At 68.3% G+C, this 176613-nt stretch carries 156 protein-coding genes, 1 tRNA gene and 2 pseudogenes; 71 read left to right on the top strand and 88 right to left on the bottom strand.

Features of this window, described 5'->3' with window-relative positions:
- Window positions 1-298, top strand: a pseudogene (locus tag ABGB08_RS17435) (hypothetical protein); the annotation flags it as partial.
- A 22-nt stretch (window positions 299-320) separates the two neighbouring features.
- Here the strand turns inward: ABGB08_RS17435 and ABGB08_RS17430 are convergent.
- From ABGB08_RS17430 to ABGB08_RS17405, 6 genes are all read right to left on the bottom strand, one after another.
- The gene (locus ABGB08_RS17430; RefSeq protein ID WP_347591476.1) at window positions 321-974 is read right to left on the bottom strand and encodes an ABC transporter permease; all 654 of its coding nucleotides are present in this window, start codon (window positions 972-974) and stop codon (window positions 321-323) included.
- Between the two features lie 131 nt (window positions 975-1105).
- Complete coding sequence (locus ABGB08_RS17425) at window positions 1106-1882, bottom strand: ABC transporter ATP-binding protein (RefSeq protein WP_347591474.1); 777 nt, start codon at window positions 1880-1882, stop codon at window positions 1106-1108.
- A 10-nt stretch (window positions 1883-1892) separates the two neighbouring features.
- Window positions 1893-2903, bottom strand: coding sequence for an ABC transporter substrate-binding protein (locus ABGB08_RS17420; RefSeq protein ID WP_347591472.1), 1011 nt, complete (start codon window positions 2901-2903; stop codon window positions 1893-1895).
- 301 nt (window positions 2904-3204) lie between these two features.
- Window positions 3205-3813 (bottom strand): hypothetical protein, encoded by a 609-nt coding sequence (locus ABGB08_RS17415; RefSeq protein WP_347591470.1) that lies wholly within the window; start codon window positions 3811-3813, stop codon window positions 3205-3207.
- A gap of 45 nt (window positions 3814-3858) precedes the next feature.
- The gene (locus ABGB08_RS17410) at window positions 3859-4068 is read right to left on the bottom strand and encodes a hypothetical protein (RefSeq protein WP_347591468.1); all 210 of its coding nucleotides are present in this window, start codon (window positions 4066-4068) and stop codon (window positions 3859-3861) included.
- Window positions 4069-4202: 134 nt separating this feature from the next.
- Window positions 4203-4856, bottom strand: coding sequence for a helix-turn-helix domain-containing protein (locus tag ABGB08_RS17405; RefSeq protein WP_347591466.1), 654 nt, complete (start codon window positions 4854-4856; stop codon window positions 4203-4205).
- Window positions 4857-4955: 99 nt separating this feature from the next.
- On the opposite strand from ABGB08_RS17405, the gene ABGB08_RS17400 reads away from it, so the two are divergent.
- Entirely contained in the window at window positions 4956-5927 is a 972-nt protein-coding gene (locus ABGB08_RS17400; RefSeq protein ID WP_347591464.1) for a zinc-binding dehydrogenase, read from the top strand.
- Complete coding sequence (locus ABGB08_RS17395) at window positions 5924-6814, top strand: LLM class flavin-dependent oxidoreductase (protein WP_347591462.1); 891 nt, start codon at window positions 5924-5926, stop codon at window positions 6812-6814. The genes ABGB08_RS17400 and ABGB08_RS17395 overlap by 4 nt, the downstream gene beginning before the upstream one ends.
- Here the strand turns inward: ABGB08_RS17395 and ABGB08_RS17390 are convergent.
- Both ABGB08_RS17390 and ABGB08_RS17385 read right to left on the bottom strand, forming a co-directional pair.
- Window positions 6753-7304, bottom strand: a complete 552-nt coding sequence (locus ABGB08_RS17390) for a cupin domain-containing protein (RefSeq protein ID WP_347591460.1) — start codon at window positions 7302-7304, stop codon at window positions 6753-6755. The genes ABGB08_RS17395 and ABGB08_RS17390 overlap by 62 nt on opposite strands.
- A 19-nt stretch (window positions 7305-7323) precedes the next feature.
- Window positions 7324-8187 carry an NmrA/HSCARG family protein gene (locus ABGB08_RS17385; protein ID WP_347591458.1) on the bottom strand — a complete coding sequence of 288 codons (864 nt, stop codon included), beginning with the start codon at window positions 8185-8187 and terminating at the stop codon, window positions 7324-7326.
- A gap of 43 nt (window positions 8188-8230) precedes the next feature.
- Here ABGB08_RS17385 and ABGB08_RS17380 point away from each other — a divergent pair, with 43 nt between their 5' ends.
- The gene (locus ABGB08_RS17380; RefSeq protein ID WP_347591456.1) at window positions 8231-9172 is read left to right on the top strand and encodes a helix-turn-helix transcriptional regulator; all 942 of its coding nucleotides are present in this window, start codon (window positions 8231-8233) and stop codon (window positions 9170-9172) included.
- Here the strand turns inward: ABGB08_RS17380 and ABGB08_RS17375 are convergent.
- Window positions 9166-9471: a hypothetical protein gene (locus tag ABGB08_RS17375; protein WP_347591454.1), complete on the bottom strand. Its 306-nt coding sequence runs from the start codon at window positions 9469-9471 to the stop codon at window positions 9166-9168. The genes ABGB08_RS17380 and ABGB08_RS17375 overlap by 7 nt on opposite strands.
- Before the next feature lie 183 nt (window positions 9472-9654).
- On the opposite strand from ABGB08_RS17375, the gene ABGB08_RS17370 reads away from it, so the two are divergent.
- From ABGB08_RS17370 to ABGB08_RS17360, 3 genes are all read left to right on the top strand, one after another.
- Window positions 9655-11898: an ATP-binding protein gene (locus tag ABGB08_RS17370; RefSeq protein ID WP_347591452.1), complete on the top strand. Its 2244-nt coding sequence runs from the start codon at window positions 9655-9657 to the stop codon at window positions 11896-11898.
- Between the two features lie 204 nt (window positions 11899-12102).
- On the top strand, window positions 12103-12747 hold the full coding sequence (locus ABGB08_RS17365; RefSeq protein ID WP_347591450.1) for a glutathione S-transferase C-terminal domain-containing protein: 645 nt from the start codon (window positions 12103-12105) through the stop codon (window positions 12745-12747).
- A 24-nt stretch (window positions 12748-12771) separates the two neighbouring features.
- Window positions 12772-13584: a DUF1684 domain-containing protein gene (locus ABGB08_RS17360; RefSeq protein WP_347591448.1), complete on the top strand. Its 813-nt coding sequence runs from the start codon at window positions 12772-12774 to the stop codon at window positions 13582-13584.
- A 194-nt stretch (window positions 13585-13778) separates the two neighbouring features.
- On the opposite strand, the gene ABGB08_RS17355 is transcribed toward ABGB08_RS17360, so the two are convergent.
- The 3 genes from ABGB08_RS17355 to ABGB08_RS17345 all read right to left on the bottom strand — a co-directional run bounded on the left by ABGB08_RS17355 (window position 13779) and on the right by ABGB08_RS17345 (window position 16277).
- Window positions 13779-14465, bottom strand: coding sequence for a hypothetical protein (locus ABGB08_RS17355; protein ID WP_347591446.1), 687 nt, complete (start codon window positions 14463-14465; stop codon window positions 13779-13781).
- A gap of 306 nt (window positions 14466-14771) precedes the next feature.
- A tRNA-Trp gene (locus ABGB08_RS17350) sits at window positions 14772-14846 on the bottom strand.
- A 39-nt stretch (window positions 14847-14885) separates the two neighbouring features.
- Window positions 14886-16277, bottom strand: coding sequence for a hypothetical protein (locus ABGB08_RS17345; RefSeq protein ID WP_347591444.1), 1392 nt, complete (start codon window positions 16275-16277; stop codon window positions 14886-14888).
- 64 nt (window positions 16278-16341) lie between these two features.
- Here ABGB08_RS17345 and ABGB08_RS17340 point away from each other — a divergent pair, with 64 nt between their 5' ends.
- On the top strand, window positions 16342-16896 hold the full coding sequence (locus ABGB08_RS17340; RefSeq protein WP_347591442.1) for a hypothetical protein: 555 nt from the start codon (window positions 16342-16344) through the stop codon (window positions 16894-16896).
- Window positions 16897-17106: 210 nt separating this feature from the next.
- Here ABGB08_RS17340 and ABGB08_RS17335 read toward each other — a convergent pair whose 3' ends face one another.
- Window positions 17107-20088, bottom strand: a complete 2982-nt coding sequence (locus ABGB08_RS17335) for a lamin tail domain-containing protein (RefSeq protein ID WP_347591440.1) — start codon at window positions 20086-20088, stop codon at window positions 17107-17109.
- 441 nt (window positions 20089-20529) lie between these two features.
- Between ABGB08_RS17335 and ABGB08_RS17330 the strand changes: the two genes are divergently transcribed.
- The 3 genes from ABGB08_RS17330 to ABGB08_RS17320 all read left to right on the top strand — a co-directional run bounded on the left by ABGB08_RS17330 (window position 20530) and on the right by ABGB08_RS17320 (window position 24639).
- A complete protein-coding gene (locus ABGB08_RS17330; RefSeq protein ID WP_347591438.1) occupies window positions 20530-21342 on the top strand; it encodes an SAM-dependent methyltransferase in 813 nt (270 codons plus the stop codon).
- A gap of 110 nt (window positions 21343-21452) precedes the next feature.
- A complete protein-coding gene (locus ABGB08_RS17325) occupies window positions 21453-22163 on the top strand; it encodes a helix-turn-helix domain-containing protein (protein WP_347591436.1) in 711 nt (236 codons plus the stop codon).
- 169 nt (window positions 22164-22332) lie between these two features.
- Window positions 22333-24639 carry a 2OG-Fe(II) oxygenase gene (locus ABGB08_RS17320; protein WP_347591434.1) on the top strand — a complete coding sequence of 769 codons (2307 nt, stop codon included), beginning with the start codon at window positions 22333-22335 and terminating at the stop codon, window positions 24637-24639.
- Window positions 24640-24909: 270 nt separating this feature from the next.
- On the opposite strand, the gene ABGB08_RS17315 is transcribed toward ABGB08_RS17320, so the two are convergent.
- Both ABGB08_RS17315 and ABGB08_RS17310 read right to left on the bottom strand, forming a co-directional pair.
- Entirely contained in the window at window positions 24910-25485 is a 576-nt protein-coding gene (locus ABGB08_RS17315) for a hypothetical protein (protein ID WP_347591432.1), read from the bottom strand.
- Between the two features lie 140 nt (window positions 25486-25625).
- Complete coding sequence (locus tag ABGB08_RS17310; RefSeq protein WP_347591430.1) at window positions 25626-27056, bottom strand: endo-1,4-beta-xylanase; 1431 nt, start codon at window positions 27054-27056, stop codon at window positions 25626-25628.
- A 651-nt stretch (window positions 27057-27707) separates the two neighbouring features.
- On the opposite strand from ABGB08_RS17310, the gene ABGB08_RS17305 reads away from it, so the two are divergent.
- A complete protein-coding gene (locus ABGB08_RS17305; protein WP_347591428.1) occupies window positions 27708-28664 on the top strand; it encodes a sigma-70 family RNA polymerase sigma factor in 957 nt (318 codons plus the stop codon).
- A gap of 5 nt (window positions 28665-28669) precedes the next feature.
- On the opposite strand, the gene ABGB08_RS17300 is transcribed toward ABGB08_RS17305, so the two are convergent.
- Window positions 28670-29896, bottom strand: coding sequence for a HAMP domain-containing sensor histidine kinase (locus tag ABGB08_RS17300; protein ID WP_347591426.1), 1227 nt, complete (start codon window positions 29894-29896; stop codon window positions 28670-28672).
- 302 nt (window positions 29897-30198) lie between these two features.
- On the opposite strand from ABGB08_RS17300, the gene ABGB08_RS17295 reads away from it, so the two are divergent.
- Window positions 30199-31269 (top strand): aromatic ring-hydroxylating dioxygenase subunit alpha, encoded by a 1071-nt coding sequence (locus ABGB08_RS17295; protein ID WP_347591424.1) that lies wholly within the window; start codon window positions 30199-30201, stop codon window positions 31267-31269.
- Here the strand turns inward: ABGB08_RS17295 and ABGB08_RS17290 are convergent.
- Window positions 31244-31750, bottom strand: coding sequence for a MarR family winged helix-turn-helix transcriptional regulator (locus ABGB08_RS17290; RefSeq protein WP_347591422.1), 507 nt, complete (start codon window positions 31748-31750; stop codon window positions 31244-31246). The two genes, ABGB08_RS17295 and ABGB08_RS17290, sit on opposite strands and share 26 nt — an antisense overlap.
- Before the next feature lie 55 nt (window positions 31751-31805).
- Between ABGB08_RS17290 and ABGB08_RS17285 the strand changes: the two genes are divergently transcribed.
- Both ABGB08_RS17285 and ABGB08_RS17280 read left to right on the top strand, forming a co-directional pair.
- A complete protein-coding gene (locus ABGB08_RS17285) occupies window positions 31806-32846 on the top strand; it encodes a nucleoside hydrolase (RefSeq protein ID WP_347591420.1) in 1041 nt (346 codons plus the stop codon).
- A gap of 75 nt (window positions 32847-32921) precedes the next feature.
- Entirely contained in the window at window positions 32922-33860 is a 939-nt protein-coding gene (locus ABGB08_RS17280; protein ID WP_347591418.1) for a DUF1152 domain-containing protein, read from the top strand.
- 3 nt (window positions 33861-33863) lie between these two features.
- On the opposite strand, the gene ABGB08_RS17275 is transcribed toward ABGB08_RS17280, so the two are convergent.
- On the bottom strand, window positions 33864-35303 hold the full coding sequence (locus tag ABGB08_RS17275) for an MFS transporter (protein WP_347591416.1): 1440 nt from the start codon (window positions 35301-35303) through the stop codon (window positions 33864-33866).
- A gap of 98 nt (window positions 35304-35401) precedes the next feature.
- On the opposite strand from ABGB08_RS17275, the gene ABGB08_RS17270 reads away from it, so the two are divergent.
- Window positions 35402-35839, top strand: a complete 438-nt coding sequence (locus ABGB08_RS17270) for a MarR family transcriptional regulator (protein WP_155357590.1) — start codon at window positions 35402-35404, stop codon at window positions 35837-35839.
- Between the two features lie 3 nt (window positions 35840-35842).
- On the opposite strand, the gene ABGB08_RS17265 is transcribed toward ABGB08_RS17270, so the two are convergent.
- The gene (locus ABGB08_RS17265) at window positions 35843-36979 is read right to left on the bottom strand and encodes a T3SS effector HopA1 family protein (RefSeq protein WP_347591413.1); all 1137 of its coding nucleotides are present in this window, start codon (window positions 36977-36979) and stop codon (window positions 35843-35845) included.
- A 1084-nt stretch (window positions 36980-38063) separates the two neighbouring features.
- On the opposite strand from ABGB08_RS17265, the gene ABGB08_RS17260 reads away from it, so the two are divergent.
- The 3 genes from ABGB08_RS17260 to ABGB08_RS17250 all read left to right on the top strand — a co-directional run bounded on the left by ABGB08_RS17260 (window position 38064) and on the right by ABGB08_RS17250 (window position 42755).
- Window positions 38064-40157: a cellulase family glycosylhydrolase gene (locus tag ABGB08_RS17260; RefSeq protein WP_347591411.1), complete on the top strand. Its 2094-nt coding sequence runs from the start codon at window positions 38064-38066 to the stop codon at window positions 40155-40157.
- A gap of 1002 nt (window positions 40158-41159) precedes the next feature.
- Entirely contained in the window at window positions 41160-41456 is a 297-nt protein-coding gene (locus tag ABGB08_RS17255) for a GntR family transcriptional regulator (protein WP_246268776.1), read from the top strand.
- A gap of 393 nt (window positions 41457-41849) precedes the next feature.
- Window positions 41850-42755 carry a LysR family transcriptional regulator gene (locus tag ABGB08_RS17250; protein ID WP_347591409.1) on the top strand — a complete coding sequence of 302 codons (906 nt, stop codon included), beginning with the start codon at window positions 41850-41852 and terminating at the stop codon, window positions 42753-42755.
- On the opposite strand, the gene ABGB08_RS17245 is transcribed toward ABGB08_RS17250, so the two are convergent.
- The 15 genes from ABGB08_RS17245 to ABGB08_RS17175 form a co-directional block, all read right to left on the bottom strand.
- Complete coding sequence (locus tag ABGB08_RS17245) at window positions 42748-43701, bottom strand: amidohydrolase family protein (RefSeq protein ID WP_347591407.1); 954 nt, start codon at window positions 43699-43701, stop codon at window positions 42748-42750. The two genes, ABGB08_RS17250 and ABGB08_RS17245, sit on opposite strands and share 8 nt — an antisense overlap.
- Window positions 43702-43855: 154 nt before the next feature.
- Window positions 43856-44737 (bottom strand): fumarylacetoacetate hydrolase family protein, encoded by an 882-nt coding sequence (locus ABGB08_RS17240; protein ID WP_347591405.1) that lies wholly within the window; start codon window positions 44735-44737, stop codon window positions 43856-43858.
- A gap of 43 nt (window positions 44738-44780) precedes the next feature.
- Complete coding sequence (locus ABGB08_RS17235; RefSeq protein WP_347591403.1) at window positions 44781-45173, bottom strand: RidA family protein; 393 nt, start codon at window positions 45171-45173, stop codon at window positions 44781-44783.
- 22 nt (window positions 45174-45195) lie between these two features.
- Window positions 45196-45702 (bottom strand): cupin domain-containing protein, encoded by a 507-nt coding sequence (locus ABGB08_RS17230; RefSeq protein ID WP_347591401.1) that lies wholly within the window; start codon window positions 45700-45702, stop codon window positions 45196-45198.
- Window positions 45695-46021, bottom strand: coding sequence for a hypothetical protein (locus tag ABGB08_RS17225; RefSeq protein WP_347591399.1), 327 nt, complete (start codon window positions 46019-46021; stop codon window positions 45695-45697). Before ABGB08_RS17225 ends, ABGB08_RS17230 begins: the two co-directional genes overlap by 8 nt.
- Window positions 46018-47613 (bottom strand): FAD-dependent monooxygenase, encoded by a 1596-nt coding sequence (locus ABGB08_RS17220; RefSeq protein ID WP_347591397.1) that lies wholly within the window; start codon window positions 47611-47613, stop codon window positions 46018-46020. Before ABGB08_RS17220 ends, ABGB08_RS17225 begins: the two co-directional genes overlap by 4 nt.
- A 5-nt stretch (window positions 47614-47618) precedes the next feature.
- Window positions 47619-48338 (bottom strand): SDR family oxidoreductase, encoded by a 720-nt coding sequence (locus ABGB08_RS17215; RefSeq protein ID WP_347591395.1) that lies wholly within the window; start codon window positions 48336-48338, stop codon window positions 47619-47621.
- Window positions 48335-49393, bottom strand: a complete 1059-nt coding sequence (locus ABGB08_RS17210) for an Ldh family oxidoreductase (protein WP_347591393.1) — start codon at window positions 49391-49393, stop codon at window positions 48335-48337. The genes ABGB08_RS17215 and ABGB08_RS17210 overlap by 4 nt, the downstream gene beginning before the upstream one ends.
- A gap of 26 nt (window positions 49394-49419) precedes the next feature.
- On the bottom strand, window positions 49420-50175 hold the full coding sequence (locus tag ABGB08_RS17205; protein ID WP_347591391.1) for an SDR family oxidoreductase: 756 nt from the start codon (window positions 50173-50175) through the stop codon (window positions 49420-49422).
- On the bottom strand, window positions 50172-50600 hold the full coding sequence (locus tag ABGB08_RS17200) for a hypothetical protein (protein ID WP_347591389.1): 429 nt from the start codon (window positions 50598-50600) through the stop codon (window positions 50172-50174). Before ABGB08_RS17200 ends, ABGB08_RS17205 begins: the two co-directional genes overlap by 4 nt.
- Entirely contained in the window at window positions 50597-53038 is a 2442-nt protein-coding gene (locus ABGB08_RS17195; protein ID WP_347591387.1) for a xanthine dehydrogenase family protein molybdopterin-binding subunit, read from the bottom strand. The genes ABGB08_RS17200 and ABGB08_RS17195 overlap by 4 nt, the downstream gene beginning before the upstream one ends.
- A complete protein-coding gene (locus tag ABGB08_RS17190) occupies window positions 53035-53559 on the bottom strand; it encodes a (2Fe-2S)-binding protein (RefSeq protein WP_347591385.1) in 525 nt (174 codons plus the stop codon). The genes ABGB08_RS17195 and ABGB08_RS17190 overlap by 4 nt, the downstream gene beginning before the upstream one ends.
- Window positions 53556-54455, bottom strand: a complete 900-nt coding sequence (locus ABGB08_RS17185; RefSeq protein ID WP_347591383.1) for an FAD binding domain-containing protein — start codon at window positions 54453-54455, stop codon at window positions 53556-53558. Before ABGB08_RS17185 ends, ABGB08_RS17190 begins: the two co-directional genes overlap by 4 nt.
- Before the next feature lie 106 nt (window positions 54456-54561).
- Window positions 54562-55335 carry an alpha/beta hydrolase gene (locus ABGB08_RS17180; RefSeq protein ID WP_347591381.1) on the bottom strand — a complete coding sequence of 258 codons (774 nt, stop codon included), beginning with the start codon at window positions 55333-55335 and terminating at the stop codon, window positions 54562-54564.
- Window positions 55313-56560: a cytochrome P450 gene (locus ABGB08_RS17175; protein ID WP_347591379.1), complete on the bottom strand. Its 1248-nt coding sequence runs from the start codon at window positions 56558-56560 to the stop codon at window positions 55313-55315. Before ABGB08_RS17175 ends, ABGB08_RS17180 begins: the two co-directional genes overlap by 23 nt.
- 224 nt (window positions 56561-56784) lie before the next feature.
- On the opposite strand from ABGB08_RS17175, the gene ABGB08_RS17170 reads away from it, so the two are divergent.
- From ABGB08_RS17170 to ABGB08_RS17155, 4 genes are all read left to right on the top strand, one after another.
- Window positions 56785-57222, top strand: coding sequence for a pyridoxamine 5'-phosphate oxidase family protein (locus ABGB08_RS17170; protein ID WP_347591377.1), 438 nt, complete (start codon window positions 56785-56787; stop codon window positions 57220-57222).
- An 85-nt stretch (window positions 57223-57307) separates the two neighbouring features.
- Window positions 57308-59917: a GNAT family N-acetyltransferase gene (locus ABGB08_RS17165; RefSeq protein WP_347591375.1), complete on the top strand. Its 2610-nt coding sequence runs from the start codon at window positions 57308-57310 to the stop codon at window positions 59915-59917.
- A 94-nt stretch (window positions 59918-60011) separates the two neighbouring features.
- Window positions 60012-60428, top strand: a complete 417-nt coding sequence (locus tag ABGB08_RS17160) for an Hsp20/alpha crystallin family protein (RefSeq protein WP_347591373.1) — start codon at window positions 60012-60014, stop codon at window positions 60426-60428.
- 57 nt (window positions 60429-60485) lie between these two features.
- A complete protein-coding gene (locus tag ABGB08_RS17155; protein WP_347591371.1) occupies window positions 60486-61187 on the top strand; it encodes a CBS domain-containing protein in 702 nt (233 codons plus the stop codon).
- A gap of 47 nt (window positions 61188-61234) precedes the next feature.
- On the opposite strand, the gene ABGB08_RS17150 is transcribed toward ABGB08_RS17155, so the two are convergent.
- Window positions 61235-61888 (bottom strand): CBS domain-containing protein, encoded by a 654-nt coding sequence (locus tag ABGB08_RS17150; RefSeq protein WP_347591369.1) that lies wholly within the window; start codon window positions 61886-61888, stop codon window positions 61235-61237.
- Between the two features lie 226 nt (window positions 61889-62114).
- On the opposite strand from ABGB08_RS17150, the gene ABGB08_RS17145 reads away from it, so the two are divergent.
- Window positions 62115-63125 carry a zinc-dependent alcohol dehydrogenase gene (locus tag ABGB08_RS17145; RefSeq protein WP_347591367.1) on the top strand — a complete coding sequence of 337 codons (1011 nt, stop codon included), beginning with the start codon at window positions 62115-62117 and terminating at the stop codon, window positions 63123-63125.
- Window positions 63126-63171: 46 nt separating this feature from the next.
- Here the strand turns inward: ABGB08_RS17145 and ABGB08_RS17140 are convergent, their stop codons facing one another.
- Complete coding sequence (locus ABGB08_RS17140; RefSeq protein ID WP_347591365.1) at window positions 63172-63681, bottom strand: flavodoxin domain-containing protein; 510 nt, start codon at window positions 63679-63681, stop codon at window positions 63172-63174.
- 6 nt (window positions 63682-63687) lie between these two features.
- On the bottom strand, window positions 63688-64620 hold the full coding sequence (locus ABGB08_RS17135) for a nitroreductase family protein (protein ID WP_347591363.1): 933 nt from the start codon (window positions 64618-64620) through the stop codon (window positions 63688-63690).
- A gap of 242 nt (window positions 64621-64862) precedes the next feature.
- Here ABGB08_RS17135 and ABGB08_RS17130 point away from each other — a divergent pair, with 242 nt between their 5' ends.
- The 5 genes from ABGB08_RS17130 to ABGB08_RS17110 all read left to right on the top strand — a co-directional run bounded on the left by ABGB08_RS17130 (window position 64863) and on the right by ABGB08_RS17110 (window position 69176).
- Complete coding sequence (locus ABGB08_RS17130; RefSeq protein WP_347591361.1) at window positions 64863-65408, top strand: hypothetical protein; 546 nt, start codon at window positions 64863-64865, stop codon at window positions 65406-65408.
- Window positions 65409-65658: 250 nt separating this feature from the next.
- Window positions 65659-66924, top strand: a complete 1266-nt coding sequence (locus ABGB08_RS17125) for a DUF1349 domain-containing protein (protein ID WP_347591359.1) — start codon at window positions 65659-65661, stop codon at window positions 66922-66924.
- A 41-nt stretch (window positions 66925-66965) separates the two neighbouring features.
- Window positions 66966-67265, top strand: a complete 300-nt coding sequence (locus ABGB08_RS17120; RefSeq protein WP_347591358.1) for a hypothetical protein — start codon at window positions 66966-66968, stop codon at window positions 67263-67265.
- A gap of 16 nt (window positions 67266-67281) precedes the next feature.
- Window positions 67282-67695: a GNAT family N-acetyltransferase gene (locus ABGB08_RS17115; RefSeq protein WP_347591356.1), complete on the top strand. Its 414-nt coding sequence runs from the start codon at window positions 67282-67284 to the stop codon at window positions 67693-67695.
- Window positions 67696-67883: 188 nt separating this feature from the next.
- Window positions 67884-69176: a hypothetical protein gene (locus ABGB08_RS17110; RefSeq protein WP_347591354.1), complete on the top strand. Its 1293-nt coding sequence runs from the start codon at window positions 67884-67886 to the stop codon at window positions 69174-69176.
- A 42-nt stretch (window positions 69177-69218) separates the two neighbouring features.
- On the opposite strand, the gene ABGB08_RS17105 is transcribed toward ABGB08_RS17110, so the two are convergent.
- Both ABGB08_RS17105 and ABGB08_RS17100 read right to left on the bottom strand, forming a co-directional pair.
- Complete coding sequence (locus ABGB08_RS17105) at window positions 69219-70283, bottom strand: glycerophosphodiester phosphodiesterase family protein (protein ID WP_347591352.1); 1065 nt, start codon at window positions 70281-70283, stop codon at window positions 69219-69221.
- Between the two features lie 192 nt (window positions 70284-70475).
- A complete protein-coding gene (locus ABGB08_RS17100) occupies window positions 70476-71645 on the bottom strand; it encodes an alkaline phosphatase PhoX (RefSeq protein WP_347591350.1) in 1170 nt (389 codons plus the stop codon).
- Between the two features lie 233 nt (window positions 71646-71878).
- Here ABGB08_RS17100 and ABGB08_RS17095 point away from each other — a divergent pair, with 233 nt between their 5' ends.
- Window positions 71879-74488 (top strand): AAA family ATPase, encoded by a 2610-nt coding sequence (locus ABGB08_RS17095; protein WP_347591348.1) that lies wholly within the window; start codon window positions 71879-71881, stop codon window positions 74486-74488.
- Window positions 74489-74549: 61 nt separating this feature from the next.
- Here the strand turns inward: ABGB08_RS17095 and ABGB08_RS17090 are convergent, their stop codons facing one another.
- Genes ABGB08_RS17090 through ABGB08_RS17075 form a run of 4 tightly spaced genes read right to left on the bottom strand, consistent with a single transcriptional unit; the run spans window position 74550 to window position 76887 of the window.
- Entirely contained in the window at window positions 74550-74741 is a 192-nt protein-coding gene (locus tag ABGB08_RS17090; protein ID WP_347591346.1) for a hypothetical protein, read from the bottom strand.
- Window positions 74742-74755: 14 nt separating this feature from the next.
- The gene (locus ABGB08_RS17085; RefSeq protein ID WP_347591344.1) at window positions 74756-75226 is read right to left on the bottom strand and encodes a hypothetical protein; all 471 of its coding nucleotides are present in this window, start codon (window positions 75224-75226) and stop codon (window positions 74756-74758) included.
- A 13-nt stretch (window positions 75227-75239) separates the two neighbouring features.
- Window positions 75240-76058, bottom strand: coding sequence for a hypothetical protein (locus tag ABGB08_RS17080; RefSeq protein ID WP_347591342.1), 819 nt, complete (start codon window positions 76056-76058; stop codon window positions 75240-75242).
- Complete coding sequence (locus ABGB08_RS17075; RefSeq protein ID WP_347591340.1) at window positions 76042-76887, bottom strand: Fic family protein; 846 nt, start codon at window positions 76885-76887, stop codon at window positions 76042-76044. Before ABGB08_RS17075 ends, ABGB08_RS17080 begins: the two co-directional genes overlap by 17 nt.
- 118 nt (window positions 76888-77005) lie before the next feature.
- Here ABGB08_RS17075 and ABGB08_RS17070 point away from each other — a divergent pair, with 118 nt between their 5' ends.
- Window positions 77006-77338 carry a nitroreductase family deazaflavin-dependent oxidoreductase gene (locus tag ABGB08_RS17070; RefSeq protein ID WP_347591338.1) on the top strand — a complete coding sequence of 111 codons (333 nt, stop codon included), beginning with the start codon at window positions 77006-77008 and terminating at the stop codon, window positions 77336-77338.
- An 11-nt stretch (window positions 77339-77349) separates the two neighbouring features.
- Here ABGB08_RS17070 and ABGB08_RS17065 read toward each other — a convergent pair whose 3' ends face one another.
- From ABGB08_RS17065 to ABGB08_RS17020, 10 genes are all read right to left on the bottom strand, one after another.
- Window positions 77350-78609: an MFS transporter gene (locus ABGB08_RS17065; RefSeq protein ID WP_347591336.1), complete on the bottom strand. Its 1260-nt coding sequence runs from the start codon at window positions 78607-78609 to the stop codon at window positions 77350-77352.
- Entirely contained in the window at window positions 78609-79580 is a 972-nt protein-coding gene (locus ABGB08_RS17060) for an ABC transporter substrate-binding protein (RefSeq protein ID WP_347591334.1), read from the bottom strand. Before ABGB08_RS17060 ends, ABGB08_RS17065 begins: the two co-directional genes overlap by 1 nt.
- The gene (locus tag ABGB08_RS17055) at window positions 79577-80332 is read right to left on the bottom strand and encodes an ABC transporter ATP-binding protein (protein ID WP_347591332.1); all 756 of its coding nucleotides are present in this window, start codon (window positions 80330-80332) and stop codon (window positions 79577-79579) included. The genes ABGB08_RS17060 and ABGB08_RS17055 overlap by 4 nt, the downstream gene beginning before the upstream one ends.
- The gene (locus ABGB08_RS17050; RefSeq protein ID WP_347591330.1) at window positions 80332-81369 is read right to left on the bottom strand and encodes an iron ABC transporter permease; all 1038 of its coding nucleotides are present in this window, start codon (window positions 81367-81369) and stop codon (window positions 80332-80334) included. The genes ABGB08_RS17055 and ABGB08_RS17050 overlap by 1 nt, the downstream gene beginning before the upstream one ends.
- A 10-nt stretch (window positions 81370-81379) precedes the next feature.
- Complete coding sequence (locus ABGB08_RS17045; RefSeq protein WP_347591328.1) at window positions 81380-82672, bottom strand: YcaO-like family protein; 1293 nt, start codon at window positions 82670-82672, stop codon at window positions 81380-81382.
- Between the two features lie 129 nt (window positions 82673-82801).
- Window positions 82802-84208 (bottom strand): YcaO-like family protein, encoded by a 1407-nt coding sequence (locus ABGB08_RS17040; RefSeq protein WP_347591326.1) that lies wholly within the window; start codon window positions 84206-84208, stop codon window positions 82802-82804.
- Entirely contained in the window at window positions 84205-85905 is a 1701-nt protein-coding gene (locus ABGB08_RS17035; protein ID WP_347591324.1) for a CocE/NonD family hydrolase, read from the bottom strand. The genes ABGB08_RS17040 and ABGB08_RS17035 overlap by 4 nt, the downstream gene beginning before the upstream one ends.
- Window positions 85902-86657, bottom strand: a complete 756-nt coding sequence (locus ABGB08_RS17030; protein WP_347591322.1) for a hypothetical protein — start codon at window positions 86655-86657, stop codon at window positions 85902-85904. The genes ABGB08_RS17035 and ABGB08_RS17030 overlap by 4 nt, the downstream gene beginning before the upstream one ends.
- A gap of 74 nt (window positions 86658-86731) precedes the next feature.
- The gene (locus ABGB08_RS17025) at window positions 86732-86920 is read right to left on the bottom strand and encodes a streptamidine-related RiPP repeat protein (protein WP_347591320.1); all 189 of its coding nucleotides are present in this window, start codon (window positions 86918-86920) and stop codon (window positions 86732-86734) included.
- Window positions 86921-87080: 160 nt separating this feature from the next.
- Entirely contained in the window at window positions 87081-87728 is a 648-nt protein-coding gene (locus ABGB08_RS17020) for a TetR/AcrR family transcriptional regulator (protein WP_347591318.1), read from the bottom strand.
- Between the two features lie 85 nt (window positions 87729-87813).
- Between ABGB08_RS17020 and ABGB08_RS17015 the strand changes: the two genes are divergently transcribed.
- Entirely contained in the window at window positions 87814-88986 is a 1173-nt protein-coding gene (locus tag ABGB08_RS17015; protein ID WP_347591316.1) for an FAD-dependent monooxygenase, read from the top strand.
- On the opposite strand, the gene ABGB08_RS17010 is transcribed toward ABGB08_RS17015, so the two are convergent.
- Genes ABGB08_RS17010 through ABGB08_RS16995 form a run of 4 tightly spaced genes read right to left on the bottom strand, consistent with a single transcriptional unit; the run spans window position 88974 to window position 93969 of the window.
- Window positions 88974-89777, bottom strand: coding sequence for a sulfotransferase (locus ABGB08_RS17010; RefSeq protein ID WP_347591314.1), 804 nt, complete (start codon window positions 89775-89777; stop codon window positions 88974-88976). The two genes, ABGB08_RS17015 and ABGB08_RS17010, sit on opposite strands and share 13 nt — an antisense overlap.
- On the bottom strand, window positions 89774-90868 hold the full coding sequence (locus tag ABGB08_RS17005) for a Gfo/Idh/MocA family oxidoreductase (RefSeq protein ID WP_347591312.1): 1095 nt from the start codon (window positions 90866-90868) through the stop codon (window positions 89774-89776). The genes ABGB08_RS17010 and ABGB08_RS17005 overlap by 4 nt, the downstream gene beginning before the upstream one ends.
- Window positions 90865-92142 carry a condensation domain-containing protein gene (locus ABGB08_RS17000; protein WP_347591310.1) on the bottom strand — a complete coding sequence of 426 codons (1278 nt, stop codon included), beginning with the start codon at window positions 92140-92142 and terminating at the stop codon, window positions 90865-90867. Before ABGB08_RS17000 ends, ABGB08_RS17005 begins: the two co-directional genes overlap by 4 nt.
- A gap of 3 nt (window positions 92143-92145) precedes the next feature.
- A complete protein-coding gene (locus ABGB08_RS16995) occupies window positions 92146-93969 on the bottom strand; it encodes a non-ribosomal peptide synthetase (RefSeq protein ID WP_347591308.1) in 1824 nt (607 codons plus the stop codon).
- 106 nt (window positions 93970-94075) lie between these two features.
- On the opposite strand from ABGB08_RS16995, the gene ABGB08_RS16990 reads away from it, so the two are divergent.
- The 3 genes from ABGB08_RS16990 (at window position 94076) to ABGB08_RS16980 (ending at window position 99144) form a co-directional block, all read left to right on the top strand.
- Window positions 94076-96868, top strand: coding sequence for a BTAD domain-containing putative transcriptional regulator (locus ABGB08_RS16990; RefSeq protein ID WP_347591306.1), 2793 nt, complete (start codon window positions 94076-94078; stop codon window positions 96866-96868).
- 104 nt (window positions 96869-96972) lie between these two features.
- Window positions 96973-98109, top strand: coding sequence for an acyl-CoA dehydrogenase family protein (locus tag ABGB08_RS16985; RefSeq protein ID WP_347591304.1), 1137 nt, complete (start codon window positions 96973-96975; stop codon window positions 98107-98109).
- Window positions 98110-98148: 39 nt separating this feature from the next.
- Entirely contained in the window at window positions 98149-99144 is a 996-nt protein-coding gene (locus ABGB08_RS16980; RefSeq protein ID WP_347591302.1) for a methyltransferase, read from the top strand.
- A gap of 1 nt (window position 99145) precedes the next feature.
- On the opposite strand, the gene ABGB08_RS16975 is transcribed toward ABGB08_RS16980, so the two are convergent.
- Complete coding sequence (locus tag ABGB08_RS16975) at window positions 99146-99973, bottom strand: helix-turn-helix transcriptional regulator (protein ID WP_347591300.1); 828 nt, start codon at window positions 99971-99973, stop codon at window positions 99146-99148.
- A 113-nt stretch (window positions 99974-100086) separates the two neighbouring features.
- Here ABGB08_RS16975 and ABGB08_RS16970 point away from each other — a divergent pair, with 113 nt between their 5' ends.
- A complete protein-coding gene (locus ABGB08_RS16970) occupies window positions 100087-100953 on the top strand; it encodes an oxidoreductase (RefSeq protein ID WP_347591298.1) in 867 nt (288 codons plus the stop codon).
- A gap of 34 nt (window positions 100954-100987) precedes the next feature.
- On the opposite strand, the gene ABGB08_RS16965 is transcribed toward ABGB08_RS16970, so the two are convergent.
- Window positions 100988-101155, bottom strand: a complete 168-nt coding sequence (locus ABGB08_RS16965) for a hypothetical protein (protein ID WP_347591296.1) — start codon at window positions 101153-101155, stop codon at window positions 100988-100990.
- Between the two features lie 370 nt (window positions 101156-101525).
- Here ABGB08_RS16965 and ABGB08_RS16960 point away from each other — a divergent pair.
- Window positions 101526-102482: pseudogene (locus ABGB08_RS16960) on the top strand (FAD-dependent monooxygenase); the annotation flags it as partial.
- Here the strand turns inward: ABGB08_RS16960 and ABGB08_RS16955 are convergent.
- Window positions 102479-103081, bottom strand: coding sequence for a TetR/AcrR family transcriptional regulator (locus tag ABGB08_RS16955; protein ID WP_347591294.1), 603 nt, complete (start codon window positions 103079-103081; stop codon window positions 102479-102481). The pseudogene ABGB08_RS16960 and the gene ABGB08_RS16955 overlap by 4 nt on opposite strands.
- A gap of 137 nt (window positions 103082-103218) precedes the next feature.
- On the opposite strand from ABGB08_RS16955, the gene ABGB08_RS16950 reads away from it, so the two are divergent.
- From ABGB08_RS16950 to ABGB08_RS16925, 6 genes are all read left to right on the top strand, one after another.
- Window positions 103219-103995, top strand: a complete 777-nt coding sequence (locus tag ABGB08_RS16950; protein WP_347591292.1) for an SDR family NAD(P)-dependent oxidoreductase — start codon at window positions 103219-103221, stop codon at window positions 103993-103995.
- Window positions 103992-104399: a hypothetical protein gene (locus ABGB08_RS16945; protein ID WP_347591291.1), complete on the top strand. Its 408-nt coding sequence runs from the start codon at window positions 103992-103994 to the stop codon at window positions 104397-104399. The genes ABGB08_RS16950 and ABGB08_RS16945 overlap by 4 nt, the downstream gene beginning before the upstream one ends.
- A 367-nt stretch (window positions 104400-104766) precedes the next feature.
- Window positions 104767-105468 (top strand): hypothetical protein, encoded by a 702-nt coding sequence (locus ABGB08_RS16940; RefSeq protein ID WP_347591289.1) that lies wholly within the window; start codon window positions 104767-104769, stop codon window positions 105466-105468.
- Between the two features lie 82 nt (window positions 105469-105550).
- Window positions 105551-106084 (top strand): GNAT family protein, encoded by a 534-nt coding sequence (locus tag ABGB08_RS16935; RefSeq protein ID WP_347591287.1) that lies wholly within the window; start codon window positions 105551-105553, stop codon window positions 106082-106084.
- A 118-nt stretch (window positions 106085-106202) separates the two neighbouring features.
- A complete protein-coding gene (locus tag ABGB08_RS16930; protein WP_347591285.1) occupies window positions 106203-107432 on the top strand; it encodes an FxsB family cyclophane-forming radical SAM/SPASM peptide maturase in 1230 nt (409 codons plus the stop codon).
- Entirely contained in the window at window positions 107429-108757 is a 1329-nt protein-coding gene (locus ABGB08_RS16925; protein WP_347591283.1) for an HEXXH motif domain-containing protein, read from the top strand. The genes ABGB08_RS16930 and ABGB08_RS16925 overlap by 4 nt, the downstream gene beginning before the upstream one ends.
- 20 nt (window positions 108758-108777) lie before the next feature.
- Here the strand turns inward: ABGB08_RS16925 and fxsT are convergent, their stop codons facing one another.
- Window positions 108778-111330 carry an FxSxx-COOH system tetratricopeptide repeat protein gene (gene fxsT, locus ABGB08_RS16920; RefSeq protein WP_347591281.1) on the bottom strand — a complete coding sequence of 851 codons (2553 nt, stop codon included), beginning with the start codon at window positions 111328-111330 and terminating at the stop codon, window positions 108778-108780.
- A 220-nt stretch (window positions 111331-111550) separates the two neighbouring features.
- Between fxsT and ABGB08_RS16915 the strand changes: the two genes are divergently transcribed.
- The 6 genes from ABGB08_RS16915 (at window position 111551) to ABGB08_RS16890 (ending at window position 119200) form a co-directional block, all read left to right on the top strand.
- Window positions 111551-111706, top strand: coding sequence for a hypothetical protein (locus tag ABGB08_RS16915; protein ID WP_347591279.1), 156 nt, complete (start codon window positions 111551-111553; stop codon window positions 111704-111706).
- Between the two features lie 103 nt (window positions 111707-111809).
- The gene (locus ABGB08_RS16910) at window positions 111810-112691 is read left to right on the top strand and encodes an SIR2 family protein (protein ID WP_347591277.1); all 882 of its coding nucleotides are present in this window, start codon (window positions 111810-111812) and stop codon (window positions 112689-112691) included.
- Window positions 112688-114721 carry a tetratricopeptide repeat protein gene (locus tag ABGB08_RS16905; RefSeq protein ID WP_347591275.1) on the top strand — a complete coding sequence of 678 codons (2034 nt, stop codon included), beginning with the start codon at window positions 112688-112690 and terminating at the stop codon, window positions 114719-114721. The genes ABGB08_RS16910 and ABGB08_RS16905 overlap by 4 nt, the downstream gene beginning before the upstream one ends.
- Before the next feature lie 18 nt (window positions 114722-114739).
- Entirely contained in the window at window positions 114740-116350 is a 1611-nt protein-coding gene (locus ABGB08_RS16900) for an MFS transporter (RefSeq protein WP_347591273.1), read from the top strand.
- A gap of 232 nt (window positions 116351-116582) precedes the next feature.
- Window positions 116583-117824, top strand: a complete 1242-nt coding sequence (locus tag ABGB08_RS16895; protein WP_347591271.1) for a hypothetical protein — start codon at window positions 116583-116585, stop codon at window positions 117822-117824.
- A gap of 242 nt (window positions 117825-118066) precedes the next feature.
- The gene (locus tag ABGB08_RS16890) at window positions 118067-119200 is read left to right on the top strand and encodes an esterase-like activity of phytase family protein (protein WP_347591269.1); all 1134 of its coding nucleotides are present in this window, start codon (window positions 118067-118069) and stop codon (window positions 119198-119200) included.
- Between the two features lie 36 nt (window positions 119201-119236).
- Here ABGB08_RS16890 and ABGB08_RS16885 read toward each other — a convergent pair whose 3' ends face one another.
- Complete coding sequence (locus tag ABGB08_RS16885) at window positions 119237-120178, bottom strand: endonuclease/exonuclease/phosphatase family protein (RefSeq protein WP_347591267.1); 942 nt, start codon at window positions 120176-120178, stop codon at window positions 119237-119239.
- A gap of 401 nt (window positions 120179-120579) precedes the next feature.
- Between ABGB08_RS16885 and ABGB08_RS16880 the strand changes: the two genes are divergently transcribed.
- Window positions 120580-121425, top strand: a complete 846-nt coding sequence (locus ABGB08_RS16880) for a hypothetical protein (protein ID WP_347591265.1) — start codon at window positions 120580-120582, stop codon at window positions 121423-121425.
- A 76-nt stretch (window positions 121426-121501) separates the two neighbouring features.
- Here ABGB08_RS16880 and ABGB08_RS16875 read toward each other — a convergent pair whose 3' ends face one another.
- The 4 genes from ABGB08_RS16875 to ABGB08_RS16860 form a co-directional block, all read right to left on the bottom strand.
- Window positions 121502-122533, bottom strand: coding sequence for a zinc-binding alcohol dehydrogenase family protein (locus ABGB08_RS16875; protein WP_347591263.1), 1032 nt, complete (start codon window positions 122531-122533; stop codon window positions 121502-121504).
- A gap of 63 nt (window positions 122534-122596) precedes the next feature.
- Window positions 122597-123319, bottom strand: coding sequence for an amino acid ABC transporter ATP-binding protein (locus ABGB08_RS16870; protein ID WP_347591261.1), 723 nt, complete (start codon window positions 123317-123319; stop codon window positions 122597-122599).
- Complete coding sequence (locus ABGB08_RS16865) at window positions 123319-124164, bottom strand: amino acid ABC transporter permease (protein ID WP_347591259.1); 846 nt, start codon at window positions 124162-124164, stop codon at window positions 123319-123321. The genes ABGB08_RS16870 and ABGB08_RS16865 overlap by 1 nt, the downstream gene beginning before the upstream one ends.
- Window positions 124161-125036 (bottom strand): ABC transporter substrate-binding protein, encoded by an 876-nt coding sequence (locus ABGB08_RS16860; RefSeq protein WP_347591257.1) that lies wholly within the window; start codon window positions 125034-125036, stop codon window positions 124161-124163. The genes ABGB08_RS16865 and ABGB08_RS16860 overlap by 4 nt, the downstream gene beginning before the upstream one ends.
- A 201-nt stretch (window positions 125037-125237) precedes the next feature.
- On the opposite strand from ABGB08_RS16860, the gene ABGB08_RS16855 reads away from it, so the two are divergent.
- A complete protein-coding gene (locus ABGB08_RS16855; RefSeq protein ID WP_347591255.1) occupies window positions 125238-126359 on the top strand; it encodes a hypothetical protein in 1122 nt (373 codons plus the stop codon).
- 22 nt (window positions 126360-126381) lie between these two features.
- Window positions 126382-126840 carry a DivIVA domain-containing protein gene (locus tag ABGB08_RS16850; RefSeq protein WP_347591253.1) on the top strand — a complete coding sequence of 153 codons (459 nt, stop codon included), beginning with the start codon at window positions 126382-126384 and terminating at the stop codon, window positions 126838-126840.
- 63 nt (window positions 126841-126903) lie between these two features.
- On the opposite strand, the gene ABGB08_RS16845 is transcribed toward ABGB08_RS16850, so the two are convergent.
- From ABGB08_RS16845 to ABGB08_RS16830, 4 genes are read right to left on the bottom strand one after another with little or no spacing between them, the layout of a single operon-like run.
- Window positions 126904-128595, bottom strand: coding sequence for a beta-L-arabinofuranosidase domain-containing protein (locus ABGB08_RS16845; RefSeq protein WP_347591251.1), 1692 nt, complete (start codon window positions 128593-128595; stop codon window positions 126904-126906).
- Window positions 128588-129376 (bottom strand): carbohydrate ABC transporter permease, encoded by a 789-nt coding sequence (locus ABGB08_RS16840; RefSeq protein ID WP_347591249.1) that lies wholly within the window; start codon window positions 129374-129376, stop codon window positions 128588-128590. Before ABGB08_RS16840 ends, ABGB08_RS16845 begins: the two co-directional genes overlap by 8 nt.
- Complete coding sequence (locus ABGB08_RS16835) at window positions 129373-130305, bottom strand: sugar ABC transporter permease (protein WP_347591247.1); 933 nt, start codon at window positions 130303-130305, stop codon at window positions 129373-129375. Before ABGB08_RS16835 ends, ABGB08_RS16840 begins: the two co-directional genes overlap by 4 nt.
- A gap of 48 nt (window positions 130306-130353) precedes the next feature.
- The gene (locus ABGB08_RS16830; protein WP_347591245.1) at window positions 130354-131619 is read right to left on the bottom strand and encodes a sugar ABC transporter substrate-binding protein; all 1266 of its coding nucleotides are present in this window, start codon (window positions 131617-131619) and stop codon (window positions 130354-130356) included.
- 211 nt (window positions 131620-131830) lie between these two features.
- Between ABGB08_RS16830 and ABGB08_RS16825 the strand changes: the two genes are divergently transcribed.
- The 4 genes from ABGB08_RS16825 (at window position 131831) to ABGB08_RS16810 (ending at window position 139587) form a co-directional block, all read left to right on the top strand.
- The gene (locus ABGB08_RS16825) at window positions 131831-132808 is read left to right on the top strand and encodes a LacI family DNA-binding transcriptional regulator (protein ID WP_347591243.1); all 978 of its coding nucleotides are present in this window, start codon (window positions 131831-131833) and stop codon (window positions 132806-132808) included.
- 54 nt (window positions 132809-132862) lie between these two features.
- Window positions 132863-134776, top strand: coding sequence for an Ig domain-containing protein (locus ABGB08_RS16820; RefSeq protein WP_347591241.1), 1914 nt, complete (start codon window positions 132863-132865; stop codon window positions 134774-134776).
- 177 nt (window positions 134777-134953) lie between these two features.
- Window positions 134954-136357 (top strand): glycoside hydrolase family 43 protein, encoded by a 1404-nt coding sequence (locus ABGB08_RS16815; RefSeq protein WP_155357525.1) that lies wholly within the window; start codon window positions 134954-134956, stop codon window positions 136355-136357.
- A complete protein-coding gene (locus ABGB08_RS16810; RefSeq protein ID WP_347591239.1) occupies window positions 136354-139587 on the top strand; it encodes a discoidin domain-containing protein in 3234 nt (1077 codons plus the stop codon). The genes ABGB08_RS16815 and ABGB08_RS16810 overlap by 4 nt, the downstream gene beginning before the upstream one ends.
- Before the next feature lie 41 nt (window positions 139588-139628).
- Here the strand turns inward: ABGB08_RS16810 and ABGB08_RS16805 are convergent, their stop codons facing one another.
- The 7 genes from ABGB08_RS16805 to tnpB form a co-directional block, all read right to left on the bottom strand.
- Window positions 139629-140297 carry a response regulator gene (locus ABGB08_RS16805; protein ID WP_155357523.1) on the bottom strand — a complete coding sequence of 223 codons (669 nt, stop codon included), beginning with the start codon at window positions 140295-140297 and terminating at the stop codon, window positions 139629-139631.
- A complete protein-coding gene (locus ABGB08_RS16800; RefSeq protein WP_347591237.1) occupies window positions 140294-142819 on the bottom strand; it encodes a sensor histidine kinase KdpD in 2526 nt (841 codons plus the stop codon). Before ABGB08_RS16800 ends, ABGB08_RS16805 begins: the two co-directional genes overlap by 4 nt.
- 5 nt (window positions 142820-142824) lie before the next feature.
- A complete protein-coding gene (locus tag ABGB08_RS16795; RefSeq protein WP_347591235.1) occupies window positions 142825-143688 on the bottom strand; it encodes a potassium-transporting ATPase subunit C in 864 nt (287 codons plus the stop codon).
- A gap of 200 nt (window positions 143689-143888) precedes the next feature.
- The gene (gene kdpB, locus ABGB08_RS16790; protein WP_347591233.1) at window positions 143889-145946 is read right to left on the bottom strand and encodes a potassium-transporting ATPase subunit KdpB; all 2058 of its coding nucleotides are present in this window, start codon (window positions 145944-145946) and stop codon (window positions 143889-143891) included.
- A complete protein-coding gene (gene kdpA / locus ABGB08_RS16785) occupies window positions 145946-147580 on the bottom strand; it encodes a potassium-transporting ATPase subunit KdpA (RefSeq protein WP_347591231.1) in 1635 nt (544 codons plus the stop codon). The genes kdpB and kdpA overlap by 1 nt, the downstream gene beginning before the upstream one ends.
- Window positions 147581-147670, bottom strand: coding sequence for a potassium-transporting ATPase subunit F (locus ABGB08_RS16780; protein ID WP_347591229.1), 90 nt, complete (start codon window positions 147668-147670; stop codon window positions 147581-147583). It abuts the gene before it with no gap.
- 189 nt (window positions 147671-147859) lie between these two features.
- Window positions 147860-149080: an IS607 family element RNA-guided endonuclease TnpB gene (gene tnpB / locus ABGB08_RS16775; protein WP_347591482.1), complete on the bottom strand. Its 1221-nt coding sequence runs from the start codon at window positions 149078-149080 to the stop codon at window positions 147860-147862.
- A gap of 470 nt (window positions 149081-149550) precedes the next feature.
- On the opposite strand from tnpB, the gene ABGB08_RS16770 reads away from it, so the two are divergent.
- From ABGB08_RS16770 to ABGB08_RS16760, 3 genes are all read left to right on the top strand, one after another.
- Window positions 149551-150030, top strand: coding sequence for an NUDIX domain-containing protein (locus ABGB08_RS16770; RefSeq protein WP_347591227.1), 480 nt, complete (start codon window positions 149551-149553; stop codon window positions 150028-150030).
- Between the two features lie 71 nt (window positions 150031-150101).
- The gene (locus ABGB08_RS16765; protein WP_347591225.1) at window positions 150102-150551 is read left to right on the top strand and encodes a hypothetical protein; all 450 of its coding nucleotides are present in this window, start codon (window positions 150102-150104) and stop codon (window positions 150549-150551) included.
- 2 nt (window positions 150552-150553) lie between these two features.
- Window positions 150554-152287 (top strand): CopD family protein, encoded by a 1734-nt coding sequence (locus tag ABGB08_RS16760; RefSeq protein ID WP_347591223.1) that lies wholly within the window; start codon window positions 150554-150556, stop codon window positions 152285-152287.
- On the opposite strand, the gene ABGB08_RS16755 is transcribed toward ABGB08_RS16760, so the two are convergent.
- Complete coding sequence (locus tag ABGB08_RS16755; protein ID WP_347591221.1) at window positions 152239-152853, bottom strand: TetR/AcrR family transcriptional regulator; 615 nt, start codon at window positions 152851-152853, stop codon at window positions 152239-152241. The genes ABGB08_RS16760 and ABGB08_RS16755 overlap by 49 nt on opposite strands.
- Before the next feature lie 69 nt (window positions 152854-152922).
- On the opposite strand from ABGB08_RS16755, the gene ABGB08_RS16750 reads away from it, so the two are divergent.
- From ABGB08_RS16750 to ABGB08_RS16725, 6 genes are all read left to right on the top strand, one after another.
- Complete coding sequence (locus ABGB08_RS16750) at window positions 152923-153714, top strand: alpha/beta hydrolase (RefSeq protein WP_347591219.1); 792 nt, start codon at window positions 152923-152925, stop codon at window positions 153712-153714.
- Between the two features lie 286 nt (window positions 153715-154000).
- On the top strand, window positions 154001-155032 hold the full coding sequence (locus ABGB08_RS16745; protein ID WP_347591217.1) for a hypothetical protein: 1032 nt from the start codon (window positions 154001-154003) through the stop codon (window positions 155030-155032).
- Window positions 155033-155053: 21 nt separating this feature from the next.
- Window positions 155054-155998 (top strand): ATP-dependent DNA ligase, encoded by a 945-nt coding sequence (locus ABGB08_RS16740; RefSeq protein WP_347591215.1) that lies wholly within the window; start codon window positions 155054-155056, stop codon window positions 155996-155998.
- Between the two features lie 378 nt (window positions 155999-156376).
- Window positions 156377-157390 (top strand): alcohol dehydrogenase catalytic domain-containing protein, encoded by a 1014-nt coding sequence (locus tag ABGB08_RS16735; RefSeq protein ID WP_347591213.1) that lies wholly within the window; start codon window positions 156377-156379, stop codon window positions 157388-157390.
- Window positions 157391-157570: 180 nt separating this feature from the next.
- The gene (locus tag ABGB08_RS16730; RefSeq protein WP_347591211.1) at window positions 157571-158929 is read left to right on the top strand and encodes a potassium transporter TrkG; all 1359 of its coding nucleotides are present in this window, start codon (window positions 157571-157573) and stop codon (window positions 158927-158929) included.
- Window positions 158922-159584 carry a TrkA family potassium uptake protein gene (locus ABGB08_RS16725; protein WP_347591209.1) on the top strand — a complete coding sequence of 221 codons (663 nt, stop codon included), beginning with the start codon at window positions 158922-158924 and terminating at the stop codon, window positions 159582-159584. The genes ABGB08_RS16730 and ABGB08_RS16725 overlap by 8 nt, the downstream gene beginning before the upstream one ends.
- An 8-nt stretch (window positions 159585-159592) precedes the next feature.
- Here ABGB08_RS16725 and ABGB08_RS16720 read toward each other — a convergent pair whose 3' ends face one another.
- Window positions 159593-160237: a TetR family transcriptional regulator gene (locus ABGB08_RS16720; RefSeq protein WP_347591207.1), complete on the bottom strand. Its 645-nt coding sequence runs from the start codon at window positions 160235-160237 to the stop codon at window positions 159593-159595.
- Between the two features lie 126 nt (window positions 160238-160363).
- Here ABGB08_RS16720 and ABGB08_RS16715 point away from each other — a divergent pair, with 126 nt between their 5' ends.
- The 3 genes from ABGB08_RS16715 to ABGB08_RS16705 are packed head-to-tail and all read left to right on the top strand — an operon-like array spanning window position 160364 to window position 164075.
- The gene (locus ABGB08_RS16715; protein ID WP_347591480.1) at window positions 160364-160837 is read left to right on the top strand and encodes a 2Fe-2S iron-sulfur cluster-binding protein; all 474 of its coding nucleotides are present in this window, start codon (window positions 160364-160366) and stop codon (window positions 160835-160837) included.
- Window positions 160834-161826: a xanthine dehydrogenase family protein subunit M gene (locus ABGB08_RS16710; protein ID WP_347591205.1), complete on the top strand. Its 993-nt coding sequence runs from the start codon at window positions 160834-160836 to the stop codon at window positions 161824-161826. Before ABGB08_RS16715 ends, ABGB08_RS16710 begins: the two co-directional genes overlap by 4 nt.
- Window positions 161823-164075: a xanthine dehydrogenase family protein molybdopterin-binding subunit gene (locus ABGB08_RS16705; RefSeq protein ID WP_347591203.1), complete on the top strand. Its 2253-nt coding sequence runs from the start codon at window positions 161823-161825 to the stop codon at window positions 164073-164075. The genes ABGB08_RS16710 and ABGB08_RS16705 overlap by 4 nt, the downstream gene beginning before the upstream one ends.
- On the opposite strand, the gene ABGB08_RS16700 is transcribed toward ABGB08_RS16705, so the two are convergent.
- A complete protein-coding gene (locus ABGB08_RS16700) occupies window positions 164070-164951 on the bottom strand; it encodes a DMT family transporter (protein ID WP_347591201.1) in 882 nt (293 codons plus the stop codon). The two genes, ABGB08_RS16705 and ABGB08_RS16700, sit on opposite strands and share 6 nt — an antisense overlap.
- Window positions 164952-165212: 261 nt before the next feature.
- Between ABGB08_RS16700 and ABGB08_RS16695 the strand changes: the two genes are divergently transcribed.
- Entirely contained in the window at window positions 165213-166361 is a 1149-nt protein-coding gene (locus ABGB08_RS16695; RefSeq protein WP_347591199.1) for a glutamate--cysteine ligase, read from the top strand.
- Here ABGB08_RS16695 and ABGB08_RS16690 read toward each other — a convergent pair.
- From ABGB08_RS16690 to ABGB08_RS16665, 6 genes are all read right to left on the bottom strand, one after another.
- Window positions 166341-167864, bottom strand: a complete 1524-nt coding sequence (locus ABGB08_RS16690; RefSeq protein ID WP_347591197.1) for an NAD(P)-binding domain-containing protein — start codon at window positions 167862-167864, stop codon at window positions 166341-166343. The genes ABGB08_RS16695 and ABGB08_RS16690 overlap by 21 nt on opposite strands.
- Window positions 167864-168418, bottom strand: a complete 555-nt coding sequence (locus tag ABGB08_RS16685) for a peroxidase-related enzyme (protein WP_347591195.1) — start codon at window positions 168416-168418, stop codon at window positions 167864-167866. The genes ABGB08_RS16690 and ABGB08_RS16685 overlap by 1 nt, the downstream gene beginning before the upstream one ends.
- A 99-nt stretch (window positions 168419-168517) precedes the next feature.
- A complete protein-coding gene (locus tag ABGB08_RS16680) occupies window positions 168518-169072 on the bottom strand; it encodes a peroxidase-related enzyme (RefSeq protein ID WP_347591193.1) in 555 nt (184 codons plus the stop codon).
- 192 nt (window positions 169073-169264) lie between these two features.
- Entirely contained in the window at window positions 169265-171646 is a 2382-nt protein-coding gene (locus ABGB08_RS16675) for an FtsX-like permease family protein (protein WP_347591191.1), read from the bottom strand.
- 41 nt (window positions 171647-171687) lie between these two features.
- The gene (locus ABGB08_RS16670; RefSeq protein WP_347591189.1) at window positions 171688-172500 is read right to left on the bottom strand and encodes a PIG-L family deacetylase; all 813 of its coding nucleotides are present in this window, start codon (window positions 172498-172500) and stop codon (window positions 171688-171690) included.
- Window positions 172501-172514: 14 nt separating this feature from the next.
- Window positions 172515-174227 carry a phosphatidylglycerol lysyltransferase domain-containing protein gene (locus tag ABGB08_RS16665; protein WP_347591187.1) on the bottom strand — a complete coding sequence of 571 codons (1713 nt, stop codon included), beginning with the start codon at window positions 174225-174227 and terminating at the stop codon, window positions 172515-172517.
- 89 nt (window positions 174228-174316) lie between these two features.
- Between ABGB08_RS16665 and ABGB08_RS16660 the strand changes: the two genes are divergently transcribed.
- The gene (locus ABGB08_RS16660) at window positions 174317-174811 is read left to right on the top strand and encodes an anthrone oxygenase family protein (RefSeq protein ID WP_347591185.1); all 495 of its coding nucleotides are present in this window, start codon (window positions 174317-174319) and stop codon (window positions 174809-174811) included.
- 34 nt (window positions 174812-174845) lie between these two features.
- The gene (locus tag ABGB08_RS16655; protein ID WP_347591478.1) at window positions 174846-175043 is read left to right on the top strand and encodes an RNA-binding S4 domain-containing protein; all 198 of its coding nucleotides are present in this window, start codon (window positions 174846-174848) and stop codon (window positions 175041-175043) included.
- Window positions 175044-175075: 32 nt separating this feature from the next.
- Here the strand turns inward: ABGB08_RS16655 and ABGB08_RS16650 are convergent, their stop codons facing one another.
- Window positions 175076-175621 (bottom strand): Fic family protein, encoded by a 546-nt coding sequence (locus ABGB08_RS16650; protein ID WP_347591183.1) that lies wholly within the window; start codon window positions 175619-175621, stop codon window positions 175076-175078.
- Window positions 175622-175653: 32 nt separating this feature from the next.
- Window positions 175654-175971 (bottom strand): antitoxin VbhA family protein, encoded by a 318-nt coding sequence (locus ABGB08_RS16645; RefSeq protein ID WP_347591181.1) that lies wholly within the window; start codon window positions 175969-175971, stop codon window positions 175654-175656.
- Window positions 175972-176613 lie beyond the last annotated feature (642 nt).

The following is a 176613-nucleotide window of genomic DNA, read 5'->3' as shown; positions in this document are numbered from 1 at the left end:
AGCACGGGCTGAGCGCCTTCGAGGCGATCTACCGCGCCTTCACCGGCAACCTCTGGATGCCACCCGTCGCACGCGACGCCTGATCAGCGCTTTTCACATAGAGTCACAGAACCTTCTGATTGCTTACCCCGAACGGCTGGCGCTCAAACTGGTCAGCGTGGCACAGCTGCGGATCGTGGAATATCCGTTGTCGCTGAGCGCCATCCACGAAGCCATGTACTGGAATTCTCGCGACAACGCCGACCTCGCGCATCAGTGGCTCCGCCACCGGATCATCGACACGGCTCGCACCATCTGAGCATCCGGGACGTGGAGGCGGTTCAACGGTTCTCCTCCGCCCACGGGAGAATGACTTTCTCCAGCGCGTTCAGTCCGTAAAAGAGAACGATGCTGATGACGCCGAGCAGGGCCATGGCGGCGAAGGCGAGCGGAGTGTCCGCGCTCGCGCCTGACTGCACGATGACGAAGCCGAGGCCGGCGTCAGCACCGACGAATTCCGCGATGACCGCCCCGATGACCGCCAGCGAGATCGCTGTCTTGAGACCCACCATCACCTGCGGCAGCGCGTAAGGGAAACGAACTTTGAAAAATACCTGCAGACGGCTGGCGTCGTAGGAGCGGACCAGCTCGGTCAGCTCGGCGGGAGTGGATTTCAGGCCGGTGGCCGTTGAGATCACGATCGGGAAGAAACAGAGCAGGAACACCATGACGATCTTCGGAAACGGCCCGAAGCCCATCCAGACCACAAGGATCGGCGCGATCGCAATCTTCGGTACGGCATTCACCGCGAGCAGCAGCGGATAAATCATCTTCTCAAGTAACCGCGAACTGGCGATCGCCATCGCCGTGGGGATTCCGACGACGACCGCGACCGCGAACCCCTGGACCGTCTCCAGCAGGGTCACCCAGGTCTGCTCCATGAGGAAGCCGGCCTGGCCGATGAAAGCCTCGATCACGTCGTCCGGCGCGGGCACCAGGAACTTCTCGATCGAGAAGACGATCGTGGCCAGCCACCACAGGACGACCAGGGCGACCAGCCCGAGGACCGGGAGACCCCAGTCCACCAGGCGCCGCGCCACCCTGGAGCCGCTCCGCCGCGCGGCGGTCATACGGCGCCCTCCGATGCGATCGGCGCCGGCATCAGCAGCTCGTGCAGTTCGGCGCTGACCTCGGCGACCCGGTCCGCGTACGCGTTGCGCCCGAGGGTGCGCGGGCGCGGGATGTCCACGTTGACGATCTTGCGAAGCCGGCCGGGCCGGGGGCTGAGCACCGCCACCCGGTCAGCGAGCAGCACCGCCTCCTCGATGGAGTGGGTGACGAAGATGATGGTCATCTCCTGCTCCATGCGGATGCGTTGCAACTCTATCGACAGCTCCTCCCGAGTCAGCGCGTCGAGGGCGGAGAAGGGCTCGTCCATGAGCAGGACGAGGGGATCCTGGATCAGCGAACGGCACAGGGACGCGCGCTGCTGCATGCCGCCCGACAACTCGTGCGGCAGCCGCTTCTCGAAACCGGCGAGGCCGACGAGTTCGAGCAGCTCATAGGCCCGCCGGCGCTTGGCCGCCCGGTCCAGGCGGAGAATCTCCACCGGGAGCAGGACGTTGTCCAGCACCGTACGCCACGGCAGCAGGGCCGCACGCTGGAACATGAAGCTGACATCCTGCCGGGGTTTGCCCACCGGCTCACCGGCGACCGTGACCGTTCCCGACGAGGGCCGCAGCAGCCCGGCGACCATCCGCAGCATGGTCGACTTGCCGCAGCCCGAGCGGCCCACGAGCGTCACCAGCTCGTTGCGGCGCACCTCAAGGGTGATGTCGTCCAGCGCGTGGACCTCACCCTGACGTCCGGCGAAGACGTGCGAGACGTGCGTGAGCTTGATCATGCCGCCGCGCCTAGCCCTGCGGCGTCAAGGACAGGTCGATGACCTGCTCGGGAGTCATTCCGGCCGGGATCGCACCCGACTCGGTGAGAAGCTTGATGTTCGCCTCGACCTTGGCCTTGCTGACCGCGCCGATCGGCTGGCCCTGCGCCGCGACGTAGGGAGCCATCGCCCGGACCTCCGCGGCCGCGACCTCCGGGTTCTGGGTGGGCTGGTACTTCTTGAGGATCTCGCCGGATTCCTCGGGGTTGGCGATGGAATACTCCAGGCCCTTGAACAGGGCGGCCATGAATCTCTTGACCACCTCGGGCTTTTCCTTGGCCATGGTGCTCGAGGTCAGCAACGCGTTGCCGTACAGGTCGGGTAAGACCTCGCCGTAGGGGAGGACGACGGCCTTCTTCCCCTGTGCGGCCTTCTCGATGAGCCCCCGGCCGACGACGAACTGGCCGATCGCGTCCACCGAGCCGCTCGCCAGCAGCTGCGGTAACGCGGGCGGGGCGCCCGGGACGAACTTGACCTTCGACGCGTCGATGCCGGCGGCCTTGGCGTAAACGGGGAAGGTCACCTGGACGGTGGAACCCGGCTGGTCGCCGATGGTCTTGCCCTCCAGGTCCTTCGGTGTGCTGATCCCGCCTTCCTCCAGCGCGATGATCGCGGCCAGTGAGTTCTGGTGCACCATGCCGACGGCGATGACGGGCAGCTTCTCCTTGGCCGTCGTGATCAGCGTGCCGGTGAAGTCGCCGATGCCGAAGTCGGCCCGGCCGCCGGCCAGCAGCTTCATCGCGTCGACGGTGCCGGTGCCCGGCTTGATGTCGACGTCGAGCCCGGCTTCCTTGAAGTAGCCCTTCTCCAGCGCCACATAGGCGTAGGCGTCGCGGCCGAAGGTGTTGAACGAGGTCAGATAGCGGACGGACTCGAGGGCGCCGGCGGCTTGACCTTCGTTGCCGCCTCCGCCGCCGCACGCGGCGACCATGAGCACGAGTCCGGCGGCCCCGGCGATGCGGGTGAACCAGGTGGCCTTCACTGTTCCTCCTTGGCAGGCATTCCTAGAAGAGTCCTGGCGTTCTCCTCGCCGACCGCCGGACGAAGCCGGCCATCGACGGGCTGGCGCGTGCGTGCGACGCTCTGTGCGTACCGCGAAATGACCCGCCGGAAGCGTTCACCTGGCGAGCTGAGAGATGTGTCTTGCGGTGAACCTACGCGACGACGGGAAACACCGGAAACGGTTGTCATCGATGGATGTCATCGCTGTGATCGATGAACTCAGGACAGGAACGCGATGAGCTCTGCCGCCAGGGACCCGGGCTGCTCGAGCGGAGCCCGTTTCATCCGGCCGAGGGCGCTTGCACGTCCCATTCGATCTCGAGCCTCTTGAATCCGCGCGCGAAGAAGATGGTGTCGCGCACGGCGGTGTCCGCACCCGCGGCCATGCGGAGATTCGGCAACCGCTCGAACAGCCGAGGTAACGCGATCTTCAACTGCAGGCGGGCGGCTTCCTCATGCCTGATGGGCTCGTCGCCGGCCACGCGGGCGTCCAGCAGGCTCGACATGAGGTCCTCGCCAACCCGCCCTTGAAACTCGTCCATGAAATAGCGCTGCATCGTCACGACGTCGCGCGCGCAGATGACGAGTTCCTCGACGCTGTCGGTCGCCTGCAGGATGCGTAACCAGCTGACGCTCCACCGATGCAGCGTGGGTATGTCAGCGCGGGGGATACCGAGCATGTCGGTGAGGGTGAACATCGGAAGGTTCCACGCGAACCTCTCGATGATGTCCGCGCGGCCGTCATCGGCGAACTCGTCGATGAGAGCGTCGACGTTCTCCCGGATGCGGCCCTCCAGCTCGGCGACGCGCTTGGGGGTGAACGCCTTGCTGACCAGCAGGCGGAGCCTGCGGTGAACCTGCCCGTCGCTGTCGGTGAGCGTGGGCGACATGGGCCAGCCCGTGGCGAGGACGTCCAGCACCGGCTGCGGAAGCGGTCACACGGAGGCGCGGACCGCATTCTGGGAGGAGAAGGTCTCCGTGTCGCGCACGACCGCGAGCACGTCCTCGTACCGGCTGACGACCCACAGCCCGTGCGCCTCGGCGTAGCAGACCGGAGCCTCCCGCCGCAACCGAGCGTAAAGCGGGTACGGATCCGCCAGTTGCTCCGGCGAGAGCGGGTCGAAGCGGATGGGACAGCTGGTCATGACGGACGCCACCTCCAGTTCGATGTGACGGCGTACCTGGCAGCGCGCTGTTGAACCAGCGTAGGTACGCGGATCGAGCTACAGAAACGCTTTGTTATCAATGGGGTTCATCGATGGCCTCGATCTGCAGGCATTCAGCTCGTGCGCGGTCCGGTCTGCCAGCGTCGCTCGTAGTGCTGTGCGCTGGGCGCGGGGCCGGGCAGTGGTCCGGCGTCGCGGTTACGCAGGCCGTCGAGGCTGATGGCGAGCAGCCGCCGGCGGATGGCTTCGTCCTCGGTGCCCGGTGCGGCCGGGCCGCGCCGCCCGAAGAACTCCACCAGCCAGGCGACGTCCAGGGCCGTGACGCCGGAGCGCAGCACGCCCTCGCTGTGCGCCCGGGCCACCACCTGCTCCAGCAGGCGACGGCCCCGCCTGCTGGTCTCCCACATCTCCGGGGTGGTCTCCAGCGAGCCCGCCAGCGGAGCGAGCGCACCCGAACCCTGTGCGACGCAGGCGTGCACGTAATCGCTGAGGCCCGTCCAGGCGTCGGGGGCGGCGAGCGCGGCCTCGGCCGCCTGAATCGTCTCCTCCATGGCCTGCATGCAGAGCTGCCGCAGCAGGTCGGACTTGCTGCCGTACCGGCGGTAGAGGCTGCCCATCCCGACCCCGGCCCGCTCCGCGATCTCGGCGACCGTGGCGTCGGCGCCGTGCGCGGCGAAGACCTCCCGGGCCGCGTCCAGCACGCGGCGGTCGTTCCGCTCGGCTTCGGCCTGCCTCCCCCGCCGGGAGCGGTGCTGCGATTCTGCCACGAGCGAAGCCTAGTTCATTCGGAGCAGAACGCTCCGATAACATGCCTTCAAGTAAATCGGAGCATCTCGCTCCGATAGGAACCCTTGGGGGTGACACTCATGTTCGCTGTGGTGTTGTCGGAGTTCGGCCCGCCGGCCAACCTCGTTCTGGCCGAGGTGCCGGACCCGCTGCCGGGTCCGGGCCAGGTCCTGGTCGACGTGCACCTGGCGAACATCACGTTCGTGGAGACCCAGGTGCGTGCGGGCCAGGCTCCGAATCCGGCCATGCTGCCGCCGCTGCCCGCGATCCTCGGCAACGGGGTCGGCGGCATCGTGACCGCCGTCGGCGAAGGGGCGGATCCGGCGCTGGCGGGTCGGCGGGTCATCACGACGACGGGCGGTCGCGGCGGTTACGCGGAGCTGGCGGCGGTCGACGCGACCGGGCTGATCGACCTCCCGCCGGAGCTGAGCTTGGCCGACGCCGTCGCGCTGCTCGCGGACGGGCGGACCGCGGTCGGCCTGATCCGTGCCGCGGCGTTGCGGCCCGGGGAGACCGTGCTGATCGAGGCCGCCGCCGGAGGGGTCGGGAGCCTGCTGGTCCAGCTCGCGCGCGACGCGGGAGCCCGCGTGGTGGCCACGGCGGGCGGGCCGCGCAAGGCCGGGATCGCCAAGGACCTCGGGGCCGACGTGGCGGTGGACTACACGGTCGGCGGCTGGGTCGACCAGGTCAGGAGCGAGGTGGGCGAGGTCGACGTGGTCTTCGACGGCGTGGGCGGCGAGATCGGCGGCGCGGCGGCCGGCCTGCTGCGCACGGGCGGACGGCTTTCGTCGTACGGCATGGCCAGCGGATCGTTCACCGCATCGCCCGATGGAAAGGACATAACGCCGATCCGAGGTACGCCCCCGACCCCGCCACAGATGCGCGAGCTGACCCAGGCCGCCCTCACGGCGGCGGCCACCGGCAGGCTCAAGCCCTTGATCGGCCAGACGTATCCCTTGGATCGCGCGGCCGACGCCCACACCGCCATCGCCTCCCGCGCGACCGTCGGCAAGACCCTCCTCCTCGTACGATCTGCCGGTGGTGTGCGGTGAAGCGCTTGTCGATCGGGGTGATGTTTCCGTCGTCCCGGAACGCGGCCGTCGATGTCCGGGCCTGCGCGCGTCACGCCGAGAGCCTCGGCCTGGACGCGCTGTTCACCGGTGACCACCTCGCCGCCAGCGTGGGGACCATGGAGAGCACCCTCACGCTCGCCACCGCGGCCGCGGTCACCGAGCGGCTGCGGATCGGGTTCGGGGTGATGGTCCTCGCGCTGCGCCACCCGGCCTGGGCCGCCAAGCAGATCGCGACTCTCCAGCACCTGTCCGGAGACCGGGTCATCCTCGGGGTCGGCGCCGGCGGCGCGGTGCACGGCAGCACAGCCTGGGAAGCGGTCGGAGTCCCGTATGCCGAGCGCGGCCGCCGTACCGATGCCGCGTTGGACGTGCTGCCCGACCTGGTCACCGGCCGGTCGGCGGTGCTGCGATCCGGCGTCTCCATCGCCTTGGCCCCGGGAGCGGCCATGCCGCCCGTCTGGGTAGGCGGCGGTTCGAGGGCGGCGCTGCGCCGCACCGCCCGATACGCGGACGCCTGGTTCCCCTCAATGATCACCGCGACGGCGGTCGCCGACGGGCGCCGCGAGCTGGCCGAGCTCGCCGCCACGTACGGACGCCCGATGCCGCAACTCGCCGTCGGCGGCAGCGTCCTGCTCGGCCCCGCCCCATCCCCGTCGCTGCTCAGCGGCGCCGCAGCCGGGCTCACCCAGTACGGCGTGCCGCCCGAGGTCGCCGCCCACCTGCCGATCACCGGCCCTCCCTCCCAGGCAGCCGAGCGGCTCCGCGAGTACGCCGAAGCCGGCGCCGACCACCTCGTCCTCGGCGTCATCGGCGACGACTGGCAGCGCCAGTGCGAACTGATCGCCGAAGCCCGCTCTCTTGCGTGAGCGGGGTCAGCTGGTGGATGTCGTGACGTGCGCGCAATTCGGCGATCTTCGCCTGGTCCGGCAGCCCGGTGGAGGCGGCCAGCAGATCGGCCAGCTCCCGCAGGTAGAGCTCGTGGCCGGAGGGGGAGACCAGGAAGAGCATCCGCGCCGGTTCTGACCCGGGGTTGAAGAAGGCGTGCGGGCATCCGGCGGGCACGTACATGAAGCTCCCGGGTCTGCCCCGTAGGACCTCGGCGCCCGACTCCGAGCGCCAGGCGCGCCAGTCACCACCGGCCTCGCCAGCCGGGTGGAAGGCCAACAGGTCCAGTTCGCCCTCCAGAATGTAGAACAGCTCCTCCGCCTGCTGGTGCACGTGGGCCCCGACGTCGAAGCCCGGTGCCACGTCGGCCTCGAATGCCGACCAGACCTTCGAGTGCTCGGCGCCCACCTTCAGGGTCACCGTCTGAATCCGGCTGCCGCTCCCCGGCGGCAGCATCAGCCCATCGGTCATCTGGTCCTCGCCTCCCGGCTCACGGCGTCCATCCGGTGGTACGCAGCCAGGCCTCCAGGTTCAGCAGGCCCGGGTGCTCAAGCCGGAGCGCCGAGACGTCGGCTGGGATAGCGGGCCGCTCGTTGAAGAACTCGAACATCATGGCCAGTTGCTTGTCGAAGGCGCGTACCTGCTCGATCGGCGTCTGGCGGAACCGTGCCGGCAGGCCGCGGACCCGGCCGAAGGTCTCCGCGACCTCCGGCGGAGTCAGCACATCGCCGGCGATCTCCACCGTCCGTCCGACGAAGCGGTCGGGCCGGTCGAAGGCGATCGCCGCGAACGCGCCGATGTCGCGCACCGCGATCAGCTGCATCGGGACCGTCGGCCGTGTGGCGAGGTTGACGACCAGTTCGCCGCCCTCCACGACCGGACGGCTGTAGGTGGCGAAATTGTCCATGAAGAACACCGGCCGCAGGATCGTCGCCGGCAGCCCGAGCGCGTGGATGCGCTCCTCGATCCGCTTCTTGCTCTCGTAGTAGGGGATTCCGGAATCGGCGTCCGCGCCGTTGAGCGAGCTGTACACCAGATGCTCGATGCCACACTCCTTGGCGAGGTCCGCCACCGCCTTGCCACGCCGTTCCTCGGCCGCCACACCCTCGGGGCTGATTCTGGGCCCGACCATCATGGTCAGCACGAGAAACACCGCGCGGACGCCGTCCATCGCCTTCCGCAGCGACGCCGCGTCGTCCAGATCGCCGACCACCAGCTCCGCACCCGCCGCGCCCAGCGCCCGGGCGGCCGGCGAATCCGGGGCGCGTACCAGGGCGTGTACGGCCCAGCCGCGTTCGAGCAGTTGTCGCGCGGTCGCGCCACCCTGCTGGCCGGAGGCTCCGATGACCAGCACTGGTCCCTTTCGATTAGCTTGATCGACTTGGTCGGACAAACCCGTGCCTCCATGTCAGACTCACGGAGTGAATGGCTACGGTCGTCAAGATAAAGGGACAAATCACGACGGTCCTGGTGTTCCTGCTGCTAGCCACCCGACCAGGGAGTCGGCCCGCCGGGCCGAGCTCGCCGCCTTTCTCCGTGCCCAGCGGGCGCGTCTGCGTCCCGCCGAGGTGGGCCTGCCAGAAGGGGATCCGAGCCTGCGCCGAACCCCCGGGCTGCGCCGTGAGGAGGTTGCCGAGCTCTCCGGCGTCGGGCTCACCTGGTACACGTGGCTGGAGCAGGGCCGGGACATCTCGGCCTCCGGCCAGGTGGTCGACGCGCTGGCGCGCGCGCTGCGGCTCGACCCCGACGGCCATCGCCACCTCCGCCGCCTGGCCGGCCTGCCCGCCCCACCGCGGGAAACGGCCGCGGACGACGTTCTCCCGAGGCTCCAGCGCCTGGTCGACGCGACCGTGCCGAATGCCGCCTCGATTTACGACCATCATTTCGATTACCTGGTGTGGAACATCCCTTATGCGCTTCTTCGGCACGACCCGAGAAAGCTCCCGCCCGACCGGCGGAACGTGCTGTGGATGATGTTCACCGATCCGGACAACCGGTCCCGGATGGTCCGCTGGGAGCCCGCCGCACGCGCATTGCTCAGCCAGTTCCGAGCCGCGGTCGGCCAGCACCCCGACGACCTGCGATTCACCGAGATAGTGGGCGAGCTGACCGAGGCGAGTCCGGAGTTCCGGGCCTGGTGGGCGGAATATCCCATCCGCTCCTTCAGGCCCGCCGTCATCGGAATTGACCACCCCGAAATCGGGCGGGTCAACCTGGAAATGTTCCAACTCCACCCGGTCGAGCACCCCGACCTCCTGCTAGTCCTCCAAAGACCGGCGACCAACGACGACCTCGTCCGGGTCACCTCTCTACTGCCAGGGCAAGAAGACGGTCAGTGAGTGCCGGCGTCGGTTTCGGGTCCTGCCTGGCTGGGAGCTCTTCTGGTGGTCACCTGGCGGCGTGATGGGGTGGGGATTGTCCACGGCAGCATGAGGAAGGCCCGGTCGCTGATCGTTTTCGACGCGTACAGCGCGGTGGTGACGATGACGAGGGCGAGGGCCGCCTCGAGCACGGTGAGAATCACGGCCAGAGCGGGGGCGTTCCACCATAGTCCGGCGTGAACGCCGGCAAGCGTCCAGGCCGTCCCGGCTTTGGTGGCGGGGAGTCCGCGGCGGGCGGGTCTGCGTGGGGAGGACATGACCGCAGGTTGCGGTCGATGGCGGTCCGTCTGGAAGGGGGTTCGGACAGGATCGGACTGACATCAATCTTTCCCGCAGGCGAGACGGCAGCCGTCCGGATGGGGGAATATCCGAAAGGTTCGGACAAGCTCGGAGGGCGGCGGCCGGGCCGGGCACCAAGGACGCAGGGGACGAGAGCAGTCATGGCATCGCTGCGCACGCCGGAGGATTTCGGGATGGCCTTCAGCGCCCTGCTCGGCGCCGCGGGGCTCGGCGTCGATCAGGTGCTGCGGCAGCGGCCGGTGGTCAGCCGCAGCACGCTGTACGACTGGAAGAAGGGCGATCACCTGCCCGAGGACAGCGGCCCGCTGCTGGCGATCGTGCAGCTGTGCCTGGAACAGGCCACCAGGCGAAAGGCCCCCCTGAGGGCGGCGCCCGGCGATGCGGAGGGGTGGCTGGAACTGCTGGCCGAGGCCAAGCAGTCTCGTGACTCCCGTGTCGCGCGGCGTACGCAGACGGTGGCGTCGGAAGAACCGCGGCCGTCCCCTGCCCAGGCGGCCGAACCGGCGCGCTCGTATGGCGGCCTGCCCAACAGGGTGGCAGACCTGGTGGGCCGCGATCAGGAGATCGAGGACCTGCTGCGGACGCTGGGCCCCCGCGCCGGCGGACCGCCGGTGGCCCTGGTCGCGGGAATGGCGGGGGTCGGCAAGAGCGCGCTGGTGACGAACGCGGCGTACCTGGCGCTGGAGCGGGGCTGGTTCCCGGGCGGGGTCATCTACCTGGACCTGTCCGGCTACGACTCCGACGGCCCGGTGAGCGGCGACCAAGCCGTGCGGACGGCACTGCGTGAGCTCGGCGTGAGCGAGGGGGCGTTCGAGCCCACGGCCAAGGGCCGCCAGGCGCAGTATCGCGCGCGCCTCGCCGAGCGAGGCGAGGCCACGCTCATCGTGCTCGACAACGCCGCGTCCGACGGTCAGGTCGTGCCGCTGGTCCCCGGCGCAGGACCGCACCGGGTGGTGGTGACATCCAGGCTCACGCTGGACAACCCACGGCACGCCGCGAGGATCGACGTGGAGGTGCTGAGCGTGGGCGCGTCGATCCGGGTGCTGGGTCTGGCCGATCAGGATCCCGCGCACGCCGAGCGGCTGGCCGACCTGTGCGGGCGGCTCCCGTTGGCTCTGCAGATCGTGGCGGCCTCCGTACGCGTCGACCCGCGACGCCCGCTGCCGGACCTGGTGGCCGAACTCGCCGACGAGCACCGGCGGCTGGACGCGCTGGAATACCACGACTCACAGGAGCGCGGCGTCCGCGCGGCCCTTACCATGTCCTACACGAAGCTGACGAGCCCGCATCAGCGCCTGCTCAGGCTGCTGTCGCTCAATCCCCGTCACCAGCCCGGCCAACAGGCGCGACGCACGGGCGTCTCGTACCTCTCCCTTCCCGCGGCCGCGGCCCTGGCGGGCGAGCCCCCGGCAGAGGTCCGCAGGTCCCTGGTGGCGCTCACCCGAGCGCACCTGCTGGAATACGTGGTCTGGGAGTGCTCGACGGATCTTGAATACTGGCGTTTGCACGACCTGGTGCTGCTGTACGTCAGGGAGCTGGCCGCTGGCGACGGAGCCACGGACGCCCTCAACCGGTACTTCGACCATTACATCCACAACGAGCTCGTGAAAGATCACACCGCCATGGTGATCACCGACGACCACGCAGAGCTTGGGCGAATCGAGTGGCGGGAGCAACTGGGCGACTTCGTGGTTCTCGGCGATCAGGGCGATGCCTCCTACGCGGAGCAGGGCTTCGTGTGGAACGAGGAGCAGCAGGGCTGGGCGCACTCCACTCCGTCGCCTCTGGCCGTGGCGTCGCGGGCGGTGCGGGAGGCGCAACGCTCAGGCGATCGCCACGCGCTCGGCCTGGCCAAAGCCGCCTATGGTGCCGCATGGCTCCAGGTCGGCGAAGCCGACGCGGCTGACCAGGTACTTCGGCAGGCGGCGGAACTCCTGGAGCAAGCCGGCGATCGCCATGCGCACGACCGCGTCCTCGTGGACCTCGCCCTCGCCCTCGCCTGTGGCGAGCAGATCGAGCAGGCCCGCGACGTCCTCAACCGGGTGTGCCCGGACGATGTCCAGGTCCTGTGCGACAGGGTCGAGGCGCTCCTTTCTGACGCTGAAGGTGACCACGCCAGGGGCGTGCTCTGGATGGGTTTCGGGCAGTTGCTACGCATGAAAGGCCGGCCCAAAGCGGCTATCAACCCGCTGAACAAGGCGGTGGCCCAGTTCCGCAGATCCGGCTTCCGTCGCGGCGAGGGGTTCGCCCTGGCCAACCTCGGATGGGCGCTGCGTGAGTGCTCCTTCTTCGGAGAAGGCGAGCGCCGCCTGCGCGAGGCCGCGGAGATCCTGGTCGCGGACGGCGTCACGGTGAATCTATGTAAATCAGGTAGGGAATATTGACTTATTCCATCGGGGTGCCTAGCTTTGAATCATGAGTCTTGTTCGGCGGCGCTCCTGGGTGGGTATGGACTTGGTCCCCGCCGATGTCGTCGTGCGGTCGTCATTTCTGGTGGCGCGGCTGGAGATCGATCTGTGCCGTTCGCACTCCGCCAGGTGTCGTTCCCTCGTCCCCTGATCACCTGACGGCTCTGACGAGGGAGCACCATGTCCAAGACCATCATCAACCACGTGAATCTCGCCGAATGGGCGACTGAGTACGACTCCGCCGACGTCGAATCGCGGCTCGCCGTCATCGGCGCCGACGCGGTGGAGCAGCGGATCGCCATCGTGCGGGAGCTGGTCCGGCTCGGCGGCGGGCAGCAGCCCGATCTCCGTCCCGAGCGGCTGCGGCGTGAACTCGGCGAGCTCGACGACGTGATCGAGGAGTACGTCGAGCGGACCCTCCATCGCGTCGCCCGCGCGGCGACCAGCGAAGAGTACACGGTGGAACGTAAGCGGCTGACCGCCGTCTTTCACGAGCTGGACGGGAGACTGCGGCATCGCAGGTTTCTGCTGGGGTCGCGGATCACCATGCCCGACCTGCGGCTGTGGACCTTGCTGGTCCGGTACGACCTCGGCTACAACCCGCTGATCAAGATCAGCAAGTTGCGGTTGATCGACTTCCCGCAGCTGTGGGCGTACGCCAGGGATCTGTACCAGCTTCCGCCGTTCCGTGACACCACCGACTTCGCCGCGATCGCCCGGATGGCCCAGGCTCCGCCGGCGTCCCCCTGGCGGGTCATGGTCGAGCCGTACGCCGGCGACTGGGAGTCACCGCACGGCCGCGAGGTCATCGCCTCGCACCACTGAAACACGAGCGTGAGGAGCAGGACAATGGCAGTCGCCGGCACCGTGGCAGAGGCATTCGTCCAGGACTGGCATGACTGGCATCGGCGGCACAAGACGGTGCGGGCCGATCGGCATGGGTTTCTCGCCGTCACCGGGCTGCACTGGCTGACGTCCGGGCCGCGGCGCGTGCCGGGCGCGCCCGGGGAGTGGTCGACCGGCGCCGAGGGGGTCGTGGTCACGCTCGGCGCGGGGGAGGAACTGGTCGTGGCCGGGTCTCCCCGCCGGGAGCGGTACGTGTTCGGCGTCATCCCCGAGCGCGGCGGGATCAACGCCGGGTGGGGCGACGCGGTCATCGAGGTGGCCAAGCGGGGCGGGCACGACATCGTCCGGCCGAGGCATCCGGACCATCCGCTGCGGGTCGAGTACGCCGGCACGCCGGTGTTCGCGCCGGATCCGCGGTGGGTGATCGAGGGGCGTTACGTGCCGTTCGACCAGCCCCGGCCGACCACCGTCGGGGCCGCGGTGGAGGGGCTGGAGCACGTGTACCACGCGCCCGGGCGAATCGAGTTCGAGCTCAACGGGCAGGCGCTGAGCCTCACGGCGTTCGACGGCTACGCACCGGGCAGCCTGACCGTCCTGTTCACCGACGCGACGTCCGGCGTCACCACGTACACCGACAACCGCGTCCTGACACTGGACGCGCCCGGCTCCGATGGCCGCGTGGTGCTCGACTTCAACCGGGCCGTGAACCTGCCCTGCGCGTACACCGACTTCGCCACCTGCCCGCTGCCGCCTGCCGAGAACCGCCTGCCGGTCGCGATCGAGGCCGGCGAGAAGATCCCGTACGAGCGCGGCTGAACCCAGGAGGGGGCCGCCCGCTACACCGGCCGCGGGCGCGTACGACCCGGACGCGACGATCGAGATCGGCTGCCGGGTTCCCCCGCCCACCCGTCCGTCCATTCTTCTGGGGCCCCAGCCCGTATTGCCGGGTCTATGGGTGGAGGCAAGTCGCCCTCGGGCAGCCTTCGCCTTGTTGGGGGGTGTTGCGGTGATCACAGGCTGAGTGTCTGGCCGGCCTCGATGGCATGCCGGACGTTGTTGGCCACGGTTCGTTCCAGGGCGTTGGCCTGGGCTGTGAGTTGGGTCAGGCCTTCGGTGTCGTCGGTGTGGGCGAGCAGGGCGCGGTACTTGTCGTTGTTTTGGAGTGCTTCGCGGGCGCGGAGGGCGGCGTCGGTTTCCTGGACGCGGTAGGCGTATTTTTCCAGGGCTTCGACTCTGACGGTCACGGTCATGATGGAGCGTTGGAGCGCGGCTTGCTGGGGTTCGAGGACCGCGTTCAGTTCGGGGGTCATGACGCCCTGGCGGGCCTCGCGTTGTTCGTGTTGGAGGTGTGTCTGCATCTGGAGGAGTCTGGCGATCTCCCAAATCTGCTGGGGGAGGATCACGTCGTTGGCCACCGCGTCGAGCAGGCCCTGCTGTTTGGCCCGGGACCGCGCGACGGTGTCAGCGGCTGTCCTGGCCCGGGAGAGAAGTCGTTGGGCTTGCTTTGACAATTGGGCGACGATGACGAATCGGCGCTGGTAGGGGCCATTCTGGCTGGTGGCCCGATTAGCCGGACGGGGAATCAGGCTGTCGATGACGGTCCGGTACTCGTCGTCGGTCAGTGTGGGGTCCAGAACGAGGTCAACGGTGTCACGGACCTGCGCGCGTTCTGTCGCGAGCACGCGCTTTCGTCTCATGGAATAGAGCAGGTAGACGCCGCCGGTCGCAAAGGGGACGAGGATCAAACCACTCGGGTCGTTTTCCGACGTGGACTGCACCAGAGCAACGACCGTCACCCACGTGGCGAAACCGGCCGCCATGAGAAAGCCACAACCTTCAAGGTCCTTGGCCACGCGGATCCCCCTGGGGCGAGGTGATGGACGCAGGTGGACAGAGTAGCTTTCCGATCAGCCGATCGACAGGTCCGTCGATCGATAGCCGGATTTCCCGTACGTATGAAAGGAATGGCCGCGATGGCCACACAGGCTCTTCCGAAAGATTGATGGCCTCGCTGACCGGGCTCGAACCGGCGTCCACCCGGTCTGGAGCCGGGCGCTCTACCACTGAGCTACAACGAGGCTACGTCAATTATGGACGGAAACCCTGAGGGGCTGCGGCTATTTATCTGTCGTGGGCAGGTCGCTGATCACCACGCCGGAGGTCAGGCCGTGGTGGACGGCGGTGGCCAGGTCGGGGTTCATGCGTCGGCCGCTGAACGCCCCGGCCCGGCGCAACAGGGCGGCCCACACCGGGTCGGCGATGCTCACGCCGTGGACCAACTCTGGCGTGGGCCGGAACACCGCCACCCCGCTCGGCGGAGTGGGTGCGGTCCAGCCTGACTTTTCCGGATCCAGGCCGGCGGCGCGGCAGAGGGTGTCCACGTCGGAGCGCGTGCACACAACTGTGCCGTCCAGCACCTCCCACGGAAGCGGTAGGGCCGCCCACACCTCCGTGTTCTGGTCGACGCCGCCGCCCGTGATGCGATGCCAGGCGGCCAGGTCGGCGGCCATCAGGCGCATCACCTTGCCGGGGCAGGTCACGTCCAGCAGTTCGAGCGCGTTCAGGGACGCCAGGCAGGCCAGCCAGCCGGAGCGGGCCGCGTTGTAGGCCACCGCCAGGTTGTTCCACGTGGTGGAGTCGTCGCCACGCCGTACGATCATGGTGGTGCGGTCGGTGGCAGGGTTCCAGCGGGCGCGCAGCAGGTCGGCGCTGTGTCGCATGACCGCCGACCACTGACCCAGCAGACGGCCGCGCTCCTCGTCGGTCAGCTGGGGCAGGACGTCGGGGGTCGCCCGTACCTGGGCGATCATCCACCAGTCGCTGCGGGACTCGCACCGGTCGAGGAGCACCTGGGCGATCTCGTCGAACGGGTTGTCCCGGCCGGAGAGGCTGAACTCCCGGCGCGTCTTGCGCCGGGCGGTGTAGTACGCCACGAAACACGCCGCGTCCGGGTCGGCGAGGAACCTGTCCAGGGGGATGTCCGCGCCGAAGCCGGTGACACCGACCAGGAGCAGGCGGCGCTTGTCCTGTTCGGTGCTCAGGATGGTTGCCTTGGCGGCGATCCGGCGTAGCACCCGGAACCGGCGGTTGTACTGACGCTTGGACAGGTCCATTCCCACCGCCTCCCTGGCCTCCCGGTTGAGGCGGTCAGCCAGGAAGTCGGTGTGTTCCGGCTCCCACTGGATCTCTTGCCCGACGGTCGCCGCGAACTCCAGCAGCGACTCGGGATCGTCGGGATCGGCCTCCACCCGCCGGCCGAACAGGCGGTTCGCCGCCGCCACCTGGTTGGCGCCACCGACCGGTCTGGCGTAGTCGGCGGACATCGAGGAGAACGAACCTGTCCGGCGGAGGGAGTGCTGAGCCGCACGTTCCAGCACGACCTGCTCGCGCCGCGTCAGCCGACCGCTCAGCGCGGCGAGAACCAGGTCGGCGACGTCTTCGGGCCGGTAACGCCGGTCCAGCGAACGGTGTAGCTCGGCGAGAATCTGCCTCTCCTTGCGGAACGTCATGGAGGCATGATCCCAGCCGGTCCCGTAGAACTTCGACGGAAATATCCGTACTTGCGATCAGTTCATGAACGAAGTCCTTGACGTCACCGAGGTCCAGCTCGCGCACGGCTGCGTCACCTGCACCGTCCGCCAGGACCTGCTCCCCCAGCTGGTACGGCATACCGGCACCACCCCACTCCTCATCGCCGACCTGTGGGACTCGGTCGAGCCAAGATCCGTGGCCGAGGTACCGGCCGGCGAGGAGCGCCTGCGCCTCACGAGGGTGCTGACCGCGCTGGACGCCGCAGAACTCGCCGAACGTGTCGACCCAGCGACCGTGAATGGGACTTCGACCGTCTTTCCGGGTTGGATCGTGACACTGTCGCGGTCGGCATGGAGCCAGACGCCGATTCCGACGGACTTCTTGTCCTTGGGAAGCAGGTCGAGCTGGCCCGTGTCGGTCGTGAAACACGTCACGGCCGCCGACTGGTCTGGCGCGTCGTTCCGGGGCGAGGAGTTCGGCATGTCCTCGACGTACGACCCCGGCTCGTTCACTCCCGAGCGGTGCGCGGCGGCCATCAGGGCGGGCGTCGCGGCGGTGCTCAACGACCTGACCGGAATCGTGATCTGGCTCTATTGACAAACAATTTGACTTTGAGTTAGAGTGCGGTCCTTAGAGGTCCGAGATGCCCACCCCAAGGGTGGTTGCGTGGGACCCGATTCCCCTTGCCAGCGCTTCAGGAGAAAGCGCAAAGTTCTCTAGAGAACTTTGCGCTAGCGGTTGAAAGATTGCAAGAGCCCGTGACCTGCAAACAGGTCACGGGCTCTGCTTCAGTCACGACCTGGTACTTCAGGTCCCGAACGTCTCACATTGATCGCTTACGTTGGCGTTGGTGCCACGACCCGGCCGCGCCACGTCCACGCCCGTGCCACAGTCGATGCTGTCATCGCCGTTCCCGGTCGTGATGGTGTCGTCGCCGGCGCCGGTGTTCACCAGGTTGGCGCCGCCGCCCGCGTCGATCCAGTCGTCGCCGTCGGTCGTGGTGATCTCGTCGTCGCCACCCTGCGTCGCGACGCAGTCGCTGCCGCCGTTACCGGTGACGCGGTCGTTGTCGTGCCGCCCGATGATCAGGTCGTTGCCACCGGTGCCGACGAGGGGGTTGTTGGCGCTCGTGGCGACGATGACGTTCTGGATCTCGATCCCGGCGCAGGCGGTGGCGGGCAGGCCGTTCGCTCGGATGCCGACGGTCCCCGTCCGCTGGATGCCGGTCAGCCCGGCGACCGTGCCGTTGCCGGGCACCTCGGTGTAGGTGAGGGAGCCGCCCGCGCCGACGGTCAGGGTGATCGGCGTGCCGTTCACCGTGACGGTGACGACCGCCTGCTCGCCGATGACCGTCGTGATCGTGCTGGTCTTGCCGGCGGCGGTGAGCCGGTAGGAGCCGCGTCCCAGCTCGATCGTCCCGAAGTTGTCGGCCAGCTGGAATCGCGCCGGGAGGGAGCCGGGGCCGGTGCCCACCAGGACCCCGGCGGGGTTGTGGGCGTCGGAGATCGTGAGCGTACGGCCGTTGCGGTTGAGGATCTTGCCTGACGTGGTGCCGCCGAGGAGCTTGTCGGAGAACGTCTGGTTGTCCGGGTTGTTCGCCTGCGCGGTGCCCGGCGGGAACGTCACGTCCACGTCATCGTTGATGCCGTCGTTGTCCGCGTCGAGGTCGGCCACGGTGCAGTTGAGGGTGCCGCCGCGCAGCGCGTGGCCGCCGGTGTTGCTGTCGTCGGACCAGAAGACCGGCTTGTGGCCGTCCACACACTCCGACTGCGGCGTGATCGTGAACCCCTCGTTGTTGAGGTTGGGCATCGAACCCGGACGCTCGTAGCGGGTGCTGACGGCGAACTTGCCGGTGGCGTCGATGTCCAGGATCGCGGTGCGACCGGTGCAGGTGTCGTCGCACACCACCCAGAAACGCTTCGACTCGGGCTCGAACTCCAGGTCCATCACGCCGGGGAACCCGCTCACGATCGTGGCGATCCGGGTGAATCCGCCGCCGACCTGGTCGAGTGCGTACGCGTAGACGCTGCCGTTGCCCTCAAGGCCGACGAAGAACAGACCGTCGCCGTGGCCCGGGTAGCCGGCCGGGTCATAGGCCGCGCCGGTGCGCTCGTCGAGGAAGCCGCGCGAGGTCAGGAACGAGTCGGGGATCCAGGAGATCGCCTCCAGCCCGGCGTTCGCGCCCACCGTCGGCAGGTCCGCGGTGAGGTTCCATTCCTTCGTGGCGGTGAGGGTGCCGGCCGTACCGGACGGGTCGAAGCGGAGCACGGTGGGGCGGCTGACGCCGCTGTTGCCGTTGTCGCGCTCGGTCGAGACGAACACGCCGCCCGCGAGACCGGCTCCGGTCAGGGTCACACCCTCGGCGTCGGGATCGCCGGTGCCGGTCGGGTAGCGCAGCGTCTTTCCGGTGTTCCAGCCGTCGGTCGTGGCGGCCGCCCACGTGGTGCCGTCCCACTCCAGGCGGTAGAGCATGCCGGGGCCGTTCTTGACCGCCCAGAGCACGCCGGGGGTGCCATCGCCGGACGCCTCGTAGGCCAGGCCGCTCATGTTGCCGCCGAGGAAGTTGGCGACGTCGGCGGTGGCGACAGCCGCGCCACCCGGCCACGGCGAAGCGGGAACCTGCCCGGCGCACGTGTTCGCCGCGCCCTTGCTCGGCGTCGTCGTCTCGGCGAACTCGCCCGTGCCGTCGGGGCAGCGGCCGTAGGTGGTCGTGGCGTGGGCGGTCCAGGTGTACGAATCCATGAGGGTCAGGCCGTCCGACAGGAACAGCCGAGCGGAGTCCGCGGCGCCCAGACCGTAGGACGTCTCCACGTCCAGCGCGAGGAACGCACCGGGAGCGATCGTGGTGCCCGGAGAGATCGTGAAGATGTGCGTGTCGTCGTTGTCCTTGACGAGCCAGCCCGACACGTCAACGGGTGTCGCACCGGTGTTGACCACCTCGACCCAGTCACCCGGGGTGCCACCGCTGGACTCGACCTCGTTGACCTTCACGACGGCCGCCGGCGTGCCGCAGTTGTTCGCCGCGCCCTTGGTCGCCAGAGCGGTGTCCGCGAACGCGCCGGAACCATTCGGGCAGCGACCGTAGGTCGTCGCGGCATGCGAGGTCCAGCTGTACGAATCGACGACAGTGAGACCATCCGCCAGGAACAGCCGAGCGGAGTCCGCAGCGCCGAGCCCATAGGCCGTCTCGACATCCAGCGCCAGGAATGTCCCGGGGGCAATCGTGGTACCGGACGGAATCGTGAAGATGTGCGTGTCGTCGTTGTCCTTGACGAGCCAGCCCGACAGGTCCACCGGAATCGGACCGACGTTGACCAGTTCCACCCAGTCGCCCGGCGTGCCGCCGCTGGACTCGACCTCGTTGAGCTTCACGAAAGCCGAAGGCGTGCCGCAGTCGTTCGCCGCGCCCTTGGTCGATGCCACGGTGGCGGCGAACGCGCCGGTCCCGTCGGGGCAACGGCCATAGGTGATCGGGGCGTGCGTGGGCCAGGTGTAGGAATCCACGAGGGTCAGGCCGTCCGGCAGGAACACCCGGGCCGAGTCCCCGCCGCCAAGACCGTAGGCCGTCTCCACGTCGAGCGCCAGGAACGCGCCGGGGGCGATCGTGGTACCGGGGGCGATCGTGAAGATGTGGGTGTCGTCGTTGTCCTTGACGAGCCAGCCGGAGAGGTCGACGGGAGTCGCACCGGTGTTGACCAGTTCGACCCAGTCACCCGGGGTGCCGCCGTTGGACTCGACCTCGTTGACCTTTACGGACGGAACCGGTTCCGCCGCCGAGGCGGGTGACACGAGGAGTGGAATAGCGGTCAGGAACGCGATTACTAAGGTGGCTGTCCCACGCCAATACTTACGCAATTTTGGGCCCTCTTCACAGGTCGCCGCAGCAGACCACTAGCAGTAACGTTCCAGCAGCCTTGTGTATCTCGGCGACCGGCAGGCAAATGTCGAGCGAACAGTGAGTGAGTGCGCGATGGCCTGGAACGGGCCAATTCTGGCCACTCGCATTCTCACCCGAGATTCTTTGTTTAGGAATTCATCTTGAAGCCGCTATTAGAGAGCGGCGCCGACCGGGTTGGAGCCGGTCGGCGGGTGCGATCCGGGAGCCGTGCCCAACCCCGCCAAACGGCTGGCAGAGCGCACGCGTCCTAGATCCAAGAACCACGCCGTGGCCGACGTTACCCCCGCCTACACTTGGGTATGGTGGCTTCCCTACTGTTCTTGGAAGGGCTGATGATGGCCGACGAACCCGCCATGGAGGACAAGCTCAAGTCGCACGTGCCGCACACGGCACGGATCTGGAATTACTGGCTGGGCGGTAAAGATCATTTTCCCGTGGACCGGGAGGTCGGGGACCGGGTTCGGGAGATCTTCCCCGTGGTGATCGAACTGGCGCGGGCCGACCGGCTGTTCCTGGGGAGGGCAGTACAGTACCTGGCCGCCGAGGTGGGGATCCGGCAGTTCCTCGACATCGGCACCGGGCTGCCCACCCAAGACAACACCCACGAGGTCGCGCAGCGGGTGGCCCCCGAGTCGCGGATCGTGTACGTGGACAACGATCCGCTGGTGTTGGTGCACGCGCGAGCCCTGCTGACCAGCTCCGCGGAGGGCGCCACCGACTACATCGACGCCGACTTACGCGACCCGGACACCATCCTGCGGGACGCGGCCAAGACGCTGGACTTCTCCCAGCCGATGGCGATCATGCTGCTGGGCGTCATGCATTTCATCGGCGATGACGATGAGCTGCAGCGGATCATCGACCGGCTGCTGGCGGCGGTGCCGTCCGGGAGCTACGTAGCGGTGGCCAACACCACCACGGCGATCAACGGCGAGGCTACCGCCGAGGCCGTGCGCGTGTGGAACGTCGACGCCCAGCCAAAGCTGAAGCTGCGAACCCCCGAGCGAATCGCCGAGTTCTTCGACGGCCTTGAGGTGGTGGAGCCAGGGTGGGTCTCGTGCTCGCGGTGGCGCCCCGACGTAGAGTGGGACGGCAGCCTGCCGGTCGAGGTCGACCAGTGGTGCGGGGTCGTGCGCAAGCCATAAGGTCCACGAGTTCGGACCGCCGAGCAGCGCCGTCTGTCAAGGTCATGGGCCCATCGTGCGGGCCGGAGTGTTCGGTGCCGCCCGAAACGATGGGCGGATACTAAAGACACATGAGTGTTCGGGTGGACGCGGCTTCGGGGATAGCGGAACTGGCGGCGATCTTCGCCGATCGCTCGCGGGCGTCGATGTGCGTGGCCCTGCTCGACGGACGCGCCTGGACCGCGGGCGAGCTGGCAAGATACGCCGGCATTGCCCGCTCGACGGCCACCGAGCATCTGAACCTGCTCGTCGCCGCCGACGTACTCGCCGAGGAACGCCAGGGCAGGCATCGCTACCTGCGGCTGGCCAGTACCGAGATCGCCGAGCTGATCGAGACTCTGGCCGCGCACACTCCGCCCGGCCGCGAGCACCCGCGTACGCTACGCACCGTGACGACGCACGCGGCGCTGGCGCGCGCCAGGACGTGCTATGACCACATCGCCGGGTGGCTGGGCGTCGCCGTCACCGACGCGATGACCGACCAGGACATGCTCACTCGCCATGATGGCTGGACGCTTACCGCCAGCGGTCTGGGCTGGCTGCGGGAGTTGGGCGCGGACACCGAGGCACTGCGTCAGACGCGCCGTCCGATGGTTCGCAGCTGCCTGGATTGGACCGAACGCCGCCCGCACCTGGCCGGAGCCGCCGGCGCGGCCGTCTGCAGCCGATTCTTCGAGATCGGCTGGACCGAACGGATCGGCTCCGACCGCGCGATCCGGCTCACCGCGCCGGGCGAGGCCGCACTGCTGGACCAACTCAACCTCCGCTGGAGCGACCTCTAAGGATCGGCGCCGCGTGGCGCTGAGGTGGTACGGCGAACATGGTGAGGATCTCCGAGGTGCCAGCTCCTGATCTACGGGTCGGTCCAGTGTTTGCTTTGGACCGCAATGCGCCATTGCTGCTTTGCGGTGCGCTGTAGGTTTGGGTTTTCTCGGGAAAGAGGAGTGTTTCGTGCCTGGGACGGCCCGCGAACGACTGGCTGAGCTGCTCGGTGAACTGGCGGAGCCTCCCGCGTCGAGTGTCTACCGAAAACTCTTCATGACCGATCTGTCGGTGGCGGTCGACGGACTCGGCCCACTTCAGTTCCCTGTCTCCGAGGAGCAGGCCATCCGGTTGCGCGAGCTCGGCCACCGTGCGCGGTTCGGGCGCGGCGAGCAGACCCTGACCGACCCGGAGGTCCGCGACACCTGGGAGATCCCTAAGGACCTGGTGCGCATCGAGTGGACAGACGCGTTCAAGGCCGTCTTAGAGGTAATGCGCGACGAGCTGGGACTACCACCGCACTGCGAGCTCACGCCGGAATTCCATTCCATGCTCCTGTATGAGACCGGCCAGTTCTTCGTCACACATCAAGACTCCGAGAAGGACGACTCCATGGTCGGGACCTTGGTAGTGACGCTGCCGTCCGCGCACACCGGCGGTGAGCTCCTCATCGAACACCGCGGCCAGACCGCGGAGTACCGGGGGTCGAAGGTCGCGGTCTCGCTGGTCGCCTTCTACGCCGACTGCCGCCACCAGGTCCTTCCGGTAAAAACGGGGAACCGGATCACCCTCACGTACAACCTGCTCTTGACGGGAGACAGCAGCGCCTCAGCCGAGGACACGCTCGCTGATGAGCTCGCAGCCTGTCTCGACGAGCACTTCGCGACTCCGGTCACCCTCCCGTACGGCGCTGGCCAGGCCGATCCGCCAACACGGTTGGCGTACCTGCTCGATCATGAGTACACCACTCGGGGGCTGAGCTGGTCCCGGCTGAAGGGCGCCGACGCCGACCGTGCCGCCCTGTTGAGGGCGGCAGCGGACAAGGCGGGCTGTGACGTGGTACTGGCCCTGGCGGAAATCCAGGAAACCTGGGATGCCATCGATTCCGATGAGGAGGACTACGACTATGACGACTACTTGGAGGAGGACTCCGACGATGCCGACGACGGGCAGTACGTTCTTCAGGACTTGATCGATTCCGACATCACTGTCGCGCACTGGGTCGGTCCGGGGGGAGGCCGACCCGAGGAGATCTCACTGACTCTCCGCGACGCGGAGGTGGCTGCCACGACTCCATCGGCTGGTCTTACGCCCTACGCCTCGGAGTACGAGGGCTATATGGGCAACTACGGCAACACACTGGACCGCTGGTACCGGCGAGCGGCGGTCGTCGTCTGGCCCTGGAATCAGGGCTTCGCCAACAGAGCCCAGGCATCCCCAGTCTGGGCGCTGGACGAACTCGGCAAGATGATCCGCGCTGGAGACGTCACGAACGCCCACGACGCGGCACAGGCCTTGGTGCCGTTCTGGAACGCTGCGGTCCGTTCCGGTCCGCAGGACGAACTCCTCGGGAGAGCACTCGGGACCGTCAAGGGACTGGATGACGCGGAGACGGCCGCGATGCTCCTACACCCGTTCCAGCTTGAGCGACTGGTTCCTGACCACGCGTCAGCGCTCGCGGACCTGGCCGCGCACTACGGCGAAACCTGGATGGCCGCTCTCCTGCGCGACTGGTCCGAAGCTTGGCGGCCGGGAACACTCGGATATTCCCCGGAGCTGCTGGAATGGCTCTCGGGTCTCCCGCAACTGGGCACGGCCTTGCTGGCCACCGGGAGCGAGGGGGCCACGACCGCCCGCCGTGTCCTGGACCTGTCGTGGGAGTGGTTCGCAGGCGGAGTCCGACCCTCACTCACAGGGCAATCCACCAACAGCCAAGACGAGTGGCTGGCCAACCTTGGCCGACCGTTCGCCGGCATCCTCACGGCCGCGGCTCAGGCCGGGTCGGCCGCCGTGCTGGACGACGCCGTCAAGCTCGGACATGCGGACGGCGACCAGGTGATCCTGCTTGTGACGGCCGCGCTGCGAGCTGCCGGGACCCTGCCAGCAAGCAGCGGGCGCGGTTTCGACGAACTGGCCGTCGGCTGCGCCGAGCGGATCCGGTCGTCGCTCGCCCAGCCCCGGCGCGCGCCCGACGACTGGTCGATCGAGCCGCCCACCGGCTGCACGTGTGATCTGTGCGCGACGCTTGGCGCGTTCCTCCGGGACCCGAAGCGGCGTACCTACGAGTGGCCGCTCGCGAAGGCGGGCCGAGCGCATGTCCACGCTCTGATAGATATGGCCGAGTTGCCGGTCCGCCACGAGACCCGGCGGCAGGGCCGGCCGTACACCCTCGTGCTGACCAAGACCGAGGCGCTCTTCGAACGAGAGCGTCTCGCCCGTACCCGTAACGAGGCAGACCTAGCCTGGCTCACGAAGACCTGGGAGCTTCCCGTCTGATCCGACTCATGCCTATCGGGACGCCGCTCCGTCGCACGACTGTTTCGAGCCGGACTAGCGGAATGGCATCAGTCTCGGAGCGCCGCAGCCGATTCCACCAGTCCGGCGCGTTCGAGGGCGTCGAGGATGGCCGGCCGATCAGGCTGGGTTCGACGTCGGCAACGTTCACGCCGAGGCTGGCGAGGCGACCACCAGCAGAGTCCAAGCCAGGGCTCCGCCGCGTTAGCCGTCCGCACTGGAAACCCGACATGCGAACGCGAATCTGATCATTCACCCATCGTGCGCGTCGAAGAGGTCCAGATAGCCTTGAACGGCCTCCCACAGATGGTGCTCTGGATAGCGACCAGACCCCCGATGCTCATGGCGCCACTCGTGATCCCAATAGCTTTCATGGATGGCGCGCAGGTGGCTCAGCGCCGCTCGAAGTTCCTCAGCCGTCTGAGCGCGTTCTTCGCCGGGGTCTGGCATCACCTGGCGCAGGCGGTCGAACCGACGCTCGGCCAGCGCGTCGAGCACGACCTCATCCGGGCCGTCCAGCGACCAGAACCGGACCGGGCCGCGGATGAGGTGGTTCCATACGGGCTCCAGGTGGGAGCGCCACCAATAGGCGACCCCGCCCTTGTCCAGCCGCAAGAGATCGACCAGCCACGGGGTGCCACGGGGATGCGACTCCCAGGGCACCTCTTCAGGTGGGAGGTTCAGCACGAAGGCGACCTGCACGTGGTCGAGCGGATCCGCACCGGCGAGCAGGTCGCCGAACACATAGGCCTCGTGGAGGAACGGTTCCTCCAGCTGTAGCAGCTTGGTCCGCTCACAGGCCTCGGCAAGCGTCCGAAGCCTCTCCACCGCTCTGCGATAGCGCATCACCCACCACCTCTCGCAGAGCAGAGCGTAGCCGTCCTGTACGGCCTGGCCACTGCCTTCCGATACGCCGAACGGATCCGGTCGGTCGTCGTACCGATCGGATCCGTTCGCCGGTTAAGGGGTCAGGGGCTGGTGCAGGTGGCGGTTGGGGTGGCCGCGGTGCCGTTGGCGGTGAAACCGAAGGTGGTGGATGAGTTCGCGGCGATGGAGCCGTTGTAGGGGGCGTTGCGGACCGTCACGGCGGAACCGGATACGGTCTGGACGCCGTTCCACAGGTTGATGAAGGTCTGGCCGCTGGGCCAGGTCCACCGGACGGTCCATCCGCTGACCGGTGCGTTGCCGGCTTGTACGGTCACCGTCGACTGGAACCCGCCCGGCCAGCTGTTGACCGTGGTGATCGTCGCCGAGCAGGCCCCCGGAACCGGAGACGGCGAGGGCGAAGGCGAAGGTGTCGGAGTAAGCGTCGGTGTCGGGGTGGGAGTGGGCGTCGGGGTGGGAGTCGGGCTGGGGTTGGGGGTTACGGCGTTGAGGGCGTTCAGGACGGAGGTGTAGGCGGGCTTCTTGTTGCCGCTGCCGTCGAACAGGAGCGGGGTGTCGCCGGAGCGCCAGGAGTCGCTGTCGCGGACGCCCCACACGGTGATGCCGACGCACCGCGGGACGGCCAGGCAGTCGTTGGTCACGTTGGCGTAGGTCGTGGCTGAGGCGCCCTGGATGTCCAGCTCGGTGATGGCCACGTCGACGCCGAGAGCGGCGAAGCTCGACAGGGTGGTGCGGAAGTTGGCGTTGTAGGGGCTGCCGCTGTTGAAGTGGCCCTGGAGGCCGACGCAGTCGATCGGCACGCCGCGCTGCTTGAAGTCGCGGACCATGGTATAGACGGCCTGGGTCTTGGCCCAGGTCCAGTTGTCGATGTTGTAGTCGTTGTAGCAGAGCTTGGCGGCCGGGTCGGCGGTCCTGGCCGTACGGAAGGCGACCTCGATCCAGTCGTTGCCGGTCCGCTGGAGGTTCGAGTCACGCCGGTTGCCGCCGTTGCCGTCGGCGAAGGCCTCGTTGACCACGTCCCAGGCGTAGATCCTGCCCCGGTAGTGAGCCATCACGCCGTTGATGTGGTCGATCATCGCCTGGCGCAGCGTGCTGCCGGACAGGGACTGCATCCAGCCCGGCTGCTGGGAGTGCCACGCCAGCGTGTGGCCGCGTACCCGCTTGCCGTTCTGCACGGCCCAGTTGAAGACGCGGTCAGCGTTGGTGAAGTTGAACTGGCCCCGGTTGGGCTCGGTGGCGTCGATCTTCATCTCGTTCTCGGCCGTCACCATGTCGAACTCGCGGTTGGCGATCGTGGTGTACGCCGCTTCGCCGAGCTTGCCGGCGTTGATCGCGGTGCCGAAGTACCGGCCGCTCTGCTGCGCCGCCGCGCCGAGCGTGCTTGCCGCGGCGTCGGCGGGGACCGGCGCTAACAGCGCCATCCCGAGCACCCCGACGGCGCCGGCGATCAGGGCCTGGCGCAGACCGTTGAAGCGTCTTTTGGTCGCGGGGGGTAATAGGGCGTTCGTGCCCATGCCTAGCCTCCATAGCTGAATCACGGAAGAGGGAAACGCGGGAGCACCCGCGGGATCGACGCCGCGCCCTATCACCGGAACGCACACCACCAGGGCGTCGCGGACGGCGACCCGCTGCCGTGCACCACCGACCTGGCAGGGGAGACCGCTCGGAAACTCAGGGTGGAGAACTCTCCGAAATTTGTCAAGATCTCCCTGAAAGTTTCGGCCACCCGCCCAGCGAAACACGCTTCGCAAGCGCGCCAGCGGCCGACCTTTCCCATGAAATTTTCGGCGAACTCGCCATACTGCAGCGATGGAATTTTCATTGAAGCGTCCGCACCGATCGACGCGGGCACCCCGAGAGCACCAGATGAGCCGCGCCTCGCCCGCACATATCGCGGAACAGCAGGAGTCGCCCCTTGACGGCAGGTCCCCACCTCGTATTAGCTCCGCTCCACCACCACGTCCAACCTCCCGACGGAGAAAGGAACACGATGCCGCGATCTTCGCCGTTCGGCCCGGCGATGAATCCGTCCAGCGACATCGTCATATCCAACAAGATCATGCCCATGGTGACTCCTTGAGATGGGGTTCGGATAAGTTCAGGCGGCGTCGTGCCCGCCGGGCCGTACCTGGCGCAGACCCACCGCGGCCAGGATGGCCAGCGCGATGAACAGGCCCGCGCCCACGACACGAGTCGATGAGGACTTCGATGTCCTGGCCGGGAGCTTCCGGCCCGAGCTCCTGGCCCACTGCTACCGCATGCTCGGCTCCGTCCACGACGCCGAGGACGTCGTTCAGGACACCTTCCTGCGCGCGCTGCGCTTCCATGAGACGTTCGAGGGCCGGGCGTCGATGCGTACCTGGCTGTACCGGATCGCCACGAATGCCTGCCTGACCGCGCTCAACAGCCGCAGGCGGCAACCGCTGTCGGTCGGCCTAGGCGGCCCCGGAGAGGACCGCCGGGCTGTGGTCACGTGGCTGGAACCCATCCCTGACGCCATGATCAGCCCGGGCGACCCCGCCACGATCGTCACCGACCGGGCGAGCATCCGGCTGGCTTTCATCGCCGCCCTGCAACACCTCCCGGCGCAGCAGCGCGCGGTCCTGATCCTCCGGGACGTCCTGCGCTGGCGAGCCGCCGAAGTCGCCGAGACCCTCGGCACCACGACCACCGCCGTCAACAGCGCCCTGCGACGCGCCCGCGCGCGCCTTGACGAGATCGCCCCAGACCAGGACGAGATCACCGAACCCACCGCGGCAGGACAGCGCGAGCTGCTCGCCCGCTACGCCACCGCGTTCGAACGCAAGGACATGAACACGATCGCCGAGCTGCTGTCCGGCGACGCCATCTGGGAGATGCCCCCGACCACGCTCTGGTTCCAAGGTCCCCACGACATCGTCCGCCATCTCGCCGGATCCTGCCCCGCCGGCCCCGGCGACCTGCGACTGGTGGCCACCCAGGCCAACGGCCAGCCCGCGTTCGCGACCTACCTCCCGATCGGCGGCCACCACATGCTCGCCACCCTGCAGGTTCTCACCCTCACCACCGCCGGGATCAGCCGCATCGTCGCCTTCTCCGCCCCGGAGATCCTCACCACGTTCGCCCTACCTCAGCACCGGTAGGCGCGTCACGGAGCATCGGTGAGGAGGGGGAATCGCACGTCGAAACGGCTGCCGCCGTGGACGGATTCTCCGACGAGAATGGTTCCCGCGTGGGCGTGCACCACGTCGCTGACGATCGCCAAGCCCAGGCCCGTGCCCCCGTGGCCGCGGCTGCGGGCCGTGTCCAGCCGGGTGAACCGTTCGAAGATCCGCTCGCGATCGGCCTCCGCTATGCCGGGACCGTCATCGCAGACCGTCACCAGCGCGCTGTCGCTGTCCCGGTGCACCTCGATGTCGACCACGTGCCGGGCGTGCCGCTGCGCGTTGTCCAGCAGGTTGGTCAGCATCCGGCTGAGCTGGCTGGGCACGCCCGCCACGGTGACGCCGTCCTCCAGGCTCGATCGGATGGGCGGGGTATGGGCGCGCCTTTCAGTTCCGCACGCGTCAGGGCCGCCAGGTCGACCCGCTGACGTTTGCGCTCCGCGCTGGATTCGAGACTGGCCAGCATGAGCATGTCGGCCAGGATCGCCTGCAGGCGGTCGACATCGGTCAGCGTGCTCCAGCAGCCCGTTCAGGTCGATGTCCCGCGGATGCATTTGGGCTTCCTCGAGTTTGACCCGCAACCCCGCCACCGGGGTGCGCAGCTCGTGCGAGGCATCGGCGACGAACCGCCGCTGCTGGTGCGTGGCAGTCTCCAGGCGCAGCAGCGTCTGGTTGAGGGTACGGATCAATCTGCAGATCTCATCGTCTCCCGCCGGTTCGGCGATGCGATGGCTCAGGTCACTGAAGGTGATCTTGGCAAGCTTCGATCGGATGGCGTCCACGGGCTGCAGGATGCGCCCGGTAACCGCCCACGTGAGCCCGGCCACGCACGAGACCAGGACAGTGGCCTGCGCGGCCACGATGGCGTCGACAAAGCCCGTGGACAGAGTGGTTGAGGTGCGACGGGCAGCGAGCACGATCGGGGAGTCGGCGCGGGCGTCGACCCGGAGCGCGCTGTAACGAAGGCAGCCTGGTTCACTGTTGGAGCAGGTTTGCAGATCCAGTAGTGGATCGTTCGGCGCGGGCCGGGCGACGCTGATCGGCGGCTTGTTCCTGGCCGCCGGGGATCCGGCCAGGACACGCCCGTCCGGCGCTACGACCTGAACCAGGTCGACGCCCGGTACGGTCGGCGTGACCACGTGCGGCAAGGAGCCCCCACGGATGGCCGCCGCTATCAAGATCGCCTGCTGCTGCGTGTCGTGCCAGGCCACACCGCGGCCATGGGAATGAGGATGACCAGGGCACACACGACGCTGAGCAGCGTGAGCCGCCCGCGAATCGATCGTGGGCGCAATCTATCTCAACAAATACTTACCCACCATTCCACGCTAGCGAGGCCATCCCTAGCTACCACGAAGCCAGAGGAAAGCCTCAGCCAAGGAGTGCCTCCCCGATTCAAGGGTTGCCGGATGGCCATCCTCCCGAGGTACGGCCGGCGGACCAGCCTGGGCCTGGCCAAAATAGGTTCGTACCTTTATTATTCGTACCTTAAGCAATGCCGGGAGGAGATCTGATGCTGGTCAGCCAGGTCCCAGCGTTCCGTGACTACTGGTATCCGGTCGCGTACGCCGCCGACCTCGCGCACTCACCACATGCCGTCCGGGTGCTCGGTGAGGACTACGTGGTCTGGTCGGGTCGCGACGGTGAGATCGGCGCCGCGGTCGACGAGTGCCCGCACCGCGGCTCGCGCCTGTCCCAGGGCTGGGTGGAGAACGGCGATCTGGTCTGCCCGTACCACGGCTGGTCCTTCGCCCCGTCCGGGGCCTGCACGCGAATCCCTCAGAACGATCCCGACAAACCCATCCCACCCCGAGCCCGGACGCTGTCGGTTCTGGTCGCAGAACGCTATGGGCTTATCTGGATTTGCCCTGGAATGCCCCGAGCTTCAATCCCGGAGCTGCCCGAGGCCGATGACCCCCAGTACGTCCTGATCCACGAGATCATGGAGGTGTGGACGGCCTCCGCCCCTCGTGTGATCGATAACGCGCTGGACGTCTCCCACCTGGCCTGGACGCACCGGCGCACGATCGGCGACTCCTCGCGCCCGCGGATGAACGGCCTCACCGTCGAACGCGACGCGGAACGACTGCGATCGCGGGTGAGCTATGTCTCCCGGCTGACCGACGCGCAGCGCGCGAACACCGGCCTGACCGGCGAGTTCACCACCCGCATCACCAACTCCGAGCTCGTGCAGCCCTTCGTCTTCCGTGACCTCATGGAGTACGAGAACGGCCTCCGGCACGTGCTCTTCAAGACGGCGACCCCGGTGGACGACACGCACACCCTCTTCTGCCAGTTCATCGCCCGCAACGACAATCCAGACGAGGCCAAGCAGGCCGGGATCATCGAGCTGGACCGGAAGATCCAGAACGAGGATCGGGAGCTGCTTGAGCGGATCCGGCCGGAGTTCCCGCTTCAGATGCAGACCGAGATGCACACCAGAACCGACCGCATGACGGTCGAATACCGCCGCATCCTGGCCGAGCTCGCGGCCGAGAGCGCGTTCGTCCCCCCGGACGACACCTGGGCCCGGCCGTACGAGCCGGTTTTTGGCCGCTCTAGTCAGCCAGGGCGTCGCCCGTGACGTCACGACCCGCCAGCGAACGGAGGCAGTCCATGAACCCTGGCGTCTGGTACGCCTCGGCGAAGAACGTCTCGTCGATCCTGTCCAGGATCACGACACAGCGCCGGGCCAGGTCGCGGCCCTGCACGGTCACCGCCACCCGGACGGCGCGCGCGTCACCCGTGTCACGCACCCGTTCGATGTGGCCATCGCGTTCCAGCACCTTGAGCACCTGCGAGGTCAGCACGGCCTCCAGCCCCGCGTGCTCGGCCACGTCACGCTGCCGCGGCGGGTCACCGTTGCGGCCCAGCCACCAGGTGCTGCTGAGCACCAGGAACTGCACATGAGTCAGCGACATGTCGGCCATCGCGGCGGCCACGCGCCGCTGCCAGCGCAGGTTGGCATGGCGCAGCAGGAACCCTGGTGTGGTGCCCGCCGAGTGCCCGCGAAGAGCCTCCTCAAGATCTTCCACAGGAACCGCGTCGGCACCGGCTTCGGACAATATCGCCACTCCTCGATTACCCGAGTTTACGTTGGGCCTCAGAATTGAAATGCTAATGCAGGATTTACGCAATGATGCCGTTCGACGGCTCGTGGTGGACAGCGACGGGGGAATCGACGATGCCGCGGCTGTCTTTTGGCTGTGCGCGCAGGAAAATCTGCGCGTCGTGGCGATCACCGCCGTCGGGGGCAGCGTGCCCGCGCAACTCGCCGCCCGCAATCTGCGGATCGTGGTGGAGGCCGCCGGGCGACCGGATATTCCCATCTACATCGGACTCGACCCGAGCGCCCCGGCCCCGCGAACGCGCCGGCCGGTGCTGATTCACGGCCACGACGGCCTGGGGGACGTCGGCCTCGGCCCACCGCGGACCGGGCCTCGCGAGGACGAGACCGCGATCGCCGTGCTGGGCCGCGAACTCGGCCGGGGAACCGATCTGCTCACGCTGGGTCCCCTGAGCAATGTCGCCGCGGCGATCGCATCCGGCGCGGCCACGTGCGACAGCCGGCTGACCTTCATGGGGGGAAGCGCACGCGCGGGAGGCAACGCCCGCCCCTGGGCGGAGGCCAATATCGCGCACGATCCCGGCGCGGCCGCCGCCGTGCTCGGCGCGGTGTGGTCGTCACCGCCGCTCATGGTCGGGTTGGACGTGACGCACCGGGCCACCCTCACCCGAGTTGAGCTGGACCTCCTCGATCGCCGGCGCAGCCCCGCTGCGGCGTTCCTCCGCGAGTCGCTGCAGATGTACCGGCGCGCCGCCGGCACGTTCTGCGCCGCCGGCGAGACCCCCTGTCACGACCTGCTCGCCGCCATGGTCGCGGTGGACGCCGCACTGGTGGAAACGGAAATCCTGCCGGTGGCCGTGGACACGGGGGGCAGCGCGGCGTGGGGTCAGACCGTCGTCGACCTGCGAGAACTGGCCCGCAAGCGGCTGGGCGGCCCGGATGACGGCAACGCGTCGGCTGAGGGAACCCCGGTCGCGGTAGCGCTGCGGGTCGACGTGACCGAGTTCCGGCACCGCGTTCGAGCCTTTTGGGGAAACGGTTCGCCTGAAGTTGATAAAGGTACGAACTATCCTTTAGTAAATAGATTTTGCTAATCAATTCACCGACCGTCGAAAGGTGATTTCGTCATGCCCACTCCCACCATCGAAGAAGCCGCTATAACATCCCGCGTGGCACTGGTGATGGGCCACGGCGGAGGCAGCGACTGCCTGGTGGCCTCACTCGTGGCGGACTGGCTGCGGCGCCTCGGCGTCGAGCGCGTCATCCTGGGCGGCGTCGCCTGCCAGTGGTGGCTGCCGGTCGGCGAGCAGCGGACCGCGACCCACGTCACCGTCGGACCTGACTTCTACGACCCCGCACGCCTGGCTCCGGCGAAGCCGCTCAACGAGCACAGCGTGATCGTGTACCCCGACAGCGAGGTGGACGGTCGTCAGCCGCATGAGGCCACGGCCGCCCGGCACTTCGGGGGCGAGGCCTTCCTGATCTCCCTGCGCGGCGGCGGCACCGGTGTCGCACAGGGCCTGCGCGCCGTGGCCGAGCACTACGGCGCGGACCTCCTGATCAGCGTCGACGTCGGCTCCGACACCCTGTCCACCGGAAAGGAGGTACGGCCGACGCAGACCTCGTTCGCCGACCACCTCACCCTGGCCGGCCTGCTCCAGCAGGACTGCCGCACCTACTTCGCGCTCGCCGGTTACGGCGTGGACGCCGAGATGGAGATCGAGGAACTCGACCACAACCTCAGCCTGGCCATCAAGGCCAAAGCCCTGCGCGGCGTGATCGGCCCCAGCCACGAGGCGCTGGAACGCGTCCATGACCTGCACGGCGAAGCGCACGACCCGGTGGGCAGCCTGGTCATCAAGGCCGGCCGCGGGGACTTCGGCCTGCATCGGACCCTGAAGAGCAACCCGTTCGGAGAGGTCGCGCACATCGGACCCGCCGCCGTCCCCATCTGGGTGTTCGACCCACAGGCCGTCGCCGACAGCGTCGCGGAACACGCGAAACCGCTGGCCCCGACGACGTCGGTCGGCGAGGCCGAGGAAACCTATCGCGCGCTCGGCCGGATCCCCGAAACCAGCCTCGTCAGGACCGTCGAGTTCAGGCGCTGACGCTCATGCCCGGACCAGGTCGAGGCTGGCGGGTGTCTCGACCAGCCGGTGGGCGCCGGCGCGGCGGCCGGGGATGGCCAGGACGACGAGGGCCGCCAGCAGGGCGGCGCCGCCGCCGATGAAGAGGCCGACGCGGAAGCCGTCCTCGGAGGGGAGCGTCACCGGACCGAGCTTGACCGTCATGGTGCCCAGGACCGCGCCCAGCACCGCGCTGGCGCTGGAGGTGCCGATCGCGCGCATCAGGCTGTTGAGGCCGTTGGCGGCTGCCGTCTCGGTGAGCGGCACGGCGCTCATGATGAGGGTGGGCATGGCCGCGTAGGCGAATCCGATCCCGGCGCTGATCACGGCGGAGAAGATCAGGACCCCCCAGGCGCTGTCCATCAGGGCGAGGGCCAAGGCGTAGCCGGAGGCGATGACGAGCGTGCCGAGCAGCAAGGAGGTCTTGGGGCCGCGAACCGCTGACAGGCGTGCGGCCAGGGGTGAGATCGCCATCATGACGAGCCCGGCCGGGGCCATCCACAGGCCGGCCTCGACCATCGATTGGCCCAGGCCGTACCCGGTCGCGGCGGGCAGTTGCAGGAGTTGGGGGGTGATCAGCGACATGGCGTACATGGCGAAGCCGATGACGACGGAGGCCAGGTTGGTCATCAGCACCTGGGGGCGCACGCTGGTACGCAGGTCCATCAGGGGTGCGGGCGTGCGCAGTTCCCACCAGCCCCACAGCAGCAGGATCGCGGCCGAGGCGGCGAACATCCCGAGCGTGGTGCCGCTCGTCCAGCCCCAGTCGCTGCCCTTGGAGATGGGCAGCAGGAGCAGGACCAGACCGGCGGACAAGCCGACCGCGCCGCCGAAATCGAAGCGGCCCGGCGACGTGACTCGGGACTCCGGCACGATCAGCAGGACCAGGACGCACAGCAGCAGGCCCAGACCGGCCGAGCCCCAGAACAGCGCGTGCCAGTTCAGGTTCTGGGCGACGAGCGCGGCGGGCAGGCCGAGCGCGCCGCCGACGCCGAGTGATGAGCTCATCAGCGCGATGGCCGAGCCGAGTCGTTGCGGCGGCAGGATGTCGCGCATGATGGCGATCCCCAGGGGGATCACGGCCATGCCCAGCCCCTGGAGCGCGCGGCCGATGACCATCGGGGTCAGGGAGTTGGCGGGCGCGCACACCAGGGAGCCGATGGCGAGCAGGATCGCGCTGGCGACGATGACGCGGCGTTTGCCGTACAGGTCGCCGAGGCGTCCCGCGACGGGCATGGCGATCGCGCCGGCCAGGAGGGTGGCGGTGATCGCCCAGGAGGCGTTGGCGGCGTTGGTGTGCAACAGGGTCGGCAGGCTGGATATCAGTGGCACGATCAGGGTCTGCATCAGGGAGACCGTGATGCCCCCTGCCGCCAGCACGCTGATGATGGCTCCGGTGCGCGGCGCGGCGTGCGAGGGGCTCATGGGTTCTCCGCATCTGTCAGATTTGTGCATCATGCATATGATGTGCATAATACATATAGCCTGATGGTGGGGTACCTGACCCCCGATCGGAGGGTTCCATGCGAGAGGTGATCGCCGATATCGAGCGTGAGTTCATGCTGATCGGCCGTTACAAGGAGTTGGTGGCGACGGCCGACGGCGCCGAGGAACGCCGGCTGGAGCGCAGCAGCTACATCCTGCTGCGGCGGCTCGAAGTCAAGGGACCGATGTCGATCGGCCAGCTGGCGCACGCGTTCAGCCTCGACACCTCGACTGTCAACCGGCAGACGACCGCCCTGCTCCGCGGTGGCCTGGCCGAGCGCATCCCCGATCCCGACGGCGGCATGGCCCGCAAGCTCCGCATCACCGAGCAAGGACTGCGCCGAGTCGACGAGGAACGCACGTGCCGGCTCAACGGCCTCGCCAGCGTCCTGAAAAGCTGGACCCCACAGGAACTGGCCTCATTCGCCGAAGGTCTGGCCCACTTCAACGCCAGCATCGAGAGAGCCGTCGAATAATCGTCACACGGCGGTCGAGGGGTCGTGGCGGTGCGGCAGGGCCGGGTGGATGCCGAATATCTCGAAGGCCATCCGGATCAGGGTCATCAGGTCCTCCGCACTGTCGATCGTCGCGCCCGTGGTCCGCCGCCTGGTCTCGGCTGTACGGATCGCCAGGGCGATAGCCTTCGCGCGGGATTGGGTGAAACTGAGCTCGGAGATGGCGGGTACGAAGTCCATCGGATCCTCGGCCCAGGAGATGGCGGGGATCAGCTCGGAGTAGAACGGGGTGATCGTCTCGTCGACGTCACCGTGCTCGATCGTGCTATAGATCATGGCCACGAGTTGGTCGCCGATGTCGTCGGCCGCGTCCTCCCGGACAGGGGCGACGTCGTAGTAGACGACCAGCTTGTCGTTCTTCACCTCGTCCTCGGGCAAGGCTTCGGTGGAGAGGAATACCTTGACCTCCTTGAAGTAGCGTTCGGTGGTCGAGTCGTTGAACAGGGGGATCAGCGCCCGCACGATCTTGATAGCCGACTGCTGGCCGACGACGTTCACGATGAGACGGCGTTGCCTTTGCTCCTGGGTCGTGCGTATGCCCGGGTATCGGGCATTTGTGAAGGCGATGTAGTCCCCGATCGCCAGCGCGTCCCACATGTCCATCTTTTCCAGCACGTTGAGCTGGCTAAGGACCTTGTACGTTTCCGTGGAGGCGCCGTTGATCAAGGGGGCGATCTCCGTGATGGGGATCGGCTTGCTCAGATAGCCGGGCGCGCTGAAGCCCAGCTTGTTGTAGACGTATTTCTCGATTGTGGCCAGATCACCGACGAATATGCCAAGCAGGTACAGATCATCGTAGAGAGCTCGGACGAATGCCATGTCGCGGGCCTCGTTCCGGCGGCGGCGGGTCTCGTCATGCCGGTTCAGGTCCTGCAGCCGGGTGCCACGTGTCTTTGTGAGCGCCTGTGATCTCCCGCTCGGAGACGCAGTCCGCTGCGACGGGCCGCCCGGTGAACGGGTCATGCTCCTTCCCGTACGCTCCGGCTCGCCGATCTCGGACTCCCCGGATTCGGGCTTCTCGCGCCGCAGCTTTCGCTCGGGCCGGGCGACGGACGGAACGGGTAGGGTCGCCGGTTGTGCGCTCGGCCTGATCTCGATCACGCCAGGGTGGTCGGTGGTAAGGATCTTCCGTGCTGGCGACGTCGTGGTCGTCGTCTGGGAAATGAGCGGCGGTAGTTGAACCGGCGGCTTCCTCGATGGTGACGTCGTGTTGGAGATGATCAGCGGCGGCGGGACCTGTGGCTTCCTCGTCAGCGACGTCGTGTTGGACGTGATCGGCGGTAGCTGAACCGGCAGCTTCCTCGATGGTGTGGGCGGCGATAACAGCGGACGAGGCCGGATGGACGGCTCCAAGATCTGGAAGGACGGCTCTTCGTCGGACGATGTGGTGTCGCTGAACGGTGGCTGGCTCGGCTGTCCCAGGGTCAGGACGGGCGCGGGACGCTCGCGATCACGTTGGGGCCGCAGCGGCGCGTACTGCACCGTGAACCCGGAACCATCGGGGGTGATTCGGATCGCGCGCGGCCTCGCTCTGGGTGGCTTCTCCGAGGTGATCTTAAGGGGCAACGGATCTGGGTCCTGAGGAACCTGCGGAGACGTGATCGTCGGGGTTGGGATGTCCAACTTCTCCGGAGGCTTCTCCGGAGGCTTCGGCAGCGGCTTCGGTCGCGGTTTGGGTCGCGTATTGGGAAGGGGCGTTTGGGCGGTCGGCGTGGGGTTCTGTCCAGACGACGAGGTGGGGGATCCGGAGCCGCCCTCCTCCCCCGATGTGGACGTGGAATCTGCTCCGCCGGATCTTCTCTTCGGTTTGGATTTGGTTCGCGGATGATGCATGGCGGCCTCCTAGCGGGCGCGGTAGTAGAGCGTGAGCCCGGTGCCGCCATCGCTGCGCATACGCGAGAGTCCCTCCGTAAATGGAAATGCCGGAAACACCCCGAATCGGCCGCCCCATGCTCGCCGATCTAGCGGAGCAGGGCCATCTGGCGGAAAGGTGACAACCACCATTCCTTCGGCTGCCGCCGCTGTTCGAGCTGTACGGCATCCCATATTCATACCTCCGCTGAATCGTTCATGCCCAGGAGCAGGTCAGTGGTACGGCCTGGGGAAACGTCCTGTACACATCCGCGGAACAGGCCAAACATGGGAGCGCTCCCAAATCGGGCGCTCCATCCATGGAGGCTTGAAGATGAAGAGATTACGTTTGTGGGTTGTGTCCACAGCGGTCGTGCTTCTGGCGGCGATCGGGGTGGCTGTCACCTCGCCCGCGGCCCACGCGGCGGTCGCCTGTTCCGTGACCTACGCCAAGGCCTGGGACAACGGCAGCGGGTTCGGCGCCAACATCACGATCAACAACCTCGGTGACCCGGTCAGCCCGTGGACGCTGCGCTACACCTGGCCTGGCAACCAGCAGGTCACCCAGGGCTGGGGCGGAACCTGGACTCAGTCGGGCCAGAGCGTGACCGTGACCGCTCCGTCGTACGCGCCCGGTTTGGGTACGGGAGCCAGCGTCACCATCGGCTTCAACGGCAGCTATAGCGGCGCCAACACCAATCCCACCGCTTTCACCGTCAACGGCGTGGCCTGCGGCGGCACCCCGACGCCCACCCCGACACCAACGCCCACCCCGACACCGACACCGACACCCAGCCCAACGCCCACCCCGACGCCGACGCCGACGCCGACGCCGGGCAACGCGCGGGCTGTCGTGGCCGCGATGCAGCCCGGCTGGAACCTGGGCAACTCCCTCGATGCCACCGGTTCGGGCGAGACCTCATGGGGCAACCCGCAGATCACAGCGGCGCTGCTCGACAACATCAGGGCGCAGGGCTTCAACAGCATCCGGATCCCGGTGACCTGGGGTCAGTACCAGGGTGGTGCGCCCAATTACACCATCAACGCAACGCACATGAACCGGGTGAAGGAAGTCGTCGACTGGGCCCTCGCCGACGGCTTCTACGTGATGATCAACATCCATCACGATTCATGGCAGTGGATCCAGAACATGCCAGGCGACCGGACGAACGTCCTGGCCCGGTACAACGCGATCTGGACCCAGATCGCCAGCACGTTCCGGAACTCCTCGGCCAAGCTGATATTCGAGAGCGTCAACGAGCCGACTTTCACCGGCAGTTCCGGCGACGCCCAGAACGCGACGCTGCTGAATGACCTCAACACGTCCTTCCGCACCATCGTGCGCCAGTCGGGCGGCAACAACGCGACCCGGTTGCTCGTCCTGCCGACCCTGCACACCTCGGCCGACCAGCCCAGAGTCGACGAACTGGTCAGCACGTTCAACGCGATGAACGACCCCAACCTCATCGCGACGGTCCACTTCTACGGATACTGGCCGTTCAGCGTCAACGTCGCCGGCGGCACACGCTTCGACGCCACCGTCCAGCAGGACCTGACCGACTCCTTCGACCGGGTGTACAACGCCTTCATAACCCGCGGCATCCCCGTGATCATCGGCGAGTACGGCCTGCTGGGCTTCGACCGGCACACCGGCACAATCCAACAGGGCGAGAAACTCAAGTTCTTCGAATTCCTCGGCCACGACGCCCGTACCAGGCAGATCACCACCATGCTGTGGGACAACGGCCAGCACTTCAACCGGACCTCGTTCCAGTGGTCCGACCCCGAACTGTTCGCGCAGATCAAGTCCAGCTGGACGACACGCTCGGGCACAGCATCGTCGGATCAGGTATTCAACGCGAGAGCGTCCGCCATCACGAGCAAAACGCTCACGCTGAACCTGAACGGCACCTCGTTCGTGAGCATCCGCCAGGGCAACACAGATCTGGTACGCGGCACCGACTACACCATCTCGGGCAACCAACTCACGTTCACGGCATCCGCGCTCACCCGGCTGACAGGCTCCCGGGCCTACGGCGTCAACGCGACCCTGTCGGCTCGTTTCTCCCAAGGCGTCCCGTGGCGAATCAACATACTCACCTACGACACGCCGACAGTGCAGAACGCGAGCGGAACGACGAACTCCTTCGCCATCCCCACCACATTCAAGGGTGACCAGCTCGCCACCATGGAGGCCAAGTACGCCAACGGCACCAACGCCGGCCCCCACAACTGGACGTCGTTCAAGGAATTCGACGTCGCGTTCGCGCCCAACTACAGCACCAACACCATCACGCTGACCCCGGCCTTCTTCGCCGAAGTCAACGACGCCGCACGAGTCACGCTCACCCTCCACTTCTGGAGCGGCACGACCGTGACCTACTTCGTCACCAAGTCGGGAACCACGGTCACCGGCACCACGACCTGATCCCGCCCAGGCGGGCCACGGTTCACGAGACTGGAGCGTGGCCCGCCTGTATCCCAGGCGTGGCCCGGCGAGCGGGTGCCCGCCGGGGTGTCGGGAGGGTGGTTCGCAAGCCTCCGCAGACCGGTGGGCGACCCCGCCGCCACCGCGTTCTACGACCAATGGTGCGAAGCCGGTCTGCTCGCCATGGTCTCCGGCTTCAAGTCGTGTCTCCCGCCACCGCCTGATCGGCCTCGCCTGGCAACCCTCCACCCGCGGCGCGCCGACCAGCCGCGGGTGGAAGGTGCCGTCCTTGGGATGGATGTATGGCCGGCGTGCCCCGAATTCCACACACTCGAACGGTTACGGCGAGTTAGGTCTTCAAAGCAAGGTACGCAGCCACTCTCTGGGAGCACCATGAACTATCCTGCCGTGACCCTTAGATTTATTACGCCGCGAAAGGCGGAGCCTTCCGTCCTCGATATTCAGCGTCTCGGGAACGGCGGTATCACGCCACGTGTGGGACTCAGTGGACTAGGCGGACGGCGTCGGCGATGACCACTCCGTCGGCGGCGTTGCTCCGTTATATCGTGGTCAGCCCCGCGGTCATCCGGAACGTGCCGAGCAACACCCAGGAGCCCGCCGCGCGGGTCCGGCGTCCGGGCTGGCGCTGATCGGCCTGGCTTGATCGGCTCGCGGAACTGCTCGATCATTGCCGCGTCGCCGTTGCCGCCGGCCCATCGGCTACGGCGCCGTCGGTCAGGCCTTGACGAACCTCGGAAGTTCGCACTCGCTCGGGCTGGGCTCGCTGTGCCGAATGGTAGGGGGACAAAGGTCTGGGACATTGTCGTCGCCATCTCCGGCGATCCAGGATGTCCCTTGACGGGAAGTGCCGGGCATCGAGCGAAAACCTCTTTAATCGGAGAGATTCTTGATGAGTATTCGCAGCTCAGCGGGTAGACATCTATATACATCTTAAGAGGTCTATAGATTTCTCTCGAAGATAATGGAGGTTATGTTGTCGCGGTGGCAGTTGATGACCTTGGAGCAGAACTTCCGCCGGTTGATCGCAGCGGGCCCGATCTCGTTTATATGGTGATGGCCGACTTCATCGCCGGGCAGATCGAGCATGGTCGCCGAGCGCCGGCCTCCCGCCTTCCCTCCGAGTTGGATATGGCGAACATGTGGGGGGTCGCTCGCATGACCGTTCGCCGCGCTATCCAGGAGTTGGCCGAAGAGCGTGGTCTCGTGCAGACCATCCACGGCAAGGGAACTTTCGTGACGTCACCATCCCGCTGGGGTAACCAGAAGTCGAACGGCTGATCTCCGGCAGTGCTCTCGGCGCCCGTGACGGGCCAGCGTCCCGTGATGTTTCAGGAATTCGAGCCGCTCTTACTATTCTCGCATTTCTCAGAGCCGGAGCGGCTCTTCTCCGAATTCCTGGCGTACGCGAGTTACGGCCTTGAAGAATTACGAGGTCGTAGCCACTCCCCGAGAGCAGCGTGAACTATCCGCGGCGACCCATTGATTCATTACGTCACGGGACGCGGTGGTGGTGTCACTCCATGTGTGGGGTGGCGCTCATGCGTGGGTGGGCCTCTCTCTTCCGGCTCGGAGGTGAGAAGCTGATCGGCATATGGCACCGCGTCGCGTGAGGAAACTGCGGATCGTGGCAACATCAAGAACGGTGATCGTCATCAGTCGGTGGAGCCCGTTATGCGGTTAACGGGCATCGACCTCAACCTTCTCGTCGCGCTGGACGCGCTGCTGACCGAGTGCAACGTCACTCGGGCCGCTGAGCGGTCCTCTGTCGGGCAACCGGCGATGAGTGCCTCGCTGGCGAGGCTGCGCAAACATTTCGATGATCCGCTGCTGGTGCGGGAGGGGCGGCGTCTCAAGCGGACGCCGCTGGCCGAGACGCTGGTCGGGCCGGTGCGGAGGGCGCTGGTCGCCACCGAGGCGGTACTGCTCCGCTCCCCTGCGTTCGATCCGCGGAAGGACAACGCGGCATTCACCATCATGGCGGCGGATTACGTGACGATGGTGCTGCTGCGTCCGCTGCTGGAGTCGATTGCGCTGGAGGCGCCGAACGTACGGATCTGTGTGCGTCCGGTGGAGGCTGATTTCGCCGACCAGCTGCGCCATCGGGCGGTTGACATGGTCATCATCCCGACCGAGCTCGCCGGGCGCAGGGTTCCCTTTCCCCATGAGCCGCTGTTCACCGATCGTTACGTACTGGTGGTCGATGAGAACCACCCTGACGTGGGCGACAGGGTGACGCTGGAGCAGCTCACCTCGCTGCGATATGTCGCCTTCAGCGGGGGAACCGTCTCACCGATCAGTGACACCGAGCTGGAGTCGCTGGGGGTGCATCTTCCGGTTGAGCTGACCACGGAGAGTTTCGTGGTGGCACTGCTCCTGCTCGGCGGAACCGGGCTGGCGACCATCGCGCTCGAACGCCTCGCTCGCGAGCTGGCGGGCACGGCGCAACTGCGGATCGTGGAGTGTCCGCTGGTGCTGCGATCCATTCACGAAGCCATGTACTGGAATCCGCGCCGCGACGACGATCTCGCGCATCAGTGGCTCCGCCGCCGGATCATTGATTTGGCCCGGACTATGTGAAAGTTCCGAGCAGGGTCCTGGCGTTCTCCTCGCCAACCTGCTGTACGAACCCGGAGTCCCGATGCGACAGCAGGGTGACGGGGTCGTCGCTGCCCATGGGGAACGGCCAGTCGCTGCCGAGGACCATGCGGTCGGCGCCGAACACGCGCACCGCGAGATCGACGACATCGGGATCGTGGGCCAGGCAGTCGATGTAGAAGCTGCGGATCGCCTGCCGCAGCGGCGTCGCGAGCGCGGGCACGTCCGGCCGGTTGGTGTCCACGCCCTGCTGCCAGCGTCCGAGCACGGCCGGCACGCAGCCGCCGCAATGCACGAGCAGGAAGCGTAGCCCGGGGTGGCGGGTGGTCACCTCGCCGAAGAGCAGCTGAGCCACGGCCACGGCCGTCTCGTACGGGTTGCCGAGCAGGTTGGCCAGGTAAAACTCGCCCAGCCTCGTGTCGGGACTGCTCCCCGGGTGCAGCATGACCGGTCGACCGTCAGCTGACAGGCGTCGCCACAGTGGCTCCAGCGACGGATCGGCGAGGCTGGTCGAGCGCCCGCCGGCGGAAGCGGCGAACCCCGCCCAGCCGTCCTGGGTCAGCAGGTGATCGAGCTCGGCCAGGGCGAGTTTCGGATGCTCCAGCGGGAGGTAGGCCATCGGTAGCAATCGCGGCCGACCCGTCACAGCCCGGCGTATGCCGTCGTTCAGCGCCCGCACCCAGCGTTCGGCCTCGGTCACGAGCAGGTGCTGGCGGAAGAACGGCGGCGGCGGGGAGACCGCGGCGGCGTCCAGGGAGCGCTCGTCGAGCCACGCCTCCAGCGCCTCGGGCTGGTTCAACCGCGGCGGCCCGCCGTGCGAGCCGTCCACGGCCAGGCGTCCGTGGTCGGCGGAGACGCCGGGCAGTTCCGCGATCTCGGCTTCGCCCAGTTCGGGTGCCAGGTGAGTGTGCAGGTCGATACCGGCCATCGGTGGTCGGCCTCCTTCAGGTGAGGGGGTAGCGGGCCACCCGGTTACGCAGTCCTTCGAGCCCGTTAGGTGAGGAGGAAGCGGGCCATCCGGTTATGCGGTTCTCCCGAGCCCGTTAGGTAGGGCTAGCCGGTTGTGCAGTTCTCTGAGCCCGCTAGGTGAGAGGGAAGCGGGCCACCCGATTGCGAAGTTCTCCGAGCCCTTCGACCCGGGTGACGAGCAGGTCGCCTTCGGTGAGGAAGATCTGTGGCTCGCGGGCGTTGCCGATGCCGCTGGGCGTGCCGGTCAGCAGCACGTCCCCGGCGCGTAAGGTCATCCCCCGGCTCAGCTCGGCGATGAGACAGGCGAAGGAGAACGCGGTCTGCCGGGTGCTCGCCTGCTGCAGCCGCTGGCCGTTGAGATCGAGGGTGATCGTCAGGTCGTGGGGATCCGGCACTTCGTCGGCCGTGGTGAGCCAGGGGCCCAGGGGCATCGTGCGGTCGATGCTCTTGCCCTTGAGCCACTGGCCGCCGTGCGCCCGCTGCAGGTCGCGCTGGGAGACGTCGTTGGCGACCAGGTATCCGGCCACATGATCGAGCGCCCGCTCCTCCGGGATGGACCTGCCGTCCCGGCCGATGACCAGCGCCACCTCCGCCTCGTAGTCCCATTTGGCCGAGAGGCCGGGGTCCCAGGCGATGTCGTCGCGCGGGCCGATCACGGTGTCGGGCCCTTTGGTGAAGAAGGTCGGGTGCGTGGGCCGTTTCTCGGGGTCCTGGCCCTCGCGTTTGCCCTTGGACTCGTCGAAGTGGTCCCAGTAGTTCCAGCCGGTGCACAGCACGTCGCGGTTGAACCGGCGCAGCGGCGCGAGCAGGTCGAGGCTCTCGACCGGATGCCGTGGTGCACCCCGCGCCACCGCCCGCACCGCTTCCCGGGCTTCGGCGCCGCCGCGTACGACGTCGTCGGGGGAAGGTGCCGCGGCGGGAAGCACCAGTACGTCCTCGTCGGCCACGAGGCCGGTGCGGACCTCGCCGTCGAAGCGGATGGCGGCGAGCCTCATGCCAGGATCACCGCGTTGACCTCGACGCGGATGGCGGCGAGCTTCATTCCTGGATCACCGCGATGGCGTTGATCTCGATGAGGTAGTCCTTGTTGACGAACTTGCTCACCTCGACGAGCGTCGAGGCGGGGGCCACCGCGGTGAAGTACTGGCGGCGGACCTCGTGGATTGCGGCGAAGTCCTCCATGTTGCGCACGTAGACGTCCACCCGGGCGATGTCGTCGAGCGTGCCGCCGGCCGCCTCCACGGCGGCCTTGAGGTTCTGGCAGACCTGGTGGGTCTGGGCGGTGATGTCCCCGACGCCGGTGACGCCGCCGTCCTTGTTGCGCGCGGTCATACCGGAGATGAAGACGAGGCGGCCGCGGGCCTCGGTGGCGTGGGAGAAGTGGCCGTTTGGTGTCGCCAGTTCGGCGGCGCGGATCTCTCGCGTGGGCATGAGTGGTTCCTGTTCGTGATGCTCAGCGCGCGTCTTCCGCGCTGGCGTACCAGTCGGGCTGGGTCGGGTAGTGCGGGCCGTCGTAGATCTCGAGCAGGACGGTGTCCTCCTCGGCGTGGGTGGGGCCGTGCATGCTGCCCTTGGGGTTCCAGTAGAAGGAGCCCGGGGTGAGGGTCAGGCCGGTCGGGACGTACGTGTAGCGGCCTTCGAGGCAGAACATGAACTGGTTGGAGGCGTGGGAGTGCCGGGATGGGATGCCCGAGCCCTTCGTGAAGCGGACGAGGGCGATCGACGCGCCGGTCTCGTCGTTGCGCCAGAGCATCTTGTGGGACAAGCCCGCGAGAGTTTTGTCGATCCATTCGAGGTCGTCGACATGTAGGAGGATTTCCCTGAAGCGACCCAGGGCCACACCGTCGAGTGTGTCGATGTCCTGCTCGCGCGAGCGGTCTGGAGCCTCCCCGCTGTAGGCCGCGGGTTCGGAGAGGTTGTTCTCCCATTCCTCCGCCGGGATGCCCAGAGGCCTAAGCACGGTTCTCTCCCAGGTATTTGAGCTCGACGAGGCGGCAGCGGTAGCGGGTCTCCCCGCGGTTGGTGAGCATGTGGATCTCTCCGGGCTCGCGGTAGACGACGCCGCCGACCGGCTCGTGCACCAGGCGGGGGTCTCCCCCGTGGATGGAGTCGATGCGGTTGTCGGCCGCCTCAAGGGCGATCACCAGGTAGGGGTTGAGGTGGTGATGCCACGGCTGGGATCGGCCTGGTTCCAGTTCGATCTCCCAGACTCGTACCTGATCGTTCTCGAAAACGATCTCCTGGCCGACGGGGCCGAGTTCCGTCTTGTCGTCGGTCACTGCTGCATCTCCTCGAATCGGGCTGGCGCGCGTCCGCAGATGCGCTGGTAGATGGCCGCGGCGGGGTCCTCGTCCGTACGGGGGTCGAAGGGCACGATCGCGGCGATGTGCGCGTCGGGCCGGAGCAGGACGAGGGTGTCTGCCGCGACGCCGAACCGGCGGCGGACCCGGTCGGCGGGGTCGAACAGGGCTCGGTCCCGCAGCCCGGAGTCGTGCGGCGCGTCCCAGCGGGAGACCGCGAAGCGCCGCAGCGCGGGGCCCTCCTGAGCGGGCACGCGCGGGCGGCGGCGGGTGTCGGTGAAATAGAGCGCGACAAAGGAGTCCGCGGCCAGGTCGTGCAGGTAGACCTGCCCTCCGGGGCCGAAGAGCGGCAGGTCGGGGGCGCGGTCGCCGGTGCGCACCGGGGACGGGGCCGAGCCGGTCTTGACCATCGACCAGTCTCCGGTGCCGTCGACGTCGAGACGTACTCCGAGCAGGCCGCGGGTGAAGGCGTTACCCCAGTTGCCGTCGGTCATCGCCTCGACGGCCTCGCCCTGGCGGTTCATATACGAGCGGGCCGCCTCGGCCATCTGGCCCGAGCCCTTGATCGCGACCGGCACCTGCTCGATTTCGTACCCGTTGAGCAGCGACTCCTCGGCCCAGCCGCGCAGCACCCAGGCCAGCCGCCACGGCAGGTTGGAGGCGTCCAGGACCCCGGTGTTGAGGCCCAGCGCCCACATTGGCGTGATCAGATGCGCGGCGTCGCCCAGGAGGAACACCTGGCCGTCGCGCCACTGCCGGGCCACCCGGTGGTGCACGGTGTAGATGTTGGCGCCGAGCACGTCGATGCCGTCGACCTCGCCGATGAACCGGACGGCCTTGTCGCGCAGTTCCTCGTGCGTCGGCTCGCCGGCGCCCTTCGGAAGGGGGTAGAGGAAGCGCCAGCAGTGGGGCTGGCGTACCAGGATCATCCATTCGGAGGGGTCGGAGAAGTAGGCGAGGTAGGGGTAGTCGCGGGGGTTGGCGACATCGAGGTCGGCCTTGAGGTCGACGAGCATGTAGCGCTCGTCGAGCGTGTGCCCTTCCACCGCGATGCCGAGCTGCTCGCGGATCTGCGAGCGGCCGCCGTCACAGGCCAGCAGGTAGCGGGCCTTGACGTGCCGCTCGCCGCCTGGGGTGGCGAAGGTCAGCTCGACATGGTCGTCGTGCTGTTTGAAGGTGGTGAGCCGGTGCGCCATGTGCAGCGGGCCCCGGAAGCTGTCGCGCAGGACCGGCTCCAGGTGGTGCTGGGGGATGTTGATGACGAAGGGGAAACGGGTGTCCTCGGTGAGTTCGCCGGTGCGCACGCTCAGCGTGGGCTCGTTGCTGACCCGGTCGATCTCGCCGATCTCGTCGATGCGCAGGGACGCGCGCAGCACCTCGGGCAGCACGCCGTAGCGGTGCAGCACCTCCAGCGTGCGGGTGAGCACGGTCCCGGCCTTGGTGTCCAGCGACAGCCGCTGGTCTTCCTCGAAGACGGCCACCGGCACGCCGTAGTGGGTCAGCCCGAGCGCGGTGATCAGCCCGATGGGACCGGCGCCCACCACCGCCACGGGAAGGATCTCCCTATTCATGGGATTCACTCCTTCGGGTACGCGCGATCGCGGCTGAGCTGCGATCCGGTCATGGTCGCCGCGTCGGACAGCAGAAAGAGCAACGGGCCGACGACGTCCTCGGGGTCGCCGATTCCGGTCGTGCGCGCCCAGTGCTCGCGCTCGCCACCGGACGGATTGGCAGCCTGGAACTGCGGGGTGTTGATGACGCCGGGGGCCAGGATGTTGACCCGGACCCGGTGTTCGGCCACCTCGGCCGCGAGCGATTTCGCGAAGGAGACCAGGGCGCCCTTGCTGGCGGCGTAGGCGGACGCCCCGGCCCGGCCCATGTGGGCCAGGCCCGAGGTGAAGACCACGATCGAACCGGAGCGGCTCTCGATCATCGAGGGCAGCACCGCCTGGCAGGACCAGACGACCCCGTCGAGGTTGACGCCGAGAACCCGGCGCCACTCGGCCGCCGCCATGTCCACCACGCTGGTGCGGGGCTGGATCGCCGCCCCGGCCACCAGCCCGTCGATGCGCCCGTGCCGGCTGAGGACGTCGTCGACGGCCGCGAAGACCGCGTCACGGTCGGCGACGTCGACGATGGCCTGCTCCACCCCGGGAGCGCCGGCCACGTGCGCGACGTCGAAGACGACCGCCGTGCCACCGGCGGCGGCGACCCCCCGGGCGAGGGCCGCGCCGATCCCGTTGGCTCCCCCGGTGATCACGACGACCTGTCCGGTCGCGTCGAAGCGGGCTCTCATGTCGTCCCAGGCAGGTCGGGCAGCACGGCGCCGACCTCACCGGCCGTACGGCGCAGCGCGGCCAGGACGCTGGCCTCCACCCGGACCCCAACGGCGGCGGCCGTGCGCCGGTCCGCCTCGATCTGACCGGGCAGGTACAACCGGTCCACGCCGGGAGCCGCCGGGGAGCCGGTGACCTCGGCGGCCAGGCACTCCATCCGTTTGGCGAAATCCACCGGGTCGCCGAACGCCGCCACCTCCAGGGCCAGGAAGAAGTGGGCGCAGTTGTTGGGTACGGAGACGTCCGCGTACAGGCCGCGGACGCCCCCGCCGAACCCCCCTCCGGACAGGACGCCGGTGAGCACGTCGATGATCAGCGCGAGGCCGAAGCCCTTGTGGCCGGCCGCGGGCAGGAGCATGCCGGCGAGGGCCGCCACGGGATCCGTGGTGGGCCGGCCCTGCGTGTCCGAGGCCCAGGTGGGCGGGATCTCGCGCCCTTCCGCGGCGGCCAGGCGGATCTTGCCGAGGGCCGCCTCGGACAGCGCCATGTCGAGCACCAGGGCGGGCCCGTCGGGCATGGGCACGCCGACGGCGAGCGGGTTGTTGCCGACCACGGGGGCCGCACCGCCCACGGCGGGCATCAACGGCCGGGTGTTCGCCGCGGCCACCCCGATGCAGCCGTCGCGCGCCGCCGCCTCGACGTAGCGGAACGCGCCGCCGAAATGGAAGGCGTTGCGGACCGCCACCGCTCCGGCGCCGAAGGACTTCGCCTTGGCCACCGCGAGCGCCATCGCCTGATCGCCGGTCAGCTGGCCCAGCGCGTGGCCCGCGTCGAGGACGGCGATCGCACCGGCGTCGACCACGACCGTGGCCTGTTCGGTACGGCTGACGGAGCCCGCCCGCACCCGGTCCACGTACATCGGGACGAGCATGGTCCCGTGCGAGGTCACCCCCCGCATGTCCGCCTCGACCAGGGCGTCCGCCACCGCTTGAGCGGCGGTGTCGCTGAAGCCGACGGCGTGGAAGACGGCGGTGACCGCTTCGCGTAGCCAGCCGGTGGGCAGGAGCGCGCTCACTGCATTCCCCCTTGAAGATCCGGATATCAGGTGAAGGCGCGTCCGCCGTTGACGAAGAGGTTCTGGCCGGTGACGAAGTCCGAGCCGTGGCCGATGAGGTAGAGCACCGTGCCCACCAGGTCGCTTTGGGTCATCTCGCGCTTGAAGGCGCGCTCGTTGATGATCGCGGCGCCCATGGTGTCGTCCTGCTTGGCGACGTACGAGGCGTCGTGGGGCACGTAGCACGGCGAGATGGTGTTGACCGCGATGCCGTACCGGCCGACCTCGTGGGCGAGGGAGCGGGTGAAGCCGATGATCGCCGACTTGGAGGTGACGTAGTGCAGGAACATCGGCACGGCGGTCGGCACCACCATCGAGGAGGTGTTGATGATCTTTCCGTAGCTCTGCTCGCGCATCGTGGGGAAGACGGCCTTGCAGCACAGCCAGGTGCCGAGCACGTTCACGCGGAACGCCTTCTCCCACTCCTCGACCGTGAGCTCGTCGAACGGCGCCTTCCTGATGGTCGTGAAATAAGCGGCATTGTTGATGAGGCCGTCGATGCGGCCCCATCTCTCAACAACCCGCCTGGCCATCGCCTCGGTCGACTCCGGGGAGGAGACGTCGACGTCGACCGCGAGAGCTTCACCGCCCTTGTCCAGGATCTCGGCGACGGCGTCGGAGGGGTCGGCGATGTCGGCGATGGCCACCCGGTAGCCGGCATCGGCCAGCGCCTGGGAATAGGCGCGGCCGATGCCGTTGGCACCGCCGGTGATGACGACGACTTCGCCATTCGGCTTTCTCAATGAGCTGCTCCAATAGTCGCGGCCGCCACGAGCACGTCGTTGATAGCTCGGGTGGCGATGTCTCCCGCTACGCGCTGGCCCACGCTGGCGGCCGGGCCGAGGGCCATGAACTGGGCCTCCCAGTTCACATCCGTGCCCGTGCCGCTCGCGGTGAAGGCCAGCGCCAACTCGACGTCGAACAGGTTCGGCCCCAGCCGTCCCTGGACCTGCAGCAGGGCGCCGGACTCGTCGGAGCCCTGCTGGATGATCTTGATGCCTATCGGGAGCCGCCCGAAGCCGGTGGCCGGGGTGAACAGGGCGCTGATCGATCCGTCGGGTTTCGCCGCCACGTCCCGCAGCGTGGGCACCTGTTCCAGCTTCGAGGCGCTGAGGTCGAGCAGGGCGCGCACGCCGGTCTGCGCGGTGAACTGGCCGCTGATCTTCATCGCGTCACCCGTACCTTCGAGCGGTCCTGGCCGTTGACGACCCGCAGCACCCGCTCGGGCGGGTTGAACGAGTCCAGCACCATGCCGGCCGTGCCCGCCGCGTCCTGGATGGCCGAGGAGATGGCGTGCAGGGGGGCTCCGCCGCCCTCCCCCATGCCCTTGGCGCCCATGTTGGTGAACGGCGAGGGGCTGATGACGTTGTCGTAGCGCAGGGTGGGCATGTCGTAGGCGGTGGCGACGTGGTAGTCGTAGAAGTTCGCCGCCATGGGCTGGCCGTCCGCGGTGTAGCCGAAGTGCTCGAACAGCGCGGCGGAGATGCCGTGGGCCGCCGCGCCCTGGACCTGGCCCTCGACGATCATCGGGTTGATGGGCGTGCCGCAGTCGTCGACCATCGCGTAGCGCAGGATTTTGGTCTCGCCGGTCTCCTCGTCGATCTCCAGCACGCAGGCGTGCACCTGGGTCGCGTAGGTCAGGCTGAGGTTGCCGTACTTGCGGTCCAGATCCGGCAGCTTGAACGGGGCCCGGTAGACGGCGCGGCCCACCAGACCGACCTCGTCGGCGACCTCGTCGGGCAGGACCGCGGGCGAGAAGTGCACGATGCCGGCGACCGCGGCGAACGGCAGCGCGCGCTCGGGGTCGCCGGCGACCTTCGCGAACCCGCCTTCGAGCATGATGTCGTCGGGCTCCGCGCCCAGGACGGAGGCGGCGACGAGGCGGATCTCGCGGGCCAGCTTCCTAGTGGCGTTGATGATCGCGCCGATGCCGGTCACCGCGAACTGGGACGCGTACGACCCGGAGAAGCCCGTCTGCGCCGACAGGGACGAATCGGCGCCCCGGTGGACCACGACATCGTCGTATCCCACCCCGAGCATGTCGGAGACGACCTGAGCGACCGTGGTCTCGTGCCCCTGGCCGAACGCGACCCCGCCCGTGACCGCGAAGATGGTCCCGTCCGCGCCCATCCGGACCAGACCGCCCTCGGTGTTGCCGCCGAACGGCAGGTGCTCGTAGATGATGCGCGCCTGGCCGAAGTTGTTGGTGCCGGAGTCGAGGGTCGAGCCGATGCCGATGCCGATGCGCTTGCCGGTGCCCCTGATCTCGGCCTGCAGCTGGCGGGCCTGCTGGTAGTCGATGAGGTCCAGCGCCTTGCTCAGCGACAGCGGCAGGTTCCCGGAGTCGTAGACGCACCCGTTCACCGTCGTGTACGGGTACTGCTCGGGCTTGATGTAGTTGTGCATGCGGAACTCGACCGGGTCGAAGCCGAGCTCGTGCGCCGCGATGTCCATCATGCGCTCGACCAGCCACAGGTGCTGGACCCGCGAGTAGCCGCGCACGGGCAGGACCGGGCCTTTGTTCGTGTAGACCGTGCGGAACCTGACCTTCAGGTGGCTCAGCTGGTAGCAGGCGTTGGTGACGTGCGACCAGATGACCGCGCCGAGGGGTTCGTATCGGGTGTACGCGCCGATGTCGTCCAGCGCGTCGTAAGAGAGGCCCAGCACGGTGCCGTCGGACTGCACGGCCATCTTGACGTTGCGGAACCACCGCTCGTTGCAGTGCCCGCCGGTGAGGTGGTGTTCGGTACGGGTTTCGGTCCAGCGCATGGGCCGGCCCAGCTTGCGGGAGAGGAGGGCGAGCGCGGTCGCCTGGACGTACATGCCGATCTTCACGCCGAACGAGCCGCCGAAGTCCTTGCTGACGATGCGGATCCGCTCCGCCGAGTGCCGCAGCGCCGCGGCGACCATGAGCGTCGTGACCTGGGGCTGCGCGCAGCCTCCGATGATGGTGAACGTCTCCACGCCCGCGTCGTACTGGACGGTGATGGCGTTGCACTCCAGCGGCGTCGCGGAGGAGCGGTGGAAGTGCAGCTCGTCGGCCTCGATGACGTGGTCGGCCTGGTCGAGCGCGAAGTCGATGTCGCCGTAGTCGAAGGTCCCGTCCCAGGCGATGTTGTGGCCGATCTGATCGTGTACGGCAGGTGCGTCGTGCTTGATCGCCTCGCGGGCGTCGACCACCGCCGTCAGCGGCTCGTACTCCACGAGCACCGCGGCGGCGGCGTCGCGTGCGGCCTCTCTGGTCTCGCCCGCCACGGCGACGACGGCCTCGCCGACGAACCGCACCTTGCCGAGGCTGGTCAGGCAGCGGTCCACCTCGACATCGGCGGGAGGCCCCTGCAGCTCCATGAACCCGTCGGTGAGCACCTCGGCTTCCTCCGGCAGCAGGCAGCCGAGGTAACCCTCGACCTGCTCGGCCGCGGAGACGTCGATCGAGGTGATCCGGGCGTGGGCGTACGGCGAACGAACAAAGTTCACATACGCCAGATGCGCGATCGGGGTGTCGTCCCCGAACTCGCCCTGCGCCTTGAGGAGCCGATCGTCCTCCTTGCGCGGCATCGCCTGCCCGGTGAAAGCTTTGGCGGCGCGGGTGTCGGTGAGGGTCACAGGTCGTCTCCCTCACGCGTCGGGACGGCCCCGTGAGGCAGCGGCACGTCCTGGCCCGCGGCGGCGCGGACGGCGCGGACGATGTTCTCGTATCCCGTGCAGCGGCAGATGTTGCCCTTCAGCGCCCGCCGGGTGCTCTGGTCGGTGACCTCTTCGCCGGATTCGAGGAAGTCGGTCGCGGTCATGAGCATCCCGGAGGTGCAGTAGCCGCACTGGAGCGCGTGGTAGCGCTTGAAACACGACTGCAGGTGGTTGAGCGTGCCGTCCTCGGCGGCCAGACCGGCGGCGGTCTCGACCTCCGTGCCGTCGGCCTGCACGGCCAGGACCATGCAGGACTTCACCAGGTGGCCGTCGCAGCGCACGGTGCAGGCGCCGCAGTTGCCGGTGTCGCAGCCGATCTTCGGGCCGCGCTCGTCCAGGGCGTCGCGGAGCCAGTGCACGAGCAGCTTGCGGGCGGAGACGACCCCGCGCTCCTCCCTGCCGTCGACGATGACCGTGATGGGGTTCGAGTCGGAGGTCACGATCGGCTCCCTTGAGCGAGGATCTCCTCCAGGGCGCGGCGCACCTGGATCTTGCACATCTGCTTGCGATAGGCGGCCGAGCAGTGGACGTCGTCCACGGTCACGATCCGGGTGCCGTCGAAGGCGTCGAGCGCGGCGAGGGGCAGTGACCCGTCGGCGGCTCGGCCGGTGAGGGCGGTCTCGATGGCGTGGAGGCGTACGGGTGAGTTCTGGACGGCGCCGGCGACCAGGCGCGCCGAAGTGACGATGCCGGCATCGATGTCGAGGCGGACCACCGCGCGGGCCACCGCCCACGAGTCCGCGCCGATCTGCAGGTGCCGGTGGGCGATGCGGGCGTTGCCGGGCAGCGGTGGAATCTCGATCGCGATGAGGATCTCGTCCGGGGTGAGTGCGGTGGACATGGTGCCGGTGAAGAAGTCGGCGGCGTCCAGGACTCGCTCCCCGGCCGGTCCGGCGATGCGGAAGCGCGCGTCGAGAGCGGCCAGGAGGGGCGGGAAGTTGTTGGTCGGGTCGTTCAGGCAGCAGTTGCCGCCGATGGTGCCCCTGTTGCGTACCTGCCTGTCGACCAGGCTGGCGGCCATGGCGGCGACGGACGGCTGGGCCGACGAAACGATCGGGTCGGCTGCGACCTGGGCGTATGTGGCGGCGGCGCCGATGACCAGGGCGCCGTTCTCGGCTGGTTTGATGATGCGGAGTTCCGGCAGCCGGTGGATGTCCACCAGTGCGGTGGGAGCGGCCAGGTTGAGTTTGAGCACATTGATGAGCGTCTGGCCACCGGCCAGAACGGCCGCGCCGTCGGTGTCGACGAGCATCGACACCGCTTCTTTGAGTGACTGAGGACGTAGGTAGCGAAACGACGGAAGGATCAATGTGAGCCCCTTCCTGGGGGGAGCCACGCCTTGGATGAGCTGGCACCTTGGTGAATTGAGCAAACGCTAACCTTGGAATCGGCTCATCTATAAACGAATGTTGTCGATGCTTTCAATCGATGCCGTCGATGCCTCAGGACAGGAATTCGGTGAGCTCAGCCGCCAGCGCCTTGGGTTGTTCGAGTGGAATCAGATGCCCGGCGCCGGGGATCTCCACGAGCCTCGCGGCCTGGGCTTCGCCGACCATCCGCTGAGCCTGCTCGCGGCTGAGCACCGGGCTTTCGGCGCCGCGGATGAGAACTGTCGGCAGTGCGTTGCGCCGCCAGCTGTCCCAATGGTCCTCGGTGCGGAACTGCCAGTTCGAGAGCAGGACCGGGTCGATCTTCTTCCGTAGTCCTTCAGCGCAACCGGTGGTCGAGAGGTGGGCGTCACGTTCGGCGACCGCGAGGGTCGCGCGCGGGGCCAGTCGCCGGACCACGGCGGTGGCCGCGTCGATGTCGGAGTAGAGGGACGGGATCGGCGGCACGTCGGTGGGTGACAGATTCGAGGATGGGGCGATGTCGATGATGGCGAGCCTGGTGACGCGGGGGTCCCTCCTGGCGAGCTCCAGGCCGATCAGGCCGCCCCAGGAGAAGCCGATCACGCGTACCTCGCCCATGCCGAGTTGATCCATCACCTTGATGATCTGCTCGGCCTGCCGGAGCGAGGAGTAGTCGCGGTCGGGCAGCCAGGAACTCTCGCCGTACCCGAGCAGGTCGACCGACATCCATCCGGCCGTCATCGCGTCGAGGGTCGCGGCGAAGGTCCACGCGGAACCGCCCACACCGTGCAGGAAGAGAGTGTCCACCGGCATCGGCCCGTGCAGCGCGTGTGTTCTTCGCCCGTCAACGGTGATGTATCGGTGCATCAACGTCCCATTCGATCTCCAGCTTCTTGAATCCGCGCGCGAAGAAGATGGTGTCGCGCACGGCCGCGCCTCGGACGAGGCGCAGATTCGGCAGACGCTCGAACAGCCGAGGCAGCACGATCTGCAATTGCAGGCGGGCAAGAGGGGCGCCGAGGCAGGCGTGGATTCCCTTGCCGAAGGCCACGTGGGCCATCACGGAATCGCGGGTGACGTCGAAAGCGCCGGGGTTGTCGAAAACGTTCTCATCGCGGTTCGCCGACCCCCAGTGGACCATCAAGTGCGCACCGGCCGGGATCCGCACGCCGTTCAGGACGGTGTCTTTGCGTACGGTACGGAAGAGCCCTTGCGCGGGTGATTCGTAACGCAGGATCTCCTCCACCATCGAGGGAACCAGGGCCGGATCCTTCCGGACCGCCTGGAGCTGGTCAGGGTGCGCCAGCAACGTGGTGAGACCGTTGCTGATGCTGCGGGTGACGGTCACATGTCCGGCGATGATGAGGTTGACCACGACGCGCATGGCCTCCTCCAGCGTGATGGGCTCCCCGTCGGGCACCCGGGCATGCAGGAGGCTCGACATGAAGTCGTGGCCCGCCAGGTACGCCCGCGCTTCGAGCGCGTCCATGAAATACCGCTGTATCGCCACGACGTCCTTGGCGCAGCCGATGAGGTCCTCGACGCCGTCGGTCGCCTGCATGATCCGCAACCAGCTGACGCTCCAGTGATGCAGCATGGGCACGTCCTCGCGGGGGACGTTGAGTATGTCGGTGAGGGTGAACATCGGGAGGCTCCAGGCGAGCCTCTCGATGATGTCCGCACGACCGTCGTCGGCGAACTCGTCGATCAAGGCGTCGACGGTTTTCCGGATACGTCCCTCCATCTCGGCCACGCGCCTGGGGGTGAACGCCTTGCCCACCAGCAGGCGGAGCCTCTTGTGCACATCCCCGTCGCTGTCGGTGAGCGTCGGCGTCAGCGCCCAGCCGGCGGCGAGCACGTCGAGCACACGCTGCGGAAGGGGCCGCACGGAGGCGCGGACCGCGTTCTTGGAGGAGAAGGTCTCGGTGTCGCGCACCACCGTGAGCAGGTCGTCGTACCGGGTGACGATCCACAGGTTGTGTGCCTCGTCGTAGAAAACCGGGGCTTCGCTTCGCAGCTGGCTGTAAAGCGGATATGGGTCCGCGAGTTGCTTCGGCGATAGTGGGTCGAAATGGACTGGGCAGCCGGTCATGACAGACGCCACCTCCAAGTTTCGCGGGGGCGGCGCCTGGCATCACCGCGCCGTGCAGGCAGCATAAAATGCCGAAAATGATATTCAGAAACGATTGATATCAATACGCTTCATCGATAGCGGTGATATTCCGCAGGCTCCCAGGCGGAAGAGGGTCGAACGCACCGAGTGAAGGGACCTTCGGCCCTCAACCGGCGACGGCCGGGGGTGCCAGCCTGGAGGGTATGAGACTCGATGCCGCCGAACTGCGGGTGCTTTCCCGTCAGGAGTGTCTGCACCTGCTGTCGCTGACACCGCTGGGGCGAATCGTCTTCACCGATCACGCCCTGCCCGCCGTGCAGCCGGTCAACTACTGCCTGGACGGGCAGAACATCGTGATCCGCACCGCGACCGGCTCCAAGCTGGCCGTCGCCACCCGCGACGCGATCGTGGCCTTCGAGGCGGACGACATCGACCTGCGCAGCCGTACGGGCTGGTCGGTCACCGCCGTCGGGAGCGCGCGAGCCGTGACGGACCCGGCCGAGGCCCAGCGCCTCGCCGAGCTGCCGTTGATGCCGTGGGCGCCGGGGAGGATGGACCACTTCATCGTGATCCATACCGAGCAGATCTCCGGGCTCCGCCTGGGGTCGTCCACGAGTCAGGCGACCAAGGTCCTGCACTGAAAGGGTCGTCCGGCTCTGCCGTGCGGGGCCGGTCGGCAGGAGGGTAGCTCGTGCTCCCCCGTCCCGGCACGAACTGGAGATCTCCATGTCTGAGGAATGCGACGTCCTTCTGCGCAACGGCGACATCGCCCACGTGCGGCCCCTCGCGCCCGGCGATCTCGCTCTGCTGCACGAGCTCGTCGACCGCACCTCCCAGCGCTCGGCCTACCTGCGCTTCTTCACGGGTGGCCGGTCGAGCGCGCACGCGTACATGGATCTCCTCACCCAGGCCGGCTACCAGGGCCACGCGCTGATCGCGATCATGCACGGCCGGTTGACGGGGGTCGGCGAATACATCCCGACCGCTGATCGCGGTGTCGCCGACATGGCGATCCTGCTCGACGACCGCGTGCAGGGGCAGGGTCTGGGCACGATCCTGCTGGAACATCTCGCCGACCACGCCGCCCGGCACGGCATCCGGGAGCTGGTCGGCGAGGTGCTGGCCGAGAACTCCGCGATGCTTCGCGTGCTCCGCGACATCGGCCTGGAGGTGGACTTCCATTTCGACAACACGACGGTGGACGTGCGGATCAAGCTGGACCGCACGCCGGAGCTGCTGGCGAGCATCGAGGCCCGGGAGCACGAGGCCGAGCGGGCCTCGCTGGCGAGGATCCTGGCACCGGCGTCGGTGGCGGTGATCGGCGCCAGCCGTGACCCCGCCAGGATCGGGCACAAAGTGCTGCGCAACCTGCTGGACGGCGGCTTCCGCGGCGATCTCTACCCGGTGAATCCGAAGGCTGCGGAGGTAGCCGGGGTGCGGGCCTACCCGGCCGTGCCAGGACCGGTCGACCTGGCGGTGATCGCGGTGCCCGCACCGGCCGTGCTGGGTGTCGCCGGGGACTGCGCGGCGGCCGGGGTGAACGGGCTGGTGGTCCTCTCGGCGGGGTTCGCCGAGAACGACGGGCGGGACGCCGAGCGGGAGCTGCTGGCGATCTGCCGGTCGGCGGGCATCCGCCTGATCGGCCCGAACTGCCTCGGCATCGTGAACACCTCGGCGCGGCTCAACGCCAGCTTCCTCCCCCTGGCGCCCACCACCGGGAGGATCGCGCTGATGTCGCAGTCGGGCGCGGTCGGGGCGACGCTCATGGCCCGGCTGGCCGTCTCCTCCTTCGTCTCGGTCGGCAACAAGGCCGATGTGAGCGGCAACGACCTGCTCGAATTCTGGGAGGACGACGACGCCACCGACGTGATCGCGCTCTACCTCGAATCGTTCGGCAACCCCCGCAAGTTCGCCAGGATCGCCGCCCGCGTCGGACGCCGCAAGCCGGTCCTCCTGGTCAAGAGCGGCCGCTCGGGATCGGGTGACCGGGCGGTGCGCTCGCACACCGCGGCCGCCGCCACGCCCGACATCGCGGTGGACGCGCTCGTCCGCGCCGCCGGCGTGATCCGTGTGGACAGCATCCGCGACCTGATCGACACCGCCCGGCTGATGGCCGCCCAGCCGCTCCCGGAGGGCCGCCGCGTCGCCATCGTCGGCAATTCCGGCGGGCCCGAGGCGATGGCCGCCGACGCCTGCGAACGCAACGGGTTGATCGTCCCCGAACTTCCCGCCTCTCCCGCGCTGGCCGCGCGGGTTCCGTCCGCGGCGGCGCTGGCCAACCCGATCGATCTCACCGCCGACGCCACGGCGGAGCAGATCGGCCTGGCCATCGAGGGTGCCCTGGGGGAACCGGGGATCGACGCGGTTCTGGTGATCTACACCCCGCCGTTCGGTTCGGGCGTGGACGCCACCAGGAAGGCGATCGCGGAGGCGACCCGGGCGGCGAGCAAGACCGTGGTGGCGTGCGTGATGGGCTACGACGGCATGATCGATGATCGGGTTCCCAGTTATGCCTTCCCTGAGCAGGCCGTACAGGCGCTGGCTCGGGCCGGCGCATATGCGCAGTGGCGGCGCGCGCCCGAGGATCCTCCCGCGGTCACGCCCTGGGCGGACGACCGTGGCGCGCGCGAGATCGTGCGAGCCGAACTCGCGGTCCGGCCGGACGGCGGCTGGCTCGATCCGGTGACCACGGACCGGCTGCTGCGCTGCTTCGGCGTGGCCACCGTCGAGTCGATCACCGTGGACGGTTCGGAGACCGCCGCCGAGGCGTCCGCCCTGCTCGGCCTGCCCGTCGTGCTCAAGGCGACCGGTCCCGTGCACAAGAGCGACGTCGGCGGCGTACGGACCGGCCTGAACACGCCGGCCGAGGTCCAGCAGGCCTACCGCGACATGGCGGCGCAGGTCGGGCCGACGATGACCGGAGCGGTCGTCCAGCACATGGTCCCCGACGGCGTCGAGATCATCCTCGGTGGCGTGAACTACCCGACGTTCGGGCCGCTCGTCATGGTCGGCATGGGCGGCGTCACCGCCGACCTGCTCGCCGACCGGAGCTTCCGCGTCCCGCCGCTCACCCCGGCCACCGCCGCCGAAATGATCGCCGACCTGCGCTGCTCCCCCCTCCTGTACGGCTACCGCAACCGCCCCCGGGCCAACACCACGGCGCTGACCGACCAGATCGTCCGCGTCGGCCGCCTCCTGGACGCCCTCCCAGAGGTCGCCGAACTCGACCTCAACCCGGTCATCGTCACCCCGCGCGCCGCCATCGCCGTCGACGCCCGAATCCGGCTGGCTCCCGCCGACCCGCCGCCCTCCCCCTTCGCCCGCCGGCTGCGCTGACCAACGGCGCCGCCGCGGGGAACTCCGGCCCTACGCCCGCCACCCCACCCGGCGTGGGATGGAGACGAGCAACAAAGACCACGGAGGTGGACACATGACCACACTCATCCGCAGGCAGCCGAGGGGACTCTTCCCGGAGATCTTCGACTGGCTCGAAGCACCCCTGGCCGGATTCGGCCCCGCGATCCGCTTCGAGGACTACATCAAGGACGGCAGGTACGTCCTGCTGGCCGAACTCCCCGGCATCGACCCCGACAAGGACCTCGAGATCACCCTCACCGACGGCGTGCTGGCCATCCACGCCGAACGGCACCACGAGGACTCCGGCGCCCACCACACCGAGTTCCGGTACGGCGCGCTCACCCGATCCGTCGTCCTGCCCCCGGGCGCGGACCCCAAGGACGTCAAGGCCGTCTACGACAAGGGTCTCCTGGAGATCAGCGTGAAGCTGGACGACGCGAAGAACGCGGGCATCCGCATCCCGGTCGGCAAGTCCCGCACCACCAAGTGACATCACCCGCGGGCCCGTCCGCGGATGGGCCCGCACCCATCAGTACGGGAGAGAACCATGCGTACCACGGTAGAAGCCGTCATGACCAGGACGGTCGCCCTGGTCACGGCCGACACGCCCTTCAAGGAGATCGCCGAGATCCTCATCGCTCGCGGGGTCAGCGCCGTTCCCGTCGTGGACGGGGAGAACCGCGTCATCGGCATCGTGTCCGAGGCCGACCTGCTCCGCAAGGAGGAGTTCCGGGAGCTCTACTACCGCGAGGGCTACCAGCCGCCGCTGCGCGCCCGGCTGCGGCACCGGCTGAACCGCGAACCCGGCGACCCCGAGGCCAAGTCCCACGGCGACATCGCCGCCGAGCTGATGACCGCCCCCGCGATCACCGTACGGCCGCAGCTCTCGACCGTGGCGGCCGCCCGGCTCATGGAGAAGCACGGGATCAAGCGGCTGCCGGTCGTGGACGAGGGCGACCGCCTGGTGGGCGTGGTCAGCCGCCACGACCTGATCAGGGTCTTCGTCCGGCCCGACGCAGACATCGCCCAGGATGTCCGCCAGGAGGTTCTCGGCCGCTCGCTGTGGGTGGACACCGAGCACGTCCGCGTCAGAGTCGACCAGGGCATCGTCACCCTGCGCGGCAGCATGACCCGCCGGAGCGAGGCCGAGATCGCGGCCCGCATGGTCGGCCGGGTGAACGGCGTGGTCGACGTGATCAACGAGCTGGAGTGGAAAGAGGACGACGCCGCCGACTGGAAGAGCGCTTGAACCCAACAAAGAAGCCGGCCTGACGTCAGGCCGGCTTCTTTGTTGGTTCAGTAGGTCGGCGGGAAGACCGCGTCGTCCCGCGTGCCCATCTCGGAGACGACGTCCACGATCCCGTCGATCTGACGCACCGCCTGGAGGAGCCTGCTGACCTCCGCTGCCGTGGCCTGCCCGCCGATCGTGACCACGCCCTCGCTGATGTCGACGGTCAGCGCCGCCGGGTCAAGACCCGCCACGCCGCGGATGGCCGAGGCGATCTCCTCGTACAGTTCGCCGACCGGCCGTGCGAAGACGCGCAGCAGGTCGGACTGGTGCAGGGTGCCGCAGACGCGGCCGGTGACCGGGTCGATGACCGGGAGCTGCTTGACGCGGTTCTCGTGCATCAGGCGCGCCGCGGCCCTGACCGAGGTGGCGGGCGTGACGACGATCGCGGGCGAGCTCATCAGCTGGACCGCCGTCACGCCGGCCGCCTTGCGCTGGTCCGCGCGCCGGGCCGGCGTCAGGGCTCCCAGGCTGTGCCGCGGCGGCCCGGCCTCCTTCAGCAGCAGATCGTCCTCCGACACCACGCCCACCGGACGGCGATCCTGGTCGATGACGGTGACGGCGCCGACCTTGAACCGCTGCATGGCGGACACGATCTCGCCGAAACCCGCATCCTGGGCGACGGCGATCGCGACCCGCCCCATCACCTGCCTGACCTCCATGGACATCTCCATCTCCTCCTTCGTCCCCTCCATCGCACCGCGTCGGCGGCGTCGCGACCCAGAGCCGAAGGTCCCGCCCGGCCCAGCCCATCGGCCATGCCGCGTGGCCATCGGCCATGCCGCGTTGACGCAGGGCGCATGGTCCCGCCAGGAGTGGACCAACGCCTCTAAGCGCCGGCGCCCGCCACTCGGAGAGTGGAGTAAACGGCGAAACCTGGAGGCGACCATGCAAGCAGCAACCGTCATCGCGTTCGACCAGCCCCTCGTGATGCGAGAGATGCGCGTTCCCTCGCCGGCGCCCGGCCAGGTCCTGGTCCGCATGGAGGCCAGCGGGCTGTGCCACACCGACATCCACGCCGCCCGCGGCGACTGGCCGGTCAAACCCCACCTGCCGTTCACCCCCGGGCACGAGGGCGTCGGCATCGTCCAGGAACTCGGCGACGGCGTCACCGGCCGGGCCGTCGGCGAGCGGGTCGCCATCCCGTGGCTCGGGTCCGCGTGCGGCACCTGCGGGTACTGCGTCAGCGGCCGGGAGACCCTCTGCGAGTCGCAGCGCAACACCGGCTACAGCATCGACGGCTCCCACGCCCAGTGGGCCGTCGCGGACGCCCGCTACGTGGTCCCGGTGCCGGCGGGCGTCTCGCCGAGCGAGGCCGCGCCCCTCACCTGCGCCGGGGTGACCTCCTACAAGGCGGTCAAGGTCTCCGGGCTGCGGCCCGGCGAGCGCGCGGCGATCTTCGGGATCGGCGGGCTCGGCCATCTGGCCCTGCAGTACGCGGGCATCTTCGGCGCCGAAACGATCGCCGTCGACGTCACCGAGGAAAAGCTCCGGCTGGCCGGTGGCCTGGGCGCGACGCACACGGTCAACGCGGCCCGGACCGACCCGGTCGCGGCGATCAAGGACTTGGGCGGGGCCGACATGGCCGTCGTCCTGGCGGCCAACCCGCACGTGCTGGAGCAGGCCCACGCCAGCCTGCGGCGCGGCGGCCGGCTGGTGCTGGTCTCCCTGCCGAAGGGCAACACGATGGAACTGCCGATCTTCCAGACGGTCCTGGGCGGCATCAGCGTGATCGGCTCCATCGTCGGAACCAGGGCCGACCTCGCCGAGGTCTTCCGGCTGCACGCGGCGGGACGTACCGAAGTCAGGTACGAGACGCGGAAGCTCGAGGAGATCAACGAGGCAATCGAGGACGTGCTGTCAGGCCGCGTTGACGCGCGCGTGGTCTTCGAATTCTGACTCCGGTGGCGTGCCGGACGCTTGCCGTCCGGCACGCCGCTTTGTCTCACGTGCTCGCCATCGCGTCGGCGAGGGATTCGCCCCACTCGTGGGCGCGCCGTAGTTCGGCCTCCTCCAGCGGGCCCTTGGTCCCGGTGACGTAGAAGTTCATCGGCGGGGCGGCCAGGCGCAGGTGGTGCCTGCGGAGCGCCTTGTGCGCGCCCTTGGCCGCCGAGCCGGGCAGGTAGGCGGCGCGGATCTTGGTGTCGAAGGCGGCGGCGGCGATGGGGATGGTGACCCGCAGGGCGGACAGCCACTCGCGTATCCCCTCGCCGCGGGAGATCAGGTCGCCGTCGGCCTGTTGCTCGGCGGAATCGCGGGTGCTCGCGCGCGACATGCCGAACGCGTGCGTGGGGCCGCCCACGACCAGCAGGGTCACCTCATCGGGGAGCCGTTCCGGCGCGCAGCCGACCTCCAGGACCTCCACGGGCATGCGGGTCGTCAGGCCGCGCGCCACCTCTTCGGCGATCTTCTTGGTGTTGCCGAACATCGATTCGTAAACGACGAGCGCGCGCATGGGCGCTCATCTCCTCTCACTGGGTTGGTCGGCGGGGCGGTGGGGGGCTCGCGGGACGAGCGGTCCGTAGCCGAGCCTGATGATCATTTGTGGGTGGCCGCGGCGGTGCCGGGGATCGCTGCGCCGGCGCATGTCCCGCAGGTCCAGCGGCTGGTTGAGGAAGGATGCCGACAGCCCGTGTGCCGTCGCGGTGAGCAGCACCCGCTCCAGCGCCTGGCCGGCGCACAGCCAGTCGGTGGGCCGGTCGCCGCGCGTGGTGAGAACGGCGAGCTGCGGGCGCGGCTCGAACGCCGCGATCCGGCCGCGTTCGCCGAAGCACCGCGTCACGGGCGGGTCCCCCGCCGGCACCGGGCCGCGGACGAACCCGGGCAGCGCCCATCGGGCGAGTTCGGCCCGGTAGTCAGGGTCGGCAGCCAGTTCGTCCTCGGCCATGGCGGCGTATTCGAGCATCTCGGCGACGGCGGGCGGGTCCAGGGGGATCAGGCAGGCACCTTCGCGGCTGGCCGCGATCCTCAGCTCGGCCAGCACCGCGGGCGGGATCGGCTTCCCGTTGTACGGCTCGCGGTTCGTCCTGCGCGCGGGAATCGCCTCGTACAAGCGGGCACCCGCCGGTCCGGCCGGGCCCGTCTCCGCCATGCGGACGGCGGCCAGCAGCCGGGGCTCCATGGAGATGTTGGGGCGCAGCCATACCAGGGGGCGGAAGCCGGCCCACTTGATCGCCAGGCGGAGGTTGAACAGGGCCGCGCCGCAGCTCACGTACAGGGAGCGGCCCCGGGGGTCGCTCACGGTGAGCCGTCGTTCGGGGTCGGCGAGCAATTCGACGGTCTCCCGGCGGACGACGCGGAACCGCCACGGCTGGGTGTTCTGCACCGACGGCGCCGCGCCGGCCGCGATGAGCAGCCGCCGTACGCCGAGATCGGTGGCCAGCGGAGCGATCATGGCACGCCTCCTTCGTACGCTGTGCCGTCAGGCTCCCGTTCACGCGGGCGCGGGAGGCAGAGCCGGACGGCTCACCGCAGGAGGACTTTGGTCCCGTCGAGCGGCTCAGGGCCGAAAGTCCCGTACGGAACGGGTCTTGCGGGCCCCGCGCGCGAGTCCTCCAGCCCTAAGCGCCGGCCCGGCGAACCGATGTCATTGAGGTGCGAGAACAAGACAAGGACCGCTCTGCAAAGGGACTCACCATGGCCACCACCGAAGGACGCCCCACCGTCCACACCCCCCACACCTTCAACTCGCAGACCTCGCGCCCGGTGGACTACGTCTGGGCCGTCGCTCGCATCTCCCTCGGCTGGGTCTTCCTGTGGGCCTTCCTCGACAAGGCCTTCGGCTGGGGCTTCGCCACCCCCGCCGCCCGCTCCTGGATCAACGGCGGCAGCCCCACCACCGGCTTCCTCAAAGGCACCGGCGAAAACGCCCTCGGCGGCTTCTTCTCCAGCCTGGCCGGACAGGCCTGGGTCGACTGGCTGTTCATGCTCGGCCTGCTCGGCATCGGCGCCGCCCTCATCACCGGCGCCGGAATGCGCATCGCCGCCGCCACCGGAACCCTGCTCCTGGTCTTCATGTGGGCCGCCGAACTCCCCCTCGCCAACAACCCCTTCATGGACGAACACCTCATCTACGCCGTCGTCCTCATCGGCCTGGCCCTCGCCTCCGCCGGAAACACCCTCGGCATCGGCACCTGGTGGTCGCGCACCGCGATCGTCCAGAAGTACCCGATCCTCAAGTAACCGACTCCCTCAAGACGCCCATCCACACCGGATGGGCGTCTTGGCGTTCATGATGCTGGATCGGTGATGCGGTAGCCCACGCCAGGTGTGGTGGTGATGATCGGTGGGTTGCCTAGTTTGCGGCGTAGTCGATCGCCATGACCGCGGCGACACTGGTGATCATCCTGCTCGGCCTGCTCTTCGCGCTCGTTCCCACCAGTTCTTGCAGTGAAGGGCCGGTCGAGGCCCGGTGGGCCCGGACGGGCAGACGGTGAGCGACACGTTCTACTTCGTGCACCGGCCCTTGGGCGAGAACGGCGCCATCACCGCACGCCTGACCTCGATGACGGGCATCATCACCTACCCGCCACCCGACCACGACGAGATCGTCCCCGGCCTGGTGCCCTGGGCGAAAGCCGGCATCATCATCAAGAACGGCGTCGCCCAGGGCTCCTCCTACGCGGCGCTCATGCTCACCGGCAGCCACGGTGTCCGGATGCAGTACGACTACACCCACGATGTGGCCGGTGCCTCCACGCGGTCACCTCGCTGGCTGCGCCTGACCCGCGCCGGCGACACCATCACCGGTCACGAATCGCCGGACGGCACGCACTGGACGAAGGTCGGCACGGCGCACCTTCCCGGCCTTCCCGCCACCGTCCAGGTAGGGCTGTTCACCGCCTCCCCGGGAGACCTGACGCTCACCCGCACGGCTACCGGCGCGAGCCTGCCGGCCTCGCGCTTCACCCAGGCCACCGCCACGTTCGACAACATCAGCCTCGACGGCGCACCGGCCGCCCAGTGGAGCGCGGCCCCCGTGGGGAGAATGGGCCGCACCGACTGGGAGCGATATCACCGGGCGCCCGGGCTCGTCGAGTCGAACGGCACGTTCACCGTCACCGGAACCGGCGACATCGGGCCCCTCAGCGAGGGCGGAAGCACCATTGCCAGTACCCTCGTCGGCCTGTTCCTCGCATTGATCATCGTGATCGTGGTGGCGGCGCGGTTCGGGACAGGCGTGCTCAGCGGCCGGATCCTGGCGGCGAGAGCCGTCGTGGTCGGCGGGGCGGCCTTCCTCGCCGCGCTGGTCGGCGCGGGAGTCGTCGTGCCGGCCGGCTCGGCGCTGCTGCGGGCCAACGGCATCAGCGTCCTGGCCGTGTCCGCGCTCACCCAGCTGCGGGTCGTCGCCGGCGTCGCCGCGCTCCTCGCCGTCGCCGCCGTCTTCACCCTCGCCCTCGTCGCGCTGTTACGGCGAGCCTGGGCGGCGATCCTCGTCGCGATCACGACCGTCGTTCTCCCCTACCTGGTGGGAGTCCTTCCGCTGCTGCCGGATGAGGTGTCGAGGTGGCTGCTGCGCGTCACTCCAGCCGCTGCCTTCGCCGTCCAGCAGACCATCGAGGAGTATCCGCAGGTGATTGCCTACTACGCGCCCATGGGCGGCTATTTCCCCCTGCCCGGATGGGCGGGATTCGCGGTGCTCTGCGGCTACGCCATGGTCGTGCTCGGGTTGGGCGCCTTCCGACTGAGCGGGAGGTAAATGGATTGCCTGTCGCGGGATGTCGGCGGGATGCTCGCGGGATGTGGAAGACAGCGACCGACCCTCAGGGCGTGCCGGTTATCAGTTATCAGAAGGGGGTCCGGGACGGGCTGCCCTGGGCGGACAAAGTCGAGGTGATCGGGCCTGCGCCGGCCAAATTGATTATGAGCGCCTTTGTTGGCTGGGCGGTTTCCGTACCGGTCGATCTTGGGAGAGAGCTCATCGAGAGTGGTGCTCGGCTGAGCCGGCATGCGCACACGATGTACTGCGATCTGACCGAAGAACTTGCCTCCCGCCGACAGCGAGGCACCGCCGGGATTCCGGTTCTCGCCGGCGCATGAGCATCAGGGCAGGGAGATGCTGCCGGCCATGATGGCCGCGTATCCGCCCGGGCATCCTGATCACTCGGGGCGTGACCCTGAGGATGCGTACGAGCAGGAGCTGGCTCCGCTGATCGGCGGGCAGTTGATCGGCGAACTGCTGCCGTGCAGCACGGTCGCGGTCGACGGCGGCGGTGCGGTCGTCGGCGGGGTTCTGGTCAATCAATGGCAGGACGTGGCGTGGGTCTCCGAGGTCTTCCGCCATCCGGATAAATCCCCTCCTGGGTTGGGTGCCCGGCTGATTCGGCACGCGCAACTTCGCGGAGGGGCGGATGGTTTGCCCACCATGGGCTTGGCGGTGTCGTACGCGAACCCAGCCAAACACGTCTACGCCAGGCTTGGCTTCGCCATCACGGACACCATGATGACGGTAATCATCGACCCCTCCTGACCCGACTCCTGCTTGACCTTCGGTCGGCGATCCTTGGCCCCTTGGGGTACGGAGCCTGCCCAATAGTTACTTTACGTAACTAGAATGTTCCTATATGTGGTCGATTGACCCGTGGGGGGCAGGTGTATAGGTCAAAGGAAGTTCCGGAATCGTCGCAGGGCCGGTGCTCGGGGAACGATCTTCCGCTCGTGGATCCGGAACGATCTCTGGGCCACTGCTCGGCGAGCGCCCTCGCGGCGACGCTCGGCCTCGACCAGGCGTGGCGCCAGGTCCAGGAGCGGGTGGCGGCCGAGTCCCTGATGGACCTGAACGTGCACGGCCGGGGGCACAATCCCTTTCCCGTACGGCCCGCTCTCGCCGTCCTGCACCCCGCCGCGGAACCCGTGCTCCGCCACCGGGTCCAGGGCCTGGTCGAATGCCTGAACCAGCTGGTCAGGCAGTATCCCACCGACCGGGAGCTACAGGATTTCCTGGCCATTCCCGCACGCCTGCACCGCTGGATCATGATGGAACCCGCGCCAGAACAGCTGCGCGTCGACTACTGCCGCCTGGACCTGCTGGGCAGCACCCTCGACACGGTCCGGGTCCTGGAATTCAATCCGAGCAGCCCGGGCGGAGTGATCGCCTCGGGCATGGTCAACCGATTCTGGCGTGCCTCCAGGCTCGGCCCGACGCTCGCCGAATGGGCGCCACACGCCGCCCCCTTCGAGAGCGAGGACTGGTTCGCCCGCTGGCTGCTTCGCTTCGGCCGCGAACACGTAGGCGCGCAGGACCAGGGACGCATCGCACTCTTCCACTCCCGCGAGAGCACGAAATTCGAACTCGACCAGGTACGCAGGCAACTGACCAGGCGCGGACGAGAGGTCGTGGAAATCGAGCCGTGCGCCATCGACTCCGTCAAGGACGTCCGGCTGGGCTATCTCAAATACATTCCCGTGGAGCCAGACGAAGTACGGCAGTGGGATCACTTCTGCGCCCGCCTCGTCGAAGGCACGCTCGTCGTGCCCAATCCCCTGGGACAACGATGGGTCGCGGAGAACAAGCTCTGCCTCGCCGTGCTTTCCGATCCTCGTTTTCGCCGGCTCTTCGGCGACAGGAACGTGGATTGCCTGGACGCCCTGGTGCCGTACAGCCGCAAACTCGGGGACGGCGTCGAAGGGGACGAGGTCGTCGCCAGGCGGGAGCACCTGGTGCTGAAGGCTCCCTACAGCTTTCACGGCAGGGATGTGCTCATCGGTTCCGAGTATGACGCGCGTTCCTGGGCCCAAGTGGTGCGCGAGCACCAGGGCTGGCTGGTTCAGGAGCGTGTGCGAGCCGCGTCGGTGGAGACCCATGACGGCCCTTACCTGCACGATGTGGTCGTGCCGGTGCTCGAGGGGAAAGTGATCGGCTATTCCGCCCGCATGAACAACGGCCTGCTGCTCAACGGCGCTCAGGGCGGCGGCGCGTACGCCATCTTCAGCCCGCATTCCCTCGGCTGACCCGCGCAGGTGGATACCACCTGCGCGGGTAGCGAGTGGCGATCAGCCGCGCGTGTACTGCTTGGGCAGCTTGTAGCCCCTGCTGGCGAGCACCGCGCGCAGGCGGTCGGGATAGTCGGTGATGAGGCCGTCGATCCCGTCGTCGAGGAGCTTGTTCATGGTGGGCTCGTCATCGACGGTCCACGGGATCACCTTGATGCCGAGGCTGTGCGCCTCGTCCACCATGGCCTTGGTCACGTACGGACGGTAGCCGGGGTCGGTGACCTTTCCGTTCTGCGGGAACCCGTGGACGGGAGAGAACGCGCCGGCCCCGAAGGACTTGATGGCCTTGAGCGGGTTGCCGCCGAAATCGTCGATGTCGATCCCGCCCAGCCAGGGCGACGCGCCGGGCTGGCCGGTCTGCAGGAAGTCGAAGTTGGTGAGGGCCACCAGCGGCAGCCGCGGCTCGACCTGGCGCATGCGCATGAGCGAGCCCCAGTCGAAGCTCTGGATGGTGACCTGCTTGAGCATGCGGGCGCGGCGGATCTCCTGGACGGCGACCTGGATGAACTGCTCGCGCGGTGCGGTCTCGGCAGGCGCTCCCGCCTCCACCTTGGTCTCGACGTTCAGCGTGACGTCGTGCGCGCGGAAGCGCTTGACCAGGTCGAACACCTCGCTCAGCAGGGGCATCCTGGCACCGGGAGCGGGCCGCTGGCCGGGGAAGTCCGGCAGGGTCTTGGTCCCGCAGTCCAGCGTCCTGACCTGGGCGAAGGTCAGCGTGTTCACGTACTTGCCGACATAGGGGAATTCGGGGTCATTCGGGGTGACCGGGCCGGTGTCCTGACACTTGCGGCCGTCCACCCTGCGGTCATGGGTGACGACGGCCTTGCCGTCCTCGGTGATCTGGATGTCGAGTTCAAGTGTGCTCACGCCGACGCGCAACCCATTGGCGAAGGAGTCGAGCGTGCTCTCCACCACGAGGCCGAGCCCGCCCCGGTGCGCCTGGAGGTCAAAGTTCTTGCGGTGGTGCTTGCCGTACAGGTCGGGGTCGGCGAGGGCCGGACCCGAGAGGGCCACAACGGCCGCTCCGGCGAGGAGGGCCACGGAGGAGGTACGAAATAAGGTCATGACATCTTTCCTGTTTCGCCCGCACGTCGGTGATCAGCGGAACGGGGATGCTGGACAAAGACGGCCGCGGATCAGAACCCGGACACGGCCACGGGCTCCAACCTGCCGACGATCTGTGACTTCCGAGGAAACGTTCAACGAAGGTGGGACCACCTTCTTGCTCAATTTCGGACGGGACCGCCGCCGGCGGAGTCAGGGCTGGGCGCGGAACGGCCCGGTCACCTCGTAGGTGATGCCGCCGCTGCCGCTGGCGGAGCCGGACGTCCCACGCTGGGAGGAGAAGTACAGGCGCGAGCCGTCAGGAGAGAACGCGGGCCCGGTGATCTCCGACGAGGACTGGCCGAGAATCCGCAGGAACGGCGCCACCACGCCCTCCGGGGTGATGACGTTGATCTCCATGTTGCCGCCGTCCTCGGCGACGAACAGGTCGCGGCTGTTGGGCGCGCCGGTGATGTTGTCCACCCCGGTCAGCGGAGCGGCGCCCCCGCTCACCAGCGAGTCGTCGTAGGCCAGGTCGAGGGTGGAGTTGACCGCGTCGTACGCCCAGACCCGGTTGTCGCCCTTGGTGGTGAAGTAGCAGACCCCGTTCTCGTACCAGCAACCTTCACCGCCGTCGAAATGCTGGGCCGCGCCGACCTGGCGGCGGGTGGGCGTCGGGAAGCCATCACGGTCGGGGATGTCCTGCCAGGTCACCGGCCCGGTGACCTGGCCGGAAGGGGCGCAGAGCACCTGGACCTGGCCGTAGCGGAGGTCACCCCAGGTGTCGGGGATGAACCGGTAGAAGCACCCGTCCTCCTCGTCCTCGGTGAGGTAGACCACCTGCCGTACGGGATCGCAGGCGGCGGCCTCATGCTTGAAGCGTCCCATCCGGGTGCGCTCCTCGCCCGCCCGTCCGCCACCGGGCCAGGTCTCGAAGACCCGGCCGAGGGCGATCTCTTCGCAGGACAGCCAGGTGCCCCACGGGGTGGCGCCTCCCGCGCAGTTGAGGTTCGTGCCGGACAGGATCCGGTAGGCCGAACTGATGGTGCCGTCCGCGGCGAAGCGCACCGCCGACGCGCCGCCGAGCAGCGGGATCTCGGAGTTGGACACGTATATCCAGCCGGTTCCGTCGGGGAAGCACGCGCCGCCGTCCGGTGCCCAGTGCCAGGTGTAGCCGGCCACCTTCCGGCTCGAGCGGGCGATCACCCGGCTGGTGAACCCGGCCGAGAGCTGGATGCCGTTGGCGTCGGCGGCCAGCAGGTCTCCGTACGGGCTCGGTCCAGGCTGGGCGACGGCGCCGAAAGCCTCGCCCCACAGCGCTCCGGAGAACGCCACCCCTCCCACTCCGACGACAGCCGCGCGTAATACGGTCCGACGATCCACTGTTGCCTCCAGTTGACTGTCTCGGTCATCAGCCGGAACGTAGATCGGTCAAGCGAACCCCCGTCACCCGCCAGCGTGAACAGCCGATGTCCTGTTGACGGACTGTCGAGGAGACCGTCGTCAAGAATTCATCCGACCCCTGAGCAACGGGCCTCATCTGACCACGATCTCCGGACGTATAGCGGATAGGTCGCCACCCGGCGACATCCCTACACCGCTATCGGGAGGGCGCTGTGGGAGTTGCGCAGGTGCACCAATGGCCGCTGGCAGGGCGTCAGGCGGAGCTGAGCGTGATCGAAACAGTGCTGGCGAGCGGCGAGAGCGACGGCCTCGCCCTGATCGGCGCGCCCGGGATGGGGCGGACCAGGCTGGCCCGCGAGGCGCTGGCCCGGTGGACGGCCGCGGGGGGCGCGGCCGAGTGGGTGGCGGCGACCCGGGCGGCGGCCTCGATCCCGTTCGGCGCGCTCTCCCATCTGCTGCCGGGCAGCCAATGGCTGGCCGAGAGCCGGGTGGAGCTGCTGGCCCGGGTGGCGGACCGGATGGCCGCGCGCACCGCCGGGAAGCCGACCCTGTTCGTCGTGGACGACGCCCACCTGCTGGACGAGGCCTCGGCCGCGCTGCTGCGCCAGCTCGCGGCCCAGCGCCTGGTGATCCCGCTGGTCACCGCCTGCTGCTGCGAGCCCGCGACCGACGCCGTCGCCGCCCTCTGGAAAGACACGGCGGTACGGCTAAGCGTGGGCCCGCTGCCCCCGGAGGCGGTGGACCGCCTGCTCGACCTGACGCTGGACGGCCGCATCGATCCCCTCAGCCGACGGCGGCTGCACCGGCTCGCCGACGGCAATCCGCTGCTGCTGCGAGAACTGCTGGCCGACACGGTGGAGACCGGCACGCTGGCACGCCGGGACGGGCTCTGGCGCTGGCGCGGCGGCGTGCCGGCCAGGGCGCGGGTGGCGGGCCTGGTCACGGCCCGGCTGCGCACGCTGGACCCCGCCGCCCGCGAGGTGCTGGAGATGATCGCCTGCGGCGAGCCGCTCGCGCTGGCCCTGCTCCAGCGCCTGGCCGACCAGCACGCCATCGAGGCGGCGGAGCGCAGCGGGATGGCGGTGGCCGAACAGTCCGGCGCGAGGGTGACGCTGCGCCTGGCCCACTCGCTGTACGGCGAGGTGCTGCGAGCGGGCCTCCCGGTGACCCGCGCCCGGGCGATCTGGGGACGCCTCGCCGAGGCGCTGAACGCCGAGCCGATGCGCCGGCGCGACGACACGCTGCTCGCCGGGGTATGGCAGCTCCAGTCGGGCACGATCAGACGCCCGGAACAGATGCTCGAAGCCGCCAGGCAGGCCATCGGGCGGTTCGAGCTCGATCTGGCCGAACGGCTGGCCCGCGCGGCACGCGGCGCAGGTCCGGGGAAAGACGCCGACTGGCTGCTGGCCCGGATCCTGTCCTACCAGGGCCGCGGCCGGGAGGCGGGGAAGGTGCTGCCCGCGGAGCCCGAGCCGACCAGCGAGCCGCAACCCATGCGGGCGGTCACCCGGGCGCTGATCCTGCACTGGGGTCTCGGCCGGACCGACGAGGCCGAGCAAGCCCTGGACGTCGGGTCCGGCCAGGACCTGACCGAGGCCACCCGCTCGTGGATCATGCTGTTCGACGGCCGGAGCCGGGCGGCGCTGCGGTCCGCCGAGGACGTGCTCGGCCTGCCGGAACCCGACGAGCAGTCCGTGATCTGGGCCGCGATGAGCGGTGCCATGGCGGCCGGCCTGCTGGGCAGGCCCGATCGGGCCGCCGCCATCGCCGAACGCGGCCGCCGCGTGGCCGACGCCAACGCCGACCGCTTCCCGTGGGGCCAGGCGCAGGTCGGGTACGGACTCTGCATGGCCCTGCACACCGCAGGAAGGCCGATCGAGGCCGCACGGGTGGCCGAACGCGGCTACCGGAGGGCGGTCGCCAGCGACTCCGCCATGATGACGGCCGTCTGGGCCTCCTTCCGCGGGATCGTGGCCAAGGCCAGAGGCGACCTCGGTACGGCGCAGGCGGCCTTGCGGGAGGCCGTCGCCCTGCTGGAGGAGGAGGACGCCTACGGGCTGACCCGGGTGTGCCTGGCCGAACTGGCCGGAGCGCTCGCCCTGACCGGCGACGCCACCGGTGCCGACGACCTGCTGGCCCGCGCCGACGAGCACGTGGGCGACCACAACCGCATGTTCGACGCGTGGATCCAGCTCAACCGGGCGTGGGCCGAGGCCGCCAGGGGCATGCTGTCGACGGCGGCGGACACGGCGGCGCACGCGGCCAAACTGGCCCGCGACACCGAACAGCCCATGGTCGAGGCGTGGTGCCTCTACGACGCCGTCCGCCTGGGAGCCGCCGTACATGATCGCCTGTCGGCGGTCGCCGCGGCGGCCCCGCAGAGTTTCGCGCCCGTCCTCGCCGACGCGGCGGCCGCGCTGGCCACGGGCGCGCCGGACGCCTTGGACCGGACCGCGGGTGTCTTCGCCGACCGCGGGCACCTGCTGCTGGCGGCGGAGGCGGCCAAGCTGGCGGCCAGAGCGCGGATGCGGAACGGGCGCGGCTCCGAGCTGCGCGTGGCGCGGGAGCGGGCCACCGTGCTGGCCGAGATGTGCCCGCAGGCCCGTACGCCCCTGCTGGAGCTCAACGACTTCAGCGCCGTGCTCACCCCGCGCGAGCGCGAGATCGCCCGGCTGGCGGGTTCGCTGCCCAGCCGGGAGATCGCCGAGCGCCTCGGCCTGTCGGTCAACACCGTCAACAACACACTCGCCCGCGCGTACGCCAAGCTGGGCGTCAGCCGGCGCGGCGAACTCGCGGCGATCTTCGTCACCGACGGGGGGTGAACGGCGGCCGGCGGCGGGATCTGCCTGGGGGCCTCACCGCCGGCCGCCTGCTCGATGGTGCCTACGGGAACGGCACGGTGGGGACGGGCTCCGGGGTGCAGAGCGCGTCCGGGGGGCAGCCCGTCGGCGACGGCAACGGGATCGGTGTCGGAATGGTTCCCGCGTGGGCCGTGGTGGCCACGGCGATGACGCCCGTGCCCAGCAACGCGGCCACCATCAGGGCCGCCCGGTGGGCGCGCGAACGCATGTGCATGATGTCCTCCTGAATCACGGAATGGCTGGGACCACGAGCAGGACCACCGGCTCGGCGTTGATGGGCGCGCCGGTGTTTCCGGCGGTGTAACTGGCGCGCAGCAGGTACTGGCCGGGCTCGGACGCCGAGAGCGAGCCGATGCTCACCTCGTTGTGGACGCAGTTCGACCCGGTGAGCCGGAAGGAGTTGCTGGTGTACCAGTAATCCCCGAATTTGGTGATCTGGTAGAAGATCTGGGTGTCCTTCTTCAGCCCGTTCCCGCCGATCGACAGCGCGAGCGAACCGTAGGGCGAGAGCACGACCACGGGGACGCCGAACTGCTGGTTTCCCTCGTATCCGGACTGGTGGAGTCCGGCGGCGGATCGCACGTAGACATGGCCCGCCGTCGCGCATCCGGCGGCCTGCACCGGCCGCGCCGCCACCACGAGCGACGCCAGCAGCGCCAGGCCGGACGGTACGAGCCCCCATCTTGCGAGTCTGGACATGACGACCTCCGCCCTATGAGCTGGGTATGGGGCACTTGAGGGCGAGCTCCCGCTCGAAGGCCCGCTGTGCGTTGGGATTGGAGCCCCAGGGACCGGAGTGGTCGCCGGGGAGCTTGCCGGTCAGGTGGGCGACCTCGTGCAGGACGAGCAGCGCACGGATCTGATCGTTGCTGTACATCCTGACGACGTTGTAGAGAGGGGCGAGCGCGGATGTGTTGACGAGCACCTTGTACCCTTCCACCCGGGATTCGTTGAAGAACGGCTGCCAGAAGGTGATCTGGCTGGCTCCCTGGCCGTTCCCGGAGCTCGGAACCGAGGCCATGGCGTCGGCCGCCTCCGGGTTGGTCCGGTCGGTCTCCATCTTGATGGTGCTCTTGTGCAGCACGTCGGGCACCTGGTCGGCGGTGATCCCCGCGTTCGCCAGGAAGTCCTTGCAGCTCTGCTTCTGGATCGCCTTGGATGCGACATTCCAGGCCTTGGACGTCTTCTGCCCCGGCGTGTCGGGAGGGTTCGGCGGCGACGTGGGTGGCGGCGGTGGCGGCGGATCGGGCGGGTTGTCGGGCGGGGGAGGAGGCGGCGGGTCTATGGGCGGCCAGGGAGCGGTCGGGACGGGGGGATCGGGCGGGGCGGTGATGGTGCCCCCGCCGATGTCGCCGCACCACACCGATCCCGTCGAGGTGTTCACGGTGCAGTTGGCGTAGCTCGGGGGAGCGGCTACCACCTGCACCATTCCGACGAATGCCGCAGCCGCCGCGAGGGCCGCGGCGGTGATCGCGCGGGACTTGCGTGAGCGGCGTCTGCGCCGTTTGGTCTGGTTACTTGGTGCTGCCATGCGTTCTCTCCTTTCTTCCACTTCGGCCGAGCAGAACCTGGACGTTGGCGGCCGACATCACGGCTAGCTCCGCCACGTACCGGCACCAGAACGCGCGGTCGCCCTCGCGGAAACGGCGGTGCGCCTCCAGGAACCGGGGCATGTTCGCGGCGAACAGCAGGCCCAGCGGCGGGGCCAGCGAGGCGACGAGCCCTCGGCGCTGGGGAATCACCTGCATCAGGCATCGGCCGAGGCGTCCGTTGCCATCCAGGAATGGATGGATGAACTCAAGCTGGGCGTATCCGACGGCCGCCTGCTCCAGCGGGCTGACGTCGTCGCGACGCAGGTAGGCCAGCAGGTCCGCGATCAGCTCCGGGACCAGCTCGTGCGGCGGCCCCACGAACAGCGCGTCGGCGGGCGCCGCCGCGCAGAGCCACACCAGCCGCTCGCGCAGCCCGCCGAGGCTCGGCACGAGAGTGGCGTGCAGCCCGGTCAGCCAGTCGAGCTCGACCGCCGGCGCGGCGGCACCGACGGCCACGGCGCGGCGGAACGCGGCCATCGCCCGGTGGGGGTCGCGGCCCAGACGCACCTGCCGTCCCACGGCCAGCGCGTTGACCTGCGGGCTCGGCAGCGACTCGGCATGCAGCAGGGAGGTGACCAGCTGGTCCCCGCGGCGGTGCCCGGCCAGGATCGCGTCGCACTCGCGCGCCGCTTCTTCGGCCGCATCGAAGCCGCCGCAGACGTCCGCCGTGGCGATCGGTGGGGGGATCAGCGCCGCGTATCCGCGGCCGTCGGACCACACGCCGTGCACCACACGCGTCGCCGCGTCGTACGCCACTGGCCCAGCCATCGTTACTCCCGTCACCGGCCGACTGCCTGGGCGAGGAACGCTAGTGAGGGGGCGGCAGGCGTACCAGATCAGCGGGAGTTACCTGATTTCGGCCAGGCATGACCATGGCACCGGCGGCTTGACCACGCTGCTCCTCACCACGCGTGGCCGCAAATCCGGACAGCCGCGACGCACTGCGCTGATCTACGCCCAGGACGGTGATCGCTACGTGCTGGTGGGGTCCAATGGTGGCTCGTCGCACCACCCCGCCTGGTATCTCAACTTGGTCGAGCATCCGGAGGTCGCCGTCCAGGTCGGCGCGGACAAGTTCCTCGCGCGTGCGCGAACCGCAACCGCCCAGGAGAAACCAGCGCTGTGGACGCTCGCTGCGTCGGCTTTCCCGCAATACGACACCTATCAGGCCACGGCGGACCGCGAGATTCCCGTGGTGATCATCGAACGCGTTTCCTGAGGGCGTACGGGTCACTTGTGGGGTTCGACCGGTTGGCGTTGCCTTGCCAGGCGGCGGGCCGGGGGGAGGGTGAGGGTTGCCAGGACGGTGGCGGCGATGAGGAGGAGTGCGGTCCTGGCGGAGGTGAGTTCGGCGAGTGTTCCCGCGAGGGCGGCGCCTGCGGGCTGGCCGCCCCAGGCGATCATGCGGGCGGTGGTGTTGACCCTGCCCTGGAGGTCGTCGGGGGTCTGCTCCTGGCGTTCGACGATCCCGTTGAGGCTGACCAGGGTGTTGGCGGCCTGCCAGCAGGCCAGGACGGGGAGGGCGAGCGGGAGCCGGTCGGTGCACGCCCACACGATGAGGAGCAGCCCGACGGCGGCGAGTCCGGTGAGGGAGATCGCGGGTGTGCTGAAGCGGTCGCGTAGCCGGGGCAGGGCCAGACCGGCGAGCATCGCGCCGGCGGCGGCCGCGGCGAACAGCAGTCCGATCCGGCCGTCGCCGGAGTAGAGGCCGAACCGTTCGACGGCGACGACTACGAGCAGGCCGAGGACCGCGCCCTCGGCGAGGCTGTTGCCGATGCCGAGGAATGTCAGTGAGTTGATCATGGGGTGGTCGCGGATGTAGCGGATGCCGTCGCCGATCTCGGCGCGCAGGTTCCGGGTCTGCGCCGGTGGCGGGGGTGGCAGCGGCAGGCGGGAGAGCAGGAGGGCGGCGGCCGCGTAGCTGAGCGCGTCCAGGCTCATGGCGTGGGGAGCGCCGGTGACCGCGATGAGAAGCCCGGCGAGCGCGGGGCCGATCAGGGTGACCAGCGTGCTGAATGTCATGAGGGTGCTGGTGGCTTTGGCGATGCCCTCGCGTCCGACCAGGGCGGGGAGTGCTCCGAACGCGGCGGCGTCGAAGAACACGAAGGATGCCGATGAGCCTGCGGCGACCACGAACAGCTGAGGTGTCGTGAGCAGGTCCAGCGTGGCGGCCACGGGGACGCTCGCGATGAGGAGCGCGCTGGTCCAGCTGGTGAGGACGAGGGTGCGGCGGCGATCCCACCGGTCGGCAAGTGCTCCGGCGGACAGGCCGAGGAGCAGGTACGGGACGGCTTCCAGAGCGGCGAGCAGACCGCTGAGGGCGGCGCTGCCGGTGCGCTGGTAGAGCAGCACCGGCAGGGCCACGAGCGTGATCGACGACCCGATCCAGGAGACCACCCGGGCCGACAGGTAGCGGTACATCGGAACGCGGTGGGGGGCGGGGCGCGGGCCGGGGTCTGGGTTCCTTCGAAGACGCGCAGAGCGGAACATCAGAACACGGTGGGGTGCAGGGCGCGGGCCAGGGTCTGGGTGCCGTCGATGGCGCGCAGGGCGGAGTAGTCGGCGGCGGGGGTGCCGATGAGGCGTCCGTTCCTGACGGCCTTGGTCTGGCCGAGGTGCTCGCGCAGCCACTGCTCCGAGGAGGCGCGGTCGGTGTCGTCGGTGTAGTGGTAGACGATCGTGTCGGGGTCGGCCTTGGCGACGGTCTCGACGGAGACGACGTCGAAGTTCTTGCCCGCGGGGACCATGCCGTCCAGGACGTTGGCGCCGCCCGCGGTGCGGACGATGTCGGAGTAGAGGCCGCCGGCCAGGCCGTACAGCTGCTTGTCGAAGATCTGGACCATGGCGGTGCTGACCGGCGGCTGTCCGGTCAGGCGCTCGCGGAGGTCGCCGAGGGCGACCTCGACGGTGGTCTTGGCCTTGGCCGTCTGGTCGGGTACGCCGAGGAGGGTGCCGAGGGCGTCGAGGTCGCGGCCGGTGTCGGCGAGGGTGGCGGTGCCGGTGGTGTCGGGGCAGAAGGCGGCGTCGACGTAGACGGGGACGCCGAGGTTGGCGAGTTCGGCGATGGTGGGGAGTTTCTTGCCGTCGAAGTTGTATTCGCCGTCGGCGAGGATGAAGTCCGGGCGGGCGGCCAGGAGCGCCTCTCGGGAGATCTCGCCGGACGCGAGGACCTTTATCGAGGCGTAGTCGGCGGCGTAGGCGGGTTTGGGCGGTGACTGGTCGGTCCAGACTTGCCCGGCTATGCGGTCCTTCAGGCCGAGAGCGAGCAGGAGTTCGGTATTGGAGGGGAAGAACGACACGATCCGCTGCGGGGGCTGCGTCACCTGTACGGTTCGTCCGCAGTTGGTGACCTGGGCGGGGAAGGCCGTGGTGGCAGGGCCGGCCGCGACAGTGTCGGGCTCGGCGGGTGCGCCGCAGGCGGTGAGGGCGAGCAGCGCGCACAAGACGATGTTGATCTTCATCGAGGATCTCCGGTGGCGAAGGTGAGGTTGGGGCGGCCGGTGAGCGGGTTGAGGCCGAGGTGGGCGCGGACGCCGAACACCTCCAGCAGGAGCGCGGGGGTCAGGACGTCGAGGGCAGGGCCGTACGCGACGACCCGGCCGGCGGCCAGGACGTAGAGGCGGTCGCAGTAGGCGGCGGCGAGGTTGAGATCGTGCAGGGCGGCCAGTGTGGTGATCTTCAGCTCGTGGACGAGTTCGAGGAGTTCGAGCTGGGCGGCGATGTCGAGGTGGTTGGTCGGTTCGTCCAGGACCAGCACGTCGCCCTGCTGGGCTAAGGCGCGGGCGAGCAGGACGCGCTGGCGTTCCCCGCCCGAGAGGGTGGCGTAGGGGCGGTCGGCTCTGCCGGTCATGCCGACGCGGTCCAGCGCGCGGGCGATGATCTCTCGGTCGGCGGCGGGGGCGGAGCGGTGCGGGGTGCGGCCGGTGGCGACCAGTTCGGCGACGGTGAAGTCGAAGCCGTCGGTGCTGTGCTGGGCCAGGACGGCCGTTCGCTGCGCGGATCGACGGGCCGACAAAGTGCGCCAAACGTCGTCGCCGTCCACTCGCACGGTCCCGGCGTCGGGACGCCGGGCGCGGTAGAGCGCGCGCAGCAAGGTGGACTTGCCGCTACCGTTCGGTCCGACAAGCCCGACGAACTCGCCGGGTTCGACCTCGAGGTCGACTCCGCTCACGCCGCCGATCTCGACGTGGACGCCGGACAGCTGGACGCGCATCAGGCCACCGCCGATTCACGGCGCAGCAGCCAGAGGAAGAAGGGCGTGCCCAGGATCGCGGTGAGAATGCCGAGCGGCAGTTCCAGCGGCGGCGAGAGGGTGCGGGCGGCCAGATCGGCGGCGACCAGGAACAGCCCACCCGTCACCGCGATCAGCGGCAGCGTCCGCCGATGGTCGGGACCGACGAGCAGCCGGACGGCATGCGGGACGATCAGCCCGACGAAGGCGATCCCCCCGGCGACCGCGATGACGGCGGCCGTCACCAGCGCGGCCACGGCCAGGAGCGCCAGCCGGAAGCGGTGCACGTGGACGCCGAGCGCGGCGGCGGTCTCGTCGCCGAGGAGCAGCGCGTTCAGCCGCCGCCCCTGTAGCAGCAGCCAGCCGGTGCAGGCCACCACGATCACGCCGGGCGCGGTCAGGTCGCTCCAGCGGGCTCCGGCCACCGAGCCCAGCAGCCAGAACAGGATCCCGGCCAGCTGGTCGGGCTGGGCGCGCAGCTGCAGATAGCTGGTGGCCCCCTGGAGCAGGTAGGACAAAGCGACCCCGGCCAGGACCAGCCGGGTGGGGGTGAGCGCGCCACGGCGGCTGCCCAGCGCCAGCACCAGCGCGAGGGTCGCGCACGCTCCGGCGAACGCCGCCCCTGACACGCCCAGGCCGGCGACGCTCCCGAGCGTGATGACGGCGACGGCGGCCAGGGACGCGCCGGAGGTGACGCCCAGGACGTAGGGGTCGGCGAGCGGGTTGCGTACGACGGTTTGCAGGATGGCTCCGGCGACCGCGAGCCCGGCTCCGGCGATCAGGGCGAGCACCGTCCTAGGCGCGCGCGAGTTCCAGATGATCTCGTTGTCGATGCCGCTGACGTCGGCGGGCGGGCGTCCAGTCGTCAGGTGGGTGGTGATCACCCGCCACACGTCGGCGGCGGGAAGGTCAACCGCTCCGTAGGTGACGGCTGCCACGAGCAGGACGGGCACGGCCGCGAGCAGCAGGACGACCAGGAGCGGGTAGCGCCGTCCGGAGATGAGGTGAGGGGAGCTCAACTGAGGTCTTTCAGTGCGGGAGGGGCAGGGCGCGGCGCGGACGGCCGTCCAGGCTCGCCTCAAGCCGGGTCCCGCCCAGGAACGGCAGCCCGGCGGCGGTGTTGGAGTAGGTGCCTGGCGCGATGACACGGACCACGTGCAGGCCCGCGCCGCGCACGTCGGCGGTGGTGAGGTCGCTGTAGAAGACTTCGGGACCTAGCTGTAAGGCCAGTTCAGCGACGTTGCCCGGCGGCGGTGGCGTAGCGGTGGGCTGGTATTCGGCGAGGGCTTGGGCAAGTTCGTCCTCGAACTGCTCCTGGATCGTGGGATCGAGGAACAGTTGCAGGTGGCAGCCGTAGTCGACGACATCGGCAAGGTCGGCCCGGTAGGAGGATCCATAGGCGCGGTCGGATCGCCATGGTTTAAGAGGGCTGCGCGGATCGGCCGCGACCCGGCAATATGGCCCGTCCGGGTCGTCCAGACCGGCGACAAATAGCTGCAACTGCAGAGCCTCGCCGTAGGCCTTGATCATCGATTCCTCCGCACTCGCGCGTACGCCCATGCCGAGGGTCAGGTAGCCACTCTCGCGATCACGGACCAGCGCTCCGGCCACGCACAGGCCACTCTGATTCGGGAATTCGAGAAACCGGACGTCCAGCCGTCGTCGCGGACCTTCGGCGAAGGCGGCCAGCCACGGCGGCGGGGTGAGGGCGCGGAGTCCGGCCCGGCCGTGCCAGGCGAGGGTCATGGCGTCCCGTTCGACGATCTCGCACAGCCCGCCCCACAGGGCGAACTCCAGAGTCGGCCCGGCGGCCAGCCCCGCCTGGATGACCGGGTTGGTGCGTGGCGTCGGCGGTTCCAGGTCGGCAGAGAAGTACGACACCCACACCAGACCGGCCGGAACAAGCCTGGCCTCACCGGTGACCAGGTCGGTGGCTGCGGTCCATTCCACTGGCAGTGCCGAGGTGAACTCGACGAGCGGAAAGCCCGCCCGCGCGTACTGGTCGGCGGAGTACAGGGCCAGCGACGCCGGATCCAGCGCCTTCGGGCCGAGCTCACCGTGGGTGGCCGTGAGCAATCCGGTGGGGACGAGGTTGCCGCAGTAGCGTTCGGCGGCCTCGCCGAGCGCCGCGCCGAGGGCGGCTTCGGGGTCGGCGAACGCGTATCCGGCCCCGGCGGAGTCGGATGGCCAGGGGCTGAACCGGGTGGTGTCCGACAGCAGGGCGGTGACCAGCTCGAACGAGCCGGGCAGATGAGCGGGAACCTCGGTGTGTACGAGGTCGCGGACGATGCCGGTACGGGCGTCCAGGAGAGTGTCATACATAGTCACGCCAGGCCATTTCTGGACCAATGCCCTTGATCGGGCCGGACCAGGAGGTGTCATGCACGGTCACGCCAGCCCATTCGGGCCAATGCCCTTGATCAGGCCAGATCAGGTGGGAGTCATACATAGTCACGCCAGGGGGAGGGGGTGTGGGAACAGGTCGTCTTCGGTCAGAACGCGGTCGGTGAGCCCGAGCAGGCGCGGCGTTTCGTACAGGCGGGTGCCGCCGCGCAACGGGAAGGCGGGCGGGGCGTTGCCCACCAGCCCGGGGACCAGGACCCGCGCCACCGACAATCCCGCCGCCGCGATGTCGCTGGTGGTCAGGTCGACGCTGTAAGCGGTCAATCCGGCCTCGGCCAGCCGGTCCACATAGGTGGCGGGGTCGGCGGAGGGCAGATCCGCCAGCGCGGGTCCTGGCTCGGCGCGAAGCCGGTCGAGCGGGGCGCCCTGCATGCGGGGGTCGAGGTAGAGCTGGGCAATGGCGGGCAGGTCGGTGAGGTCGCGGTAGTCGGGCCGGAAGGCGTCGCGGTAGGTCCTGTCGGCGCGGAAGGGCCGGAACACATGCGGAGCGAGAGCGCCTCGGGCCACCACTCGCCACACTTCGCCATCGGGGTCGGCCAGTTGCAGGGTCAGGGAGTACAGGCCGAACGCCTCGGCCAGCGCCTTGGCCGCGGCCCCGTCTGGGGTACTGCGACAGGCGCTGCCAAACGCGACGATCCCCTCGTCCTCCAGGAACGCGGCCATCACCGGCACGCCGAACTGCGAAGGAATGACCAGCAGCCGCACCGAGGGACCGTCGCCGCCCAGCGTCGCGGTCACCCGCTCCGGGTCGGACACCGCCTCGGCGTCGGCCCCGCTCGACCACCAGATCGTGGTCGCGTCCCGTTCGAACAACTCCTCCAAGGCGGCCTGCTCGGCTCGCCTCCTGCTCGGACCGGCCGCGATCCCGGAGTAGAACAGCGAATGCGTGGCCGGTTCCGCCGCGCGCGGACCATGAAAGTAATCGAGCCAGGCCATCGACGCCGGGACCAGCACCGATGCGCCGGTCCGCAGGTTGGTGGCGGGGGTCCAGGCGATCTCCAGATCGCGGGTGAGCGGGACGAACGGAAATCCGGGCTCGCGGTACTGGGCGAGCGAATACAGCGGGATCGTCTCAGGATCGAGTGCGGCTTCACCGAGCCGCCGCCAGGAGGAGATGCGCAGGTTCCCTGGAATGGCATTGCCGCAATACCGCTCCACGGCCTCACCCAGCGCCGCGCCCCTGGCCCGGGCCGGGTCCGCAATGGCCGCGCCAAACCCGTGCCGGTCGGCCGTCCAGCCCGCGAACCTGCGCGTGTCGGATACGGCCGACCCCCACCCGGTCCAGAAGCGGGGCACGCCGGGCGGCCGGGCCTGGGGTTCGAGCGCGGTCAACACTCCGGTACGTGAGTCAACCAGTAGGTCTTCGGGTCGGTTCATAGTGCGCGGGTCGACCAGCAGGTCTTCGGTTCGGTTGATGGCGCGCGGATCGGCTAGTAGGTCTTCGGGTCGGTTCATGACGTCTCCAGGACGAGCCTTGCGGCGTGCACGCGCTGCCGGACAGAAGCGGTCGCGGTAGTGGTGTAGCGGTCGGCCCCCGTGCCGAGGGCCAGGGCGAGGCGAGGAAAGTCGCTACCGGAGATCTCCAGCCGCAGCCGCGACCCGGCGGGCAGGGTGGCCGCGACGGGACTCAGAACCAGGCGGCCGGATCCGCCTGCCCGGCCGCGGGCCAGCTCGAAGACCCGCCCGTCGTCGGTGTGCTCGGTCAGCCGCACGATCCAGTCCACGTCCTCGACCGGAGCGGTGACATCCAGATGCACTTCGGCCGCGGTAAAGGAAAGCGGATCCGCAAGCGCCGGTGTGACGAAGCGGAGCGCGTCGGAGCGTTCGTCGAGCGCCTTGCGGTCCGCGCCAGGCGCCAGCGACGGGTACGGATCCCCAGGATCGTGAACGAAACCACCAATATCCGTCGGTCCGCGCACGAAGCCACCAGGGGTTGCTGCGCCGTGAACGAAACCACCAAGCTCTGCCGGATCGTGAACGAAACCGCCAAGCTCTGCTGGGCCATGAATGAAACCACCAAGGTTGGCCGGGTCGTGAACGAAGCCACCAAGCCGTCGTGGGCCGTGAACGAAGCCACCAAGGTCCGCCGGGCTGTGAACGAAACCGCTGAGGGTGGCCTCTGGTTGGCTGGGGTGAAGGGATCCGTCCGGGTGGGCGTACAGGATTAGCGTGGTCGTGTTCTGCGGCCAGGACAGCCACCTCGTCCCGCCGATCGGGAGGATCTGCTCCTCTGCTCGCGCGGTGCCGTCGAGGCAGTCCCGGAGCCAGGCGACCTGGAGCGCGCCCAGGTCCAGCAGTGAATGCGGGCCGTGGTCTCGGTCGCCATACCTGGTCCTGCCGGTGAAGGCCAGATCGTGACCCCACGGACCGATCACCAGCCGCTGGGGCGGGCGAGGGGCAAGGGCGCTGCCCACGATGCGCCAGTGCAGCAGGGTCTCCTCGACCAGCAGGTCATACCACCCTCCGACATGGAGCCCGGCGACCGGCAGTGCGGACAGTTCCCGTTCGGTGATCTCCTCCTTCGGCTGGTGATGCGGTCCGTCGCGGACGACGTCCGCCCAACCGGGGAGGCTTGCTCCGATCCGGTCAGGCAGCCCGATCACCGGCAGGTGGGCCAGCGCGCCGGGATCAGCGCCGAGCAGAAGCGCGGTGAGGCCGTCGCGGCTGGTACGCCCATCAGCGCGCTCCAGCCACCAGGCCGCGTGCTCGGCCAGCCGGAGGACACCGTTCTCGAACTTCGTGCGGTGCAGCGCCATCGACGGCCCCATGCTGACCACCGCCGCGACAGCTTCCGGCCGCTCGACGGCCAGCGCCCAGGCGGTGTATCCGCTGTAGGAGCCGCCGTAGCCGATAAGGCGTCCGTCACTCCACTCCTGCGCACAGATCCAATCGGCCAGCGCGGCCCCGTCACCACGTTCATTGCGGTAGCACTCCCAGACCCCGTCCGAGTCATACCGCCCGCGCACATCCTGGACCACGTACGCGAAGCCGCGCCGCGTCCAGCCGGTCCCTTCCGCCAAGTGCTGATTCCGCCCGTACGGCGTGCGAGTGACCACCGTCGGGACAGGCTTGGACGGAGCGTCGGGAAGGCGGACATCTACCGCCAGCGGGGTGCCGTCCCAGCCGGGCAGCCGCAGGTTGATCCGGTTCATGCGACCGGCAGCGGCAGCACAGGATGCCGATCGAGGCCGCCGGACGCCGGATCCACGACGAGCTGGTAGGAGCCACTCGCGGGAAGACCGGTGGCACGCCAGGTCAGCACATCGTTGACGAGCAGGCCCGCCGCGAGCGCGACCGCACCCGCGTTCGGCCACGGAACCGGCGGCAGCGACACCACGCCCGCCGCACCCGCGTCCAGGTAGGACCACAACCCCGCGAGCTCGTCCGGCAGCGCCGCCGCCGCGAGCCTGCGGCCCCGCAGATCCCGGTAACTCGCCGTCCGCCCCGGCACCGTCATCGGCCCAAGTACCAGCCGGGTCCCCTCAACGTGGCAGCGATGCCACACCCTCCCACCCGCGTCGATCCCCTGCCAGCGCTCGTCCGGCAACCAGCCCGCGCAGGCAACCAGCACATCGGCCGCATCCGGGCCACCGTCGACGACCACGGTCGCGACCCCCTCCAGCAACCGCGCGACGTGCCGCGCCACCGGCCCGTCCCCGCTCACGCACACCCGCAACTGGCGCTCCGCGACCTCCGCGGCCATGGCGAGCACACCCCGCTCCCGCAGGACGGCCGCCAGCGGCTCCAACTCCTGATCGTTCCCACCCTGATAGGCCTGGTCGCGCATGCGCTCCAGCAACGCGGCCGGACCAGAAAGCCGCGCAAACCGCTCATGCTCGTCACACGAGCGCCAGGCCCCATCGGGACCGAGGTACAGATGATGACCGGGGGCGATCGACTCCATCGACCTTCTTCTCCAGGTTGCAGGGTTGAGGAGGGACGGGCGGCCCGCCGGGGAAGCGGACCGCCCTGCCGGAACTAGGCGTTCCAGGCGAACGGGGAATGCACCAGCGCATTGGTGCCGGGACCCTGCAGCGCCGGAAGCGCCGCCTCGGCACCCAGCTCCTCGAACCCGAACGGAGTGTGCACCAGCGCATTGGTGCCCGGCCCCTGCAGCGCGGGCAGCGCCGCCTCCGGGGCCAGGTCCTGGACCTCAAGGATGTGCATGAACTCTCCCATCGACAATGAAAACGGTTGTCGTTTCCAAGCGAACCTTAGACATGCCCGTCCCCCGGGCGCAAGTGACAATTTCCGGAAAAATCCGGGCATGGGAGGAGCCGCCTCGGCAGCACAGCCCAGGCGGTCATTCGAAAGCGCGGTCAGACGGTCAGGCGGGAGGATGCTCCACGGCCGTGTACCTGCGCAGGTCACCCTCGGTGTACGGAGTTCCGGGAAGCGGAGATCCCCCACCAGCGCGCAGGCCGCTCAGCATGATCTCCACCACCCGGGCCATGGCCTGCTCGTCGGGCATGCTCGGCGGTGTGTAGATGTGCAAGGTCATCAACACCGCCACATCGCCGGGACCGATGTCGGCACGCAACGCCCCGCTCGCCTGCGCCTCCTCGGTCATCCGCAGGACGCCTGCGATCACCCGCTGCCGCATCTCGTGCAGGTCCTGGCCGATTCGCAGCCGCTGGTGCAAGCGCGGCTCCAGCTTTGCCGGCAACACCCCCATCCGCAGTTCGATAGCGGCACGCAGGAAGCGGCACAGCGCGTGCCAGGCGTCGGGCTCCTCCCGCAAGACGGTCTCCACCAGGTCCACCAGCCGCTGCAGGGCCTCCTCGCCAACAGCGCGAAGCAACGCGTCCCGGTCGGGGAACCGGCGATACAGCGTGCCGATGCCGACACCCGCCTCCCGCGCCACCTCCTCCAGCGGCACGTCGATGCCCTCCTCCATGAACAACTTCTGGGCGGCCGCGACGATCAGGTCCCGGTTCCGGCGCGCGTCGGCACGCAACCCTTTCTCGGTTTCCACAACACCCTCAAAATTGGACGATTTTCCTCCACTTAGGATACCGTGGAGAAAAGTGGAGGAAAATCATCCGGTTAGTGAGGACATCATGAGCAAACGCACCGTTCTGATCTCGGGAGCCGGCATCGGCGGCCCGACCCTGGCCTACTGGCTGGCCCGACACGGCTTCGCCGTCACCGTGGTCGAACACGCCGAAAAGCCGCGCTCCAGCGGCAACCCGGTCGACGTCAGAGGACGCGCCGTACACGTCGCCGAACGCATGGGCGCCCTCCCCCGCCTGCACGAGGCCGCCACCGGCGCGACAGGACTCACCTTCGTCAACGCGACAGGCAAGCGAGTCGGCCGGATGGACATGCGCGCCATGCAACAGCCAGGCGAGGTCGAGTTGCCACGCGGCGACCTCGCCTCGATCCTGTACGACACGAGCCGCAGCCACGCCGAATACCTCTTCGACGACTCCATCGCAACCCTCGACCAGGACGAACACGGCGTCGAGGTCACCTTCGACAACGCCACCCCTCGCCGCTTCGACCTGGTGATCGGCGCCGACGGCCTGCACTCGATGACCCGCCGCCTGGCGTTCGGAACAGAAAGCGGGCTCGTACGCCACATGGGCCTCTACGTCGCCACGACACCCCTCGGCGGCCAGCCCAAACCCGGCCGGGACGTCCTCATGCACAACACCCCCGGCAAAGCGGTCGCCGTCCACCCCGCCCCCAGCGGCGACCTGGCGTTCTTCCTCTACCGCAGCCCCGCCGAACCCGGCTTCGACCACCGCGACACCGCCCAGCACAAACGCCTGCTGACCAGCGCGTTCGCGGAGGTCTCCTGGCGCGCCCCCGAACTACTCGCGCACGTACGCGCCACCGACGACCTCTACTTCGACTCGGTGAGCCAGGTACGCCTGCCGCGCTGGTGGACCGGCCGCGTCGCGCTCCTCGGCGACGCCGCGTCCTGCGTGTCCCTGTTCGGAGACGGCTCCACCCTGGCCATGATCGGCGCGTTCACCCTCGCCGAGGAACTCGCCGCCAGCCCGGACGACCCCCAGGCGGCCTTCCGCCGGTACGAGAGCGCCCACCGACTCCTGGTAGACCCCAAACAGCGCGCCATCGAACAGGCTTCGGCGCTCATCGTCCCCGCGACCCGGCTGGGCATCCTGACGCGGAACACGGCCACCCGCCTGTGGCCCGCCGTAGCCGCCGCAACCCAGTTGAAGCGCATGTTCAGCAGGCCGCGCGGCGTGGTGGATCAGGTGCGGTAGCCGCAGGCGCGGGTGATCGACCGGATCGCGGGCGGGTCGAGCAGGCGGCGCAGGGAGACGGGCAGGTTGTCCCATTCGCGCAGGTCGCGCGGAAGGTGGGCGAGCCCTTCGCCGATGTGCACCCGCGTGGTGAACACCGTCGGGTCGAAGGCGTCCGCGTCCAGGCCCGTGTGGGTCGCGATGATCTCGCAGGTGCCGCTGGGGTCGGCGATGAGGTCCTCGTAACGCAAGCGCAGCACTGGCAGACCGGCGTCCGGTGGCGCCAGGAAGTCCTCGGCTACGCGCTGCCAGTTGGCGAGCGCCTGTTCGGTGTGCTCGCGGGTCCAGAGCCCAGCCGACCGGCGCTCCCACTCATCCAGGCTGCGCAGCACATCCCTCGGGTCACGGATGAGCAGGATGACGGCCATACCGGGGAAGAGCACGTTCAGGCGACGGGCGTCGGACAGGCTGTGGCGTACCTCCTTCAGACCCCAGAGGGGGCGACCGCGGCGAGCGGCGGGCTCGCCGTACAGGGCGTGGATGAAGTGGCGGAGTGCGTCCAGGATCTGGTCGCGGTCGGGGGAAAGGTTGGCCATCCAGGCGTGGTGGGCGTGCTGCGAGTACTCCGCGCGAGCGTGCTCGCCGAAATCCTCTGACCAGGACAGCAGGCCGTCGACGGCGTCCAGGATCCGGGCGAGGTGCCCACCCTGCTCGCCCCAGATGAGCACCCCAGGATGGGAGGTCAGCAACCGTTGCAGGAGCGTGCTGCCGCAGCGCTGGCCGGCGGCGAGGATGAGCAGCGGCGCGATCATTCCCCGGCCCAGGGCATCGGCGGGAACGGCGCGAACGTGGTGCTCGGCCGCATCACGGTCCCGCCGGTCGCCTCCGCCATCGTGAGGGTCAGTTCCAGCACGTGCAGGGCGTGCTCGACCGGCAGGTGCGAGGGCGTCTCGCCGGTGGCGGCGCGGGCGAGGTCGGCCGCTCCGCGCGCGAAGTCCATCCGATGGACGTCGTCGTACCCGTGCAGAGGGCCGCGGCTGCGGACCAGCGGCACGGGGGCCTCACCAGCCGCCCGGGTGAGGATGACCGGCGACTCGTAGTCGCCGCAGTCGGTGACGGTGAGCACGCCCTCGTCGCCCACGATGCGCAGGGAGTGGTCGCCCGGCGCGATGATGCCGCCGGTGACCCGGGCGACCACACCGCCGCCGAACCTGAGGCACGCGGTGGCGAAGTCGGGCGCGGCCCCCTCCAGGTAGGGGTTGGGGACCACGGCCGCCGCGTACGCCGTGACCTCGACGGCCGGGCCGAAGAAGGCGGTGAGCCAGGTCAGGTAGTACCCGGCGTGCTCGATCACGCATCCGGTCCTGAACTCGTCCAGGTACGGCCAGGGCGCCCCCGACGCGCTCACCCACGTCTCGAACGGCAGCCGCGGAATCGGACCGGCGTCGAGTTCGGCGTAGGCCAGCCGCGGCGTGCCGATCACGCCCTCCCGCAGGGCACGCCAGAGCGTCTGGGCGGTCTCCCCGAGCAGGTTGCACGGCGCGGAACCCAGCAGCAGGCCGCGCCTGGCGGCGAGTTCCACCAGGGCACGCGCCTCGGGAAGGGTCATGGCCAGGGGCTTCTCGACGTACACGTGCTTGTCGGCCAGCAGCGCGAGCCGGGTAACCTCGGCGTGCGAGGAGGGGTTGGTCAGGTTGACGACCAGTTCCACGGCGGGGTCGGCCAGCAACTCCGGCAATGAGCCGTAGCCGTCGACCTGGTGATAGCCGGTGAATTCGCGCTGCCGCCGCAGGTCGCGGTCGTAGACGCCGGTCAGCTGCAGGAACGGATGGTTGGGCAGCGTCGCGAGGTAGAAGTCGGCGACGTAGCCGCACCCGACGATGGCGATACGCACCCGGTTCACCCGATCAATGTGGTGAGCTCGCGGATGTAGGTCGTCGCGAGCCCTTCGACGGTGGACCGGCTGAAGTAGCGCGGGCTGAACTTGAAGGTGGCGTGGAGCCGCCCGTGCTCGATCGTGACGACGCAGTCCAGCGTGGTGGAGACACCCCTGATGCGGGTGTCGCCCCAGTCGGGCAGTTCGACCGGGCGGAGCAGGTCGTCCTGGCCTGGGGATTCGACTCTGCCGACGTAGTTCAGCGTCACGCGCGGATTGTGGCGGTCGTAGATGTTGACGTAACGGTCGCCGCCGTCGGATTCGTACGTCATCTCCAGCGAGCGGGAGAAGTTCAGCAGCACTTGGGCGAAGCGCAACCGCGGGTCGGCGTACGGGGAGCGGCTTGGCGGGCGGGCGGGATCGATGACCTCAAGCAGCCCCATGGCGAAGGAACCCGCCGTGCGGGACACGTCGATGTCGTCGAAGATCGGGTCGCGGCCGTGGACGACCACGCACATCGCGACCGCCTTGACCCCGACCCAGGGGGCGATCGTGCGGGCCAGCGCGGTCTGGAGCAGGTCGATCGGGCGGGCGTCCTTTCCGCCGCGCCGGAGCAGGGCGGTGGTCTCCGCGGCGCCCATGCGGGAAGTGACCTCGTCGCCGGGCTCCTCACTCGGGTTGTGATCGATGGGCAGGGCCGTACCGGTTGGAGGCCAGGAGAGTTTGTGGTCGGTCAGGCGGCGCAAGTGCGGCTCCCATTTTCCGGACCGGATGCATTCCTCAAGCCGTTCGCCCCACGCTTTGAGCGAGGTGGTCTTGGCCGCCAGGCCGCGCCCGGCGAGGAGGGCACCGAAGTCCTCGGCCAGGATCTGCGCCGACACCCGATCCAGGGCGATGTGGTTGTAGAAGAGCACGACCAGTCTCTGCCGCCTGAAGTAGACGCATTTCAGGATCGGCCCGCGCGCGAGGTTGAGCGAGGTCAGCTGCTCGGCGATGACGGAGTCCGGCTCGGCGTCCAGCCACACCAGGGGCGTGTCGTCGCCGAGCGGCGCGATGTGCTGCGTCCATCTGCCGTAGGCCTTGGCCAGCCGGGTACGCGTGCCGTCATGGTGGGCCAGCAACCCGCGGACGGCCAAGGTCAGCCGCTCGGGACTCAGCTCTTCCCGCGCCTCGAAAGCGTGCCAGGAGACGAATTCGTCAGCAGGCGGGAACTTGGTCTCGATTCCCTCCGGATAGTCGGAGCCGGACCAGTCACGATCCAGGAACACGATCTGCACATCGGACAGCGGCACCATCTCCATCGCTTACATCCCTTCCAGTTCGGCCGCAAGTTCCGCGATGGTCGGGTGCTCTGCCAGGTGCCAGGGCTTCATCGGCAGCCCGGCGTTCTGCACGAGGGCGGTCACCCGCATGCCGACCAGCGAGTCGCCGCCGAGGTCGTAGAAGTCGTCGTGCACGCCGATCTGGTCGACTCCGAGCGCGCGCCGCCAGACGTCCAGCAGCGTACGTTCGATCTCCGAACGCGGTTCCACAACCGCCGCGGACAGGCGTACGGCCGGGAACGCGCCCTGGTCGAACAGCTCCCTGAGCGCGCCGCGGCGGATCTTCCCGGTCTCGGTCTTGGGCACGGCCTCCTTGGCGAGCGGGATGACGTAGGCCGGGCTGATGCCCACCGCGTTGAGGACCCGCGAGCGGATCTCCGGCGCGTGCTCCTCACCGCCGCAGTAGAAGACGGCCAGGGATTCGGTATCGTCGCCGTCGGCCCGGACCGCGCACGCGGCCGTGTAGGTGGCCTCGACTCCGGAGATCTCCTCGACGACGGCCTCGATCTCCTGGCAGTAGTAGTTGAGACCGTTGACGATGATGATGTCCTTCTCGCGCCCGGTGATGGTGAGCCGCCCGTCGCGCAGGACGCCGAGGTCGCCGGTGTCGAACCAGCCGTCCGCCGTGAAAACCCGCTCGGGATTGCGGTAGTAGCCGGGGGTGACCGTGGGTCCTTTCACCTGGATCCGGCCGATCTCCCCTTCGGGCAGGATCTGGCCGGCGGCGTCGGTGACACGCAGCCAGACGCCCGGGATCACCGGTCCCACATCGACAAACCGGTCCTGGCCGAGCCGGTCGGAGAACGTCACTCCGGCGGTGGTCTCCGACATCCCCCAGGAGGGGTGCATCACGTCGGGGCGCAGACCGAGCGACGTCAGGAACCGGCGCATGGTCGCCGGGACGATGGTCTCGCCCGCGTTGAGAATGTGCCGGATCGCGGACAGATCCCACGACCGGCCCGGGTGCTCGGCGAGGTGTTCATTGATCAGGTTGAAGGCGAAGTTGGGTGCCCAGGTGCAGGTCGCGCGGTAGTGGTCCAGCCGGTCGAGCCAGCTGAGCGGATCCCGCAGGATGGCCTCGGTGCCGGCGTGGATCTGCCGGGCGCCCAGATAGACGTCGCGGACATGGAAGGCGAGCAGCCCGGCCACGTGCTCCAGCGGCATCCAGTTGAAGCTGATGTCCTCGCTGGTCAGGGGCACGAGATGCAGGTAACCCCGGAGCATGGCCAGCACGCCCCGGTGGGTGAGCGTCACCCCTTTGGGGACGCCCGTGCTGCCCGAGGTGAACAGGATGGCGAACGGGTCGTCGGGCTGGGCCGGGTACCAATCCGACCGAGCCGGGTGAGATCGCAAGGCGTCAACGGTGGTCAGGCCCATGCCGAGCCGGTCCAGCTCAGGCGCGACCCGCGAGCTCGCCACGATCAGGGGCCGACCGCACAGCTCCCAGGACCGCCGCAGCCTGGCCGTGGCCACGCTCGGCTGCTCGTATCCAGGAGGAACCGTCATCGGCACGGCCGGCATGCCGCCCAGCACGCAGGCCCAGAACGTGGGCAGATAGTCGTGGTTGTCGTCGATCTGGAGCAGCACCGGATCGCTGGGACGCAGGCCCTGCGCGCGCAGGCCGGTGAGAATCGCCTCCGCCTCGGCGAGGAGTTCAGGGTAGGAGCGGGTCAGCTCGGAACCGTCCGCCCGCAGATAGGTGATCATCCCGGCGTCGGTGACCCCGGACGCGCGGGCGAGCAACTCCGGCAACGTCCGCGGGCCGGACTCCGGCAGATCACCGCCGTAGACGAGAGACAGCCCCATCGTTTCCCCTCCCCTGACGTCGGTGCGGCCACGCTAGACACGGCGCCTTCCGTCCGGCTTCCAGTACTCTTCCGCGGGCGGCGGCGGCCCGCTACCGTGCGCAGGTGTGAACGAGGTGTTGCGTTACGGCCTCCTCGGTCCGCCGGTGCTGTGGCAGGACGGCGCGCAGGTCGCCATCAACGCCAGACGGGAGCGGGTGGCGCTCGGCGTGCTGCTGCTGCACGCCAATCAGGTGGTGACCGCCGAGGACCTGATCGACGCCCTGTGGCCGGAAGAACCGCCGCCCTCGGCGCGCGCTCAGGTGCACGGGTGCGTGTTCCGGTTACGCCGCCTCCTCGGTGACCAGGCGCTTCACACCAGCGCGCCCGGCTACCGGCTGCACGTTCGCGACGAGGAGTTCGACGTCCGGGTCTTCGAGCAGGCCGTGGCGCTTGGCCGGGAGGAGCTGGCGAACGGCAGGCCGGCCGCGGCGGGGACGCTGCTGCGGCGAGCGCTCGGCCTGTGGCGCGGCCCCGCCCTGGCCACGCTGGACAGCCCGGCCGCGCGCGCCGAGGCAGCGCGGCTGGACGAGTTGCGCCTGACCGTGTGGGAGGAATACGCCGACACCGGGCTGCGATTCGGCACGATCGACGATCTGGTGGGCGAGCTCACCGCACTGGTGACCCGGCACCCGCTGCGTGAAACGTTCATCCGCCAGCTGATGGTCGCCCTCTATCGCAGTGGCCGCCAGGGCGAGGCGCTGGAGGTCTACCGGCGGGCGCGCAAGGATCTGGCCGAGCAGCTCGGGGTGCCGCCGGGGCCGGTCCTTGAGGCGACCCACCGGCGGATCCTGTGCGGCGACCCGTCCCTGCACGATTCCGCCGCAGTCGCGCGGGAGGAAGGTCCCGCCGTGGTCCGCTCCGCGCTGCTTCCCCTGGCTGTACGGGGATTCGTCGGCCGCCGCGACCAGCTGGCGCAACTGGACGAGCTCGCGGACGAGAGCCGCCGGGACAACTCGGTCACGATCGCGGCGATCATGGGTACGGCGGGCATCGGCAAGACCGCGCTGGCCGTGCGCTGGGCGCACCAGGCCAGGGAACGTTTCCCCGACGGGCAGCTGTTCGTCAACCTGCGCGGGTTCGACCCGAGCGGCCGGGCGCTCCAGCCAGAGGAGGCGATCCGGGAGTTCCTGCACGCCCTGGGAGTGCCGCCGGAGCGGGTGCCGGTCGAACCTGCGTCGCAGGCGGCGCTGTACCGGACCCTCCTCACCGGCCGCCGGATCCTGATATTTCTGGACAACGCCCGCGATGCGGAGCAGGTTCGGCCGCTGTTGCCCGATGAGCCCGGCTGCCTGGTCCTGGTGACCAGTCGCAGCGGTCTCACCGGCCTGCTCACCGTCGAGGGCGCCCAGCCGCTCACCCTCGACCTGCTCAGCGTGGCCGAAGCCCGGGAGCTGCTCAGCCACCGCATCGGCCGCGACCGGGTGACCGCCGACTCCGGCGCCGCCGACGCGATCAGCGCCTCGTGCGCGCGGCTGCCCCTCGCGCTCGTCACCGCCGCCGCCAGAGCCGCCACCCATCCGGACTTCCCGCTCGCCGCGCTGGCCGAGGAACTGCGCGACGCCGGACCCGGCCTCGACGCCCTGGACGGCGACGAGACCAGCGGCGTACGCGCGGCGTTCTCCTGGTCCTACCGGCTGCTGAGCGAACCCGCCGCGCGGCTGTTCCGCCTGCTCGGCCTGTATCCCGGCCCGCAGATCACCCCGATCGCGGCGGCCAGCCTGGCCGGGCTCGCGGTCGGCCCGGCCCGGCGCATGCTGGCCGAACTGGCCCGCGCCCACATGCTCACCGAGCAGGCGCCAGGCCGGTTCGGCTGCCACGACCTGCTGCGCGCGTACGCCATCGAGCGCACCCACGCGCTCGACTCCGCGGAGCAGCGGCGCGAGGCCCTGCTCCGGCTGCTCGACCACTACCTGCACACCGCCGACGGGGCGGATCTGCTGATGGACCCCTACCGGGTGCCGATCGCTTTGCCTCCGCCGCGGCCGGGGGTCACGGTGGAGCACCTCCTCGACTCCGCGGCCGGGTTCGCCTGGTTCGCCGCCGAGTGGCCGACCCTGGAGGCGCTCACCCGGCACGCCGCCACCGCCGGGTTCGGCGCGTACGTGTGGCAGTTGGCCTGGGCGTACTCCGATTTCCTCTACTGGCGGGGGCGGTGGCATGACCTGACGACGACGCACCGGATCGCGCTTGAGGTGGCGCGGCGGCTGGGTAGTCCGGCCGGGCAGGCCCACGCGCACCGGGGTCTCGCGGGGGCCTGCGCGCTGCTGGCCCGGCATGGCGAGGCCCACGATCACCTGCTGCGGGCGTTGGATCTGTTCGGGGCGGTGGACGATCAAGCTGATCAGGCGCATATCCATCGCAATCTGGCACAGGTGCTGGAAGGGCTTGGGCGGCATGCGCCTGCCCGTGCGCATGCGCGGCAGGCGTACCAGATCTATCGGGTCATCGGGGATCGGACCGGTCAGGCCAAGGCGCTCAGCGCGATCGGGTGGTATCACGCGTTGCTCGGCGATCATGATCGGGCGCTCAGGTGCGGGCGGCGGGCCCTGGACTTGCATCGGGCGCAGGGCGACGTACGTGCCGAGGCGGTGACCTGGCATCGGCTCGGCTATTCGCATCACCAGCTGGGCGACCATGGGCAGGCCATCGCCTGTTACGAGCACGCGGTCGCGATGCTGCGCCGGTTCGGGGACCGCGCCTACGAGACCGTCGTGCTCGATCATCTGGGCGATACCTACCTGAGCGTCGCCGATGTGGGCGCAGCCCGTACCAGCTGGACTGGGGCCTTGGCGATTCTGGAGCAGATCGGCGATCCGCACGCTCAGGAGGTGCGGGCCAAACTCCACCGGACCGGATGAAAGGTTCACGATGGTGCCGCCGTCGGGGCGGTCGTGGGCGCCGAGGTCTTGATGTCGTCGCCACGTGCGCCCAACAATGACCGGGCCGCTCCCTTGGAGGCCTGATGCCCACCGACACGACCCTGGATTTCGGCACGATAATCGGCCGCGTCCGGCAGCTCGAACCGGACATCCGGGCCCGCGCCGACGAGATCGACGAGCTCAGGCGACTGCCCGGCGATCTGGTGGCGCAGCTGCGCGAGGCGGGCGTGTTCCGGCTGGCGATGCCGGCCGAGTGGGGCGGCCCGGACCTGACCCCCGCCCAGCAGACCGAGATCGTCGAGGAGGTCTCCCGGATCGACGCCTCCGTCGGCTGGTGCGTGATGATCGGCATGGACTCCGGGATCTTCGCGCGCTACCTCGAACCGGCCGTCGCCCGGCGGCTCTTCCCCCGACTCGACATGATCACGGCGGGCTGGCTGCCGCCGGCCGGGCTGGCGCGCGAGGTCGACGGCGGCTACCTGGTCGACGGGCACTGGCGGTTCGGCAGCGGCTGCACGCACGCCGACCTGATCGTCGGTGGCTGCACCGTGCATGCCGCGGAGAGCTGGCGGGTGATCGTGGCCCAGCCGTCCGACTTCACCATCGTCGACACCTGGCACACCACCGGCCTGGCCGGTTCCGGCAGCAGGGACTACACCGCGAGCAACCTGTTCGTGCCGCGCGAGCACACCTTCTCCTTCGACCAGCCAATCCACCCCGGGCCGCTGACCCGCCAGCGCGAGGCCATCAACAGGAAGATGCCGGGCGTTCCGCTGGGCGCGGCCCGTGCGGCGCTCGACTACGTGCATCAGGTGGCCGCGCGGCGCACGGAACGACCCGGCGGCATGCGCTGGGCGCACTCCCCGCGAGTGTGGCGCGCGATCGGCTCGTGCGAGATGCGCCTGTCGGCCGCCCGGAGCTTCGTCTACTCCTCGCTCGCCGATCAGTGGGCGGAGCTGACCGAGGGCCGGGAGCCCAGCCCTCGGGTGCGGGCCGCGGTGGCGCTCGCCCGCTACCACGCCTTCCGCGAGGCCAGGGACGTGGTCGGCGAGCTCTACGACCTCATCGGCGGCGAAGCCGTCTATTCGGCGCGCACCCCGCTGGACCGGATCCACCGCGATCTGATCACCGCCTGCCAGCACGTGGTCGCCCAGAGCCGGACCCTTGAGCACGCCGGCGAGCTGCTCCTGGGCGGGCAACCCGACTACGCGTTCATCTGAGCCGTGACCAGCCGCCGTACGGTGACATCGGACCACATCATGCGGACCGCGTTCGCCTTCTGGCAGTCCAAGACGCTGCTGTCCGCCGTGGAACTCGGCGTGTTCACCCAGCTGGCCGCCGCGCCGCTGACCGCCCAGGAGCTCGCCGACCGGCTCGGCCTGCGCTCCCGAGCCGTGTACGACTTCCTCGACGCCCTGGTCGCCGCGGGCCTGCTACACCGCCACGGGGACGGCACGACAGCCCGCTATGCCAACACCGAAGCCACCGCGACCTTCCTCGACCGGGGCAGCCCTCGCTACCTGGGCGCCGCGCTGGAGCTGGCCAATGAGCGCCTTTACCCCTTCTGGGGTGGGCTGACCGAGGCGCTGCGGACCGGCCAGGCACAGAGCGAGGTCCGGCATGGCCAGGCGCCGTTCTTCGACGAGCTGTACGCCGACCCAGGCCGGGCGGAGCTCTTCCTGCGAGGCATGGCCGGGGTCTCTTCGGCCAACTTCACCGCTCTGGCCGAGGTCTTCGACTTCGGCCCTTACCGTACGGTCTGCGACGTGGGCGGCGCCGCCGGACACCTCTCCATCACCCTGGCCACCCGCCATCCCCACCTGCGATGCACGACCTTCGACCTGCCGGTCGTGGAACCGGTCACCCGGCGTACGATCGGAAGCTCAGCGGTGGCCGACCGGATCACCGTCGCCTCCGGAGACTTCTTCGCCGACCCGCTCCCCCAGGCCGACGTGATCACCATGTGCATGATCCTCCACGACTGGGACCTGGACCGGAAGACCCACCTGATCCGCTCCGCCTACGCCGCACTGCCACGGGGCGGAGCATTCGTGGTCATGGAAAACATGATCGACGACAACCGCCGCCTGAACCTCTCCGCCCTGCTGTCCTCACTCAACATGCTCATCGAGTTCGGCGACGGCTTCGAATTCACCATGACCGACTTCCGTCAGTGGTGCACGTCAGCCGGATTCTCAAAATACGAGGCATTTCCGCTCACGGGCACTTCGTCCGCAGCGATCGCCTACAAGTAGATCATTCGACGGAGACCGCGAGGCCGCTCAGGATTTCGAGGAGTTCGGTGTTGCGGGTGCCGGGTTCGGCGTGGAAGACGACGAGGATCAGGTCGTCGGTGCCGCCGATGGTGAGTTTGTTCTTCAGTAGTTCGATGTCGCCGACCTGAGGGTGGCGGAGCCTGACGGTGCGGCCGCGTTTGGGCTGGACGTCGTGGCGGTCCCAAAGGCGGCGGAAGTGGTCGCTGTGGGCGGAGAGCTCGTTGACGAGTTCCGTCAGGCGAGGGTCGTCGACGTCGGGGCCGACGTGGGCCCGCAGGCCAGCCACGCCTTCCTCCATCATTTCTTCCCAGTCCCGGTGTCTCTCCCGGTGGGATTCATCGAGGAAGGCCGCCCGCAGCAGGTTGACGCCGGGGGCGAACTTCGGAGCGAGGGCGGCCGCCAGGGTGTTGGCGGCGAGCACGTCGGTGAACTTGTTCTGGACGAAGGCGGGGTTGGTGGTCCAGCCGTCGATGAGCTGGCGGATGCTGGCCGGCACGGTCTCCGGCTGCCACGGGCGCCGGGCGTCGGCCGGGCGGGGCCTGGTCAGGCTGATCATGTAAGCGGTGGTATCGGCGTTCAGGCGCAGGACCTCGGCGAGCGCTTCGAGCACCTGGACGGACGGGTTGCGGTCGCGGCCCTGCTCCAAGCGGAGGTAGTACTCCGAGCTGATGCCGGCGAGTATCGCCACTTCCTCGCGGCGCAGTCCTGGAACTCGTCTGAGCCCGCCGCCGCGAAGACCGGCGTGCTCGGGCTGAACCAGGGCTCGGCGGGCGCGCAGGAACTCCCCGAGGGCATTCGTTCCGTCCATGCTTCAACTTTAGGCGTGGGTGTCCCTGCTGCTACCAGGAACAACGGGGAACTCCCGCCGGGACCCGTCGCCGCCGACGATGGGTGCCTCATGCGTACGACGAAAGGCTTGTCATGTCCAAGAGTGTCAGCGGCGGTTCGGTCGTCCCGGCGGAGGGCCTGCGGCTCAGCCGCATGGGTTACGGCGCCATGCAGTTGGCCGGGCCGAACGTCTTCGGGCCGCCGAAGGATCGCGACCAGGCGGTGGCCGTGTTGCGTGCGGTGGTCGACTCCGGCATCACCCACATCGACACCGCCGACTTCTACGGTCCCGTGGTCGTCAACGAGCTGATCAGGGAGGCGCTGCAGCCGTACGCGGCGGAGTTGCGCATCGTCACCAAGGTCGGGGCCCGGCGGGGTGCGGACGGCAGCTGGGTGCTGTCGCGGGATCCCGAGGACCTCAAGGCCCAGGTGCGGGAGAATCTGCAGCACCTGGGTGTGGAGACCCTGGACGTCGTCAATCTGCGCCTTGGCGAGGTCGACAGCACCAACGACGAGCCTGTCTCGGAGCCGTTCGGCGCGCTGGCCGAGCTCCAGCGGGAGGGACTGATCCGGCATCTCGGGCTCAGTTGCGCTTCCGGTAAGCAGCTCACCGAGGCGCAGGGCATCGCGCCGGTGGTTACCGTACAGAATCTCTACAACCTCGCCAACCGGCAGGACGACGCCCTGGTCGACCGGTGTGCGGCGGAGAACATCGCTTTCGTGCCGTTCTTCCCGCTGGGCGGCTTCACCCCGTTGCAGTCCGGCACGCTGAGCACGGTCGCCGAGCGGCTGGGCGCGTCCCCGCAGCAGGTCGCCCTGGCGTGGCTGCTCCAGCGCTCCCCTGCCATCGGCCTGATCCCCGGCACCTCCTCGCTGGCCCATCTGAGGGAGAACATCGCCGCGGCCGAACTGACTTTGCCGGCCGACGCGATCGCCGAACTGGACACCATCGGTCAGTGACTTCGGGTTACCAGCGTGCGTTCGGCCATGGTGATCAGGTGGTCGGCCACCGCAGCCGGGGAGAGGGCACGGCCGGGTGGAGGGCGGCCATCGAGTAGATGGCGCGCAAGGCGTGGCGTTCGGATGCGTACACTTCCGCGCCGGCACGCAGGCTGCCGCGTAGATGTTCGGCCGCGTCGGGGTGGGCGACGGCGGGCGTCACGCAGCCGCTCGTACGCGGCCTGCAGGATGCGGCGCCGGGTTTCCTCGGCCGCCTCGGCGCGCAGACGCTGCTCGTTGCTGCGCGCCTGGAACCTTGAGAAAAAGGTACGGCGAGGCGAGATCGGCGCACTCTTCTACGGGCGTGTGACCCCAACCCTGGCGTCGCCGGAAGGGATGACCGTCTCGCTGGGCTTTCCCACAGCCGAGAAGGTCGGCGATCTCAGCCCGACGTCACCGGCGGCCGTACCCCAGGATCATCTGGAGCCCGTCCTCCTCGCCTACCTGGGTGAACACCCCTGCGCGGAGGTCCGTTGGGGTACTGAAGTGCTCGCGCTCACCCAGGATGACGACGGTGTCGACGTCGTGTTGCGCGAGGAGGCCGGAGGTACTCGGTCAGGGCCGCCTATGTCGTGGGGGCCGACGGTGCACACAGCACGGTCAGGTCCGCGCTGGGTATCTCGATGGCCGGGCCCGAGCGGCTGGTCGACTACCTCAGCGTTCTGTTCCGCGCGCCGCTGCGCCAGGTCGCGCCTCCGCCGCTGCACGGCCTTTATATGATCACTCATCCGGACGCGGAGGGTGTGCTGTTACCCGTTTCGTCCGCTGATCGTTGGATGTACTCGCATCCGTGGAATCCCGACACCGAAACACTCGCCGACTACGACGACCGACGCCTGACCGCGTTGATCGCCGCGGCCACAGGGGTGCCGTACGTGCGGCCGGTTTTCGAACGTGTCGGTGCTTTCGACTTCACGGCCCAGGTCGCCGATCGTTATCGGGAGGGGCGTTGTTTCCTCGTCGGTGATGCGGCGCACAAGATCACGCCTCGGGGTGGTACCGGCATGAACACGGCCATCCACGATGGGTTCGACCTGGGCTGGAAGCTCGGGTGGGTGGTGCGTCGCTGGGCGGAAGAGGGACTGCTGGATACGTACGAGACCGAGCGGCGGCCGATCGGTGTGCGCAACACCGCGCGCTCGGCCGATCCGATGGGCGGTAGGCGTGCGACCCCCGAGGCCCTCGCCGACGACCTCGGCGCACGCCTTCCCCATATGTGGGTCTTTCCCGGGGTCAGCACTGTGGACCTGCTGGGCCCTGGTCTCACGCTGTTCACCGGGCCCGACGGTCGACAGTTCGGGGTACGACACGAGGTGCCGATTGCCGTACAAAAGCTTGATCTGCACGGAGCCCGGGCGCTCGGAATGGAGGCCGGCGGTGCGCTGCTCGCTCGTCCGGATGGGCAGGTGGTCTCGCTCTGGCAGCATGACCCGGGCGCGGAACTGCACGCGGCTATCGAACAGATCCAGGGAGCACTCGTCGCGATCTAACCGATGGGAGCGGGGCGGCGTAGGCCGTCGATGGCCTCGCGGAGGCTGATCTCGAGGTAGCTGATGCGGTCGGTCGAGATCAGCATCATGGCGCCGCCGGAGATGGCGGTGAGGATTTCGGTGGCGGCGGCGTCGACGTCGATCGAGGGGTCGATCGCGCCGCTGTCCTTGAGGGCCAGGATGCCGGTGGCGATGTGTGCCTGCCATCGCTCGTAGAGGTCGGTGATGATGTCGCGTACGCCGGGGTTGGCCAGGCCGAGTTGCGCGGTGAGGGCCGTGAGGGGGCATTTCTCGCGTTGGGCGTGGTATCTCTCGACCACGCGTTCGCGCCAGGCCGTCCATTTGGGCCAGGTCGTCAGGTCGCCGAGCATCGGTTGCTGCTCGGCCAGGACCTGTTCGGCCTCGTAGGCCGCCACGGCGAGCATCAGGTCGGCCTTGCCGTCGGGGAAGTAGTGGAACAACTGGCTCTTGCTTGTCGACGTGGCCACGCGGATGTCGTCTAGTCCCACGTTGGCGGGTCCGCGTTCGCGCATCAGGAGCGCGGCGCCCTCCACGATCCGCTGCCGGGTGGCAGCACCCTTCGGCGTCAGTACGCGCATCCAGGCCCTTCCGTTGAGATGACGGGCATGTCGTACGTCCAGGCTAACAAAATGAACCCATCAGTCCAATTGGACTTGACGGTCCATATTTCCCGAGAGCACACTGGACCAAATAGTCCATTTTTATTGGAGTCTCGATGGATCTGCAGCTCAGTGGCAAGCGAGCGCTTGTCACAGGATCAAGCAGCGGCCTGGGCGAGGCGATCGCCAAGCAACTGGCCGCCGAAGGGGCTGTCGTCGTCGTGCACGGGCGAGACGCGGCAAGAACCGCGGCGGTGGCCAAGTCCATCCGTGCGGACGGAGGCGACGCCACCATCGCCATGGGCGATCTTGGCACGGATGCCGGTGCCGAGGAGGTCGCTACCGCGGCGGGGCCGGTGGACGTGCTCGTCAACAACGCCGGTTTCTACAACCCGGTGGCATGGGCGGCTCTCGCGCCGGACGACTGGGCCGAGATCTACAACATCAACGTCATCTCCAGCGTCCGTATGATCCGGCACCTGGTTCCCGGCATGCGCGAGCGGGGCTGGGGACGGGTGATCCAGATCAGCAGCGTCACCGGACACCTGCCCTCATCGCGGCAGCCGCACTATCAGGCCACCAACGCCGCCCGGAACAACCTGGCAGCCTCCCTCTCGCGTGATCTCAAGCATTCCGGGGTGACGTCGAACGCCATCGCGGCCGGCGGCATCCTCGTCCCCAGCGTCAAGGACTACCTGCTCAACATGGGTAGGGAGAACGGCTGGGGAAACACCTGGGACGAAATCGAGTCGTACGCCGTCAACACGCTCGCACCCAACGACGTCGGCCGCATCGGCCTCCCGCACGAGTACGCCGATCTTGTCGCTTTCCTGGCCAGCCCGCGGGCCGGCTACATCACCGGCGCGACCCTGCGGATCGACGGTGGCGCGTGACATCTCCCCTGCGTACCCCTTTCACGGCCGAGTCGACGGCTGACGAGATCGTCGCCGGTATCGACCTGACCGGCCGCCGAGCCGTCGTGACAGGCGCGTCATCGGGAATCGGAGTCGAGACCGCCAGGGCGTTGGCGGGTGCGGGGGCTGAGGTCACCCTTGCGTTCGTGGTGGAAGCCGCAAAGCGCTGGGCGGCCGATGGTATTACCGCAAACGCCCTGATGCCCGGAGGGGTTCGGACGAACCTGCAGCGTCACCAGAGTCGCGCCGAGATGGACAAGATCTATGCCGAGTTCGGCGGTGTTGATGCCATCCGCTGGAAGTCGGCTGAGCAGGGGTGCAGCGACATCGGTCCTGCTCGCTGGCTCGCCGCTGCTCGACGGAATCAGCGGACGGTGTTTTGAGGACTGCACCGAAGCCGAGCCACATCAGCCGGGGGACCGACGCGGGGTGGCGGCTTACGCGCTCGACCCGGACGCGGCTACGAGACTCTGGCGTGTGTCGAGGGACACGTTGCAGACGTTTTGAGAGGCGTCCAGAAAGTTGTAAATGTGACTCTCAGGCGAGGTCCCGGAGTGAGTTCGCAGCGAGTTGGAGCCCGATCTAGAGTTGCTGGTCAGGGCCCGTGCCTATGAGCCGGATTTCGGTCTACCGGTGGGGGTTGGGCGCTCGCCCCGACATCCTCGGCGCTGTTACCGCGGAGTTCGCCGAAGTCTCCTCCCGTACGGTGACGTAACGAGGCTCTTATCGCGGAAACAAAGGACGCCACATTTGACTGCTAAAACGCCCCCGGCGCTGGACTACTACTTGATCTTCCCCGAGGGCGGCTCACCGGCGCAGCCGGAGGGAATCGCCGTCGAGGAGTTCATGCTCGCGGAAGACCACACAGCGACCGACCTGGCCAACGCCGTGTGGACCGCGGCCGATGGCGACTGGTGGAGTTCGGCGGCTTTCAGCCGCGCGATCCGAACCGATCCGAGGCTCCGCGTCCGAACCATCGCGGTCCGCAGGGAGGACGCGGAGCTGGCCTACCGGCGGCTGGGGGCCGGCGCGCTGCCTGATGAGGCAACGTTGCGGACCTATTTCCACGACCACGCGTCCTTACCCGGCTCGCCCCCACTGCGACTTACTCCTCCGGAGGTCCCCAAAGGATTCCGCGAAAAGCGCGTCTACCGGATCCTGTTCGCCGGTGAATTGCGCAAGGACCGGCTCGCGCACCTGCAAAAGATCTGGGGAATGGCCCTGGCCGACGACCCGCAAGCCCGCGTGCTCGGCACCGCCCGGCTACGCGTGGCCGACGACATGTTCACCTGGGATCTCCGCCAGATCGGCCCAGGTGTGGCGTCCTGCATCGACCTGACCGCCTGCCTGAGCGATCCACCACACGACACCGTCGGCACGTTACTCCGGGAACTCATGACGACCACACGCTACGAGGGCCTGATCCCCGTAACGATCGAGCGCCTTTCCTAAGTGCCATCAGGGAGGACGGCTAAAGATCACGTATTCCGTCTGACATAGCATCGCCTGGCCGACGGAAATGGCGGGGTGGCGCATGCACGTGAAGATAAGGCCGATCGGCCTCGAGTTCGCTGAGGACCTTGCCAAGATCTACCGCGAAAACCGGGATTTCCTCCGGCCGTACGAGCCAGACCGCCCGGAGAGTTTCTTCACCACGAACGGCCAGCGCAGGCACATCCGCCGCGTCCTCGGCGAGATGGACCGTGGCCTGCGCTGGACCGCCCTGATCTACCTCACCGGTCAGCCGGCCGGGCTCATCACGATCAACAACATCCTCCGCGGCGTCCTGCAGTGCGGCCGGGTGGGGTACTGGGTCGCGGAGAAGGAGGGCTCCCGTGGCGTCGCCAGCACGGCATTACGGTTGGCCCTCGATGTAGCGTTCTGCGAACTCGCCCTGCACCGGGTGGAGGCGTCCGTACGCACCGACAACCCGCGGTCGCGCCGGGTGCTGGAGAAGAACCGCTTCCGTCTCATCGGGACGGCCCGTGACCACGTCTTTCTCGACGGACAGTGGCGGGATGAATTCTTGATGGAGCGCCATAGCCCGCCAATATCCCCTGGTATATGAGCGGGCGCTAATCCCTTTATGGTCAGTAAAGAACTAGGGGGAGTATTAAGTTTCTGGTTTCGTCGTTAGCATAGCCTTAATCGCAGTGAATGCCGGGCTGGTCCAGGAGTGTCCCAGCGTGAGCAACGACATCGAGGGACCACAGCGAAGAGCGTTGCCGGAGTGGCCCGCCACTCTCGATGTCGGAATGCTGCTCGCCGCCGGATGGCAGCCGAAACCCTTCCGGCAGTTCATCCTCAAAGTGCACAGTCGATGCAATCTTGCCTGCGACTACTGCTATGTGTACACGCTGGCCGACCAGAGCTGGCGTGGCCAGCCGCTGGTGATGAGCTCGGAGATCGTCGCGGTCGCGGCGCGCAGAATCGCCGAACACGCCGCGCGTCATCGTATTCCGGCCGTACAGGTCATCCTGCACGGCGGAGAACCGCTCCTCGCCGGTCGCGACCGGCTCTCCGAGACCATCACCACGATGCGCGCCGCCGCGCCGGATGTGGACGTCGAATTCAGCATGCAGACCAACGGCGTCCTTCTTGATGAGGATTATCTCGCTCTGTTCGCGAACCAGGGCGTGCGCGTCGGGGTCAGCCTGGACGGCGGAGAAGAGGTCAACGACCGCCATCGCAAGACCGTCGGAGGGCACGGCTCCTACCGGGCCGTGGCCCGGGCACTCGAACTTCTGGGCCGTCCGGAATACCGCTCCGTCTATGGCGGCATCCTGTGCACCATCGATCTCGCCAACGACCCGGTGGAAATCTACGAGTCACTGGCGTCCTTCCGGCCACCCAAGATCGACCTGCTTCTCCCGCACGGCACCTGGGCGGAACCACCCCCCGGCCAGTCCCCGGACACGTCGGCGGCGCCGTACGCGGACTGGCTGATCACCGTTTTCGACCACTGGTACGGCCAGGGGCGGCCCGTCACCGGAATCCGCCTCTTCGAGGAGATCATTCATCTGCTTCTGGGCGGCGCTTCCGGGATCGAAACCATCGGCCTCACCCCCTCGACGCTGCTGGTGATCGAGACTGACGGCACCATCGAGCAATCCGATTTCCTCAAAGTGGTCGGCCCGGGCGCGGCGGTGACGGGACTCAACATCACCGACCATGACCTCGACCGCGCCCTATACCATCCCGGCGTGGCCGCCCGGCAACTCGGCCTCGAAGGCCTTTCCGAAACGTGTCGCGCGTGCAGATTCAGCACAATCTGCGGCGGGGGCCTCTACGCGCACCGATATCGCCCGGGCACCGGGCATCTGAATCCATCGGTCTACTGCGCCGATCTCTATCGCCTGATCCACCACGTACGGTCACGAATCCAGCGCGATCTACCGAAAGGGCAGGCACATTGACCCGCCCATACACGGTCCCCGGCGACGTCTTCTCCGAACTCGCCACCGGTGCGGGTGGCAGGCGCGCCATGCAGTTCCTGGCCAAGGCGGAACGCAGCAAGCATCTGCTCCTGGTCCGGAACGTGGTCGTCACGGCGGAGCGCATGGGCCACGAGCGGGCCTGGGAACTCGCCGAAGCCTACGACCTGCTCGCCGGCCTGCAGAAGGATGCTCCAGAAGCAGTCGAGGCAGTGCTCACCTACCCGTCGGTCGGGACGTGGGCGATTCGCATGCTGCTCCGCGTCCTTCCGTCCAAGACCGGTGGCCCACTCTCCTTCGCCTACCTGCCGGGCCTGGCCCTGGCAGCCGCGATCCGGGCGGGCGCCACCACCACGCTCGAGGTCACGGTCCCCAATGGCCGCCTCGTCCTGCCCTCGCTCGGAGTCGCCCGCGTGTACGGCGTGCCACGCCGTACCACCACCCGGGTAACGGTGAGCACGCACGCCGACGGCGCCCAGCTCTGGAGCGGCGGGATGTCGGCATCCGTGCCCGGCAACCCGGAGCACTACGCGGAGGGTTGGATGGGCCTGCGCCGGTTGTCGACGACGCACCGGAACGAGACATTTCACGTGCTGCTCGATGACATCGACCCGTTCCGGCTTCCTGAAGGCTGGCCGGCCTCCCGCCAGCGACCCGGCACCGTACAGCAGTGGCAGCAGGCGCTGACCGAAGCCTGGGTCCTGCTGAAGGACCACCATCCGTGGTACGCCGAGGAGGTGCTCGGGGGAGTGACCACTTTCGTCCCCCTGTCCCGCCCGGCAGGCAGGCCGACGAGTGCCACGTCACGCTATGCCTTCGGCGCCTTCGCGGGCTCGCTCCCGCCGAACGGCCGGATGCTGGCCTCGCTGCTGTCCCATGAGGTCCAGCACTCGAAGCTCTGGGCCCTCCTCGATCTCATCCCGCTCACCGAGGCCCACGACCACGTCGACCGCCCGCTCTGGTACGCCCCCTGGCGGGAAGATCCCCGTCCCCTGATGGCTCTCCTCCAAGGCGCCTACGCACACCTCGCGGTGGCCGCCTTCTGGCGAGTCCAGCGTTTTCTCGATCAGGGCGAGGAAGCGCTGCACGCGCACGCCGAGTACGCCCGCTGGCGGCAGCACACGATCGACGTCATCGAGACGTTGCGCGTCTGCGGGATGCTCACCCCGGCCGGCGACGCGTTCGTCAGCGGGATGGCGACGGCCATCGACGGCTGGCGCGACGACGACGTCCCCTTCGCCGCGGCTCGCCGGGCGCATGAGGCCGCGCTGGAACACCAGAAGCGCTGGGCCGAGCGCAACATCTGACGAACGCCCGGAAACAGCGATCAGACGTTCGGCGGCTCGAAGTCGAAGTCGAGCCGTAACCCGCGCTGAACGGCCAGCACATCTGGATAGTCATCGCCCAGCGCACGGGTGAATCGCTTGATCGCGTCATCCTTCAGCTCGGCCGCCCGTTCGGTCTCTCCCAGCGCGTTGAGGTCGAGCACCAGATTGGCCTGGCAGGCGAGCGTGTGCGGATGGTCCAGGCCGAGCACGTTGCGGAAACGCTCCAGGCTCTCCTCGCCCAGGCGTCGCGCCTCCGCGATGTCCCCTAGATCCGCCAGCACGCTGGCAAGGTTCGTCATGCAGGTCAAGGTGTAGTGGTGTTCCTTGCCCAGGCTTCGTGTCAGGCCTGCCAAAGCGCTCTCGAAGAGCTTCTTGGCCTTCAGTGGCTCACCGAGCAGGCGATGAGCGATGGCGGTGTTCAGCGCCGAGCCATGGGTGAAGGGGTGGTCAGGGCCTCGCGTCTTGGCATACCGAGCCGAGGTGTCCGCGGAGAACTCAGCGGACCGCGCGTGATCTCCAACCAGCCGTTGCGCATTCGCCAGGCTCACCGCCGCCGCGAGCGTGCCGGGGTGATCCTCCCCGTAGGTGTCGCGGTGACGATGGAACACGGTCCTAGCGAGTTCGATGGCCTCGTCGAAGGCGCCGGCCTTACGCCGGGCCACCGACAGTTCCCGGGCCTGGAGCAGCACATCGGTGTGATTTTCGATGAGCGTCTTCTGCCGGACGATATCCGCGTAGGTGGCGAAGGTTCGCTCGCCTTCGGAACGCGCCTCGGCATAACGCCCGAGCAAGCGAAGATCGCGGGCGATCGCGTTCCGGCTGAAGGCCACCTGGTAGTGACCGTCGTTGCCGTAGTGGTTCAGCCGGCCTTCGTAGATCGCCTCATCCAGCCGGAGGGCCTCCTCATATCGGGTGGCCAGCGCGTTGTCGATGGCGAAGTTGTTCGTGGCTCGGAAGGTGTTGGGGTGCTGGCCGCCGAACACCCGGGTGTGCAGCGGCACCGACCCTTCGTCCAGTTCCAGCGCGCGGACGAACTCGCCGCGTTGGCGGAGGATCCCGCCCAGCACGTTGAGCATGATCAGCGTCTCGTCATGCTCTTCTCCGTGCTCCTGCCGAAGCAGGCCGAGCGCGTCTTCTCCGATAGCGAACGCCTCGTCGAAACGGCCTAACGCGTTCAGCAGTGTGGACAGCAACCGCTTAACGATCAGCAGGTGCAGATCGGTTGGCGGGAACTTGTCCGTCCACTGGTCCAGGGCACGGCTCAGCCATGCCTCACACGCCTTGAGGTCACCTTTGACGAACAGGAAGCGGCCTACATTCGTGGCGAGCCTGCGGACGTCGGGGTCATCGCAGTCAATAATGGCCGAGGGGCCGACGTGGGCGACCAGGTTGTCGTAGTCCTCCCATGCCTCGTAGTCGTCTGGCCGGTCCGGGTCCGCGGCGGCGAGCAGCAGGTGAACATCGTGCCGCGCCGTCTCCTGCTCCTTCTCGTTCAGTTCCTCCCGGATGAGCGCCTGGATGATCCGGTGCATCTGAAGCGTACGGCGCAGGTTGTCGAGGCGAGCCAAAGCGTAACGGCCGATCTCACGAACCACGTCGCTCATCCGGTACGGATCGCGGATCGTGTCGCGCAGATTCGACGGGGCCAGCACGAAACGCCCGAGATTGATGAGATCGAGCGGGATCGGCTCAGGGCCGAAGTAGGCGATGCGGTGCAGCAGAGCCATGGCTGATGGCATCTGGTCGCGCACGCGTTGGAGTGAGATGCTCCACGCCGCCGCCATCGGAACCGGATAGTCGAGCACGGTGCCCTGCCCGAGGACCTTGCCGGCCTCCTCGGACAGACGGTCCAGATAGGTGTCGACGCTCATGGCCGTCTCGAACATCAGCGCGCCGGCCTGTTCGAGGGCGAGCGGCAGGTCTCCCAAGCTCTCGGCCAAGCGGTAGGCATCGGCCTCGCTGATGCCGGGCACCCGCCGCCCCAGGAACTCCTGGCTCTCCTCCCGCATGAACACGTCGACTTCGAGCGTCTTGGCCGACTGCTTCCAGCGGTGGTTGCGTGACGTGACGAGCACATGCCCGGTGCCGTGCGGGAGCACCTCCTTGAGATCCTCGGGCTGGTCGGCGTTGTCGAAGACCACCAGCCATCGCCCATACGGTTGGCCGCGCCTGAGAGCGTCACGCACCGCACCGATCGCTTCATCGAGTTTGTCCGGCGGAAGACCGGTAATGCCCAGCCGAGGCGCCAGCGCCGCGAGCGCGCTTCGCATCAGGGCTTGCTGGTCCGATGGGACCCACCAGATGACTTCGTAGTCCCGGGAGTAACGATAGATATATTCGATCGCGAGCATGGTCTTGCCCACGCCGCCATATCCCTGCAGCGCATGAAGCACCACAGCGTCCCGTTGCCCGGTGAGATGCTCGCGGAGCTGATCAAGCAACTCCGACCGGCCCGTGAAACTGGTGTTTCGCTGCGGAACGTTCCCCCATACTTCGGGTGCAGAAAAACCAATTCCCGCCGGACCCTTACCCTGCGTGTCAGAATCGACCACAAACGCCTCCGGGTAACTGGGCGACACTTCAGCGATGCTAACGCACAATCGACCGCCGCCCGAAACACGAAATAAATTCGGCCAACCCTAAACCGGATTAGATCGCGACCGTCGAGGGGCCCAATGGACTTAGGTTGAGCGGCTATGGACTTAGCACGCATTCTCCTCTATTAACAAGGGTGACGCGACACGCGAGAGGCCGATCCCGGGAGGGCTCCGAATGACGGAACACACCGCGCTTCTGGACACCGAAAAGATGACCTTGACTGAACTCGCAGCCCTTGATCACGGTGTTCTCAGCAAGGCGATCAGCCGTGTAGTAGCGGAAGCGGCATTGCGTGAGGATCCGCTGTCCCGATTCCAGGCAGCCCTGTAGCAAGGGCCCCGCCCAAACCATCCGTCCTGGGAAATAATCCCGTATCGGGGGTACCATCCAACGTCGGCGAGACTCGCCGTCATGGACCGGGGCGGTAGGTCGTATGCGTGAGGTCGATTGGAACCGGCTCATCGACGGGCTGACCACAGGCGACTGCACTCCTTTTCTCGGCGCTGGGGTCAGCCGGGGAACCCTGCCCACCGGTAGCGAGCTCAGTGAGGACTGGGCGAAGCGATTGGGATACCCGTTCAAGGCCCGCGACCTGCTGCCCGAGGTCATGGACTACGCCATGATCACCCAGGGCGATCCCATCTATGTGAAGAAGCAGGTGATCCAGGAGCTCACCGCCCGGGGACGACCCGATTTCTCGTCGGACGTGGAGGCCCACGCGGTGATGGCGAGATTTCCGATACCGGTCTACTTCACCACGAACTATGACGATTTCATGGTCGAAGCGCTCAAACGTGCGGGAAAGCAGCCGACCGCGCTCTCGTGCCCCTGGCATGTGAACCGGTATCGACAGAACGGAACTTTCGGGCCTGAATTAATTCCCAGCCCGGGCGAACCGGTAGTCTTCCATCTGCACGGGAACATGGCCGACCCCAGTTCCCTGGTGCTCAGCAAAAGTGACTACATCGAATTCCTGATCAGCCTATCCATGGACCACGCCAGTGATGACCACGCGATGATTCCATCGGCGCTGCTCCCCGCCCTCACCACCCGTCCCCTGCTCTTCATTGGTTACAGCCTGCAGGACTGGTCGTTCGCCGTATTGTTCCAAGGACTGCTGAAGACGGTCTCCGCCGTGCACCACCGCAGGCACATCAGCGTGCAACTCCTCCCGCCGACCGTTCGCGACGGCGCAAGCGACAGCGCGCAGAATTATCTGACCGAATTCTTCGGCCGATGGAATATATCCGTATACTGGGGTAAAGTCGAAGACTTCTGTAGCGAGTTGCGCACCCGCATGGGGTGGGGCCGATGACATCGGTGAGGGAGAACCCGTATGTTGGGCTCCGAGCGTTCGCGGGTAGTGATCGCGAGGTGTTCTTCGGTCGTGGCCGGGAATCGCGCGAGCTGTCCGATCTGTGGCGCAGCAACCGCCTGGTCGTGCTCTACGGGCCATCGGGAATCGGGAAGTCGTCGCTGTTACACGCGGGGACCATGCCTCTTCTTGAGGATGACCACCTCGATATACTTCCGACCGGGCGCGCCTCTCCTGGGACACCTTTCCCGACGCCCTCCCACCACAACCCGTACACATTCTGCCTGCTCTCCTCATGGTCGCCCGCCGATTCGCCGGGCCGGCTTTCCGAGCTCACGGTCTCGCAGTTCCTGCGGAGCCGGCCCAGGCGCACCGATCGCTACGGCGACGACATTCCGGTGTTCGCCGCGATCGACCAGTTCGAAGAGGTCCTGAACTCTCCTTCGCCGTGGCGCAAGCACCGGGAGGCGTTCCTCGACCAATTGGGCGACGCGACCAAGGAGATCCCGAACCTCCGGCTGCTGGTCTCCATCCGCGAGGACGCGATCGCCGAACTGCTCCCGCGCGAGGCCGACCTGGCGGGACACTCGCGGGCCCGACTGCGCCTGTCCCCGCTCAGCGTCGACGCGGCGCTCAGTGCGGTGACGGGCCCCTTGGCCGGAACAGCACGGCGATTCGCCCCCCAGGTGGCGGAGCAACTGGTTCGCGACCTCAGCACCGTGCACGCGTTCAACGTCCTGGGTGAGCGGCGCAGCATCGAACTCGACTCCGTGGAACCCTGGCAGATTCAGATCGTCTGCGCGCAGCTATGGGACGACCTCCCCGCAGACACAGAAGAGATCACGCTGTCCCATATCGACGAGTACGGCGACGTGGCCAAGGCGCTGACCAGCTTCTGCGCGCGGATGGTCAAAGCCGTCGCGGATGACCATGGCATCCCCGAAGAAGTTCTCCGCAAATGGCTGTACGACCGATTCGTCACCGAACACGGCACCCGAGGAACCGCGTACGAAGGGCTGAGCGAGACCGGCGGCATGCCCAATGAAATCGCCCAGGCGCTCGAACGACGCCGGGTGTTGCGGGCCGAGGAGCGCGCCGGATCCCGCTGGTACGAACTCCAGCACGACCGCCTGATAGAAGCGGTCAAGATCCTGCACGATTCCTCCATAGATCCAGACGCCCACGTTCCCACCGGGCCGACCGCCCTCAGCGGGGCCGACTTCTTGAAAGCGGCCGAATCCGCGCTCGCGACGGGTGAGTTCATGCCGGCGGAGAAATACGCCCTGGAGGCCCTGCGCAGGACCTCGGACGCCGACGGCGCCAACGCCGCCCGGACTCGAGCCGAGACCCTGTCGCTGCTCGGCAACCTGGCCCAGTTTCAGAACCAGCCCGATGTGGCGCTGACCCGCTTCCGGCAGGCCGCGCAGCATTTTGAAGCGCTACAGCTGCCCAGCGCGGTGGCCCGCCTGCTATCCGCGGTCGCGAAGATTCTCATCGAACGGCAGCAGTTCGGGCCGGCCATCGACGAACTCCAGGCTGCGGTGGCCCGCCTCCCCAGCGAGCCTTCAATCAAACGGGAACTCGCCAACGCGCTGTGGGCGATCGGCCAGCTCAACCCCGCCATCGCGATTTTCAACTCGGTGCTCACCGTCACCCCCGACGACCCGGCCGCGCTGGTGAGCCGGGGCCGGATTCGCGCGGAGCGAGAGGACGCGGCGGCAGCCCTGGAAGATCTTCTTCGCGCGGCGGAACTCAATCCGACAGTACTGGCCGATCCGGCCGTGCGGGCGGCGCGGGCACTGGCTCTGGCAGGTGTCGGGCGACTGGACGACGCAGCGATCGAAGCAAGAATCGCGACTTCGATGGGGCCGAACCACGGCCCTGCCCTGCTTGCCGCCGCCCAGGTCGCGAAGCGAATGGGCGATCAGGAGCAATCCTACGAACTCGCTCGTCGTGCGACAGACGCCTCATCGCCTCAGCTGTTCCCACATGAGTTCGTCCGCGCTAGGACTATGCTTTTCAATCTCTGATCATCCTGCGAAAGGGGGATGGCTGAGTACCGGAAAGGGCAAGCTTCTACATTGTTGCGTACAGCTTCGCCCGAACGGGAATCCCTGGACTACTCCGGGGCACCTGACCTTCAAGAGTCACAACCGGGGGGGTCGGGCACGAATGAGACAAAACACGGGAATACGGTTTCTCCCGCACCAGACCACGCAGGACTCAGCTCACCCGCACCTGCCCAGCCCATGACAGGCGGCTCCTCCGAGAGCCCTCTACCCAGCGAGACGCCACCGCTTCAGTCCATCAAAGCTCCTCCGGCACTATCCAGGGCCTTCACGTTCACTTGGCTGAGTTCGGCGTCTTCGACGTTCGGGCTGCAAATGGTGGGTGTCGCGTACCCCCTGCTCGCCCTTCATCTGGGTCACTCGCCGACGGCGGCGGCATGGGTGAGTTTCGCGTGGCTAGTGCCCAACTTGCTCTTTCACATCCCAGCCGGCGCGCTTGTGGACCGCTGGGATCATCGCAGAATCATGATTGTCACCGAAACGATCAGATTCAGCCTCATAACGTCGATATTTATCTTTATTGACCTAAAATCACTGAGTCTCTACCATTTAATTCTAATTGTCACAATTGAAAGCACTTTGTCCGTTTTTTATCTGGTTTCGGAATCGACCCGAGTGCCTACGCTGGTCAACGAGAAGGAGTTGACCGGGGCTCTGTCAAGAAGTGAGAGCGCCATCCATCTGGCCGTGATGGTCGGACGCCCCCTCGGAGGGATGCTGTTCGGGATAAGCGTCATCAGCCCGTTCATCGCCAACCTGATGTTCTGCTTCGCCTCTCTCGTCGTGATCAAACTGGCCCGTCAGGGCATCGAAGCGCCCAAATCAGAGTCCAGGCGCCGCGTACTGAAGGAGACGACCAGCGGCTTCGCGGAGTTGCGTCGCCTGCCCTATCTCCTCACGGCCACCGTGTTGACGGTGATCACCAATATCGTGTGCAGCGCGGTGTTGACGATCTTCCTGGTGTACTTGAGCGATAACGAGTCTCCGCTGGTGGTCGGCATTGTCATGGCCGCAACCGGGTTGGGAGGGGTCCTCGGATCCGCCATCGCAGCGCCCTCCCAGGGGTTGGCACGGCGCATGGTGAACTCCTCCAAGCGAATCAACCGCGTCTCCATGCTGCTGGTCCACTTGTGGCTGTGGGTGGTGGCGCTGGCCTGCCTGTTGTTCACCCAGAACGCGCTGTCCTTCCTGCTAGCCCTATTGCTGATGGGATTGGCAGGGGGCCGGAGCAACATCACGATCAGAGAGTTCGCGGCCCGCTACGTTCACCCGCAGAAGCTGGGCCGGGTCACCGGTGTAACGCGGCTGTGTTCGTTTGGCGCGGTGGCGATGGGCACCTTGATCGGTGGACTTCTGGTCGAGCACCTTGGCATCCTCACCCCTCTGTGGATGATGACGCTGCCGCTTCTGTTGCTGGCGCTGGCCTGCACCCTCCTCCAGCCGCTGAGAAAATTGTTCTTCATGGACAGCGCCCCGGACGAAGTGCCCGGGCCGATCTCCCCAGAGCCCAGCACACCCGACGTTCCTTCGTCCCGGCGACGCCGAATCGCCCAGCGCCTGACTGGCCAATACACCATGGCGAACGACTGATCAGACCAGGCCTGCCTTGTGATATAGATCACACTCTCTGCCGGGCTCTGTTACGAATTTCCGTTTCTTGGCTGGACAGGGCACCGCCCATGTTCATCGCCTCGGTAGCCAACCCGTATTTCCTACCAACTCACTTGGAAAATGTGAGGGATGGGGAGTAGGTTCCCGGTGATCCCTTTCCTGACGCATGGGACGCATGAGGCGTTCCACGACAGACCAAGGAGTTCTCCCCATGAAGCGCATCCTCCCCATCGGCGGTGTCGCGGCCGGACTGCTGGCCACCGCCCTCGTCACCCCGCCGGCCTCGGCGGCCGACGACGTCAAGGCTGTTCCCCTGGCCTCGACCGGCATCGCCGCCAAGAACATCGTCGCGTACTGGTATGCCAACGACGCCGCCAACCTGATCGGAGCCACGCCGTACGACGTGGAGACCAAGGTGGTGGCCAAGCACGTCTCGACCGGTGGCCCGGCCGCGGACAGCAAGCCCGGTGTCGTCCCGGCGATCGGCGACGAGAAGAAGTCGACGGCGAAGTCGAAGAACGTCAACCTGCCCAAGACCTCAGGCAAGGTGTTCTTCCTCGGCACTGACGGCAAGCCGCACTGGGCCACGGCCACCTCGGTGCAGTCCGCGTACCGCAACCTGGTCGCCACGGCCGGCCACGCCGTCTACGACACCGAGAGCAACGGCCAGACCTTGGACAACTGGGTGTTCATCCCCGGTTACTACCAGGGGAAGACCCCGTGGGGCATCTACGTCGGCAAGCAGGCGTTCACGCACTACGACTACGACGTGTACGAGGACGGCGACCGCGACTACGCGTTCGTCACCGTGTACAACGGCCTCAAGGCCCCGCATGACGGGGTCACCTCCGGCAAGAGCAAGCCGAGCGGTGTCTTCAGCAGCGGCGGAACGGGCTGGAACCAGCTCGGCGGCTGGGTCGAGGTCACCAAGGAGGTCTACGACCAGTACAAGGGGTTCGACACCTTCATCGGTGACATCGACAAGGTCACCTGGCAGGGCAAGACGTACTACTTCGTCTGGAAGTTCGCTGACGCCGGTCGCCTTGGGGACAACGTCGGTGGGCAGGGTCTGGCCTACAACCAGAAGGTCGGCAAGCCGGTCTTCGTGTTCGGCTACCCCAGCGGCTCGCACCCGGACGGCAACTACGCCTACTCCGGCAAGACCCTCAAGTGGAGCTACGGCAAGACCTTCGCGGCGAGCGCTTCGGCCATCAAGGCCGAGGAGCTGATCGGCGTCAAGTCCAGCTTCACCGGCGAAGGCGCGCTGGGCTCGTCGTGGCTGGTCGGGTACAAGAACACCCGCCGCCTCGGCTACCTGAACGGTGTGACCATCGGCGTCTCCGACACCGACAGCAACAACCGCTATGACACCTCGGTCTCCCCGTACTTCGACGGTGAGCTCTACGGCGTCTACAGCGCGGCCAAGAACCTCTGGTCGGGCTCCATCGCGTAACCGAATCGGCCGGTGTCGTTCCGGAGAAGGTCGTGTCTTCCTGGGTGTGCCTTATCTAGGAAGACACGACCTTCTCCCAATGTATGAAATACGGATAAATCCGGGCTGGATCGTACGTCGACAATAAAGATCGGCTCATTTGGCGTGGACATCCGGGCGGCTTCGCGATCTCATATTCCCGATCCATTATCGGGGACGAGGAGAATCGCGTGCACATTCCGGGGAAAATTGGAAGAATCGCAGTGGCGATCGTGGCCACGGTCAGTTTTGGCGGCATGGATGTCGGGGTGTCCGCGGCGGACACCGATCAGTCGGGCCTTCGGATCGTCCGTTTTCTCGGTGAGCAGCGGCTGCCTCACAAGATGCAGGTCAACGGAACCACGCTCGGTGGTCTGTCCGGTATCGACCGGGATCCGCGCACCGGCACCTGGTACTTCATCGCTGACGACCGCTGGCGATACCAGCCCGCCCGCTTCTACACCGGGCGACTGTCCATTAACCGGACGACGGGCGCGTTCACGGGCGTGCACGTCGACGGGGTGACCATCCTCCGGCGTCCGGACGGAAGTCCGTACCCGGCCTATGGCCAGGCCGAATCGGCCGACCCGGAGACCATCCGGTACAACCCCTGGAACCGCAGCCTGCTGTGGGGCCATGAAGGCGACCGCCCGGATGAGAGGAATCCGAATATCCCGATTTCTAATCTGTTCGTACGCTGGGCCGACACGAATGGCAAGCACCTCGGTGAACTCCCTATCCCGGCCAACCTGCACCTGACGGGAACCGACAATGGACCTCGCCGCAATTTCGGGTTCGAGGGCCTGACCTTCGCCCCGCATTCCATCGCCGCCGTCATCGAAGGTCCGCGTTTCGAGGACGGCCTGCCACCGACCGTCGACCGTGGCGCGCCCGCCCGCATCACCGTGTGGAATCGCCGGGGCCGTACGCTCGCGCAGTACGCGTACCCGCTCGACCCGCTTCCGGCCGCGCCGATTCCGCCGACAGGGCACACCGATACCGGAGTTTCCGAAATCCTGGCCATCGACGATTTCCGCTACCTCGCCCTTGAGCGTTCCTGGATCGAGGGCGTCAACTACCGCGTCAAGCTTTATGAGATCGACCTGCGACGAGCGACCAACGTGCTCGGCCGGGATAGTTTGGCGGATGGCCGGCCGTACCAGCCGGTGGAGAAGAGGCTGGTGCTCGACTTGAGCAGCCGGCCCGAGCCGACCCAGAACCTGGAGAGCCTGGCCTGGGGACCCCGGCTCCGCACCGGCGAATGCACCCTCGTCATGGGCTCCGACGACAATTTCGACGACCGCGAGGTCACCCAGTTCCTCGCTTATGCCGTCCATGGGTGCCCCGCCTCACACTGACCTCGAATACCCGGTGCCATCACTGGCACCGGGTATTTATCTCGCGGCGAAGGTGAGTTCCGCGTAGACGGCTCGGTGGTCGGTTTCGGGGAGGAGGTGGGTGCTGAATTTCTGTACGGCGGTGTGCTGGTCGACGACGATATGGTCCAGGGTTACCGATGGAATGGGCAGGCCGTGGAAGGTCCACGGGGTGGCCGGCCACGTGGTGGTGAGGCCGGAGGCGGCGGTGTCGGCGGCGTCTTGGTAGCCCGTGGCGAGGAGAGCTCTGATGCGGGCGTGGTCGAGGGTCGCGTTGAAGTCGCCCAGGAGGATTTTGGGTGTGTCGTCTGGGTGGGGCAATGCGGTGAGACCGTCCGCCCAGCATTGGTAGCGGGATTTCTGCGAGGGGGCGCAGGGGTGCACGGAGACGACGTCGATGCGGGCGCCGGGGATTTGTACGGTCGCCCTGGCCTGGCCGAATCCGCCGAAGTCGATGAGGTCGGTCAGTTGTAGCGGGTGGCGCGAATAGATGCCGGATCCGCCGACGCCAGCGCGGGCTTCTCCTGCGTAGAAGGGGAGGAGTTCGCCGAGTCCGGCCGTGCGAAGATTATCGGCGGCTGTCGGGGTGAGTTCCTGGATAGCGAGAATGTCGGGACGGAGATCGCGGACCAAGGTGATCAGGGCGTCCGGGGGAACGGATCCGACCTTGAGATTCGCGGCGAGGACCCGGAGCGGCGGGCCGGATGCGGCGGGGTTCGATCCGGGAAACGCGCGAGGAAGCACCGCCGTCGCGAATACCGCGCACACCGCCAGCCCGGCGGCCAGGGCGATCCATCGCCGTAGCAGCAGCGCGAGAATTGGCGCGATCAGGGAAAGCAGGGCGACCGTCGGCGTGAACGCCACCAGCTGAACCCAGGCGAAATCCACGTCCCAGGGAAGCAGCCGGAGCGCGGCCCACAACCCGAACACGGCCACGACCAGCCAGACGAACACGGTCACCCAACGCCGTCTCGGTCTGGCGACCGAATCAGACCCTGCGGCCGCCTCTCCCGTATCGAGAGCCACCGCGATCACCCCCCATGTCCGGCAGCTTATGGGGCCAGGCGGGCCCGAAGCGGACGCCTCTCGGCGTGTCCGCCGACCAGCACCCGTGGGCGGTCCCGCTGCCCACGCCAGCATGAAGCCTTTGGCGGTGGCCCTGCCTTAATGAATCGCTAAGAAAATATGCAGATAGGGTGCCCGGCGCGTGTGAAAATCCCCGCGCCGGGTCCGGTACCTCTCAAATAGGTCGCAAGATCCGGAAACCGCTTGTCAGCCGCTTCCCCGTAGGCCAAAGTTTCGCAAGATACCCGGTTGGCGGGCATCTACGGGGAAACCGGATCTGACACGGAGGGCCTCACATGAGGCGTTTGATCACGGTGATCATGTGCATGGCGGTAACCGCCGCACTGACATCGGGAATCGCGCAGGCACGGGCGGTCGATCCCGTCGCCGCACTGGCAAAACAGCTAAAAAGCGGACACGGCGTGCATTTCACGTCCGTCTCCAAGACCAACCCGAGCTACGGCATCAAGACCCGGTCGTACGGTGACCTGCAGTTCGGCCGCTCCCAGGTAGCCGCCAGCAACATCATCACCACCGTCGACTACGGAACCATGACCAAAGCGGCCGAGGAGGTCGCCGAAATCCTCGGCCTGGACCCGGACAAGATCACCGGCTCCACCCAGACGATCACCCTCAAGGACGACAACTACGTCACCGGCGGGATCACCGATATCTTCCTGCCCGAGGGCAAGACCTGGCTCAAGTCGGAGAACGTGCTCACCCAGCCTGGTCTGGGCGGATCCGCGATCAACGTGCTCTCGCCGCGCGAACTGAAGACCCTGCTCGCCAAGGCCCAAGGCAAGAAGGCCGGAGGCACCGTCGACGGCGTGGCGACCACGCTGTACAACGGCGCCGAGGTGTTCCGCCTGGAGCTGGGGGGCGACAAGTTCGCCATCAAGCTCAACTGGAAACTGTGGATCGGCACCGACGGCCTGATCCGGCGGATCACCTCCAACGAGAACCTGGTGCTCACCCCCAAGAAGGGCAAGCCGATCAAGCTGCAGCTCAGCAGCGACACCTACCTCTCCGGCTGGGGAGACAAGGTGTGGATCTACGCTCCGGACGAGCGCCTGGTCGCCGACCTGAAGGAGATCCTCCTGCTCCCGCCGTCGGTCCTCGGCACCATCGACCTCGGCGACTGATCACCCCGCGATTTCGGCCGCGCCGCTGTGAACTCCACGGCGGCGCGGCCTTTTCACTGCTGCCGGGTCGCCCACGTCACCACCCCGCAACCACGACCTTCCCCACCATTCCCGACCCCTCGACCAGAGCATGCGCCTCCCGGAGCGTGGCCGCGCTGATCGGCCCGAGCCGCCGCGTCATCGTGCTCCGCACCTGCTGTCCGTCCACCAGCTCGGCGACGACATTGAGCAGGTCATGCTGGGTGGTGTCGTGCGGCGCGAACAACGGCCGGGTGAACATGGACTCCCAGTGCCAGGTCAGGCTCTTGGCCTTCAACCCCCTGATGTCCAACACTTTCGGATCGTCGATCGCAGTGATCTGTCCGCCCGGCTTGAGCATCTCCGCGTACGCATCGACATGCCCCTCCGAATACGGACTGAAGACATAGTCCACCCCATCCGGCGCCACCGCCCGCACCGCCGCCGCGAGATCACCCCGATGATCGACCACATGATGCGCCCCCATCGCCTCGGCCCACTCCCGCGACTCCGCCCGCGAAGCCGTCCCCACCAGGGTCAAATCAGGACATTGCCGCCGCGCCAACTGCAACACCATCGACCCGACACCTCCCGCCGCCCCCACCACGACCAGCGTCCCCCCGCTGTCCTTGGTGAGCCGAAACTTGCCATGCAAGGTCTCCCACGCCGTAATCGCCGTCAAAGGCATCGCCGCCGCCTCAGCAAAATCCAGAATGTACGGCTTGCGCCCGACGATTCGCTCATCTACCAGCTGAAATTCGGCATTGCTCCCCGGCCGCCCGATAGACCCCGCGTAATACACCTCATCCCCCGGCGCGAACAACCCGACCTGACTCCCCACCGCCTCCACGATCCCAGCCGCGTCGTACCCCAGAACCCGCAGCTCCCCCTGGGTCTCCCGCCCCTGCCGCTCCTTCACATCCACCGGATTAACCGAAACCGCCTGCACCCGAACCAGCAGATCCCGCCCCTGCGGCCGCGGCACCGGCAGCTCCGCATCCACCAGACACTCCGCGTCCTCAACCGGCAGATTCTCCCGAAACCCAACCACCCGCATCATGTCCACCACTGCCCCCTCCGATTCGCTCACTCTCCGTGATCACCCCATTCCAGCACGCCGTACACCAGAATGCCGAGATCCCGGGCGGTGGCGTCAGCCGTACAGGAATTCGCGGGTTCTGGGGTTTTGGGGGGCGTCGAAGATCTGGGCTGGGGGGCCGTGTTCGAGGAGGGTGCCCTGGTCGAGGAAGCAGATGGTGTCGGCGATGTCGCGGGCGAAGGACATCTCGTGGGTGGCGAGGATCATGGTCATGCCGGACTGTTTGAGTTCGCGGATGATGCCGAGGACCTCGTTGACGAGGGTGGGGTCCAGGGCTGAGGTGACCTCGTCCAGCAGGAGCAGGCGGGGGTGGGTGGCCAGGGCGCGGATGATGGCGACGCGCTGCTGCTGGCCGCCGGAGAGGCGGTCGGGGTAGGTGCCGGACTTGTCGGCCAGGCCGAAGCGGGCGAGCAGGTCGCGGGCCTGGGCTTCGGCCTGGGGTCGGGGCACGCCGTGGACCTTGCGGGGGGCGAGGGTGATGTTGTCCAGGACGGTCATGTGCGGGAACAGGTTGTAGGCCTGGAAGACGATGCCGATGCGCTGGCGGATCTGGTCGGGGTTGACGCGGACGTCGGTGATCTCCTGGTCGTCCAGGTAGATGGCGCCGTCGTCGACGGTTTCGAGCAGGTTGACGCAGCGAAGCAGGGTGGATTTGCCGGAGCCGGAGGCACCGATCAGGCAGACGACCTCGTGCGGGTCGACAGTGAGGTCGACGCCGCGCAGCACAATGTGGTGCTGGTAGCGCTTCCAGACGCCGTCGATGGTGAGCAGGGCCATCAGCCGCCTCCGCGCTGCTGCGCCGCGCGGGCGGCGAGGTGGTCGGTGAACCGGGCCAATGGGACGGTCAGCGCGACGAACAGCAGCGCTGCCCCCACGTACGGCGTGTAGTTGAAGGTCTTGGCGACGTGGATCTGAGCCTGCCGGAGGGCTTCGAGCGGGCCGAGCAGGGCCACCAGTGCGCTGTCCTTCTGGAGCGACGCGAAGTCGTTGAGCAGGGGCGGGACCACGCGGCGGATGGCCTGCGGGACGACGATGTGCCGCATGGTCTGGGCGTGGGTGAGGCCCAGGGAGCGGGCGGCGGCGAGTTGGCTGGGGTGGATGGAGTTGATACCGGAGCGGAAGACCTCGGCCACGAACGAGGTGTAAGAGAGGACCAGGGCGATGATGCCCAGGGTGACCGGGTCGCCGGGCGTGCCCTGGAGTTGCAGGGCGGGGATGCCGAAGCCGACCAGGTAGACGAGCAGGATGACGGGGATGCCGCGGAAGATGTCGGTGTAGAGCACGGCGAGCACGCGGAGCGGGAAGAACACGGGGGCGCGCAGGCCGCGGACGAGGGCGACGCCCAGGCCGAGGATGAGGACGATCGGCTCGGCGATCATGAAGATCATGACGTTGAGCAGGAAGCCGCGCAGCACGTCGGGGAGCGCGGTGACGAGGACATCGGTGTTGAAGAACATGTCCTGGACGCGCGACCAGCCGGGCGAGGCGGCGACCAGGACGACCACCACCACGACCACGACGATCGTGGAGATGGTGGCGGCGGAGAGCGACCGCCGGCTGCGGGCGCGCAGCAGCGCCTCGCGCGCCAGCTGGCGGTCGCTCTTGACCCAGTCGGTGCTCACGAGAGTTCGGGGGCGCCCGCCGTGGAGGTCAGCCACTGGCCTTCGATCTTGGCGAGCTCACCGGAGGACTTCAGCGTGCCGAGCGCCTGGTTGACGCAGCTCACGAGCGGGTTGCCCTTCTCGAAGAGCAGGCCGAACTCCTCGGGGGCGCCGGAGGTGGCCGCGAACTGGCCGACGATCTTGGAGCCTTCGATCTGGGCGGCGGTGACGTAGAAGGCGGTGGGCAGGTCGAGCACGATGGCGTCGATCTGCTTGTTCTTCAGCGCGTTGACCACGTCGATCTGCTGGTTGAAAACGCTCGGCTCGGCGTCCGGCTTGATCACGTCCTGTACGGCCTGCAGCGCCGTCGTCCCCACCTGCACGCCGATCTTGGCGCCCTTGAGCGCGGCCAGCGAGGTGGCCCCCGCGATCGAGCCCCCGTCCAGGGCGACGACGGCCTGCTTGACCGCGTAGTACCCGTCGCTGAAGTCGACGGCCTTGGCCCGCTCGGGGGTGATCGAGATCTGGTTGATGTCGAAGTCGAACTTCTTCGGCCCGGGCGCGAACGAGGAGTCGAACGGCACGACCTCCCAGGCGACCTCGGCGGGGGTGAAGCCGAGCGTGGTGGCGACGGCCGCGGCGACCGCGCCTTCGAAACCCTGCCCATTGGCGGGGTCGTCGCCGGAGAACCACGGCTCGTACGCGGGCTTGTCCGTCCCGATGGTGAGCTTGCCCGGCGTGATGAGCTTGAGCTGATCCTTCGCGCACGGGGCCGCCGAACTGGAGGGCGCGGCGGCGGTGGCGCTGGCGGTGGACGGCTGGTCCTCGGGCGCGCAGGCGACCGACGCCAGGGCGAGGACACCGGCGGCCAGGAACAGTGCGGAACGGGGCAAGGTGGCCTCCGGGGACGTGCGGGGGAATTTCCTACCGAGGATGTCGGAATACTCCGGCCTCAGCAAATCGAGTTTGGCATGACTACGGCCTCGCCCTCAAAGCGGACGGTCAAGACACCCGCCGGGAGGTGTAAACAGATAGTGGCTGGTAATCTACTCTGAGTAATCGTCGCAGGTGGATTGGGCAAAGGGGGAGCGCAGGTGGAAGCAGGATCTTCTGGCGGGGCGGCGTGGGTGGCCGTCGCGCTGGTCTCGCTGTCCACCCTCGGGGGCGCGTGGATGGCCAGGCGGCATGCCCGCCGGGTCACCGTCTGGCTGGCCATAGCCTCGGCGCTGATGCTGGTCACCGCCTTGATCGACCTGCTGCCCGACGCCTGGCGGGAGTCGGTCGAGAAGGGCGTGCCGCTGTGGGCGATGGGCGTTTCGATCAGCGTGGGCTTCGTGGTGGTCACCTACTTCACCCGGAAAGAGCATGCGCAGGTGTCGGGACCGGGCGCCCGGCACGCGCCCGGCCTACATCGGCGGGTGCGGGAGTGGGCCGGGGCCGCGCTGTTCGGTGGTCTCGGCACGGCCGCCGCGCTCACCGTGCACCGCGCGATCGAGGGGGCCACGCTGGCGTTGAGCGCCTCGGCCGTGGTCGTGATCGCGCTGGTGGTGCATTCGGCCAGCGAAGGCCTGGCCATGGTCGCCCTGCTGGACATGGCGGGGCAGCCCCTGGCGCCGCTGCTGGCGGTGGCGTGTGTCAGCCCGGTGGTGGGGATGGTGATCGGCACGGTCAGTCCCCTGCCCGGCCAGGTCGTGCCGATCCTGCTCGGAGTGGCGACCGGAATCCTGTTGCGTACGGCCGTACTCGGCGTTCGGCTCGCGGCGAGCAGGCACGAGGATCGCCGGGTGCCGAGGCGGCATGTGCTGACCGCGGCCGGGGTGGCCGCCACGGTGGCGCTGGCGATCAGCGCCGTGCAGTGGCTTCCCGGGCAGCCGAACCTGAGCGACAAACAGGTGCTCGGGCGGGTCATCGCCCGGCCCAGAACCGTGCCGAGCCCGTTCCCGTCCCCCGCACCCACCCCCACACTGTTTCCGCTTCGCGATAGAAGGCACCTGCGTGCCGCTTTCGCGTCGGGCGCGCTGACCCTGGCGCAGGTGTTCGCGCGGACCGATCGGCTGACCCTGCGGACCCGGGTGGCGTGGCTGCTGGACGGACACCCCGGCTACGACCACGACCACATCGCCGACTTGTTGCACTCCAACGACATCAAGCCCGACCACACGGTCGGCGACCTGAACGGACGGCAACGCGCCAGCCTGCTGGCGAAACTGTCGTAGCGCTTCCCGAAAGGAGACCGTCATGGGCGAGGGATACGACCGCGTGCTGACCGCGGAGGACGTCCGCAATCGGGTCTTCTCCACCAGCCGGCTCCGGGAGGGTTATGACCTCGCGGAGGTCGACATGTTCCTGGGCGAGATCGAGCTCAGTCTCAGCCGCCTGCACCGGGACTACGAGCAGCTGAAAGCGCGCTGCGGCCTGTGCAGCACAGCGCTCGCGCCCAACTGGCAGGGCGGAGCCGAAGTGATCGCGGCAGCCCAGCGGCAGGCCGAGGCGATCATCGCCGAGGCCGAGGCCCGCGCCCGCGACCTGGAACTCGAACTGCGCGAACGGCTGCGCCGGGCCGCGGAGATCCTCATGGTGACCGAACAGGAGCACGCCCGCGACCTGGAGGTCCGCCGCCAGCAGGCCGACCGCAGACGCGCCGACATCCAGGACCACCTCTCCTGGATCAACAACCTCGTCGGCGAACACCCGTGACGGCCCATCTGGGCGGCGTCATCCACTTTGCCCCGGGAATTACTCCTTGGGTTCAAGGAGTCGTCACATGCCGGGCATCCACACCCGCATAGTCGCCGGACCGCGATTCCCCCACCGGTGGTACGGCACCAGCCGCAACGTCAACTCCTCGGCCTCCCCGAGGGTGGCGGCCTGCACGTCAAGCTCCACAACGCCGTCCACAACGTCTTCCTGCGGGGCCACCTCGGCATCGACTTGGACGAGTTCCAGGGAAGGCCCACCCTCCGGTGACTCCGCGCAGTACACGAGCGGGCCGCGTTCGACCGCCACGCACCCGCGCACCGCGTCCACCCGCGGATCCGGCCGAACCCACCGCGGCCGGACATCGAGATCAACGGCGAACACATCTCCGGGAGCCCAGACCCGCAGGTCCGCGTGCTCGCCCACGCTGATCCGCCGAGGCTCGGCGGGCGCGGACTCCACATGCACGGCGACCCCGCCCTCCCACGGATACCCGGTTTCGACCCGCAATTTCAGCCCATCGTGGGAAATTTCGCTCGGGGTCGGATGATGGATCTGGATTCCCTCCGACGTCCCCGTCGCCACATACGCCGGCAACGACGCGAACGTCCGCGCCAGGTTGTTCGGGCAACACGACACCGCGAACCACGGCGCACGCAACGCCCCCTCGGCCCGCGGATTCACGCCTTCCGCCGCCTGCCCCGGCACCCGAACCTGCAACGGATTCGTATAGAAGAACGACCTCCCATCCGAAGCGGGCGAAGCCGCGACCACGTTGTACAGCGTGCGTTCGGCCTGCTCCGCATACCGCCGCCGCCCGGTCGCCAGCAACAGCCGATGGGACAACATCACCGACCCGACCGCCGCACACGTCTCCGAATACGCCCGATCCGGCGGCAACTCGAAATCATCCCCGAACGACTCCCCGGAATGCCGCGACCCCATCCCCCCGGTCAGATGCGTACGCCGGGCGATCGTCCTCTCCCACTGCGCTTCAACAGCGGCCAGCAGTTCGGTATCCCCCGTCTCCACGGCCACATCCACCGTCCCGCAGGCCAGATACATCGCCCGCACGGCATGCCCGCGAAACACCTCCGCCTCACGAACCGGCATATCGTCCTGGAAGTAAGCCCGCCCGAACTCCACCTCCGCCAGCGCGGGCCCACCCCGCCGCTCGACGAAACGCCGCGCCATCTCCAGATAACGTTCGGCCCCGGTCACCCGATAAAGCTCGACCAGCGCCATCTCAATCTCCGGGTGCCCGCACACCTCGGCACTGTCCATAAAACGCTGGCACACATGATCGGCCACGCGCCGGACCGTATCCGTGAACGGATGTTCCCCCGACGTGCGCCACCTCGCCACGCCGGCCTGGATCATATGGCCATAGCAGTAAAGCTCATGCCCCCACTCGAAATCCCGATACCGATCCCCACTCCAGCGCGTATTGAGATATCCATCGGGCTCCTGCGCCGCCACCACCGTCTCGGCCAGCTCGTCGAAACGCGGATCACGCGCCCACGCCATGCCTTCGAGCAGCTTGTACACCTCGGAGTCGGCGAATTCGCGCCCGCGTGCGGGCTCGCCGCGAAAGTTGCCGATCCAGCCGAGTTTCTCCATCCAGTCCAGGCAGTGGCCGATGATCACTTCTTGGTTGAGTTCGCGCAGGTCCCCCCAGAAGCCGGGCGACAGCCGTACAGCGTCGAGGCCGAGGGGGGTGAGCACGCCATTGGACGGAACGACTGGGTTAACCACGCAAAGCTCCCGACATGAATCCGCGCACGTAGTAGCGCTGGAGGAGGAGGAAGATGGCCAGGCAGGGTAAGGCCATGAACACCACGCCGGCCTGCATGGTGGGGTAATCGACGGCGCCGAAGTTGTGCAGGCGCATGTTGACCACGGCGACCGGCAGGGTGAAGCGATCGTTGGAGCTGATCAGGATGAGCGGGGCCACGTAGTCGTTCCACGAGGCCAGGAACGCGAACAGGCCGACGGTCACCAGGCCGGGCACGACGGCGGGCAGCAGGACCCTGACCAGCGCGCCGAAGCTGCCGCAGCCGTCCATCATGGCGGCTTCGTCGAGGGTGCGGGGCACGGATTCGAAGGCGTTGCGCATCATGAAGACGGCGAACGGCAGCTGGAACATGATCATGACGAGCGCCAGGCCGAACAGGGAGTCCTGGAGCCCGAACCAGCCCAGCAGCACATAAAGCGGGATGAGGATGGTCGGGTACGGAACCATCAGGATGGCCAGGATCAGCACGAACAGCAGCCCCCGGCCGGGGAAGCGGAAGCGGGCGAAGGCGTACCCGGCGAAGGTGGCGACGATGAGCGTGCCACCTACGGTGAGCAGGACCAGGATGACGGTGTTGGTGAGATAGGTGCCGACGCCTTCGCCGTAGGCGGCGAGCTTGCGGTAACTGTCCAGGCTGAAGGCGTCGCCGAGCCGGATGGACGACCAGCCGCTCCACACGATCGGGTAGACGAAGAACAGCGACAGGATGGCCATGCTGACGTAGTACGTGGGTCGTTTCATGACGTCTTCCGCCGGATGAAGGCGAGCTGGAGCGCGTTCAGCAGCACCAGCGCCGCGAGGACGAGCACCGACATGGCCGCAGCCGAGCCCAGGTTGAAGCGGATGAAGGCCTCCCGGACGATGACCATCACCACCGACGTGGTGCTGCTGCCGGGGCCGCCGCGGGTGAGGATGTAGAACTGCTCGAAGCCGAGCAGCGAACCGGTGATCATCAGGCAGAGCACCAGCGCGATGGTGGGCCGCATCAGCGGCAGCGTGATCCGGCGGAACGCGTGGAAGGCGGACGCGCCGTCCACCCGGGCCGCTTCGTAGAGCTCGGTGGGGATGGCCTGGAGCCCGGTGAGCAGGATCAGCATGTTGAAGCCGGCCCACCGCCAGATGACCAGGGTGACCGTGGAGCCGAAAGCGAGCCCCGGATCCCCGGCCGTCCACGACACGGGCGCGTCGATCAGGCCGACCCACTGGAGGATGTCGTTCAGCGGGCCGATCTGGTCGCTGAGCAGGCCGAAGAACAGCAGCGTGGCCGTCGCCCAGCCGACCGCGGCGGGCAGGAAGAACGCGCCACGGAAGAACCCGACGCCGGGACGGCGGTTCTGGATCAGCAGCGCCAGCCCGAGCGAGATGGAGAACAGCAGAACGGTGACGACGGCCGTGTACTTCAGGGTGAAGACCACCGCGTCCAGAACGAGCGCGTTGTCGGCGATCTGGGCGTAGTTGGTGGGCGCGTTGAACGTGGGCGGCCCGAGCAGGGGCCACTTGTTCAGCGACATCCACACGACCAACCCGAGCGGGAACAGGAAGAACAGGGCGACGATCACCGCTGCCGGGGCCGCGTAGGCGAGCCCGGCCAGGCCGGGTGAACGGCGGCGCCGGGAGCGGGCGTGCGCGGCGGCCTGGGCAGGCCGGACGCGTTCGAGAAGGTTGGTCATTCGTTCTCCTGCCGGCGCCCCGGAGATCCCGGAGCGCCGGCGAGTCCGCTACTGCTGGTTGAGTGAAGCCGTGATCGTTCCCGCGCCCGCCTTGAGCGCCGCCGCCGGATCCGCGCCGAACAGCGCGTCCCGCAGGGTCTTCAGCCATGGGCTCTGCGAGTCGTTGTAGGACTCGTTGAACTTCAGCGCGTACGGCGTGCGCCCCACCGCCATCACCTCGTTCATGGTCTGCACGCGGGGGTCACTCGCGGTCAGGTCGGTACGGGCGACCGTGGTCCGACTCTTGGTCTGCAGATCGCTCTGGACCTGATCGGAGAGGGTGAAAGCGAGGAAGTCCCACGCCGCGTCGGCCTGCGTCGTGGTCGCGCTGATGCCGATCACGTCACCGCCGACGAACGTGGAGGTGCCGCCGTCGACGCCGGGGATGGGCGCGACGCCGACGTCGATGCCCTTCTCCTCCAGCAACCCGAGCCACGCGGAAGGACCAGGGGCGACGCCGATGTTGCCCGCCTGAAGCGCGCCCAGCCAGGTGGTGCCGTTCTCCTCCTTGGAGCCCGGCGCGGCCACTCCGGCCTCGAACAGCTTGCGGTACACGTCGAACACCGCCCCCATCGGCCCCGCGTCCACGGTGGACTGGGTTCCTTCGGGGTTCATCACGTCGCCGCCCCCGGCCCACACCGACGGCCAGAACGTGAACAATGTGCACCCGCCGCAGTTGCCGCCGAAGTAGGTGCCGTAGGTGTCGCCGCCGACCTTCTCCCGGATGGTGGTGGCCTGCTCGGCCATCTCCTTCAGCGAGGTCGGGGGCTTCTCCGGGTCGAGGCCCGCCTTCGTGTACAGAGCCTTGTTCATGAACAGCACGGACGTGTCAACCGTGTGCGGGACCGCGTAGATCTTCCCGTCCTGGGTGGCTTCCTTGATATGCGCGGGGGCGACCTTGTCCTTGAACGGCAGCGCGCCGAACCGCTCGGTGACGTCGATCCACAGGCCCTGCGAGACGTAGTTGGGGGCGAACACGACGTCGGAGGCGAACAGGTCGGGCAGGTTCTTACCACCGGCCGCGGTCGCGATCTTGGCGGGATACTCTTCGTTCGGGTAGGCCGTCACCTCGACCTTGTTGGTGTGCGACGCGTTGTAGGCGTCGGCCAGGGCCTTCGTGTGGGACTCGGTAGCAGCCCGGGTCCACACCTTGATCGTCACCGGGGCCTGGCTCTGATTGGCCGCCGGTGGACTCTCGGCACCGCCGCCACCACCGCACGCGGTGGCCAGCAGCGCGGCGGCGAGCAGCGCGCCGAGGCGTCGAGGCATATCCATAGTTCTCTCCTCTGCATCCCCCGAAGCACACTGAAAAGGTTTTCGGAAACGTAAGCGCAACATGAGACAGTGTCAAGGGGGGCCCGGGTTGCCCGCAAGGCCCAACTGGGGTTATGGTCTGCGAAATCGGGCTAGGATAACGATCCCATACCAACAGAAAAGGCTTTCGCTGATGACTCCTCGCCGACCTCGAGCGGCCACGATCAACGACGTGGCCGCCCTCGCTGGCGTGTCGATCGCGACGGCGTCCAAGGCACTCAACGGGCGCGGGCAGGTGCGCGACGAGACCAGGCAGCGGGTGCTGGTGGCCGCGGAGGAGCTGTCGTTCCAGCCGAACGCGCTGGCCAGGAGCTTGATCTCCGGGCAGACCCGGACGGTCGGGCTGCTCACCAGCGACAGCGTGGGCCGGTTCGGCATCCCGGTGCTGCTCGGCGCGGAGGACGCGTTCGGGGCCGGGGAGATGTCGGTGCTGCTCTGCGACGCGCGCGGCGATTCGATCCGCGAGCAGCATCACCTGCGCACGCTGCTGGCGCGGCGGGTGGACGGGCTGATCGTGGTGGGCGAGAGCACCGACCCGCGCCCGTCGATCAGCCGGAACCTGCCGCTTCCGGTGGTCTACGCGTACGCCCCTTCGGACGACCCCGACGACGTGTCGTTCGTGCCAGACGACGTGGAGGGGGCGAAGACGGCCGTCCAGCATCTGATCACGCTGGGGCGGCGGCGGATCGCGCACGTGACCGGGCCCACCCACTACCGGGCGGCGCAGGACCGGGCCGAGGGCACCCAGGCCGCGCTGGCCGAGGCCGGGCTCGAGCTCGTCGCCGGGCAGCCGCTGTTCGGGGTGTGGTCGCAGCGCTGGGGCCGGCAGGCGGCCGAGATCGTGCTGAAGCACGAGGTGGACGCGGTGATGTGCGGCAGCGACCAGATAGCGGCCGGGTTCATCGAGGCGGCGCGGGAGCGCGGCCAGCGGATCCCGGACGACATCGCCGTGGTCGGCTACGACAACTGGGAGGTGCTCTCCGCGGAGACGCGCCCGCCGCTGACCACGATCGACATGAACCTGGAACGCCTCGGCCGCACGGCCGCCCAGCACCTGTTCGCCGCCATCGACGGCAAGGCCACGCCCGGCGTGCACCGCATGCCCTGCCGCCTGATCATCCGAGAGTCGAGCTTGACCGGTACGGTGTGACACTTTACCGTCCGCGCCTGAAAACCTATTCCGCGACGGAAAGGGTCTCAGGCCATGAGACGACTCACCGTGGTGGCGACCATGCTCGCCGCCTTACTCGTGGGGGTTCCCCCCGCCCACAGCGCACCAACCGCGCAGGTCATCGACCTGTTCGGCCGCAACGTCAACAGCTACGGCGTCAAGCTGGTGGACTGGCAGGGCTACCTCGCCAACCCGTACGTCGAGCTGACCGTCCGCCCCCCGGCTGACGTGCCGTTCCCGGTCAGCGTCGAGCTCCGGGCCGAGGGCACCTCGCGCCTGATGATGGACCTGCCCAGCCAGCTCACCGCCAGCGGCGCGATCAAGACGCTCACGTTCGCCAACGCGTCCGAGCAGAAGATCTTCCGGCTGGCGATCCACTCCAAGCGCGGGCCTGGCGCCGATGAAAGTTACACGCTGCGGCTGAACATCCGGGACGGGAGCGGCGCGACGTACCAGCAGTCGATGCCGATCCGGGTGCAGCAGGACGAGAAGACCGCGATCCAGCCCACGATCCCGATCAATTTCGACTATCGCTTCGACACGATCACCGGGTACTTCGGCAACGCCGCGTTCCGGACCGCGGCAGAGGAGGCCGTCCGGGACTGGTTCCGCTTCTTCGACCTGCAGCCGTTCGACACGGTGGCCGCCGGGGCGGACAACAACCACCTGCCGGGCAACGACTGGCAGAACACCATCAACGTCACCAACAACGCGGCGTTCACCGGCATGTACGTGTACTTCCGCGGCATCCAGACCCCGTACTCGACGGGTTACCCGGCGAACAACGGCCGATACCACACCAGGAACGGCACGCAGGTCCCCGGTCCGCTGCACCGCTCCACGGCGATGATCTTCGAGTACGACGAGGCCGGCAAGCAGCTCTTCACCTCGCTGGCCGACGAGGACTGGTATCGCACCACCATCCAGGGCTCGGTCCTGGACGTGCACGGCCTGGTCATGCACGAGTACGGCCACGCCGTCGCCTTCCACAGCGACTGGGCGGGCATGCGCGCCTACGTGGCCGGCGGCGGGAATGACCAGGACGTGGTCGCCTACCAGGGCTACCCCGTACCGCTGGACAGCAGCTACCACATCCCCGGTGACCAGCGCTATTGGGACCGGCTGAGCGGGCAGAGCGGCGGCTGGACGCATCTGTTCCCGACCCGGAGGTGGATGCTGACCAAGCTCGCCCTGCTGGTGGCGGAGAACGCGGGCTGGAAGATCAACCGCAACCTGACGCCGTTCCTCGCGCCGGCCATCCTCACCACGTCGTTGCCGCAGGCCACCCGGGGCAGCGCGTACCAGCAGACGCTCGCCGCGCAGGGCGGGGTGCCGTTCTACGACTGGCAGGTCGTCGGCGGCGCGCTGCCGGCCGGGCTGAGCCTGGACCGCTTCACCGGCACGATCAGCGGCACGCCCACGACCGCGGGCACCGCGAGCTTCACCGTGCAGCTGCGGGACTACGACCGGCAGAGCGCCCCGGTCACCCGGAGCTTCCAGCTCACCGTGTCCGGCGGCGGGACCACCCCGGTCAACCTGGCCAGGACCGCGACGCCGTCGGCCTCGTACACCTCGCCGTGGGAGAGCGTGGCGGCGGTGAACGACGGTGTCGATCCCGCGCTGTCCAATGACACGGCCAATCCGCGCTGGGGCACCTGGCCGCAGACGGGCGCGCAGTGGGCCCAGCTCACCTGGCCCGCGGCGCAGCAGGTCAGCTCCGCGGAGGTGTACTTCTTCGATGACGGCGGCGGTGTCCGGGTGCCGGCTTCGTGGAAGCTGCAGTACTGGAACGGGACCGCGTACGTGGATATCCCGGGCAGTTATCCGGTGGCGCTCAACGCGTACAACCGGGTGACGTTCCCGGCGGTCAGCACGACCCGGCTGCGGGTCGCGCTGCAGAGCGGAGCCGGCTCGGTCGGCCTGCTGGAAGTCAAGGCCTACTCCTGACCTGTAGACCTTGACGCACGGTTACGAAAACCTTTTCCATCCGCAGGGTTCGCTAGGGAGGCTGCTCTATTGACAGCCTCCCTAGTTAAGTTTATGTTTCCGAAAACCTTTCATCCCACTTCCTTCATGCACCTCCCCAAGAATGTTAGCGCTAACATCTCGGCAAGGAGCACCCCCATGAAACGACGATGGGCCGCCCTCGCGGCAACCGCCGTCCTCGTCCTCTCCGTAAGCGTCCTCACCACCGGCGCACCGGCGATCGCCGCCGCCCCGATCACCACCGCGATCTACACGGCCGATCCCTCGGCACTGGTCGTCGGTGACACGCTCTACCTGTACACCGGCCACGACGAGGCCCCCGCCGGCGGCGGGAACTTCGTCATGCGGGACTGGCACGTGTTCAGCTCCAGCGACGCGACCACCTTCACCGACCTGGGCGCGCGGCTGTCGCTGGCCAACTTCCCGTGGGCCGGGGCCGACGCCTGGGCCGGCGAGGTCGAGCGCGGGGCCAACGGCCGGTACTACTGGTACGTCCCGGTCAACGGCAACGGCGCCGGCTGGATGGACATCGGCGTCGCGGTCGGCGACTCGCCCACCGGCCCGTTCACCGACGCCCGGGGCGGGCCGCTGATCAGCGACAGCACCCCGAACTCCTCCCCGCTCAACATCGACCCCACCGTGTTCACCGACGACGACGGCCAGGTCTACATGTACTGGGGCTCCTACTACGGGCTGCGGGCCGTGCGCCTCAACGCGAACATGACCCAGACCGTGGGCTCGGTGATCACCCCGACCGGTGTCTCCAACTTCTGGGAGGCGCCCTGGATGTTCAAGCGCAACGGCACCTATTACCTGGCCTACGCGGCCAACGACTCGGCCTGCTCCGCGCCGGGTTACGCCTGCATCCGGTACGCCACCGCGAGCAACCCGCTCGGCCCGTGGACCCACCGGGGCGTCGTGCTCGACCAGGTCAGCTCGACCACCAACCATCCGGCCATCATCGAGTTCAAGGGCCAGTGGTACATGGTCTACCACAACGCCGCGGCCCCGGGCGGGGGCAACTTCCGCCGCTCGGTCACCATCGACAAGCTGTTCTGGAACGCCGACGGCACCATGCAGAAGGTCGTGCAGACCAGCGGTCCGCCCCCGGCGGGCGGCAACCTCGCGCTGACCGCGACCGCGTCCACCTCCTACGTCTCCCCGTGGGAAACCCTCGGCGCGATCAAGGACGGCTTCACCCCGACCAGCTCCGCCGACCACAGCCACGGCGCGTACGGCAACTGGAACCACCAGGGCACCGAATGGATCGAGTACCAGTGGCCGACCGCGCAGAGCATCCGGCGGATCACCACCTACTGGTTCGACGACAACCAGGGCATCGACCTGCCGGCCTCCTGCCAGGTGCAGTACTGGAACGGCAGCGCGTACGTGAACGTGCCCGGCCAGTCGGCCTGCGGCGTGGCCGCCAACACCGCGAACGTGACCACGTTCACCCCCGTCAGCACGACGCGGCTGCGGCTGAACATCACCTCCCGGACCGGTTTCTCGACCGGCGTGCTCGAATGGACGGCACACTCATGAAGCGGATCAGCGCCGCCTTACTCCTCGTCGCGGGTTTGATCGTCGCGGGGCCGCCCGCGTCGGCCGCGCAGACCATCGGGTTCCCGACGTTCAGCGGGCCCGCCATCCCGGCCGCGCCGGGCAACTCCATGCAGGCCATCTACGACGCCGAGAGCGGCGGCACCGATTTCTGGATGGACCGGCTGCTGGCCAGGCCGGGCAACGACCCCGCCGGGACGTGGCTGATGACCCGGGGCCGGGCGGTCTTCATGAAGACCCACAATCCGGGCACGCTCGGGTTCGGCGGGCAGGTCGCGTACTGGGAGAGCATCAGCAACAACAACGCGTTCACGGTCGCGATCACGCCGGGCACGTTCACCGAGCAGGTGAACTCCCGCTGGCAGGCGCCGAGCCACTGGCGCAGCGTGCACACCAGCGGGTCGATCACGGTCAACCAGACCAAGTTCATCACCGAGAACAACGTGGCCGTGGCCAACCTGTCGATCACGAACAACGGCTCGTCGTCCTCGACGCTGCAGCTGCGGGCGACCTCGCCCTACGCCGCCACCGGTAGCGGCAACACGCTGACCGGGCAGGTCAACGCGTACAACAACCTCACCACGATCCTCCCCCGCCTGACCGGGGACGGATTCACGGTGACGAGCGGGGGCCTCAACCGCTCGGTCACGGTCGCGCCCGGGGCGACCGTCACCGCGAAGGTGGTGATGGGCTTCGTCACCAACGAGATCCCCGAGTCGCTGACCGAGTTCAACGCCTACGCCGGATACAGCAACGCGACCGCGTTCGCCACCCACGTCAGGGCGTACAACCTGTGGTGGGCGCAGAACCTGCCCTACATCGACGTGCCGGAACCGGCCATCAAGAAGAACATCTACTACCGCTGGTGGCTGATGCGCTTCAACAATCTGGACGCCGACATTCCCGGGCAGACCTTCCAGTTCCCGACGTCCACCGAGGGCGTGCTGGGCTACAACAACGCGATCGCGCTCACCCAGCCGATGCACATCGACGACCTGAAGTACCTGCGCAACCCCATCTACGCGTACGGCGACTGGCTGAGCGTCGGACAGATCTCCAAGAACGGCCGGTTCCTCGACAATCCGGGTGACCCGGAGAACTGGTCCAACAGCTACACGCAGTACATCGCCGAGGCGGCCTGGAAGAGCTACCAGATCCACGGCGGCCAGCCGGCCATCGCGGGGAACCTGGCCCGCTACGCCGAGCAGGACGTCAAGGGCCAGCTCGCCTTCTACGACCACGACAACAACAAGCTCATCGAGTACGACTGGGGCGCCCTGACCGGCAACGACGCCGACGCGGTGTCGTTCCACTGGAAGCCCGGGAACATGGACCGGGCGGAGTCGGCCTACCAGTACAGCGGGGCGCTGGCGGCGGCGCAGGCCTACGAGGCGATCGGCAACACGGCCAAGGGCACGGAGATGCGGACGCTGGCGACGCAGATCCAGAACGCGATCGTCAACGTGCTGTGGAACCCCAACCGGCAGCTGTTCGAGCACCGGCTGAAGTCGACCAACGAGTGGGTGCCGTGGAAGGAGATCAACAACTACTACCCGTTCGCGGTCGGCGCGATCCCGAACACGGCGACCTACCGGGAGGCGCTGCGCCTCTACGACAGCCCCGCCCAATACCCGATCTTCCCGTACTACACCGCCAACCAGGTCGACAAGGCGGCCGCGGCGGCGGCCGGGAACCCGGGGTCCAACAACTTCTCCACCATCAACTCGACCGTGCAGTTTCGGCTCTACTCCTCGGTGCTGCGCAACTACCCGAACGCGTGGATGAGCGCGACCGACTACAAGAAGCTGCTCTACTGGAACGCCTGGGCGCAGTACGTCGGCGGCAACACCCAGTGGCCGGACGCCAACGAGTTCTGGGCCGACTGGAACGGCTCGTCGATCAACTACCGGTCCTGGATCCACCACAACATCCTGGGCAGCTCCAACTGGACCGTGATCGAGGACGTGGCCGGGCTCCGGCCGCGCAGTGACGCGAAGGTGGAGCTCTCGCCGATCAACATCGGCTGGACCCACTTCACCGTCAACAACCTGCGTTACCGGAACACGGACCTGACCATCGTCTGGGACGACCCGGCCGACGGCATCACCCGGTATCCCGGCGTGCCGCAGGGCTACTCGATCTTCCTGAACGGGACCCGGGTGGCGACGGTCAACTCGCTGGTGCCCTTCACCTGGGACGCCGCCACCGGCGCGGTGACGACCACGGGAACGGTCGCCTTCAACCAGGCCTTCCCCAGCCTGCAGACCCCCACGCAGGTGACCCAGTCCAGCCCGCGCATGGTGGACATGCTGGCCAAGGCGGGCGTGGACCTCACGGCCAGCCTCACCAACCTGGCCGCCGGGGCGACCGCCACCGCGTCCTCGACCACGTCCGGCAGCAACGTGGCCGGAGCGATCGACGGGTTCCCGACCAACGAACCGTTCTGGGGCGGCAACACGGCCGCGTCCGACTGGTACGAGGTGAACTTCGGGGCCGCGCGGACGTTCAACGAGGTGCGCGTGCACTTCAAGGACAGCCGTCCGGCGAATGCCACCTATCGGGCGCCCGCGTCGTACAACATCCAGTATCTCAACGGCAGCACCTGGACGAACGTGCCAGGTCAGAACAAGAGCCCGGCCGCGCCGCGGGCCAACTACAACCTGGTGCAGTTCCCGGCGATCAGCGCGCAGCGGGTGCGGATCGTGACCACCAACGCCTCCGGGTCGCGGAGCGGGCTCACCGAGGTGAAGATCTTCAACCGGGGCGGGGTGGTGCAGCCGCCGAGCAATCTGGCGCTGATCGCCACGCCGTCGGCGTCGTTCACGTCGGCGTGGGAGAGCGTGGCGGCGATCAACGACGGGATCCAGCCTCCGTCATCCAACGACACGGTGAACCCGCGCTGGGGTTGCTGGCCGAACACCGGCGAGCAGTGGGTGGATCTGACCTGGCCGTCGGCGCAGACGCTGAACCGGGCCGAGGTGTACTTCTTCGACGACGAGCAGGGGATCGACATGCCCGCGTCGTGGAAGTTGCAGTCCTGGAACGGCACCGCGTATGTGGATGTGCCCGGAGCTTCCGGATACACGCTGACCAAGAACGCGTTCAACAACGTGACGTTCACGGCCACCAGCACGACCCGGTTGCGGGTGCTGCTCACCGGTAACGGGACCAACTCCGTCGGGTTGCTGGAGGTCAGAGCGTACGCGCCCTGACAGAACCGAGCAGGGGGCGTGCCCCGCCCGGCACGCCCCCGTCACGGCAGGTAGCGGTAGCCCATGCCCAGTTCGGTGATCAGATGGACCGGGTGGGCGGGGTCGCGTTCGAGTTTGCGGCGCAGTTGCACCATGTACTGCCGCAGGTAGTGGGTTTCCTTCAGGTACTTCGTGCCCCAGACCTCGGTCAGGAGCTGGCGCTGGCTGACCAGGCGGCCGGGGTTGCGGAGCAGGATTTCGAGGATGTGCCATTCGGTGGGCGTGAGCCGTACGCCGCCGGAGATGGTCTTGTTGGTCAGGTCGATGGTGTGGTCGCCGAGCTGGACGGCGGCCAGTTCGGCCTCCTGGGCGCGGGTCCTGCGGGTCACGGCGCGGACCCGGGCCAGGAGCTCCTCGATGTTGAAGGGCTTGGTGACGTAGTCGTCGGCGCCCGCGTCCAGGGCCTCGATCTTGTCCTGGTTCCCGGCCCGGCCGGACAGGACCACGATCGGCACGGTGGTCCAGCCGCGCAGCCCGTGGATGACGTCCACCCCGTCGAGATCGGGCAGGCCCAGGTCCAGGAGCACCAGGTCGGGATGCCACTGGGCGGCCTCCCGCAGGGCGGCGCTTCCGTCGGCGGCGAGGGCGACCTCGTACTGCCGGGCGACCAGGTTGATCCGGAGCGCGCGGAGGATCTGCGGCTCGTCATCGACGATCAGGATGCGGGTCATACGGCCGCCATCGGCATAGTCACGATCATAGTAAGGCCCCCGCCGGGGGTTTCATCCGGATTCAGCGCGCCGCCCATGGCCTCGGTCAGCCCGCGGGCCAGCGCCAGGCCGAGGCCGACGCCCGAGTGGGTGTCCCGATCGCCGAGGCGCTGGAACGGCAGGAAGACACGTTCGTGGGAGTCGACCGGAATGCCGGGCCCCCGGTCGATGACGCGGATCTCCACATGCTCACCGTGCCAGCTGCCCGAGACGAGCACCTTGACGCCCGGCGGGCTGTGCCGGATCGCGTTGGAGATCAGGTTGACCAGCACCCGTTCCAGCAGGCCGGGATCGGCCATGATCTCGGGCAGTTCGATCGACACGTCCGTCTCCACCTGGTCGCTCAGCGGTCCCAGGTCGTCGATCGCCCGGGGCACCACCTCGTCCAGGGCCACCCGCTGGAGCGAGACGCCCAGCGCGCCGGCCTGCAGGCGGCTCATGTCGAGCAGGTTGGCGATCAGCCGGTCCAGCTTGGCGAGCGACTCGTCGGCGGTGGCGAGCAGCTCCTTACGATCCTCGGGCGACCAGTCGATGGCCGTGTTGCCCAGGCTCTCCACCGCCGCCTTGGCGGAGGCCAGCGGGGTGCGCAGGTCATGGCTGACGGCGGCCAGCAGTGCGGTGCGCATCCGGTCGGCCTCGGCCAGCGGCTTGGCCCGCTCGGCCTGCTCGGCCAGCCGCTGCTGCCGCAGCGCGACCGCCGCCTCGGCCGCGAACGCCTCCAGGATCCGCCGGTCGGAGGCGTCCAGCAGCCGCCCGCGCGCGGCGAGTACGAGCTCCTCGTCGATGGCCACATCGGTCTCGGCCACGGCGGGACACGTGGCGGGCTCCCCGCCGGAGGTCGCCACGATCCGCCAGGCCGCCGGATCGCCCTGATCGTCCGGGGTCGCCGCCGCGCCGCGCTCCAGCAGGGTGACCGAGGTCAGGCCGAACATCTCGCGGAGCCTGCCCAGCAGCGACGGCAGCGCGGCCTCGCCGCGCAGCACGTATCCGGCCAGGGCCGAGAGCGTCTCGGCGTCGGCAACGGCCCGCGCCGACTCCCTGGTACGGCGTGCGGCGACATCCACCACCAGGCTGACCATGATCGCGACCAGCACGTAGACGCCGAGCGCGAGCACGTTCTCCGGCTCGGCGATGGTGAACCGATTCGTCGGCGGCGTGAAGAAATAGTTCAGCAGCAGGAACCCCAAAACCGCCGCCGTCACCGCGGGCAGCATGCCGCCGACCAGCGCGACCGCCACCACCAGCAGCAGGAACAGCAGGATCTCGCTCGGCAGCGTGATCATCTCCCGGAACGGGAGCAGGACGGCGCTGAGCACAGGCAGGCCGAGCAGGGCCAGCGCCCAGCCGCCGATCCGGCGCGTCCGGGTCAGCGCCGCCCGCTGCCGCGCACCAGATTTGCCCTTCTTGACGTGCGGGTGGGTGACCATGTGTACGTCGATGGAGCCGGAGCGCGAGGTGGTCTCCATGCCCACGCCACGGGCGAACAGCTGGGCGAACCTGCCGCGCCGGGACGCGCCCAGGACCAGCTGGGTGGCGTTGACACCCTTGGCGAAGTCGATCAGCGCACCGGCCACATCGTCGCCCACCACCTGGTGGTAGGTGCCGCCGACGCTCTCCACCAGGGCGCGCTGCCGCACCAGGTTGGCCGGGTCGGCGTCGGCCAGGCCGTCGGCCCTGGTCACGTGTACGGCGAGCAGGTCGGCGCCTTTGGAGCGGTCGGCGATCCTGGCCGCCCTGCGGATGAGCACGTCGCCCTCCGGGCCGCCGGTGAGCGCGACCACGACTCGCTCGCGCGCCTCCCACGTTCCGGCGATGCCGTGTTCGGCGCGGTAGCGATCGAGTTGCTCGTCGACCTTTCCGGCGACCCAGAGCAGGGCGAGTTCCCGCAATGCGGTCAGGTTGCCGACGCGGAAGTAGTTGGCCAGGGCGGCGTCCACCTTCTCGGGGGCGTACACGTTGCCGTGGGCCATTCTGCGGCGCAGCGCCTCGGGGGCCATGTCCACGAGTTCCACCTGGTCGGCGCGGCGGACCACCTCATCGGGGACGGTCTCCCGCTGCGGCACGCCGGTGATGGCCTGGACCACGTCGTTGATCGACTCCAGGTGCTGGATGTTGACCGTGGAGACCACGTCGATCCCGGCTTCGAGGATCTCCTCGATGTCCTGCCAGCGTTTGACGTTGCGGGAGCCCGGCACGTTGGTGTGGGCCAGCTCGTCGATCAGGGCGATCCGGGGGGCGCGGCGGATGACCGCGTCCACATCGAGTTCGGTGAAGGCCGCGCCGCGGTGGATCATGGCGCGGCGCGGGATGATCTCCAGTCCGTCCAGGAGAGCGGCGGTGCGGGGGCGGTCGTGGGTTTCGACCAGGCCCACGACCACGTCCCGGCCGCGTTCGACGGCGCGGCGGCCCTCGTCGAGCATGGCGTAGGTCTTGCCGACGCCGGGGGCCGAGCCGAGGAAGACGCGCAGGCGCCCGCGGAGCATGGCCATCACCTGGCCTGGTCGAGGGCCAGGTTGAGGTCGAGCACGTGGACGGCGGGTTCGCCCAGGAATCCGAGGGCGGGGCCGGTGGTGTGCGCGGCGATCAGGGCGAGGACCCGTTCGACGGGGGTACGGCGTTCGCGGGCGATCCGGGGTGCCTGGAGCCGGGCGTATTCGACGGAAATATCGGGATCCAGTCCGGAGCCGCTGGCGGTGACCGCGTCCGGGGGCACGGCGACGCCGCTGACGTTACCGTTGACGTCGCCGCTGACGTCACCGCGAACCGGAACCGTGCGTCCGGCCGCGTAGTCCTCGCCCGGCCGGGCACACTCCACCGCCATACCCCGATATTTCGGGATAAAGGGGGTGGCGGGGCAGGGCTGGTTGACGCTCACCACCCGGTGGGGAAAGACCTTGAGCACCGCACCCACCCCCTCGTCCGTGCAATACGGCCGTGCGCCGGACACCCCTTCGAGCTCTCCTGCCGCCCTGCTCCGGGCGCAGACCTGAGTCAGCAGGCTCTTTCGGCCCGCATGACCCGGCGCGGGAAGGGTGTCCACAATGTCCTCAGGGCCCAGGTTACTGGCCGCGGTGGAGAGCATGTCGTACCCCTCCCCGGCCTCTGACGGGCGGGTCTGGAAGTACCGGGCGAGCGGTTTGCCGTCCTTGCCGGTGAAGAGTTGCCCGACGAGCGCGCTGCCGACAGTTCTGCCGTCTTTCTGGATGAGCGACCCGTTGGCTTGATGGTGGAAAAGGGCTTGTCCGACGCCCATCACGAGCAAGGGGTAGATCACTCCGGTGAGCACGGTCAGCACCACGATCGCGCGGATGGCGACCAGATGCGAGCGGGTCCAGCGGGGCAGACGTTCCATTCACAACACCCCTGGAAATCGGCTCGGGCCTGGGCAGATCGGACGAGGCAGGTGCAGGCGTTCCATTCACGACACCCCTGGGAGCCAGCTCGGGGCCTGGGCAGATCGGACGAGGCAGGTGCAGGCGTTCCATTCACGACACCCCTGGGAGCCAGCTCGGGGCCTGGGCAGATCGGACGAGGCGGATGCAGGTGTTCCATTCACGACATCCCTGGAAGGTGCTGGAGCACGAGGTCGATGAGCTTGATGCCGATGAAGGGGGCGATGACGCCGCCCAGGCCGTACCGGTAGAGGTTGCGGGAGAGCAGGTCGGCGGCGCTGGACGGCCGGTAGCGCACGCCGCGCAGGGCGAGCGGGATGAGCGCGACGATGATGATCGCGTTGAAGACGACCGCGGAGAGCACGGCCGACTGGGGGGTGGCCAGGCGCATGATGTTCAGCGCGTCGAGGCCGGGATAGACGGCCGCGAAGATGGCCGGAATTATCGCGAAATACTTGGCGATGTCGTTGGCGATGGAGAACGTGGTCAGCGCACCCCTGGTGATCAGGAGCTGCTTGCCGATCTCGACGATCTCGATGAGCTTGGTGGGGTTGGAGTCGAGGTCGACCATATTGCCCGCCTCCTTGGCCGCCGAGGTGCCGGTGTTCATGGCAACCCCGACGTCGGCCTGGGCGAGCGCGGGGGCGTCGTTGGTGCCGTCACCGGTCATCGCGACCAGCCGCCCGCCCGCCTGCTCCTTCCTGATCAGGATGAGTTTGTCCTCGGGGGTGGCCTCGGCCAGGAAGTCGTCGACCCCGGCCTCGTCGGCGATGGCCTTGGCGGTCAGCGGGTTGTCGCCGGTGATCATGATGGTTCTGATGCCCATCCGGCGCATCTCGGCGAAACGTTCGCGCATGCCCTGCTTGACGACGTCCTTCAGGTGGATGACCCCTAGCACGCGGGCCTGGCCGCCGTTGACCTCGCCGACCACCAGCGGGGTGCCGCCGGAGGCGGAGATGCCGTCCACCAGGTGACCGACCTTCTCCGTGGGACGGCCACCGTTGTCGCGGACCCATTTCATGACCGCCGACGCCGCGCCCTTGCGGATCTGCCGGCCGGTGACGTCCACGCCGGACATCCGGGTCTGGGCGGTGAAGGGCACCCAGCGGGGCTGGATGAGCTCGCGTTCGCGCAGGCCGAAGGCCTCCTTGGCGTACACGACGATGGAGCGGCCCTCGGGGGTGTTGTCGGCGAGGCTGGCCAGCTGGGCGGCGGCGGCGAGTTCATCCGGGGAAACTCCAGACGCGGGCACGAAGGCGGCGGCCTGCCGGTTGCCGAGGGTGATGGTGCCGGTCTTGTCCAGCAGGAGGGTGCTGACGTCGCCGGCCGCCTCGACGGCGCGGCCGGACAGGGCCAGTACGTTGCGCTGCACCAGCCGGTCCATCCCGGCGATGCCGATCGCCGACAGCAGCGCGCCGATGGTGGTCGGGATGAGGCAGACCAGCAGCGAGACCAGCACCACGCCGCTGACCCCGTCCGCGGTCAGCGCGAGTGAGTCCGGCACGCCAGGGTTGATGTCCCTGGCGTGGATGGCCATCGGCTGCATCGTGGCCGTGGCCACCAGGAAGATGATCGTCAGCGCGGCGAGCAGGATGTTGAGCGCGATCTCGTTGGGCGTCTTCTGCCGGTCGGCGCCCTCGACCAGGGCGATCATGCGGTCGATGAAGCTCTCGCCGGGTTTCTGGGTGATCCGGACGATGATCCGGTCGGAGAGCACCTTGGTGCCGCCGGTGACGGCGGAACGGTCGCCGCCGGACTCGCGGATCACCGGGGCGGACTCGCCGGTGATGGCCGACTCGTCCACGGAGGCGATGCCCTCGACGATGTCGCCGTCGCCGGGGATGATCTCCCCGGCTTCGACCACCACCAGGTCGCCCGGGCGCAGGTCGGAGGCGTTGACCACGCCCCCGCTCTCGTGCAGCCTGGCCGTGGTGTCCCGCTTGGCGGCCCGCAGGCTGGCGGCCTGGGCCTTGCCCCGGCCCTCGGCGACAGCCTCCGCCAGGTTGGCGAAGATCACCGTCAGCCAGAGCCAGACCGCGATGGCCCAGGCGAAGAACGACGGCTCGGCCGCCGCCAGGATCGTGGTGGCGAGCGCGCCCACCTCGACGATGAGCATGACCGGGTTGTGCCACAGGGTCAGCGGGTTGAGCTTCCTGACCGCGTCGGGGAGGGAGGTGACGAGCTGCCGGGGGTCCAGAAGTCCGGCGGCGACCGCCATCAGTGCACTCCTTCCGCGAGCGGCCCGAGCGCCAGGGCGGGCAGGAAGGTCAGCGCGACCAGGATCACGGTGACGCCCGCCACCAGGCCGACGAACTGCGGCCGGTGCGTGGGCAGCGTGCCCGCCGACACCGGTACGGCCTGCTGCCTCGCCAGCGACCCGGCCAGCGCGAGCACGAAGATGATCGGCAGGAACCGCCCGAAGGCCATGCAGAGACCGAGCGCCACGCAGTACCAGGGCGTGTTGACGGTGACCCCGGCGAAGGCCGAGCCGTTGTTGTTGGCGGCGGAGGTGAAGGCGTAGAGGATCTCGGAGAAGCCGTGCGGGCCCGCGTTGAGCATGGCCGCCAGGCCCGCCCGGTTGGCCATCGCGACGCCGGTGCCGGTGAGCACCAGGACGGGGGTAACCAGGAAGTAGAGGGAGGCCAGTTTGATCTCTCGGGCGCTGATGCGTTTGCCCAGGTATTCGGGGGTTCGGCCGACCATCAGGCCGGCGATGAAGACGGTGATGACGGCGAGGATGAGCATGCCGTACAGGCCGGAGCCGGTGCCGCCGGGGGCGACCTCGCCGAGCATCATGTTGAGCAGCGTCATCATGCCGCCGAGCGGGGTGAAGGAGTCGTGGGCGGAGTTGACCGCGCCGGTGGAGGTGAGCGTGGTCGCCGCCGCGAAGGTGGCGGAGCCGGCGACGCCGAATCTGGTCTCCTTGCCTTCCATGGCCGCGCCGACCGCTTGGGGGACGATGGCCTTGCCGCTGAGTTCGAAGACGTTGAGCAGGATGACGCTGAGCAGGGCGAGGGTGGCCATCACGGCGAGGATCGCGTAGCCCTGGCGGAGCTGGCCGATCATCCGGCCGAAGGTGCGCGGGAACGAGAACGGGATCAGCAGCAGGAGAAAGATCTCGATCCAGTTCGTCCAGGTCTGCGGGTTTTCAAAGGGGTGAGCGGAGTTGGTGTTGTAGAAGCCGCCGCCATTGGTGCCGAGTTCCTTGATGGCCTCCTGGCTGGCCACCGGGCCGCCGGTCAGATGCTGGGTTCCGCCCGCGAGGGTGGCGATCTCGTGCGGGCCGGTGAAGTTCTGCACGACGCCGCCCGCCACCAGGATCAACGCCCCGATGAACGCGATGGGCAGCAGGATCCGTACGGTGCCCTGGATCAGGTCCACCCAGAAGTTGCCGATGGTCTCGCTGCCGCGCCGGGCGAAGCCGCGGATCAGGGCCACGGCCACCGACATGCCGACGGCCGCCGACACGAAGTTCTGCACGGCCAGGCCGGACATCTGGACCAGGTGGCCCAGGGTGTTCTCGCCCGCGTACGCCTGCCAGTTGGTGTTGGTGACGAAGCTGATCGCGGTGTTCCAGGCCACGTGGGTGGGGACCGCGTCGAAGCCGAGGGAGAGCAGGAGATGGTGCTGGAGGCGCTGCAGGCCGTACACGACCAGGACGGAGATCAAGGAGAAGGCGAGCAGGGCCCGGGCGTAGGCAGGCCAGCGTTGTTCGATGTCCGGGCGCACGCCGAGCAGGCGGTAGAGCACCCGTTCCCGGCCGGGAGGGCCGCTGTAGACGCGGGCCATGTAGTCACCCAGCGGCTTGTGGACGAGCGCGAGCGCGAGGATCAGCGAGGCGATGAAGAACATCTAGAACCGCTCGGGAAACAGGAGCGCGGCGATCATGAAGATCGCAAGCAGGATCGCGCCGGCGAGGCCGATGGCATTGACGGCGCTCACAGCCGCTCAACCGCCTTCACGACGAACCCGAGGACCACGAAGATGGCGATGGTCAGGGCGAGGAAGATGAGGTCGGCCATCCTCGTTCCTTGGCTAGTCGGATCATGTACATGACCAGCAAAGACTGTGAATCAGGCGGCAATGCCCCACTTGACGCTTCCGATACGGCATCCCCCTCATGTCTTGACGCTACCGTTCACTGAGTTCCAGTGTTCCGCTCATTGCTGGGCGGAGGTCCCCGTCTGATCTGGGCGGTGCCCGGTGCGGGGTAGACGTTTCACAGCCACCGGCCCCGGCAGGCGGGGTCTTACGGTCGGCTCCACGTCCGTTTATCGTCTCCGGGCCACTCCCGGCGACGGTGTGCTTCACCAGGGAAGCCAGATTAAGCGCGGCGTTCACGTCCCGGTCCAGGACCAAGCCGCACGCGGCGCAGGCGAAGGCTCGTTCGGAGAGGGCGAGTTTGGCTTTCACCGCGCCGCACCCGGAACAGGTCTTGCTGGATGCGAACCAGCGGCCGGCCACCACCAGCCGGCCGCCGTTCCACTCGGTTTTGTAGGCGAGTTGGCGGCGGATCTCGCCGAACCCGGCATCGGAGATCGCGCGGGCCAGCCGCCGGTTCTTCACCATCCCGGCGATGTGGAGATCTTCGACCACGATCGTGCCGTACTCCCCCGCCAGCGTCGTGGTGAGCTTGTGGATGGCATCGCGACGCAACGCGGCCGCCCGGTGGTGGACCTGGTTACGGGAGGCATCGGCCTTGCGCCACCGGCCGGACGGCTGTTGCCCGCTGCGCCGGTCCGGGCCTTGCTTGCGCGAGACCGCCCGGGACAGGCGGCGCAGCTTGCGGGATGCGACGGCGAGGTGCCGAGGGTTGGCGGTAGGTGGGCGGCCGTCGGAGTAGACGGCCAAGGTCTTGACGCCCAAGTCCACCCCGACCACCGCATCCGGCCGCGTGGGGGTTGCCTCGGCGCGTTCGACCTGGACGGAGAACGACACCAGCCAGCGCCCGGCTTCCAGCCGGACGGTGGCCGAGCGGATCTTCGCGGTGCCCGCCTCGACCCGGCGGGCCAGCTTGCGGGTGGACTCGTGGGTTTTGATCCGCCCGAGTACCGGCAGCACCACGTGGGTGCGGCCGTCCAGGCGGATCACCCCGGTGGTGAACCGCACCGACATGGCCTTCCGGCGTTTGGACCGGAACCGGGGAAATCCCACTTTCGGGCCCTTACGCATACCTTTCCTGGACTCGCTCCAGTTCGTCAACGCCGTGGCCAGCCGATCCAGACCGCAGGCGTAGGCCTCTTTGGAGTTCTCCGCCCACCACGGCGCGACCTCCTGTTTGGCCCCGTTCCACGACTTGCGCAGCGAATACATCGACCACGACAGCGGCGGGGTGAGCTGGGTGTCGGGGATGCCGTAGGAGCGTTCGGCCTCCCGCTGGGCCAGGTTGGCCTTGACCCGCGCCAGACCCAGTTGAACGCGAGGCGGGCGGCACCGCAGTGGGAACGGAGCAGACGTTCCTGGCGCGGGTCGGATCGAGCGCGTATCGGTAGGCGTGGACGACCTGCATCAACCCTCCCCGGCCATGACGAATCCATGCATACTCATGGTGAACAAGTGACTACAGCTTATCAGGGTGGTAGTAGTCGATGCCTATCTGGGCAGGGACAGGCGTACGCCTGTCTGGGGATCACCTGACGCGTCCTCGACAACCGGTCCAAACGATCCGAGGGTTCCCGCAACCCATCAGGGTTGGCCCAGCCCTGCTGCGGCCCGCCGACCAACTCCAAACCTGCCGAGCCGGTCACCCCGCTAGAGTCGGGAAACCGAAACCGGACTGATAAACCCTGACGAACCGCGCAGCAGTTCGTATCCTGACGTCCGTGAACACCCACTGCTCCTATTGCGGCACGGCTTTCACGCCGGATCAGCCGTGGCCGCGGGCGTGCGCGCACTGCGGTAAGACCAGCTATCGCAACCCGCTGCCGGTCGCGGTCCTGCTGCTGCCAGTGGACGACGGCCTGCTGGTGCTGCGCCGGAACGTCGAACCGCACATCGGCGGGCTCGCGCTGCCGGGCGGATTCATCGAAGTGGGCGAGAGCTGGCAGGAGGCCGCCGTCCGGGAGCTCCGGGAGGAGACCGGGGTGGCCACCACCGTGGCGGGGGTGCGCCTGTTCGACGCGTTGAGCGCGCCTGACGGGACCGTGCTGATCTTCGGTCTGGGGGCGTGGACTCCGGGCGTCGCGCTGCCGCCGGTGGCGGCCACGGCCGAGGCGAGCGAGTTCCTGGTCATCGAGAAGGCGCAGGAGCTGGCGTTCCCGCTGCACACGAAGGTGGTGGCGCGCTACTTCAACGGCGGGTGAACGCCGGAGCGGGCTGAGCCGTACCTTCCAGCGCGGGGCCGACCGATGTCCCGCGCCAGGGAAGTGATCTCATGACGGTTCTGCGCCAGGTGGTCAGCCGGTTGTGCTGGACGGTAGCGCTGGTGGGCTCGGTGCCCCTGATCGCCGGGTCCCTCAGCGGCAACAGCAGCGCGGCCCAGCTGCCCGCCGGGCAGCACCAGCATCATCAGGCCAAGCCCGCGGGCGGCCCGGCCACGCTGGAGGAGCTCGCCACGAAGATCGGGTGTTCGCTCTCGATCCAGGGCAAGGGCAAGGACATGCGGCAGGGGTCGTGCGCCGGGACCGGCAGCCCGTTCACCCTGGTGTCGTTCGACACCGACGCCGGGCAGAAGGACTGGCTGACGGCGGCCGAAGCCTACGGCGGGACCTATGTGATCGGCACCCGGTGGGTGGTGGTCGGCCTGCCCGAGATGGTGGAACCGCTGGCCGAGAAGCTCGGCGGGCGGCTGGAGCAGGCGGAGCACGGCGGCGGGCACTCCTGACCATGAGGAGCCGACTGGTCGGATTCGGGGTGCTGTTCGCCGGGTTCGGGGTGTTGCTGGTCGCGTTCTGGTTCGGCGGGGATCGGGATCTTCCGGCCATCCGGGGGTTGCCGTCGCCGGGGCCGCTGACGTCGTGGGGGCTGCCGGTGGTGCGGCTGCTGCACGACCTGTGCGCGGTGGCGACCACGGGGTCGTTGCTGGCCGCCGTGCTGCTGGAGGACGGGCGGTCGATCCTGCGCCGGGCGGTGCCGCGCTGGGCGCTGGCCTGGGCGGCGAGCGCGGCGGTGACGGTGCTGCTGACCTTGTCCGACTTCGTCGGGGTGCCGGTGGGCGAGGCGCTGCGCTCCGGGGCGCTGTCGACGTTCCTGCTCTACGTGCCGCAGGGGCTGGCGTTCCTTGTCGTGTACGGCCTGACGCTGACGATCACCCTGCTCACCTTTCTGCGCGCGAAGCCGTGGTTCCTGCTCGGGCTGGCCCTGGTGGCGCTGCTGCCGCCCGCGTATGCCGGGCATTCGGCGTCGGCCGCCGACCACGATTTCGCGATCACCAGTCTGATGGTGCACCTGACGGCGGTGACGCTGTGGGTGGGCGGGCTGTTCGGGTTGCTGGTGTTCCTGCGCAAGTCGGAGCAGCCGCTCGCGGCGGTGCGGAGGTTCAGCACGATCGCGTTGTGTTGTTACGGGGCTGTCGCGATCTCGGGGGCGGTGAACGCGTGGGTGCGGCTGGGGTCGTTGTCGCAGGTGTTCGGGTCGCGGTATGGGCTGCTTGTGGTGGGCAAGGTGGTCGCGCTCGTCGTGCTGGGGTTCTTCGGGTGGCGGCATCGGAAGTCGACGATCGTCGCCATGGAGGCCGGAGTGCGGGCGCCGTTTCTGCGGCTGGCCGGGGGTGAGCTGGTGCTGATGGCGGCGGGGATGGGGTTGGCGGTCGCGCTGTCGCGGACGCCTCCGCCGCCGGGTGGGGACAGCACGCATGCGGTGCTGGGGTTCGATCTCGCGCCGTTCACGGCTTGGGGGCTGGCTGCTGAGATGCGGTTGGATCCGTTGTTGCTGCTGGTTGTGGTGGCGGCGGGGGTTGGTTATGTCATGGGGGTACGGCGGATGCCGTCGTGGCTGCGGTGGCGGACGGTCGCGTGGTTTGCCGGGCTTGTTGTCGTCGCGTACGGGATGGTGGGCGGGGTTGGGGTTTACGCGCGGGCCATCTTCTCGGTGCACATGGTGCAGTACGCGTTGGTCGGGACGGTCGGGCCTGTGTTGCTCGCGCTGGGGATGCCGCTCGCATTGATACGTCGACCTATACGGATTTATCCGGCGGTCGCGGCGGTCGCCTACGCGCTGCCGTTGCCGTTGCTGTTCCTGATCCCGCTGTACGAAATTTCACAATCCGTGCTGGCCGTCCGGCTGCTCGTGATGATTTATCTGGCTATTTCGGGCGCGGTGTTCTTCGTGGCCCTCCGGCCGTGGGCAGCGACGGGAGTGGTCGCCGGGGTGCAGGTGGTCGTGGCATTCCTGCTGCTCACCGGCCCGATCCAAGGGCGGGCGTGGTTTCCCGGGCTGGAACTCGAATGGCTGCCGGCGGCACAGGCCGACCAAAGGCTAGGGGCACTGCTCTACGCCGGACTCACGCTGGTCGCGTTGCTGGGAATCACCCAACCGGCCCGGTCCAGGCACCTTGAGGGCACCCCCGAGATTCATGTTCCGTATGCGGCGAGGAAGACCCGCACGGCCTCATCGGCGTAGTACTCGAACTGGGCCTGGGTGAACTCTCCCGGGCTGAACATCAGCTGGTTGAGCGGGATCGACAGGACCAGCCAGTTGAAGTGCTGGGCCGCCAGCAGCGGGTCGGGGGTGCGCAGGAGGCCGCAGCGGGTGAGCTCCTCGAACTGCGCGGCCAGCGTGGTGTGGGAGCGGCCGGGGCCGGAGGCGTACCAGGTGGTGGCCAGGTCGGGGAAGCGGTCGGCGACCGCGATGATGACGCGGCGCATCTGGATCAGGTGCGGCTGGAGCACGATGGTGATGTGCCTGCGGGCGAAGTCGCACAGGTCGGTGGCGATGTCGTCGCTGCTCGCCAGGGCCTGCACGTTCGCCTGCGTCTGGGCCTCCGCCTGGGCGATGTCCGCGGTGATGATCTCGATGAACAGGCGTTCCTTGTCGATGAAGTTCTTGTAGACGGTCTGCTTGGAGACGGCGGCCAGAGCAGCGATCTCGTCCATGCTGGTGCCGCTGTAGCCGTTGCGCAGGAACAGGGTGCGGGCGGCGTCCATGATCGCGTGATGCTTTCGGGCGGAACGGGTCTGGCTGCTCATGTTTGAAGGGTACTAGACTGTCCAGTACCCAGTACTAGACTGTCCAGTACTCAACGAAGGGGCACTGCTATGGCCACCGTGCGGTCGAAAGACGGAACCACGATCGGATACGACCAGGTCGGGCAAGGGCCCGCGCTCGTGCTGGTGGACGCCGCCGGAGGTTTCCGCGGGTTCGGGCCGATGGGCGCGCTCGCGGCAGAGCTCGCCTCCTCCTTCACCGTGGTCACCTACGACCGGCGGGGTCGCGGGGAGAGCACGGACACGCTGCCCTACGCGATCGAGCGGGAGGTCGAGGACCTGGGCGCGGTGATCGCCGCCGTCGGCGGGCCCGCGTTCGTGGAGGGCTTCTCCTCCGGCGCGGTCCTGGCGTTATACGCGGCGGGGCAAGGGCTGCCGATCACCAAGGTGGCGATGCTGGAACCCCCGCTCGACCTCGACGGTCCCCCGGACACGACGCTAGCCGCCGAACTGACCGAGCTCGTCTCGGCCGGTCGGCGTGGCGACGCGGTCCTGCACTTCCACACCTCGATCGGGGTGCCAGAAGAGATCACGGCCGGAATGCGGCACGCACCGTTCTGGCCCGAGTTGGAGAAACTCGCCCACACGCTCGTCTACGACACGACGATCACATCGACCCTGACCACCGCCCAGGTCCGCGGGATCACCGTGCCAACACTGGTCGTCAACAGCGAGGAAACCGACGACCGGCTACGCGGCTGGGCGACTCACGTCGCCGCCACCCTGCCGAACGGCGAACACCGGCAACTGAAGGGCGAGTGGCACGGAGTGTCCCCCGAAGTGCTCGCCCCGGTCCTAACGGAGTTCTTCCTAAGCAAATCCAGGCGCTCGCCCCGGTCCTGACGGAGCCCTTCCTAAGCGAATCCAGGCGCTCGCGCCAGTCCTGACGGAGTTCTTCCTGAGCGAATCCAGGTGAACCGAGTTTTCCCTGAGCCGATACAGGGCAACCACGGCGACGGCGGGGTCGGGCGGAGCCCGAGGAGAAACAAGGGAGGGTGGGTGGGAGAACCACGTACCCGAGGCGCTCGCGCCGATTCTGACCGAATTCTCCTTGAGATAGTCATTTCCTGATCAAGCGCCGGAGCGCTTCCCGGGATGGAGGGGGTCGGCTTCTTACGCTCGTCCAGACATGTCCACATCTCTGGTTTCGGGGGCGGGGAAGTTGCGAATCATCAGATATCTGGCGATCTCCGCTATGGCGGGCCTGGTGATGATCGGATTCCTGGGCCTCACCCCCGCCTGGGCGGACGAGGGTTCCGGGCCGATCGGAATCCGGCTGATGGACGCGCCGGCCGTGCGCCGCGGCGACCCGCGCGCCCGGATCCACATCGTCGACCACCTGTCGCCGGGCGCCACGATAAGCCGCCTGCTCCAGGTGACCAGCACATCCCGCCGCCCGCAACGCGTGCAGCTCTACCCGGGCGCGGCCAGCGTGGGCAGGCACCGCTTCATCTCCGCACCGGACCGCCTCGGCAACGAACTCACCGAATGGGTACGGTTCGACCGCACCTCCCTCACGCTCCCGCCCCGCGGCAGCACCACCGTCAAGGCCACGATCAAGGTCCCCCGGACGGCCTGGCGCGGGGAACGTTACGGCGTCCTGTGGGCCGAAGCCGAACCGCTCGGAGAGGACACCGAGGAAACCCACCGCGTCGGAGTCCGGATATATCTGGACGTGGGAGCGGGTGGCGAACCACCGACGGACTTCCGGATCGAGCAGCTGATCGCGCTTCGCAGCCCCACCGGGCGTCCCGAGTTCCGCGCGGTCGTCCACAACAGCGGCCAACGCGCGGTGGACATGTCCGGCACGCTCCGCCTGACCGACGGCCCCGGCGGCGCGAGCGCGGGCCCGTTCCCGGTCAACCATGGCATCTCCCTGCCCCCCGGCGGACGCGGACGCGTCGTGATCCCCCTGGCCAACGGCCTCGGCGACGGCCCCTGGCAGGCCACGCTCTACCTGGCCAGCGGCAGAACCCAGCGCAGCGCCGACACCACGATCACCTTCCCCAAAGCAGGCGAGGCTCCGGTGGTGAAACTGACCGGCATCCTCGGCACCGCCGTGGCCGTGACCCCGCGCAACGGCGCACTCGCCGCCGGCGGATTCGTGATCGTGCTGATGTCAGGCTTCGCCCTGTTCCGCAGGCTACGCACCAGCCGATGACTCGATGGCATAGTGGACAAAGTGACCAGCGATGAGACGCGGGACGGAGTCTCGCTGACCAATCTCGACCAGCCGCTGTTCGACGGTTCGAACGCGACGAAACGGGATCTGGTCAACTACTTGGACGCGGTCCACGACCGCATCATCCCCGCCCTGCGCGGCCGCCCCCTATCCGTGATCCGGGTACGCCCCGGCCAGCCGCCCTTCGTCCAGAAGAACGTCCCCAAATACACCCCCTCCTGGGTGAAAACCGTCCCCGTCTGGGCGGAAGCCTCCCACCGGGAGATCTCGTACGCCCTGTGCGACGACCGCAAGACCCTGCTCTGGTTCGGCAACCAGCGCGCCGTCGAATACCACCCCGCCCTCTTCCGCGACACCCACTTCACCCACCTGATCCTCGACCTCGACCCCCCGGAAGGCGAGTCGTTCTCGCTGGTCATCCAGGCCGCCCACCTGGTACGGCAAGCCCTGGACGACTCCGGCCTGACCGGCGCCGTGAAGACCAGCGGCGCGAAGGGCGTGCACATCTTCATCCCCGTCGCCGACGGAATCCCGATCGAGGACCTGGCCGCCGCCACCCGAGCCCTGGCCGCCCGCGCCGAACGCGTGGACCCCACGCTGGCGACGACGGCATTCATCCGCGAGGACCGCGCGGGCAAGGTGTTCCTCGACTCCACCCGAGCAGGCGGCGCAACCGTGGCGGCCGCGTACAGCCCGAGGATCCGGCCAGGCACTCCGGTCTCGTTCCCGGTGTCATGGGAGGACCTGGATCAGGTGGTGCCAGGAGATTTCACCATTCACACCGCTCCGGACCTACTCGGCAACGGAGATCCATGGGCGGAACGCATGCCGGAACCCCAGCAGCTTCCGGCCGATCTGATCGAGGAAGGACACACGATCCCGGTCGCCCGCGTCCAGGCCATGCACGAAGGCAAACGCCGAGCCCGAGCCCGGCGCGAGGGTTAGACCTAACACAATGAGCAGGTCGCTCAGTTGCTCGCCGTTATCCGGCGCCGTTAACGCCAGCGATGGTCCTCGCCGCACCGGCGCTAGGAGTGGTAGCGGCATTCCGTTAGGGGGCTCTTAGGGCCCGCAGAGCAATAACTCATAGATCCTCGAGCCACTGACCTCGGCGAACCCTTGGCGAGCACGCAAGTTAATCCTCTGCGGGCACTTAGGGCCCGCAGAGTAAGGATCCTCAAGCCACTACCTCGGCGAACCCTTGGCGAGCGCGCAAGTTCATTCGCGGCTGGCCCTTAGGAGGATTCGCTGGGCGACGCGCAATCCGGCCATCTGACCGTATACGGTACACGTGTGCACCAGATCACCCCCAGCTTGATGTAGATGCGCGCCTTCGTCATCACCGGCCCGCGCACCGCCGAAGTCCAGGAGGTCGAGCCGCCCGTCCCCGGCCGGGACGAGGTGGTCGTGGACGTCGAGCGGGCCGGAGTCTGCGGGACCGACGCCGAGTTCTTCTCCGGCGAGATGGCTTACGTGCACTCCGGGGACGCCCCGTACCCGATCAGGATCGGCCACGAGTGGATGGGCACCGTCTCAGCCGTCGGCGAGGGCGTCGATCTCGGCTGGCTCGGCCGCCGGGTCACCGCCGACACCATGCTCGGCTGCCGCCACTGCGAACGCTGCGCGGCGGGCCGCCAGCACCTGTGCGCCGACCGCTACGAGATCGGCATCCGCGGCGGCTGGCCCGGCGCCCTCGCCGAACGCCTCCCGGTCCCCGTCACCGCCCTGCACCCCCTGCCCGACGCCGTCGACGCCACCCTCGGAGCCCTGGTCGAGCCCGGCGGCAACGCCCTGCGCGCGTTCCGCGCCGCCGAGATCGCTCCCGGCGAGCGCCTCCTGGTCCTCGGACCCGGCACGATCGGCCTGCTCACCGCCCAGATCGCCGCTGCCAAAGGAGTCGAAGTCCACCTCCTCGGCCGCGACGCCCCCTCCCTGGACTTCGCCCGCTCGCTCGGCTTCCCACACGTCTGGACCGCCGACACCCTCCCCGCCCTGCGCTGGGACGCCATCGTCGACGCCTCCACCGCGGAGACCCTCCCCGCGCTCGCCCTCGACCTGGTCGAACCCGGCCGCCGGGTGGTCTGCATCGGCATCTCCAGCGACCCCAGCCTGCTCGACACCCGCACCGCCGTGCTCCGGGAGATCACCATCGCGGGCGTGCTCAGCGCCTCCGGCGGCCTCGCCGAAACCATCGACCTGTACGCCTCCCGCGCCGTCGACCCCCGCCCCCTCGTCGCCACCACCACCGGTCTGGACGACCTACCCAGCATCCTCGCCGGAACCCGACCACCCGAATGGGGCCACGCCCCTAAGATCCACGTGGACCCCCGCCGCTGATATTCAGGGATGGCAGCCCACCGGTCGGCGGTCGCGTCGCAGGATGGAGAGCGCGATGGCCAGGCCGGACCCGGCCCTAGCGATCGCCCGGCGGCACGGGTGGGCCGTGATGATCGAAGGTGCCCAAACCAGGCAAATGTGGTCTACCTTCTGTACCGTGAGTCGCAAGGGCATCCGGTTGTGAGACGCCGCACGTGGGGGTCTGTTTTCCTCGACCGGTTCCACCATCCGACGCAGGTGGTCGCCACCGGGTTCGGTGTCACCATCCTGCTCGGATCCGTGCTGCTCACGCTGCCGATGGCCACCACCACAGGGGAGCCGGCGGACTGGGTGACGGCGCTGTTCACCGCGACGTCGGCGGTGTGCGTGACCGGGCTCGTGGTGGTGGACACCGCGACGCACTGGTCGGTGTTCGGCGAGGTGGTGATCGCTGGTCTCATCCAGGTGGGCGGGCTGGGGATCATGACGCTGGCCACCCTGTTCACCGTCCTGCTCGCGGGCCGCCTCGGCCTGCGAGCGCGGATCGCGCTGCAGACCGAGACCAAGTCACTGAGCATGAGCGACGTCCGCCGGGTGGTCCGCAACGTCGTGCTGTTCGCCCTGGCGGGCGAGGCCATCACCGCCGTCTTCCTCACCGGCCGCTTCATGATCGGGTACGACGAGCCGTTCGGCGAAGCCCTCTACCTGGGCGGATTCCACGCCGTCTCGGCGTTCAACAACGCGGGATTCGCGTTGTGGCCGGACAACTTAATGGGTTTCGTCAGCGATCCGTGGATCTGCCTGCCCATCGCGATCGCGGTCGTCACGGGCGGCCTCGGGTTCCCGGTCGTGTTCGAGCTGGCCCGCTCCTGGCGGCACCCCCGCCGCTGGTCGGTGCTGACCCGGGTCACGGTCGGCGTCAGCGTCATCCTGATCGGCGCCGCCACGCTCATCTACCTGGCCACCGAGTGGAACAACCCGAGGACCATGGGCGCGCTGGACGACCCCGGCAAGCTGATGGCCAGCTTCTTCGCCGCCGTGATGCCACGCTCCGGCGGGTTCAACACGGTCGACATCGCGGCCATGAACCCGTCCAGCATGCTGGTCACCGACGTGCTGATGTTCATCGGCGGCGGCAGCGCCAGCACCGCCGGCGGGATCAAGGTGACCACGTTCGGGCTGCTCGCCTTCATCATCTGGGCCGAGCTGCGCGGCGAGAACAAGGTCAACGTGGGGCATCGGCGGCTGGCGGAGGCCACCCAGCGGCAGGCGGTGACGATCACCCTGGTCGGGCTGGCCCTGGTGACCATTTCCACGTATGTGCTGCTGGTGCTCACGCCGTACAGTCTGGATCGGGTGTTGTTCGAGGTGATTTCGGCCTTCGCGACGAACGGGCTGTCGACCGGGATCACCGCGGACACGTCCATGGCCGCGCATGTGCTGCTGGCGGTGCTGATGTTCGTCGGCCGGATCGGGCCGCTGACGCTGGGGTCCGCGCTGGCGCTCAAGGAGCGGACCCGCCGCTTCGAACTCCCCGAGGAGAGGGTCATCGTTGGCTGAGAAGTCGAGCTACCCGGTCGTCGTGATCGGGCTGGGGCGGTTCGGGACCGCGCTGGCCCTGGAACTCACCCGGCGCGGCACCGAAGTGCTGGCCATCGACAGGCGCCCGAAGGTCGTGCAGGGCCTGGCGGGGCAGATCACCCAGATCGCCAGCGCCGACTCCACCGACATGGAAGCCCTGAAGCAGCTCGGGGTGTCGGACTTCTACCGGGCGGTGGTGGCGATCGGCGGTGACCTGGAGGCCAGCATTCTGACCACGTCGCTGCTGGTCGAGCTGGAGATCAACGACATCTGGGCGAAGGCGGTCACCGTCCAGCACGGCCAGATCCTGCGCCGCATCGGCGCCCATCATGTCGTCTTCCCCGAACACGACATGGGCGAGCGGGTCGCCCACCTGGTCAGCGGCCGGATGCTGGACTTCATGCAGGTGGACGAGGGTTTCGCGCTGGCCAAGACGCACCCGCCGAAGGAATACGTCGGCATCCCCCTGGGCAGCTCCAACCTCCGCCGCAAGTACGGCGTGACGATCGTGGCCGTCAAGAGCCCCGACGAGCGGTTCACCTACGCCACCGCCGACACCGAACTCGCCTACGGCGACATCATCATCGTCTCCGGCCCCACCGAGGACGTCGAACGTTTCGCCGAACTCCCCTAGACACCCCGTCAGCGCAGGCGGGGCAGGCCCATCGCGATCGCGGAGAGGGTCCGGACCATGGTCGGGATCATCTGGGGGCAGGAGGCGGCGATCGCCGGCTCCTGGGCGTACAACTCGGTCATGATCGGGGAGGGGTGTACGACCGGGTAGAGGGTTCCGGCGAGGGCGCTGGCGGCCATGACCAGTTCGGTGCTCTCGCTCTCGGTCAGCTCGGGATGGACAGCGCCCACCTCCGCGCCGAGTTCGGCCATGACCCGGAGCGCGACCAGCTTGAACTTGCGGGCGGCGTCCACCGAAACGTTGTGTTCCAGGGTCGTGGAGGTCTGGCTGAGCAGGTCGCAGAAGAGGGGGCGGGCGTCCAGGGTCTCGGTGAGCACCATGATCGGGTCGCCGCCGGCGCGCAGCAGCACGGTCGCGGCGTCCGCCCACTCCTGCCAGGCCTCGGCCGCGAGTTCGAGATAGATCTCCTCGCGAGTCCCGAAATATCGCACCACATTGGACTTGGCCAGACCCACGGCCGCCGCCACGCTGCCCAGGCTCACATGCTGGACCCCTACCTCCAGGGCCAGCTCGCGCGCGGCGGCGAGGATCGCCTCGCGCCGGAGTTGCTTCTGCTCCGGGCGCCGTGCCCGGATGAATGTCACCTGTGCCATGTCATCGCAAGCATACAGTCAACTAAAAGACGACCGTTCTTTTACGTCTTGTTAAGAGAGCAGCGTTCTGTTAGCGTCCGGCAGAAGGGACATACCTATCGGGAGGGCGTCGTGGTCGACGTACGGATGCGAGTGAACGGCTCCATGGAGAAGCTCGACCTCGAGCCGCGGGTGAGTCTGCTGGACGCGCTGCGGGAACATCTCGGGCTGACCGGGACCAAGAAGGGCTGCGATCAGGGCGCCTGCGGCGCGTGCACGGTGCTGGTGGACGGCGAGCGCATCAGCTCCTGCCTGGCCCTGGCCGTGCAGTACGCCGACCGCGACATCACCACGATCGAGGGAGTCGAGGACCCGATCCAGCAGTCGTTCGTCCGCCACGACGGCTTCCAGTGCGGTTACTGCACCTCGGGCCAGATCTGTTCGGCCATCGGCATGCTGGCCGAGCACGCGGCGGGCGCGCCCAGCGCGGTGACCGGTCACCTGGCCGCCGAGCAGATCGACCTGACGCCCGAGGAGATCCGGGAGCGCATGAGCGGAAACCTGTGCCGCTGCGGCGCGTACAACGGCATCGTGGCCGCGATCCAGGAGAGCAGCCGATGAAGGATTTCGCCTACGTGAGCGCCCAGGACGTGGCCACCGCCGTCCGCGCGATCGCCGAGCCGGGGGCCAAGTTCCTCGGCGGCGGCACCAACCTGGTGGATCTGATGCGGCAGAACATCGAGCGTCCGGACACGGTGATCGACATCACCCGGCTGCCGCTGGACCGGGTCGAGGAGCTGCCGGACGGCGGGGTGCGGATCGGCGCGCTGGTCCGCAACAGCCACCTCGCCGCTCATCGGGTGATCCGCACCCGCTACCCGATGCTGGCCCAGGCGATCCTGACCGGCGCGTCCGGCCAGCTCAGGAACATGGCCACGGTCGGCGGCAACGTGCTGCAGCGCACCCGCTGCCCGTATTTCGCGGATCTGGCCGCGCGCTGCAACAAGCGCGAGCCGGGCGCGGGCTGTGACGCGATCGGCGGGTTCAACCGGAACGCGGCCATCTTCGGCGCGTCGGACAGTTGCGTGGCGACGCATCCCTCGGACATGTGCGTGGCGCTGGCCGCGCTGGACGCCACGATCGAGCTGGAGAGCGTGCGCGGGGTGCGGCGGCTCCCGCTGGTCGGTTTCCACATGCTGCCCGGGGACTCCCCGCAGCACGAGACGGCGATCGCCGCCGACGAGCTGATCACCGCGATCGAGCTGCCCGAGCTTCCGGTGGCCGCGCGGTCGCGGTATCGCAAGGTCCGGGACCGGGCGTCGTACGCGTTCGCGCTGGTCAGCGTGGCCGCCGCGCTGGAGGTCAGGGACGGTGTGATCACCGAGGCCCGGCTGGCGCTGGGCGGGGTGGCCGCCCGGCCGTGGCGGGCGCACGCGGCGGAGCGGGCGCTGATGGGCGGTCCGGCGACGGAGGAGCGGTTCCGGCTGGCCGCCGACGCGGAGCTGGAGGGCGCGGTGGCGCAGTCCCAGAACGCGTTCAAGATCGAGCTGGCCAGGCGGGCGATCACGGCGACGCTGCGGCAGTTGCATGTGGAGGGGAGCGCGGCATGACGTATGTGGGACAGCCGGTCGATCGGCTTGACGGCACTGCCAAGGTCACGGGGGAGGCGCGGTATTCGGCGGAGTATCCGTACCCGAATATGGCTTATGCCGCTCTTGTGCACTCGACGATCGCGCGCGGGCGGATCACGCGGATCGACTCGGCGACGGCGCGGAAGACGCCGGGCGTGCTGGCGGTGATCACTCACGAGAACGCGCCGCCGATGAAACCCGCGCCCAAGATGACCCCGATGGATTTGAGCACGCTCGCCACCGGCACCACGGTCAACTACCTGAACACCGACGAAGTGCACTGGAACGGGCAGCCGATCGCGGTGGTGGTGGCCGAGACGCTGGACGCCGCGCGAGAGGCCGCGCACCTGGTCGAGGTGGAGTATGCCGAGCTTCCCGCCACGGTGGACTTCGCCGCCGAGGAAGGCAACGCGACGCCGCAGAAGAACACCATGATCTCGGAGGGGGGAGCCAAGAAGGGCGACCCCGACGCGGCTCTGGCGTCCGCGCCGTTCTCGCTCGATCTGCGGTACACGACGCCGGGGCACAACCACAACGCGATCGAACCCCACTCGACCACCGCGTACTGGGACAAGGATCGGCTGATCCTGCACGAGGGCAGCCAGAACATCGCCTGGACGCAGGGGCATCTGGCGGCCCGGTTCGACGTGCCCAAGGAGAACATCCGGGTGATCTCGCCGTTCGTCGGCGGCGCGTTCGGCGGCAAGACCATGGTGTGGCCCGGCACGGTGCTCACCGTGCTCGCCGCGAAGGTGACGGGACGGCCGGTCAGGCTGATGCTGACCAGGGAAGGCGTCAACCGCACGGTCGGCGGGCGCACCCCCTCGATCCAGCGGGTGGCCATCGGCGCGGAGACCGGCGGCTCGATGACCGCGCTCATCCACACCAGCATCACCCAGACCGGCAAGGTCGGCGGCGGTCCGGAACAGGTGACCTCGCAGACCCGCCACCTCTACGACGCCGCCAACCTCCAGGTCCAGCAGAACTTGGTCGAGCTGGACGCGCTCTCCAACACCTTCATGCGCGCTCCCGGCGAGTCGATCGGCTCGTTCGCGCTCGAAGCCGCAGTGGACGAGCTCGCGTACCAGCTGGGCATGGACCCCATCGAGCTGCGCGCCCGCAACGAGCCCGCTCGCAACCCGATCGACGGCAAGGCGTTCGCCCACCGCATGCTGCTCCAATGTTACGAGGTGGGCGCCAAGGAGTTCGGCTGGGGCGAACGTTCGCCGGAGCCCGGCTCGATGCGGGACGGCAAGTGGCTGATCGGCATGGGCGTCGCCTCCGCCTACCACCCGGCCTGGCAGTTCCAGGCCAACGTCACGGTACGCCTGTCGGCCGACGGAACCGTCCTGGTCCGCTGCGGCTTCCACGAGATGGGCATGGGCGCGGCGACCGCCCAGGCGCAGATCGCGGCCGACGCCCTGGGCGTGCCGCTGGGGGCGATCACCGTCGAGTACGGCGACACCGCCCTGCCCACAGGACCCGGCGCCGGAGGTTCCGGGCAGACGGCGAGCATCGCCGCCAGCCTCATCACCGCCTGCGAGAAGCTCAGGCGATCGGTGTTCTCGGCGGCCAGGAAAACGCCCGGCTCTCCCTTGCGCGGTCGCCGCTTCGCGGACGTGCGGGCCAAGGACGGCGGCCTCTACGACGGTTCGCGAGGTGAGAGTTACCAGGAGATCCTGCGCCGCGCCGACCGCGCCTCGATCGAGGCCCAGGTCGGCTCAGACACCCGGCTGGGCGAGATCACCGGTCAGGTCAGGTTCATGTCCAAGTTCCTGATGGACCGGCGGCGCTGGGTGAAGGCCGCCTGCGGCGCGCAGTTCTGCGAGGTGCGGGTGGACTCCGACACCGGCGAGATCCGGATCTCCCGTTGGCTGGGTGTCTTCGATGTCGGCAAGGTGATCAACGCCAAGACGGCGGCCAGCCAGCTGCGCGGCGGAATCATCATGGGCATCGGCATGGCGCTGGCCGAGGAGACCCTGGTCGACCCGCGCAACGGCCGGATCATGAACGCCGGTCTGGCGGAGTACCACGTGCCGGTGCACGCGGACATCCCCTCGATCGACATCCGCTACCTGGACGATCCCGACCCGACCATGCCGCTCGGCCTGCTCGGCATCGGCGAGGTCGGCATCGTCGGCGTCGCCGGAGCGATCGCCAACGCCGTCTACCACGCCACCGGCAAACGAGTCCGCGACCTGCCGATCACGCTGGACAAGCTGCTATGACGGCCGCCTGCGCGAGATCGCTACCCCGACCAGGCAGAGGGCGCCTCCGGCGAGGGTGAGCCAGCCGGGCACCTCGGCGAGGAACGCCCAGGCCATCAGCACGACCATCGCGGGCACCACGTAGGTGGTGGCGCCCAGTTTACCCGCAGTGGTCCTGGCCAGCGCGTACGCCCAGGTGGTGAAGGCCAGCGCGGTCGGGAACACGCCCAGATAGAGCAGGTTGAGCGTGGCCGGCAGCGGCGCGGAGCCGACCTGATCGATCAACTGACCGGCGAACGGCAGGCAGACGACCGCGCCGATCACGCAGCCGAACGTGGTCACCTGCAGCGCGGACGCGTTCGCCAGCGCGGGCTTCTGGGCGACGATCGCGATCGCGTACGAGACGGCGGCCAGCACGCACAGCACGACGCCGAGCACCGAGGACGAACCCCCGCCGGACATCGAAAAGCCGACCAGGAGCGCCCCGCCGAACGAGACCGCCAGGCCGATCAGCAGCGGGCGCGGGAAGCCCTCCTTCAGCAGGTAGCCGGACAGCAGCGCGATGACGATCGGCCCGATGTTGACGAGCATCGCCGCCGTGCCCGCGTCCACCTCCTGCTCGCCCCAGTTGAGGGCCACCATGTAGACCCCGAACCAGAGCACCCCGGACACCGCGATCCCCGGCCAGGCCGCCCTCGGCGGCAGCCGCTCGCCGCGCAGCAGCAGGATCACCACCAGCGTCAGCGAACCGGCGAGCAGCCTCCCGAGCGCGAGCGCGCCGGGCGAGTAGGACGCCACCGCGCTGCGGATGGACACGAAGGCCGAAGCCCACAACACCAGGGTGACCCCGGCGGCGGCCAGCGCCCGCCTGTCCACCATCGTCACGGTCTCGTTCACCCCCCGACGATAGGCGCCGGACATGTCGGTGAGCACCGCAATATTCGGACCTCTATTTGTGCGCACCTCGCCGCGATTCCGCCCGTGCGGGGCGACGCGTGGATAACCTACGCGCGTCATAAGTATGGGAACCTCGCTCGGCCGCGCCTGTGTCTGGACTGAGGAACGCGGGTCGCGAAACGGCCGGAGAGACGAGGGAAGACACAGGCTGAGGGCGGCCGAGCCGCCGATCCGGAGGATCGGCCATCAACAAGGAGCGGCATGACTGCCACGGCGGATATCGAGCAAGTGGTGCCCTTCGACGCGGCCTGTCCCCTCGTCGGAGTGGAAGAGGAATATCTCGTCGTCGACCCCGAGACGCGGGAGGCGGCCCCGCGGTCGGCCGCCGTCGTGGCCAGGGCGGCGGCGGCGCTGGGCGAGCAGGTCGGCACCGAGATCACCCGCTACCAGGTGGAGGCCAAGACCCGGCCCTGCGCCGGAACCGCCGAGTTGGAGACCCAGCTCCGCCAGATGCGCGCCGTTGTGGCGTCCGCAGCGGCCGACGAAGGGCTGCGGGTGGTCGCTTCGGGCACGGCCGTGCTCGGTGACGTGGTCCCGCCGCTGATCACCGAGAATCCCCGGTACGGCATCGGCATCGCCAACTACCGCTCGCTCCACGACGAGCAGAGCATCTGCGCCGGTCACGTCCACGTGCACCTGCCCGACCGGGAACGTGCCGTGCTGGTCAGCAACCACCTGCGGCCGTGGCTGCCGACGCTGATCGCGCTGATGGCCAACTCGCCGCTGTGGTGCGGGCGCGACACCGGTTACGCCAGCTGGCGCACGCTCTGCTGGGGCAAGTGGCCGGTGGCCGGGCCGCCGCCGTACTTCACCTCGGCCGCCGAGTACGACGAGGTGATCGGCAAACTGACCGAGGCCAAGGTCCTGGTGGACCCGGGCACGATCTTCTGGGACATCCGCCCGTCGGCCCGGCTGCCCACACTGGAGGTCCGGGTGACCGATGTCCCGGCCACTGCCGGGGAGTCCGCGCTGCTCGGCGCGATTGTCCGGGCGCTGGTGGTGACCGCGCTGGAACGGGTGGAACGGGGTGATCCGGGGCCGCGGATCCGGGGGGAGTTGCTGCGGGCGTCGTACTGGCAGGCGGCCAGGGATGGGCTGGCCGGGGACGCCATCGATCCGGTCAGCGGGCGGCTGCTCCCGGCGTCGGCGCAGGTGGACGCGTTGCTGGCGCTTCTTCGGCCCGCTCTGGAGGAGACCGGGGATCTTGATCTGGTGGTCGAGCGGGTGGCGCGCTTGCATGTGGTCGGGACGGGGGCGGCCCGGCAGGCGGTCGTCCACGCCCGCCGGGGTTCGGCGGCGGACGTGGTCGACGAGCTGGTGCGGGATTTCTCAGGTCAGTTGTTCGGATAGGAAGGCGTAGAGCGGCTCCACGTGGCGGACCGGGTTGCGCCAGACGGCCAGCAGGTCCTCCAGCAGGTGCCGCTCGGCGACCTTCTCGCCGTGCCGCCATGAGCGGATTACGGGGTGCAGGAACGCGCTTTCGTGGGCCATGTCGGGGGTGGGGTCGCGCTGGATGGCGAACACGTCGCCGTAGTTCTGACGGCCCCAGCGCAGGGTGATCGTGAAGAGTTCCTCCTGGTCACCGAAGCGTTCGACGGCGTAGTCCTCGGGCAGATCCTGATAATGCTGGATCTGGCCGCTGGCGCGGTCGACCACGAACGCGTCGCAGAGGTACTCGAACTGGGTCCACAGAGCAGAACTCCAGTTCACGCGGTCGAGCATGGTCGCGCCGAGCTTCTCGTGGTCGAGCGGAATCACCTGGCGATCCAGCGGCGTGTTCTCGTAGCGCTCGGCCAGCAGGGCCGTCATCGTGCGCAGGTTGTAGCGGAAGCCGTCGATGAACGCCGACGACGCTTGCTTGAAGTCGCGGGCCTGCATGAGCGTGCCCGCGAAGTAGAGGCCGTCCACGTTGGCGGACTGCCAGTCGGGGCGGATGGCGGGGATCCGCCCGTTGGGGGCCATGTCGGGTAAGCAGGAGTCGTCGAAGATGCTGCGGTCCATGGTGAAGCCCGTACAGCGGATGACGGAGTCGTACTCCAGCAGGGCCTGCTCGCCGTTGGCCAGCGTGTACGTGATGGCCGCTTTGAAGTGGTCCTCCTCGCGCCAGATGCGGTTGATGTCGCATTCGAGCACGCCGTGCAGGGTCTTGAACCAGTAGCTGTCGAGGAACGCGCCGTACTGGCCGCGCACGTCGCCGGGGTGTTTGGTGTGCCAGGCCAGGCGCACCCCGTGCGGGCTCGCCAGGTGCACGATGGCCGCGTGCGGCAGGATCGCCTGGGCGGTCTCGAACGCGGAGTTGCCCTTGCCGATCACCAGCACCCGCTGGCCCGCGTAGGCGGAACCTTCAACCTCCATGTCCTCGTAGCCGGTCGCCAGCTCGATACCCGGAATATTGGGAATGTTCGGCCCGCCCCAGCCGGTGGCGACGATCACGCATTCGGCCACGTACGTCTCCGCGGGCGTGTGCACGTGGAATCGGCCGTCGATCTTCTCAATTCGGTCGACCGGAGTCATGAAACGTACATTGAGTTCGTGCTCGCGCTCGAAGTCGGCGAGATACCTGACAAGATCGTCGGCGCCGGGCAGGTACTCGCTCGAATACTTCGGGAACATCAGGTCGGGCGAGTCGTTGAGCAGCGAGTTCCAGTCCCACCTGAGCTTGATCTCCGGCTCGTCCTCGACGGTGTGCACCTTGTTGAGCGAGATCAGGCGGCGGTGCCGGGGGAACTCCTTGAAGAAGGCGCCGGGGGCCTCGGTGCGTTCGAGCGTGACGTATTCGGCGCCGGCGCGTTTGAGGTAGTAGCTGAGCTGGAGACCGGCGGGACCTGCGCCGATGATGAGATAGCGAGGCATCAGGCCCTGTCCTTAATGTCATCCCGGACATATCCGGCGGCCACGATGAACTGGGCCATCACCGCGTAGTCGGCCGGGTCGTCGGGGGTGAGCGCGGCCAGACCGTCCACATACCGGTTGTACATGCAGAACGCCGCCGCGATCAGGACCGCGTCGTGGATCTCGACGTCGGACGCGCCCGCGTCCCTGGCGGCGGCGATGTGCTCCTCGGCGACCTTGCGGCCGCTCTCCTGGACCGCGCCCGCGATCATCAGCAGCGCCCTGAGCTTGGCCGAGATGGGCGCTCCGCCCAGGTCGGCGCGGACCTGCTCGACCAGGTCCATGCCTTCGGGCAGTTGGGCGGCGGCGAAAGCCGCGTGCGAGTTGTAGCAGAAGCGGCAGTCGTTCAGCGCGGACACGTAAGCGGCGATCAGTTCACGGTCCCCGCGCGGCAGCGAGTTTTCACCACGCAGCAACACCTCGGCGAGGGCGCTCATTGGGCGGGCGGTCTCTGGCCGATACTGGAACAGGCCGGTGATTCCAGGTGCTTCGTTCCCCAGCGCTATGTGCGGCATGAACACTCCTTGGTGATCAGCAGGCGTGGCCTCCACACGCAGGGTCGTTGATCACCCGTTATCTGGTCAACCCCGGACGTTCATGCCGCAAATTGCGTCCTATCCCAAACGCAGAGAATCGGCCAATACGGCCAAATATCCGTCGGTGCGCTGGGCACGGGCCGCGTACACGGCGGGGTCGTCGGGGGCGAACGTGTCCAAGCCGTCCACGTAGCGGTTGAACATGCAGAACGCCGCCGCGATGAGCACGGTGTCGTGGATCTCGATGTCGGTGGCACCCGCCTCCTTGGCGGTGGTGACATGCTGCTCCGACACCTTCTGGCCGGACTCCTGCACCGCTCCGGCGATCGCCAGCAGGGCCTTGAGCTTGTCGGAGATCGGGGCTCGGTTGACGTCCGCGCGGACCTGCTCCACCAGGACCAGATCCTCGCCCAGCTGTACGGCCGCGATGGCCGCATGCGTGGAGTAGCAGAATCGGCACGCGTTCAGCGCCGACACGTACGCCCCGATCAACTCCCGCTCGCCTCGGGAGAGCGTGCTCTCCCCGCACAACAGCACTTCCGCCAGCTCGTTCAGTGGGAGCGCGGTTTCTGGCCGGAACCGGAACAGCCCGCGTATTCCAGGTTCATCAGAGTTGAGGGTGATGTGTGGCATGAACGCCTCCTCCGCAGACGAAATCATGGTGACTTGACCAGATTCGCCCGGCGAAATTTTTCCCGCATCTCCGGAAATGCGCGTTATTCGTGTTTATGGCCGCGCCTCCGGCACGGCGGGCTCGACCGCCTTCAGCCTGTGTCTTCCCTCGTCTCTCTGGCCGCTTCGCGACCTGCGTTCCTCAGTCCAGACTCAGGCGCGGTCGAGCACCCGCAATGCCTGCCCGAGGTTGCGATGGCCCGCATGCCGCCCTGGGCCGGTCGCGAGCAGGGCCGCGATCAGCAGTGCCAGCGGCGCGATCAGGATGAGCGTCCATGGCGAGGTGGGCGGCTGGTACTGCAACGGCATGATCCCGGCGGCGGCCCGCCACAGGATGCGGCCCAGCGCCATGCCGAGCGGGACCCCGGCGAGCAGGCCGAGCACGGTGATCGCGCTGGCCTGCGTGACGACGACCAGGCGGCACTGGCCGCGGGTCATGCCGAGGGCGCGCAGCACGGCCAGGTCGTGGCCGCGCCTGCGGACGGCGGTGATCAGGGCGTGGCCGACCGCGCCGACGGCGAGCAGGGCCAGGAACGCGCCCAGTACCAGCGGCAGCACCTGGACGTTCCTGATCTCCCCGAACTGGCGGGGGACGAACGGCGTGAAGATCAGCAGTCCGCCACCCACGGTTGTCCGCAGCCGGGCCGCGACCGCCTCCGGGTCGGCGCCCTCCCGGAGCGCGAGCAGGCTGCCGTGTTCCTTGAACCCGCGGAAGACCACGTCGTAGCCGTCGGAGGTGACCCACGCGCCGGATTCGTAGCCCCGGGTGGAGGTCTCCACGGCGAAGCCGACACCGGTCACGGTCAGCTCGCGGGTGCCCAGGTCGCCGGTGAGCGCGACCCGGTCGCCCACGCCCGCGCCGAGCCGCCGCGCGCTCGTCGGGGCCAGCACGACCTCCTCACCGTTGGTCGGCGGGCGGCCCTCGGTGAGCACCAGCGGGACCGGGTCGCCGACCGGGTCGAAGCTGAGCGTCACCACCGGGAGCGGGCCGATCCGCCCGGCGGCCACCCGCAGGTCCGTCACCCCGGTCACGTCGGGATCTGCGGCCAACGCGGAGAGCACCGGTCTGGGCGGCCGGACGTCCCGCCCGTCAAAGCCGAAGACCGCCATCAGTTGGTAGTTCTGCCCGAATCTGGCCGGGTTCCTGGCGGCGTCCGCGACCCCGGCCGAGAACGTGAACGCGGCCAGCACCCCGAGCACCCCCGTCACCGCCCCCAGCAACGCGGGCCGCACCGGCACCCGATCCCGCCCCCGCCCGGGCTCCAGCGCGAACCTGGCTCCGACGACTACGGCCACCGGCAGGCTGAGCACGGTCATCGCCGTCACCAGCGCCGACCGTCGGCCCGGCCGTATCCGGTCGGGGCCGGTGAGGCCCGCCCACGCGGAGGCTCCGGCCGCGACAGCCACCAGGACCGGGATGAGCACGAATCCGGAGCCGAGGACCAGCCAGTCGGCGTCCACGCCTGGGTCCGGCTCGCGGGCAGCCGCCGCGCCGAACGGCATCCAGGAGGAGGCGGTCACCGCCAGAACGACGGCGACGACCGTGCCCGCCAGGGCGGCCAGGCCGGGGGCGATCACGCTCAGGTGGGTGCCCTGGCGGCGGGTCAGGCCCAGCGCCACCAGCGCGTTCAGTTCGGTGGCCCCGGCCGCGCCGTACCGGATGACGGCCTGGCCGATGAGGACGACGGCGGCCAGGAAGGCGGCGAGGCCGAAGGCAGCCAGGCAGGCGCTTTCGAAGGCGACGACGTTGCGGGTGTGCTGGATGGTTTCGGAGCGGCTGACGACGTCGACGCCCGGGAGTGCCGCCTGGAAGCTGGCGAGTCCGGCGTCGCCGCCACGGAGGCGGACCAGGCCGTTGAGCGGGACCTGGGCGCTGTAGCCCACCAGATTGGCCCGGTAGCGGGTGAACAGGCCAGGGGATGGGATGAGTTTGCCGGGGCCGCCGACCTCGTCCGTGTACCAGAACGAGCGGATCACACCCACGATGTGCATCCGGACCGCGGGGCCCTCAGGGCCGCCGGTATCGCGCCCGCCGATGCTGGTGTCGGACTGGTCGGGGGTGGGCAGGCGGAGGGTGACCTGATCGCCTATGCCCTTGCCGACGTTGCGGACGAACTCCGCGGTGACCACGGCTTCGTCGGCTCGGGACGGGTCGGGGAGGCGGCCGCTCAGGACGACCGGCCGCTCGATGGTGGCCATCGCGTCGGTGTCGGCGGGAACGAACGGGGTGATCTGGTCGTCCGGAGCCTCGTCGATGGGCAGGTCGGTGTAGCTGGGGAACGTGGTCACCGCCGCCACGCCGGGGAGGCGGCGGACTGCGTCCCAGTCGAAGCCGGTCCGGTTGGGCAGGACCGAGGCGGTGGCGGGGAGTGTCACGGCGAGCAGCCGGTCCACCGCGCTGTCGCCGCGCCGGGCTCCGGCCAGGGCGGTCAGCACGGTCGCCCCGGCGAACGCCACCAGCAGCCCGAGCACGAGCAGGGATCGCAGGCGCCTGCCCAGTTCGAGCCGCAGCCAGACCACCGAAACCGGAATCACGCCGCCAGTTTCCGCTGACGTGAGCCGGGCTCGACAGGGTGTTAGCCCTCCGTCAAACCCGCGAACAGATCGTCTTCCTGGTCAGGAGCCTCGATCTGGCAGCGGACCCGGACGAAGGCCTCATGCCCGAGGACGAGTTGCTGGGCCTCATCCGGCAGCTGGAGCAGCCAGATGTTGTCGCTCTGGCTCGCGTGCGCGCGCAGCGCTTTGATCTTCCGGTCCACGTACGGCGTGACGTCCACGGTGGCGGTGATCAGCTCGTCGGGGGTGCCGAAGTCAGGGGACGGCTCGAAACCCAGGTCGATGCCGATCGAGCGCATGTGCTCGAACATCGCCCTGGCCCGGGTCCGGGGGATCGCCGTGTAGTAGAGCTTGTCCGGGATGCCGGTCGCCTCGGTGGCCGCGATCGCGATGCGGTGCGCCTGGATGTGGTCGGGGTGACCGTAACCGCCGTTTTCGTCGTAGGTGACGACGACCTGCGGCCGGTAGTGCGCCATGAGCGCGGCGAGCTTGGCGGTGGACTCCTCGATCGGGATGTTCCAGAACGCCCGCGCGTCCTTGTTGGTGTCCCAGCCGTCCATGCCGGAGTCGCGATAGCCGAGCAGTTCGACGTCACCGATCCCTAAATGGGCGACCGACGCCCGCAGCTCGGCCAGCCGCTCCTCGGCCACCGCCTCGCCGTCGTGGCCGTCCTCGCCCGGCTTCACTCCCCCGGGTCCGTCCCCCGCCTCGCCGTTGGTGCAGGTCACCAGGACGGTACGGAACCCCGCGTCCGCGTAACGCGCCAGGATCCCCCCAGTGGTGAGCACCTCGTCGTCGGGATGAGCGTGCACGGCCATCAACGTCAGATCCATCAGCCCACCCTAAGTCACGCCTCCCCGCGCCGAAGCAGCTGCGGCAGGCTCGGCGGACGCAGGAACCCCTCCGCCACAGCCGAGGCGATGCCGACCTTGACCAGGTCTCTGGTGTCCCCGTACGCGAGGAATCGGGGCACCCATTCGGGGTGGTATTTCACGTTTGCCCGATACAGCGACTCCAGCTGCCACCAGCGGGACAGGAACAGCAGCAGGCGGCGCCACGCCCGGATCACCGGGCCCGCGCCGATCCTGGCGCCCTCCTCGAACGCCGACCGGAAGACGGCGAAGTTCAGCGAGATCCGGTCTACACCGAGCCCCGGGGCCGCCTCGACCAGACCGGCGACCATGAACTCCATCAGGCCGTTCTCGGCGTCCCGGTCCCGCCGCATCAGGTCGAGCGAAAGACCGGTGGCCCCCCATGGCACGAACGACAGCAGGGCCGCCTCGTCCCCGTCCGGTTTCCGCGCCTGCACCAGCACGCACTGCCCGTCCCTCGGGTCGCCGAGGCGGCCGAGGGCCATCGAGAAGCCGCGTTCCGTCTCGGTGTCGCGCCAGGCCTCGGCGCGGCCGATGATGGTGCGCATCTCCTCAGAGTTCAGTTCGTGGTGGCGGCGCACGCACAGCGTGTAACCGGCACGTTCGACCCGGTTGACGGCCTGGCGTACGCCGCGCATCTCCCGGCCGGTGAGCGTGAACGCGGCCACGTCGATGACCGCCTCGTCGCCGAGTTCGAGGACCTTCAGGCCGCCGCGCTGGTATGCCCGGGCGCCCTCCTCGCTGGCGCCGATCGCGGCGGGCGTCCAGCCGTACGCGGCGGCCTGGTCGGTCCAAGCGCGGATCGCATGCTCCCACGCTTCAGGGTCGCCGACCGGGTCGCCCCCGGCCAGGCTGACGCCGTTGACCACGCGGTAGGAGACGGCCGCCTTCCCGCTGGGCGAGAAGATCGCGCTGCGGTCCCGCCTGGTCGCGAAATAGGCCAGCGAATCACGCTCTCCCAGGAGCTTCCGGATCCGTTCCTCGTCCTCGGGGGCCAGCACGGCCTTCGCCCGCTGTGACCGGAACAGCACCGCGAAGGCGGTGATCAGCGCGATCGCGCTCATCAGCCCGATCAGGAACGACACCCAGCTCGGCGGGTGGCCCGGGTGGGGCACGTCGAACACGCCGCCGAGGGTGTGGCTGAGCGTCCACACCGCCCGCCGGTGCGGGGGCAAGGTGCCGGAGAACGCGGTGACCAGCAGGAATCCGACCACGAACGAGACGGCGAGCAGGCCGCCCAGGGTCAGGATCGCCTTGCGGGCCGACGCGGGCTGGACCCGGGCGTAGAACTCCTGGCGCGACCAGAGCATCAGCACCAGCAGCAGGGTGACCACGACCAGGCTGAACGCCGTCTCGGCCAGGGTTCCCTTGCCGCCTTCGACCGTACCGCCCGGCACGTAGAGCAGCACCAGCACGCCCGCGAGGCTGAGCGCCAGGGAGATGCCGAGCAGGACCACGACCAGCCGCCAGGCGATCCGCTTGCGCCGGGCCAGCGCGCCGGCCAGCAGCGTGGTGAACGCGGCGTAGGCGAGGTTGGGCGCGATGGGGAAGAGCCAGCTGTCCACGAACTCGGTCAAACCGCTCAGGCCATGCCGCAGCGGCGGGTTCAGCGCGATCACCGCCGAATACACCGCGAGCACCGTCAGAGATATCGACAGCATCCGCGGCACGCGCGAACGACCAACCATGCGTTCCCCCCATACCAACGCTAATCATCCGGCCCGGGGACGATGCGCGCGGCACGCGGGTTTCATAGGGTTAACCCAAACGAGGGGAGATGGTCGAAATGTTCGCCCTGACGGCAATCGCGGCATTCGCAACGCTGGTCCTCACCGGCTGGATCGCCGGGCTCTTCTACGCCTACTCGGTCTCGGTGATGCCCGCCATGGACTCCGCCGGACCGGAACACGCCGTCTCGGTGATGCGCCAGATCAACATCAAGATCCAGAACCCGGTCTTCTTCCTGTCCTTCCTGGGCACACCCCTGGTCGGCATCATCACCGGCGTCCTCGTGCTGATCGACGGCCAGACCCTCCCCGGCCTGCTCTTCCTGGCCGCCGCCGCCGTCTACCTCGCGGGCACGTTCATCCCCACCATCGCCGTCAACATCCCCCTGAACAACGCCCTCGACCACGCGACCGGCCCCGCCACCGACATCTGGACGGCCTTCGCCCCCCGCTGGAACCGCTGGAACACCCTCCGCACCCTCTTCAGCGCCGCCAGCCTCCTGGTCGCCGCCCTCGCCCTGGCCTTCTGGGCCAACACCTGGTGAGACCTATCCTGGATAGGTACGCGAGACCTTCACCCTGGCATCCGACTACATCCCCCTCTGCGACCTGCTCAAATACTGCTCCATCACCGAAAGCGGCGGCGAAGCCAAACACTTCATCGCCGAGGGCAACGTCCTAGTAGACGGCGAACTCGAACTCCGCAAACGCCGCAAGGTCCGCAACGGCCAAATCGTCAGCGGCGACGGCTTCGAGATCCTTGTGGTGGCAGGCTAGCTCGCACGCCCATTTGACGCCTCTCCAGCCGGTCACCACGGCCGAGAATCCACCAGAATATCGAGGAGGTGGCGAAGTGGGCCGTTGTCACCGCGCAGTGAAGCCATCGATGTGGCCTCGTTGACATCCGGGTCGAGACCAGACCAGTCGATGGGCCAACCCGCTTCGCGGCTGAGCTGACCAAAGAAGGCGCGCTGCGTCCGCCCGTTGCCCTCACGGAACGGGTGGATCGCATTGACCTCGGCGAAGTAATGAGTCAACCGGTCAACGAAACCGTCGCGTGGCAGCCCATGCAGGTACCGCTCCTTCGCCAGAGCGCCGAACACCTCCGCCGAGTACGACGCGATGTGCTGTGGCAGGCAGAACGGGTCCGACTTGGCGATACCCACGACCCTGATCTCACCGGCCCAGGGGTAGAGATCGCCGAAGATCTCCCGATGAAAGGACTGCAAATGGGCCAAGTCGTAGCTGCCGGGCAGCGTCCGGGTGCCCAGGTCCGCCAACGCCGCCAGAGTCAGGCCCGCCTCCGCTGCACGCAGGCGCCGAAGGTCGGAGATGCCGAGCTTGTTGCGCAGCACACCGCTCGCGGGGTCGAGGTATGGATCGCTACTCACGGTGCGTCGTACAGCCGCCGAACCAGTTCACGCATCTGTGCGGTGCTGATTTCGCCCTGCGCCCATCGTTCAGCGATGGCCTCGACATCGGCGCCTATCGTGAGCCCTTCAGCCTGCACCGATACCGACGCTTGCGTCAGTGACCGAGCTCTCTCAGCAGTCAGTTCGTCGAAAACCTCGACCGGAACCATGACCGCCTCGGTCTTACGATGTGAGCCTACGCCCACCGGCCTACGGTCACCGTTACGGAACCGCTCCAGCACGCTGGGCAGTTGCTCGCGAGCCTCTCGCACAGACAATGTCTCAATCAACATTCCCAAAGTGTACCCGATTGTGTACACATTAGGCCCCTACGTCAGCCGCACAACTTGCCGACGCCCATGCGGGCCTTCATGAAACGCCGCAAGATCCGCAACGGCCAGGTCGTAAGCGGACCGGCAACCTGGTGCAGGCCAACTCCACCACCTAGGGGTTCCGCGCGACCACCCGAAAAGGTCGACGTGAGCTGTGCCTCCGGGCAGTCGCCGGGCCGCCACACACCTGGCACAGCAGCTTGTCCATGCATCTCCACTGCCCGGCCCTTCGGCGGTGGACTTGGCTTGTTCGGCTGGGGCAAACATGTTTCATCACACCCGTATGGGAAACTCGGCCATGATCCAGAGCACCTGGAGTGCATGCCCGCGCCAGTGACGACGACGTCAACAGTTCTGATCAACGTCATCAGCGGTCGGAGCTCTGAAATGGAATGATCATTAAGAGTTCCGACATATTAGGACAATCATCAGGTTATCAGTCCGCTCATCAAAGGAACCGTAACCACTCACACGTATCCGTGAGCTGGGGTTATGCGGTGGCTTGAGACAGCGTCCAGGGGTTGCCGAGGAAGGCGTCACGGAGCGCATGGAAGGCGTCGATGCCGTGGTTGGTTGCGGTGACGAGGTAGGTATGGACGCGAC

The sequence above is a fragment of the Acrocarpospora sp. B8E8 genome, from assembly GCF_039871605.1.
GTDB lineage: Bacteria > Actinomycetota > Actinomycetes > Streptosporangiales > Streptosporangiaceae > Acrocarpospora > Acrocarpospora macrocephala.
This window is presented reverse-complemented; position numbering and strand designations above follow the sequence as displayed.

Excerpts from the sequence above, each read along its gene's own strand:
- ABGB08_RS17120 (WP_347591358.1), top strand. The coding sequence starts at position 66,966 with ATGTGGAAGACAGCGACCGACCCTCAGGGCGTGCCGGTTATCAGTTAT.
- ABGB08_RS16895 (WP_347591271.1), top strand. The coding sequence starts at position 116,583 with ATGAAGCGCATCCTCCCCATCGGCGGTGTCGCGGCCGGACTGCTGGCC.
- ABGB08_RS17010 (WP_347591314.1), bottom strand. The coding sequence starts at position 89,777 with ATGATCGCGCCGCTGCTCATCCTCGCCGCCGGCCAGCGCTGCGGCAGC.
- ABGB08_RS16795 (WP_347591235.1), bottom strand. The coding sequence starts at position 143,688 with ATGGAACGTCTGCCCCGCTGGACCCGCTCGCATCTGGTCGCCATCCGC.
- ABGB08_RS17415 (WP_347591470.1), bottom strand. The coding sequence starts at position 3,813 with ATGTCGCCCACGCTCACCGACAGCGACGGGCAGGTTCACCGCAGGCTC.
- ABGB08_RS16705 (WP_347591203.1), top strand. The coding sequence starts at position 161,823 with ATGACGTATGTGGGACAGCCGGTCGATCGGCTTGACGGCACTGCCAAG.
- ABGB08_RS17285 (WP_347591420.1), top strand. The coding sequence starts at position 31,806 with ATGCAGGATTTACGCAATGATGCCGTTCGACGGCTCGTGGTGGACAGC.
- ABGB08_RS16815 (WP_155357525.1), top strand. The coding sequence starts at position 134,954 with ATGAAACGACGATGGGCCGCCCTCGCGGCAACCGCCGTCCTCGTCCTC.
- ABGB08_RS16805 (WP_155357523.1), bottom strand. The coding sequence starts at position 140,297 with ATGACCCGCATCCTGATCGTCGATGACGAGCCGCAGATCCTCCGCGCG.
- ABGB08_RS17400 (WP_347591464.1), top strand. The coding sequence starts at position 4,956 with ATGTTCGCTGTGGTGTTGTCGGAGTTCGGCCCGCCGGCCAACCTCGTT.
- ABGB08_RS17340 (WP_347591442.1), top strand. The coding sequence starts at position 16,342 with ATGAACGAAGTCCTTGACGTCACCGAGGTCCAGCTCGCGCACGGCTGC.
- ABGB08_RS17370 (WP_347591452.1), top strand. The coding sequence starts at position 9,655 with ATGGCATCGCTGCGCACGCCGGAGGATTTCGGGATGGCCTTCAGCGCC.
- ABGB08_RS17000 (WP_347591310.1), bottom strand. The coding sequence starts at position 92,142 with ATGGAGATGGTGCCGCTGTCCGATGTGCAGATCGTGTTCCTGGATCGT.
- ABGB08_RS17025 (WP_347591320.1), bottom strand. The coding sequence starts at position 86,920 with ATGCACATCCTTGAGGTCCAGGACCTGGCCCCGGAGGCGGCGCTGCCC.
- ABGB08_RS16995 (WP_347591308.1), bottom strand. The coding sequence starts at position 93,969 with ATGGGGCTGTCTCTCGTCTACGGCGGTGATCTGCCGGAGTCCGGCCCG.
- ABGB08_RS16915 (WP_347591279.1), top strand. The coding sequence starts at position 111,551 with ATGACGGAACACACCGCGCTTCTGGACACCGAAAAGATGACCTTGACT.
- kdpB (WP_347591233.1), bottom strand. The coding sequence starts at position 145,946 with ATGGCGGTCGCCGCCGGACTTCTGGACCCCCGGCAGCTCGTCACCTCC.
- ABGB08_RS17410 (WP_347591468.1), bottom strand. The coding sequence starts at position 4,068 with ATGACCAGCTGTCCCATCCGCTTCGACCCGCTCTCGCCGGAGCAACTG.
- ABGB08_RS17175 (WP_347591379.1), bottom strand. The coding sequence starts at position 56,560 with ATGACCGGCTGCCCAGTCCATTTCGACCCACTATCGCCGAAGCAACTC.
- ABGB08_RS16810 (WP_347591239.1), top strand. The coding sequence starts at position 136,354 with ATGAAGCGGATCAGCGCCGCCTTACTCCTCGTCGCGGGTTTGATCGTC.
- ABGB08_RS17325 (WP_347591436.1), top strand. The coding sequence starts at position 21,453 with ATGAGTGTTCGGGTGGACGCGGCTTCGGGGATAGCGGAACTGGCGGCG.
- ABGB08_RS17305 (WP_347591428.1), top strand. The coding sequence starts at position 27,708 with ATGAACAGGCCCGCGCCCACGACACGAGTCGATGAGGACTTCGATGTC.
- ABGB08_RS17080 (WP_347591342.1), bottom strand. The coding sequence starts at position 76,058 with ATGGCAGCACCAAGTAACCAGACCAAACGGCGCAGACGCCGCTCACGC.
- ABGB08_RS17355 (WP_347591446.1), bottom strand. The coding sequence starts at position 14,465 with ATGAGACGAAAGCGCGTGCTCGCGACAGAACGCGCGCAGGTCCGTGAC.
- ABGB08_RS17030 (WP_347591322.1), bottom strand. The coding sequence starts at position 86,657 with ATGGAGTCGATCGCCCCCGGTCATCATCTGTACCTCGGTCCCGATGGG.
- ABGB08_RS17130 (WP_347591361.1), top strand. The coding sequence starts at position 64,863 with ATGGCCACCACCGAAGGACGCCCCACCGTCCACACCCCCCACACCTTC.
- ABGB08_RS16820 (WP_347591241.1), top strand. The coding sequence starts at position 132,863 with ATGAGACGACTCACCGTGGTGGCGACCATGCTCGCCGCCTTACTCGTG.
- ABGB08_RS16835 (WP_347591247.1), bottom strand. The coding sequence starts at position 130,305 with ATGACCAACCTTCTCGAACGCGTCCGGCCTGCCCAGGCCGCCGCGCAC.
- ABGB08_RS17275 (WP_347591416.1), bottom strand. The coding sequence starts at position 35,303 with ATGAGCCCCTCGCACGCCGCGCCGCGCACCGGAGCCATCATCAGCGTG.
- ABGB08_RS17250 (WP_347591409.1), top strand. The coding sequence starts at position 41,850 with ATGCGGTTAACGGGCATCGACCTCAACCTTCTCGTCGCGCTGGACGCG.
- ABGB08_RS17365 (WP_347591450.1), top strand. The coding sequence starts at position 12,103 with ATGTCCAAGACCATCATCAACCACGTGAATCTCGCCGAATGGGCGACT.
- ABGB08_RS17345 (WP_347591444.1), bottom strand. The coding sequence starts at position 16,277 with ATGACGTTCCGCAAGGAGAGGCAGATTCTCGCCGAGCTACACCGTTCG.
- ABGB08_RS16985 (WP_347591304.1), top strand. The coding sequence starts at position 96,973 with ATGCCCACCGACACGACCCTGGATTTCGGCACGATAATCGGCCGCGTC.
- ABGB08_RS17310 (WP_347591430.1), bottom strand. The coding sequence starts at position 27,056 with ATGGGCACGAACGCCCTATTACCCCCCGCGACCAAAAGACGCTTCAAC.
- ABGB08_RS17015 (WP_347591316.1), top strand. The coding sequence starts at position 87,814 with ATGAGCAAACGCACCGTTCTGATCTCGGGAGCCGGCATCGGCGGCCCG.
- ABGB08_RS17040 (WP_347591326.1), bottom strand. The coding sequence starts at position 84,208 with ATGAACCGACCCGAAGACCTACTAGCCGATCCGCGCGCCATCAACCGA.
- ABGB08_RS16975 (WP_347591300.1), bottom strand. The coding sequence starts at position 99,973 with ATGGACGGAACGAATGCCCTCGGGGAGTTCCTGCGCGCCCGCCGAGCC.
- ABGB08_RS16765 (WP_347591225.1), top strand. The coding sequence starts at position 150,102 with ATGACGGTTCTGCGCCAGGTGGTCAGCCGGTTGTGCTGGACGGTAGCG.
- ABGB08_RS16905 (WP_347591275.1), top strand. The coding sequence starts at position 112,688 with ATGACATCGGTGAGGGAGAACCCGTATGTTGGGCTCCGAGCGTTCGCG.
- ABGB08_RS17090 (WP_347591346.1), bottom strand. The coding sequence starts at position 74,741 with ATGCACATGCGTTCGCGCGCCCACCGGGCGGCCCTGATGGTGGCCGCG.
- ABGB08_RS17060 (WP_347591334.1), bottom strand. The coding sequence starts at position 79,580 with ATGAAGATCAACATCGTCTTGTGCGCGCTGCTCGCCCTCACCGCCTGC.
- ABGB08_RS16660 (WP_347591185.1), top strand. The coding sequence starts at position 174,317 with ATGGTCGAAATGTTCGCCCTGACGGCAATCGCGGCATTCGCAACGCTG.
- ABGB08_RS17140 (WP_347591365.1), bottom strand. The coding sequence starts at position 63,681 with ATGCGCGCGCTCGTCGTTTACGAATCGATGTTCGGCAACACCAAGAAG.
- ABGB08_RS16955 (WP_347591294.1), bottom strand. The coding sequence starts at position 103,081 with ATGCGCGTACTGACGCCGAAGGGTGCTGCCACCCGGCAGCGGATCGTG.
- ABGB08_RS17295 (WP_347591424.1), top strand. The coding sequence starts at position 30,199 with ATGCTGGTCAGCCAGGTCCCAGCGTTCCGTGACTACTGGTATCCGGTC.
- ABGB08_RS16690 (WP_347591197.1), bottom strand. The coding sequence starts at position 167,864 with ATGCCTCGCTATCTCATCATCGGCGCAGGTCCCGCCGGTCTCCAGCTC.
- ABGB08_RS17155 (WP_347591371.1), top strand. The coding sequence starts at position 60,486 with ATGCGTACCACGGTAGAAGCCGTCATGACCAGGACGGTCGCCCTGGTC.
- ABGB08_RS16755 (WP_347591221.1), bottom strand. The coding sequence starts at position 152,853 with ATGAGCAGCCAGACCCGTTCCGCCCGAAAGCATCACGCGATCATGGAC.
- kdpA (WP_347591231.1), bottom strand. The coding sequence starts at position 147,580 with ATGTTCTTCATCGCCTCGCTGATCCTCGCGCTCGCGCTCGTCCACAAG.
- ABGB08_RS16685 (WP_347591195.1), bottom strand. The coding sequence starts at position 168,418 with ATGCCGCACATAGCGCTGGGGAACGAAGCACCTGGAATCACCGGCCTG.
- ABGB08_RS17085 (WP_347591344.1), bottom strand. The coding sequence starts at position 75,226 with ATGTCCAGACTCGCAAGATGGGGGCTCGTACCGTCCGGCCTGGCGCTG.
- ABGB08_RS17035 (WP_347591324.1), bottom strand. The coding sequence starts at position 85,905 with ATGAACCGGATCAACCTGCGGCTGCCCGGCTGGGACGGCACCCCGCTG.
- ABGB08_RS17135 (WP_347591363.1), bottom strand. The coding sequence starts at position 64,620 with ATGATCGCTCCGCTGGCCACCGATCTCGGCGTACGGCGGCTGCTCATC.
- ABGB08_RS17105 (WP_347591352.1), bottom strand. The coding sequence starts at position 70,283 with ATGACCTTATTTCGTACCTCCTCCGTGGCCCTCCTCGCCGGAGCGGCC.
- ABGB08_RS16720 (WP_347591207.1), bottom strand. The coding sequence starts at position 160,237 with ATGGCACAGGTGACATTCATCCGGGCACGGCGCCCGGAGCAGAAGCAA.
- ABGB08_RS17240 (WP_347591405.1), bottom strand. The coding sequence starts at position 44,737 with ATGAGGCTCGCCGCCATCCGCTTCGACGGCGAGGTCCGCACCGGCCTC.
- ABGB08_RS16715 (WP_347591480.1), top strand. The coding sequence starts at position 160,364 with ATGCGAGTGAACGGCTCCATGGAGAAGCTCGACCTCGAGCCGCGGGTG.
- ABGB08_RS16680 (WP_347591193.1), bottom strand. The coding sequence starts at position 169,072 with ATGCCACACATCACCCTCAACTCTGATGAACCTGGAATACGCGGGCTG.
- ABGB08_RS16735 (WP_347591213.1), top strand. The coding sequence starts at position 156,377 with ATGCGCGCCTTCGTCATCACCGGCCCGCGCACCGCCGAAGTCCAGGAG.
- ABGB08_RS17390 (WP_347591460.1), bottom strand. The coding sequence starts at position 7,304 with ATGACCGATGGGCTGATGCTGCCGCCGGGGAGCGGCAGCCGGATTCAG.
- ABGB08_RS17245 (WP_347591407.1), bottom strand. The coding sequence starts at position 43,701 with ATGGCCGGTATCGACCTGCACACTCACCTGGCACCCGAACTGGGCGAA.
- ABGB08_RS16695 (WP_347591199.1), top strand. The coding sequence starts at position 165,213 with ATGACTGCCACGGCGGATATCGAGCAAGTGGTGCCCTTCGACGCGGCC.
- ABGB08_RS17145 (WP_347591367.1), top strand. The coding sequence starts at position 62,115 with ATGCAAGCAGCAACCGTCATCGCGTTCGACCAGCCCCTCGTGATGCGA.
- ABGB08_RS17330 (WP_347591438.1), top strand. The coding sequence starts at position 20,530 with ATGATGGCCGACGAACCCGCCATGGAGGACAAGCTCAAGTCGCACGTG.
- ABGB08_RS17235 (WP_347591403.1), bottom strand. The coding sequence starts at position 45,173 with ATGCCCACGCGAGAGATCCGCGCCGCCGAACTGGCGACACCAAACGGC.
- ABGB08_RS16950 (WP_347591292.1), top strand. The coding sequence starts at position 103,219 with ATGGATCTGCAGCTCAGTGGCAAGCGAGCGCTTGTCACAGGATCAAGC.
- ABGB08_RS16745 (WP_347591217.1), top strand. The coding sequence starts at position 154,001 with ATGTCCACATCTCTGGTTTCGGGGGCGGGGAAGTTGCGAATCATCAGA.
- ABGB08_RS17260 (WP_347591411.1), top strand. The coding sequence starts at position 38,064 with ATGAAGAGATTACGTTTGTGGGTTGTGTCCACAGCGGTCGTGCTTCTG.
- ABGB08_RS16935 (WP_347591287.1), top strand. The coding sequence starts at position 105,551 with ATGCACGTGAAGATAAGGCCGATCGGCCTCGAGTTCGCTGAGGACCTT.
- ABGB08_RS17170 (WP_347591377.1), top strand. The coding sequence starts at position 56,785 with ATGAGACTCGATGCCGCCGAACTGCGGGTGCTTTCCCGTCAGGAGTGT.
- ABGB08_RS17045 (WP_347591328.1), bottom strand. The coding sequence starts at position 82,672 with ATGTATGACACTCTCCTGGACGCCCGTACCGGCATCGTCCGCGACCTC.
- ABGB08_RS17180 (WP_347591381.1), bottom strand. The coding sequence starts at position 55,335 with ATGCACCGATACATCACCGTTGACGGGCGAAGAACACACGCGCTGCAC.
- ABGB08_RS17065 (WP_347591336.1), bottom strand. The coding sequence starts at position 78,609 with ATGTTCCGCTCTGCGCGTCTTCGAAGGAACCCAGACCCCGGCCCGCGC.
- ABGB08_RS17360 (WP_347591448.1), top strand. The coding sequence starts at position 12,772 with ATGGCAGTCGCCGGCACCGTGGCAGAGGCATTCGTCCAGGACTGGCAT.
- ABGB08_RS16830 (WP_347591245.1), bottom strand. The coding sequence starts at position 131,619 with ATGGATATGCCTCGACGCCTCGGCGCGCTGCTCGCCGCCGCGCTGCTG.
- ABGB08_RS16980 (WP_347591302.1), top strand. The coding sequence starts at position 98,149 with ATGCGGACCGCGTTCGCCTTCTGGCAGTCCAAGACGCTGCTGTCCGCC.
- ABGB08_RS17160 (WP_347591373.1), top strand. The coding sequence starts at position 60,012 with ATGACCACACTCATCCGCAGGCAGCCGAGGGGACTCTTCCCGGAGATC.
- ABGB08_RS17215 (WP_347591395.1), bottom strand. The coding sequence starts at position 48,338 with ATGAGAGCCCGCTTCGACGCGACCGGACAGGTCGTCGTGATCACCGGG.
- ABGB08_RS16840 (WP_347591249.1), bottom strand. The coding sequence starts at position 129,376 with ATGAAACGACCCACGTACTACGTCAGCATGGCCATCCTGTCGCTGTTC.
- ABGB08_RS16870 (WP_347591261.1), bottom strand. The coding sequence starts at position 123,319 with ATGGCCCTGCTCACCATCGACGGCGTCTGGAAGCGCTACCAGCACCAC.
- ABGB08_RS16665 (WP_347591187.1), bottom strand. The coding sequence starts at position 174,227 with ATGGTTGGTCGTTCGCGCGTGCCGCGGATGCTGTCGATATCTCTGACG.
- ABGB08_RS16645 (WP_347591181.1), bottom strand. The coding sequence starts at position 175,971 with ATGTTGATTGAGACATTGTCTGTGCGAGAGGCTCGCGAGCAACTGCCC.
- ABGB08_RS16750 (WP_347591219.1), top strand. The coding sequence starts at position 152,923 with ATGGCCACCGTGCGGTCGAAAGACGGAACCACGATCGGATACGACCAG.
- ABGB08_RS17200 (WP_347591389.1), bottom strand. The coding sequence starts at position 50,600 with ATGAAGATCAGCGGCCAGTTCACCGCGCAGACCGGCGTGCGCGCCCTG.
- ABGB08_RS16800 (WP_347591237.1), bottom strand. The coding sequence starts at position 142,819 with ATGCTCCGCGGGCGCCTGCGCGTCTTCCTCGGCTCGGCCCCCGGCGTC.
- ABGB08_RS16670 (WP_347591189.1), bottom strand. The coding sequence starts at position 172,500 with ATGGATCTGACGTTGATGGCCGTGCACGCTCATCCCGACGACGAGGTG.
- ABGB08_RS17115 (WP_347591356.1), top strand. The coding sequence starts at position 67,282 with ATGCTGCCGGCCATGATGGCCGCGTATCCGCCCGGGCATCCTGATCAC.
- ABGB08_RS17270 (WP_155357590.1), top strand. The coding sequence starts at position 35,402 with ATGCGAGAGGTGATCGCCGATATCGAGCGTGAGTTCATGCTGATCGGC.
- ABGB08_RS17425 (WP_347591474.1), bottom strand. The coding sequence starts at position 1,882 with ATGATCAAGCTCACGCACGTCTCGCACGTCTTCGCCGGACGTCAGGGT.
- ABGB08_RS17375 (WP_347591454.1), bottom strand. The coding sequence starts at position 9,471 with ATGTCCTCCCCACGCAGACCCGCCCGCCGCGGACTCCCCGCCACCAAA.
- ABGB08_RS17165 (WP_347591375.1), top strand. The coding sequence starts at position 57,308 with ATGTCTGAGGAATGCGACGTCCTTCTGCGCAACGGCGACATCGCCCAC.
- ABGB08_RS17150 (WP_347591369.1), bottom strand. The coding sequence starts at position 61,888 with ATGGAGGTCAGGCAGGTGATGGGGCGGGTCGCGATCGCCGTCGCCCAG.
- ABGB08_RS16900 (WP_347591273.1), top strand. The coding sequence starts at position 114,740 with ATGGCTGAGTACCGGAAAGGGCAAGCTTCTACATTGTTGCGTACAGCT.
- ABGB08_RS16910 (WP_347591277.1), top strand. The coding sequence starts at position 111,810 with ATGCGTGAGGTCGATTGGAACCGGCTCATCGACGGGCTGACCACAGGC.
- ABGB08_RS17055 (WP_347591332.1), bottom strand. The coding sequence starts at position 80,332 with ATGCGCGTCCAGCTGTCCGGCGTCCACGTCGAGATCGGCGGCGTGAGC.
- ABGB08_RS17220 (WP_347591397.1), bottom strand. The coding sequence starts at position 47,613 with ATGAATAGGGAGATCCTTCCCGTGGCGGTGGTGGGCGCCGGTCCCATC.
- ABGB08_RS16880 (WP_347591265.1), top strand. The coding sequence starts at position 120,580 with ATGAGGCGTTTGATCACGGTGATCATGTGCATGGCGGTAACCGCCGCA.
- ABGB08_RS16850 (WP_347591253.1), top strand. The coding sequence starts at position 126,382 with ATGGGCGAGGGATACGACCGCGTGCTGACCGCGGAGGACGTCCGCAAT.
- ABGB08_RS16710 (WP_347591205.1), top strand. The coding sequence starts at position 160,834 with ATGAAGGATTTCGCCTACGTGAGCGCCCAGGACGTGGCCACCGCCGTC.
- ABGB08_RS16970 (WP_347591298.1), top strand. The coding sequence starts at position 100,087 with ATGTCCAAGAGTGTCAGCGGCGGTTCGGTCGTCCCGGCGGAGGGCCTG.
- ABGB08_RS17075 (WP_347591340.1), bottom strand. The coding sequence starts at position 76,887 with ATGGCTGGGCCAGTGGCGTACGACGCGGCGACGCGTGTGGTGCACGGC.
- ABGB08_RS16760 (WP_347591223.1), top strand. The coding sequence starts at position 150,554 with ATGAGGAGCCGACTGGTCGGATTCGGGGTGCTGTTCGCCGGGTTCGGG.